This is a genomic window from Stenotrophomonas sp. LMG 10879, from assembly GCF_002750935.1.
Classification (GTDB): Bacteria; Pseudomonadota; Gammaproteobacteria; order Xanthomonadales; family Xanthomonadaceae; genus Stenotrophomonas; species Stenotrophomonas lactitubi_B.
The window spans coordinates 1-225205 of the sequence record NZ_PEJT01000008.1 but is presented as its reverse complement, the minus strand read 5'-3'; the positions used below and the strand labels follow the sequence as shown (position 1 = coordinate 225205).

212 protein-coding genes, 3 tRNA genes, 1 pseudogene and 2 riboswitches (1 of these 218 cut by a window edge) are annotated in these 225205 nt (G+C 66.8%); of the genes and pseudogenes, 91 read left to right on the top strand and 125 right to left on the bottom strand.

Annotated elements, in window-relative coordinates; translation table 11 throughout:
* Window positions 1–1380, bottom strand: partial view of a glutamine--fructose-6-phosphate transaminase (isomerizing) gene (glmS, locus tag CR919_RS14435; protein WP_099820586.1) — the 5' portion only. It extends 459 nt beyond the left edge of the window; the window shows 1380 of its 1839 coding nt (coding positions 1–1380); the start codon lies at window positions 1378–1380; its stop codon lies beyond the left edge, outside the window.
* 214 nt (window positions 1381–1594) lie between these two features.
* Between glmS and CR919_RS14430 the strand changes: the two genes are divergently transcribed.
* From CR919_RS14430 to CR919_RS14400, 7 genes and pseudogenes are all read left to right on the top strand, one after another.
* Window positions 1595–2872 (top strand): efflux RND transporter periplasmic adaptor subunit, encoded by a 1278-nt coding sequence (locus tag CR919_RS14430; protein WP_099820585.1) that lies wholly within the window; start codon window positions 1595–1597, stop codon window positions 2870–2872.
* A gap of 31 nt (window positions 2873–2903) precedes the next feature.
* Window positions 2904–3626 (top strand): ABC transporter ATP-binding protein, encoded by a 723-nt coding sequence (locus CR919_RS14425; RefSeq protein ID WP_032976565.1) that lies wholly within the window; start codon window positions 2904–2906, stop codon window positions 3624–3626.
* Window positions 3627–3636: 10 nt separating this feature from the next.
* Window positions 3637–4941, top strand: a complete 1305-nt coding sequence (locus CR919_RS14420; RefSeq protein ID WP_099820584.1) for an ABC transporter permease — start codon at window positions 3637–3639, stop codon at window positions 4939–4941.
* A gap of 21 nt (window positions 4942–4962) precedes the next feature.
* Window positions 4963–6177 (top strand): FtsX-like permease family protein, encoded by a 1215-nt coding sequence (locus tag CR919_RS14415; protein WP_099820583.1) that lies wholly within the window; start codon window positions 4963–4965, stop codon window positions 6175–6177.
* 1 nt (window position 6178) lies between these two features.
* Window positions 6179–6571, top strand: a complete 393-nt coding sequence (locus CR919_RS14410; protein WP_099820582.1) for a PDZ domain-containing protein — start codon at window positions 6179–6181, stop codon at window positions 6569–6571.
* A gap of 136 nt (window positions 6572–6707) precedes the next feature.
* Complete coding sequence (locus CR919_RS14405; protein ID WP_099820581.1) at window positions 6708–8054, top strand: sigma-54 dependent transcriptional regulator; 1347 nt, start codon at window positions 6708–6710, stop codon at window positions 8052–8054.
* Window positions 7979–9412 (top strand): annotated as a pseudogene (locus CR919_RS14400) (ATP-binding protein); the annotation flags it as partial. The gene CR919_RS14405 and the pseudogene CR919_RS14400, both read left to right, overlap by 76 nt.
* Window positions 9413–9969: 557 nt before the next feature.
* Here the strand turns inward: CR919_RS14400 and CR919_RS14395 are convergent.
* Both CR919_RS14395 and glmU read right to left on the bottom strand, forming a co-directional pair.
* Window positions 9970–10503, bottom strand: coding sequence for a GNAT family N-acetyltransferase (locus CR919_RS14395; RefSeq protein ID WP_099820579.1), 534 nt, complete (start codon window positions 10501–10503; stop codon window positions 9970–9972).
* Complete coding sequence (glmU, locus tag CR919_RS14390; protein WP_099820578.1) at window positions 10472–11839, bottom strand: bifunctional UDP-N-acetylglucosamine diphosphorylase/glucosamine-1-phosphate N-acetyltransferase GlmU; 1368 nt, start codon at window positions 11837–11839, stop codon at window positions 10472–10474. Before glmU ends, CR919_RS14395 begins: the two co-directional genes overlap by 32 nt.
* Before the next feature lie 79 nt (window positions 11840–11918).
* Here glmU and CR919_RS14385 point away from each other — a divergent pair, with 79 nt between their 5' ends.
* Window positions 11919–12302, top strand: a complete 384-nt coding sequence (locus CR919_RS14385; protein WP_099820577.1) for a GtrA family protein — start codon at window positions 11919–11921, stop codon at window positions 12300–12302.
* Between the two features lie 77 nt (window positions 12303–12379).
* On the opposite strand, the gene CR919_RS14380 is transcribed toward CR919_RS14385, so the two are convergent.
* The 9 genes from CR919_RS14380 to CR919_RS14340 all read right to left on the bottom strand — a co-directional run bounded on the left by CR919_RS14380 (window position 12380) and on the right by CR919_RS14340 (window position 19545).
* On the bottom strand, window positions 12380–12802 hold the full coding sequence (locus CR919_RS14380) for a F0F1 ATP synthase subunit epsilon (protein ID WP_025877355.1): 423 nt from the start codon (window positions 12800–12802) through the stop codon (window positions 12380–12382).
* Between the two features lie 112 nt (window positions 12803–12914).
* Window positions 12915–14321, bottom strand: a complete 1407-nt coding sequence (atpD, locus tag CR919_RS14375; RefSeq protein ID WP_089237045.1) for a F0F1 ATP synthase subunit beta — start codon at window positions 14319–14321, stop codon at window positions 12915–12917.
* 38 nt (window positions 14322–14359) lie between these two features.
* Window positions 14360–15223, bottom strand: coding sequence for a F0F1 ATP synthase subunit gamma (gene atpG, locus CR919_RS14370; RefSeq protein ID WP_089237047.1), 864 nt, complete (start codon window positions 15221–15223; stop codon window positions 14360–14362).
* A gap of 95 nt (window positions 15224–15318) precedes the next feature.
* Complete coding sequence (gene atpA / locus CR919_RS14365; RefSeq protein WP_089237049.1) at window positions 15319–16866, bottom strand: F0F1 ATP synthase subunit alpha; 1548 nt, start codon at window positions 16864–16866, stop codon at window positions 15319–15321.
* Between the two features lie 44 nt (window positions 16867–16910).
* Window positions 16911–17438 carry a F0F1 ATP synthase subunit delta gene (locus CR919_RS14360; protein WP_089237051.1) on the bottom strand — a complete coding sequence of 176 codons (528 nt, stop codon included), beginning with the start codon at window positions 17436–17438 and terminating at the stop codon, window positions 16911–16913.
* A 2-nt stretch (window positions 17439–17440) separates the two neighbouring features.
* Window positions 17441–17911: a F0F1 ATP synthase subunit B gene (locus tag CR919_RS14355; RefSeq protein ID WP_025877365.1), complete on the bottom strand. Its 471-nt coding sequence runs from the start codon at window positions 17909–17911 to the stop codon at window positions 17441–17443.
* A gap of 114 nt (window positions 17912–18025) precedes the next feature.
* Window positions 18026–18328 carry a F0F1 ATP synthase subunit C gene (gene atpE, locus CR919_RS14350; RefSeq protein WP_089237053.1) on the bottom strand — a complete coding sequence of 101 codons (303 nt, stop codon included), beginning with the start codon at window positions 18326–18328 and terminating at the stop codon, window positions 18026–18028.
* Between the two features lie 64 nt (window positions 18329–18392).
* Window positions 18393–19181 (bottom strand): F0F1 ATP synthase subunit A, encoded by a 789-nt coding sequence (gene atpB, locus CR919_RS14345; RefSeq protein ID WP_089237055.1) that lies wholly within the window; start codon window positions 19179–19181, stop codon window positions 18393–18395.
* Window positions 19182–19212: 31 nt separating this feature from the next.
* A complete protein-coding gene (locus CR919_RS14340) occupies window positions 19213–19545 on the bottom strand; it encodes a hypothetical protein (RefSeq protein WP_032952006.1) in 333 nt (110 codons plus the stop codon).
* Between the two features lie 495 nt (window positions 19546–20040).
* Between CR919_RS14340 and CR919_RS14335 the strand changes: the two genes are divergently transcribed.
* Complete coding sequence (locus tag CR919_RS14335; protein WP_099820576.1) at window positions 20041–20859, top strand: hypothetical protein; 819 nt, start codon at window positions 20041–20043, stop codon at window positions 20857–20859.
* A 452-nt stretch (window positions 20860–21311) separates the two neighbouring features.
* Here the strand turns inward: CR919_RS14335 and lpdA are convergent, their stop codons facing one another.
* The 3 genes from lpdA to CR919_RS14320 all read right to left on the bottom strand — a co-directional run bounded on the left by lpdA (window position 21312) and on the right by CR919_RS14320 (window position 25647).
* Complete coding sequence (gene lpdA / locus CR919_RS14330; protein WP_099820575.1) at window positions 21312–23120, bottom strand: dihydrolipoyl dehydrogenase; 1809 nt, start codon at window positions 23118–23120, stop codon at window positions 21312–21314.
* Between the two features lie 107 nt (window positions 23121–23227).
* Window positions 23228–24964 carry a dihydrolipoyllysine-residue acetyltransferase gene (aceF, locus tag CR919_RS14325; protein ID WP_099820574.1) on the bottom strand — a complete coding sequence of 579 codons (1737 nt, stop codon included), beginning with the start codon at window positions 24962–24964 and terminating at the stop codon, window positions 23228–23230.
* A 113-nt stretch (window positions 24965–25077) separates the two neighbouring features.
* Window positions 25078–25647 (bottom strand): DNA-deoxyinosine glycosylase, encoded by a 570-nt coding sequence (locus CR919_RS14320; protein WP_099820573.1) that lies wholly within the window; start codon window positions 25645–25647, stop codon window positions 25078–25080.
* 186 nt (window positions 25648–25833) lie between these two features.
* Here CR919_RS14320 and CR919_RS14315 point away from each other — a divergent pair, with 186 nt between their 5' ends.
* From CR919_RS14315 to glpK, 3 genes are all read left to right on the top strand, one after another.
* Window positions 25834–26469: an OmpW family outer membrane protein gene (locus CR919_RS14315; RefSeq protein ID WP_049464294.1), complete on the top strand. Its 636-nt coding sequence runs from the start codon at window positions 25834–25836 to the stop codon at window positions 26467–26469.
* Between the two features lie 272 nt (window positions 26470–26741).
* Window positions 26742–28226, top strand: coding sequence for a glycerol-3-phosphate dehydrogenase (glpD, locus tag CR919_RS14310; RefSeq protein WP_099820572.1), 1485 nt, complete (start codon window positions 26742–26744; stop codon window positions 28224–28226).
* 63 nt (window positions 28227–28289) lie between these two features.
* Entirely contained in the window at window positions 28290–29789 is a 1500-nt protein-coding gene (glpK, locus tag CR919_RS14305; protein WP_099820571.1) for a glycerol kinase GlpK, read from the top strand.
* A 141-nt stretch (window positions 29790–29930) separates the two neighbouring features.
* On the opposite strand, the gene CR919_RS14300 is transcribed toward glpK, so the two are convergent.
* On the bottom strand, window positions 29931–30725 hold the full coding sequence (locus tag CR919_RS14300; protein ID WP_099820570.1) for a MetQ/NlpA family ABC transporter substrate-binding protein: 795 nt from the start codon (window positions 30723–30725) through the stop codon (window positions 29931–29933).
* Window positions 30726–30752: 27 nt separating this feature from the next.
* Window positions 30753–31724 carry a YafY family protein gene (locus CR919_RS14295; RefSeq protein ID WP_025877388.1) on the bottom strand — a complete coding sequence of 324 codons (972 nt, stop codon included), beginning with the start codon at window positions 31722–31724 and terminating at the stop codon, window positions 30753–30755.
* A gap of 81 nt (window positions 31725–31805) precedes the next feature.
* Between CR919_RS14295 and CR919_RS14290 the strand changes: the two genes are divergently transcribed.
* Window positions 31806–32408, top strand: coding sequence for a hypothetical protein (locus CR919_RS14290; RefSeq protein ID WP_099820569.1), 603 nt, complete (start codon window positions 31806–31808; stop codon window positions 32406–32408).
* Window positions 32409–32515: 107 nt separating this feature from the next.
* Window positions 32516–33292, top strand: a complete 777-nt coding sequence (locus tag CR919_RS14285) for a DUF481 domain-containing protein (protein ID WP_025877391.1) — start codon at window positions 32516–32518, stop codon at window positions 33290–33292.
* Between the two features lie 71 nt (window positions 33293–33363).
* On the opposite strand, the gene hemC is transcribed toward CR919_RS14285, so the two are convergent.
* The 5 genes from hemC to mdoH form a co-directional block, all read right to left on the bottom strand.
* Complete coding sequence (gene hemC / locus CR919_RS14280; protein ID WP_099820568.1) at window positions 33364–34275, bottom strand: hydroxymethylbilane synthase; 912 nt, start codon at window positions 34273–34275, stop codon at window positions 33364–33366.
* A 641-nt stretch (window positions 34276–34916) separates the two neighbouring features.
* Complete coding sequence (locus CR919_RS14275; protein WP_099820567.1) at window positions 34917–35645, bottom strand: LytTR family DNA-binding domain-containing protein; 729 nt, start codon at window positions 35643–35645, stop codon at window positions 34917–34919.
* A 10-nt stretch (window positions 35646–35655) separates the two neighbouring features.
* Entirely contained in the window at window positions 35656–36699 is a 1044-nt protein-coding gene (locus tag CR919_RS14270) for a sensor histidine kinase (protein ID WP_207761042.1), read from the bottom strand.
* Window positions 36700–36702: 3 nt separating this feature from the next.
* Window positions 36703–37362 (bottom strand): alpha/beta hydrolase, encoded by a 660-nt coding sequence (locus CR919_RS14265; RefSeq protein ID WP_099820566.1) that lies wholly within the window; start codon window positions 37360–37362, stop codon window positions 36703–36705.
* A gap of 50 nt (window positions 37363–37412) precedes the next feature.
* Window positions 37413–39338, bottom strand: coding sequence for a glucans biosynthesis glucosyltransferase MdoH (gene mdoH / locus CR919_RS14260; protein ID WP_099820565.1), 1926 nt, complete (start codon window positions 39336–39338; stop codon window positions 37413–37415).
* A gap of 494 nt (window positions 39339–39832) precedes the next feature.
* On the opposite strand from mdoH, the gene CR919_RS14250 reads away from it, so the two are divergent.
* Complete coding sequence (locus CR919_RS14250; RefSeq protein WP_099820564.1) at window positions 39833–41869, top strand: TonB-dependent receptor; 2037 nt, start codon at window positions 39833–39835, stop codon at window positions 41867–41869.
* A 57-nt stretch (window positions 41870–41926) separates the two neighbouring features.
* Here the strand turns inward: CR919_RS14250 and CR919_RS21215 are convergent, their stop codons facing one another.
* Window positions 41927–42097, bottom strand: a complete 171-nt coding sequence (locus CR919_RS21215; protein WP_162887695.1) for a hypothetical protein — start codon at window positions 42095–42097, stop codon at window positions 41927–41929.
* A gap of 218 nt (window positions 42098–42315) precedes the next feature.
* On the opposite strand from CR919_RS21215, the gene CR919_RS14245 reads away from it, so the two are divergent.
* On the top strand, window positions 42316–42702 hold the full coding sequence (locus CR919_RS14245; RefSeq protein WP_099820563.1) for a DUF2628 domain-containing protein: 387 nt from the start codon (window positions 42316–42318) through the stop codon (window positions 42700–42702).
* A 72-nt stretch (window positions 42703–42774) separates the two neighbouring features.
* On the opposite strand, the gene CR919_RS21435 is transcribed toward CR919_RS14245, so the two are convergent.
* The 4 genes from CR919_RS21435 to CR919_RS14225 form a co-directional block, all read right to left on the bottom strand.
* The gene (locus tag CR919_RS21435; protein WP_099820562.1) at window positions 42775–45309 is read right to left on the bottom strand and encodes a methyl-accepting chemotaxis protein; all 2535 of its coding nucleotides are present in this window, start codon (window positions 45307–45309) and stop codon (window positions 42775–42777) included.
* A gap of 235 nt (window positions 45310–45544) precedes the next feature.
* Window positions 45545–46438, bottom strand: coding sequence for an NAD(P)-dependent oxidoreductase (locus CR919_RS14235; protein ID WP_099820561.1), 894 nt, complete (start codon window positions 46436–46438; stop codon window positions 45545–45547).
* A 142-nt stretch (window positions 46439–46580) separates the two neighbouring features.
* The gene (locus CR919_RS14230; RefSeq protein ID WP_099820560.1) at window positions 46581–47354 is read right to left on the bottom strand and encodes a response regulator; all 774 of its coding nucleotides are present in this window, start codon (window positions 47352–47354) and stop codon (window positions 46581–46583) included.
* Complete coding sequence (locus CR919_RS14225; RefSeq protein ID WP_099820559.1) at window positions 47351–48472, bottom strand: histidine kinase; 1122 nt, start codon at window positions 48470–48472, stop codon at window positions 47351–47353. The genes CR919_RS14230 and CR919_RS14225 overlap by 4 nt, the downstream gene beginning before the upstream one ends.
* A gap of 177 nt (window positions 48473–48649) precedes the next feature.
* On the opposite strand from CR919_RS14225, the gene CR919_RS14220 reads away from it, so the two are divergent.
* Entirely contained in the window at window positions 48650–48982 is a 333-nt protein-coding gene (locus tag CR919_RS14220; protein WP_099820558.1) for a hypothetical protein, read from the top strand.
* Window positions 48983–49111: 129 nt separating this feature from the next.
* Window positions 49112–49420 (top strand): KGG domain-containing protein, encoded by a 309-nt coding sequence (locus tag CR919_RS14215; protein ID WP_099820557.1) that lies wholly within the window; start codon window positions 49112–49114, stop codon window positions 49418–49420.
* A gap of 46 nt (window positions 49421–49466) precedes the next feature.
* On the opposite strand, the gene CR919_RS14210 is transcribed toward CR919_RS14215, so the two are convergent.
* The 5 genes from CR919_RS14210 to CR919_RS14190 form a co-directional block, all read right to left on the bottom strand.
* Entirely contained in the window at window positions 49467–49817 is a 351-nt protein-coding gene (locus CR919_RS14210) for a VOC family protein (RefSeq protein ID WP_099820556.1), read from the bottom strand.
* A gap of 99 nt (window positions 49818–49916) precedes the next feature.
* Window positions 49917–50117: a hypothetical protein gene (locus CR919_RS21470; RefSeq protein WP_099820555.1), complete on the bottom strand. Its 201-nt coding sequence runs from the start codon at window positions 50115–50117 to the stop codon at window positions 49917–49919.
* An 83-nt stretch (window positions 50118–50200) separates the two neighbouring features.
* Complete coding sequence (locus CR919_RS14200; RefSeq protein ID WP_243380189.1) at window positions 50201–50815, bottom strand: Rossmann fold nucleotide-binding protein; 615 nt, start codon at window positions 50813–50815, stop codon at window positions 50201–50203.
* Complete coding sequence (cml, locus tag CR919_RS14195; RefSeq protein WP_099820553.1) at window positions 50808–52025, bottom strand: CmlA/FloR family chloramphenicol efflux MFS transporter; 1218 nt, start codon at window positions 52023–52025, stop codon at window positions 50808–50810. The genes CR919_RS14200 and cml overlap by 8 nt, the downstream gene beginning before the upstream one ends.
* Before the next feature lie 217 nt (window positions 52026–52242).
* On the bottom strand, window positions 52243–53148 hold the full coding sequence (locus tag CR919_RS14190) for a LysR substrate-binding domain-containing protein (RefSeq protein ID WP_099820552.1): 906 nt from the start codon (window positions 53146–53148) through the stop codon (window positions 52243–52245).
* Between the two features lie 106 nt (window positions 53149–53254).
* Between CR919_RS14190 and CR919_RS14185 the strand changes: the two genes are divergently transcribed.
* Complete coding sequence (locus CR919_RS14185) at window positions 53255–54724, top strand: MFS transporter (RefSeq protein ID WP_243380186.1); 1470 nt, start codon at window positions 53255–53257, stop codon at window positions 54722–54724.
* A gap of 86 nt (window positions 54725–54810) precedes the next feature.
* Here the strand turns inward: CR919_RS14185 and CR919_RS14180 are convergent, their stop codons facing one another.
* The 5 genes from CR919_RS14180 to CR919_RS14160 all read right to left on the bottom strand — a co-directional run bounded on the left by CR919_RS14180 (window position 54811) and on the right by CR919_RS14160 (window position 58181).
* The gene (locus tag CR919_RS14180) at window positions 54811–55263 is read right to left on the bottom strand and encodes a PA2169 family four-helix-bundle protein (protein WP_099820550.1); all 453 of its coding nucleotides are present in this window, start codon (window positions 55261–55263) and stop codon (window positions 54811–54813) included.
* A 207-nt stretch (window positions 55264–55470) separates the two neighbouring features.
* On the bottom strand, window positions 55471–55968 hold the full coding sequence (locus tag CR919_RS14175) for an Ohr family peroxiredoxin (RefSeq protein ID WP_099820549.1): 498 nt from the start codon (window positions 55966–55968) through the stop codon (window positions 55471–55473).
* 50 nt (window positions 55969–56018) lie between these two features.
* Entirely contained in the window at window positions 56019–56786 is a 768-nt protein-coding gene (locus tag CR919_RS14170) for an SDR family oxidoreductase (RefSeq protein ID WP_099820548.1), read from the bottom strand.
* Between the two features lie 115 nt (window positions 56787–56901).
* Window positions 56902–57930 carry a LysR family transcriptional regulator gene (locus CR919_RS14165; protein ID WP_165787274.1) on the bottom strand — a complete coding sequence of 343 codons (1029 nt, stop codon included), beginning with the start codon at window positions 57928–57930 and terminating at the stop codon, window positions 56902–56904.
* Window positions 57927–58181 (bottom strand): sigma factor-like helix-turn-helix DNA-binding protein, encoded by a 255-nt coding sequence (locus CR919_RS14160; protein WP_099820547.1) that lies wholly within the window; start codon window positions 58179–58181, stop codon window positions 57927–57929. Before CR919_RS14160 ends, CR919_RS14165 begins: the two co-directional genes overlap by 4 nt.
* A gap of 144 nt (window positions 58182–58325) precedes the next feature.
* Here CR919_RS14160 and CR919_RS14155 point away from each other — a divergent pair, with 144 nt between their 5' ends.
* From CR919_RS14155 to CR919_RS14145, 3 genes are all read left to right on the top strand, one after another.
* Window positions 58326–58805: a carboxymuconolactone decarboxylase family protein gene (locus CR919_RS14155; RefSeq protein WP_099820546.1), complete on the top strand. Its 480-nt coding sequence runs from the start codon at window positions 58326–58328 to the stop codon at window positions 58803–58805.
* 35 nt (window positions 58806–58840) lie between these two features.
* A complete protein-coding gene (locus tag CR919_RS14150; protein ID WP_099820545.1) occupies window positions 58841–59248 on the top strand; it encodes a cupin domain-containing protein in 408 nt (135 codons plus the stop codon).
* 83 nt (window positions 59249–59331) lie between these two features.
* Window positions 59332–60213: an RNA polymerase sigma-70 factor gene (locus CR919_RS14145; protein WP_099820544.1), complete on the top strand. Its 882-nt coding sequence runs from the start codon at window positions 59332–59334 to the stop codon at window positions 60211–60213.
* Window positions 60214–60514: 301 nt separating this feature from the next.
* On the opposite strand, the gene CR919_RS14140 is transcribed toward CR919_RS14145, so the two are convergent.
* The 7 genes from CR919_RS14140 to CR919_RS14110 all read right to left on the bottom strand — a co-directional run bounded on the left by CR919_RS14140 (window position 60515) and on the right by CR919_RS14110 (window position 65064).
* On the bottom strand, window positions 60515–61468 hold the full coding sequence (locus tag CR919_RS14140; protein WP_099820543.1) for an alpha/beta hydrolase: 954 nt from the start codon (window positions 61466–61468) through the stop codon (window positions 60515–60517).
* A gap of 91 nt (window positions 61469–61559) precedes the next feature.
* Complete coding sequence (locus CR919_RS14135; RefSeq protein ID WP_099820542.1) at window positions 61560–62480, bottom strand: MBL fold metallo-hydrolase; 921 nt, start codon at window positions 62478–62480, stop codon at window positions 61560–61562.
* 314 nt (window positions 62481–62794) lie between these two features.
* Entirely contained in the window at window positions 62795–63859 is a 1065-nt protein-coding gene (locus CR919_RS14130) for a prolyl oligopeptidase family serine peptidase (RefSeq protein WP_099820541.1), read from the bottom strand.
* Between the two features lie 76 nt (window positions 63860–63935).
* Window positions 63936–64235 carry a hypothetical protein gene (locus CR919_RS14125; protein ID WP_099820540.1) on the bottom strand — a complete coding sequence of 100 codons (300 nt, stop codon included), beginning with the start codon at window positions 64233–64235 and terminating at the stop codon, window positions 63936–63938.
* A complete protein-coding gene (locus CR919_RS14120) occupies window positions 64223–64438 on the bottom strand; it encodes a hypothetical protein (protein ID WP_099820635.1) in 216 nt (71 codons plus the stop codon). The genes CR919_RS14125 and CR919_RS14120 overlap by 13 nt, the downstream gene beginning before the upstream one ends.
* A gap of 43 nt (window positions 64439–64481) precedes the next feature.
* Window positions 64482–64739, bottom strand: a complete 258-nt coding sequence (locus tag CR919_RS14115) for a hypothetical protein (protein WP_243380183.1) — start codon at window positions 64737–64739, stop codon at window positions 64482–64484.
* A gap of 97 nt (window positions 64740–64836) precedes the next feature.
* Entirely contained in the window at window positions 64837–65064 is a 228-nt protein-coding gene (locus tag CR919_RS14110; protein WP_133119616.1) for a hypothetical protein, read from the bottom strand.
* Window positions 65065–65231: 167 nt separating this feature from the next.
* Here CR919_RS14110 and CR919_RS14105 point away from each other — a divergent pair, with 167 nt between their 5' ends.
* Complete coding sequence (locus tag CR919_RS14105) at window positions 65232–65534, top strand: hypothetical protein (RefSeq protein ID WP_089237115.1); 303 nt, start codon at window positions 65232–65234, stop codon at window positions 65532–65534.
* Window positions 65535–65551: 17 nt separating this feature from the next.
* Here CR919_RS14105 and CR919_RS14100 read toward each other — a convergent pair whose 3' ends face one another.
* Window positions 65552–65986 (bottom strand): hypothetical protein, encoded by a 435-nt coding sequence (locus CR919_RS14100; RefSeq protein ID WP_243380180.1) that lies wholly within the window; start codon window positions 65984–65986, stop codon window positions 65552–65554.
* 81 nt (window positions 65987–66067) lie between these two features.
* Here CR919_RS14100 and CR919_RS14095 point away from each other — a divergent pair, with 81 nt between their 5' ends.
* A complete protein-coding gene (locus tag CR919_RS14095) occupies window positions 66068–66709 on the top strand; it encodes a glutathione S-transferase family protein (protein ID WP_099820633.1) in 642 nt (213 codons plus the stop codon).
* Window positions 66710–66879: 170 nt separating this feature from the next.
* Complete coding sequence (locus CR919_RS14090) at window positions 66880–67200, top strand: hypothetical protein (RefSeq protein WP_099820537.1); 321 nt, start codon at window positions 66880–66882, stop codon at window positions 67198–67200.
* Between the two features lie 18 nt (window positions 67201–67218).
* On the opposite strand, the gene CR919_RS14085 is transcribed toward CR919_RS14090, so the two are convergent.
* The 6 genes from CR919_RS14085 to dtd all read right to left on the bottom strand — a co-directional run bounded on the left by CR919_RS14085 (window position 67219) and on the right by dtd (window position 72591).
* Entirely contained in the window at window positions 67219–67887 is a 669-nt protein-coding gene (locus tag CR919_RS14085; protein ID WP_099820536.1) for a hypothetical protein, read from the bottom strand.
* Between the two features lie 37 nt (window positions 67888–67924).
* Window positions 67925–69004 carry a hypothetical protein gene (locus CR919_RS14080; protein WP_133119615.1) on the bottom strand — a complete coding sequence of 360 codons (1080 nt, stop codon included), beginning with the start codon at window positions 69002–69004 and terminating at the stop codon, window positions 67925–67927.
* Between the two features lie 496 nt (window positions 69005–69500).
* Window positions 69501–69576 (bottom strand) — tRNA-Ile (locus CR919_RS14075).
* Between the two features lie 44 nt (window positions 69577–69620).
* Window positions 69621–69932 carry a hypothetical protein gene (locus CR919_RS14070; RefSeq protein ID WP_099820632.1) on the bottom strand — a complete coding sequence of 104 codons (312 nt, stop codon included), beginning with the start codon at window positions 69930–69932 and terminating at the stop codon, window positions 69621–69623.
* A gap of 277 nt (window positions 69933–70209) precedes the next feature.
* On the bottom strand, window positions 70210–72060 hold the full coding sequence (gene rpoD / locus CR919_RS14065) for an RNA polymerase sigma factor RpoD (RefSeq protein WP_099820534.1): 1851 nt from the start codon (window positions 72058–72060) through the stop codon (window positions 70210–70212).
* 90 nt (window positions 72061–72150) lie between these two features.
* Window positions 72151–72591, bottom strand: coding sequence for a D-aminoacyl-tRNA deacylase (dtd, locus tag CR919_RS14060; RefSeq protein WP_099820533.1), 441 nt, complete (start codon window positions 72589–72591; stop codon window positions 72151–72153).
* Between the two features lie 61 nt (window positions 72592–72652).
* On the opposite strand from dtd, the gene CR919_RS14055 reads away from it, so the two are divergent.
* The 4 genes from CR919_RS14055 (at window position 72653) to CR919_RS14040 (ending at window position 76909) form a co-directional block, all read left to right on the top strand.
* Window positions 72653–73573: a lauroyl acyltransferase gene (locus CR919_RS14055; protein WP_099820532.1), complete on the top strand. Its 921-nt coding sequence runs from the start codon at window positions 72653–72655 to the stop codon at window positions 73571–73573.
* A gap of 75 nt (window positions 73574–73648) precedes the next feature.
* The gene (gene ribA, locus CR919_RS14050; RefSeq protein ID WP_099820531.1) at window positions 73649–74782 is read left to right on the top strand and encodes a GTP cyclohydrolase II RibA; all 1134 of its coding nucleotides are present in this window, start codon (window positions 73649–73651) and stop codon (window positions 74780–74782) included.
* A gap of 112 nt (window positions 74783–74894) precedes the next feature.
* Window positions 74895–75371 carry a PH domain-containing protein gene (locus tag CR919_RS14045; protein WP_099820631.1) on the top strand — a complete coding sequence of 159 codons (477 nt, stop codon included), beginning with the start codon at window positions 74895–74897 and terminating at the stop codon, window positions 75369–75371.
* Window positions 75368–76909 (top strand): PH domain-containing protein, encoded by a 1542-nt coding sequence (locus CR919_RS14040; protein WP_099820530.1) that lies wholly within the window; start codon window positions 75368–75370, stop codon window positions 76907–76909. Before CR919_RS14045 ends, CR919_RS14040 begins: the two co-directional genes overlap by 4 nt.
* 110 nt (window positions 76910–77019) lie before the next feature.
* Here CR919_RS14040 and CR919_RS14035 read toward each other — a convergent pair whose 3' ends face one another.
* Complete coding sequence (locus CR919_RS14035) at window positions 77020–78078, bottom strand: CDP-glycerol glycerophosphotransferase family protein (protein WP_099820529.1); 1059 nt, start codon at window positions 78076–78078, stop codon at window positions 77020–77022.
* On the opposite strand from CR919_RS14035, the gene CR919_RS14030 reads away from it, so the two are divergent.
* Window positions 78077–78883: a glycosyltransferase family 2 protein gene (locus CR919_RS14030; RefSeq protein WP_099820528.1), complete on the top strand. Its 807-nt coding sequence runs from the start codon at window positions 78077–78079 to the stop codon at window positions 78881–78883. The genes CR919_RS14035 and CR919_RS14030 overlap by 2 nt on opposite strands.
* Before the next feature lie 25 nt (window positions 78884–78908).
* Here the strand turns inward: CR919_RS14030 and CR919_RS14025 are convergent, their stop codons facing one another.
* The 5 genes from CR919_RS14025 to def all read right to left on the bottom strand — a co-directional run bounded on the left by CR919_RS14025 (window position 78909) and on the right by def (window position 84945).
* Window positions 78909–80084 carry an O-antigen ligase gene (locus tag CR919_RS14025; protein ID WP_243380195.1) on the bottom strand — a complete coding sequence of 392 codons (1176 nt, stop codon included), beginning with the start codon at window positions 80082–80084 and terminating at the stop codon, window positions 78909–78911.
* A 233-nt stretch (window positions 80085–80317) separates the two neighbouring features.
* Window positions 80318–82030: a glycosyltransferase family 39 protein gene (locus tag CR919_RS14020; protein WP_099820527.1), complete on the bottom strand. Its 1713-nt coding sequence runs from the start codon at window positions 82028–82030 to the stop codon at window positions 80318–80320.
* Between the two features lie 22 nt (window positions 82031–82052).
* Window positions 82053–83384, bottom strand: coding sequence for a 16S rRNA (cytosine(967)-C(5))-methyltransferase RsmB (gene rsmB, locus CR919_RS14015; protein ID WP_099820526.1), 1332 nt, complete (start codon window positions 83382–83384; stop codon window positions 82053–82055).
* 3 nt (window positions 83385–83387) lie between these two features.
* Window positions 83388–84311, bottom strand: a complete 924-nt coding sequence (gene fmt / locus CR919_RS14010) for a methionyl-tRNA formyltransferase (protein WP_099820525.1) — start codon at window positions 84309–84311, stop codon at window positions 83388–83390.
* Window positions 84312–84432: 121 nt separating this feature from the next.
* Entirely contained in the window at window positions 84433–84945 is a 513-nt protein-coding gene (gene def, locus CR919_RS14005; RefSeq protein WP_099820524.1) for a peptide deformylase, read from the bottom strand.
* A gap of 128 nt (window positions 84946–85073) precedes the next feature.
* Here def and CR919_RS14000 point away from each other — a divergent pair, with 128 nt between their 5' ends.
* The 9 genes from CR919_RS14000 to CR919_RS13960 all read left to right on the top strand — a co-directional run bounded on the left by CR919_RS14000 (window position 85074) and on the right by CR919_RS13960 (window position 94812).
* Window positions 85074–86201: a LysM peptidoglycan-binding domain-containing protein gene (locus tag CR919_RS14000; RefSeq protein WP_099820523.1), complete on the top strand. Its 1128-nt coding sequence runs from the start codon at window positions 85074–85076 to the stop codon at window positions 86199–86201.
* Window positions 86202–86333: 132 nt separating this feature from the next.
* Window positions 86334–87461, top strand: a complete 1128-nt coding sequence (gene dprA, locus CR919_RS13995) for a DNA-processing protein DprA (protein WP_099820522.1) — start codon at window positions 86334–86336, stop codon at window positions 87459–87461.
* Window positions 87462–87504: 43 nt separating this feature from the next.
* The gene (locus tag CR919_RS13990; RefSeq protein ID WP_025879062.1) at window positions 87505–87978 is read left to right on the top strand and encodes a DUF494 family protein; all 474 of its coding nucleotides are present in this window, start codon (window positions 87505–87507) and stop codon (window positions 87976–87978) included.
* Between the two features lie 40 nt (window positions 87979–88018).
* Window positions 88019–88753, top strand: coding sequence for a GYF domain-containing protein (locus CR919_RS13985; RefSeq protein ID WP_099820521.1), 735 nt, complete (start codon window positions 88019–88021; stop codon window positions 88751–88753).
* A gap of 48 nt (window positions 88754–88801) precedes the next feature.
* Entirely contained in the window at window positions 88802–89731 is a 930-nt protein-coding gene (locus CR919_RS13980) for an RDD family protein (protein WP_099820520.1), read from the top strand.
* Between the two features lie 222 nt (window positions 89732–89953).
* Window positions 89954–92431, top strand: coding sequence for a DNA topoisomerase I (locus CR919_RS13975; RefSeq protein WP_099820519.1), 2478 nt, complete (start codon window positions 89954–89956; stop codon window positions 92429–92431).
* Between the two features lie 121 nt (window positions 92432–92552).
* Window positions 92553–93113, top strand: coding sequence for a Sua5/YciO/YrdC/YwlC family protein (locus CR919_RS13970; RefSeq protein WP_099820518.1), 561 nt, complete (start codon window positions 92553–92555; stop codon window positions 93111–93113).
* 43 nt (window positions 93114–93156) lie between these two features.
* Complete coding sequence (locus CR919_RS13965; protein ID WP_099820517.1) at window positions 93157–93864, top strand: hypothetical protein; 708 nt, start codon at window positions 93157–93159, stop codon at window positions 93862–93864.
* Between the two features lie 231 nt (window positions 93865–94095).
* The gene (locus tag CR919_RS13960) at window positions 94096–94812 is read left to right on the top strand and encodes a hypothetical protein (RefSeq protein WP_099820516.1); all 717 of its coding nucleotides are present in this window, start codon (window positions 94096–94098) and stop codon (window positions 94810–94812) included.
* A 19-nt stretch (window positions 94813–94831) separates the two neighbouring features.
* Here CR919_RS13960 and CR919_RS13955 read toward each other — a convergent pair whose 3' ends face one another.
* The gene (locus CR919_RS13955; protein ID WP_025879399.1) at window positions 94832–95608 is read right to left on the bottom strand and encodes an SDR family oxidoreductase; all 777 of its coding nucleotides are present in this window, start codon (window positions 95606–95608) and stop codon (window positions 94832–94834) included.
* Window positions 95609–95719: 111 nt separating this feature from the next.
* Between CR919_RS13955 and CR919_RS13950 the strand changes: the two genes are divergently transcribed.
* Window positions 95720–95923, top strand: a complete 204-nt coding sequence (locus CR919_RS13950) for a hypothetical protein (protein WP_099820515.1) — start codon at window positions 95720–95722, stop codon at window positions 95921–95923.
* A gap of 86 nt (window positions 95924–96009) precedes the next feature.
* Here the strand turns inward: CR919_RS13950 and sppA are convergent, their stop codons facing one another.
* The 4 genes from sppA to CR919_RS13930 all read right to left on the bottom strand — a co-directional run bounded on the left by sppA (window position 96010) and on the right by CR919_RS13930 (window position 101158).
* A complete protein-coding gene (gene sppA, locus CR919_RS13945; RefSeq protein WP_099820514.1) occupies window positions 96010–97932 on the bottom strand; it encodes a signal peptide peptidase SppA in 1923 nt (640 codons plus the stop codon).
* Window positions 97933–98046: 114 nt separating this feature from the next.
* A complete protein-coding gene (locus tag CR919_RS13940; RefSeq protein WP_032976478.1) occupies window positions 98047–99411 on the bottom strand; it encodes an MATE family efflux transporter in 1365 nt (454 codons plus the stop codon).
* Window positions 99412–99591: 180 nt separating this feature from the next.
* The gene (locus CR919_RS13935; RefSeq protein WP_099820513.1) at window positions 99592–100164 is read right to left on the bottom strand and encodes a DUF3106 domain-containing protein; all 573 of its coding nucleotides are present in this window, start codon (window positions 100162–100164) and stop codon (window positions 99592–99594) included.
* Window positions 100157–101158 (bottom strand): hypothetical protein, encoded by a 1002-nt coding sequence (locus tag CR919_RS13930; protein ID WP_099820512.1) that lies wholly within the window; start codon window positions 101156–101158, stop codon window positions 100157–100159. Before CR919_RS13930 ends, CR919_RS13935 begins: the two co-directional genes overlap by 8 nt.
* 414 nt (window positions 101159–101572) lie before the next feature.
* Between CR919_RS13930 and CR919_RS13925 the strand changes: the two genes are divergently transcribed.
* Window positions 101573–103762 carry a primosomal protein N' gene (locus CR919_RS13925; protein ID WP_099820511.1) on the top strand — a complete coding sequence of 730 codons (2190 nt, stop codon included), beginning with the start codon at window positions 101573–101575 and terminating at the stop codon, window positions 103760–103762.
* A gap of 111 nt (window positions 103763–103873) precedes the next feature.
* Here the strand turns inward: CR919_RS13925 and CR919_RS13920 are convergent, their stop codons facing one another.
* Window positions 103874–104494 carry a glutathione S-transferase gene (locus tag CR919_RS13920; RefSeq protein WP_099820510.1) on the bottom strand — a complete coding sequence of 207 codons (621 nt, stop codon included), beginning with the start codon at window positions 104492–104494 and terminating at the stop codon, window positions 103874–103876.
* A 165-nt stretch (window positions 104495–104659) separates the two neighbouring features.
* A complete protein-coding gene (locus CR919_RS13915) occupies window positions 104660–105454 on the bottom strand; it encodes an NYN domain-containing protein (protein ID WP_099820509.1) in 795 nt (264 codons plus the stop codon).
* Between the two features lie 122 nt (window positions 105455–105576).
* On the opposite strand from CR919_RS13915, the gene CR919_RS13910 reads away from it, so the two are divergent.
* Window positions 105577–106857, top strand: a complete 1281-nt coding sequence (locus CR919_RS13910; protein ID WP_099820508.1) for an NAD(P)/FAD-dependent oxidoreductase — start codon at window positions 105577–105579, stop codon at window positions 106855–106857.
* Window positions 106858–107118: 261 nt separating this feature from the next.
* Here the strand turns inward: CR919_RS13910 and CR919_RS13905 are convergent, their stop codons facing one another.
* Window positions 107119–107544, bottom strand: coding sequence for a nuclear transport factor 2 family protein (locus CR919_RS13905; protein WP_099820507.1), 426 nt, complete (start codon window positions 107542–107544; stop codon window positions 107119–107121).
* A 110-nt stretch (window positions 107545–107654) separates the two neighbouring features.
* Entirely contained in the window at window positions 107655–107930 is a 276-nt protein-coding gene (locus CR919_RS13900) for a GIY-YIG nuclease family protein (RefSeq protein WP_099820506.1), read from the bottom strand.
* Window positions 107931–107970: 40 nt separating this feature from the next.
* Window positions 107971–108060, top strand: a riboswitch (glycine riboswitch).
* A 13-nt stretch (window positions 108061–108073) separates the two neighbouring features.
* A riboswitch (glycine riboswitch) is annotated at window positions 108074–108177 on the top strand.
* Between the two features lie 83 nt (window positions 108178–108260).
* Here CR919_RS13900 and CR919_RS13895 point away from each other — a divergent pair.
* From CR919_RS13895 to CR919_RS13880, 4 genes are all read left to right on the top strand, one after another.
* On the top strand, window positions 108261–108878 hold the full coding sequence (locus tag CR919_RS13895) for a trimeric intracellular cation channel family protein (protein WP_032952083.1): 618 nt from the start codon (window positions 108261–108263) through the stop codon (window positions 108876–108878).
* Between the two features lie 238 nt (window positions 108879–109116).
* Entirely contained in the window at window positions 109117–110286 is a 1170-nt protein-coding gene (locus CR919_RS13890) for an MdtA/MuxA family multidrug efflux RND transporter periplasmic adaptor subunit (protein WP_099820505.1), read from the top strand.
* A complete protein-coding gene (locus CR919_RS13885) occupies window positions 110283–113426 on the top strand; it encodes a multidrug efflux RND transporter permease subunit (protein WP_099820504.1) in 3144 nt (1047 codons plus the stop codon). Before CR919_RS13890 ends, CR919_RS13885 begins: the two co-directional genes overlap by 4 nt.
* The gene (locus tag CR919_RS13880; RefSeq protein WP_099820503.1) at window positions 113423–116482 is read left to right on the top strand and encodes an efflux RND transporter permease subunit; all 3060 of its coding nucleotides are present in this window, start codon (window positions 113423–113425) and stop codon (window positions 116480–116482) included. Before CR919_RS13885 ends, CR919_RS13880 begins: the two co-directional genes overlap by 4 nt.
* A 390-nt stretch (window positions 116483–116872) precedes the next feature.
* Here the strand turns inward: CR919_RS13880 and CR919_RS13875 are convergent, their stop codons facing one another.
* From CR919_RS13875 to CR919_RS13845, 7 genes are all read right to left on the bottom strand, one after another.
* Complete coding sequence (locus tag CR919_RS13875) at window positions 116873–117946, bottom strand: 3-deoxy-7-phosphoheptulonate synthase (protein WP_099820502.1); 1074 nt, start codon at window positions 117944–117946, stop codon at window positions 116873–116875.
* 252 nt (window positions 117947–118198) lie between these two features.
* Window positions 118199–118459 (bottom strand): hypothetical protein, encoded by a 261-nt coding sequence (locus CR919_RS13870; RefSeq protein WP_025878654.1) that lies wholly within the window; start codon window positions 118457–118459, stop codon window positions 118199–118201.
* A gap of 84 nt (window positions 118460–118543) precedes the next feature.
* Complete coding sequence (locus CR919_RS13865; protein WP_099820501.1) at window positions 118544–118882, bottom strand: DUF6616 family protein; 339 nt, start codon at window positions 118880–118882, stop codon at window positions 118544–118546.
* Window positions 118883–118956: 74 nt separating this feature from the next.
* Window positions 118957–119694 carry a DNA alkylation repair protein gene (locus tag CR919_RS13860; RefSeq protein ID WP_099820500.1) on the bottom strand — a complete coding sequence of 246 codons (738 nt, stop codon included), beginning with the start codon at window positions 119692–119694 and terminating at the stop codon, window positions 118957–118959.
* Window positions 119691–120191, bottom strand: coding sequence for a MarR family transcriptional regulator (locus CR919_RS13855; RefSeq protein WP_099820629.1), 501 nt, complete (start codon window positions 120189–120191; stop codon window positions 119691–119693). The genes CR919_RS13860 and CR919_RS13855 overlap by 4 nt, the downstream gene beginning before the upstream one ends.
* Before the next feature lie 71 nt (window positions 120192–120262).
* Entirely contained in the window at window positions 120263–121558 is a 1296-nt protein-coding gene (locus CR919_RS13850) for an ATP-binding protein (RefSeq protein WP_099820628.1), read from the bottom strand.
* 32 nt (window positions 121559–121590) lie between these two features.
* Window positions 121591–122301, bottom strand: coding sequence for a response regulator transcription factor (locus CR919_RS13845; RefSeq protein WP_099820499.1), 711 nt, complete (start codon window positions 122299–122301; stop codon window positions 121591–121593).
* A 111-nt stretch (window positions 122302–122412) separates the two neighbouring features.
* On the opposite strand from CR919_RS13845, the gene CR919_RS13840 reads away from it, so the two are divergent.
* Complete coding sequence (locus CR919_RS13840) at window positions 122413–123381, top strand: aspartyl protease family protein (protein ID WP_099820498.1); 969 nt, start codon at window positions 122413–122415, stop codon at window positions 123379–123381.
* A gap of 114 nt (window positions 123382–123495) precedes the next feature.
* Here CR919_RS13840 and groL read toward each other — a convergent pair whose 3' ends face one another.
* On the bottom strand, window positions 123496–125145 hold the full coding sequence (groL, locus tag CR919_RS13835) for a chaperonin GroEL (RefSeq protein ID WP_025878650.1): 1650 nt from the start codon (window positions 125143–125145) through the stop codon (window positions 123496–123498).
* Between the two features lie 83 nt (window positions 125146–125228).
* Entirely contained in the window at window positions 125229–125516 is a 288-nt protein-coding gene (locus CR919_RS13830; RefSeq protein WP_089237231.1) for a co-chaperone GroES, read from the bottom strand.
* A gap of 353 nt (window positions 125517–125869) precedes the next feature.
* Between CR919_RS13830 and CR919_RS13825 the strand changes: the two genes are divergently transcribed.
* From CR919_RS13825 to CR919_RS13800, 5 genes are all read left to right on the top strand, one after another.
* Window positions 125870–127660, top strand: a complete 1791-nt coding sequence (locus CR919_RS13825) for an endonuclease (RefSeq protein ID WP_099820497.1) — start codon at window positions 125870–125872, stop codon at window positions 127658–127660.
* A 68-nt stretch (window positions 127661–127728) separates the two neighbouring features.
* The gene (gene cutA, locus CR919_RS13820) at window positions 127729–128067 is read left to right on the top strand and encodes a divalent-cation tolerance protein CutA (RefSeq protein ID WP_099820496.1); all 339 of its coding nucleotides are present in this window, start codon (window positions 127729–127731) and stop codon (window positions 128065–128067) included.
* Window positions 128064–130454, top strand: coding sequence for a protein-disulfide reductase DsbD (locus CR919_RS13815; protein WP_099820495.1), 2391 nt, complete (start codon window positions 128064–128066; stop codon window positions 130452–130454). Before cutA ends, CR919_RS13815 begins: the two co-directional genes overlap by 4 nt.
* Window positions 130451–131011, top strand: a complete 561-nt coding sequence (locus tag CR919_RS13810; protein ID WP_099820494.1) for a TlpA disulfide reductase family protein — start codon at window positions 130451–130453, stop codon at window positions 131009–131011. Before CR919_RS13815 ends, CR919_RS13810 begins: the two co-directional genes overlap by 4 nt.
* A gap of 667 nt (window positions 131012–131678) precedes the next feature.
* Entirely contained in the window at window positions 131679–134204 is a 2526-nt protein-coding gene (locus CR919_RS13800) for a sulfite reductase flavoprotein subunit alpha (RefSeq protein WP_099820493.1), read from the top strand.
* An 86-nt stretch (window positions 134205–134290) separates the two neighbouring features.
* On the opposite strand, the gene CR919_RS13795 is transcribed toward CR919_RS13800, so the two are convergent.
* A complete protein-coding gene (locus CR919_RS13795) occupies window positions 134291–136828 on the bottom strand; it encodes a methyl-accepting chemotaxis protein (RefSeq protein WP_099820492.1) in 2538 nt (845 codons plus the stop codon).
* Window positions 136829–137030: 202 nt separating this feature from the next.
* On the opposite strand from CR919_RS13795, the gene CR919_RS13790 reads away from it, so the two are divergent.
* Window positions 137031–137864 carry an arylamine N-acetyltransferase gene (locus CR919_RS13790; protein WP_099820491.1) on the top strand — a complete coding sequence of 278 codons (834 nt, stop codon included), beginning with the start codon at window positions 137031–137033 and terminating at the stop codon, window positions 137862–137864.
* Window positions 137865–137879: 15 nt separating this feature from the next.
* Here the strand turns inward: CR919_RS13790 and CR919_RS13785 are convergent, their stop codons facing one another.
* Together CR919_RS13785 and CR919_RS13780 are read right to left on the bottom strand one after the other, a co-directional pair.
* On the bottom strand, window positions 137880–138518 hold the full coding sequence (locus CR919_RS13785; RefSeq protein ID WP_099820490.1) for a response regulator transcription factor: 639 nt from the start codon (window positions 138516–138518) through the stop codon (window positions 137880–137882).
* On the bottom strand, window positions 138515–139615 hold the full coding sequence (locus CR919_RS13780) for a histidine kinase (protein WP_099820489.1): 1101 nt from the start codon (window positions 139613–139615) through the stop codon (window positions 138515–138517). Before CR919_RS13780 ends, CR919_RS13785 begins: the two co-directional genes overlap by 4 nt.
* A 148-nt stretch (window positions 139616–139763) precedes the next feature.
* Here CR919_RS13780 and CR919_RS13775 point away from each other — a divergent pair, with 148 nt between their 5' ends.
* From CR919_RS13775 to CR919_RS13765, 3 genes are all read left to right on the top strand, one after another.
* Window positions 139764–140183 carry a DUF2141 domain-containing protein gene (locus CR919_RS13775; RefSeq protein ID WP_099820488.1) on the top strand — a complete coding sequence of 140 codons (420 nt, stop codon included), beginning with the start codon at window positions 139764–139766 and terminating at the stop codon, window positions 140181–140183.
* Window positions 140184–140209: 26 nt separating this feature from the next.
* The gene (locus tag CR919_RS13770) at window positions 140210–141733 is read left to right on the top strand and encodes a carotenoid oxygenase family protein (RefSeq protein ID WP_099820487.1); all 1524 of its coding nucleotides are present in this window, start codon (window positions 140210–140212) and stop codon (window positions 141731–141733) included.
* Between the two features lie 61 nt (window positions 141734–141794).
* Window positions 141795–142511 carry a transporter substrate-binding domain-containing protein gene (locus tag CR919_RS13765; protein WP_099820486.1) on the top strand — a complete coding sequence of 239 codons (717 nt, stop codon included), beginning with the start codon at window positions 141795–141797 and terminating at the stop codon, window positions 142509–142511.
* Between the two features lie 36 nt (window positions 142512–142547).
* Here CR919_RS13765 and CR919_RS13760 read toward each other — a convergent pair whose 3' ends face one another.
* Both CR919_RS13760 and CR919_RS13750 read right to left on the bottom strand, forming a co-directional pair.
* A complete protein-coding gene (locus CR919_RS13760) occupies window positions 142548–143450 on the bottom strand; it encodes a LysR substrate-binding domain-containing protein (RefSeq protein WP_099820485.1) in 903 nt (300 codons plus the stop codon).
* A gap of 243 nt (window positions 143451–143693) precedes the next feature.
* Window positions 143694–144248, bottom strand: a complete 555-nt coding sequence (locus CR919_RS13750) for a GIY-YIG nuclease family protein (RefSeq protein WP_099820483.1) — start codon at window positions 144246–144248, stop codon at window positions 143694–143696.
* 83 nt (window positions 144249–144331) lie between these two features.
* On the opposite strand from CR919_RS13750, the gene CR919_RS13745 reads away from it, so the two are divergent.
* The gene (locus CR919_RS13745; RefSeq protein ID WP_099820482.1) at window positions 144332–145129 is read left to right on the top strand and encodes a D-alanyl-D-alanine carboxypeptidase family protein; all 798 of its coding nucleotides are present in this window, start codon (window positions 144332–144334) and stop codon (window positions 145127–145129) included.
* A 68-nt stretch (window positions 145130–145197) separates the two neighbouring features.
* Window positions 145198–145731: a hypothetical protein gene (locus CR919_RS13740; RefSeq protein ID WP_099820481.1), complete on the top strand. Its 534-nt coding sequence runs from the start codon at window positions 145198–145200 to the stop codon at window positions 145729–145731.
* A gap of 19 nt (window positions 145732–145750) precedes the next feature.
* On the opposite strand, the gene CR919_RS13735 is transcribed toward CR919_RS13740, so the two are convergent.
* Complete coding sequence (locus CR919_RS13735) at window positions 145751–146353, bottom strand: TetR/AcrR family transcriptional regulator (protein ID WP_243380177.1); 603 nt, start codon at window positions 146351–146353, stop codon at window positions 145751–145753.
* 9 nt (window positions 146354–146362) lie between these two features.
* On the bottom strand, window positions 146363–146959 hold the full coding sequence (locus CR919_RS13730) for an NAD(P)H-dependent oxidoreductase (protein WP_099820480.1): 597 nt from the start codon (window positions 146957–146959) through the stop codon (window positions 146363–146365).
* A 190-nt stretch (window positions 146960–147149) separates the two neighbouring features.
* Between CR919_RS13730 and CR919_RS13725 the strand changes: the two genes are divergently transcribed.
* Window positions 147150–147551, top strand: coding sequence for a response regulator (locus tag CR919_RS13725; RefSeq protein ID WP_099820479.1), 402 nt, complete (start codon window positions 147150–147152; stop codon window positions 147549–147551).
* A gap of 11 nt (window positions 147552–147562) precedes the next feature.
* Here CR919_RS13725 and CR919_RS13720 read toward each other — a convergent pair whose 3' ends face one another.
* Both CR919_RS13720 and CR919_RS13715 read right to left on the bottom strand, forming a co-directional pair.
* The gene (locus CR919_RS13720; RefSeq protein WP_207761041.1) at window positions 147563–148390 is read right to left on the bottom strand and encodes an isocitrate lyase/phosphoenolpyruvate mutase family protein; all 828 of its coding nucleotides are present in this window, start codon (window positions 148388–148390) and stop codon (window positions 147563–147565) included.
* Between the two features lie 46 nt (window positions 148391–148436).
* Entirely contained in the window at window positions 148437–149777 is a 1341-nt protein-coding gene (locus CR919_RS13715) for an acetamidase/formamidase family protein (protein WP_207761040.1), read from the bottom strand.
* A gap of 292 nt (window positions 149778–150069) precedes the next feature.
* Between CR919_RS13715 and aroQ the strand changes: the two genes are divergently transcribed.
* Genes aroQ through accC form a run of 4 tightly spaced genes read left to right on the top strand, consistent with a single transcriptional unit; the run spans window position 150070 to window position 152867 of the window.
* On the top strand, window positions 150070–150522 hold the full coding sequence (aroQ, locus tag CR919_RS13710; protein WP_099820476.1) for a type II 3-dehydroquinate dehydratase: 453 nt from the start codon (window positions 150070–150072) through the stop codon (window positions 150520–150522).
* Window positions 150519–150941 carry a lysozyme inhibitor LprI family protein gene (locus CR919_RS13705; RefSeq protein ID WP_099820475.1) on the top strand — a complete coding sequence of 141 codons (423 nt, stop codon included), beginning with the start codon at window positions 150519–150521 and terminating at the stop codon, window positions 150939–150941. Before aroQ ends, CR919_RS13705 begins: the two co-directional genes overlap by 4 nt.
* Window positions 150942–150995: 54 nt before the next feature.
* Entirely contained in the window at window positions 150996–151487 is a 492-nt protein-coding gene (gene accB / locus CR919_RS13700; RefSeq protein ID WP_089237272.1) for an acetyl-CoA carboxylase biotin carboxyl carrier protein, read from the top strand.
* 12 nt (window positions 151488–151499) lie between these two features.
* On the top strand, window positions 151500–152867 hold the full coding sequence (gene accC, locus CR919_RS13695) for an acetyl-CoA carboxylase biotin carboxylase subunit (RefSeq protein ID WP_099820474.1): 1368 nt from the start codon (window positions 151500–151502) through the stop codon (window positions 152865–152867).
* 136 nt (window positions 152868–153003) lie between these two features.
* On the opposite strand, the gene CR919_RS13690 is transcribed toward accC, so the two are convergent.
* Window positions 153004–153378 (bottom strand): hypothetical protein, encoded by a 375-nt coding sequence (locus CR919_RS13690; RefSeq protein ID WP_099820473.1) that lies wholly within the window; start codon window positions 153376–153378, stop codon window positions 153004–153006.
* The gene (locus tag CR919_RS13685; protein ID WP_099820472.1) at window positions 153375–154340 is read right to left on the bottom strand and encodes a hypothetical protein; all 966 of its coding nucleotides are present in this window, start codon (window positions 154338–154340) and stop codon (window positions 153375–153377) included. Before CR919_RS13685 ends, CR919_RS13690 begins: the two co-directional genes overlap by 4 nt.
* A gap of 163 nt (window positions 154341–154503) precedes the next feature.
* On the opposite strand from CR919_RS13685, the gene prmA reads away from it, so the two are divergent.
* The 3 genes from prmA (at window position 154504) to fis (ending at window position 156607) form a co-directional block, all read left to right on the top strand.
* Window positions 154504–155424: a 50S ribosomal protein L11 methyltransferase gene (gene prmA / locus CR919_RS13680; protein WP_099820471.1), complete on the top strand. Its 921-nt coding sequence runs from the start codon at window positions 154504–154506 to the stop codon at window positions 155422–155424.
* Between the two features lie 42 nt (window positions 155425–155466).
* A complete protein-coding gene (locus CR919_RS13675) occupies window positions 155467–156216 on the top strand; it encodes a DUF3426 domain-containing protein (RefSeq protein ID WP_099820470.1) in 750 nt (249 codons plus the stop codon).
* Between the two features lie 115 nt (window positions 156217–156331).
* Window positions 156332–156607, top strand: a complete 276-nt coding sequence (gene fis / locus CR919_RS13670; protein WP_006397198.1) for a DNA-binding transcriptional regulator Fis — start codon at window positions 156332–156334, stop codon at window positions 156605–156607.
* 92 nt (window positions 156608–156699) lie between these two features.
* On the opposite strand, the gene CR919_RS13665 is transcribed toward fis, so the two are convergent.
* From CR919_RS13665 to CR919_RS13640, 6 genes are read right to left on the bottom strand one after another with little or no spacing between them, the layout of a single operon-like run.
* Entirely contained in the window at window positions 156700–157695 is a 996-nt protein-coding gene (locus CR919_RS13665; protein ID WP_099820469.1) for a phosphatidate cytidylyltransferase, read from the bottom strand.
* Window positions 157692–158321, bottom strand: coding sequence for a lysophospholipid acyltransferase family protein (locus tag CR919_RS13660; protein WP_099820468.1), 630 nt, complete (start codon window positions 158319–158321; stop codon window positions 157692–157694). Before CR919_RS13660 ends, CR919_RS13665 begins: the two co-directional genes overlap by 4 nt.
* A gap of 12 nt (window positions 158322–158333) precedes the next feature.
* Window positions 158334–158771, bottom strand: a complete 438-nt coding sequence (locus CR919_RS13655) for a hypothetical protein (protein ID WP_099820467.1) — start codon at window positions 158769–158771, stop codon at window positions 158334–158336.
* Window positions 158768–160102, bottom strand: a complete 1335-nt coding sequence (locus CR919_RS13650) for a phosphatase PAP2/dual specificity phosphatase family protein (RefSeq protein ID WP_099820466.1) — start codon at window positions 160100–160102, stop codon at window positions 158768–158770. The genes CR919_RS13655 and CR919_RS13650 overlap by 4 nt, the downstream gene beginning before the upstream one ends.
* Window positions 160102–161853 carry a bifunctional alpha/beta hydrolase/class I SAM-dependent methyltransferase gene (locus CR919_RS13645; RefSeq protein ID WP_099820465.1) on the bottom strand — a complete coding sequence of 584 codons (1752 nt, stop codon included), beginning with the start codon at window positions 161851–161853 and terminating at the stop codon, window positions 160102–160104. Before CR919_RS13645 ends, CR919_RS13650 begins: the two co-directional genes overlap by 1 nt.
* Window positions 161854–161892: 39 nt before the next feature.
* The gene (locus tag CR919_RS13640) at window positions 161893–162510 is read right to left on the bottom strand and encodes a CDP-alcohol phosphatidyltransferase family protein (RefSeq protein ID WP_099820464.1); all 618 of its coding nucleotides are present in this window, start codon (window positions 162508–162510) and stop codon (window positions 161893–161895) included.
* A gap of 213 nt (window positions 162511–162723) precedes the next feature.
* On the opposite strand from CR919_RS13640, the gene purH reads away from it, so the two are divergent.
* The 4 genes from purH (at window position 162724) to CR919_RS13620 (ending at window position 167094) form a co-directional block, all read left to right on the top strand.
* Complete coding sequence (gene purH, locus CR919_RS13635; RefSeq protein WP_099820463.1) at window positions 162724–164307, top strand: bifunctional phosphoribosylaminoimidazolecarboxamide formyltransferase/IMP cyclohydrolase; 1584 nt, start codon at window positions 162724–162726, stop codon at window positions 164305–164307.
* Between the two features lie 17 nt (window positions 164308–164324).
* Window positions 164325–165185 carry a hypothetical protein gene (locus CR919_RS13630; protein ID WP_099820462.1) on the top strand — a complete coding sequence of 287 codons (861 nt, stop codon included), beginning with the start codon at window positions 164325–164327 and terminating at the stop codon, window positions 165183–165185.
* Between the two features lie 58 nt (window positions 165186–165243).
* Window positions 165244–166527, top strand: a complete 1284-nt coding sequence (gene purD, locus CR919_RS13625) for a phosphoribosylamine--glycine ligase (RefSeq protein WP_099820461.1) — start codon at window positions 165244–165246, stop codon at window positions 166525–166527.
* A gap of 126 nt (window positions 166528–166653) precedes the next feature.
* Window positions 166654–167094: a hypothetical protein gene (locus tag CR919_RS13620; RefSeq protein ID WP_099820460.1), complete on the top strand. Its 441-nt coding sequence runs from the start codon at window positions 166654–166656 to the stop codon at window positions 167092–167094.
* Between the two features lie 60 nt (window positions 167095–167154).
* On the opposite strand, the gene CR919_RS13615 is transcribed toward CR919_RS13620, so the two are convergent.
* The 8 genes from CR919_RS13615 to rhlB form a co-directional block, all read right to left on the bottom strand.
* Window positions 167155–167487, bottom strand: coding sequence for a DNA-binding transcriptional regulator (locus CR919_RS13615; protein ID WP_099820459.1), 333 nt, complete (start codon window positions 167485–167487; stop codon window positions 167155–167157).
* Complete coding sequence (locus tag CR919_RS13610; protein ID WP_099820626.1) at window positions 167471–167854, bottom strand: type II toxin-antitoxin system RelE/ParE family toxin; 384 nt, start codon at window positions 167852–167854, stop codon at window positions 167471–167473. The genes CR919_RS13615 and CR919_RS13610 overlap by 17 nt, the downstream gene beginning before the upstream one ends.
* A 178-nt stretch (window positions 167855–168032) precedes the next feature.
* Window positions 168033–168908 carry an RNA polymerase sigma factor RpoH gene (gene rpoH, locus CR919_RS13605; RefSeq protein ID WP_025878613.1) on the bottom strand — a complete coding sequence of 292 codons (876 nt, stop codon included), beginning with the start codon at window positions 168906–168908 and terminating at the stop codon, window positions 168033–168035.
* 253 nt (window positions 168909–169161) lie between these two features.
* Window positions 169162–169887, bottom strand: a complete 726-nt coding sequence (ung, locus tag CR919_RS13600) for a uracil-DNA glycosylase (protein ID WP_099820458.1) — start codon at window positions 169885–169887, stop codon at window positions 169162–169164.
* Window positions 169888–169896: 9 nt separating this feature from the next.
* Window positions 169897–170739 carry a response regulator gene (locus CR919_RS13595; RefSeq protein WP_025878611.1) on the bottom strand — a complete coding sequence of 281 codons (843 nt, stop codon included), beginning with the start codon at window positions 170737–170739 and terminating at the stop codon, window positions 169897–169899.
* 7 nt (window positions 170740–170746) lie between these two features.
* Window positions 170747–171694, bottom strand: coding sequence for a permease-like cell division protein FtsX (gene ftsX / locus CR919_RS13590; RefSeq protein WP_099820457.1), 948 nt, complete (start codon window positions 171692–171694; stop codon window positions 170747–170749).
* Window positions 171695–171696: 2 nt separating this feature from the next.
* Entirely contained in the window at window positions 171697–172383 is a 687-nt protein-coding gene (ftsE, locus tag CR919_RS13585; protein WP_025878609.1) for a cell division ATP-binding protein FtsE, read from the bottom strand.
* A gap of 205 nt (window positions 172384–172588) precedes the next feature.
* Window positions 172589–174319, bottom strand: coding sequence for an ATP-dependent RNA helicase RhlB (rhlB, locus tag CR919_RS13580; RefSeq protein ID WP_099820456.1), 1731 nt, complete (start codon window positions 174317–174319; stop codon window positions 172589–172591).
* 512 nt (window positions 174320–174831) lie between these two features.
* Here rhlB and trxA point away from each other — a divergent pair.
* From trxA to CR919_RS13565, 3 genes are all read left to right on the top strand, one after another.
* Window positions 174832–175161 carry a thioredoxin gene (trxA, locus tag CR919_RS13575; protein WP_025878607.1) on the top strand — a complete coding sequence of 110 codons (330 nt, stop codon included), beginning with the start codon at window positions 174832–174834 and terminating at the stop codon, window positions 175159–175161.
* A gap of 229 nt (window positions 175162–175390) precedes the next feature.
* Window positions 175391–177166, top strand: coding sequence for a transcription termination factor Rho (gene rho, locus CR919_RS13570; RefSeq protein ID WP_099785606.1), 1776 nt, complete (start codon window positions 175391–175393; stop codon window positions 177164–177166).
* 223 nt (window positions 177167–177389) lie between these two features.
* A complete protein-coding gene (locus CR919_RS13565) occupies window positions 177390–178964 on the top strand; it encodes a sensor domain-containing diguanylate cyclase (protein WP_099820455.1) in 1575 nt (524 codons plus the stop codon).
* 58 nt (window positions 178965–179022) lie between these two features.
* On the opposite strand, the gene CR919_RS13560 is transcribed toward CR919_RS13565, so the two are convergent.
* The 12 genes from CR919_RS13560 to CR919_RS13500 form a co-directional block, all read right to left on the bottom strand.
* Window positions 179023–179898, bottom strand: coding sequence for an energy transducer TonB (locus CR919_RS13560; RefSeq protein ID WP_343124859.1), 876 nt, complete (start codon window positions 179896–179898; stop codon window positions 179023–179025).
* A gap of 76 nt (window positions 179899–179974) precedes the next feature.
* Window positions 179975–180868 carry a TonB-dependent receptor gene (locus CR919_RS13555; RefSeq protein WP_099820453.1) on the bottom strand — a complete coding sequence of 298 codons (894 nt, stop codon included), beginning with the start codon at window positions 180866–180868 and terminating at the stop codon, window positions 179975–179977.
* Between the two features lie 63 nt (window positions 180869–180931).
* Window positions 180932–182662, bottom strand: coding sequence for a bifunctional isocitrate dehydrogenase kinase/phosphatase (gene aceK / locus CR919_RS13550; RefSeq protein ID WP_099820452.1), 1731 nt, complete (start codon window positions 182660–182662; stop codon window positions 180932–180934).
* A gap of 114 nt (window positions 182663–182776) precedes the next feature.
* Window positions 182777–183136: a hypothetical protein gene (locus CR919_RS13545; protein ID WP_089237314.1), complete on the bottom strand. Its 360-nt coding sequence runs from the start codon at window positions 183134–183136 to the stop codon at window positions 182777–182779.
* 52 nt (window positions 183137–183188) lie between these two features.
* The gene (locus CR919_RS13540; RefSeq protein ID WP_099820451.1) at window positions 183189–183605 is read right to left on the bottom strand and encodes a roadblock/LC7 domain-containing protein; all 417 of its coding nucleotides are present in this window, start codon (window positions 183603–183605) and stop codon (window positions 183189–183191) included.
* A complete protein-coding gene (locus tag CR919_RS13535) occupies window positions 183598–184146 on the bottom strand; it encodes an ATP/GTP-binding protein (protein ID WP_025878599.1) in 549 nt (182 codons plus the stop codon). The genes CR919_RS13540 and CR919_RS13535 overlap by 8 nt, the downstream gene beginning before the upstream one ends.
* Window positions 184139–185086 carry a hypothetical protein gene (locus CR919_RS13530; RefSeq protein ID WP_099820450.1) on the bottom strand — a complete coding sequence of 316 codons (948 nt, stop codon included), beginning with the start codon at window positions 185084–185086 and terminating at the stop codon, window positions 184139–184141. The genes CR919_RS13535 and CR919_RS13530 overlap by 8 nt, the downstream gene beginning before the upstream one ends.
* A gap of 327 nt (window positions 185087–185413) precedes the next feature.
* On the bottom strand, window positions 185414–187636 hold the full coding sequence (locus CR919_RS13525) for an NADP-dependent isocitrate dehydrogenase (protein WP_099820449.1): 2223 nt from the start codon (window positions 187634–187636) through the stop codon (window positions 185414–185416).
* Window positions 187637–188035: 399 nt separating this feature from the next.
* Entirely contained in the window at window positions 188036–188539 is a 504-nt protein-coding gene (locus CR919_RS13520) for a hypothetical protein (protein WP_099820448.1), read from the bottom strand.
* A gap of 47 nt (window positions 188540–188586) precedes the next feature.
* Complete coding sequence (locus CR919_RS13515) at window positions 188587–188880, bottom strand: LysM peptidoglycan-binding domain-containing protein (protein ID WP_093818171.1); 294 nt, start codon at window positions 188878–188880, stop codon at window positions 188587–188589.
* Between the two features lie 200 nt (window positions 188881–189080).
* A complete protein-coding gene (gene queF / locus CR919_RS13510) occupies window positions 189081–189899 on the bottom strand; it encodes an NADPH-dependent 7-cyano-7-deazaguanine reductase QueF (protein WP_099820447.1) in 819 nt (272 codons plus the stop codon).
* Window positions 189900–190498: 599 nt separating this feature from the next.
* Window positions 190499–191818: a M20 family metallopeptidase gene (locus CR919_RS13500; RefSeq protein ID WP_025874644.1), complete on the bottom strand. Its 1320-nt coding sequence runs from the start codon at window positions 191816–191818 to the stop codon at window positions 190499–190501.
* A gap of 186 nt (window positions 191819–192004) precedes the next feature.
* On the opposite strand from CR919_RS13500, the gene CR919_RS13495 reads away from it, so the two are divergent.
* The 10 genes from CR919_RS13495 to CR919_RS13450 all read left to right on the top strand — a co-directional run bounded on the left by CR919_RS13495 (window position 192005) and on the right by CR919_RS13450 (window position 208547).
* Complete coding sequence (locus CR919_RS13495) at window positions 192005–193246, top strand: efflux RND transporter periplasmic adaptor subunit (protein ID WP_099820446.1); 1242 nt, start codon at window positions 192005–192007, stop codon at window positions 193244–193246.
* A 74-nt stretch (window positions 193247–193320) separates the two neighbouring features.
* Window positions 193321–196554: an efflux RND transporter permease subunit gene (locus CR919_RS13490; RefSeq protein WP_099820445.1), complete on the top strand. Its 3234-nt coding sequence runs from the start codon at window positions 193321–193323 to the stop codon at window positions 196552–196554.
* Between the two features lie 31 nt (window positions 196555–196585).
* Window positions 196586–199708: an efflux RND transporter permease subunit gene (locus tag CR919_RS13485; protein ID WP_099820444.1), complete on the top strand. Its 3123-nt coding sequence runs from the start codon at window positions 196586–196588 to the stop codon at window positions 199706–199708.
* A 230-nt stretch (window positions 199709–199938) separates the two neighbouring features.
* Entirely contained in the window at window positions 199939–201996 is a 2058-nt protein-coding gene (locus tag CR919_RS13480) for a TonB-dependent receptor (protein WP_099820443.1), read from the top strand.
* A 137-nt stretch (window positions 201997–202133) separates the two neighbouring features.
* Window positions 202134–204311: a YccS family putative transporter gene (yccS, locus tag CR919_RS13475; protein WP_099820442.1), complete on the top strand. Its 2178-nt coding sequence runs from the start codon at window positions 202134–202136 to the stop codon at window positions 204309–204311.
* 129 nt (window positions 204312–204440) lie between these two features.
* A complete protein-coding gene (locus CR919_RS13470; RefSeq protein ID WP_099820441.1) occupies window positions 204441–205238 on the top strand; it encodes an SDR family oxidoreductase in 798 nt (265 codons plus the stop codon).
* A 148-nt stretch (window positions 205239–205386) separates the two neighbouring features.
* Complete coding sequence (locus CR919_RS13465; protein ID WP_099820440.1) at window positions 205387–207276, top strand: MFS transporter; 1890 nt, start codon at window positions 205387–205389, stop codon at window positions 207274–207276.
* A 196-nt stretch (window positions 207277–207472) separates the two neighbouring features.
* Window positions 207473–207760, top strand: coding sequence for a CD225/dispanin family protein (locus tag CR919_RS13460; protein WP_099820439.1), 288 nt, complete (start codon window positions 207473–207475; stop codon window positions 207758–207760).
* A gap of 33 nt (window positions 207761–207793) precedes the next feature.
* A complete protein-coding gene (locus CR919_RS13455; RefSeq protein ID WP_099820438.1) occupies window positions 207794–208078 on the top strand; it encodes a CD225/dispanin family protein in 285 nt (94 codons plus the stop codon).
* A gap of 43 nt (window positions 208079–208121) precedes the next feature.
* Entirely contained in the window at window positions 208122–208547 is a 426-nt protein-coding gene (locus CR919_RS13450; RefSeq protein WP_099820437.1) for a DUF2752 domain-containing protein, read from the top strand.
* A gap of 506 nt (window positions 208548–209053) precedes the next feature.
* On the opposite strand, the gene ampE is transcribed toward CR919_RS13450, so the two are convergent.
* The 5 genes from ampE to CR919_RS13425 form a co-directional block, all read right to left on the bottom strand.
* Entirely contained in the window at window positions 209054–209941 is an 888-nt protein-coding gene (ampE, locus tag CR919_RS13445) for a regulatory signaling modulator protein AmpE (protein WP_099820436.1), read from the bottom strand.
* Between the two features lie 94 nt (window positions 209942–210035).
* Window positions 210036–210968: an NAD(+) diphosphatase gene (nudC, locus tag CR919_RS13440; RefSeq protein ID WP_099820435.1), complete on the bottom strand. Its 933-nt coding sequence runs from the start codon at window positions 210966–210968 to the stop codon at window positions 210036–210038.
* Between the two features lie 141 nt (window positions 210969–211109).
* Window positions 211110–211502, bottom strand: a complete 393-nt coding sequence (gene erpA, locus CR919_RS13435) for an iron-sulfur cluster insertion protein ErpA (protein ID WP_025874631.1) — start codon at window positions 211500–211502, stop codon at window positions 211110–211112.
* 31 nt (window positions 211503–211533) lie between these two features.
* A complete protein-coding gene (locus tag CR919_RS13430; protein WP_099820434.1) occupies window positions 211534–211998 on the bottom strand; it encodes a polymer-forming cytoskeletal protein in 465 nt (154 codons plus the stop codon).
* 4 nt (window positions 211999–212002) lie between these two features.
* Window positions 212003–212746, bottom strand: a complete 744-nt coding sequence (locus CR919_RS13425; protein ID WP_099820433.1) for a DUF6776 family protein — start codon at window positions 212744–212746, stop codon at window positions 212003–212005.
* 178 nt (window positions 212747–212924) lie between these two features.
* Here CR919_RS13425 and CR919_RS13420 point away from each other — a divergent pair, with 178 nt between their 5' ends.
* From CR919_RS13420 to CR919_RS13410, 3 genes are read left to right on the top strand one after another with little or no spacing between them, the layout of a single operon-like run.
* Window positions 212925–213542 carry a DUF4126 domain-containing protein gene (locus tag CR919_RS13420; protein WP_025874628.1) on the top strand — a complete coding sequence of 206 codons (618 nt, stop codon included), beginning with the start codon at window positions 212925–212927 and terminating at the stop codon, window positions 213540–213542.
* A gap of 44 nt (window positions 213543–213586) precedes the next feature.
* Window positions 213587–215482, top strand: a complete 1896-nt coding sequence (locus tag CR919_RS13415) for an EAL domain-containing protein (protein WP_099820432.1) — start codon at window positions 213587–213589, stop codon at window positions 215480–215482.
* On the top strand, window positions 215483–217687 hold the full coding sequence (locus CR919_RS13410; protein ID WP_099820431.1) for a hybrid sensor histidine kinase/response regulator: 2205 nt from the start codon (window positions 215483–215485) through the stop codon (window positions 217685–217687).
* 1 nt (window position 217688) lies between these two features.
* Here the strand turns inward: CR919_RS13410 and bfr are convergent, their stop codons facing one another.
* The 4 genes from bfr to CR919_RS13390 form a co-directional block, all read right to left on the bottom strand.
* On the bottom strand, window positions 217689–218159 hold the full coding sequence (gene bfr / locus CR919_RS13405) for a bacterioferritin (protein ID WP_025874625.1): 471 nt from the start codon (window positions 218157–218159) through the stop codon (window positions 217689–217691).
* 140 nt (window positions 218160–218299) lie between these two features.
* Window positions 218300–218509 carry a bacterioferritin-associated ferredoxin gene (locus tag CR919_RS13400; RefSeq protein ID WP_089237360.1) on the bottom strand — a complete coding sequence of 70 codons (210 nt, stop codon included), beginning with the start codon at window positions 218507–218509 and terminating at the stop codon, window positions 218300–218302.
* Window positions 218510–218644: 135 nt separating this feature from the next.
* The gene (locus CR919_RS13395) at window positions 218645–218947 is read right to left on the bottom strand and encodes a hypothetical protein (RefSeq protein WP_243380173.1); all 303 of its coding nucleotides are present in this window, start codon (window positions 218945–218947) and stop codon (window positions 218645–218647) included.
* Window positions 218944–219567: an RNA pyrophosphohydrolase gene (locus CR919_RS13390; RefSeq protein ID WP_025874624.1), complete on the bottom strand. Its 624-nt coding sequence runs from the start codon at window positions 219565–219567 to the stop codon at window positions 218944–218946. Before CR919_RS13390 ends, CR919_RS13395 begins: the two co-directional genes overlap by 4 nt.
* Before the next feature lie 121 nt (window positions 219568–219688).
* Between CR919_RS13390 and CR919_RS13385 the strand changes: the two genes are divergently transcribed.
* Both CR919_RS13385 and CR919_RS13380 read left to right on the top strand, forming a co-directional pair.
* Window positions 219689–219765, top strand: a tRNA-Met gene (locus tag CR919_RS13385).
* 52 nt (window positions 219766–219817) lie between these two features.
* Window positions 219818–219891 (top strand) — tRNA-Gln (locus CR919_RS13380).
* A 282-nt stretch (window positions 219892–220173) separates the two neighbouring features.
* On the opposite strand, the gene rpsI is transcribed toward CR919_RS13380, so the two are convergent.
* Both rpsI and rplM read right to left on the bottom strand, forming a co-directional pair.
* A complete protein-coding gene (gene rpsI / locus CR919_RS13375) occupies window positions 220174–220566 on the bottom strand; it encodes a 30S ribosomal protein S9 (RefSeq protein ID WP_005411311.1) in 393 nt (130 codons plus the stop codon).
* Between the two features lie 2 nt (window positions 220567–220568).
* On the bottom strand, window positions 220569–220997 hold the full coding sequence (rplM, locus tag CR919_RS13370) for a 50S ribosomal protein L13 (protein ID WP_025874623.1): 429 nt from the start codon (window positions 220995–220997) through the stop codon (window positions 220569–220571).
* Between the two features lie 196 nt (window positions 220998–221193).
* On the opposite strand from rplM, the gene coq7 reads away from it, so the two are divergent.
* Window positions 221194–221838: a 2-polyprenyl-3-methyl-6-methoxy-1,4-benzoquinone monooxygenase gene (gene coq7 / locus CR919_RS13365; protein WP_099820430.1), complete on the top strand. Its 645-nt coding sequence runs from the start codon at window positions 221194–221196 to the stop codon at window positions 221836–221838.
* 141 nt (window positions 221839–221979) lie between these two features.
* On the opposite strand, the gene sugE is transcribed toward coq7, so the two are convergent.
* Both sugE and speD read right to left on the bottom strand, forming a co-directional pair.
* Entirely contained in the window at window positions 221980–222300 is a 321-nt protein-coding gene (gene sugE / locus CR919_RS13360) for a quaternary ammonium compound efflux SMR transporter SugE (RefSeq protein ID WP_099820429.1), read from the bottom strand.
* Window positions 222301–222466: 166 nt separating this feature from the next.
* Entirely contained in the window at window positions 222467–223261 is a 795-nt protein-coding gene (speD, locus tag CR919_RS13355) for an adenosylmethionine decarboxylase (RefSeq protein ID WP_025874620.1), read from the bottom strand.
* A gap of 150 nt (window positions 223262–223411) precedes the next feature.
* Here speD and crp point away from each other — a divergent pair, with 150 nt between their 5' ends.
* Together crp and CR919_RS13345 are read left to right on the top strand one after the other, a co-directional pair.
* Window positions 223412–224101 carry a cAMP-activated global transcriptional regulator CRP gene (gene crp / locus CR919_RS13350; protein WP_089238148.1) on the top strand — a complete coding sequence of 230 codons (690 nt, stop codon included), beginning with the start codon at window positions 223412–223414 and terminating at the stop codon, window positions 224099–224101.
* A gap of 137 nt (window positions 224102–224238) precedes the next feature.
* Window positions 224239–225000 (top strand): sulfite exporter TauE/SafE family protein, encoded by a 762-nt coding sequence (locus tag CR919_RS13345; RefSeq protein ID WP_099820428.1) that lies wholly within the window; start codon window positions 224239–224241, stop codon window positions 224998–225000.
* The last annotated feature ends 205 nt before the right edge of the window (window positions 225001–225205 follow it).

Here is a 225205-nt window from a genome sequence, read left to right as displayed (position 1 = left end):
CGCGGCGATCTGCGGCTCCATGTTCAACGCATGCTGCACACTGCCCGGCAGGAAACGCAGCTGCTCCAGGTAGTCTGCTTCCTGCGCCGCATCGACGCGACCATGCAGCTTGCCCAGTACCACGGTCAGCTGGAACAGCGCGGCCAGCTGGGTGGTGAAGGCCTTGGTCGAGGCCACGCCGATCTCGGCGCCGGCGCGGGTGTAGCAGACCAGTTCGCTGGCGCGCGGAATCGCGCTTTCCGGCACGTTGCAGATCGACAGCGTGTGCTTGTGGCCCAGCGACTTGGCGTACTTCAGCGCCTCCATCGTATCCAGCGTTTCGCCGGACTGGGAGATGGTCACGATCAGGTGCTTGGGATTGGCATACGCGGCGCGATAGCGGTACTCGCTGGCGATCTCCACGCTGCACGGCAGGCCGGCGATGGCCTCGATCCAGTAGCGCGCGGTCAGGCCCGAGTAGTAACTGGTACCGCAGGCCAGGATCTGCACGCCCTCGATGCCCGACAGCACCGCTTCGGCATTCTTGCCAAACAGCTCGGCCGGGAAGCCACCGGCGTCGATCGCCGCTTCGATGGTATCGCCCAGTGCACGCGGCTGCTCGTGGATTTCCTTCTGCATGAAGTGGCGGTACGGGCCCAGCTCCAGCGAGGCCAGCGAGACATCGGAGAGATGTACATCGCGCTCGATCGGCTGATCGTTGCCGTCGAAGATGCTCACCCCATCACGGCGGATCTCGGCGGTGTCGCCCTCTTCCAGGAAGATCACCTTGCGCGTGGCCGACAGCACGGCCGACACATCGGACGCCACGAAGTTCTCGCCCTCGCCCAGGCCGACCAGCAGCGGGCAGCCCATGCGGGCGCAGACGAAACGTTCCGGCTCGGCACGGCTGACAACAGCCAGTGCATAGGCACCGGTCAGTTCCTTGACCGTGTGCTGCAGCGCGACCAGCAGGTCATCACCGTTCTTCAGGTGATGGTGGATCAGGTGCGCGATCACTTCGGTGTCGGTCTGCGACTCGAAGGTATAGCCCAGCGCGCGCAGCTTCTCGCGCTGCTCTTCATGGTTCTCGATGATGCCGTTGTGCACCAGCGCCACGCCATGGCTGATGTGCGGATGCGCGTTCGCCTCGGTGACGCCACCGTGGGTAGCCCAGCGCGTGTGGCCGATGCCCAGGCTGGCATTGAAGCCCTCAGCCTCGGCCGCAGTGGCCATCTCCGAGACACGACCGGTACGGCGCACGCGGCGCACGTCGGGCCGTTCGGCCTGATCGATCACCGCAATGCCGGAGGAATCGTAGCCGCGGTATTCCAGTCGCTTCAGTCCTTCGATCAGCAGCGGCACCACGTCGCGCCCGGCGATCGCACCTACGATTCCACACATGTCACGCATTTCCTTGAAGACGATCGCCGCATTCTAGCCTGCGTGTCCGCCAACCCCCTCCTGTCCGCTTAATGAAAGTGTCCGGAAAGGTGTCCGCGGACACCCGGACAGTAGTGCCGTCCCTGCAAATCATTGATGGAAAAGGAAATAAAGTTGGCACGCTGTGTGCTTTGTGTAGGGCACCACTCTGGCACCACCGACAGGCACGAACCCGATGATCCGCGACACCTCCGCCCAGGACCAGATCGTTTCCCCCGCTTTGGCCAGTGCTCCCAAGGCCGCGTGGCACCGTTACCGCTGGCCGGCCCTGGCGGGCATCGCCCTGCTCGCCGGCATCGGCTGGGCCGTGCATGCCTGGTCCAACGCCAGCCGCTCGTTCGACAGCAGCCGGGTGCGCGTGGCCGAAGTGCAGCGCGGCGACCTGGTGCGCGACATCGCCGCCGACGGCCGCGTGATCGCCGCCAACAGCCCGGTGTTGTATGCGATCTCCGCCGGCACGGTGGACCTGAAGGTAGTGGCCGGCGACGTGGTCAAGAAGGGCCAAGAGCTGGCGATCATCGACAGCCCCGAGCTGCGCAGCAAGCTCGCTCAGGAAGAGGCCACCCTGGCGGGCCTGGAAGCCGAGGCCAGCCGCGCCAACCTCGATGCCACCCTGGCCCGGGCCAAGTCACGCAAGGAAACCGACCAGGCCAACATCGAGCGGCAGGCCGCCGACCGCGACCTGCAGCGCTACCAGCGTGGCTTCGATGGCGGTGCGGTGCCGCAGATCGATCTGGCCAAGGCCCAGGACACCCTGAAGAAGGCCGACATCAGCCTGGCCAATGCCACCACCGATGCGCGGCTGCAGAGCCAGGGCGCGGATCTGGACGCACGCAACAAGCGCTTGCTGGCCGACCGCCAGAAGGCCGTGGTGGCCGAAGTGCGGCGCCAGGTCGACGCACTGACCCTGCGCGCACCGTTCGATGGCCAGGTCGGCCAAGTGCAGGCTGTTCAGTCCACCAACCTGGCCGCCAACGCGCCGGTGCTGGGCGTGGTCGACCTGTCCAAGTTCGAGGTCGAGATCAAGGTGCCGGAAAGCTTCGCGCGCGATCTGGCGATCGGCATGCCGGCGCAACTGACCGGCGGCAACGGCCAACCGTTCCCGGGCGAGATCAGCGCAGTGTCGCCGGAAGTGGTCAATGGCGAGGTCAACGCGCGCGTCCGCTTTGCCGCGGCCCAGCCGGAAGGCCTGCGCCAGAGCCAGCGGATGTCGGTGCGCGTGCTGCTGGATACCCGCAGGAATGTCATGAAGGTAGAACGCGGCCCGTTCGTGGAACAGGGCAATGGCGTGGCGTACGTGATGGATGGCCGCACCGCGGTGCGCCGTCCGGTCGAACTGGGCGTCAGCAGCCTGGGCGAAGTGGAAATCAAGTCGGGTGTGCAGCCGGGGGACCGCATCGTGGTCTCGGGCAGCGACCTGTTCAAGGACGCCGAACGCGTCTCCGTCAACTGACAACTCATACATCCTGGAGAGAGGACACCCCATGTACATGCTCGAAATGCGTTCGGTCGCCAAGGTCTTCCGTACCGAACAGGTGGAAACCCACGCGCTGCGTTCACTGGAACTGCAGGTCAAGGAAGGCGAGTTCGTCGCCGTCACCGGCCCGTCCGGCTCCGGCAAGACCACCTTCCTCAACATCGCCGGCCTGCTGGAAACCTTCACCAGTGGCACCTACATGCTCGATGGCCAGGACGTCAGCAAGCTCGGCGACGATGCGCGCAGCCGCCTGCGCAACCAGAAGATCGGCTTCATCTTCCAGGGCTTCAACCTGATTCCGGACCTCAACCTGTTCGACAACGTGGACGTGCCGCTGCGCTACCGCAAGATGAGCGCCGGCGAGCGCCGCGAGCGCATCGAAAAGGCGCTGAGCCAGGTGGGTCTGGGCTCGCGCATGAAGCACTACCCGAACGAACTCTCCGGTGGCCAGCAGCAGCGCGCGGCGATCGCCCGTGCCCTGGCCGGCAGTCCGCGCCTGCTGCTGGCCGACGAACCGACCGGCAACCTGGATACGCAGATGGCGCGCGGGGTGATGGAACTGCTGGAGGAGATCAACGCCGCCGGCACCACCATCGTCATGGTCACCCACGATCCGGAACTGGCCGCGCGCGCGCAGCGCAACGTACACATCGTCGATGGCCAGGTCACCGATCTGGTACGCGAGCCGGTGCTGGCCACCCCACGTCGCATCGTCGCCGTCAACGAGTGAGGGCACGACCATGTTCGCCTACTACGCCCGACTGGCGGTGCGCAGCTTCCGCCGCAACAAGGTACTGACCGCGCTGATGGTGGTGGCCATCGCGCTGGGCATCGGTGCTTCGATGACCACCCTGACCGTGTTCCATGTGCTGTCCGGCGACCCGATCCCTGACAAGAGCGACCGCCTGTTCTACGTGCAGGTCGATCCGCGCCCGCGCTCGGGTTACTTGACCGGCGAAGAGCCGGAAACCCAGATGACCCGTTTCGATGCCGAGACGCTGCTGCGCGAAAAACGTGGCGAACGCCAGGCGATGATGAGTGCCGGCGATGTGACCGTCGAGCCGGAAGGCAGCACGTTGAAACCGTTCAACATCGACACGCGCTGGACCTCGGCCGACTTCTTCCCGATGTTCAACGTGCCGATGCTGTATGGCCGTGCCTGGACAGCCAGCGACGATGACGGTCGCGCACGCGTGGTGGTGCTGTCCAAGGTGATCAACGACAAGCTGTTCCAGGGTGCCGACAGTGTCGGCCGTGAGATCCGTGCCGATGGCCATTCGCTGCGGGTGATCGGCGTGATGGACACCTGGAATCCGGAACCGCACTTCTTCGACCTGACCGTCGGCAACTACGGCCGCGAAGAGGACCTGATGATGCCGCTGTCCACCGCGATGGACCTCAAGCTTGGCAGCAACGGCAACATGAACTGCTTCCGCGACGGCGCGCCCGACGACGACAGCAATTCGATCAACGCACCGTGCACCTGGATCCAGTACTGGGTGGAGCTTGACCCGTCCAAGGTCGAAGACTATCGCCGCTACCTGGTCAACTATTCGGACCAGCAGCGTGCTGCCGGCCGTTTCGAACGCCCTGCCAACGTGCGCCTGCGCAGCGTGATGGAGTGGCTGACCTTCAACAACGCAGTGCCCAGCGACGTGCGCCTGCAGATGTGGCTGGCGCTGGGTTTCCTCGGTGTCTGTCTGGTCAACACCGTCGGCCTGCTGCTGGCCAAGTTCCTGCGCCGCAGCGGTGAAATCGGTGTGCGTCGCGCACTGGGTGCCAGCCGCGGGCAGATCTTCCTGCAGTGCCTGGTCGAAGCGGGTGCGGTGGGCGTGGTCGGTGGCGTGCTCGGTATCGGGCTGGCGCTGCTGGGCCTGTACGCGGTACGCCAGCAGCCGGTGGACTACGCCAAGCTGGCCCACCTGGACGGCAGCATGCTGCTGCTCTCGCTCGGCCTGACCCTGCTGGCCAGCATCGCTGCCGGCTTCCTGCCCGCCTGGCGCGCGATGCAGGTCACCCCGGCCATCCAGCTCAAGTCGCAGTAAGCACGAGAACGAGGACTTCCCATGGACATCCGCCCCATCCTCAGCACCCTGCGCCGGCACAAGACCGCAGCCGCATTGATCGTGCTGGAAATCGCCCTGACCTGCGCCATCGTCTGCAATGCCCTGTTCCTGGTCACCCAGCGCGTGGAAAAGATCAGCCAGCCCAGCGGGCTGGCCGAGAACGAACTGGTGATGGTCCGGGTCAACGGCATCGGCAAGCAGACCAACGCCATGGCCCGCACCAACGAAGACCTGGCGTCGCTGCGCGCGATCCCCGGCGTGACCAGCGTGGCCAAGGTCAACCAGCTGCCGTTCCGCCGCAACTCGAGCAACACCAGCATCTCGCGCGAACGGGAGCAGGAACGCCCGACGGCCTTCGTGTCGCAGTACATGGTTGGTGAGAACGCTCTGTCCACGCTGGGCCTGCAACTGGTCGCCGGGCGAGACTTCCTGCCCAGCGAGTACATCGACCTGGAGGTAGCGCAGAAGAACCCGAAGCCTGACCGCGCCGCGCCGGTAATCATCAACCAGCAGGTCGCTGCAAAGATGTATCCGGACCAGAGCGCGCTGGGCAAGACGTTCTACATGGGCAACCAGGCGCTGCATGTGGTCGGCGTGGTCGCCCACCTGGCCACTCCGACCGATTACAACGACAACAGCACCTTGTCGATGATCCTGCCGGTGCGTACCGACTTCACCCGCGGGCCGTACATGCTGCGGACCTCACCGGAACGCCGCGATGAAGTGTTGAAGGGCGCGCTGGCCGCGTTGGAGCATAACGACCCCAACCGTCTGGTGCGCGAGAAGCTGACCTACCAGGAACAGCGCGCCGACTACTTCAAGAACGACCGCTCCATGGTCGGCCTGCTGGTCACCGTGTGCATCGCGCTGCTGGTGGTCACCGCACTGGGCATCGTCGGCCTGGCCAGCTTCTGGGTGCAGCAGCGCAGCAAGCAGATCGGCATCCGTCGCGCGTTGGGCGCCACCCGTGGGCAGATCCTGCGCTACTTCCAGACCGAGAACTTCCTGCTGGCTACGTTGGGCATCGTGCTGGGCATGCTGGCGGCCTACGCCATCAACCTGGCGCTGATGAACATGTACGAGCTGCCGCGCATGCCGCTGCTGTACCTGCCGCTGGGCGCGGTACTGCTGTGGATGCTGGGCCAGATCGCGGTGTTCGGCCCGGCCCGCCGCGCCGCTGCCGTGCCGCCGGCCGTCGCCACGCGGGGGGCGTGAGATGCGCGCCGGCCTGCTGCTGGTGTTGTTGGCCCTGCCGCTGCCGGTACTCGCCGGCAGCAGCAGCGCACAGACGCTGGAGTGGCGCCAGGACGATGCGCGGCTGGCGCTGCGCTCGACCGAGGGCGTGGTGCGGGTGGATGTGGCCAGCCCGGAAGCCCGCTTCGGTGTGCGCAGCGGCGACCGCATCCTGCGCGTGGACGATTCGCCGGTGCGGCAGATCGAGCAGCTCGCCGACGCCGTGCAGGCGGCATCGACGGCCACCGTCCACCTGCTGCTGCGGCGCGATGGGCGGATGCTCACCGTGCCGGTGAACGTGGCCCAGTGGCGCCCCGCACTGGCGCCGCCACCACCGCCGCCGGCTCCCGCGCCTCCGCCTCCGCCGCGGCGCTGAGGCCCGGCGGCTCCTGCGCCGCCATCGGTTTGGCTATGCTTGGTGGGTGGCGCCGAAAGCTCCGGCGTCATCCACCCTTTTCCGTGCGCGGCGCCGACGCTTTCCGGCGCTTCCCTGCCCTCCCAGAAGCCGCCGAATGCCTGCGATCCTGATCATCGACGACAACGCCAGCGTGGGAACCGCGCTGGACGTGCTGTTCTCCCTGCACGACATCGACACCCTGCTGGCGCAGAGCCCGGCCGAAGGGCTGGCACTGCTGGAGTCGCAGGCGGTCGACCTGGTGATCCAGGACATGAACTTCAGCGAGGACACCACCTCCGGCGAGGAAGGCGAGGCGCTGTTCGCGCAGATCCGCGAACGCCACCCCGATCTGCCGGTGATCCTGCTGACGGCCTGGACCCACCTGAGCAGCGCGGTGGACCTGGTCAAGGCCGGTGCCGCCGACTACCTGGCCAAACCCTGGGATGACCGCAAGCTGCTGACCACGGTCAACAACCTGCTGGAATTGTCCGAAGCGCGGCGCGAACTGGACCAGCGACGCCAGCGCGAACAGCGCCAGCGCCATGCACTGGAAGACAAGTACGCGTTGTGTGGCGCGGTGTTCGCCGACCCCGCCAGCGAGCGGGTGATCGCCCTTGCCTGCCAGGTCGCGCGCTCGGAGCTGCCGGTACTGATCACCGGCCCCAATGGCGCGGGCAAGGAGAAGATCGCGCAGATCATCCAGGCCAACTCGCTGGTGGCCAAGGGCCCGTTCGTGGCGGTGAACTGCGGTGCGCTGCCCTCCGAACTGATCGAGGCCGAACTGTTCGGTGCCGAGGCCGGCGCTTATACCGGCGCCAACAAGGCGCGCGAAGGCAAGTTCGAGGCGGCCGACGGCGGCACGCTGTTCCTGGATGAAATCGGCAACCTGTCGCTGGGCGGGCAGATGAAGCTGCTGCGCGTGCTGGAGACAGGACGCTTCGAGCGCCTGGGCTCCAACCGCGAACGCCAGGTCAAGGTGCGCGTGGTCAGTGCGACCAATGCCGACCTGCCGGCAATGATCCGCGAGGGTACGTTCCGCGAAGACCTCTACTACCGGCTCAACACGGTGGAACTGGCGCTGCCGCCGCTGGCCGACCGGCCCGGCGACATCGTGCCGTTGGCCGAGCATTTCCTCAGCATCGGCAAGCCGCTGTCCAGCACGGCCGCCACTGCACTGCAGCGGCACCTGTGGCCGGGCAACGTGCGTGAGCTGCGCAACGTGATCCAGCGTGCCGAACTGCTGGCCACCGGCAACCGCATCGAGGTGGCCGATCTCAACCTGCCGCGTGCGCCTGCGGCACCGCGCCCGACGCCAAGCGCCGGCAATGATCCCGACCGCGCACGCATCGAAGAAGTGCTGGCGCGCAACCACGGGGTCATCGCACAGGCGGCCAACGAACTTGGACTGAGCCGGCAGGCGCTGTACCGGCGCATGGACCGTCACGGTATCCCACGCGAATGAAGCGACGCTCCTTCACCTTCCGCCTGTTCCTGCGCCTGCTGCCGGTGCTGGCGCTGGCTGCCGCGCTGCCGTGGCTGCTGGCGTACTGGATGGACCATGGCTGGGTGGTGACCACGGTCTCCACGATCATCCTGCTGTCATTGATGTGGTGGACGCTGCGCCGCGCCACCGCACCGGTGCGCTCGTTGATGCGGGCGCTGTCCGGGACCACCAGCAGCTACCGCGACGGTGAGTACAACTTCGGCATCTACTGGCCCGGCAATGACGAACTGGGTGACCTGGTGCAGGCACACCGCGAACTGGGCGAAGTGCTGCGCGCACAACGCCAGGGCCTGGTGCAGCGCGAACTGCTGCTGGACACCATGGTGCAGAACACACCGGTGGCGATGCTGCTGATTGCGGCCGGTGGCGATGGTATTTCCCGCGTGGTGTTCTCCAACCTGGCGGCGCGCAAGCTGCTGCACGGCGGCTGGAAGCTGGAAGGCCAGCGCATGGAGGACGTACTCGAGCAGCTGCCGGTGGAGCTGCGCGATGCCATCGGCCGCGGCGGCGACAGCCTGTTCGCGGTGAAAGCTGAAAACGAAGACGGTGTGGAGGGCGACGAGGATGACGAACAGGTCTATCACCTGTCGCGGCGCGCGTTCCAGCTCAACGGCCGTCCGCATGACCTGCTGCTGGTGCGCCAGCTCACTGCCGAACTGCGCCGGCAGGAAGTGCAGACCTGGAAGAAGGTGATCCGGGTGATCAGCCACGAACTCAACAACTCGCTGGCGCCGATCGCATCGCTGGCGCACTCCGGTGGCGAACTGGTCAAGCGCGAGCGCTTTGACCGGCTGCCGGAGATCTTCACCACCATCGAAGACCGCGCACGCCACCTGGAAGGCTTCATCCGCGGCTACGCGCGTTTCGCCAAGCTGCCGCAGCCCCAACTGCAGACCGTGCAGTGGGCGCCGTTCCTGTCCAGCCTGTGCCAGCAGATTCCGTTCACCATGGAGCGTGAACCCGACGAGGAGCTGAGCAGCCGGATCGACATCGCCCAGTTCGGCCAGGCCCTGCTCAACCTGCTGAAGAACGCGCACGAGGCCTGCGCCGAAGCAGATCCGCCGAACGACGACGTGCAGGTGCAGCTGACCCGGCTGCCGCAGTGGTTGCGGCTGGATGTGCTGGACCGTGGCAAGGGCATGAACGAGCAGGTGCTGCAGAATGCGCTGATGCCGTTCTATTCGACCAAGCGCAATGGCACCGGCCTGGGGCTGGCACTCACCCGCGAGATCGTCGAGGCGCACGGTGGCAGGGTGTCGCTGCAGAACCGCACCGACGGCGGGCTGTGTGTGTCGATCCTGTTGCCGGTGGGGTAGGTTTGTTCTTCCTTCTTCTGTTGATTGCTGAAGGTTGATCATTGTTCATGGGTGTCACTTTTCTTTTCGCGCGAAAAGAAAAGTAACCAAAAGAAACGCGCCGCCGGTCCGCGAGCCGTCGTGCTGCGCACGCCGGTACCCTGCGCTCCTCGGTCCGTCGAGGGACGGCGCGGGAACTCGCTTCGCTCAGACACCCGCGCCTCTTCGCCCTCGCCGGCCCTGCGGTGCTCGGCTCGCTTCAAGGCGGACTCGAGAAGCAAAGCAAAAGCATCCACGCATGGCGTGGATCTACTGGGTGCAGCTGTGGGGTTTGACTTGGGTCCGCCTTGAAGCGAGCCGAGCACCGCAGGGGAATCAGGGGCGAAGAGGTGCCGATGTCTGAGCGCAGCGAGTTCGGCACCGGCCCCTGATTCGCCGAGGAGCGCAGGGCACCGATGCGCAGCATCGGCTCGCGGCCGGCGGAACGTTTCTTTTGGTTACTTTTCTTTTCGCGCGAAAAGAAAAGTGACACCCATGAAAGATGAGCAACCATCAGCAATCAACAGAAGAAGCAAAAACTAAAGCACCCGCCGCATCGCCACCCGCAACTGCATCGGGAATCCCAGCGCGGCTTCCTCGGCCATCACCACTCGCAGGCCCGCGCTCCACTCCGCCTCCGGCAGCACGTTGAATCCTTCGCTGCCGTAGAAAGGCGCATTCCACGGCACATCCGACAACGTGGTCAGCACTGCCGCCGGGTAGCCAAGCGCCTTGGCCTCGGCCAGCGCATGCCGCAGCAGCGCGCGTCCGTAGCCACGCCGCGCGTGGCTGGGATCCACATCCATCTGCAGCACATGGAAATCACCGTCGAGCGCACCGCCCAGCAGGTAGCCGGCGATGCCGCCATCGGCGCCTTCGATGATCCACAACAGACCACGCTGCAGTCCAGCCTGCAACGTCGGAAGGTCCAGTCCATGACCGGCGAACACCGGGTACGCCTCGTGCCCGCGCAGCAGTTCGCCCGCACGCTGTTCGATGCGGCGCAACGCGTCGAGCTCGTCGACGCGCGGTGGCCTCGGCTCAGCTCTTCTTGATGGGACGCTGCCAGCCATCGATCGTTTCCTGGCGCGCGCGGGCCACGGTCAGCTTGCCCTCCGGCGCAGTGCGGGTGATGACCGAACCTGCAGCGATCGTCGCCCCTTCACCGATCAGCACCGGCGCCACCAGCGAACTGTTCGAGCCGATGAAGGCGTTGTCGCCGATGGTGGTGGTCGACTTGTTCACGCCGTCGTAGTTGCAGGTGATGGTGCCCGCACCGATGTTGACCTTGCTGCCGATCACCGCATCGCCCAGGTAGGTCAGGTGGTTGGCCTTGCTGCCCACGCCCAGGGTGACCTTCTTGGTTTCCACGAAGTTGCCCACGTGCACGCCATCGGCCAGCACCGTGCCCGGGCGCAGCCGCGCGAACGGGCCGATCTGTGCCGCACCCTCGCTGATCACGCCTTCGACATCGCAGTGCGCACGCACTTCAGTGCCCGCACCGAGGGTGACGTCCTTCAGCCGGGTGAACGGGCCGACGGTCACGCCATCGCCCAGCACCACCTTGCCTTCCAGGATCACATCGACATCGATCATCACGTCGCTGCCGACGATCACCTCACCACGGATATCGACCCGTGCCGGGTCCCGCACGCGCGCACCCTGGATGCACAGCGCGCGCACCGCGCGCCGCTGCCAGGCCCGTTCCAGCTGCGAGAGCTGCCATGGATCGTTCGCGCCTTCCGCGTCCTGCGCATCGGCCACCAGGGCCATCTCCGCCGGAGTGAACTCACGGGCGGCGAAGGCGAACACATCGGTCAGGTAGTACTCGCCCTGCGCGTTGCTGTTGGACAGCTGTGACAGCCAACGACGCAGCGCCGTCGACTCGGCAGTGATGATGCCGGTGTTGATGATGCGCACCCGGCGCTGTTCATCGTCGGCGTCCTTCTGCTCGACGATCGCCCCCACCTTGCCTTCGGCATCGCGCAGCACGCGACCATAGCCGGTGGGATCCTCGACGTCGGCAACCAGCACGGCCAGCCGGCCCGGCTGGGCCAGCAGCTCGCGCAGGGTCTGCGCACGGATCAACGGCACATCGCCGTACAACACCAGCACCTGTGCGGCGTCGGGCACCTCCGGCATGGCCTGGGCCACGGCGTGGCCAGTACCCAGCTGCTGCGCTTGTTCAGCCCACAACAGGTCCGGCTGGTCGGCAAAATAGCTGCGCACCTGGTCCCCGCCGTGGCCGTACACCACATGGATGGCAGCCGGCTGCAGTTCGCGCGCGGTGGCGATCACATGCGCCAGCATCGGTTGCCCGGCAATCGGCTGCAGGACCTTGGGCAGCACCGATTTCATGCGCTTGCCGGCGCCAGCGGCGAGGATGATGACGTGCAGGGGTTGGGTCATGCGGGCGGTCCACGATTCGATGGCGGTGATTCTAGAACGAGGGCCGTTAACATGGAGCCCCCACCATGACCCCGGCGCCATGAGCCTGCTCCGCCAAGGCCGTTCCTATCTCATCATCGGCGTGCTGCAGCTGCTGCTGGACTGGGCGGTATTCGTCCTGGCGACGGCCGCCGGCATGCCTGCTGCGCCCGGCAACGTCTGCGGACGCGTGGCCGGCATGCTGCTGGGTTTCTGGCTCAATGGACGCATCACCTTCGCCGACGCCAACGGACAACGCCTGGGGTGGCGCCGCTTCGCGCGATTCCTGCCGCTGTGGTTGCTGCTGACCACGGCCAGCACGCTGCTGGTGGCCGCCGCCGACCATGCGCTGGGCCTGCAGGACGCCTGGCTGGCAAAGCCGCTGGTGGAAGCGGGCCTGGCGGTGGTGTCTTTCCTGCTGCTGCGCCATGTCGTGTACCGGTAACGGCGTTTCCGCTGCGTCGTCGGCACATACAAAAACGCCGGCACGTGGCCGGCGTTCCTGCTTGATGGCGCTGGACCTCAGTGCTTGAGGGTCTTGCGCAGGCGCTCCAGCGCCTGCAGCTGGACAACGGCTTCGGCCAGCTTCTGCTGGGCTTCGGCCACTTCCATCGCTTCGCCACGGTTGGCCAGGATGCGCTCGGCTTCTTCCTTGGCCTTGCGGACCGAGGCTTCGTCGATGTCCTGTGCGCGGATCGCGGTGTCGGCCAGCACGGTCACCACCTGCGGCTGCACTTCCAGGATGCCGCCGGAAATGGCGAAATCCAGCTGCTCGCCGCTCGGCGTGGTCACTACCACCTTGCCCGGCTTCAGGCGGGTGATCAGCGGTGCGTGCTTGGGCGCGATGCCCAGTTCGCCCAGCTCACCGGTGGCCACGACCAGGGTCGCTTCGCCACGGAAGATTTCCTGCTCGGCGCTGACGATGTCGCAACGGATGGTGCTCATGTAACTCTCTTCGCTAGGGGGCGGGTCGAACCCACCGCAGGGATTCCGCAGCGGTGGGCGCAGGCCCACCCCGTGTCACGGTCGGGACGGGCGTGTGCCCGTCCCCGCCGCATCAGGCCTTCTCGGCCATCTTCTTGGCCTTCTCGACCGCTTCTTCGATGCTGCCGACCATGTAGAACGCCTGCTCCGGCAGGTGGTCGTACTCGCCATCGACGATGGCCTTGAAGCCACGGATGGTGTCCTTCAGCGACACGTACTTGCCCGGCGAGCCGGTGAACACTTCGGCCACGTGGAACGGCTGGCTGAAGAAGCGCTCGATCTTGCGGGCGCGCGACACGGCCTGCTTGTCTTCTTCGGACAGTTCGTCCATGCCCAGGATGGCGATGATGTCCTTCAGTTCCTTGTACTTCTGCAGGGTCTGCTGGACGCGCTGGGCGGTGTCGTAGTGCTCGTGGCCGATGACCAGCGGGTCCATCTGGCGGCTGGTGGAGTCCAGCGGATCGACCGCCGGGTAGATACCCAGCGAAGCGATCGAACGCGACAGGGTCACGGTCGAGTCCAGGTGGGCGAAGGTGGTCGCCGGCGACGGATCGGTCAAGTCATCGGCCGGCACGTAGACGGCCTGGATCGAGGTGATCGAACCATTCTTGGTCGAGGTGATGCGCTCCTGCAGGACGCCCATTTCCTCGGCCAGGGTCGGCTGGTAGCCCACTGCCGACGGCATACGACCCAGCAGTGCCGACACTTCGGTACCGGCCAGGGTGTAGCGGTAGATGTTGTCGACGAACAGCAGCACGTCCTTGCCCTTGCCGTTCTCGTCCTTCTCGTCGCGGAAGTACTCGGCCATGGTCAGGCCGGTCAGGGCGACGCGCAGACGGTTGCCCGGCGGCTCGTTCATCTGGCCGTACACCATCGCGACCTTGTCCAGGACGTTGGAGTCCTTCATCTCGTGGTAGAAGTCGTTGCCCTCACGGGTACGCTCACCCACGCCGGCGAACACGGACAGACCGCTGTGCGCCTTGGCGATGTTGTTGATCAGCTCCATCATGTTGACGGTCTTGCCGACGCCGGCGCCGCCGAACAGGCCGACCTTGCCGCCCTTGGCGAACGGGCACATCAGGTCGATGACCTTGATGCCGGTTTCCAGCAGCTCGGTGGCCGGGGACTGGTCTTCGTACGACGGAGCAGCGCGGTGGATTTCCCAGGTATCGCTGGCGGCGACCGGACCGGCTTCGTCGATCGGACGGCCGAGCACGTCCATGATGCGGCCCAGGGTGCCAGCGCCGACCGGCACGGAGATGCCGCGCTCGGTGTTGGTGGCCACCAGGTTGCGCTTCAGGCCATCGGTGGAGCCCAGCGCGATGCAGCGGACCACGCCGTCACCGAGCTGCTGCTGCACTTCCAGGGTGATTTCGGTGTTGTCCACCTTCAGCGCGTGGTACACCTTCGGCACCGACTCGCGGGGGAATTCGACGTCGACGACGGCGCCGATGATCTGAACGATCTTGCCCTGACTCATTGCTGCATCCTCTAAATGTGTGCTTTTAACGAACGCGGTCAGACTGCTGCCGCGCCGCCGACGATTTCGGAGATTTCCTGGGTGATCGCTGCCTGGCGGGCCTTGTTGTAGACCAGCTGCAGGGTTCCGATCAGCTTGTTGGCGTTGTCACTGGCCGACTTCATCGCCACCATGCGCGCGGCATGCTCGGAAGCGACGTTTTCCAGCAGCGCCTGGTACACCAGCGACTCGATGTAACGCGTCATCACGTGCTCGAGCACGGTCGCGGCATCGGGTTCGTACAGGTAGTCCCAGTCGTGGTGCGCAACCTGCTTCTCCGCGGCCGGCAGCGGCAGCAGCTGATCGAAGCTGGCCTTCTGCACCATGGTGTTGACGAAGCGGTTGTAGACCAGATACACGCGGTCGACCTTGCCTTCGGTGAAGGCGTCGAGCATGACCTTGATCACACCGATCAGCGATTCCAGCTTCGGCGTGTCGCCGATGTGGGTCACCGTGCCGACCATGTTCACCTTGACCCGGCGGAAGAAGGTCGATGCCTTCTGGCCGATGGTCACCAGGTCCACTTCGGCGCCCTTGTCCTGCCAGGCCTTGGCTTCGCCAAGCATCTTGCGGAACAGGTTGTTGTTGAGGCCGCCGGCCAGACCGCGATCGGAGGAGATCACGATGAAACCGACCCGCTTGACCTGCTCACGCTCGACCAGGAACGGATGCTGGTAGTCGGTGCTGGCCTGCGCCAGGTGGCCGATCACCTGCTTCATCGCCTGCGCGTACGGACGCGAGGTCTTCATCCGATCCTGCGCCTTGCGGATCTTGGAGGCCGAGACCATTTCCAGGGCGCGCGTCACCTTGCGGGTGTTCTGCACGCTCTTGATCTTGGTTTTGATTTCGCGTCCGCTTGCCATCTTTTATTCCCGTGGCGCGGGGCCTGGGCCCCGCGTTGTTCAACCGTTTGATCGTCTGGTCCAGCGGAGCATCGCTCCGCTCTACAGGACCTCGATTACCAGCTGCCGGTGGTCTTGAACTCGACGATGCCCTTCTTGAAGGCACCTTCGATGTCGTTGTCCCAACCGCCGGTGGCGTTGACCTTGCCGATCAGCTCGCCCTGGGTGTTGGCGAAGTGCGCGTGCAGGCCTTCTTCGAACGCCAGCAGCTTGCTGACCGGCACGTCGTCGAGGTAACCCTCGTTGACGGCGTAGATCGACAGCGCCTGGTTGGCGATCGACATCGGCGCGTACTGCTTCTGCTTCATCAGCTCGGTGACGCGCTGACCGCGCTCCAGCTGCTTGCGGGTGGCTTCGTCCAGGTCCGAGGCGAACTGCGCGAACGCAGCCAGCTCGCGGTACTGGGCCAGCGAGATACGGATGCCGCCAGACAGCTTCTTGATGATCTTGGTCTGTGCCGAACCACCGACGCGCGACACCGAGATACCGGCGTTCACGGCCGGGCGGATGCCGGCGTTGAACAGATCGGTTTCCAGGAAGATCTGGCCGTCGGTGATCGAGATCACGTTGGTCGGAACGAACGCGGAGACGTCGCCGGCCTGGGTTTCGATGATCGGCAGCGCGGTCAGCGAACCGGTCTTGCCGGTGACCTTGCCTTCGGTGAACTTCTCGACATATTCCTCGGACACGCGGGCAGCGCGCTCGAGCAGACGGGAGTGCAGGTAGAACACGTCACCCGGGTAGGCTTCACGGCCCGGCGGACGCTTCAGCAGCAGCGAGATCTGGCGGTAGGCCACGGCCTGCTTGGACAGATCGTCGTACACGATCAGCGCGTCTTCGCCGCGGTCCATGAAGTACTCGCCCATGGTGCAGCCCGAGTAGGCGCTGATGTACTGCATCGCGGCCGATTCGGACGCGGTGGCAGCCACCACGATGGTGTGCGCCAGGGCGCCGTTCTCTTCCAGCTTGCGCACGATGTTGGCAACGGTCGAGGCCTTCTGGCCGATCGCTACGTACACGCACTTGATGCCGGTGCCCTTCTGGTTGATCACCGCATCGATGGCCAGCGCGGTCTTGCCGGTCTGGCGGTCACCGATGACCAGCTCGCGCTGGCCACGGCCGATCGGGATCATCGAGTCGACCGACTTGTAACCGGTCTGCACCGGCTGGTCGACCGACTTGCGCCAGATCACGCCCGGAGCAACGCGCTCCACCGGAGCGGTCAGGTCGGTGCCCAGCGGGCCCTTGCCGTCGATCGGCTCGCCGAGCGCGTTGACGACGCGGCCCAGCAGTTCCGGACCGACCGGCACTTCCAGGATGCGGCCGGTGGTCTTGGCGACGTCACCTTCGCGCACTTTCTCGTAGCCACCCAGGACCACGGCGCCGACCGAGTCGCGCTCCAGGTTCAGGGCCAGGGCGAAGGTGTTGTTCGGCAGTTCGATCATTTCGCCCTGCATCACGTCGGCCAGACCGAAGATGCGCACGATGCCGTCGGACACGCTGGTCACGGTGCCTTCGTTGCGCGATTCCGCGGCCAGCTTGACCTTCTCGATGCGGTTCTTGATCAGTTCGCTGATTTCGGAGGGGTTGAGCGTGGTTGCCATCGTCAAGTCCTAGTGCCGGCAGCGGGGCCGGACGTTAAATGAATTCAGTTAGCGAGCGCGGTCTGCAGACGGGCCAGCTTGCCCTTCAGCGAACCATCGATGACCACGTCACCGGCGTCGATCACAGCGCCGCCGATCAGCGAGGCGTCGACCGCAGTAGCCACTTCGACCTCGCGGTTGAAGCGCTTGCGCAGCGCGGCCTTGATCGCGTCCAGCTCGGCAACCGACAGCTCGGCCGCGGAGGTCACCGTGGCCTTGACCACGTGCTCGGCCTCGGCGCGCAGTGCGTCGAACATGCCGGCGATTTCCGGCAGCAGCGGCAGACGATGCGATTCGGCAAGCACAGCCAGGAAGCGCGAGTAGGTCTCGCCGCGGGACTCCGGCGCCAGCAGGGCGACGGCGTCATCGCGACCCAGCTCCGGGTTGGCGAGCAGGGCCGCCACGCGCGGGTCGGCGGCGACGTGGGCGGAGAACGCCAAAGCGTCCGACCACGGCGCGAACGCGCCTTCGTCACGCGCGGTCGCGAAGGCGGCGCGGGCGTACGGGCGGGCAAGCGTGAGGGCCTGGCTCATCCTTAAATCTCCGAGGCCAGCTCGTCGAGCAGCGCCTTGTGGGCGTTGGCGTCGATTTCGCGCTTGAGCAGCTTTTCGGCACCGGTCACGGCCAGCGCGGACACCTGCTTGCGCAGATCTTCACGGGCACGGTTGGCGGCGGCGTCGATTTCGGCCTGGGCCAGGTCCTTCTGACGGGTGGCTTCGGCAACAGCTTCGTTGCGGGCCGCGTCGACGATCTGGTTGGCACGCGCGTGGGCCTGGTCGATGATCTCGTTGGCCTTGGTGCGGGCTTCCTTCAGCGCTTCATTGACCTTGTCCTGCGCCTGGGCCAGATCTTTCTGGCTGCGGTCGGCAGCAGCGAGGCCTTCAGCGATCTTCTGCTGGCGCTCTTCGATCGCGTTCATCAGCGGCGGCCAGATCTTGGTCGCGATGAGCCAGATCAGGGCGGCAAAGGCCAGGGCCTGGGCGATGAGGGTAAAACCGATATCCATGGGGTTCGCTCAGTCGGTTGTGACGGGATGGAAGCGCCGCCACACGGGCGGCGCCTCCGAACCTTCATCCGCGACCAGGCACCTGCGGCGCCTGGTCGTTTCGCTTTCGCTGGATCAGCCAGCGATTGCCGGCAGGCGCGAGACGAACTCGCCGACCATCGGGTTGGCGAAGGCGAACAGCAGGCCCACGGCGACCGAGATGATGAAGGCGGCGTCGATCAGGCCGGCGGTGATGAACATGCGGACCTGCAGGACCGGGATCAGTTCCGGCTGGCGCGCGGCCGACTCCAGGAACTTACCGGCCATGATGGCCAGACCCAGACCGGCGCCCAGCGCGGCCAGGCCGATCATGATGCCGACGGCGAGGACGGTGGAGCTCTGAACTTGGGCGAGATTGGTCAGGACGGCGAAGTACATGGTTTTCTCCAGGAACTTGATTGCTAAGGGTTTAGAAACAAACGGATGAAGGGTGAAGCGAAACTCAGTGAGCGTCTTCCGACAGGCTCAGGTACACGATGGACAGCATCATGAAGATGAAGGCCTGCAGCGGAATCACCAGAAGGTGGAACAGCATCCAGCCGAAGCCGGCGAACGCGCCTGCAAACATGCCGGCGATACCTGCACCGCCCAGCACCCAGATCAGCAGGAACACGATTTCACCGCCGAACATGTTGCCGAACAGTCGCATCGCCAGCGAGATCGGCTTGCTCAGCCACTCGACGATGTTCAGGATCAGGTTGAACGGCATCATCCACTTGCCAAACGGTGCGGTCAGGAATTCCTTGGCGAAACCGCCAAAGCCCTTGGCGCGCAGCGCGAAGAACAGCATCAGGAAGAACACGCTGATCGACATGCCGAGGGTGGCATTGACGTCGGCGGTGGGGACCGGCTTCCAGTACGGCACGCCCATCAGTTCGAGCGGCTTGGCGATGAAGTCGGCCGGGATCATCTTGATGAGGTTCATCAGGAGGATCCAGAAGAAGATCGTGATCGCGATCGGGGTCACCAGCTTGCTGGTGCCGTGGTAGGTGTCCTTGGCCTGGCGGTCAACGAACTCCAGGCAGATCTCGACGAACGCCTGCCACTTGCCCGGCACGCCGGAGGTGGCCTTGCGGGTGCCGAGCCAGAAGGCGACGACCATCACCAGGCCCATCAGCAGCGAGGTCACCAGCGTGTCCACGTGGATTGCCCACGGAGAGCCATGACCTGCCGTCAGATTGTGCAGGTGATGCTGGATGTAGGAGGTGGGTGTAAGCGCCTCGCCTGCCATGTGTCCGGAACCTTAAGTTAAATGAATTCGATTAGCGCCTGGCCATGGCCAGGACCTGGAACATCAGCCCGACGGCGATACCGGCCAACAGCGCCAATGCAGGCAGCTTGAAGACCAGGAACCCCACCATCAGGACACCAAAAACGAGCGCCCACTTGGCCACGATCGCAACGATCAGGCGTGCCATGGCCGAACCGGCCCCCAGCGCACCACCACCCAATGCCATCCGTGCCGCCACCCAACCACCGGCCGAAACCGCCACACCGGATGCCAGGGCACCAAGGGCATACTTCGGCCCTACCAGCAGGAAGGCCAGAGCCAGGACAGCCACTGCGGCCAGCGGGTAGACCGCGGCGCGCAGCATCAGTCGCCGACCCGTTTCTACGGAGTTCAGCACAGGACGTCCCGCGTGGTTACAAGTGGATGGCTGAGGCGACTACAGCAGGGGGGCCTCATCGAGCCGCCAAATTATAGCAATGGGACAATTTGCGAGACAACCGGTGCCTGTTCATATCGGAACAGCGCAAGTTGCGGTAAGGGCTGCGGTTTTGCAGCCCACCACGGGGACAATGACAACTGCGCGATGTTGCGCCGCAACGTATTGAACTTTGGTCGCAGACGATGGAACTTTCCGCCGACGGTGATGGTCCGATCCTGCGACCTGCCTGCAGCTACCTCGTCGACGCTTCGCCTGCAGGTCCCCATGATGGCCCCGAAGCGCCGCTCCGGGGCCATCTTTTCGCGCGGCACCGACAGCGCTGAACCGTCCACATCGCGTGGACCATACTTTCACGAATGGTGGACAGCGACGTCCGGCAAAGTGGCCTTCATTCCGATGAACCACTGCAAGGACTCTTCGATGCGCTCCGTTCCCACCCTGCTCGCCCTCTCGCTTCTCGCCGCCGGCGCGTCGTTCGCCTCCGCCGCCCATGCCGCCGAAGGCGATGACCGCTTCGCCCTGCGCCTGGGTGCGATGAACATCGACTCGGACAACACCCTGCGCGGCAACACCAATGTCGCCGGCCAGGACATCGGCTTCTCCGAGGACTTCAAGCTGGGTGGCAAGGAATGGGAGCCGCGCATCGACGGCATGTTCCGCATCAGCAACCGCCAGCGCCTGCTGTTCAACTACTTCAAGTACGACAAGGACCGCCGCGAGACGCTCGGCCAGGATATTTCCTTCGGCAACGTCAACGTGCCGGCCGACAGCTTCGTCAAGGCCGAGCTGAAGTACCAGGTGGCCAGCCTGGTGTATGACTACTCGGTGGTGGACACCGAGAAGTTCGACCTCGGCCTGCAGCTGGGTGCCGAATACGCCAAGGTCAGCACCAAGGGCTACGCCGATCTGGGCACGGTGTATGAAGGCCAGTTCCTGGACGAGAAGACCGACGGCGTGGCGCCGGTGGTCGGTGCACGCCTGAGCTTCACCCCGTCCGAAAAGTGGATGATCACGCTGCAGGGCCAGTACCTCAACACGCGCTGGGGCAGCTTCGACGACTACAAGGGTGACCTGAGCCGCGCCAACGCGATCGTCGATTACCGCTTCACCCCGAACTTCGGTGTGTTCGCCGGCTACGACTGGTTCAAGCTGGATGCGGACAAGAAGGGCAGCGACGGCACCATCGGCCTGAAGCAGGAATTCAAGGGCCCGGTGGCCGGTATCAGCGTCACCTTCTAAGCCCTGCGCCTCTTCCACAACGCTCTCTCCTGGCGCGGCCTCCGGAATATCGGGGGCCGCGTTTTTTTGTGCTGTTGTTCCGTGCAGGGGCAAGAGCAGGTTGCTCGAGCGCTGGAGAGAGAGGGGGCTGGGTGCGAATGTCCCCCGGCGCCGGCCTGCGGCCGTCACCTCCTCCTTTACTTCGCACCCAGCCCCCTCTCCCTCCGCGTGTCAGACATCCGGGCGGCTTTGGCACTGGCTCTCGACTGTCCGCAAGCCGAGCCGCTGCGCGGGCGGCAGGCGTTTCGACAAAGTAAAGGAGGAGGCGACCGCCGCAGGCGGACGACGGGGGACATTTGTCGAAACGCCTGCCGCCCACGCAGCGGCCCTACAGCTCGCAAAAATCCGAAGCGGAGAAACAAAAAAAAACCCCGGCAATGCCGGGGCTTTTTATTCGCAAAGGCGCGAGCGCCTTATTTCTTCTTCGGCATGTACAGATCGGTGATCGTGCCGTCGTAGATTTCCGAGGCCATCGCCACCGATTCGCTCAGCGTCGGGTGCGCGTGGATGGTGTGGCCGATGTCCTCGGCCTCTGCACCCATTTCAATGGCCAGGCCGATCTCGGCCAGCAGATCACCAGCATGCACGCCGACGATCGCACCACCGATGATGCGGTGGCTGTCCTCGTCGAAGATCAGCTTGGTGAAACCCTCGGTGCGACCGATGCCGATCGCGCGGCCGCTGGCGGCCCACGGGAACTTCGCCACGCCGACCTTCAGGCCCTTGGCCTTGGCTTCGGTCTCGGTCACGCCGACCCAGGCGATTTCCGGGTTGGTGTAGGCCACCGACGGAATCACGCGGGCCACCCATTCCTTCTTGTGGCCGGCAGCCACTTCGGCCGCCAGCTTGCCCTCATGCGTGGCCTTGTGGGCCAGCATCGGGTTGCCGACGATGTCGCCGATGGCAAAGATGTGCGGCACGTTGGTGCGCATCTGCCGGTCGACCGGAATGAAGCCGCGGTCGGTGACCTGCACGCCGGCCTTGTCCGCGTCGATCTTCTTGCCGTTCGGCGAGCGGCCCACGGCCACCAGCACGCGGTCGAAGGTGCCCTGCGCCAATGCCGGCGTCTGCCCTTCCTCGGCGGCTTCGAAGGTCACGGTGATGCCCTTGGCGTCGGCGGTCACGCCGGAGGCCTTGGTCTTCAGATGGACCTCGATGCCCTGCTTCTTCAGGCGGTCGGCCAGCGGCTTGACCAGGTCCTTGTCGGCGCCCGGCATCAGCTGGTCCATGAACTCGACCACGGTCACCTTGCTGCCCAGCGCGCCATACACGGTGGCCATTTCCAGGCCGATGATGCCGCCACCGACGACCAGCAGCGAACCCGGCACTTCGGCCAGTTCCAGTGCGTCGGTGGAGTCCATCACGCGCTTGTCGTCCCACGGGAAGTTCGGCAGCTTCACCGCCTGCGAACCGGCGGCGATGATGCACTTCTGGAAGCGCAGCAGCTGGGTGCTGCCGTCTTCAGCCGTGATCAGCAGTTCGTTGGCCGACACGAACGTGCCAACGCCCTGCACGTTGCGGACCTTGCGCTGCTTGGCCATGCCGGCCAGGCCCTTGGTCAGCTGGTTGACGACCTTTTCCTTGTACTGGCGCAGCTTGTCCAGGGTGATGGTCGGCTTGCCGAACTCGACGCCGAAATCGCCGGCGTGGGCGACTTCGTCGATCACCGCAGCGGCATGCAGCAACGCCTTGGACGGAATGCAGCCCACGTTGAGGCAGACGCCGCCGAGGCTGGCATAGCGTTCAACCAGCACCGTATCCAGGCCGACGTCGGCGGCACGGAAGGCGGCGGTGTAGCCGCCCGGGCCCGAGCCCAGCACGACCATTTCGCATTCGATGTCGGCGGCCTTGCCACTGGCCAGCGCCGGCTTCGGCGCTGCAGGCTCGGCCGGGGCGCGGTGCGACGGGGTCACCGGCGGCTTGCTGGCCGGAGCGGCTGCAGCCGGGGCCGGCGCAGCGGCCTTGGCAGGCGTTTCAGCGGTGCCGTCGGACTCCAGCAGCACGACGACGGCGCCTTCGGACAGGGTGTCGCCCAGCTTGACCTTGATTTCCTTGACCACGCCAGCGGCCGAGGACGGCACTTCCAGGGTCGCCTTGTCCGACTCCAGGGTCACCAGACCCTGGTCTTTCTTCACCGTATCGCCAACGGCGACCAGCACTTCGATCACCGGTACATCGCTGTAATCGCCGATGTCGGGAACCTTGATTTCAATCGTGGCCATGGTGGGTTTTCCTCGTGCCCGACCGGCGTGGCCGGTGGGCTGTCACTGCGTTTCGACAGGCGGCCGCGCCAGGGGCAGCGGCCGCACGGTGGGGGCGAAGCGGTGCCTTACAGCAGCACGCGGCGCATGTCGGCCAGCACCTGCGAGAGGTACGTGGTGAAGCGTGCGGCCAGGGCGCCATCGATGACGCGGTGGTCGTAGCTCAGCGACAGCGGCAGCATCAGCTTCGGTGCGAACTCCTTGCCGTTCCAGACCGGCTGGATGGACGACTTGGAGACGCCGAGGATGGCCACTTCCGGGGCATTGACGATCGGGGTGAACGCGGTGCCGCCGATGCCGCCCAGCGAGCTGATCGAGAAGCAGCCGCCGCTCATGTCGGCCGGGCCCAGCTTGCCGTCGCGCGCCTTCCTGGCCAGCTCGCCGGTTTCCTGCGCGATCTGCACCACGCCCTTCTTGTCGACATCGCGGATGACCGGAACGACCAGGCCGTTCGGGGTATCGGCCGCGAAACCGATGTTGAAGTACTTCTTCAGGGTCAGGTTCTCGCCACTTGCATCCAGCGAAGCGTTGAACTCCGGGAACTGCTTCAGCGCCGCAGCGCTGGCCTTGATCAGGAAGGCGAGCATGGTCAGCTTGATGCCGGCCTTCTCGTTCTCCTTGTTCAAGGCCACGCGCAGGCCTTCCAGGTCGGTGATGTCGGCCTGCTCGAACTGGGTCACGTGCGGGATCATCGCCCAGTTGCGGGCCAGGTTCGCACCGGAGATCTTCTTGATGCGCGACAGCGGCTGCACTTCAACGTCGCCGAACTTGCTGAAATCGACCTTCGGCCACGGCAGCAGGTTGAGGCCACCGCCGGCGGCCACGGTGCCACCGGCAGCCGCCGGGGCTCCACCGCTGAGCGCAGCCTTGACGAACTTCTGCACGTCGGCCTTGGTGATGCGGCCGCCCTTCTCGCTGCCGCTGACCTGCAGCAGGTCGACACCCAGCTCGCGGGCGAACACGCGTACCACCGGCGATGCGTAGGGCACCTTGGCCGGCAGCACGCCATCGGCGTTGAACTGCACCGGCGGGCTGCTCGGCGCGCCGGCCGAGGGGGCGCTGGCGATCTCGCGGGCAGCCAGCTTGTCCGGCTGTGCCGGCACGGCGACCGGCTCGACCTTGGTGGCCGTCTCGGCGGCGGCCGGGGCGGCAGCGGCGGCGGCCTTGGCCGGGGCCGGGGCGGCAGCGCCTTCGGCTTCAATGATGGCGACCACGTTGCCCTGCGACAGGTTGTCGCCGACCTTGACCTTGATTTCCTTGACCACGCCGGCGACCGACGACGGCACTTCCATGGTGGCCTTGTCGCTTTCCAGCGTGACCAGACCCTGGTCCTTCTTCACCGTATCGCCCACGGCGACCAGCACTTCGATGACCGGAATACCGCTGTAGTCGCCGATATCCGGCACCAGCGCTTCAACCGCGCCGCCGCTGGCAGCGGGGGCGGCAGCGGCCGGAGCCGGAGCCGGAGCGGCAGCGGGAGCCGCCTGGGTGGCAGCGGCCGGAGCAGCGGCCTTGGCCGGTGCCGGCGCAGCGGCAGCAGCGGCCGGCTGGGCAGCCTCGCCGTCGGCCACTTCGATCAGCGCCACGACCTTGCCTTCAGACAGGCTGTCGCCCAGCTTGACCTTGATTTCCTTGACCACGCCGGCCACCGAGGACGGCACCTCCATGGTCGCTTTATCGCTTTCCAGCGTGACCAGGCCCTGGTCCTTCTTCACCGTATCGCCGACGGCAACAAGCACCTCGATTACCGGGATATCGCTGTAGTCACCGATATCGGGGACACGTGCTTCCTTGATTTCGGCCATGGGGAGAACTCCGGCAATCTGGTGTAGGGAAACGTCTATTGTGCGGCCAGCGGGGGCCTGCGCCAACCGTTACAGGTGTTTTCAGTACGCACGCAGCCGGGACACGTTGTTGCTCATGGCCTGCCGGCGCTTCCAGTCGGTAGCGTATTGTCCTGTCGATGTCCGCTTGATGTCGCCAGTGCGACGGCCACCGGCTGCCAGGCCTGGCGCAGGCGCGGCAACGACCATGCTGCATTGGCCGGACTGGTGGACGGCAGCGCCAGCACGGTTGGCGAGGCGGCCAGCTGCGGCTGCACCCAGCGCTGGAAGGTCTGCATCGCCGCGCCACCGTTGCAGCCGATCAGCTGCAGGTCAGGCAACGCGGCGATCAGTGCGGGAAGTGCATTGGCCACTTCCGTGCCACGCACGATGTCCGCATCCAGGCTGCCGCGCCGCTCGCAGCGGCCGATCACATCCCACAGGCCCACACCATTGGCTGCCAGCGCCTGCAGTCGCTGCGCATACGGCAACGACGGATCGAAGCCGCACAGATCGCCAAGCAACGGCCAGAAACGATTGCGCGGGTGCGCGTAGTAATGCTGTGCCTGCAATGACGCGATACCGGGCATTGAACCCAGCAGCAACACCCGGCAATCCGCGTTCACCTGCGCAGGCAGGCCGATGCACAACGTTGCGGCGCTCACATCTTCTCCAACTGCATGAATATTCCGGAAGGGCAGAAACCACGTGAGAACAAGCGTTTCGCGCTGTTCGCTGAACAATGCGAACTAATTTTTAACGCGCGTCGGATTCGATTCATGTTGGGGCGACTACGGTGTGCTCGCCCCGCAACCGGGGGCCCAAAACAAGAAACATTAGGAGATTCCCCCATGCGCTCCATCCGTATCCTGAGCCTCGCCCTGCTGACCTCCGCCGCGTTCGCACCGGCTGCCTTCGCGCAGGACAGCAGCACCACCGACACCGCCTCGGGCAAGCATTTTGCCGTGGTTGGCGGCGTCTCGCTGCTGCAGCCGAAGAATGACCCGATCGACGGCATCAAGAAGGTCGATGGCGGCCCGGCACCGACCGTCAGCTTCAGCTACTACATCAACGACAACTGGGCCGTTGAACTGTGGGGCGCTGCAGACAAGTTCGACCACAAGGTGAAGGGCCCGGGCAATGCCCGCCTCGGCAGCGTCGAGCAGCAGCCGGTCGCACTGAGCGGCCAGTACCACTTCGGCCAGGCCGACAACGTGTTCCGTCCGTTCGTGGGCGTGGGCTACTTCCAGTCGGCTTTCAGCAATGAAACGCTGGCCGACGGCAGCGACTCCGACATCCGCCTGAAGGATGCCAAGGGCGTGATCGGCACCGTCGGTGTGGACATGAACATCAACTCGACCTGGTTCGCCCGTGCCGACGCCCGCTACATGCGCTCGCGTCCGGACGTGAAGGTCGGCGGCGAGAAGATCGGCGAAGCGAAGATGGATCCGTGGACCGTCGGCTTCGGCATCGGCGCCCGCTTCTAAGCGCTTCTGCGTCATTGTTGTACCGCGACGGGCCCTTCGGGGCCCGTCGTCGTTTCCGTCACCCGGGTTCCGCCTGTAGAGCCGAGCCCATGCTCGGCTACTTTTTTGTAGAGTCGAGCCCATGCTCGGCTGCTTTTTTGTAGAGTCGAGCCAAGCCCCCTATCCCGAGTCGAGCGGCGGGCTCCGCGCGCACTGCGATGCGTTACGTTCAATGGCGCCCACGGTCAATGGAGGCGCGGTTCGGCTCTACATAAACAAGATGCGGAGGCGCGATGGACGAGGTCGACCTGCTGGTGATCGGCGGTGGCATCAACGGTGCAGGCATCGCCCGTGATGCCAGTGGCCGTGGCCTGAAGGTACTGCTGTGCGAACAGCACGACCTGGCAGCGCACACTTCCAGCGCCAGCAGCAAGCTGATCCATGGCGGCCTGCGCTACCTGGAGCAGAGCGAGTTCGGCCTGGTGCGCAAAGCGCTGGGCGAGCGCGAAGTGGTGCGCCGGCAGGCGCCGTTCCTGGTGCGGCCGCTGTGCTTCGTGCTTCCGTGGCAACCGCACCTGCGTCCACGCTGGATGCTGCACCTGGGGCTCTGGCTGTACGACCACCTGGGCCGGCGCAGCCCCGCCTTCCCTGCATCGCGCAGCATGGATCTGCACGACGATCCGCTCGGCGCGCTGCTGTCGCCACAGCTGCGGCAGGCCTTCAGCTACGCCGATGCGCAGGTGGACGATGCGCGGCTGGTCGTCCTCAACGCGCTCGACGCTGCGCAACGGGGTGCACGCATCCTGACCGGCACGCGCTGCGTGGACCTGCGGCGCGAGCACGGGCGCTGGCGCGTTGTTCTGGAAGACACGTCCGGCGATCAGCAGACCGTGCAGGCACGGGCGGTGGCCAACGCCGCAGGCCCCTGGGCGGGCGGCCTGCTGGAGCGCATGCACGCCCGCAGCGGCAGACCTGCGCTGCGCCTGGTGCAGGGCAGCCACATCGTGCTGCACCGCCCCTGGCCCAACGACAGGGCCTGCCTGCTGCAGCAACCCGACGGCCGCGTGGTGTTCCTGCTGCCCTTCCACGACCATCTGCTGGTCGGCACCACCGACACCGACTATCGCGGTGACCCCGCACGCTGCAGTGTGCTGCCTTCGGAGGTGGACTACCTGTGCAGCGCTGCCAATGGCTACCTGCGCGATCCGATCGCAGCGGCCGAGGTGGTCTGGCAGTTTGCCGGCGTGCGCCCGTTGCTGGCCGACCCGGACCCGCGCGCGGCGAAACTGAGCCGTGACTACCGCCTGCAACTGGACGCCGACGGTGCGCCCGCGCTGCACGTGCTCGGCGGCAAGCTGACCACCTATCGGGTGCTGGCCGAGGAAGCACTGGATCTGTTGCGCCCCCATCTGCCGCACGCAGGCCCGGCCTGGACGGCGGCAGGCGACCCGTTGCCCGGCAGCGACTGGGGCGCTGCCGGGCAGGCCCGGCAGCACCTGCAGCAGCAGGCCCCCTGGCTGCCCGAGGCCCTACTGCGGCGCTGGGCAAGCGCCTATGGCAGCCGCAGCTTGGATCTGCTGCACGGCGCGCGCACCCTGTTCGATCTGGGCGAAGACTTTGGCGCAGGCCTGCACGCACGCGAGGTGGCGTTCCTGTGTGACCACGAGTGGGCCCGCAGCGCCGAGGATGTACTGTGGCGACGGAGCAAGCTGGGGCTGCAGATGGATGCGGCGCACGCGGCACGGCTGCAGGCGTGGATGGATTCACATTGCCGGTAGTGCCAGGCGCAGCCCGGCGCCGCCGATGCATTACGATTTCAACATCGCCACTGGAGACGCTGCATGACGCCCCGCTACGTGCTGGCCATCGACCAGGGAACCACCAGTTCGCGCGCGATCCTGTTCGATCGCGCCGGCGACACCGTCGGCAGTGCGCAGCGCGAGTTCGCCCAGCTGTTTCCACAGCCGGGCTGGGTCGAGCATGACCCGCGCGAGATCCTGACCAGCGTCTACGCCACGATCACCGAACTGCTCAGCCGCGAACAGATCGATCCCCGCCATATCGCGGCGCTGGGCATCACCAACCAGCGCGAAACCACTGTGGTCTGGGACCGCGCCAGCGGCCAGCCGATCCACAACGCCATCGTCTGGCAGTCGCGGCAGAGCCAGGCCATCTGCGAGCGGCTGAAGTCCGGCGGCCACGAGGCGCTGATCCGCGAGCGCACCGGCCTGCTGATCGACGCCTATTTCTCGGCCACCAAGATCCGCTGGATCCTCGATCACGTCGAAGGCGCGCAGCAACGCGCCGAGCGTGGCGAGCTGCTGTTCGGCACCATCGACAGCTGGCTGGTGTGGAATCTCAGCGGCGGCCAGGCGCACGTGACCGACTACAGCAATGCCGCGCGCACGCTGCTGTTCAACATCCATACCCTGGAATGGGACGATGACCTGCTGGCCCTGCTGGACATTCCGCGCGCGATGCTGCCGCAGGTGCGTGATTCCAGTTCGGTGTATGCGCACACTCGCCCGCAGTTCTTCTTCGACCACCCGATCCCGATTGCCGGCATCGCCGGCGACCAGCAGGCCGCGCTGTTCGGCCAGGCCTGCTTCCAGCCGGGCATGGTCAAGAACACCTATGGCACCGGCTGCTTCATGTTGATGCACACCGGCACGCAGGCCGTACGCTCGCGCAATGGCCTGCTGACCACCATTGCCTGGGGCCTGAACGGAAAGGTGGAATACGCGCTGGAAGGATCGATCTTCGTCGCCGGCTCGGTGGTGCAGTGGCTGCGCGATGGCCTGCGCATGATCGATCGTGCCGCCGACAGCCAGACCTTGGCCGCACAGGTGCCGGACAGCGCCGGGGTGTATCTGGTGCCGGCCTTTGTCGGCCTGGGTGCACCGTACTGGCGCAGCGACGTGCGCGGTGCGATGTTCGGCCTGACCCGTGGCACCCGCAAGGCCCACTTCGTGCGGGCGGCGCTGGAGGCGATGGCCTACCAGACCCGCGACGTACTGGACGCGATGCAGTCCGACGCGGGCATCTCGCTCAGTGAACTGCGCGCCGATGGCGGCGCGATCGGCAACGACTTCCTCGCCGGCTTCCAGGCCGACATCCTCGGCGTGCCGCTGCTGCGTCCGCGGCTGACCGAGACCACCGCGCTGGGGGCGGCCTACCTGGCGGGGCTGGCGGTCGGCTTCTGGGAAAGCCGCGAGCAGATCGCGGCACAGTGGGGGCTGGATCGCCGCTTCGAACCGCAGATGGCGGTGGCCCGGCGCGAGAAACTCTACGCAGGGTGGCAGCAGGCCGTGGCCGCCACCCTCGCCTTCCACGTCGATTGACATTGTAGAGCCGAGCCATGCTCGGCTGCCGTTGGTGGAATGCCGAAAACAGCAGAGCCGAGCGTGGACTCGGCTCTACAGGAAGGGCGGTGTCGACCCAGGTCGACACCCACCACAGGCATCGTCAGCGGATCAGCGCGGTCAGAACGCCGGCAGCACCGCGCCCTTGTACTTGGTCTCGATGAAGGTCTTCACCTGCGGGCTGGTCAGCGCCTTGGCCAGCTTCTGCACGCGGGCGTCGTCCTTGTTGTCCGGGCGGGCAACCAGGAAGTTCACGTACGGCGAGTCCTTGCTCTCGATCGCCAGCGCGTCCTTGGTCGGGTTCAGGCCGGCATCCAGCGCATAGTTGGTGTTGATCAGGGCCAGGTCGACCTGGTCGAGCACGCGCGGCAGCATCGCCGAATCCAGCTCGCGGAACTTCAGCTTCTTCGGGTTGGAGACGATGTCGCGCTGCGTGGCCAGCGCATTGGTCGGGTCCTTCAGCTCGATCACGCCGGCCTTGTGCAGCAGGATCAGCGCACGGCTGTTGTTGCTCGGGTCGTTGGGGATCACCACATCGGCCCCGTCACGCAGCTCGGCCAGCGACTTGATCTTGCGCGAGTACGCACCGAAGGGCTCGATGTGCACGCCCACCACCTTGGTCAGGTCGGTCTTGCGATCGCGGTTGTAGGCATCCAGGTACGGCTCGGTCTGGAAGTAGTTGGCATCCACCTGCTTCTGCACCAGCTGGTCGTTGGGCTGCACGTAGTCGTTGAACACGCGCACGTCCAGCTCCACGCCTTCCTGCTTGAGGATCGGCTTGACCACTTCCAGGATCTCGGCATGCGGCACAGCGGTGGCGGCCACCACCAGCTTCTGCGAAGGCTCGCCGGACTTGCCGCAGGCGGTCAGTGCCAGCGCAGCGGCGAACAGGGGCAGCAACAGGGTCTTCTTCATGGGCGCAATCGATCTCGGGGGGAGTTGTCAGGATTTTTCGTAGTTGGTCAGGGCCAGTTCCAGCAGTGCCTTGGCCTGCTCGCGCAGCATCATCGGCTCGACGATCTCGGCATCGGACCCGTAATGCAACACGTCCATCAACAGTTCGCGCGACACGCTGTAAGGCACTTTCAGTTCGTAGCGGCCGTCCGCGAGGAAGCGGCCCTGCTGCTTGGAGTGCCAGTGTTCGTCGGCCACCCAGCGCGCGGCCTTGGCGCTGAACAGGATGGTTGCCCAGCCTTTCGGCGCACCGGAGAAGATGCCGTAGCTGGCGCCCAGCTGCTCGTCCAGCTCGCTGTCGGCGACATCGCGGGCGGTGCTGTCGATCACCCGCGCCTTGTAGATGCGGTCCACCGCGAAGCTGCGCAGGGCCTCGCGATCATGGTCCCAGCCGTCCAGATACCAGTTGTCGCGGTAATGGGTCAGCCGCTGCGGCGATACCGTGCGCTTGGTCGCTTCGTCGGTCGAACGGGCGCGGTACTCAAAGCCCAGCTGCTTGCGTTCCAGCACCGCCGAAGCGACCGAACGGAAGCTGGCTTCATCGAACTTGCGGCCACGGTGCGGAATCACCCGGACCCGGTCCACCGGCCAGCTGGAAACACCGGCCTGGGCAGCCAGCAGGCTCTCGATGCGCTGCTGCAGCGGTGCCAGCACCGAAGACAGCACGCCGCCGCCGGTGCGGGCCAGCAGGTGCTGCGAGGCCAGCAGGGCGTGCAGCTCCTCCGAGCTCAGCCACAGGCCGGGCAACTCGAAGCGGTCGCTCTCGTCGGCCAGGTAGCGGAAGCCGGCCTCGCCATCGCCCTCGATCGGCGCCATCAGCGCATCGCGCAGGAACGCCAGGTCGCGGTAGACGGTGGCCCGGGAGCAACCGAGCTTGTCCTGCAGGGTCGCCACCGTCACCGGATAGCGTGCGGACTTGAGCAGACGATGCAGGGCGGTGATGCGTTCGTATCGGTCCATGCCCCCGATTATGTCCGAGTCTCGGGCGTTGTGGCGGACGATTGGGCTATCGTGGGCGCCCCCTGCCCCGTGGAGCGCCCGATGCGCCGGTTGTCTGTCCTGCCCCTGCTGGCCTGCCTGATGCTGGCCGCCTGCGACCGCGCACCGGCGCCCACCGAGGCGGCGACGCCCGTCCCCGCTGCCGATCCGGCACAGGCGGTGCTGTCTGCCAGCCAGCGGTTTGCGGCCCTGCGCAGCTTCCACGCCGAGCTGGAGGTGCTGGGTGCACAGCAACCGGTGCGCACCGCGATGGACTTCGTCGCCCCGGATCGCTTCCGGGTGCAGACCCCTGCCGGGCCGCAGGTGATCATCGGCGACACCATGTTCCTGCAGGCCGACGATGCGATCCGCCAGGTGCCGACCCCGCCGGGGCTGCTGGAACAATGGCGCAGCCCACTGCCGGCCGATATCCCCGCCCAGGCCCTGCAGGCCGAAGACCTGGGCGAGCAGACGCTGGATGGGGTCAGCACGCGCCACTACCGCCTGCGTGGCGCCACCGCCGGTGAACGCCTGGAGTACTGGGTGGATGCGCAGGGCCTGCCACGGCAGATCGTGCGCAGTGGCCACAACAACGGCAAACCCTTCCAGCTGCGGCTGCGGTACTCGCGCTTCAACGATCCTGCCCTGCAGGTCGACCTGCCCTGAATGGGCCCGGCCGACAACGTCTGCTGAAGCAGGCGGGACGGGCGATTCGGACGGTCATCACGCTTCCAGTATCATCACCGGCTGCCAACCGCTTCGGAGAAGCCTCGATGTCCCTGCGCGTGTCCCTGCTGGTCCCCTTGCTGCTCTGCGCCCCGCTGGCGTATGCGCAGGATGCCTCCGAACTGGCGGCGATGTCCTCGCCGTGGAGCGGCAGTGGTGGCGAACTCGGCTTCGCGTCGGCACGTGGCAACAGCAGCACCGAGAGCTTCAACGGCCGCCTGCGCCTGCGCTACACCGATGGCGACTGGGTGCACAGCATGGATCTGTTCGGCCTGCGCTCCAGCTCCAAGGTGACTGAAACCAGCGACGACGGCACCACCACCCGCCGCAACAACACTACCGCCAACCGCTACACCGGCAGTGCGGGCAGCGCGCTGCAGCTGGGCGAACATCGCCAGCTGACCGCCACGGTACGTACCGAGCGTGATGATTTCGCCACCTACGATCGCCAGAGCTCGTTCGGTCTGGGTTACGGCACCCGGCTGTGGAACACCGAGCGCTTCTCGTTCGACGCGCAGATCGGCCCCGGTGTGCGCCGCACCCACAGCACCGAGGACGACCGCACCCGCACCGGCCTGATCGGTCGTGGCCTGTTCGACCTGAAGTACTCGCTGACCGACAACACCGACCTGATCAACACCCTGCTGGTCGAATCCGGTTCGTACAACACCTTCGGCCAGAACGATTTCGGTGTCTCGGTGAGCATGAACGAGCACCTGGCGCTGAAGGCCGGCTGGCAGGCGCGTTACAACAGCGACGTCGCTGAGGACAAGCGCAAGACCGATACGCTGACCACGATGAACGTGGTCTACAAGTTCAAGTAAGCGAAACGGGCGCCAGGCGCCCGTTTTCTTTTCCGGTAGGCGCCCACCTTGGTGGGCACGATCCAGCGAACTCAGACGTTCAACAGCTCGCCGGCGCCCGCCTCCAGCAGCATCTTCGCCACGCGTTGGCCCAGCGCCTCCGGATCGCTGGCCGGGCCCACGGCGTCGGCACGCACCGCGCGGCCGTCACTGGCACTACCGACCAGGCCCTGCAGGTGCAGATCCTGCCCCTGCCACTGCGCGATCGCCGCCACCGGCACATGGCAGCTGCCGTGCAGCGCGCGGTTCATCGCCCGCTCCGCTTCCACACAGGCGCGCGTGGCGGCGTCATCCAGGCCTGCGAACAGCGCCATCAGCGCGGCGTTGCCGCCATCGCACTCCACCGCCACCGCGCCCTGTGCCGGCGCCGGCAGCCACTGCGGCGGCTGCAGGCGGGCGACGATGCGATTGCCCAGGCCCAACCGTTCCAGCCCGGCCACCGCCAGCACGATGGCGTCGTAGCCGCCGTTGTCGAGCTTGGCCAGTCGGGTGTTGACGTTGCCGCGCAGGTCCAGCAGTTCCAGGTCCGGGCGCAGCGCGCGCAGCTGGGCCTGGCGACGCAGTGACGAGGTACCGACGCGCGCACCGATCGGCAGCGCATCCAGCGACGCATACAGATTGGAGACAAAGCCGTCTGCCGGATCGTGACGGGTCAGCATCGCCGGCAGCGCGAACGGCGCATCCAGCTCCATCGGCACGTCTTTCAGCGAATGCACCGCGCAATCGGCCTCGCCCCGCAGCATGGCCAGTTCCAGTTCCTTGAGGAACAGGCCCTTGCCGCCGATGGCCGCCAGCGAGCGATCCAGCACTTCATCGCCGCGGGTGCTCATCGGCACCAGTTCCACGTGCAGATCGGGATGTGCCTGGCGCAGGCGGTCGGCGACGTGTTCGCTCTGCCAGAGGGCGAGCGGGCTCTTGCGGGTGGCGATGCGGACGGTTTCCATCCGGGCATTATCGCGCCTATCGGCAGGATACGGCCAACGGCGGAGCCCCTCGTGGCTGGGAGCAGCAGCTGGGCTTGGCCGGTCGGGGGGGCTGCGCAGGGGTAGCTGCAAGTACGTCCATGTAAGCTCGGTCGCCGCTTATTCGTGTGCGCTGTCCTGCGCACACGGCAAGACCGGGGTTGGGCGTCCGGCCCAACCCGCCCGAGGCATGCCTCGGGCCCATGCGGCTCACGCCCCTGCGCAGCCCACCCCTCCCGGCCTCTGACAGTTTCCGTGTGCGTCAGCCACGGAAGATCAAAAGAAAAAAGAAAAAAGCAGAAGCAACAGCCGACGGCTTCCGGGGTCAGATCCCTTTTCCGCAGGAAAAGGGATCTGACCCCTCTTTCCCGCCCGATAACAACAATGCCTTTGCCGTCCGTCAACGGGAAATTCGCGAGGGTGAGGCGAGATGGGCGGGCGGGACCGTTGGCGCCATGGATGGCGCCATCGAGCCCCCATGGATGGGTTTACGGCGTGTCCCGCCCGCCCATCCCGCCTCACCCAACACGCAACAGCACAGAGCCGACCAACCCGCTGTTGCTGTTGCTGTTGCTGTTGCTGTTGCTGTCGAAGCAGTCGCGGCCGCAGGCCGCGCGGAAAACCTACAGATGCCGCAATTCCTGCTTCAGCGTCGCCACGCAGCGCCGGCTCACTTCCAGCGGCTGCTTGCCATGCCGCAGCACCGCCTGCACCTGGCCACCACTGCCACGACGCAGTTCCACCAGCTCATGGCGCGCCACCAGGCAGTTGCGGTGGATGCGCACGAAGCGGCTGGCGAACTCTTCCTCCAGCGACTTCAACGATTCCTCGATCAGATCCTCGCCACGGGCGTGATGCACCACCACGTACTTTTCTTCGGCCTGCAGATAGTGGATGTCGTCCAGCGGAATCAATCGCAGGCTGCCACGCAGGCGGGCACACAGCATGCTGCGGGCCTGGCCGCCGGTGTGCTGGGGATGGCCGTCGCGGCCGGCCAGGAAGGTCCGGGCGCGTGCGATCGCCGCCGCCAGCCGCTCGGCGCGCACCGGCTTCATCAGGTAATCGATGGCCGCCGCCTCGAACGCCGACAGCGCGTGCGCATCGTAGGCGGTGCAGAACACCACCGCCGGCCGCGGCTCGAAACTGGCCAGATGGCGGGCCGCTTCCAGCCCGTCCAGACCGGGCATGGCGATATCCAGCAGGACCAGGTCCGGCTGCAGTTCGGCGCACGCGTGCAGGGCCTGCTCGCCGTTGCCGGCCTCGGCCACCACGTCCACGCCTTCCTGCGCGGCCAGCAGGCTGCGCAGGCGCTCGCGCGCCAGCGGTTCGTCATCGGCGATGACTACCCTCACGATCGTCCCCTCACTGGATCGGCACTGTCACCTGGCAGGCATAGTAGCCCTCGCTCCAGCCAGCCGTCATCCGCGCGGCGCGGCCGAAGCGCCAGGTCAGGCGGTGGCCGATGCTGTGCTGGGCATGGCCCGCCCCCTGCGCCAGGGCCAACCCGGGCACCTGCGGATCGGGCGCGGGATTGCGTACGCGGATCTGCAGTTCGCTGCCCACACAGGCCAGATGCAGCTCGATGGTGCCGCCTTCGGGCAGGCGCGAGATGCCATGCAGCACCGCGTTTTCCACCAGCGGCTGCAGCACCAGCCGCGGCATCGGCAGATCCCACGGCAGGGGTTCATCGCGCTGCCAGTGCACCCGCAGGCGATCGCCCAGACGCAGCGATTCGATCGACAGATAGCGCTCGGCCAGCTCGCACTCATCGCGCAGGGTCGAATCGCCCTCGCCCGCCCCCAGCGCGGCGCGGAACAGATCGGACAGGTCGAGCACGGCACGCTCGGCCACCGCCGGGTCGCGATGCAGCAGGCTGGCGATCAGGTTCATGCTGTTGAACAGGAAATGCGGGCGGATACGCGCCTGCAGGGCGTCGGCCTGCGCGCGGGCATTGGCCTGCACCTGCGCCGCCCAGCGGTCGCTGACATAGAAGTAGCGCAGCGCCAATGCGGTGATCAGTGCCGTGGTGGCCGCGCTGCCCAGGGTGAAGCGCCAGAAGCCGATGCCGCGCGCGAAGTTGTCGCCCAGCACGCCATACAGTGCATGGATGATGCCCGCGCACAGGATGGCGATCAGCGCGGCCAGGCCGACAGCTGCGACGGCACCCAGCAGTTCCGGCAGCTTCGACAGCGCCTGCCGCAGCAGGCACAGGCTGGCGGTCACTGCCAGCGCCAGCCACAGCGCGAAGCCGCTGGCCGATGCCAGTTCGCCCACGGTCCAGTGCCGGCTGCCATCGGGCGCCAATGCCAGCACCACCACCACCAGTTCGGCCAGGCCGAGCATGGCTGCCAACCGCGGCAAGCGGCACAGTTCCGGCATCCACGGGGTGGCAGCGCTCGCAGCCATGGCTCAGGCGACGCCCAGGCGTGCCTGCAGCCAGTCGCCCAACGCGTCGATTTCCTCGGCGCACACCTGGTGGGCCATCGGGTAGCTGTGCCACTGCACGTCCAGCCCAAGCGTGCGCAGCGTCTCGGCGCTGTGCGCGGCCACCGCCTGCGGGATCACCGGATCGCTGCTGCCGTGGGCCATGAACACCGGCACGTCCACTGCGCCATCGACGCGCGACGCGCTTTCGGCATCCGGCAGATAGGTCGACAGTGCGATCAGGCCGGCCAACGGTGCAGTGCGCGCCAGCGCGGCACTGAGGATCACCGCCCCGCCCTGCGAGAAGCCGGCCAGGAAGATGTGATCGGCGGCGACGCCGCGTTCGATCTCGCGGGCGATCAGGGCATCCAGCTGCACCACCGACTCCTGCACGCCGGTCATGTCGGCGCGCGAGCGGAAGTCCATGCCGACAATGTCGTACCAGCCGCGCATCGGCACGCCGTTGTTGATCGTGATCGGCCGCACCGGTGCGTGCGGGAACACGAAGCGCAGTGCCGGCCAGTGCGGGCGCACCAGTTCCGGCACGATCGGCGCGAAATCATGGCCGTCGGCACCGAGGCCGTGCAGCCAGATCACCGACCACTGCGGCGAGGCGCCGGTTTCCTGTTCCACCGTTTGCAGCATGTTGCGGCTCCTGTACGTTCGAGCCGCATTATGCCGCTGGCACGGTGCGATCAGTACAGCGGCGGTTGCTCGGCCGCTTCCCGGCGCAGCTGTGCGGCGCGCACCAGCACCGGCGGCGGGATGTTCTCTTCGGGGATGTCGAGCAGGCCGAGACGATGCAGGAAGGCACCCGGCCCGCGCAGCGAGGTCAGTGCCACCACCGGCACCGCCAGCACCATGCCGATCACCACCGGCGCCATCCAGGCCGCCAGCGACGGCGACACCGCCCACGCCAGCACGCCCATGAAGGCGCCGAACACGCCCAGGCCACCGTAGCCGCGCACCAGCGAAATCCACGAGATGCCACCGTCATCGCGCTGCTGGGCATCCCAGCCCGAGTCGCGGCCGGACAGGACTTCGGCCACGCCGCGCGACTGCACGTACATCACCACCGGCGCCATCAGCGCGGCCAGCACGGTTTCCACCAGCATCGACAGGAACGCCCGGATCGCGCCACCGCAGCCACGGCGTTCGACCGGGTCGAGCAGCATCGCGAAGTAACCCAGGACCTTGGGCATCAGCAGCACCGCCATGGTGGCGGCGAACAGGCGCACCACCTGTTCTTCATCCTGCGCGCGCCAGTACACGCTGGGCGACAGGTGCAGCAGGGCGTTGAAGTCGATGCCATCCTGGAACAGCGGGATGGCGATGCCGATCAGCATCAGCATCGCCCACATCGGGGCGGTGAAGTAATGGCCGATGCCGATCAGCATGTGCACGCGGCTGATCCAGTGCAGGCCACGGCTGCCCACCACCTTGCCGTGCTGCAGGTTGCCCTGGCACCAGCGGCGATCGCGCACCAGCAGGTCGGTCAGCGTCGGCGGGCCTTCCTCGTAGCTGCCGCCCAGGTAGGGCACCATGTGCGCGGCCCAGCCACCACGGCGCATCAGCGCGGCTTCCACGAAATCGTGGCTGAGCACGTGGCCGCCGAACGGCTTGCGCCCCGGCAGCTCCGGCAGGCCGGCGTGGTCGGCGAAGGCCCGGGTGCGGATGATCGCGTTGTGCCCCCAGTAATTGCTTTCGGCACCGTGCCACCAGGCCACGCCACGGGCGATCACCGGGCCGTACACGCGCCCGCCGAACTGCTGCATGCGCGAGAACAGGGTGCGGCCGCCGATGACCGATGGCAGGGTCTGGATCAGGCCGACGTCGGCGTTGTGCTCCATGCCGGCCACCAGGCGCACGATGCTGTCACCGGTCATCAGGCTGTCGGCATCCAGGATCAGCATCTGCGGGTAGGCACCGCCGAAGCGGCGTACCCAGTCGGCGATGTTGCCGGCCTTGCGCGCGCTGTTGTCACCACGGCGGCGATAGAACAGCCGCGCCTGGCCATCGGGCACCAGCTCGCGCAGCTCGGCGAACACCTGCTCTTCGGCACGCGCGATGTCCTCGCGGCGGGTATCACTCAGCACGAAGAAATCGAAACGCTGCAGCTGGCCGGTGGCCGCCACCGATTCGTAGATCGCGCGCAGGCCGGCCAGCAACCGGCGCGGGTCTTCGTTGTAGGTGGGCATCAGCAGCGCGGTGCGGCTGTGCACGGTCGGCAGCGGCTTGTCCGGATCGATGCCCAGGCGGTAGCCGCGGTCGAACACGGCCGTCAGGAAGCCGGCCACGGCACTGGCGAAGGACAGCGCGATCCACGCGAACAGGCCGACGAACAGCACCAGCAGGCAGGCCTCCAGCACGCTGATGCCATTGCCGGACAGCACCCGCCACATCATCCGGGTAGCCACGGCGGTCATCGCTGCAGTGCCGCCGAGGATGTAAAGGCGACGCAGCCCGATCATGCGCGGCGAGGTGCGATGGCGCCGGACTTTCAGCGCGCCTTCGCGCAGCGTCTGTTCGGGCATCACCAGTGGCGCTTCGGCGGGCAGCAGGGCCCAGCCCGCGTCGGGACCGGCCGTGACCGGTTCCGCGTCGATGGTTTCACTCCCCATGGCCGCCTACTCCCTGCAGGCCGCAGGACCGGCCGTCCCGGCCGGGCTGCATGCACCAAGGTTCCTGGCACGCATTCCCGGCGTCCGCACTTGTCCTGTCTGCCACGGCGTCACGCCGCGCAGTCGATGTCTGTCACTACCGGAACCCACACGATCTCCAACGGGGCGGAATCGAAAAATGCGGCTCAGTCTATGGCTCCGAATGTAAGCCGGGTGCGAAGGTCTACGCCGGGAAATCTCCCCATTCAGCAATCAGCAGGCGAACCGCGGCACGCAGCCCGGGAATGTCGATTCATCCCGGGAAGTACTGGATCGTAACAAACGAGAACGGTTATCATTCCGTTAACCAGGCAGGTCACCGCGCTCCGCGCACCGGACCCACCCAGCTGCGCCGGACCTACCGCGCGCCCGACGACCCAGGGAAGGGGTGGCTGCCTGCTGTCTGCGTGCGCCTGCTGCTTCCACCGGGTCTCTCCTCTCCCTTGGAAGCCGTCATGTCCCCTCTCCGTTCCGCGCGCCTGTCGCGCACCCGACTGGCCAGCGCCCTGGCCACCGCCTGCCTGCTGACCCTGCCTGCCCTCGCCGCCGCTGAAGCCAGCGCCGACGCCTCGACCAAGGACCTGGATACCGTGGTGGTCACCGCTTCGGGCAACCAGCAGTGGATCAAGGATGCCCCGGCCAGCATCAGCGTGATCAGCCGCGAAGACATCGAGCGCCAGCCGGTGCACGACCTGGCCACCCTGCTCAGCCGCATTCCGGGCGTGACCGGTGGGCTCAGCGCCGCCGGTGAGCAGTCCAAGATCAAGCTGCGCGGGATGCCGTCCAACTACACGCTGGTGCTGGTGGACGGCAAGCGCATGGGCAGCTCGGCCTCGACCAACTACCGCCCCGACCTGGGCCGCCAGGACCTGAACTGGATTTCGCCCGATCAGATCGAGCGCATCGAAGTGGTGCGCGGTCCGATGTCCTCGCTGTATGGCTCGGACGCGATGGGCGGGGTGATCAACATCATCACCAAGCGCATCGGCGACAGCTGGAACGGCAGCGCCACCCACAGCTACACGCGACCGCAGGATGGCGACCGTGGCGACACCCAGCAGATCGGCGCGACCTTCTCCGGCCCGCTGGGCGAGCGCTTCGGCCTGCGCATCGGTGCCAACAGCATGCGCCGCGATTCGGACCGCTCCAACGGCGACGTGTATGGCAACGCCTACGCCGGCGAGAAGGACCGCAATGTCGACGCGCTGCTGCAGTGGAAGCTGAGCGAGGCACAGGAAGTGTCGCTGGAAGCGGGTCATGGCGTGCAGCAGGCCTTCATCGCCCAGGCGCTGGAAAAGCAGGACGAGGGTGCATGGGGTGCCAGTGAGCTCAAGCGCAGTTCGCTGGCGTTGAACCACGACGGCAAGTGGGATTTCGGTACCTCCAAGCTCAGCGCGTACTGGACCGAGTACAAGAACGATATCGGCGCTACCGGTCGCTCCGAGGCAACCGATACGATCATCGAAGGCAGCCTGAGCACGCCCTTCACCCTGGGCGTGGACCACCAGTTCGCGGTGGGCGGCCAATGGAAGCGCCAGGAGCTGACCAACACCGACACCATCGGCCAGGCACCGATCGACTACGCCGGCAAACCGGTGGTCGGTTCCACCCTGGAAGTGGATACCTGGGCGCTGTTCGTCGAAGACGAGCTGAAGCTGCACCGCACCCTGGCCCTGACCCTGGGCGCGCGCCTGGACCACCATGAGCAGTTCGGCAGCCATGTCAGTCCGCGCGCCTACCTGGTCTGGCACCCGAGCGAGCAATGGACAATCCGTGGCGGCGTCTCCAAGGGCTTCCGCGCGCCGAGCCTGACCGAGAATTCGCCCAGCGCGGCGACCCAGTCCGGCGGCCGCGGCTGCACCTCGCTGTACCCGCTGGGCTACGTGCGTGGCGGCTGCTACATGGCCGGCAACCCCGACCTCGACCCGGAAACCAGCACCAACCGCGAGATCGGCGTCAGCTTCGACAACGATCTGGTCGACGCCGGCCTGACCTACTTCCATACCGACTTCAGGAACAAGATCGAATACGAAGCGCTGGGCTTCTTCAACGGTTACTGGTGGACGCGCATGAGCAACGTGCAGCGCGCGCGCACCAGCGGCATGGAAGGCAACCTCAACTTCCGCTTCGGCGATCACTGGCGCTGGCGCACCTCGGCGACCTGGATGAAGGAAGCCAAGAACCTGACCACCGGCCGCAACCTGATCGACACCCCGGAGTTCTCAGGCTATTCGTCGTTGGACTGGACGCCGAACACGGTGTTCTCCAGCAGCCTGTCGGCGCAGTACACCGGCAAGCAGACCGGCGTGGTCAATACCTTCCTGAAGGCCTACACGCTGTATGACCTGACCGCTGCCTGGAACGTCAACGAGGTGCTGACCCTGCGCGGCGGCGTCAGCAACCTGGCCGACAAGAAGCTTTACGCCGACGGCGCCACCGACTACTTCGTGGCGGGCCGCAGCTACTTCCTCAGCATGACCGCGCGCTTCTGACGCGCACTGTGATCGCGCTGGCAACAGGCCAGCGCGATCGCGGCTGGTTTCCCAGGCTCAGTCGTTTTCCAGCACCGCCGGCGCCGCATCGCGGCTGGCCGCGATGCGTGCACGGTCCATCGCCACCGCCAGTTGCTGGCGGGCGAGCAGTTGTTGTGCCTGCACCACTTCGGGTGTCGGCAGGAGCACCGGTCCGGGTGCGTTTTCCGGTGTAGCGGGTGTGGTCATGCAACCTCCATGGACATACCGCTGCTACCCATGAAACACCGGGGTGGCAGCGGAACTGCGCACCCTATCCTAAAAACAAGGCGGATGGGTGACGGTGCGGCACCGGGACGCAAGCCCTTCGCGGTAGGAACGTCACAATTTTGACGCTCCAAGCTGGTTTGCTGAATGTGACTCACTTATCATGAAAACGTTTTCCTAACAGGGAAGTCCCTACTCACATGAATACCGTTGACCTCAGCCGCTTCAGCCCGAAGTGGCAGTTCCGCTTCAACTTCTTCCAGCAGCACGGCGCCCCCAAGGAGCCCGGCTTCAAGCAGGCGTGGAAGGCGCTGTCCTTCGGCGACCGCCTGAAGATCAACCTCAACTTCTTCGCCTTCTTCTTCGGCGCGATCTATCTGTTCATCCTGGGCATGTGGCGCAAGGCGCTGGTGGTGATCGGCATCAACATCGTGCTGATCGCGGTCAGCCTGGTGCTGCCGGACATCGTGGCCCGTGCACTGTTCATCGCGATGAACTTCCTGGTGGCGTCGAGCACCAACTACAGCTACTACCTGGAACAGGTGAAGGGCAACACCAGCTGGAACCCCTTCGAAGGCATGTTCTAAGCCGCAGCGCTCGACAGCGCAGCAGCACATCGACGCCCGGCCTCGGCCGGGCGTCGTCGTTCACGGCCCCGGTCAGGCAGCGCGCAACGTGGCCGTCGGGCGGTTGTCGGCCTGCAGGCGGAAGCGTGACACCGCAACCGCCAGCTGCTCGGCCTGTTCTTCCATCGCCCGCGCCGCCGCCGTGGCTTCTTCCACCAGCGCAGCATTCTGCTGGGTGGTCTCGTCCATCTGCACCACGGTCTGGTTGACCTGTTCGATACCGGCCGACTGTTCGCGCGAGGCGGCCGAGATCTCGGCCATGATCTCGTTGACCCGGCCGACCTGGCCGACGATCTCCTGCATCGTGCGGCCGGCGCCATGCACCAGCTGCGCACCGGCGCCGACATGGCCGACCGAGGCGTCGATCAGCTCCTTGATCTCCTTGGCTGCGCCTGCCGAGCGCTGTGCCAGCGCGCGCACCTCACTGGCGACCACCGCAAAGCCACGGCCCTGTTCGCCCGCGCGCGCCGCTTCCACCGCTGCGTTCAAGGCCAGGATGTTGGTCTGGAATGCGATGCCATCGATCACCGAGATGATCTCGGCGATGCGCTGCGAAGAAGTCTCGATCTGCTCCATGGTCTGCACCACCTGGCTGACCACCTGCCCGCCTTCGCTGGCAACGCCTGCGGCCGAGGCCGCCAGCTTGTTGGCCTGCAGGGCGTGATCGGCGTTCTGGCGCACGGTGGAGGTGAGCTCCTCCATGGACGCGGCGGTTTCTTCCAGGTTGGCCGCCTGCTGTTCGGTGCGGCGTGACAGGTCGCTGTTGCCCGACGCGATCTCGCCTGCGGCCAGGCGGATGCTGGAAGCGGACTGCTGGATCTGGCCGACGATCTGGGTCAACTGCTGCACGGTGCTGTTGGCATCATCGCGCATCACCGCGAACACCCCGTGGAAGTCACCCTCCATCCGCGTACTGAGGTCACCGGCGGCGATGGCGCGCAGCAGCGTCGACAGTGCGGCCAGGTTGTGGTCACTGACCTGCATCATGGTGTTCAGGGTTTCAACCATGCGGCGGAAATCATGCTCGAAGCGCTGCGCATCGCCGCGCACCGCGAAATCGCCCGCTGCTGCGGCGGCGGCCAACTGCTGGATCTGCTCGTTGATCGCCGCCAGGTTGCTCTTGGTGGTTGCCATGGCCGCAGTGAATACCGCCTTTTCGCCCGGCAGTGCCTCCATGTCCACGCTCAGGTCGCCCACCGCGTAGCGCTGCATCACCTCGACCAGGCGCTGGGTGACCGCGTTGCTGTCGGCCACCAGCTGGTTGCTGTCGGCCACCATGCGGCCGTACTCGCCCGGGAACACCGAGGCATCCATGCGGTAGCTGATTTCACCGGCATCATGGCGACGCGCCATCTCCGCCTGTGCGGCCATCACCGCCTGCAGCTGGCCACGCATGCCCTGCATCGCGTCCAGCAAGCGGCCCACTTCGTCGTTGCCCAGCACCGGCATGGCGGTATCCAGCTTGCCCGCGGCCACGTCGCCGGCGATGCGTACCGCCTGCGCCAGCGGGCGCACGGCCAGCCGCTGCAGCAGCAGGTAGACACCGCCGCTGAGCACCAGCGCGGCCACCACACCCACCAGCAGGATGATCCACAGCAGCTCACGGGCCTGCGCGATGATCACCGCGTGCGGCACCACCACGCCCAGCGCGAAACGCTGCGGCGCGTCACCCACCTGCAGCGGTACGTACAGGCGGACGTTGCCGGCAGCGTCGGGCTCGAACGCTTCGTACGTCTTGTCGGCGGCGATCTGCGCCAGCATACCGAGGGTGGCGGCATCGGTGCGCGGCTTGCCGATCTCGGCAGCATCGGCCGAGGCCAGCACCACGCCCTTCGGCGACAGCAGCTCGACACGGCCGGCACCCATCGGCGTCAGCGTGGCCAGGTGCTTCTGCAGCGCGTCCAGCGAGAAGTCGACGGTGAAGACACCGAGGAAGGTACCGTTCTCGACGATCGGCGTGCTGAGCGTGCTCATCAGCACCTGCTTGCCGCCGATGTCGTAGGCATACGGTTCACTGACCAGCGGCAGCTTGTCGCGGCTGGGCACCATGTACCAGTTGCCCGAGCCGCTGGGCGTCTCGGTGTAGTCGGTCATCGTCGACTGCTGCGGCTTGCCGTCCTGCCAGGCCCAGTAGCTCATGTAGCGGCCGGTGGCGTCGTGCGCCTCGCTGTTGACGAACTCGGCGTCCTTGCCGTCGAAGGCATTGGCCTCCCACATGGTGCTCTTGCCCAGCCATTCCGGGTGCGCGTGCAGCTGCTCGCCGATGACACTGGCCAGGCTGGCGCGATCGGGCACATCACCGCGCGCACGCTGGGCCAGCACGGTTTCCACCATCGCATCGTTGCTGGCGAAGGCCGTGCCCAGGTCGGCAGCCACCTGGCGCGCCTCGGCACGGGCTTCGCTGGCCATGGTCTGCCGCGAGGACGACACCAGCGCCGAACTGGCCTGGTGATAGATCAGGAACGCGGTCGCGCCGAAGCACAGCAACGCGATCACCGCGGTGCCCAGCATCAGCTTGTGGGCGATGCTGCCGGGGCGACGGGCAGCGACGGAACGGGAAGGAGGCATGGAAGGATCCGCAGGCAGTTCAGGTCGACCGGTGCCACCAGGGCACCGCGCAGATGCGCGATCCATCGCGCGGGCCGCCTGCCCCGCCGGATCGGACCCCGGCGCGGGAAGGCGCGCACCGGGTTAGCGGCCATGGCCGGGCGAGGTTGAGGCCCACCGCGCGGACAAACCTGAACCTGCTCAGCTGCGGCCGTCGACGCAGGCCTGTGCCGCTCGCCTGTTCTGTCCGGCGCCTTTATTCGGCGACGCGGTCGCGGATCCATTCCGCACGGGGCAGGACCTCGATGCTGCCCGCGGCGTACTGCTGCAGGACGTCCTCTGGACCGAACCGCGGCTGCCAGCCCAGTGCTGCACGCATCCGGCTGCTGTCGTAGACCCTGTCGATGCTGAGCGGCAGAGGCCAGCCACGGCGCTCGAACTCGGCCAGCAGCAGCGGTGCGCGGCGCGCCAGCACCTGGCGCGGATCGGCGGCCAGCTGCAGGCAGTCCTCGCGCCGGAAAGGCGTCGGCGCACAGGCGAGGTAGCGCTGGAAGGGCGCGCCTTCATCGTGAAGCAGCGCGGCATGGGCGCTGGCCACGTCGCGCGCGTCGATACCGCGGTGCAGGCGGAACATCGCCATGCGGTCAGGCGGCTCGGGGAAGCAGCGTGCCATCCGCAGCACGCGCACGGTGAACGTTGCACTTGCCGCCGCTTCGGCAGCGGCCTCGGCCTGCAGTTTGGTGCGGTGGTAGATCGTGCGTGGCAGCGGCTCGGTGTCCTCGTCGATCCAACGGCAGCCGCCCGACACCACGGCATGGCCGTACAACGCCGTGGTGCTGGTCAGCACGAAGCGCTGCACGCCGGCCTCGCGCGCCAGCTGCAGCAGGTTCGCGGTCGCCTCCACGTTGATCTGCTGGAACACCGTGTCAGGCACCAGGCCCACGTGCGGCGCGTGCAGCGCCGCGGTATGGATCACGGCGTCGACCCCCTGCACGGCGCGTTCCAGCGCCCGGCGATCGGTGACATCGGCAATCACGCGCGTGGTGGCGAAGGGACTGCGGTCCAGCCCCACCACCTCATTGGCACCCGCCAGCGCACCGAAGATCGCGCGCCCTATCCGCCCGGAACTTCCGGTCAACAGAATCTTCATTGAATCCATTCACTCGACAGCGCCCGGGACCTACCGGGATGCCTCGATTCTAGGCAAGCCCGATGGCATCGGCGATAGGAACCGATGACATTCTGCATGCCATCGCCGTCGGGTCGGCGGCGCTTGGCCCGGCAGCAGGCACTCACGCCTCCGAGCGGGCCGACACCAGCCGCAGGAAGGCGTCGTTCTGGTAGCGGCTCATGCGCAGCTGCTGGCCGTTCTCCAGGGTGAGTACGTGATGGCCATTGAACCAGGGGTGGATCGTCCTGACCCGCGCGATGTTGACGATGGCCGAGCGATGCACCCGGGCGAAATGCCTGGGATCCAGCCGTTCAGCCAGGCTGTTCATGGTTTCGCGAAGCTCGTGCACGCGATCGGCCAGATGCAGTTGCACCGTATTGCGATTGGCGCGGATCCAGAGGATGTCCTGCACCGCCAGCAGCAGCATCGCCTCGCCATCACGTACGGCAATACGCTGCAGATGATCCTCGCGCCTGCGCAGTACATCCAGCGCCTGCAGCAGGCGCGTGTTGTCGGCGGCATTGGCGGCCTGGGCCAGCCGGCACTTCGCGCGCAGCAAGGTGGCCGCGAAACGCTCGCGACTGAAGGGCTTGACGAGGTAATCCAGTGCATTGGCCTCGAATGCGCGTACCGCATACTGCTCGTAGGCGGTGACGAATACCGTGGCCGGCATCCGCGCGGCGCCGATGGTGGCCAGCACGTCCAGACCGGTGATGCCAGGCATCTGCACATCCAGGAACACCAGGTCCGGCGACTGCGCGCGGATGGCTGCCACGGCAGACACTCCGTCACCGCACTCGGCTACATGGTCGATGTCCGCATCACCGTGCAGCAGGCGCGTCACCGCGCGCCGGGCGATCGGCTCGTCGTCCACCACCAGCACGCTCAGGCTCATGCGGCACTACCGTGCACGACAAACTCGGGAGCGTCATCGGCATCGTCCAGCATCCGCAGTGGCAACCGCACCCTGCAGGCCACACCGTGCGGCCAGAGCAGGTCCAGGCGCACCTCGGCCGCATCGCCGTACAGCTCGCGCAGGCGCAGCCGCGTATTGGACAGGCCGATGCCATGACCACCGGGCGCCCCGGGCTGCTGCAGCGTGCTGTTCTGGTTGCGCACCTCGATGCACAGCATGTCACCGTCGCGGCGGCCCTCGATCTCGATGGTGTCCTCGCCGAGGTTGCGGCCGATGCCATGGCGCAGCGCGTTTTCCACCAGCGGCTGCAGGATCAGGCTTGGAACCGCGCCATCCAGCAGTTCCGGTGCAACATAGATGCGGCTGTGCAGGCGATCCTTGAAGCGCGTGCGCTGGATGCCGAGGTACAGCTCGATCAACTCCAGTTCCTGGCGCAGGCTGATTTCCTGGCCGTCGTAGTCTTCCAGAAAAGCGCGGAGCAGCTCGCTCAGACGCAGCAGCATGTCTTCGGCACTGGCCTTGTCTTCATCCAGCAGGGTGACGATTGCGTGCAGCGTATTGAACAGGAAATGCGGCTGCAGCTGCGACTTCAACGCCAGCAACCGCGACTGCGCCAGCTCGGTCGCCAGCCTGCTTGCCTCTATCTCGCGGCGCACCTTTTCCTGCTGGAAATGCAGCGCCTGCTGGATCGCGAAAAGTGCCCAGTAGGTCAGCAGGCCCAGCGCGAAATGCTGGGCAATGAAATACCACAGCTGCTCGCCAAAACTGCTGGGCTCGAACCAGGTGGACACCAGGGCCCCCACCACCATCGCCAGCCCGGTGACCCCCACGCTGGCCAGCAGCTGCACCCCCAGACCGGCCAGCCTTCGCTCCGGCCGCAGCGGATAGCGTTCGCCCAGGGCGAACACCAGCGGCGCCAGCGCCGCCCAGGTGAACCACTGGATCATCGACCAGCGCAGGTAGACCTCAAATGGAAACGACTGGCCCTGCAGGCTGTGGCTCAACACCTTCTGCAGGGTGAAAGCGAACGCAACCGCCAGCCACAGCAGCAGGTAACGCAGCACGTCGATCTGGGTATGGCCAAGGCGGATCTTCATCGCATGCGTCCCGGTGCCCGGAGCGGGCCAGCGCCATCTTAGGCACAGCGTGGCCGGCAATGAAGCGCGGCGAGGGCCGATTGCGATTGGTCCCGCTGTCGCGACGATTCGTCCCGGATCGATTGCGGGCGCGTAGCCTCCACCGCCAGATGGCGATGTCCCCAATGGAGATCCCGCATGTACAAGTCCCGCACCCTGCTCGCTACCAGCCTGTTCTGCATTGTCGCCAGCGCGACTGCGGCGCCGCTGCACTACCTGACCCTGATCAACCGTGCCCATGCACCTGCCACGTCGGTGGAAGTCGCGGTGAGCGAAACCGACGCATTCCATGCCTTGGCATTGGCCGGGCCCATCGCAGGAGGTGGAGGCCAGGCGACCGTGGCACTACGCGGGACCGGCTGCCGCGTCGATCTGCGCATCACTTTCAACGATGGGCGCCGCATCCTGTACAGCAGCACCGATGTCTGCCGCGGTGACCGCCTGCTGATCTCGGCGCTTCCCGCGCGGTAACCGGTTGTCAAACGCATGCGCAGGGCATGTGAGTCCGATGCCGCCAACGTCCACCTGCCGTTAGCCCGCGATGTGGAGCATGAAGCCGTCGCTGACGGCGGCATCCCATTTCGCACCCGGAGACCGGCAATGGCCAACTCACGCACTGGCAGCAGCAACCGTGGTTTTGCCTCGATGGACGAGGACAAGCAGCGCGCGATCGCGTCGAAAGGGGGGCGCGCCGCCCACGCATCCGGCAATGCACACCAGTTCAGCCCGGATGAGGCCCGCGTGGCCGGCCGCAAGGGTGGTGAAGCCATCAGCCAGGATCGCCAGCACATGGCCGCGATCGGGCGTGAAGGTGGCCATGCCCGGCATGCCGCCACCCGTCAGCAACAGCAACAGCAACAGCAACAGCAGGACATGCCCGGCAACCCTGACGGCAGCCAACAGGGTTGAGCGATCACTGCCCGCGTCGAAGGGCGGATCAGCCGCAGTCTTCAAGTCAGCGGTGGGCGAGGATGTTCAACAGGCGCCCGAACGGGTCGCGCACGTAGAAGCGACGCACGCCCCATGGCTCTTCGGCCGGGCCATATTCAAGAGCGATGTTCGCGCGTCGCAGGCGTTCAAGCACGCCCTCCAGGTCGTCCACTTCGATCGAAAGATCCGGCACCGGCGTACCCGATCCACCTTCGCTGGCAATGCTGAGCTGTGCCAGTGCAGTGCCCTGCCCCCCGTAGGTGACGATCCAGCCGTGGTCCATGACGATGTCCATGCCGAGAATGTCGCCGTAGAACGCAGCCGCCTGCGCAGGATCGGCACTGGCGATGTTGGCGACGACGCGTTTTACAGCCATGTGGCGGCTCCAGACGATCACGACTGCGGACCACGTGCCTGCGGCCGGGTGGAAAGGGGGCCTTGGATCGGGCCCCCCAATGCGAACGGTATGCAGGCCTCAGACGGCGCCGCACCTGTCCATGACACAGCGATCGTATTCGAACTGGCACTCCATGGCATCACCGCCGCCGGAAACGCAGGCCTGGTACGCCTTCCAGCACGGGAAGTCGCACGGCTGCACCGGACCGGCCACTGCCACCGAACCGGTACACGCAAGTGCAAACACTGCAGCAGCGATCACTTTCCTGATGACTCGCATCGATATCACTCCCTGATAGGCCTGGTGACTCCAGGCCGCATCACCCTACCCGCGTGTGCGGGAGAGGAAGTGAAAGCACCAGTTCAGCTTGCCAGCAGCTGTAGATGGCGCAGCTGCGCGCGCAGCTCCGCGATGTCGTGCCACGGCAGTATCGGCGAGTTCCCGCGCTCATCGGGAGGGTTGCCGGGAAGACCATCCGACCAGCCACCCGCGCCCACCAGCGGCAGCAACGGCCGCTTGTGCAGCCAGGCCAGACATACCTCGGAAATCGTACCTGCGCGCCCGCCGATGACGATGCAGGCATCGCCGGCCAAGGCCATGATCAGGTTGCGGGCATCGCCCATGCCGCAGGGCACCACCACCGTTGCCGGCCAGTCCGCTGCGGGCATGCTGCCTTCCGGAATCACACTCAGCACCGTGCCGCCAGCTGCGACTGCATGCTCGGCTGCCACCCGCGTGGCCGGGCTGCCGCAGCCGCTGACCAGGGTGATCCCACTTTCGGCGAGGAATCTCCCCGCCTGTGCAGCAAGGTCGAATGCCGGTGAGCCGGGGTCGGCACTACCAAGGATCGCGATCTGGGGCTTGCGGAAGGATGGTGTCATGGCGCGACCTGGCAATGGGAAGAGAAGCAGGGAGGCAGAGTCGATCAACACAGCGCGCTCGATTGCCCGAGGCGGGACAGTATCACGCTCATCCATCCCTCTCTGATGCTGGCTGCTCACTCCACGACCGTCGCAGCATCGCCAAGCCAACCAGGCTCAGCGCCGGCAGCAGCAGTCCATAGGCCACCAGCGGCCAGACCGTGTCGCCCGGCAGCAGCAGCGTCGCGAGCGTGCCAAGCGTGGCCACGATCAGGCTCTGCACGGCGTAGTACAGCGCCACCGCCGTGCCGGAAGCATCGGAAAAATCGCGCAAGGCACCGTTGGCCGCAACCGCAACGACCATCACGATGCCGATGGCGACCAGCCACATCGGCAGCACGACACTGGCAGATGACGGCGGCAGCATCGCCGCCATCGCCATGACCAGCACGCCGCCGATCATCACCATCAACCCACGCAGGAAGCTGCCACCCATGCCCCATCGCCCGATGAACCACGCGGCAAAGCGCGAGGTAACGATCATCACCAGCGCAACGGTCGCGAAGGCCAGGCTGAAGCCCATCGGCGAATAGCCTGCGCGCCCCATCAGCACACGCGGGGCGATCGAGAAGAACACGAAGAACGTGCCCATCGCTGCACTGAATCCAAGTGCGTGGACCCAGAACCCGGCATTGCCGAGGATGCGTGCGAAGGCTGGCGATGCGTGGCCGTGCTGTGGTGGCCGCGTTTCCTGCCAGCCCCGGCATGCACGCGCACCCGCCAGCAACCCCAACACACCCAGCGCGATGAAGATGGCCCGCCAGCCCAGCGCGTAGGCGATCAACGCGCCTAGAATAGGGCCGAGTGCCGGCACGAATGCCAGCATCGAGGCGAACAGACCATAGAGCGTGGCACCCTCGGCCGTATCGGCATACACGTCGCGCACCGTGGAGAAGGTAGCCACCAGTGCGGCCGACGCCCCAACCGCTTGCACGCCGCGCCACGCAAGGAACGCCCCACCACCACTACACGCGGCGAGCGCGAACGACGCCAGCGTGAACAGCAACGCGCCCATCAGCAGCACAGGCCGTCGCCCGATCCGGTCCGACAGCGGGCCGAAGATCAGCTGACCCAGCCCGAGTACGAGCATGTACAGACTCAGCGTCAACTGGATGATGGCAGGCGATGTGCCGAGTGCATCCGGCATGGCCGATACAACAGGCAGGTAGATATCCATGGCCAGCGAGGCCAGGAGGTCGAAGGGAGCCATCAACGCGATGGCGGCCGGCAGGGAATGGGCCCAGCGAAGGGCCTTTCGATCAGACATGGGGAAACATCCGCTCAGGAGGAAATCCGGCGGTGATCAACCCATTGCGTGGAATCCGCAGGAAAAGACCACCGCAACAACGTGCGTACCGTTGTTGCGGCTCAGCGGACTGTCTGCGGACCGTTCCCGTTGTTCATCTGATGATCCGGTGGAAGATCGAATACGGCCAGTGTAGCAAGGCAATTAGGGGTAACCGGCAACGGCGTCCGGCACGGCGTCAGGGCAAGAGCAGCATGTCGATGCGTCTGGAGGGCGTGCACCGCACCTGCTCGATGAGCCGGCGGACCACCGGCGAGGTTTCCTGTTCGCGGTACAGCGCAGCGATGGTCGAGGCGATGACCGGCCCCGCGATCGGCAGATAGACCACGCCCGGCAGCAGCAGCGTGCGCTGCAGTACCGACGGTACGATCGCCACCGCCCCATCGCCCACCGAGACCTGCGCGAGTACGGCGGCAAGATGGCCGGGACGGGAGCGGATGTCCGGCACGAATCCGCCACGGCGGGCGACTTCCAGCGTGCCTGCCGGCTGCTCCGGCATGATGAATGCCTCCTTTGCCAGCAGCGCCGGCTGCACCGGCGACGCCGCGCGGGCCAGCGCGTGCGATGCCGGCAACGCTACGCAGAACTGGTCTTCGATCAGGATGTGCGAACCGAGCGCATCGGGAATTTCCATAGGAAGCCTGCAGAACACCACATCGATGCGACCGTCCAGCAGCAGGTCCGGCAGGTCGGCCATCGGCCATTCGCCGACCTGCACAACCACATCGGGCGAGGCGCTGCGGAACCGCTGCAACTGCTCCTGCAGCGCGCCCGCATGGACCGCCGAACCCACATAGCCGATCTCGATCCTGCCGATCTCGCCGCGACCGGCGCGGCGGCCCACGGCCTCTGCCTGCTCGAACTGGCGGAGCACGTTGCGCGCTTCGGCCAGGAAGATCGCGCCGGCCGAGGTCAGTGTGACCTCGCGTCGGCTGCGATCGAACAAGGGCGTACCCAGGCGACGCTCGATCTCCTGGATCTGCACGCTCAGCGTCGGCGTAGCGATGCCCAGGCGCAGCGCGGCGCGTCCGAAATGCAGCTCCTCGGCCAGTGCGACGTAGTACTGCAGATGTCGACGGTCCATGCGCGCCCGGTCGTTAGGTTTGACCTAACGTACTTCAAGAACACGGGCAATGAAACAAACGATCGAAGCTGCTTGAATGGGGATTCTTCTTCCACCCGAGTACCTGGTGCCCCTCTCCCCTCCCCGCCGCAGGCCGCCCAACTGGATCCTGATCATCGCCTCGCTCGGCTGCACGATGACGGTGCTGGAAACCAACGCCGTGGCCGTTGCGTTGCCGACCATCGCGCGGGACCTGCAGGCTGACTTCGCCGACATCGAATGGGTGATCAGCTGCTACATCCTGTCCTTCACCTCGCTGCTGCTCCCCGCCGGTGCCATTGCCGATCGCCATGGTCGCAGGCGCGTGCTGCTGATCGGCATCGCACTGTTCGCCATCTCATCGCTGACCTGTGCGTTGGCACCTACGGCCAGCGCCCTGTATGTGGCCCGCGCGTTCCAGGGCGTGGGCGCGGCCTTCCTGCTGGCGCCGTCACTGTCGGTGATCGGCCACGAGTTCCACGAGGGCAAGCAACGCGACGATGCCTGGGCCTTCTGGGGCACGGCAATGGGCATGATGATGGTGCTCTCGCCACTGATCGGCGGGCTGTTGTCCTCGCTGTGGGGATGGCGATCGGTGTTCATCGCGATCCTGCCCTTCCTCGCCTTCCTGGCCTACGGCGCGATCCGCTGGGTTCCCGACTCCGCCGACACGGTGGTACGACCGCTCGATCCGCCCGGCATCATCACCTTCAGCATGGCGATCTTCGGCATCGTGTTCTTCCTCGTGGAAGGACTCGCGCAGGGATGGACATCGGGGGTGGCGCTGGCCGGCCTGGGCCTGGGCGTCGCAATGGGTGCGCTGTTTGCCTGCATCGAACTCAAGCGTCGGCATCCGATGGTCGACCTGCGGCTGCTTGCCAGCCCGCGTTTCGTCGGTGCACTCATCGCCATGATCGGCTACGCGGTCAGCGCGCAGGTGATGGCCTCGATGCTGCCGCAGTACCTGCAGAACGGCGTCGGCCTGAGTGCCCTGGCCACGGGTGCAGGCATGCTGCCGTTCGCTGCGGCGATGCTGCTGTTCCCCAGCGTTGGCAGGCGCCTGGGCCGACGGTTCTCGAGCGAGATGGTGCTGGCCACCGGCCTGTCGGTCACTGCCGCTGGCAACGCGCTGGCCGGTATCGGCGCGTGGCACCACATGCCGACGGTGGCGCTGCTGGCGATGGTCATCATCGGCGCAGGCGGTGGCATCCTCAACGGCGAAACCTCCAAGGCCATCATCGGCTCGGCACCTCGTGACCGCGCAGGCATGGCCTCGGGCATCAGCGCCACGACGCGCTTCGTCGGCATCCTGCTCGGCTTCACGGTGCTCTCCAGCGCCTTGACCGTCGGCATCCGCGCCGGACTGTCAGCACGCGTTCCCGCCGACGACGTCATGCGCCTGGCTGACAGCATTGCCACGGGTGCACTGACCAAGGGAGCCTCGATCGATCTCGCACGGGCGATCTACAGCCAGGGGTTTGCCACATCCCTGTGGACCGCCGCCGTTGCAGCGACGCTGGCCAGCCTGTCCGTTGCCCTGCTAAGGAAGCGTGACTGACGGCAGGTGGTAGCAGGCGCAGAAACGGCCAGGGCAGCACGAAGCTGCCCTGGCCGTGGCGATGTGGGGGCGATCGCCAGATGCGATCAGGCAGCCTTCATCGCGTGCTTGCGATCACGCATCACCGCATGGCATTCCTGCACGTCCGGCAGCCACTGGGTCACTTCCTGGCGCACCGCCGGCGGCAGGTCGTTGTCCTTCAGCACGTCCTTGAACGCGCCCAGCAGGCGATCCTCGGACTCCTCAAGTTCGGCCACGTAGCCGTAGTTGGTATCGCCGAAGGCAGCGCGCACCTTGCCGTAGAACTGCTGCATGGAACCGACCATGGTGCCGTGCTCGGCCGGCTTGCCACCGGTGGCGGCCACCGAGCTGCTCAGCGAGGACACGATGCGGCCCTTTACCCCGGCGATGCGGACGAACAATGCCGACAGCTCGGCATCCTTCACCTTCGTTGCGGCTTCCTCGTAGAAGGACTTGCCATCACGTGCGATCTCGATCAGGTCGTTGAGGCGATGCTCGATGGTGGACTGGGTGCTCATGTGTAGTCTCCTCGTTGGGGAAAGGACAACAGTGGTATCCGTTGCCTGCCACACCAGACTGGCCGAACGCGCGTGGTTCGCGGGTGAGCACCGATTGATGCGGCGATCATGCTGCCCAACGGCACCCCACTGGATCACGCGGGCGACGCGGCGTCTTCACTGCATCTGAATCCCACGAGCGGCCGCACGATATTCGCGACAGGATGTCTAGTCCACAGCCACCCTCACCACATGGCTGATGCCACGATGGAACATCTTCGCGTAGGGGCAGACCCGCTCGGTGTTGCGCACCAGTTCGGCTGCACGTATCGGGTCCATGCCAGGCAGGCACACCACGATCTCGGCCGACAGCAGGTACAGACCGTCCACGGGATCGCGTGCGAACGTCACCGCTACTTCGATGCTCGGGTCGACCAGTTCCAGCCCCGCACGCGCAGCCACCAGCACCATCGCGCCGTGGAAGCAGCCGGCGTAGCCGGCCGCCAGCAGCTGCTCGGGATTGGTACCGCCACCGGCTCCCCCCAGCTCGGCAGGCAACCGCAGGTCCACCGACAGCGCGCCATCATCCGACCGCACCACGCCCGACGCGCGGCCGTGGCCGGCCGCGCCACCGCAGACCCGCACCCGTCCGGTATACAGCGGGCGCACCTCATCACCGCGGTACTTGTCGAGCACGCTGGTCGAAGGAGGCTTCAGCTCGGTCATGGCAGGCTCCTGCAGCGGAAGACACACATGAAGCGCGTATCCACCACGGATCAGGCCGGCTGACCCTGCGCCAGCCCGGACTGCTGCAACCAACGCTCGAAGCCGATGGTGCCGAGCCATGCCTGTCCCACCGGTACCAGGGTGTCCTGCTGCAGCTGCGCACCGAAGTAGCGCGCCTGGGTATCGCCGATCACCTCGCGTGCATCACCGGTCGCCTGCAGGAAGCGATGGGCCAGCGCCGCCATCGATTCGCGCTCCGGTCCCGCGATCTCCACCACGCCATTGACCGGCGCCTGCTGTGCGATGCGCGCAACGGCATCGGCCACATCCTCGGCGGCGATCGGCTGCACTGCGGCGGTAGGCAGATGCAGGGTCTGGCCATCACCGGCGGCCTGGATGATGCCCGGCAGGAACTCGAAGAACTGCGTCGAGTGGATGATCGTGTACGCCAGGCCCGAATCACGGATCAAGCGCTCCTGGGCGATCTTGCCGCGGAAATAGCCGCTGGCCGCCAGCTTGTCGGTACCCACCACCGACAACGCAACATGGTGGCGCACGCCTGCCAGTGCCGCGGCCGCCAGGATGTTGTGGCCGGCAGTCACGAAGAACGACAACACCGCGGCATCTTCGAACGAGGGCGAGTTGGCAAGGTCGACCACGACCTCGGTGCCTTCCATCGCAGCGGCCAGGCCTTCGCCGCTCAGCACATCGATACCGGTGGAAGGTGCAGCGACGACGATCTGATGGCCTGCCGCATGCAGGCGATCAACCACCTTGCTGCCGATACGGCCGGTGCCACCGATGACGAGAATCTTCATGACAGGTCTCCTGGAGCGTGGACGGTGCGGATGGGGTTGCATGCTAGGAACGCGTCGGCCTTGGCAGTAGATCCGCAGCGGGCCACGCACTGTTGCCGCATCGGCACCAATACGCTCATGCCCATGCCGCCGCATCGCGCTGCACCGCCGCCTGCTGTTGCGCCTCCCAGTGCGAAAACACATCCAGATCCAGCGAACGTATGCGTTGGGTGCTGAATTCGATGAACGCGCGGATCCGCTTGGGCAGCTGGCGTCGGCTGAGATAGCACAGGTAGTGGCCGCGATCGTGGGGCGCGTAGCGGTCCAGGCAGGTCAATACAGCACCTCTGCGCAGCGCATCGCTTACCTGGTAGCTGGGCAACTGGGCGATCCCCAGCCCGTCGATCACTGCCTGCAGCACAAGATCGGCATCATTGAACACCACCTCCGCCGGCGGCTGCAGATTCACATCCTGGCCGTCCACGCGGAAATCCCAGCGTTGCAGGCGCCCGCCGGGCAGGCGTCGGCCGATGCACGCGTGGGCGGACACGGCCTCGACCTGCTCCGGCAGGCCGTGCGCCTTTGCATACGCAGGCGACGCACAGATCACCAGCTGCATGGGTACCAGCTGTTTGGCGATGACCTGGCTGTCTTCCAGCACTCCATCGCGGAAGGCCACATCGATGCGGTCTGCTGCCAGGTCCGGCACCTGCTCGTCCAGCAGCAGCTCCACCGAGACCTGCGGATGCTCCGCACGGAAGGCAGACAGCAGCGGCGCGATCACCCGGCGTCCGAAGCCATGGGTCGCACTGATCCGCAGATGCCCGCGCGGCGGCCCCTCACGCAGATCGCGCATTTCGTCCAGCGCCTGCAGGATGCTCGCAACGCCCGGGCTGCAGCCCTCCAGGAACATCTCACCTTCGCGGGTCAATGTTGTCGAACGCGTGGTACGCAGGAACAGGCGCACGCCCAGCTGTCCCTCCAGCTTCTGCACGCTGCGGCTGACCGCCGAACGACCAATGCCAAGGCGATCTCCTGCACGGGCAAAGCTGCCTTCAGCGGCTACCGCGATGAACGCCAGTACGCCGGCGTAACTGGTGGAAAAGGACGCATTGAGGGAATCACGGCCGTCGCTGGCCAGACAGGACTGCGGCATGACGTTCATGGTGTTCCAGGCTCCAGGGAGTCGCGTCGGGCGAGCAGGTGGGCGCGTGCATGGTCCAGGCGCTGGCGGCACGTCGTCAGGTCCAGCCCCAGCAGGGGCACGATGTCTTCGACGCCCGCACCCAGCACGTCATGCAGCAACAGCACGGCCCGCATGTCCGGCGGCAGTTCGTGCAACGCGGCAAGGAAGGCCTGCCAGACCCGTTCACTGGCGGGGCAGACTGCACGGTGCGGGGCAGATGAGGTGTCCATGCCCGGCAGACGGGCGAGCACCGGTACCTGTGACAGGCCATTGGTGATTTCTGCACAACACCGCGCGGCCCTGCCCCCGCCTACCGGGCCTCGGTCAGCGGACGTAGCCTCGCTGCGTCCCTCAACTCCCTCCGGAACATCGCCATGAACCAACGCCTGGACTACGCCGCGCAGTCGCCCGAACTCTTCAGGAAGCTCGGCACCTTCTCGCATGCCGCGCACAACGGTTCGATCGAAGCGGCCATCGTCGACCTGGTCAACATCCGCGCTTCGCAGCTCAACGGCTGCGGGTTCTGCCTGGACATGCACGTGAAGGAAGCGACGATCCGCGGCGAGCGCCCACTGCGCCTGCACCATGTCGCGGCGTGGCGCGAATCGAACCTGTTCAGCGCGCGCGAGCGTGCCTGCCTGGCGTGGACCGACGTGCTCACCCACCTGCCTGCGCAGGGTATTCCGGACGACGTGTACGAGCGCGTGCGCAGCCAGCTGTCCGAACAGGAAATCGTCGATCTGACCTACGCGGTGATGGCGATCAACGCCTGGAACCGCGCCAACGTCGCCTTCCGTACGAAGCCCGGCTCGCTGGACCAGGCCTTTGGCCTGGACAAGGCCGGCCTGGCCTGAGCTTCGACTGCACACGTTCCTGCTGGAGACCTGCCATGCGTTCGCTCCGTTCCTTCGCCCTGCTGGCCCTGTTGCCGTTGACCAGCATTGCCGCCACACCGCCGCCGAGCGCGCCCGAGCCCATCGTGCGCGAGGTCATGACCCGTCCGTTGCCGGAGCAGCCGGGCAAGGAAGCACTGATCCTGACGGTGCAGTACCCACCCGGCGGCGCCGATCCCGTGCACCGGCACGATGCCCATGGCTTCGTCTACGTGCTGCAGGGCCGCATCGTGATGGGCGTGGCCGGCGGCCGCGAGGTGACCCTCGGCCCCGGCGAAGCCTTCCATGAAGGACCGGACGATCTGCACACCGTGGGCCGCAATGCCAGCCAGACCGAACCTGCCACGTTCGTCGTGTTCCTGATCAAGGACATCGGCAAGCCGGCGGTGCTGCCGCCGCACTGACCGCCTCCGGTCCGGCGCAACACCAGCCACCTTCACAGGTCTGCCGATGTCACAATCGGCGGACCTGTCCCGTCTCTGCTGGCATGGACGACCCCACTGCACTGTTCACCCGCCTACGTCCGCGCCTGTTCGGCGTGGCCTACCGCATGCTCGGCTCCTCGCACGAGGCCGAGGACGTGGTGCAGGACGTGTGGCTGCGCTGGCACGGCGCCAACCAGCAGGACATCGAGAACGCCGAAGCCTGGCTGGTGGCCACCACCACCCGCCGCGCCATCGATGGCCTGCGCCTGGCGCGGCGCACGCGCGAGCACTATGTCGGCATGTGGCTGCCCGAGCCGCTGCTCACCGAAGACACCGGCACACCCGAGTACATGCTGGAGACGGCCAGCGACCTGTCGGTGGCCTTCCTCAATGTGCTGGAGCGGCTGGCGCCGGACGCACGTGCCGCGTTCCTGCTGCACGATGTGTTCGACCAGGATTACGACGTGGTGGCACGCACGCTGGACAAGACCGAAGCCGCCTGCCGGCAGATCGTGCACCGCGCACGCCTGCAGCTGCGGCAGGAGCGACCGCGCTACAACGTGCCGCAGGACGTGCACCAGAAACTGATGCGGCGTTTCGCCGAGGCCATCGCCAATGGCGACTTCAGGACGATGAAAACCCTGATGGCCGAATCGGCAGTGCTGATCGGCGATGGCGGCGGCATCGTCACCAGCTTCCCGAAACCGATGGTCGGCGGTGCACGCATCGCGCAGCTGCTGTATGCCCCGCACCTGCGTCGCAAGGACCAGCTGCGGATGGTGCCGAGCGTGATCAATGGACGACTGGGGTTGCTGCGTTACTTCGATGGCGTGCTGGAATCGGCCATGGCCTTCGATACCAACGGCGAGCAGATCGTGCAGATCCTGGTGCAGCGCAATCCGAACAAGCTGCAGAGCCTGAAACAACCAGCCTCGATCCAGTAGATCCACGCCATGCGTGGATGCTGTTGGCTTCACGCAAAGCACAGCCACGCATGGCGTGGCTCTACTGGTGGGCTCTCCACCCTGCATGGATCCAGTAGATCCACGCCATGCGTGGATGCGGTTGGCTTCCTGCACAGCACAGCCACGCATGGCGTGGCTCTACTGGCGGGCTCTCCACCCTGCATGGATCCAGTAGATCCACGCCATGCGTGGATGCGGTTGGCTTCCTGCACAGCACAGCCACGCATGGCGTGGCCGTACCGCCCTTCTCGCGCCGCCTGCCTGAGGGCTGCGCCTGCCGCTACTTCTGCTGCAGGAACGCCAGCAGGTCCTGGTTGACCTTGTCCTTGTGGGTCTCGGTCAGGCCATGCGGCGCACCCGGGTAGACGATCAGCCTGGCACCTTTGATCAGCTTGGCCGACATCCGTCCAGCCACGTCGATCGGCACGATCTGATCGTCGTCGCCGTGGATGACCAGGGTGGGCACATCGAACTTCTTCAGGTCGCCGCGGAAGTCGGTCGCCGAGAACGCCGCGATCGAGTCGTAGGTGTTCTTCTGGCCACCCAGCATGCCCTGCGCCCACCATGCATCGACCATCGCCTGGTTGACCTTTGCACCCGGCCGGTTGAATCCATAGAACGGGCCGGACGGAATGTCCTTGTACAGCTGCGAACGGTTCTCCCGCTGTGCCTTGCGGATGCCATCGAACACTTCGATCGGCACGCCGCCGGGATTGTCTGCGGTCTTCAGCATGAACGGCGGCACCGAACTGATCAGCACGGCCTTCTTCACACGGCCTGTTCCATGGCGGCCGATGTAACGCGCCACTTCGCCACCGCCGGTGGAGAAACCCACCAGCGTGACGTCCTTCAGATCCAGCGTGTTGATCACCGTGGCCAGATCATCGGCATAGTGATCCATGTCATTGCCGTCCCACGGCTGGCTGGAACGACCGTGGCCGCGGCGGTCGTGGGCGACCACGCGATAACCGTGGTCGGCCAGGAACATCATCTGCGATTCCCAGCTGTCCGAATCGAGTGGCCAGCCATGGCTGAAGGTCACCACCGGCCCGTTCTTCGGGCCCCAGTCCTTGTAGTACAGCTGCACGCCATCGGCGGTGGTGATGATGCTGGCGGTGCGCGCGACAGCACTGGGGGCGGACGGGTGTGCCGGCTCGGCGGCCTGGGCCGACAGGCCCGCCTGCATCGACAGGGCCAGGACAGTTGTGGCGAGCGTGCGGGTAACGATTTTCATGGTGGACCTCCAGCGGATGGGTGGGTTTCGACAGGGGCTACTGTGCGCCCCTGGCCGGGACCATTGGTTACGTGAAGTCCAGAAAACTTGATCAGAAATCCCAGAACACCGGCACCCAGCGGAACGCCTCGTCCTCGCGGGACACGCGGCCCACCGACGGGAACGGCAGGTGCGTGGCCACCAGCATCTCGCCGGTCCCGGCCAGCGCGTCCAGCAGCTCGATGCGCACGCGCGCCGCTTCTTCCGGGTCGTGCTCGAAGCCGTTGTGCCAGTTCGGTTGATCGAAACCGACCGCGAACACCGCATCACCCGCAAAGGTCAGCGCCTGGCCACCCGAGGCAACGCGTACTACGCAGTGGCCCGGCGTGTGGCCACCGGTGCGGCGCGCGACCACACCCGGTGCGATCTCCTGCTCGTCCTCGAAGGTATGCACGAAGCTGCCGTACTCGGCCCAGAAATGCGTGGCGGTCGACCGCAGCGCGTCCGGGAACCCTTGCGGCATGTTGGTGCGGGTGAAGTCGGGCGATTTCCAGAACGCCACTTCCGATGCCGCGACGTGGATCTTCAGGTCCGGCCGCAGCTGCGCCTTCACCCCGTCCACCAGCAGGCCGCCGATGTGATCCATGTGCATGTGGGTGATCACCACATCGGTGATCTCGCGCAGGTCGATGCCAGCGGCGCCGAGGCGACGGATCAACTGCCCAGCGCGCGGCAGCTGCAGGTCCGGGTCCATGCCCAGGCCGGCGTCGATCAGGATGGTGCGCTCACCGCTGTGCACCACCATCACGTTCAACGCCCAGTCGAACGCATCCTGCGGCAGGTACATCTCGTCGAACCATTCAGCACGCTCGGATGCCTGCACGTTGTGGCCGAGCATCTGCGTCGGCAACGGCAGCACGCCGTCGCTGACCACGAGCACGTCGATGTCACCGACTTTCAGCGCATAGCGCGAGGGAACAAGCTCGTCGAGCGCGGGCGCGACAGGAGTAGTGGTGTTTTCCAGGCTGAACATGAGGCGATCTCCACGAAGGTTGGCTGGCGGGCAAACAGGCAGGGCTGGCTGGCATTTCCGGGGCAAGCCTTCGCACGGCGCAGGGCATGGCGTTGCCGGGCAGCAATGCCCAGCAGCACAGCGCTACCTGGTTCGATTGAAGGCAAGATCCACGAGCTGTCGTGGACCCGGAGCACGGCAAGGGCCGTGTGGGATCAGCGTAGGCAACGCAGGGAGCGGGCAGTAGGCCCGCAGGCGGGCTCGCAGCGTTGCCTTTTGGGAAGCAGTGGGCGGCGCGGTTCCCCACCTGTCGACTGCCGCACGGTGAGCTGTGCTCAGCCGTCCTTGCCCATCAACCAGCGAATGGCCTGTGGGAACGAGGTCTTCCAGTCGTCCGGATAGAAGTGACCACCCTGATGGGTACGCGACCTGAGCTCGTTGCCATCACTGAAAAGGGCGCGGAAATCCGCACTCATCTTCTGGTTGGCCGGCCCTTCCTGTTCGCCATTGATGACGAACACCCGCTTGCCGTGTGCGCTGCTCTGCGTAGGCACCGGCTGGCGCCAACCGCCCGGCGACACCAGCAATGCACCGGCGTAGTCATCGGGGTGCTGCGCCAGCAATGCACCGGCATGCTGCGAGCCTTGCGAGAAGCCCATCAGATAGACCTGCCTGCGGTCGATGCACTGGCGTGTGGCCAGCTGCTCCAACCCCTTCTGCACCACCTTGTGCGTGCCCTCATACGGGCCGGTCCAGCTGAAGCTGTCGAACGACTCGCGCATCTCCGTGCCGTTGATGCCCAGCAGCACCACACCGGCATCGGCCAGCGGCTGCTTGCTGCTGTCCAGGTGGCCGTTGATGCCGTAGCCGTGCAGCCACACCAGCACCGGCGCACAGGCCGGCATCGCAACACCCCTGGAAGGTTGCAGCACCGAGATGGCACCCACCTTGCCCGCCGACACCTTCGTGTAGCGCGCCTGCGTGTTGGCCAGCACCTGCTTGAAGAACGGCGTTGCGCGCAGGTGCTCGAAGTCATCGTTGTCGGCCAGCGCGGGCGCGAACCACATGCCACGCTCATCGGCTTCACGCAGATAGCGCTCGGCCAGCGCATCGTCACCGCGGCGAGCGAACAATGCCGCTGCGTGGTACGGCGCCTGCGCCAACCTGGGGTCTTCGCGGGTTGCGGCCAGATAGAGCGCCAGCGACTGCAGCAGCGTGGCGTCGTCTTCCTCGGCCTTCTCCATCAGTTCCTGCGCATCATCGGCGTTGATCAGGGCATTCAGCACCGGGCTGATCGACTTGAACGCGATGGTCGACGCGCTGTCCTGTTCGTCGGCGCGTGCACTCGTCGTGCAGACAGCCAGCGCCAGGAGAACAGCAAGAGCAGACAGCTTGGGCATGGAAATCTTCCGTGATTGCGGCGACGCGCGGGGCGCGCAGTCTAGCAACCTCGGGGCCGACCAGATCAGCGTGCACTCAACCGTAGGCAGGATGGCTGCCGGTAAGCACGCCCATCGAGAACGCGTAGCCCGCTTCTTCCAGCAACAGCCGCATGCGCAGTTCCGCGCGGCGTGGAACGCACAGCCCGCTGGGTGCGTACAGCGCATAGACGAAGCCGGCGCCTTCCACGTGTTCACGCCGGACCGAGCAGTTGTTGGTCTCGGCGGCATCGGACCACACGGCCCGCAGCTTCTCCGGACCGATGGACTGGCCGTTGCGCAGGCGGAACGTCAGCCAGCGCACGCCCAGCGGCGGATGGTAGGTCAGCTTAGCCATTGCGCACCTTCAATACGGCGGCGGAGATGGTCCAGGACGCCCGGCTGCAGATCGGGATGCTCGTTGCGCGTGGACGCCGGCAGATCGATGCGGACAGCGCCGTTGACCAGCGCGGGGGGATCGGTGTGCAGGTCAATCCACCATCCATCGGGAAGGCGAAGCCCGTGTCCGTCCCTATCATAGAGGTTGATCTGAAAAGACATGACGCTCGCTCCCATTGGAATTCGAGCATACGCCTGCGCAATGTCACTCCAGACTGCGACCCGTCGACGCGCTCTCCTCAACGCGCTTGACGCAGACGAAGACGAACGCCTCGTCCTGCTGCACCTTCAGGAAGGAATCCAGCCATCGTGCAGCAGCGCCGCGATTGCCGATCACGCCACCGAGTTCCTCGGTAAGGCAGCGCGCGCACTCCATCCCACCCGGACTGGGCGCCTGGCAGGCGCGGCAGCGCGCCATCGTCGTCGTTCTTGCTGGACGGCACTGGTACATGATCTTCGTCATCAGGCTTACCGCACGGGCATGTGATGGCATCAGCGCGCTTCCCGAACGTTGCACAGAGGAACGCCGCGCAACGCGCGGCCTCTTCTTCGCTTACTACTCAGCGACGGGCGTCGCGGCCCGGTTCGCTCTTCTGTTCCTGCCCGGACTTCTGCTGGGCACCTGGCTTTGCATCCTGCTGGACCTGCTGTTCCTGCTGGCGCTGCTTGCCGTCCTGCTTCTGGTCACCGCCCAGTTCGTTGCCATCGGTCTGCCCCTGCTGGGCAGCCTGCCTGGTATCGGTCGAGGCATTGTTGCGGTCGGACTGGCCTTGCGTGTTGTTGTTCATGTCTTGCTCCACCGCAGCGATCTGCTGCAACGCCACTGTGTGCGTCGGCCGGTTACGCAGCTGCATCGGATCGCGCCAATAATGAACAGCCGCCATGAACAGCCGTTGATGCACACGGGGTACTGACACGCCGAGGTGTACGTTGGCGTTCCAACAGGAGAAGTCTCATGGAACGCATCACCAACAAGGACTTCGTTGACGTCGAGCGCGAGCTGCAGCACTGGCAGGCCGCGTTCCAGACCGGCGATCTGCCCGCCATCAACTTCCGCCACGAGGTCGCACCGGTCATCCGCCTGGCGTGCGACATCTACGTCCGCAACCCACACGGCACGCGCACGGCGTGGCTCACCGATCTGCAATCACGGCTCGCATTGCGCACCAGCCTGCGTGGCCACCCGGGCTCGGCGGAAATGGCGATGGGCTGCTGGGCCCGACTGTCCGGGCCGGCATTGGTCCCGCAGGCAGGCTGAAGCGTCCTGCGCGAAGCTCACTCCTCGCCTGCGTGCAGGTTGCCTTCCTGCATCAGCTGATCGTTCAAGCGGTTCACCAGCGCAATCACAGCATCGGCCAGGGCACGCGCATCGGCGATGGAGCCATGGAAAGCGATGCGGGTGCCCTCCACCCTCACTGCCGCCAATGAAAGCTGCGACGCCAGCGTCGCGCATTGCTGCAGGAAGCGGTCAGTCCACTGTTCATCGGGCGCCTGATCCAGAAGCGCTGTGATCGCTTCATCGGCAGCGGCATCGACCTGCTGGTGAAGCCGCGGCACGTCGAACCCAACGATCCGCGGCAGTCTGGACGTGCTCACGTACTTCCCCAAGGGTGTGCAGAAGGGCAGTATCGCGTCACCACGCATCCCACGCGAACCGCGCCATGTGAACCGTTCATCCTGCCGGCCATGGCCTGCGTGCCCGGAGATCACCTGTGTCGATTCCAGGGTCCCTCGCACGTCGGTGGAAAGAAGGCCGGCCAACCAGCTCGGCTATCGCCGATGGACATCCCGATGACCCCGATCCTGACCGCATTCAAGCACTCCCCGGACCGTGGCCAGGGCCTGGCCCGCGACATGCGCGTGCGCTGGGCGCTGGAAGAACTGGGCGTGGCGTACGACGTCCATCTGCTCTCCTTCGGGGAGATGAAGCAGCCGGCGCACCTGGCACGGCATCCCTTCGGGCAGATTCCCACCTACGAAGATGGCGAACTTGTGTTGTTTGAATCAGGCGCGATCGTCCTGCACCTGGCCGAACAGCACCCCGGGTTGCTGCCCGCCGATGCGAGCGCGCGCATGCGTGCGATCACCTGGATGTTCGCCGCACTGAACACCGTCGAGCCGCCGATCGTCGAACGCTCCATGGCGTGGGTGCTGGAACGTGAGCAGCCATGGTATGCGCAGCGGCTGGTGATGCTGGACGAGCGCGTGCGCAGGCGCCTGGGTGAGCTGTCCGCGCGACTGGGCGATGCACCGTGGCTGGACGGAGACTTCAGCGCTGGCGACCTGTTGATGGTGTCGGTACTGCTGCGGCTGCACAGCAGCGGCATGGTCGATGAGTATCCCGCGTTGGCCGCCTACATCGCCCGCGCAACGCAGCGGCCCGCCTACCAGCGCGCGTTCGCCGCGCAGCTGGCGGCGTTCCAGAACCCGTAGCTCCACGCCGCTCCCAGTAGCTCCACGCCATGCGTGGAGAACGCCATCTGCCCACTGCAACCATTCCCCGGCGAATGGTGAACACCCCGTAAAACCGACGTCGCGCGTGCTGACACGTGCGCTGCACCATCACCTACGCTCGGGCTCCGCCCCCCGCCCGGAACCGGATCATGCCTTTGATTGCCATCGCGCTTGCCTCAGCACTGTCCGCCCTGCCTGACATCGGCTGGGAGCGCGAGCGGGCCGAAGATGCCCACCAGCTCATGCTGTGCCAGATCCACCGTGACCAGCTGGCCGATCGTGGGGAAGAGTCGCAGACCTACCAGCAGGCCAAGGCCGTCTGTGATCTGCTCGCCCGCGAGTACAAGCAGAACTGGGATTTCGACGCCCACGATGCGCTGGCTGCGGAGGCAGTGGACTTCTTCGACCTCCTGCAGCGCGGTGAGGCCACTGCCGTGCCACCGGGCAAGGCCGATCACGTTCTCGAGTGATCGCCGCCCTGTTGAAGATCAGAGGATGACGGCAGCAAACAGGCCGACAACCCCTGCCGTCGTCAGCAGGAACGAGAGCACTACCGAGCCAAGCGCACGCAGCGCCGATCCGCCATTCAAGGCTACGAAGGCCCGCGTGCGGGTCCACAGGTACCACACCACCGCCAGCGCGCCGATGGCGGGTGCGGTGAACGGGCCGGCCTGCATCGGCGAAGCGGCTGCCGCCTGCGCCAGTGCGAGTGCCACCACGAAGGGGCATGCGATGAACGCCTGGATGGAGAAAGGCTCGCGCAGCGTCTCGCGGTTCACGGGCAGCCGCTGGCGCCGAAGCGTGCCAAGCGCCGCGCCAAGTGCGTACACGCAGAACACGGCAGAGCGGGTGAGCAGTAACCCCTGCTCGCTGCTGAAAAGCAGCTGCCCTACCGGCGTACTGAGCCTGGGCGAAGACATGCGCAGTGCCATCTCCAGCGCATGGGCGATGGCCACCGACAGGATCAGCATCAGCACCGGGCTGATCGCATCGGAAAACCTGTGTTCCAGATCCTTGCCCAGCTCGCGGCGGGTGTAGAGCGCGACCTCGCCGGGGTGAATCAGTACCCGCCAGAACATCCGCGGATAGAACACCAGCCAGCCGACCAGCTCGTAGAGGAATTCTTCCAGCGATCGCAGCAGTCGTATGAGGTCCATGACCGCCGTGGATAGCGTGCGGGGCGTGAAGCGGGGATCACGGGGGGGATTCGCAGACGGAAGCCGCCGCCTCCAGCAGCGGCCCCACGGCAAGTGCTGGTGCCGGGCGTTCGGCGGGGAATGCAGCCGCGATTGCCTTGGCTGCGCGATCAGCGTGCGGCTGGGCATACCATGACGAATCGCTGGACAGTACTTTCCCACGCACTTCCCGTTCGAACCGGTACTGGCCCCAGTAGATGGCCAACGGTTCTTCCAGTGCGTTCAGCGGATTGGGCAGGGCCAGCGCACTCGGGCACAGCCGCGCGAACGCCGCCGCCAGCGCCTCCCGGTTGGCTGCAGGCTGCCCAGCCGACAGGAAGTGCGCGTACTCATGCAGCACGATCGGCGCCCAGTCATCCTGCACGTGCTGATCCGAGAACAGCACAATGGAGCCACCGCGCAGCTTGGCCTGGGTGCGGTTCGAATACGGCCACCACACGAATCGCACATGAAAGGTGGGGGCGGCCTCCACACCGTAGAAGGTGCGCAGGCGCGCGGCAAATGCGGCGGCCATCGGCGCCGCCAGTTCCTGGGTCAACGTCTCCTGTTGCTGGCTGAAGCGCGCCGTCCCGGTCAGCAGCGCGCGTGCGCGGGGCGCAAAGCGTGCATAGAAACGCCTCAGCAGTTCCCGGTCACCAGCCGCCTGTGCGGCGATGGCGGCCTCGGTGGCGGCAGAGAATGATGCCGCGTTCTGGAAGTAGCCCGTGTATGGGTCGCCAATGCGTGTATCGCTGCCGGCAAACAGGCTGTCTGCCAGAGGCCGCTTACCCTCGTCATTACGGGCCATCGGGGAAGTGCGTTGACGAAACCGTGCGTAAGTCTCGAGCGCAGCACGATCCTTCGCGTCCAACCCGAACCTGCGCTCCCAGTCCTGCTGGTAGATCGCGTTGGTATAGCCCGGCAGCCAATCGGGCAGGTTGTCCAACAGATTGAACAGATCAAAAGCTTCGTCGTAGCCCACCGTTACCAATGGAGGCGCATGCGGCGTCGAGCCTCCCGACCCGGCGCGTGCCCACTGGGGCGCCAGCAGAAGAATGGCGATGCACACGAAATGCACTGCCTGGGATCTGAATGACATCCGACATGCTCCTGGATGATCGGGTGGCCCGATTCGAGCATGGCGCCGAAGGTTCCACAACGTGACCATCGGCAGGGGCTGACAGGGCTCCGGCCTCGGCACTGCTCGTGGCCGATGCCGGCGCTGGCACGCCCCTCCCCCTCTTCACAACCCCGGGCAGATTGCCGCCGCGTATTCCATTGAAATGAAAACGTGCGAAACGAAGGAGATCCCGCTTTCCCGTCTCGACGAGCCCAGGCTCCAACGACACGAGGCTCCAAACAGGAGATGCGCTGATCGAGCCGCGGAGAACGAATCAGATTGTGCATTTCCAAGGTGAGGATCCATCGGAAGAAGGCCGCGCTGGCTCAGCTCCGAAGTGCAGCAGGGGGACGAGACGAATGGCAGCTCCCAACAGCGGCATGGGCACCATCACGAATGTAGGCACCAGGTAGGCACCAAACGAAAAAGGCACCGCAGAGCGGTGCCTTTTGATGGCCTAAGCCATTGAATGCAATGGTGGGCCCACCAGGATTCGAACCTGGAACCAAAGGATTATGAGTCCTCTGCTCTAACCGTTGAGCTATAGGCCCTGCGCAGCGTCACAGTGTAGTGGAGCACGGCCGGAGTCGGCTACTCAGCCGGCAGCAGCAACCACTTCGCCAACACGCTGCAGCCGTCTCTCCGCCATCCCCGCCAATCGCTCCATCTCCTGCAGATGCGCCTGGAACAGCGCCACCGCCTTCATGGCACCTTCCAGCCCCGTGCGGTTGCCACCGGCAAACCCCGCAACCAACTGCTCTCCTGACTGCGTCAGCAGCGCCAGCGTGGCCCGTCGGGCGAAGCCCAGCCGGTCTTCCCGTTCGTCCTGCATGACGTCCTCCCACGTCATCAACGGCGGGAAATCCAGGGCAGCGACAACAGGCACATCATGTTCAACAGCCTTCATGGCCAAGCTCCAATGCTCAACAGGGTTGATGCCGCAGATGCACGCAGTGCACGTGTCCCTGCAGCGCGTCTGCATCGGTGCCGGTGATCCCAGCCCGCCCACGAGGTGTGTTGAGCACCTGCGACGCCAGAGTGCGTTTGTCGCCCCGGAACGTCAAAGGGCGGATGCGTCACCGCCAACGGAAGCCTGCAGCAGATCCCCCAAAGAAAAACCCCGCCGAAGCGGGGTTTCTCTCGACAGAAGCCGTTGCCGAGCATGGCTCGGCACTACCTGGAGATCAATCGATATCCAGGAAGCTGCGCAGCTGCTCCGAGCGGCTCGGGTGACGCAGCTTGCGCAGGGCCTTCGCTTCGATCTGGCGGATGCGCTCGCGGGTCACGTCGAACTGCTTGCCGACTTCCTCGAGGGTGTGGTCGGTGTTCATGTCGATGCCGAAGCGCATGCGCAGCACCTTGGCTTCCCTCGGGGTGAGGCCGGCCAGCACGTCGCGCACGGTTTCAGACAGATTGATGTTGGTGGTGTTCTCGATCGGGGACTCCACGTTGGTGTCCTCGATGAAGTCGCCCAGATGGGAATCCTCGTCGTCGCCGATCGGGGTTTCCATCGAGATCGGCTCCTTGGCGATCTTCATCACCTTGCGGATCTTGTCTTCCGGCATGTCCATTTCCTTGGCCAGCTCCTCCGGCGTAGCCTCGCGGCCGTACTGCTGGAGCATCTGGCGGGAAATGCGGTTCAACTTGTTGATCGTTTCGATCATGTGCACCGGAATACGGATGGTGCGCGCCTGGTCGGCGATCGAACGGGTGATGGCCTGGCGGATCCACCAGGTCGCATACGTGGAGAACTTGTAGCCGCGACGGTACTCGAACTTGTCCACGGCCTTCATCAGGCCGATGTTGCCTTCCTGGATCAGGTCGAGGAACTGCAGGCCGCGGTTGGTGTACTTCTTGGCGATGGAGATCACCAGGCGCAGGTTGGCCTCGACCATTTCCTTCTTGGCCTTGCGCGCCTTGGCTTCGCCGTAGGCCATGGCACGGCTGAGTTCCTTCAGCTCGTCCAGGTCCAGCAGGGTGACCTTCTCGATATCGATGGTGGCCTGCTGCTCGGACACGATCTGGTCCTTCACTTCACGCAGCGCCGAAGACCACTTCTGCTTGCGCTTCAGTGCGTCTTCCACCCATTCCAGGTTGGTCTGGTTGCCTTCCCAGGAACGGATGAAGTCCTTGCGCGGCATGCGGGCAGTGACGGTGGCCAGGTTCAGCACGCGGCGCTCGTGGGCCTTGATGCTGCCCATGGTGTCGCGCAGCTGCTTGGTCAGCACGTCGGTCAGCGGCAGCGGCAGCTTCAGGGTGACGAACACCGCCGACATCTCCTCGCGGAGCTTCAGCAGGTTCTTCTTGTCGCCCTTGGCAACAGCCTTCTTGAAGGCGTTGAGGGCATCGCCCAGCGCCTGCATGCGCGCGGCGACTTCCTCCGGATCCGGACCGGTCGGTGCGGCTTCTTCATCGCCGCCGTCGACGTCGTCTTCTTCCTCGTCGGCGTCCGCGTCGGCATCGTCCGCGTCATCGGCCACGGCAGCGGCGGGAGCCGGCACGTCGTCGGTCAGGTCGTTGAAGCCGACGATCACTTCGGCAAGGCGCTTGCGGCCTTCCTTGTGCGCTTCGTAATCGGTCAGCAGCGATTCGACCGACACCGGGAACTGGCCGAGTGCGGCCTGGACCTGGGACAGGCCTTCTTCGATGCGCTTTGCAATGGCGATTTCGCCTTCGCGGGTCAGCAGCTCGACGGTACCCATTTCGCGCATGTACATGCGCACCGGGTCGGTGGTACGGCCACCTTCGGTGTCGAGCGCGCTCAGCGCGGCGGCCGCTTCTTCGGCTGCGGTGTCGTCGACCTCACGGTTGCCCGTGTTGCCGTCGTTGAGAAGCAGGGTTTCCACATCCGGAGCAACTTCATGGACATCAATGCCCATGCCGTTGATCATGCCGATGATGTCTTCGATCTGTTCCGGGTCGACCATGTCGTCCGGCAGATGGTCATTGACTTCGGCATAGGTCAGGTAGCCCTGTTCCAGGCCCTTGCTGATCAGTTGCTTGATTTCGGATTGGGCAGGACGTTCGTTGGCCATGTAGTGCTCGCGCCACCGGCTAGGGGGAAATAGGGAACGTAGCATTATACCAGCCCGGGGCCCGGCCTGCCGGACGGTGGTCCCGGTGGCCTAGGGCCTGAGGAGGAAGGTCACGGGACCGTCATTGACCAGGCTGACGACCATATGGGCACCGAAGCGGCCCGTTTCCACCCCCGGCGCGTGATTTTCACGACAAATGTCGACAAATCGATTGAACCCGCGTTCAGCCTCCTCCGGCGGTGCCGCGCTGGTAAAGCTCGGCCGCATGCCGGAACGGGTGTCCGCGGCCAGGGTGAACTGGCTGACCAGCAGCAGGCCGCCGCCGGTATCACGCAGCGAGCGGTTCATTTTGCCGGCCTCATCTGCAAACACACGGTAGCCGAGCACGCGTTCGGCCATCCGCTGCAGCTGGGCCTCGGTATCGCCCGGCTCCATGCCGACCAGGGCCAGCAGACCGGGGCCGATCTGCCCTACCGCTTCCCCTTCCACATGCACGGCGGCCTGGCTGACACGTTGAATCAGGACGAGCATCGGCAGGCTTCCAGGCAAGGGGCCGGCCACGATAGCAGCGCCCTTGGCTAAACTGGGGGAGATGAATCCACACCGCAAAGCCCGGCTGGTCTACCGCGCCACCACCCTGTTCGCCCGCCTGCCCTGGCCGCTGCTGCGCGGATTCGCGCGCGCCCTGGCCTGGACGTGGGTGCGCCTCGATGCCCGCGAAAGCCGCGTCACCCGCCGCAACCTGGAGCTGGCCTACCCGGAACTGGACGCGCCGGCACGCGACCGCCTGCAGCGCGACCTGCTGCGCTCCACTGCCCTGCAGGCCATCGAGACCCTGCGCCTGTGGAGCCGGAAGCCCGAAGACAACCTGCGCCTGCACCTGAAGGAGCGCCACGGCCAGGCGCTATACGACGCGGCCTTGGCCAGCGGCAAGGGCGTGATCGTGGCGGCCCCGCACTACGGCAACTGGGAGCTGCTGAACCAGTGGCTGGCCTCGCGCGGGCAGATCGCCATCGTCTACAAGCCGCCGGAGGACGAGGCCAGTGATGCCTTCCTGCAGATCGTGCGCGGCGGCCACAACGTGCAGCAGGTGCGTGCCGAGGGCCCGGCCGTGCGCCAGTTGTTCAAGGTACTCAAGGACGGCGGCGCCACCGGCATCCTGCCCGACCAGCAGCCCAAGGCCGGCGACGGGGTGTTCGTGCCGTTCTTCGGCGTGCAGGCGCTGACCATGACCCTGGTCAACCGGCTGGCCGAGCGCACCGGCGCGACGGTGCTGTACGGCTGGTGCGAGCGCATCGGCCCGGACATGGAATTCGCCCTGCACATCGAGCCGACCGATCCGGCCGTGGCCGACCCGGACCCGCAGGTCGCCGCCACCGCGCTCAACGCAGGCATCGAACGCATCGCCCGCCGCGACCCGGCGCAGTACCAGTGGACCTACAAGCGCTATACGCTGCGGCCACCGGGCAGCGGCGAGGAAGACCCGTACGCGACCGACGAGCATCCGCACTGAGAGCCGCTGCACCCGGCCTGCGACACACCGCCGCAGCACGTTGAATACGACGCTGGCGCCCCCATAGAGACACCGATGTCCGCCTCCCCCGGTCCTGCCATGTCTGCTTCCTCCCTGTTCGGTGATCCGGCAGCGATCCGCTGCGAGCGCGCGGTCGCCGAACTGCGCGCCGGTCGTCCGGTCCTGCTTCACGATGGCCAGGGCCAGCGCCTGGCGGTGATCGCGCTGGACAGCGCTACTGCCAGCAGCTTTGCCGCCTTCGCCAGCGCCGCGCGCGAGTGCCATTACCTGTACCTGACCGCCACCCGCGCCCGCGTGCTCGGCGTGGAGGCACCCGAGGGTGCACGCCTGCCATTGGCTGGCATTGCGTTCGATGCCCTGCCCTCGCTGGGCTACCTGCGCGAACCCGGGCCGATGCCCGCGGCCTGGAGCGCAGGCGATGCGTTCGATGCCGGCGCGGTGGAACTGGCCCGGTTGGGCCTGCTGCTGCCGGCGATGGTGGCCGTGCGCCTTGAGGCGGCCGACAACACCTTTGATGGCGCCGCCGACGTCGGCCTGTGCGACCTGGCCGAAGGCGCTGCGCATGCCGCACATGATTACGAACTGGTGGCGCGTTCTCCGGTGCCGCTGCGCGATGTCGGCATGACCACGTTCGCGGTGTTCCGCGGCGGCGTCGCCCAGCGCGACCAGGTGGCGATCATCGTCGGCGAACCGGACCTGTCCGCCGTGGTGCCGGTGCGCGTGCATTCGTCCTGCCTCACCGGCGACCTGTTCGGTTCGCTCAAGTGCGACTGCGGCGACCAGCTGCGCCGTGGCCTGCGCAAGCTGAAGGAACTGGGTGGCGGCGTGCTGCTGTACCTGGACCAGGAAGGCCGCGGTACCGGCATCGCCGCGAAAATGCGCGCCTACGGCTATCAGCATGACGGGCTGGATACCATCGACGCCGATGCGCAGCTGGGCTTCGGCGCCGACGAGCGCCGCTATGGCAGCGCGGTGGCGATGCTGCGCGGGCTGGGTGTGTCCCGTGTTGCCCTGCTCAGCAACAACCCGACCAAGGCGCAGCGTCTTCGCAACGCCGGCATCGAAGTGCTGGACTGCATTCCGGTGACCGGCGAGATCACCGCCGAGAACGAGCACTACCTGCGCACCAAGGCCGACCGTGCCGGCCACCTGCTGGACGTCGACGCGCTGATCCAGGCCGCCCAGTAACGCGGGCGACCTGCTAACGTCTGCGCGGTGCGGCCATCACCGCGCCTGCCCGCCCTGCTGCCCGACGGACGCCCGCGTGACCGAACTTCCCTTGCCTGTTGCCGCCGCCGAAATGCCCCTCGACCACTGGCACCCCCTGCCGCGGCGCGCTGCCCGGTTGGCGGCGCTGGAGGGCGCCTTCGGCGGCCTGTTCATCCCCGGCGCACCGCTGGCGGCACTCTGGTGGTTCTTCGATCTTCCCGGCGGCCTGTGGGCGGCGTCTCTGGGCCTGCTGGCCGGCATCGCCTTCGGCGGCTGGATCGGCCATCGCCGCCTGACCCGCACCCGCTGGCGGCTGGATGCACAGGGCCTGGGCCTGCGCCGCGACCTGATGTGGCAGCTGGAGACCCGCATTCCCATTTCGCGCGTGCAGCACCTGGACCTGCGTCGGGGACCGCTGGAGCGGCGCGCAGGCTTGGCCACGCTGATCGTGCACACCGCCGGCACCCGCCTGAGCGCAGTCACCGTCAACGGCCTGGACGAAGCCGATGCCGAGCGCCTGCGTGACACCCTGGCCCATCAGCTCGACCAGGACGCCGACGCCCTGTGAGCCTGCCGCCGCCCCTGCCGCCGTCGCTGCCCAGTGGTGGCGAAGAGCATCGCCTGCACCCGTGGTCGTGGCTGTTCGTGCTGTTGATGCAGCTGCGCCACTATTTCCTGCCGCTGATCGCATTGCTGGTGTTCGGCCAACGCGGTGACCGCGATCCGATGTGGGCACAGTTGATCCCGTTGACCGCCATCGCCGCACTGGTGCTGGTCTCGGTACTGCAGTACCTCAGTTACCGCTATCGCATCGGCAACGATGCGATCACCGTGCGCAGCGGCCTGCTGGCGCGCAACCGGCGTGAGATTCCCTTCGCCCGCATCCACAACGTGGAAGTGCGGCAGAACCCGTTGCATCGGTTGTTCGGGGTTGCCGAGCTGCGCCTGGAGTCGGCCGGCGGCGTGCGCCCGGAAGCGGAGATGCGCGTGCTGCGGCTGGACCAGGCGTTGGCCCTGGAACAGCTGGTGCGCCAGCGTGGACAGGCGCCCCAGCCGACGCCGGGCGACGCGCCGGCTGCCAGTGTCGTGCCGTCCGACGACGAGCAGGTCCTGCTGCGCCTGTCGAGCTGGGATGTGCTGCGCATGGGCCTGCTGTCCAACCGTGGCTGGGCACTGGCGATCGCCGCCTTCGGTGTTCTGTTCCAGACCGTACCGCGCCCGGTGATGGACGACGCCATCCAGCGTGGCGGGCGCGAGGCCTTCGGCTACGCCAGTCATCTGCACACCGGGGTAACCGGTGGGCTGGTGCTGCTGGCCGCGGTATTGCTGCTGGGCTGGCTGCTGCTGCGGGTGTTGTCGGTGGTGCTGACGCTGCTGCGTTACCACGGCTTCACCCTCAGCGAGCGCGAGCGGCGCCTGACTGTCTCCACCGGCCTGCTCAGCCGCACCCGCAGCAGCGTCGCACGCCGCCGCATCCAGGCCTGGACGCTGGGCGAGAGCACCCTGCAGCGCTGGTTCGGGCTGCGCCAGCTGCGCATCGACAGCGCCGCCGGTGGCACCGCGCGCGATGACGATCGCGCGCTGCGCGAACTGGCACCGCTGGCAGGCGCCAGCGCCTGCGACGGGCTGGTGCGCCACCTGCTGCCGCAGCTGCAATGGCCGCCGCAGCAGTGGCAGCCGATACCGCAACGTGGATGGTGGCGACTGTCGTTGTCCACGTTGCTGACAGTGCCGTTGCTGACCGCCGCGCTGTACTGGCGCTGGGGCCTGCCGGCGCTGGCACTGCTGGCCTGGCTGCCGGTCAGCCTGTTGATCGCGCACCGGCAGATGGCACGGATGGGCTGGCACCTGGACGGCCAGTTTGTGGCGGTGCGCGGCGGCTGGTGGAAGCGCTGGTGGCGCTGGGCCGAGCTGGACAAGGTGCAGGGCCTGCGCCTGCAGCGCTCACCGCTGGACAAGCTGCTGGGCACGGCCAGCCTGCAGCTGGACACCGCCGGTGCGCACGGCGATGTGGCACTGGCGCTGCGCTACCTGCCGCGAGCGCGTGCACAGGCGTTGATGGAAGAACTGGCGACGGCGCTGGCGCGGCGGAAGCTGCGCTGGTAAGCGGCCGAGCGTTGAATTGACCATCCACGCATGGCGTGGATCTACCGTAGAGCCGAGCCCATGCTCGGCTTGCCGCAGCCGAGCATGGGCTCGGCTCTACAGGACCTACGTCACCGTTGCGACGGCCCCCAGTAGCCCAGATCCTTGCGGATCTGCAGGTCACGCACCCAGCTGCCGAACGGCTTGCGACGCAGCACACCCATCTCGCCGGACAGGAAATCCTCCGTCGCGGCGATCACCCGCTCGCTGGACAGGCCATCGCGGTACGGGTGGATGGTATCGGCGTAGCGCACGATCTCCGCCTGCAACGCCGCATCCGGATGCAGCGCGCGCGCCAGCATGGCCGGCAGCTGCTGCGGATCGTCGAAATCGATCATGTGCGGCTTCGGCACGCGGTTGCGGAAGGTCACCACCGGCTTGTGCTGGACGATGAACTCGGAAACGATCGATGAGGTGTCCGACACCAGCACGTCGGCGGCGCGCTGCGCGGCCATCACCTGCTCCGGTTCGATGAAGCGCGCATTGGCGCCGGCCAGCGCGCGGTAGCGTTCGAACAGTTCCGGCGGGCACTTGGGGTGCAGGGTCAGCAGCCAGTAGTGCTGCCCGGCGGCGATGTCGGCGGCGATCTGCGCATGCAGGTGCGGGGCCGCACTCAAGCGCTCGGTGAAGGTTGAACCGAACAGGATCACGGGGCGGCCGCCGGCGGCACTGCGCAGCGCGGCACTGTCACCGCCATCGTCGCGGAACAGCGGGTCCAGCTTCGGCCAGCCGGTTTCGGCCACGGCAAAATGACCCTGCAGTGCCGCGATCTCGCGGAACGGCGCGGTGGTGGCAGGGCCCTGCGTGCAGTAAAGGTCGAACATGCCACGCACCCGGAAGTGGCCACGCGCGCTGTCGCGCTTTTCCACGTTGAAGCCATGGAACAGCTGCACCTTGGCCCCCGACAGGAAGGTCGGCACCCAGTTGGCCGCGCTGAACACCGCCCGCGGGCGCATCGCCAGCGCCTGCTTCAGGCCGATGTTGGGCACGCCGGGCAGCTGGCTGCCGGCCGCACCATCTTCGAACCAGGCCGCCACTTCCTGGCCGGAAGCGTGCAAGGCCTGCACCAACGGGGCGAGAATAGGCAGCGCATAGCGCTCCGTCGCAAACAACAGGTACCCGGCCATCATGTCCTCCACGACCGCTCCCATCGAACGGCCTCGCATCTCGGCCTGCATTATCGCGTTCAACGAGGCCGGGCGCATCGGCGACTGCCTGGCCTCGCTGGCCTTCTGCGACGAGATCGTGGTGGTGGACTCGTATTCCACCGACGCCACGGTGGCGATCGCCGAGGCGGCCGGCGCCCGCGTGCTGCAGCGCCCGTTCGATGGCTTCCGCAGCCAGAAGGCGTTCTGCGTCGAGCAGGCCACCCATGACTGGGTGCTGTGCCTGGACGCCGACGAGCGCATCAGCCCGGAACTGCGCACGGCCATCGAGCAGGCCCGCGACGGCGGTTTTGCAGGTCATGCCGGTTACCGCTTCGCGCGCCTGTCGGAGTATTTCGGCCGGTTCCTGCGCCACGGCAATGCCTATCCGGACCGGGTGCTGCGCCTGTTCGACCGCCGCCACGGTGGCTGGCGCGGCAAGCGTGAAATCCATGAGGCGGCCAGCGTCGATGGCACCGTCGGCACCCTGCGTGGGGACCTCATCCACTTCCCCTACCGCTCGCTGCAGCAGCAGCTGGCCAAGACCGAGAAGTACGCGCGGATGATGGCCGAGCACGAGTTCGCGCGCGGCAAGCGGGCCACCCTCGGCAAGCTGGTGCTGGCCCCGGCCTGGCGGTTCTGGCGCGGCTTCCTGTTCCGGGGCGGCTTCCGCGACGGCTGGCATGGCCTGGTGTATGCCTATGTGCGCGCCAACTACGTGCGGCAGAAGACCATCATGCTGTGGATGCTGGGCAACGGCCAGGCCGTGTCCGATCCGCCACAGCCCTGAGCCTGCACTCGAGCGTGGCTGGACGTTACCGCGCGCTCTTTGCCCGGCGCCGCGCCCCTTCCACGATCGACAGCCCGGTGAGCAGGCCGACGATGGTGACGTAGAAGCTGGCGGTCATCTGGTGCGCGAACATCGACTGGGTCAGCCCGCACAGGATGTAGGACACCACCACCATCACGCCGGCGGCGGCCGGCCCACGGAAGGTACCGTGCCCGCTGCGCCGGTGCAGGCGCACGAATACCCACAGGGGCACGCCATACACGGCCAGCAGCAGCAACACGCCCGGAAGGCCCTGGGTAGCCCCCCACTCGGCCAGATCGTTGTGCGCATGGCGCAGGTGGCAGCGGATTTCCTGCGGGTTCTCGCGGCAGACCGGCACCCGCTTCATGGCCGTGTCGAAGTGGCCGATGCCTACCCCGGTCAGCGGATGATCGAGGAAGGTCTCCCATGCCACCTGCAGGCGCTCGACGCGCGCCCCGGCCGAAGAGTCGCTGTCACCCTGCTCCATGCGCTGCACATCGCTGTGCAGTTCGGACAACCGCACCTGGTGGCGCAGCTCGGGTACCGACAGCAGCAGGGTCGCAGCGATGGCCAGCATGCCGGCAAGCACCGACAGGCGCGCCACGCCGGTGCGCCAGCGCAGGCTGAGTGCCAGCACCACCAGCAGCGCCAGCAGTGCTGCGAACACGCCGCGGCTGCCGGTGAGGATGATGGTTCCGCAACCGGCGGCGGTGCCGACGATCACCAGCGACCAGCGTCGCGACGGCCGGCAGAACACCAGCAGCACCATCAGCATCACCACGATGTCGGCGAGCACGATCGCGTTGGTGGACAGTTCCGCACGCGGCGCGCCACCCAGCACCTGTAACAACGCCAGCGCGAAGGTACCCAGCAGGCCGGCGAACGCACCGCGCCACAGCCAGCGCATGTCCGGGCGCAGCGCGCAGACCCACAATGCGATCCACGGGATGACCAGGAAGCGGGATCGATTGTCGACATCGCGCAGGCCCTGTTCGAACAGCACGACCGACACGATGGCCATCACCAGCACCGCCAGCATCAGCCAGCTGAGGACCTTGATCGGCTGCACGTCCAGCCGCCGGGCCTGCCACAGCAAGCCGGGCGCCATCGCGGTGCTGACCAGCAGCAGCAGCGCGTAGGGCAACAGGTTGATCGGGATGGTCAGCACCAGTGCCGGCATGCAGAACAGGCCGATCTGCGCCAGCCAGTGCGCCGCGCGCGGACGCCTCCCTGCGGGGACGCCCAGCGGATCGCCGATCGTGGATTCCAGGTTGTGCTGTGAATCTGCCACGTCGAAAAGTTTCGCTGCGATCCTGCGGAATGAACGGGGGCGCCGGCACGGGAGACCCCACGCTGACGTTTTACTGCCTTTGGCGCCGCTTGGGCAGTCTGGACAAGCGCAGGTCAGAGTGGTTACTCCTCACGCTGCAATCGCCGTTCACGTTCCCGCTCGTCGGCGCTGGCCACGCACGGCCCCTGCACCGCAGCGGCAGGCACCAGCCACCAACGGCGGCGGTTGGCGATACCGGCCAGTTCGGCGCGACTGCGATCGACGCAGGGCAGCAGCGCGTCTTCGTGGACCAGCAGCCAGCGGCGCTCGGGCGCCAGCTGCTGCCACTGCACGGCCGCAGCCAGCTGAGCATCCCAAGGCTCGTTGAAACCGAAGGTGGCGGCCGGGCGGTCGGCCATCAGCAGATTCTGCTCCTTCCAGGCCACCAGCCCCAGCTCGGCATCGGCGCCGATACGCTGGCCGGTGTGCCGCATCAGGCCGCGCGCGGAACTTGAATCATTCAGCAGCGGATAGCCGATCAGGCTGTACAGCACCCACACGGCAGTGAGCGTCGAGACCAATGCCAGCTGGCGGCGGCCGCGCCCGAACAACAGCAGGCTGGCCGCACCCCAGCCGCCCATCGCCATCGCTGCCCAGGCCAGGGCGTTCATCTCGCCATTGCCGATGCCGCGCGTCTGCATCAGCCGCGTTTCGAAGCCGGGCTTGCCCAGCAGGGCCGCCAGCCCGGCGGCCAACGTGCCCAGCGACAGCAACAGGGTGAACGCGCCCAGCAGCCACTGCACGTCGCGCCGGCGCAGCAGCCCCGGGAGCAGCGGCGCCAACGCCAGGCAGAACATCGGCAGCGCCGGCAGGATGTAGACGTCGCGCTTGCCATTGGGGATCGAGAAGAACAGCACGATCAGCGCCCACCAGCCCAGCAGCAACAGGTAGCGCGCGTCACGACGCTGCAAGCGGCGCCGCCAGGCGGGGATCGCCCACGGCAGCGCCAGGAAGGCCGGAATCCACATCGACGGCATGGTGCCCAGGAAGTACCACCAGGGCTGGTGGTGATCCCATGATTGCGCATAGCGCTTGGCGGTCTGCCGGAACAGGATGTCGTCCATGTAGGCCAGGTACTCGCCGGAGCGGGTCGCCAGTGCGGTCATCACCATCGGTACCAGCCACAGCGCGATGGCCAGCACGAACGCCAGCGGCGCCAGCCAGAAGCGCAGGTCGCGTGCATGCAGCCGTACGCGCGGCCAGTGCAGCGCCGAACCGATCACCGCTGGCACGATCATCAGCAGCGCGATCACGCCCACGCCCTTGGTGATCACCCCGATGCCGGCAAAGAACCAGCCCAGCCACCACCAGCGCCAGGCGGGCCCCAGCAGCAGGTGGCGCAGCAGACCGTAGTTGGCCAGGGTGATGAACAACACCACCAGCGGGTCGATCTGCGCCTTCTTCGCCTGGAAGGTGAACTGCAGGGCGAACAGCAGCGCCCAACCGGCGTACAGGCCAACCTGGCGTGTCCACAGGCGCCGGCCCAGGTCGACCACGCACCACAGCGTGCCGAGGGCGGCGATCAGCGAGGGCAGCAGGAACGCCACACGCCAGTTGCCGACCACGCTGTACAGCGTGGCCTGCCACCACATCAGCATCGGCGGCTTGTCCGAGTACAGTTCCAGCCCACGATGCGGGAACAGCCAGTCGCCGCTGTCCACCATCTGCTTGGCGACCAGGGCGAAGCGCGGTTCGTCCGAGGGCCAGGGATCACGTAGTCCCAGGCCGGCGCCCAACACCAACAGGGCCATCACAACAAACAGCCACGTCTGGCGTGACGCACGGGTTTTCAGCATGGGGGCTCGGACAGCGGTTGGGTCAGGCCTTTTTTAGCAGACGCGCGTAGAAAAATCCGTCAGCATCGTTTTCACCGGGCAGGCGCTGGCGTGCGATACCGTCACAGTCCAGACCAAATGCGTCACCCAGCGCGACCGCTTCCGCATCCGCGTGCCACTTCAGGAAGCCCTTCACCTGGTCGACGTTTTCCGCGCGCAGGATCGAGCAGGTGGCATACAGCAGCACACCGCCGGGGCGCAGCATCGACCAGCAGGCCTCCAGCAACCGGGCCTGGATGCCGACCAGCGCATCGATATCCTCCGCACGGCGATGGAACATCACATCCGGCTGCCGGCGGATGACGCCGGTGGCCGAGCACGGTGCATCCAGCAGGATCGCATCGAACGGCACGCCGTCCCACCAGGCCCCCGGATCGCTGGCATCGGCTACCAGAACCTGGGCACCTTCGCCCACGCCGGTACGAGCGAACGTATCCTTGGCGCGCGCCAGGCGACGGGCATCGATATCCAGCGCCAGCAATCGCAGGCTGGGGTCGCGCTCAAGCAGGTGCGCAGCCTTGCCACCCGGCGCGGCACACGCGTCGAGCACGCGGCTGCCGGTCGGCGGCGCCAGCGCGTCGGCGGCACATTGCGCCGACAGGTCCTGCACCGACAGCAGGCCCTCGCCGAAGCCGGGCAACTGGTTCACCGGAACCGGCGCGGCCAGTCGCAGCGCATCGGCGCTCAGCGTGCTGGCTTCGGCGGCAATGCCCGCCTCGGCCAGGGCCGCCATCATCGTGTCGCGCCCGCCGTGCTGGCGGTTGGCACGCAGCCACAGCGGCGCCGGCTGCAGGCTGGCAGCGAAGATCGCCTCGGCCTGTGCCGGCCAGTCGCGTTCGACGGCCTCGGCCAGCCAGACCGGAAATGCGTCGCGTGCCGGTTGTTCGGGGAAACCCTCGCGCTGGGCCCGGCGCAGGATCGCGTTGACCAGACCCGCCTGGCGTTCACGGCCGAGTGCGCGTGCAGCATCGACCGTGGCCGACAGCGCCGCATGGGCCGGCAGCTCCAGCACATCCAGCTGGGCGAAACCCACCATCAGCAGCGTGCGCAGGTCGGCATCGCGTGCGGACAGCGGCTTCTGCATCCATCCCTGCAGGGCGGCGTCATAGGTGCTGCGACGGCGCAGCACCGCAAAGCACAACGCTTCAAGCAGCGCGCGGTCGCGGGTGTCGGCCAGTTTCGGCAGCGCCCAGGCCAGTTCCGCCTTGAGCGAACGACCACGGGTGAACACCTGCGCCAGCACGCGCGCCGCCAGCATGCGGGTGGCCGCGCCCGGCGCCGCCTTGGCGATGGAAAAATCGTTTGCCTTGCTCACCCGTCAAACCCCCACGCGCAGGTCACGGCGCGCATTGAGGTAGTCGGCAGCAGTGATTGCCTTGCCGCCTTCCCGCTGCAGCACGCGCAGCCGCAGCGCGCCCTGCCCGCAGGCGATGTCGATGCCTTCGCGGCCAGCGGCCAGCACCGTGCCCGGTGCCTGGCCATGCGCCACATCCAGCGCCACCGCGCCGTGGATGCGCACGCGCTCAGCGGCCAGCAGTGCCTCGGCAATCGGCCACGGATTGAACGCACGCACGGTACGCGCCAGCGTTTCGGCGTCCTGCGCCCAGTCCAGCTTTGCCTCGGCCTTGTCCAGCTTGTGCGCGTAGGTCACGCCCTGCTCCGGCTGCGGCCGTGCGATCGGCTTGATGCCGGCGCGCAACAGGCCCAGCCCGTCGGACAGCACCTGCGCACCGAGCTCGGCCAGCTTGTCGTGCAGCTGGCCACCGGTATCGGTGGCGGCGATCGGCAGTTCCTGGTGCAGCAGCACCGGGCCCGTATCCAGGCCAGCTTCCATCTGCATCAGGCAGATGCCGGTCTTCTGGTCACCGGCCTGGATGGCACGCTGGATCGGTGCGGCGCCGCGCCAGCGCGGCAGCAGCGATCCATGCACGTTCCAGCAACCGTGGGTCGGGATGGTCAGCACCGCCTTGGGCAGGATCAGGCCATAGGCCACCACCACCATCAGGTCCGGCTGCAGGTCACGCAGCTGCTGCTGGGCCGCCTCGTCCTTCAGCGTTTCCGGCTGGTACACGGGGATGCCGCGGGCGACTGCTTCCAGCTTGACCGGCGAAGGGGCCAACCCACGGCCGCGACCGGCCGGGCGATCAGGCTGCGTATAGACAGCCACGACCTCGTGATGACGCGCAGCGGCGCGCAGCGACGACACCGCGAATTCCGGCGTACCGGCAAAGACAATCCTCATGGCAACCCCACTTGCAGGATGAAATCGTGCAGGAAAAAAAACGGCGCCGTCGGCCGGCGCCATGCAGCCCGCGCGTCACGCACAGGCGCGGGCCACCCCGAAGGGCGGCCCACAACAGCCATCACGCCACGTGCTTGCGCTGTTTGGCCAGCTTCTTGCGGACCATCTCGCGCTTCAGCGGCGACAGGTAATCGATGAACAGCTTGCCGTCCAGATGGTCCATCTCGTGCTGCACGCAGACCGCCAGCAGGCCGTCGGTGGTCAGTTCCTGCGGCTGCCCCTGGCGGTCCAGGAACTTGACGGTGATGGTGTCGGCACGGGTCACGTCGGCGAAGATGCCGGGCACCGACAGGCAGCCTTCCTGGTACACCTGGCCCCCGTCCTTGGCGACGATTTCCGGGTTGATGAAGACGCGCGGCTCGTTCTTTTCTTCGCTTACGTCGATGACCATGAAGCGCTGGTGCACGTCCACCTGGCTGGCAGCCAAGCCGATGCCCGGGGCGTCGTACATGGTCTCGAACATGTTGTCGAGCAGCTCCTGGAACGCCGGCGTGGTCACTTCGGCGGCATCGATCGACGCAGCCTTGGTACGCAGGCGCGGATCGGGGAACTCAAGGATGGGGAGTAAAGCCATGGCAGTTTCCGGGGTTGGGGCCGGGTTACGCCGGCATACGTCGCAGATTCTAGCTCCAACGCTTGCCTTGCGCCCCGGTTTCTGGACTATAGTGCGCGGACCTGTTGGGGAATCAGGGCTTCACACCTATGTTGCTTCGTTTTCGTACGGTCGTCGCCGCGGCGATGCTGACCGTGGCTGCCTATGCTACCGCCGTGGAAGTGAATGGCGGGCACCCGGACACCTATGTGGTCCGCAAAGGGGACACGCTGTGGGACATTGCAGGACGATTCCTGCAGAAGCCCTGGTTGTGGCCGGAGATCTGGCAGGCCAATCCGCAGGTCGCCAATCCACATCTTATCTATCCCGGTGACGTCCTCAGCCTGGCCTACCTGGACCGGGTGACGGCCCAGCCCGGCCCGCGCCAGGAAGCCCCGGTGACCGGCGTGCCGCTGGCCCAGGTCGAGCCGTTCCTGAAGCAGCTCAGCGTGGTCGACAGCATCGAGCAGCTGCCGTATGTGGTCGGCCTGGAAGACAACCGCCTGCGCGCCACCGGTGGGCAGACCGCCTATGTGCGCCTGGCCGACGCCCAGGTCGGGCAGCGCTGGGCCGTGGTCCGCCCGACCGTGCGCTACGCCCAGCCCAAGCCCACCGAGGACCTGACCGCCAACGGCGATGTCACCCCCGGCAGCGGCAACCTCTGGAAGGCTTTCAGCGCGCCCAACCACCGCCGCGGCATTCTGGGGTACGAGCTGGCACAGGTCGGCACCGGCACCATCACCCAGGTGGCTGGCGGCAAGACCGAAGCGTCGACCCTGGCCCTGGACAACGCCAGCGGCGGCCGTGAAGTGCGTGCCGGCGACCGCCTGGTGCCGGTCGAGGCCACGCCGTACGACCTGCAGTTCTTCCCGCATGTGCCCGCAGCCGGCGTGGAAGGCGTGGACGTGCGCGTGCTGGCGGTCACCGACATGTTCACTACCGGCGGCCCGCGCGATGTGATCGCCATTTCCGCCGGCCGCGCCCAGGGCGTGGACAACGGCACCGTGTTCTCGCTGTGGCGCCATGGCAGCCACGTGGCGCACCGGATGAAGTTCCCGGGGTCCTCGCGCATGGACGACTCGACCAGCACGGGCGCCGGCCGGGTCAGCCTGCCCGATGAGTACGCCGCGCATGCCATGGTCTTCCGCACCTTCGACAACGTCAGCTATGCGCTGGTGATGCAGGGCGTGAAGCCGGTGCGCGTGGGCTACAGCGCGCTGCATCCCGACGCGAAATGATCCAGCGCCGGGCCCGGCCCGGCCTCGGCAGGGTGTGTCGGCCACATCCGCCGGCAACCGCCGGGATACCCTGACAGCAATATGCGAAGGCGCCCTAGGGCGCCTTTGTTGTGTGCGGCCGATAGTCGGTGGATGACTGAGCATGAACATGAGGCGCTGCTGCGCCTGTTGATCGCCGGTGGTTCCCTGGCACCCCGGCGCGCGCTGCTGCAGACCGCCGGCAACGCGGAGGCAGCGTTGGCGCTGGGCGTCGCAGGCTGGCGGGCCCACGGCTGCACGCCGGAACAGTGCGCTGCGCTGGAGCGCCCCGACAGCCGCGCCCTCGCGCTTGCGCAGCGCTGGCTGCAGCAGCCTGATCATCATCTGCTGGCCTGCAACGATCCGGCCTTCCCACCCCTGCTGCTCGATGCACCCCATCCGCCCCTGGCGCTGTTCGTTGCCGGCGATCCGGCCATCGCCTGGCGTCCTGCCGTAGCCCTGGTCGGCAGCCGTTCACCCACCCCCGCCGGGCGTGCCCTCGCCGCCCGGTTTGCTACCTGCTTCGTCGAGGCCGGGCTGGCCGTGACCAGTGGATTGGCGGCAGGCATCGACGCGGCCGCCCACCAGGCGGCGCTGGACGCAGGCGGCTGCACGCTCGCGGTGATCGGCACCGGCCCGGACCGCGCCTATCCCACCAGCCACGCCCGCCTGCAGGCAACAATCGCCACCGAAGGCGCGGTACTCAGCGAATACCTGCCAGGCACGCCCGCACGGCCGGGCCATTTCCCCGCGCGCAACCGGCTGGTGGCCGGGCTGGCCCTGGCCACGGTGGTGGTCGAGGCCGCACAACGCTCGGGCGCCCTGATCACGGCCCGGCTGGCGGCCGAAGCGGGCCGTGAGGTCTGTGCGATACCCGGCTCGGTGCTCAATCCGCGCGCCGCCGGCTGCCACCGGCTCATCCGTGAAGGCGTTGCCCTGGTCGAACGCCCCGAGGAAGTGCTGGAACTGCTGGCGCCGGCGTTGCGCCAGCAGCTTCCGGGCTTGCAAACCCGGCTGGCCACCCCCACTGAACAGGCAGCGCCGGCGGACCTGCCGGCATGCTGGGCGAACGACGCTGACTACCAGAGCTTGTGGCGGGCACTGGAGTACGACCCCATCAGTATGGATTCACTGATCACGCAGTGTGGATTGACGGCGTCGGAGGTGTCCTCCATGCTGCTGGCCATGGAACTTGCGGGGATCGTGGTGTGCGTACACGGCCGCTACTGTCAACGTCCCTAGTTTCTTCACCTCCACAGCGTCGCGCGACGCAGGCCGAGGGGCAATGAAAGAGAGCATCCTGGATGTACTGTTGTACCTGTTTGAACACTATTTCAGCGAAGATGCGGACCTGATCCGTGACCGCGACTCACTGCAGAATGGCCTGATCCAGGCCGGTTTCAGCCCCACTGAGATCAACAAGGCATTCGAATGGCTCGATGCCCTGGCAGCGCAGCGCCCCAGCGCGGCCCAGGCCCGGGTCGACGGCCCGGTGCGCATCTATCACGGCCCGGAGCTGGACAAGCTTGATGTGGAATGCCGTGGTTTCCTGCTGTACCTGGAACAGCACGGCATCCTGGATGCCGGCCAGCGCGAGCTGGTGCTGGACCGGGCCATGGCCCTGGACCAGGACGAACTGGACCTGGACGACCTGAAATGGGTCGTGCTGATGGTGCTGTTCAACCAGCCTGGCGCCGAGGCGGCCTACGCCTGGATGGAAACGCAGATGTTCGTGGACGAGCCAGAACCCCTGCACTGACCGTACACTTGGGGGCCGTGCGCATTCAGGAGCGTCCCCCGTGAGTGAGTGGTTCCATGCCGAAGGCAACCGCCAGCAAGGCCCGTTGCCCTCGGAACAGTTGATCGAGCTGTTCCGTAGCAACCAGATCACCCTGGACACCCTGGTATGGCGCGACGGCTTGCCGCAATGGCAGCCGTTGCGCAACGTGGTCGACGAACTGGGCCTGATCGTGCCCGCGGTTGATGCAGCCGCCACCGCGCCACCGCCACCTCCTGCCGCGCCTCTGCCGCCCACCCTGCCACCCGCCTCTCCGTACGCGACCACGCCGATGGACGCTGCACCGGTGGCGAAGAAGGGCCTGTCCGGCTGCGCGTTGACCGCCATCATCGGCGGCGTTGCCCTGCTGGTGGTGGTGCCGATCCTGGCCATCCTGGCAGCCATCGCCCTGCCCGCGTACAACGACTACACCGTCAAGGCCAAGGTCGCCGGCGCTATCACGGCGCTGCAGCCACTGAAGGACAAGGTCCAGCACTTCGCCGATGATCAGGGCCGTTGCCCGGGCGCCAACGACGCCGGCTTCCCGGCGGCGGACGAATTCGCAGGCCAGGGCCTGTCGGCCGTGCATATCGGCCGCTTCAACAATGGCCATTGCGGTATCGAAGCGACGCTGGCGTTTCCGGGCAAGAGCCAGGATGGCGACCTGCTGTGGCTCGAGTACGACCGCGACAGCGGGCGCTGGGAATGCAGCGGCGAAAGCGACGACAAGTATCTGCCCACGCAATGCCGCGGCTGAGCCGCGCATCGGGCAACCCACCAAGGACGACCCAACAGGGGACATGCAATGACTGAGTGGTACTACGCCGAAGGACAGCAACGCCAGGGACCGCTGGAGGTCACCGAGATTCGCCAGCGTTTCCAGCGCGGCCAGTTGAACCTGGACACCCTGGTCTGGCGCGAAGGCATGGGCCAGTGGGCACCGCTGCGGCAGATGGTGGAAGAGCTGGGCCTGCAGACCCTGGCCGATGCCAGCACCTCCACCGCCGCCGGTGGCTTCGACCTGCGCAACGACTACGCCGCGATCGACAACGGCACCGCGCCCCTGCCGGGCACCGGCGCCCTCAGCAGCTCACCGTACACCGCGCCCGGCGCAGGCGGCGGTGACTATTCGCAGCCGGTGCAGGGCGGTGAAGTGGTCTACGCCGGCTTCTGGAAGCGCTTTGCCGCCTACCTGATCGACTATTTCGTCTTGCTGATTCCCAGCGGTGTGGTCGGTGGTGTGCTGGGCTTCGTGCTCGGCGCCGGCATGGGGGCCACCGGCAGCGGCGAAACAGCGGTGGAAGTGGTCACCCAGCTGATCAGTGGCCTGGCTGGCCTGTTCATCGCCGCCGCCTACTACGGCTGGTTCCATGCCTCCCGTGGCGGCGCCACCCTCGGCAAGATGGCCATCGGCATCAAGGTCGTGCGCGGCAACGGTGATCGCCTGACCCTGGGCCGCAGCATCGGCCGCTACTTCGCCACCCTCCTCAGTGGCCTGACCCTGTGCATCGGCTACCTGATGGCCGCCTTCACCGAGCGCAAGCAGGGCCTGCATGACCTGATCTGCGACACCGTGGTGGTCGACCGCTGGGCCTACACCGACCAGCCGCAGCTGCAGCGCCGCGAGCTGGGCACGGTGACCATCGTGATCCTGGTGCTGGGCGGCCTGCTGGTGCTGGCCGGTTTCGCCGCGATCATCCTCGCTGTCGGCGTCATCGCCAACATGGCATCGTGAGCCGGGATCGAGGGCCAATGCGCCGTCGCGGACGGCCATCCTCACGCCTCCCTGCTTGACAATGGCAGGCCGGGCGTGATTCCTCTAATAAGGTGAAACCTGAACGCCCGGCACAGTCCCGGGCGTTCAGTTTATTGATTTGCCCGTGGCCGCTTCACTAATGCGGCCGTTTGCTCCACCCTAGCGGCCCTTCCCCGCGGCTTACCCACAGACCCTGCTGCCATGCCCAAGCACCTGCTCATCGTTGAATCGCCGGCCAAAGCCAAGACGATCAACAAATACCTCGGCAAGGACTACACGGTCCTGGCCTCGTATGGGCACGTGCGTGACCTGATCCCGAAGGAAGGCGCGGTTGACCCGGACAACGGGTTCGCCATGCATTACGACGTGATCGAGAAGAACGAAAAGCATGTCGATGCGATCGCCAAGGCCGCAAAGGGCGCCGACGACATCCTGCTGGCGACCGACCCGGATCGCGAGGGTGAAGCGATCAGCTGGCATATCGCCGAGATCCTGAAAGAGCGTGGGCTGGTCAAGGACAAGTCGATGCAGCGCGTGGTCTTCACCGAGATCACCCCGCGCGCGATCAAGGAAGCCATCAGCCAGCCGCGCGAGATCGCCAGCGACTTGGTCGATGCCCAGCAGGCGCGCCGCGCGCTGGACTACCTGGTCGGCTTCAACCTGTCGCCGGTGCTGTGGCGCAAGGTCCAGCGCGGCCTGTCCGCCGGCCGCGTGCAGAGCCCGGCGCTGCGCATGATCGTCGAGCGCGAGGAAGAGATCGAAGCCTTCATCGCCCGCGAGTACTGGTCGATCGCCGCCGAGTGCGCGCACCCCTCGCAGCACTTCAACGCCAAGCTGATCAAGCTGGACGGGCAGAAGTTCGAGCAGTTCACCGTCACCGACGGCGACACCGCCGAGGCCGCCCGCCTGCGCATCCAGCAGGCCGCACAGGGCGCCCTGCACGTCACCGACGTGGCCAGCAAGGAGCGCAAGCGTCGCCCCGCGCCGCCGTTCACCACCTCCACGCTGCAGCAGGAAGCCTCGCGCAAGCTGGGTTTCACCACCCGCAAGACCATGCAGGTCGCGCAGAAGCTGTACGAAGGCGTGGATATCGGCGGCGACGAAGGCACGGTCGGCCTGATCTCGTACATGCGTACCGACTCGGTGAACCTGTCGCAGGACGCGCTGGCCGAAATCCGCGACGTGATCGCCCGTGACTACGGCATCGCCTCGCTGCCCGACCAGCCCAACACCTACCAGACCAAGTCCAAGAACGCGCAGGAAGCGCACGAAGCGGTGCGTCCGACCTCGGCACTGCGCACCCCGGCCCAGGTCGCACGGTTCCTGACCGACGACGAGCGCAAGCTGTACGAGCTGATCTGGAAGCGTGCAGTGGCCTGCCAGATGATTCCGGCCACGCTCAACACCGTCAGCGTGGATCTGTCGGCCGGCAGCGAACATGTGTTCCGCGCCAGCGGCACCACGGTGGTCGTGCCCGGCTTCCTGGCCGTGTACGAGGAAGGCAAGGACAGCAAGAGCGCCGAGGATGACGACGAAGGCCGCAAGCTGCCGGCGATGAAGCCCGGCGACCGCGTGCCGCTGGAACGCATCGTGGCCGACCAGCATTTCACCCAGCCGCCGCCGCGCTTCACCGAAGCGGCGCTGGTGAAGGCGCTGGAAGAATATGGCATCGGCCGTCCTTCGACCTACGCCTCGATCATCCAGACCCTGCTGTTCCGCAAGTACGTGGAAATGGAAGGCCGCAGCTTCCGCCCGTCCGATGTCGGCCGTGCGGTATCCAAGTTCCTGTCCAGCCACTTCACCCAGTACGTCGACTACGACTTCACCGCCAAGCTGGAAGACGAGCTCGATGCCGTCTCGCGCGGCGAGGAAGAGTGGATTCCGCTGATGTCGCGTTTCTGGGGACCGTTCAAGGAACTGGTCGAAGACAAGAAGGAATCGGTCGACCGCGCCGAGGCCAGTGGTGCGCGCGAGCTCGGCACCGACCCGAAGACCGGCAAGCCGGTCAGCGTGCGCCTGGGCCGGTTCGGGCCTTACGCAGCCATCGGCAGCACGGCCGAGGATGCCGAGGACAAGCCCAAGTTCGCCTCGTTGCGGCCGGGCCAGTCGATGCACACCATTTCCCTGGAAGACGCGCTGGAGCTGTTCCTGATGCCGCGCGCGCTGGGTGAGGACAAGGGCGAGGACGTCAGCGTCGGCATCGGCCGCTTCGGCCCGTTCGCCAAGCGCGGCAGCACCTATGCCTCGCTGAAGAAGGAAGACGACCCGTACACCATCGACCTGGCCCGCGCCGTGTTCCTGATCGAAGAGAAGGAAGAAATCGCGCGCAACCGGATCATCAAGGAATTCGAGGGCAGCGACATCCAGGTGCTGAACGGTCGTTTCGGCCCGTACATCAGCGACGGCAAGATGAACGGCAAGATCCCCAAGGATCGTGAGCCGGCATCGCTGACCCTGGCCGAAGTGCAGCAGTTGATGGAAGAGACCGGCAAACCGGTGCGCAAGGGCTTCGGCGCCAAGAAGGCCGCCGCGAAGAAGGCCCCGGCAAAGAAAGCGGCAGTGAAGAAGGAAGCCGCGCCGAAGAAGGCCGCTGCCAAGAAGGCGCCGGCAAAGAAGGCGGCGAAGAAGGCCACCAAGAAAGCGGTGAAGAAGGCCCCGGCCAAGAAAGCCGCCAAGTAGATCCACGCCATGCGTGGATGATCTGCCAAGGTGTGCGGACCAACGGTCCGCACCCACTGCTCCACCCGTTGTGCACGCAGCGGGGGGATAATGAAGGCCCACGCCGGGCCCGGTCGCCGCCATGAAAGAACTCACACTGGACACCGCAGTCGCCACGCTTCGCAGTGGCGGGGTGATCGCCTACCCGACCGAAGCCGTCTGGGGCCTGGGCTGCGACCCTTCGCATGAGGCAGCGGTGCACCTGCTGCTGCGGCTGAAGCAGCGCCCGATCGAGAAAGGCATGATCCTGGTGGCCGCGGAACTGTCGCAGCTGCAGGGCTGGGTGCGCCTGCAGGCGCTGCCCGATGCACGCCAGCGCGCGGTGCTTGCCAGCTGGCCCGGCGCCAACACCTGGATCCTGCCCGCCGGTACGCGCGCCCCCGGCTGGATCACCGGCGAACATAGCGGCATCGCGGTACGTATCAGCGCCCACCCCCTGGTCGCAGCGCTGTGCCAGGCCTGGGGTGGCCCGCTGGTCTCCACCAGCGCCAACCTTGCCGGCGAGCCACCCGCGCGCAGCCGCGAAGAACTGGACCCGCGCCTGCTGCGCCTGCTCGACGGCATCCTTCATGGACAAACCGGTGGCCTGGCCCAGCCCACACCGATCCGCGACGCGCTCAGTGGCAACGTACTGCGCTCCTGACAGATTGATTGCGTCGGCGTTGCCGATCGCGCACGCTGCGCATATGACCCTGCTGCGCCCTGTCCTGTGCCTGGTCCTGCTGCTGCCGTTGCCGGCACTTGCCGCTGACGATGTGCGGGTCTACCGCTGCGTCGGCAGCAATGGTGCCGTCGCCCTGCAGGACAAGCCCTGCACTGCCGGCCGCCAGCAAGTGCGCGACCTGCAACGCCCACGCGACCCGCCGCCACGGGTGGTCAGCACCGACGCCGCAGTGCCCTCACCGGCGCAGGCACCGCCGATGCGCGAGCGCGAGGTGCGCCATGTCTACATCCAGCCGCCACAGCCGATGTACGAATGCGTGAGTGAAGACGGCGACCGCTACACCAGCGACAACAACGAAGGGAATCCGCGCTGGGTGCCGCTGTGGACCACGGTCTGGTATCCGCATGGCCATCCTGGCGGCGGGCGACCCGGACCGCATCCAGGGCCGCGCCCGGCCGGTAGCGGCAGCACCATCGATGCCTCCATCGGTGGTCGACCACCGGTCTATCGTCCGCCGTCGGTGGGCGTCGGTGTCAACGTGCCTGCCGGCAACATTCTGGTTCGCGATACCTGTCACGCCCTGCCCCCCCAGGAAGTATGCGCACGCCTGCGTGATCGTCGCTGGGAACTGGACCGGCGCTACAACAGCGCACTGCAGAGCGAGCGCACCGCGATCAGCAACGAGCAGCGCGGCATCGATGCACGGCTGGCGCAGGATTGCGGCCGCTGAGCCCCGCGCCGGGGGGTGTGCCGCGCGCTTTGGTAGAGGCCCACCTTGGTGGGCGCTTGCAGACAGCAGTGCCAACCAGGGTTGGCAGCTCTACCAGGGCGTGTGAGCCCTGCGCTGAGGGCTGTGCCCCGCGTTGGTAGACGCCCACCTTGGTGGGCGCTGGCAGACAGCGGTGCCAACCAGGGTTGGCAACTACCAGCGCATCGGCCACGGCTGTAGGCTGCACGCATGATGAGAAAACTGATCTGGCTGGCCATCGGCCTGCTGCCCGGCAGCGCGTTGGCCGATGACATGGTGATCTACCGCTGCATGGGCAGCAGCGATGTTCCCACGCTGCAACGCACCCCCTGCCCCGCTGGTACCCGCCAGCAGATCCAGCGCATCCCTGCGACTGCGCCGGCGGCACCGGTCGCGCCGGTGCAGAACAGCCCCACTCCGCCGCCTGCAGCGGTGCCGTCCGTAGATGCCGCCGCCGGGCCTGCAGCAACGCAACCACGTGAGGGCCGAACGATCATGGAAGCACGCATGGTCGAGCACGAAGGCGGCGACGCCATACTCGACAGCGCGATGCTGCCGCGTTCGGGCGACGCCACGGCCGTGGATGACAACGCACCGCCAAAGCCACCGCTGCCGGCGATCTATCAATGCCTCAGCAGCGAGGGAAGCTCGTACCTGCATGAGTACGAAGCCGCACCGGGTCATTGCGAACTGTTGAACGTACAGGGCCTGGGCGGGGCGACACCGGTCAACGCCGCCAGCTGCGAAGTGGTCCGCGACCGCTGCACCGAAGTAGCCGAAGCGCAGCGCTGCGGCAGCTGGCAACAGCGCTTCCGCGATGCACGGGGTCGCGAGCGGTTCGCCGCACCGGAGAATCAGCCGACGGCGCGCAGCGAACGTGAGCGCCTGCAGGCCGTACTGGAAGCCAGCAACTGCCCGGTGCCGCAGTGAGGCCAGCGAGCGGGCGTCGTCAGAACCCGTAACGCAGGAAGCCGCCATCCACCGCGATGCATTCGCCGGTGACATAGCTCGACGCCGGCAGGCACAGGAAGCCCACGGCCGAGGCCACTTCCTCCGGCTCACCGATGCGCCGCATCGGCGTGCGCCCGATCACTTCCTCGTAGTAGTCGGTATCGGACAGCGGGCCGGAGGTGCGACGGGTGCGGATGTACCACGGCGCCACCGCGTTGACCCGGATGCCGTCCTCGGCCCACTCCACGGCGAGATTGCGGGTCATCTGGTGCATCGCCGCCTTGGTCATGCCATAGACCACGCCGCTGCGCACATGGGTCAAGCCGGACACGCTGCCGACGTTGACGATGGCTGACGACGCGTGGCGCGCGAGCAACGGATGCGCATAGCGCGACAGCTCGAACGCCGAGAACAGATTGGTTTCGAAAATGCCGCGCCACTCGTCTTCGGAGTACTCGGTGGCGGGCTTGGTGATGTTGCCACCGGCATTGTTGACCAGGATGTGCAGGCCGTCGGCGTGGTCCTCGACCCAGTCCAGGATCTGCCGGCGGTCTTCGTCGTCGGACACATCGGCGGCCAATGCGTGCACCTGGTGCTGCGGATACACATCCAGCAGCTCGTCGCGGGCACTCTCCAGCATATCCAGGTCGCGGCCGACGATCATCAGATCGGCGCCGAGACCGGCCAATTCATGTGCGATCGCCAGACCGATACCGGCGCTGGCACCCGTGATCAGCGCCGTCTGCCCATCCAGGCGCCACCGTTGCTGGGTCATATGTCCTCCGGGGCCGCGCCCACTGTGTTTCGATGCGGCAAGGATACGCGCTCACGAGCGTCCCCCGCCCGTGATGCGACACTGGCCCCACGCCCCTCGTGGAGAGCTGCCATGCGCGTCCTGATTCCCGTCCTGCTGTCGGCAGTCGTGCTGGCCGGGTGCCAGCGCCCTGCACCGCCGAATCCGGAACGACCACCGGAACCGCAGGCATTGGCCAAGGCAGTCAATCACCCCCTGGACCGCGCCAAAGGCGTGCAGAAGACCATGGACGAGGCGGCCGAACGCGAGCGCAAGGCAGAGGCCGACGCGCAGTAGATGCCCGCATGCAACAACGCCCGGCCAAGGCCGGGCGTTGTGTGTTCAGTAGATCCACGCCATGCGTGGACATCGCTGATCGGCCATCAGAACCCGCAGAAGCAATACGCCAAGGACTTCACCGGTGCACCGTTGCCCTTCTCGCGGGCCGCGTTCTCGACGAAGCGCAGCTGGGTATCGATTTCCGGCATCGTGCGCGCCAGCATCATCCGGCCCACGCCGGAATCGGCCAGCATCCAGGCGCCGGCGTGGCTGCCGGCGAAGCCGCTGACGAACTGCGCGAACGGCGTCGCCGCCTTCTCGATGTAACGCACGCGGTACTTGTCGGTCGCACCCAGCTTGGCCCGACCGGCAGCGTCAGCCACGGCATCCTTCAGGCCACCGAAGGCGTCGACCAGACCGCGTTCCTTGGCCTGCGCACCGCTCCAGACACGTCCACGGGCCACTTCATCGATCGCCTCGACCGGCTTCTTGCGGGCCTCGGCGACACGGCCGGTGAAATCGGCATAGCCCTTGTTGATCACCGACTGGATGACCTGGCCCACCGCCGGGTCCATCGGCCGGGTGACATCGAAGGCACCGGCGAAACGGGTGGTGCCGACGCCATCGGTGTGCACGCCGAACTTGTCCAGCGCACGGCTGAAGTTCGGGATCATGCCGAAGATGCCGATCGAACCGGTGATGGTCGACGGGTCGGCATAGATGCGATCGGCGTTCATGCTGATCCAGTAACCACCGGACGCAGCGAGGTCGCCCATCGACACCACCACCGGCTTGCCGGCGGCCTGCAGGGCCACCACTTCGCGACGGATCTGCTCGGAGGCATAGACTTCGCCACCCGGCGAATCCACGCGCAGCACCACGGCCTTGACGTCGTCATCGTCGCGCGCCGCACGCAGCAGCGCCGAGGTCGATTCACCACCGATGCGGCCGGCCGGCAGATCGCCGCCGCTGATTTCACCGGAGGCCACCACCACCGCGACCTGCGGACGCGAATCAACCGGGTTGCGGCGCGCATCGAGCTGGGCCATGTAGGTGCCGAAATCGATGTTGCGGAAGCCACCGTCGGCGTCTTCATCGGCCACGCCGCGCTCGATCATCAGATCCTCGAATTCCTCGCGGGTCTTCAGCGCGGTCACCAGCTTCTGCTGCAGGGCGAACTTGGCCAGGTCGCCGCCAGCGGCAGCCACACCTTCAGGCAGGGTATCGATGCCGGCCGCCAGCTGCGCCGGATCCAGGCGGCGGGCCTTGGCGATGTCGCCGAGGTAGCGCTGCCACACATCGTTCATCCAGAACAGATCGGCTTCCTTGGAGGCCGGCGACGCCGCGTCGAGCACGTACGGCTCGGCGGCCGACTTGTACTCGCCCACCTTGAACAGGTGCACGTCCACGCCCAGCTTGTCCTGCAGGCCGGTGCGGAAGTACTGGCGGTAGCGGCCCAGGCCTTCCAGCACCACCGACCCCATCGGGTCCAGATAGACCTCGTCGGCCTGTGCGGCCAGCAGGTACTGCGACTGCCCCATGCTCTCGCTGAAGGCGACCAGCTGCTTGCCCGAAGCGCGCAGGTCCTGCAGCGCAGCGGACACTTCACGCAGCGAGGCGAAACCGGACGGCTGCAACTTGTCCAGCTCCAGCACCACCCGCTCGATCTTCTTGTCATCGCGCGCGCTCTCGATCACCCGGATCAGATCGCGCAGCTGCACTTCCTCGGCACCGTTGTCACCAACGGCCTTGGCCAGCGCGCGACTGACCGGATCGGCGCTGTACTGCTCGACCAGGCGTCCTTCCGGCGCGATCACCAGGGTGGTGCGGTCCTGCAGCGATTTGCTGGCACCTGCGCCCATGCCCGCAGCGACGATGAACATCACCAGCACCAGCAGCAACAGGCCGAAGAACACCAGGTTGAGGATCAACCGGCGGGTGAAATTCATCACGTCCCACAGCCCGATGAAGAAGCTGGCGACTGGATTGCGGTTCGCCGGGGGCAGCGGCGGCACGGGTTGGTTCATGGAGCACTCCGGATGGCTTCTTGCCGTGGTGACAGCATAGCCGGTGCCGCGTGAGGCAGCATCGGACACAAGTCAGGGGATCGCCGGTCACGGTTGCCCTGGACCGGCGTGATGTCAGGCCAGCGTGGACTGGCCGATGCGCTTGCTGCTGCGACTCAGGCGCCAGCCCATCAGGATTGCCGCCGCCGTCAGGCCGACGATCAGGCCGATCCACATGCCCTGCGGGCCCATGCCCAGGCCGAGGCCGAGCCCGGCGCCCAGCGGCATGCCCAGGCCCCAATAGGCGAACATGGCGATGAACATCGGCACGCGGGTGTCCTTCAGTCCGCGCAGCGCACCGGCCGACAGCACCTGGATGCCATCGGGGAACTGGAAGGTGGCCGCGTACAGCAGCAGGGTCGAGGCCAGACCAGCCACGGCCAGGTCGTTGGTGTAGACGCCGACGATGGCGTCGTGGCCGAACAGCAGCGCCGCCGCCGACAGCGTCTGCGTACCCATGATGATCGCGTAGCCGGCCCACGCCGCGCGGCGCACGCCGAAGCCATCGCCACGGCCAACCGCATGACCGACACGCACGGTGGTCGCCTCGGCCACGCCCATCGGGATCATGAAGCACAGCTGCGCCACGTTGATCGCGATCTGGTGCGCGGCCGCTTCATTGGCGCCCAGGCGACCGATCAGCAATGCAGTGACGATGAACAGACCACCTTCCATCAGCACGGTGATGCCGATCGGCAGGCCGGTGCGCAGCAGGTCCCAGATCGCTGACCAGCGCGGTCCCTCGAAATGCGAGAACAGCTGCAGGTGGGCAAAGCGCTTGGTGAACCACAGGTAGGTACCAAAGGCGATCGCCTGCAGCCACATCATCACCGCCGAGGCGATGCCCAGGCCTTCGGCGCCCATTTCCGGGAAGCCCAGCTTGCCGTTGGCCAGCACGTAGCCCATCGGCGCCAGTACCAGCAGGCCACCAAAACCGAGCAGCATGGTCGGCAGCGTCCAATGCATGCCTTCACTGAGATAGCGCATGCAGAAGTACAGCGTCAGCGCCGGCCCCCCCCAGCGCACCGCATGCAGGAACGCCGTTGCGCCGGGCACGATGTCCGGCGCGATGCCGAAGGCCGGCAGCAGCGGCGGCACCACGGTGAGGAAGGTGAACATGATCAGGCCCAGGCCCAGCGCCAGCCACAGCGCCTGCCGGAACAGCGGGCCGATCTCGCGCTCACGGCCGGCGCCATGCAGCTGCGACACCGAGGCGGTGAGTGAGATCAGCGTACCGATCGGGATCAGCATCGGCAGCCACAGCAGCGCAGTGCCGATGGTCACTGCGGCCAGGGTGGAGGTCGCATGGTGGCCGGCAATCACGTTGTCGACGAAGGAGATCAGACCGGTGGAGACGTGCCCGAGCACAAGCGGCAGGGCAAGCAGACCGGTAGCGCCGACTTCCTTGCTGAAGCGCGGCGTGGAGGTTGCAGTAGACATAAGGTGCTTGACGCGAACTACGGTTGCGCGCGAAGGGCACAGGCACCGGGTTGCGGCCGGCCATCTTACGCGCGCTGGGCGGTCATTCCCATGACTGCCCCATAAAGAGGACGGAGGGAATCAAGTCGTATCAGGCACAGTCGGGCCAGAAATGACGTAGTTCCCTCCCTCCCCTTTTGCTTACTGCCCGGCCTGGCGCTTGAGCCAGGTGTCGCGTTCGGCGGCGGGGACGGTGAGGAATGTGCTGCGTACGCTGTCGCGTTCCTGCGGCGGTGTGCGCTGGGCGACCAGGGCCAGCTGCGCCAACTGCGCCGGGCTCAGCTGGCGCAGCACGGCAAGGACCGCGTCGCGCTGTTGCGGCGGCACGAAGCCGAACAGGCCATGCAGCTTGGGAAATTCAGCACCCAGTTGCGGGCCGAGCCGCCAGCCTTCGCGGAAGGCCTGGTCCTGTGCCTGGAACTGCGTGCGCAGGCGCTGCTGCTGATCGACCGGCAACGCGGCGAAGCGGGCGGCGGCCTGGCGGATGCGTTCACGTTCCCCCTCTGGCAGCGCCCGCCACGCGGCGTAGTCGCTGCGACGCTGGCGTTGCTGGGCGGGATCGAGCTGCGCGAATGCCGCCGCCGCAGTGGGCGCGGGCGCAGCCGCCGACGGTGTTGCCGACGGTGCCGGCAGCGGTACGTTCACTGATTGCGGAGCGGCAGCCAGCGACAGCGGCATGGCCAGCAGCAGGCCGGCGAAGAGGTGCTTATTCATCGGCAGCCGAGGTTTCCAGCGCTGCGCCGACCGGCTCCGGGCGGGTCGGCTTTGGTTGTGATTCGTCCACCGGCAACGGGCCACCGGCAGCACTCCAGGCATGCATGTCGGCCTCGGCCAGCAGCGGGTAATCGCGGTCGGCCAGCATGGCGGCATCTTCGCTGGCCTGCGTATCGCTGCCCGCAGTGGGGCGGACATCGCTGGCGGGCAGCGGCTCGACGGTGACCGGTCCGGCCTCGCCCACCACGCCCTCGGGGAGCGGGCCATCGGCGGTCAGCGCACGGCCCTGCCAGTGGCGCCAGCCCAGCGCGGCCAACAGCAGCACCGCGACGGTGATCAACAGGATCACCGGGCCACGCCAGCGTGGCTTGGCATTGGCGCGGCGACGCTTGCCGCTGGCAGGCGCGCGTTCGTCGCGCGGCGGTGCACGCCAGCTGGAAGCAGGCGCCTGGTTGTTGGCCGCTGGCGCGGACGGTTGCTGCAACTGCTGCAGGCGCTTGGCCGGCAGGTCGCGGATACGCAGCTGCACCTGTTCGGCCAGGGTCCGCCATGCAGCGGCGTCGGGCTGGCCAGTGGCGTCGCGTGGGCAGGCCGTGGCCAGCAGGCCTTGGTAGCCCTCCTCGTCGACATCCAGAACGCGGGTGGCGATGCCCTCGTCCAGGCTGCCGCCCACCCGCAGCAGCAGGGCCAGCCGCGGCAGGGGGGCCATGTCGCCCAGCGCGGCCAGCGACGGCGGCCACTGACCGGTGGCCGGCTCTCGCAGCGCCTGGCGCTGGCCCAGCAGGGTCCAGAAGCGGCCGGGCCACTGCGCCATCGGCAGGTCGCTGGCGACCGCGGCGAAGGCACGCATCACCGCCACCAGCGTCTGCTCGGCACGGGCGGGGTCACCGCACTGCAGCTCGGCCACGACCAGGGCACGGCGTTCGACGCCACGCAGAAATGCCGACAGCGCGCCGGCCGCGGTCGAGGAAACAGGGGCGGGCACAGCCGTCATCGGTCACTCCAAAGGTCTGCCGGCATGATAGCGGCAGCCCATCGCTGCCCGGCAGGACTTGCGATTGCAGACGCTTTCTGCTGCAGGTTGTGCACAGCACCACGCGGGAACCGGGCCATTCCTCGATGAATGGCTGAATTCACCCTGTTTCAGCAATGTTTCACCCTTAAGTTGTTGATTTTAATTGCATTTAAAGTGTGGCTATTTTTTGACCAACCCAAGCGTGAGGCCGTCGCCATCGGCCTCATGCGGCGCCACGAGCCGCTAACGCACAGACTTATCCACAGAAGATGTGGATAAGACTGAATCTCCAATAGACACCGATATTTAGGTGACATTTATGATTCGCTGGAGGGCATGCCAGTCGCATCTGCCTCTGCCATGCGCCCTCGCACGGGCCGTTACACTGAGCCGATGCTCGCCCCTGATTCCGGCCCTGTCCCGACCCTGCAGGTCGCCCTGCCCGTCCCCCTGCCGCGCCTGTTCGATTACCTGCCGCCGCAGGGCGAAGGCCCGACGGTGGCGATCGGCTGCCGGCTGAAGGTGCCGTTCGGCAACCGCGAACTGATCGGCGTGGTGGCCGGCCACGGGCAGGCCGAGGACAGCCAGGGGCTGCGCCAGGCGCTGGCCTGGTGTGACATGGCGCCGCTGCTGCAGGGTGAGCTGTGGCAGAGCCTGCAGTGGCTGGCCCGCTATACCCACGCCCCGCTGGGCGAGGTGCTGAGCACCGCCCTGCCCGGCCCGCTGCGGCACGGCGAGCCGCTGCCCGACACCCATCACTGGGGCTGGCAGCTGACACCGGAGGGCCATGCCCAGCGCGAAAAGCTGCGCGCCGGCAGCCGACCACGGCAATTGGCCGAGCTGTTGGCCGAGGCGGTGGTGGACGAAGACGTCCTGTCCGCGCGCATGCCGGACTGGCGGGTGGCCGCACGCAGCCTGGGCAAGCGCGAGCTGGCCGAGCGCATCGCCCTGAGCGTGGCGCCGCAGCACGCTCAGCCCCTGCCCGGCCCCACCCTCAATGCGGAGCAGGCCGAGGCCGTGGCCGCGATCACCGCCGCCGAAAGCTTCCAGGCCTTCCTGCTGGACGGGGTGACCGGCAGCGGCAAGACCGAGGTCTACCTGCAGGCGATCATCCATTGCCTGGCGCAGGGCAGGCAGGCGCTGGTGCTGGTGCCCGAGATCGGCCTGACCCCGCAGACCCTGGCACGCTTCCGCGGCCGTCTCGGCATTGCCGTGCACGCGCTGCACTCGGGGCTGACCGACAACGAGCGCGCGCGGGTCTGGGCCGCGGCCTCGCGCGGCGAAGCACGGGTGATCGTGGGTACGCGTTCGGCGGTGTTCATCCCGCTGCCGCAGCCAGGCCTGCTGATCGTCGACGAAGAGCACGACGGCAGCTACAAGCAGCAGGACGGCATCCGCTACCACGCACGCGATTTCGCATTGGTGCGGGCCAAGGCGCAGGGCGTTCCGGTACTGCTGGGCAGCGCCACGCCCTCATTGGAAACCCTGCACAACGCCTACGCCGGCCGCTATGCGCACCTGCGCCTGAAGCAGCGCGCCGGTGATGCCCGACCGCCGCGCGTGCGCATCCTCGATGTGCGCAAGCGCCCGCTGCGCGATGGCCTTTCCGCCGACGTGCTGGCCGGCATCGGCGAACACCTGCAGCGGGGCCAGCAGGTGCTGGTGTTCAAGAACCGGCGCGGCTATGCGCCGGTGCTACTGTGCCACGACTGCGGCTGGACCGCGCCCTGCAACCGCTGCGATGCACCGATGACCGTGCATGGCGGTGGTCGTCGCCTGCAATGCCATCACTGTGGTGCGCGGCAGCCGGCACCATTGGCCTGCCCCGCCTGTGGCAGCCTGGCGCTGCAGCCGCAGGGCATCGGCACCGAGCGGCTGGAAGAACACCTGGTCAGTGCCTTCGCCGATTTCCCGGTGGTGCGCATCGACCGCGGCACCACCGCACGGCGCGATGCGCTGGAGCAGCAGCTGGCCAAGCTGGGCAACGAGCCCGGCATCCTGGTCGGCACGCAGATCCTGGCCAAGGGCCACGACCTGCCCAAGCTGACGCTGGTGGTGGTGGTGGGCATCGACGAAGGCCTGTTCTCGGCCGATTTCCGCGCCAGCGAAAAACTGGCGCAGCAGCTGATCCAGGTAGCCGGCCGCGCCGGTCGCGCGCGCGATCCGGGCGAAGTGTGGCTGCAGACCCATCACCCGGGTCATCCGCTGCTGGAGACGCTGGTGAACGGTGGCTACCACCCGTTCGCGCAGGCCGAATTGAACCAGCGCGAGGCGGCGGGTTTTCCACCGTTCGCGCACCTGGCGCTGATGCGCGCCGAAGCGCAGCAGCTGGAGCATGCCAATGCCTTCCTGCTGGCCGCGCGCACACTGCTGGGCGAACAGAACGTGGTGGAGGCCTATGGGCCGATGCCGGCGCCGATGCCAAGGCGTGCCGGCTACCAGCGCACGCAGTTGTTGTTGTCGGCAGCGCAGCGGCCACCGCTGCATGGGGTGCTGGCACAGCTGGTGCCGCAGTTGTACGCGCTGCCGGAGGCACGCAAGGTGCGCTGGTCGCTGGATGTGGATCCGACGGACCTGTATTGATCTGGCAGACCGCTGCCGAGCATGGCTCGGCACTACTGTAGAGCCCTGGATGGCTTGGGGTCGGATCCCTTTTCGCAGAAAAGGGCTCTGACCCCGAACGTCGCCCTTCGCTTACGTCATCGGTGACATCACGCCGCGCTGGTACGCCGGGCGCTCGCGCAGGCGTCCATACCAGTCGGCCAGGTGCGGCAGGTCCGGGCGCTGGATCGGCAGCTCGAACCACGCGTAGATCAACGAGCCCAGGGCGATGTCACCCATGGCGAATTTCTCGCCCGACAGCCACGGCTGCGTGGCCAGGGTCGCGTTGGGCAGCGCCAGGAAATCACCGGCACGCACGATCGCCGCATTGATGCGCGCCTCATCGCGGTCGGCCGGCGCGGTGCGCATGATGCCCCAGATCAGTTCGGAGTACAGCGGCGCCATCCGCGAGGTACTCCAGTCCATCCACTTCTCGGCCTGCGCACGCTCCATCGCGTCTTCCGCGTACAGCGTACCCAGCGAATAGCGCGCACTGAGGTAGCGCACGATGGTGTTCGACTCCCACAGCGGCAGGCCGTGGTCTTCGATCACCGGCACCAGCCCGTTCGGGTTCATCGCCACATACTCCGGCGACTGCGTGCCACCGTGGCTGCCACCCACTTCGATGGACTCGTACGGCAGGCCGATTTCCTCGGCACACCACAGCACCTTGCGGACGTTGCTGGAATTGCGGCGACCCCAGATCTTCAACATGCGGATTTCCTTGCTGGCAATGCGAGCGGCAACGATACGCCTGATCGGCCTGGGTGTGTGCGTGCGCAACGACTGCATTGGGCATTCGCCGGGCATGGCCCGGCGCTACCACATCCGCCTTCGGTGAGCGCCGGGCCAACCCCGGCGGTGCTGCGTTGCCGCGCGTTACCGGTTCTTCTTCGGCAGCGCGCGCACGTAGGAGGATTTACCGTCCTTCTTCAGTTCGAACAGACCGATCGCGGCCAGCAGGTCGCTGAGTTTGCCGTACCCGTAATTACGCGGATCGAACGAGGCCTGGTTGCCGATCTGGCTGCCGACCGGGCCCAGGTGCGACCAGCCATCCTCGCCCTCTGCCGAGGACACCGCACGCCGCAACATCTTCACCAGACGTGTATCGCTGCGCATTTCCGCCCCGCTCTTGCGCGGGCGCGCATCGTCGCTGCCCGCCTGTTCGCTGGGCGCCTGTTCATTCGATGATGGTTCGTTCGATGCCTGCTCGACATCCTGCACGCTGGCATGGGTCTGGCCCAACGCTTCCAGATAGGTGAACTTCGAGCATGCGTTGACGAAGGGTTCCGGGGTTTTCTTTTCGCCGAAGCCATAGACCTTCACGCCGTCGGTCAGCAGGCGCATCACCATCGGGGTGAAGTCGGCATCGCTGGACACGATCGCGAAGCCATCGAGGTTGCGCGCGTACAGCAGATCCATCGCGTCGATCACCATCGCCATGTCCGACGCGTTCTTGCCCTTGCTGTAGGCGAACTGCTGGATCGGCCGGATCGCGTATTCGTGCAGCACCGCCTCCCACCCTTTCAACCGTGGGCTCTTCCAGTTGCCATAGGCACGGCGCACGTTGGCCACGCCATAGCGGGCGACTTCGGCCAGGACCTCGTCGATCTTCGAGGCCGGCGCATTGTCGGCGTCGATCAACAGGGCGATGCGCTTTTCCGGTTCGCTCATGGACTCCTCACGGGCAGTTGCCTGAACCCGAGTATCGCCGATCAGGATGCACGCTGACGTGACAAGGACCGGCCATGCGAAGATGCCAGGCACTTCCCCCATGCCCCCCCTGGAGTGAGTCGATGAGTCGTGATCGCGTCCCCCACCTGGTCGTTGTCGGCGGCGGTTTCGCCGGCCTGTGGGCCACCCGTGCGCTGGCCCGCGAACGCATACGCATCACCCTGGTCGACCGTCGCAACCACCACCTGTTCCAGCCGCTGCTGTACCAGGTGGCCACCGCGGGACTGTCTGCGCCGGATATCGCCGCACCGCTGCGCCACATCCTTGGCCACCAGCGCAACGTGGAGGTGCGGCTGGGCGAAGTGGTGGCCATCGACAAGGAAGCCCGCCAGGTGCGCATGGCCGACGGCAGCACGCTGGACTACGACAGCCTGCTGCTGGCCACCGGCGCCACCCACGCCTACTTCGGCCATGACGAATGGGCCGACGATGCGCCTGGCCTGAAGACACTGGACGATGCCATCGCCCTGCGCCGCAAGCTGCTGCTGGCGTTCGAACGCGCCGAGGCCGAGCCGGACCCGGCAAAGAAAGCCGCATGGCTGAGCTTTGCGGTGGTGGGTGGTGGCCCGACCGGCGTCGAGCTGGCTGGCACCCTGGCCGAAATCGCCCGGCATACGCTGCGCAATGAGTTCCGCCATATCGATCCGGCCAGCGCCAAGGTGCGGCTGGTCGAGGCCGGTCCGCGCGTGTTGTCGACCTTCCCTGAAGTGCTTTCGCTGAAGGCGCGCCGGCAGCTGGAAAAGCTGGGCGTGGAAGTGATGACCGGCACGCCGGTCAGCCACATCGATGGACAGGGCTTCAAACTGGGCGACCAGTTCGTGCCCGCGCGCACCGTGGTCTGGGCCGCCGGCGTCGCCGCCTCGCCGTTGGCGCGCACGCTGGACGTGCCGCTGGACCGTGCCGGACGCGTGCCGGTGCAGCCCGACCTGACCCTGCCCGGCCATCCCGAACTTTTCGTGGCCGGCGACCTGGCCGCACTGGGCCAGGCCAACGGCAAGCCAGTACCGGGCGTGGCCCCGGCCGCCAAGCAGATGGGCAAGTACGTGGCGGAAACGCTTCGCGCACGCCTGCACGACAAGCCCGCGCCGGGGCCGTTCAAGTACGCCGACTTCGGCAACCTGGCCACCATCGGCCGCATGGCCGCGATCGTGCACCTGGGCAAGCTGCAGCTGTCCGGTGTGCTGGCCTGGTGGTTCTGGCTGGCCGCGCACGTGTTCTTCCTGATCGGTTTCCGCAACCGCGTCGTGGTGCTGTTGAACTGGGCGGTGGCGTACTGGAGCTACCAGCGCAGCGCGCGCATCATCTTCGGCGATGATCGGGACGACCGGCGGCCGAAGCGGTAGGTACTGCCGTGGGTGACCTCTCGACCGACACAGTAGATCCACGCCATGCGTGGATGAATTTCTGTGCAGGCTGCATGGAGCGTAGCCACGCGTGGCGTGGCTCTACTGCTTCATCGGGCCGCTGGGCCCCCGCTCATGTCCGGCAGAAATCTTCGCGATAGGTAGTGCCACGGGCACGTCCTCGACCGACACAGTAGATCCACGCCATGCGTGGATGAGTTTCTGTGCAGGCTGCATGGAGCACAGCCACGCATGGTGGCTCTACTTCGGCTTTGGGTACCACAGCGCGTTGACGATGACCCAGCGCTGCTCGAAGCGGCCCATGTGGAAGTAGTCGACGAACCACGGCGTTTCCAGCCGCACCGAGGCCGCATTGCCGGTCACGTCCAGCACCGTGCAACGGCGGTCCCATTGATCCTTCGGGGTCTTCAGCGCGCCCTGTTTCGTCAACGCAACCAGTTCTTCCTTCGACATCCGGCGCAGGCCGAGGCGTTCGTCGGGCGTATCACCGAGCACCGCGCGCTTGGCCAGGTCCGGGTGCAGGGAACGGGCGACGCGCTGCGGGTCGGCTTCCAGCTGACCGTCGACGTAGTCGTGGCAGGTCGCTTCGATGGCGGCGATCGTGGCGGCGTCGGCAGCGGGGCTTGCTGCTGCGGAAAGCGCGAACAACAGGGCAACGGCGGACATCCGGGTCTCCAGCGCTGAGAGCTGGGCGATCATGGCATGGCCGGATGTGCCCCATCCACGCATGGCGTGGATCTACCGGCGAAGTTGTAGAGCCGAGCATGGGCTCGGCTCTACAGAACAGCCTCGGCCGGCGCCTGCAGCCAGGCCAGCTTGCGCTCGCGCGGCTGCTGCTTGAGCTCCCATTCGGCGCGTGAGGCCGCTGCCCTGTCCGGGTACTCGCGTACCGCCAGCACCCGCAGCGGCGGGCGTGACCGGGTGTAACGCGCCCCCTTGCCGGCCTGGTGGGCGGCGAAACGGGCCTGCACGTCGGTGCTGATGCCGGCGTAATAGCTGCCGTCGCGGCATTCGAGCAGGTACAGGAACCACGGGCGGGAAGGCGAAACCATGCCCGGATTATGCCGTGCTGCACTGCAGCGGATATACTGGCGGCCGAATGCAGGAGAGAGGCGCCGCGCTGGCGCCCGCCGAAGGCGCAGGCTCCCATGATCGCTCAGGCCGGTGGGCTGGAATCCCACCAACCATGCATTCGACTCGCCGAGCTGGAGAGAGGTCACCGGGCATGCCCGGGACGATCCGCCGAAGGGGCACGCGGCTCACGCCGCTGAACTCTCAGGCAAAAGGACAGCGGGAGCGGCACCGGTCATCGTCATCCCGTCATTGCGCAGGCAATGGCGGTGGTCGCGCATGGCCGGCCCCACCGCGTCCGGAGCCTGTCCATGCTGCTGTCCATCATCTACCTGATCGCCATTTCCGCCGAAGCCATGACCGGTGCCCTGTCTGCGGGCCGCCGCCGCATGGACCTGTTCGGCGTGGTCATGATCGCCTGTGTCACCGCCCTCGGTGGCGGCTCGCTGCGCGACATCCTGCTCGGCCACTATCCCTTGGGCTGGGTGAAGCATCCCGAGTACCTGGGCTTCACCGTGTGCGCGGCGCTGATCGCCACCTGGGTAGCGCGCTGGATGCATCACTTCCGCCGCACCTTCCTGGTGCTGGACGGGCTGGGCCTGATCGCCTTCACCCTGATCGGCTGCTCGATCGCGCGCGAGGCCGGCCATGCGCTGCCGATCGTGCTGATCGCCGGCATGCTCACCGGCGCCTTCGGCGGCGTGCTGCGCGACATCCTCTGCAACGAGGTGCCGCTGATCTTCCAGAAAGAGCTGTACGCGATCATCTCGCTACTGACAGGTGCGGTGTATCTGCTGTTGCTGCACTGGGGCGTGGCCGATGCCACGGCGATCCTGTGCTGCCTGGGGGGTGGCTTCGCCGTGCGCCTGCTGGCGATCCACTACCGCTGGGAAATGCCGAAGTTCGTGTACCACGACGAAGTGCATTGAGCCCTTGAGGGTAGTGCCGGTCGTTGGCCGGCATTTCCGGCTGGGCTGCATGACCAAGGTCACGCGGCGACGGCCCGCGTAAACCGCTACCATTGGCGCCCCGTCGCACGCGCGACGGCATCCAGCCACGCCGCGTCCGCGGCCCCGCCAGACAATCCCCCTCCCCCGCTGCCCGAGGCCCTTCGTGGTGCCGACGGGCCCGCATGACCCTGCGTGCACGCAGGGCGCAGGATGCCCCATGTCTGTCGCCGAAAACTCCCGCTTTCGCCGTGCCCGCCCGCTGCTGGTCGTTGCCGGCCTTGCCCTTGTCGCTGGCCTGGCGTGGTGGCTGTGGCCGCAGGCCGAGGCGGACGGTGGCGAACAAGCTGGTGCCGGCAAGGTAGTGCCGGTACGCATCGCCCGTGCCAGTGCCGAACCACTGGTGCTGCGGATGAAGGCGGTTGGTACGGTCACCCCGCTGCACAGCGTGGTGGTGCGCAGCCGCGTGGATGGCGAGCTGATGCACCTGCATTTCCAGGAGGGTCAGCAGGTCAAGGCCGGTGAACTGCTGGCGCAGATCGATCCCCGCCCCTACCAGGTGAAGCTTGCGCACGCACAGGGTACGCAGCAGCAGAACCTGGCCGAGCTGGAGAACGCCGAGCGCCAGTTGCAGCGCTACCGCGAACTGCAGCGCCAGAACTACGTGTCCGCGCAGGAACTGAGCGACCAGCAGAGCAAGGTGCGGCAACTGCAGGGGCGTCGCCTCAGCGACCAGGCATCGGTGGACGAAGCGCGACTGCAGCTGCAGTACACCCGCATCGTCGCCCCGGTCAGCGGCCGAGTCGGCCTGCGCCGGCTGGACGTAGGCAACCTGGTGCACGCCAGTGACACCGAAGGCCTGGTCACGCTGGCGCAGACGGCGCCGATCAGCGTGCTGTTCACCGTGCCCGAACCAGAGCTTCCCGCCCTGCTCGATGCCGTACAGGCGCAGCCGGCGCTGGCGGTGGAGAGCTGGGACCGCGAAGAACGCCGGCAGCTCGCCAGCGGCACCCTGTCCAGCGTCGACAACCGCATCGATACCGCCACCGGCACGCTGAAGCTGCGCGCGCAGTTCGACAACGCCGATCAGGCGCTGTTCCCCAACCAGTTCGTCAATGTGCGCCTGCAGCTGGGTGAGCATCCCGCGCTGCTGGTTCCCGATGCCGCCGTGCAGTTCGGCAGCCAGGGCAACTACGTGCACATCATCGACAAGAACAACAAGGCACAACGACGCACGGTGGTGCTCGGCCCGGCCGATGACGGTCGCGTTGCGGTGCGTTCCGGCCTGGTAGCCGGTGACAAGGTGGTGATCGAAGGCATCGACGGACTGGAAGACGGCACCACGGTGGAGATCATCACCGAGGAGGCATCGCCCAAGGCCGGCGCATGAACCTCTCGCGCGCCTTCATCCTGCGCCCGGTCGCCACCACGTTGCTGATGGTGGCGCTGCTGCTGTCCGGGGTACTGGCCTATCGCCTGCTGCCGGTGGCGGCGCTACCGCAGGTCGACTACCCGATCATCCAGATCACCACGCTGTATCCCGGTGCCAGCCCGGAGCTGACCACGCGCACCATCACTGCGCCGCTGGAGCGCCAGCTCGGGCAGATTCCCGGCCTGAAACAGCTGTCGTCCACCAGCTCCGGCGGCGCCTCGGTGATCACCCTGCAGTTCGGCCTGGAGGTGTCGCTGGGTGTGGCCGAACAGGACGTGCAGGCGGCGATCAACGCGGCCGGCAGCTTCCTGCCCGGTGATCTGCCGGTGCCGCCGGTGTACCGCAAGGTCAATCCGGCCGACACGCCGATCCTGACCCTGGCGGTGACTTCGCAGGGCCTGTCGCTGCCGCAGGTGCACGATCTGGTCGACACCCGCATCGCGCAGCGCTTGGCACAGCTGCCCGGTGTCGGTCTGGTCAGCCTGGCCGGTGGCCAGCGCCCGGCCGTGCGCATCCAGGTCAATCCGGGCGCGCTGGCCGCCAACAACCTGGGCATGGACCACATCCGCACCGCGATCGCCGCCGCCAACGTCAACCTGCCCAAGGGCAGCTTCGATGGCCCGATCCGCGCGGTGATGCTCGATGCCAACGACCAGATGCGCAGCGTGGCCGAGTACCGCGCGCTGGTGCTGGCCTGGCGCGAGGGCGCACCGCTGCGGCTGGGCGACGTGGCCACCATCACCGACGGCGCCGAGAACCGCCAGCTGGCGGCATGGAGCGGCACCACCCCGGCGGTACTGGTGAACATCCAGCGCCAACCAGGCGCCAACGTCATTGCCGTGGTCGAACAGTTGCGTGCGTTGCTGCCGCAGCTGCAGGCCACTCTGCCGGCCGGCGTGCAGATGAGCGTGCTCAGCGACCGCACCGAATCGATCCGTGCGTCCGTGCGCGGCGTACAGAAGGAACTGGTGCTGGCCATCGCGCTGGTGGTTCTGGTGACCTGGGTGTTCCTGCGCAACCTGCCGGCCACGCTGATTCCCAGCGTGGCGGTACCACTGTCGCTGATCGGTACGTTCGCGGTGATGCTGCTGACCGGCTATTCGCTCAACAACCTCACGCTGATGGCGCTGACCATTGCCACCGGTTTCGTGGTGGACGATGCGATCGTGATGCTGGAAAACATTGCCCGCCACCTGGAAGACGGCGAAAGCCCGCGCGAGGCGGCATTGAAGGGAGCCAGCGAGATTGGCTTCACCCTGGTCTCGCTGACGGTCTCGTTGATCGCCGTGCTGATCCCGTTGCTGTTCATGGCCGACCTGGTGGGCGCGCTGTTCCATGAGTTCGCGGTGACGCTGGCGGTAGCCATCGGCATTTCGCTGCTGGTGTCGCTGACCTTGACGCCGATGTTGTGCGCGCGCTTCCTGAAGCCGCATGCCACGGGGTCAGAGCCCCAAGGGGATCTGACCCCGGCCGTGGGGTCGGATCCCCTTGGGGCTCCGACCCCATCCCCACCAAAGCGCGATGTCTTCGACCACATCATCGCCCTCTACGACCGCCAGCTGCGCTGGGTGCTGCAGCGTCAGCCGCTGATGCTGCTGGCGACGGTGGCCACGCTTGCGCTCACCGTGGCGCTGTACTTCGCCGTGCCCAAGGGCTTCTTCCCGGTGCAGGATGCCGGCCTGGTCCAGGGCATCAGCGAAGCCCCGCAGGCGATCTCGTTCCAGGCCATGCGCGAGCGCCAGCTTGCCCTGGCCACGGCCATCGAACAGGACCCGGCCGTGGCCAGCCTGTCCTCCTACATCGGCGTGGACGGCAACAATGCGGCCCTCAATACCGGCCGCCTGCTGATCGAACTGAAGCCACACGGAGAGCGCGAGAGTGCCGACGTGGTGATGGCACGGCTGCAGCAGCGCGTGGCCAGAATTCCCGGCATCACCCTGTATCTGCAACCGGTGCAGGAGCTGGGCATCGAAGACCGCATCAGCCGCAACCAGTACCAGTTCACCCTGACCACGCCGGACCTGCAGACGCTGGAAACCTGGACACCGAAGCTGCTGCACGCGCTGCGCCAGTCGCCGGCGCTGCGCGATGTGGCCAGCGACCTGCAGATGCAGGGCCGACAGGCCAGGGTGAGCATCGACCGCGATGCCGCCGCACGTCTGGGCGTGAGCGTGGAAGCGGTGGCCGACGCACTGTACGACGCCTACGGGCAACGGCAGATCTCCACCATCTTCACCCAGGCCAGCCAGTACCGGGTGGTGCTGGAGGCCGATCCGGCGCGGCAACCGGGGCCGGAGGCGATCAGCGGCCTGCGCGTGCGCAGTAGCAACGGCCAGACCGTGCCGTTGGGGGCGGTGGCGCGCGTCGAGCAGGGGCCGACGGCGCTGCTGCGCAACCATGTCGGCCAGTTCCCGGCGGCCACGCTGTCGTTCAACCTGGCACCCGGCGCATCGCTGGGCGAAGCAGTGGATGCGGTGCATGCCGCGCGGGCGCAGGTGGCATTGCCGCAAAGCATCGAGCTGCGCCTGCAGGGCGCGGCGGCGGCCTTCAGCAGCTCGCTGTCGAGCACGCTGTGGCTGATCCTGGCGGCGGTGGTGGTGATGTACATCGTGCTGGGCGTGCTCTACGAGAGCTTCATCCATCCCATCACCATCCTCTCCACATTGCCCTCGGCAACCGTGGGCGCCTTGGCTGCGTTGTGGGTGAGCGGACGCAGCCTGGATTTGATCGCGGTGATCGGCATCGTGCTGCTGATCGGCTTGGTGAAGAAGAACGCGATCATGATGATCGACTTCGCGCTGGACGCGCAGCGCACGCGCGGCATGAGTCCGCGTGAAGCGATCCACCAGGCGGCGCTGCTGCGCTTCCGGCCGATCCTGATGACCACCCTGGCGGCGTTGTTCGGCGCGGTACCGCTGATGCTGGCCACGGGCTCGGGCGCCGAGCTGCGGCAGCCGCTGGGCTGGGTGATGGTGGGTGGCCTGATGGTCAGCCAGGTGTTGACCCTGTTCACCACGCCGGTGATCTACCTGGCCTTCGACCGTCTGCAGCGTCGCCGCGCGGCGGCACCGGCAACAGCAGACGAGGCCAGCGCATGACCCCTGTGGCACGCCTGGCACAGGCCTGCGTGCAGCGTCCGGTGGCGACCCTCCTGTTGGCGGTGGCGCTGGTACTGGCCGGCCTGCTGGCGCTGCGCCTGCTGCCGGTGGCACCGCTGCCCCAGGTCGACTATCCGGCCATTGAAGTCAGCGCCAGCCTGCCCGGCGCCTCGCCCGAATCGATGGCGGCGACCGTGGCCACGCCGCTGGAGCGTGCGCTGGGCAGCCTGCCCGGCATCTCGCGCATCGATTCAGCCAGCACCCAGGGGCAGACCGAGATCGAATTGAAGTTCGTGCTCGGCCGCGATATCGACGAGGCCGCGCGCGAAGTGCAGGCCGCGATCAACCTCGCTCGCGGCCAGCTGCCCAGCGGCATGCCCGGCATGCCGCAGTACCGCAAGGTCAACCCGTCGCAGGCGCCGATCCTGGCGCTGGCGCTGACTTCGGACACGCTCTCGCCGGGCCAGCTGTACGACCTCGGCTCGACCGTGCTGGCACAGAAGCTGTCGCAGGTGCCGGGCGTGGGCGAAGTGCAGGTGGGCGGCAGCGCGCTGCCGGCGGTTCGCGTATCGCTGGACCCGAATGCCCTCAATCACGCAGGGCTGGCGCTGGAGGATGTGGCACAGGCGATCAGCCGCGCCAACGCGGTGCGCCCATTGGGTGCGGTCGCAGGCGCGAACCAGCACTGGCAACTGGAGGCGCCGCTGCAGCTGCGCCAGGCCGCGCAGTATCGCGAGCTGGCGCTGAAGGCCAGCGATGATCGCCTGCTGCGGCTGGGCGATGTCGCCGCCGTCGCCGACGGCGTGGAGGATCGCTATGCCAGTGGCTTCCACAACGAACGCCCGGCCGTACTGCTGATCGTCAGCCGCCAGCCCGGCGCCAACATCATCGCCACCGTCGATGCGATCCAGGCGCAGCTGCCGCAGCTGCACGCCCTGCTGCCGAGCACGGTGGACATGCGGCTGGTGATGGACCGCTCGCCGGTGATCCGCGCCACCCTGCACGAAGCAGAAGTGACCCTGCTGCTGGCGATCGCGCTGGTGGTGCTGGTGGTGCTCGGCTTCCTCGGCCACTGGCGCGCAGCACTGGTACCGAGTGTCGCGATTCCGGTGGTGCTGTTCGGCACGCTGGCGTTGATCGCGCTGATGGGCTTCTCGCTCAATACGCTCTCGTTGATGGCCCTGATCGTGGCGGCGGTGCTGGTGGTGGATGACGCCATCGTGGTGCTGGAGAACATCGCGCGCCATCGCGAGCTGGGTGCCGACCGCTGGCAGGCGGCGGTGCGCGGTGCATCGGAAGTGGGCGCTACGCTGCTGTCGATGAACCTGGCGCTGGCCGTGGTGTTCGTCTCGATCCTGTTCCTGGACGATTTCGTCGAGCGCCTGTTCCGCGAATTCTCGCTGACCCTGGTGGCGGCGATGACGGTGTCGGTGCTGGTGGCGCTGAGCCTGGTGCCGATGCTGTGCGCGCGCGTGTTCGTCGATGACGCACAACAACCCTCGCGCTGGCAGCGCGGCAGCAATGCGCTGTTCGAGCGCGTGCGTGGCGCCTATCTGCGCACTCTTCAGGCCAGCCTGCGGCAACTGCGCTGGCCATTGCTGGCCTTCGTGGCGGTGATCGCACTCAATGCCTGGCTGTTCCAGCAGGTACCCAAGGGCATCGTGCCGCAGCAGGACACCGCACAGCTGCGCGGCTTCGCGCGTGGCGATGACGGCCTGTCCTTCCAGGCGATGCAGCCGAAGATCGATGCCTACCGCAAACTGCTGCTGTCCGACCCGGCCATCGAGGACATCATCGGCTATATCGGTGGCAGCAACGGGGTCAACAACGCCTTCATCATGATCAAGATGAAGCCGCTGGCCGAGCGCGGCGTCTCCAGCCAGCAGGTGATCGACCGCCTGCGTGCACGCCTGCCCAAGTTGCCTGGGGGCAACCTCTATTTGTGGGTGGACCAGGACATCCGCCTGGAAGGCGCCGGCAGCAGCGGCAAGTACGAGTTCCAGTTGCTGTCGGCCGATACCGCGCCATTGCGCCAATGGGCACCGAAGGTCGCTGCTGCGCTGCGTGGCCTGCCGGAACTGGTGGACGTGGAAGCGCAGGGCGAGGCCGGCATGCGCCAGGTGATGCTGGACATCGACCGCGAGGCCGCCGCGCGCCACGGCGTGGACCTGCGCACCGTGGCCAACATGCTCAACAACGCCTTCAGCCAGCGCCAGGTCGCCACGTTGTACGACAGCCTCAACCAGTACCGGGTGGTGATGGAGCTGGACCCGAAGCACACGCAGGACCCGGGCACGCTGGCACGGTTGCAGGTGATCGATGGCGGCGGCCAGCGCATTCCGCTGTCGAGCATCGCCAGCTGGCGCTACGGCATGGCGCCGGACCGCGTGTACCACAGCGAGCAGTTCGCCTCGATCTGGATCGAGTTCGCGCTGGCTCCGGGCGTGGGCCTGGAGCAGGCCACGCAGGCCATTGATGCGGCGATGGCCACACTGATGCTGCCGCGCTCGGTGCAGGCCAAGCTGTCCGGCGAGGCCGGTGGCCTGGAGCAGCTGCGGTCGCGCCAGTTGTGGCTGGTGCTGGGCGCCACCCTGGCGGTGTACCTGGTGCTGGGCATCCTCTACGAGAGCTTCCTGCAGCCCCTGGTGATCCTGTCCACGCTGCCGTCGGCCGGTATCGGTGCGTTGCTTGCGCTGTGGCTGTTCGGCAACGAACTGAACCTGATCGCCCTGCTCGGCCTGTTCCTGCTGGTGGGCGTGGTGATGAAGAACACCATCCTGCTGGTCGACTTCGCGCTGGCCGGCGAGCGTCGCGGGCTGAGCGCGCGCGATGCGGTAATGGAAGCGGCGCGATTGCGCCTGCGGCCGATCCTGATGACCTCGCTGGCGGCACTGCTGGGCACGCTGCCGCTGATGCTGGCCAACGGCGAAGGCTGGGAGCTGCGGCAGCCGCTGGGCATCGCCATTGTCGGCGGGTTGCTGGTCAGCCAGTGGCTGACGTTGTACACGACACCGGCGATGTATCTGGCGCTGGCGAGGATGCGGGCGCGACGTTGAGCGGGGCGGCTTCATCCACGCATGGCGTGGATCTACTGACTAGACGACACCGGCGATGTACCTGGCGCTGGCGAGGATGCGGGCGCGACGTTGAGCGGGGCGGCTTCATCCACGCATGGCGTGGATCTACTGACTAGACGACACCGGCGATGTACCTGGCGCTGGCGAGGATGCGGGCGGGGCGTTGAGCGGGGCGGCTTCATCCACGCATGGCGTGGATCTACATAACCGGGTCGGGGTCACACCACCCCGGCGATGTACCTGGCGCTGTCGCACATACGCAGCGCCAGGCGCATCGCCGGTGCAGACGGGCCGGTCTCCAACTCCGACCGGCCCTGATCGCGGCCGCACCCCCGCAGGCGCTGGCCGCCATCCACACACGTGCCGCCGTCAGGCGGCTTCGGACACCTTCACTTCGCGACGGGCGCGCACGGCAGCCGCCAGCCGCTCCAGCACCGTCACGGTGGTATCCCAGTCGATGCAGCCATCGGTGATGCTCTGGCCGTAGACCAGCGGCTGGCCTTCGACCAGCTCCTGGCGGCCACCGACCAGATGGCTTTCAACCATCACACCGACGATGCGCTGCTCGCCGTCTTCCAGCTGGGTGGCGATGTCTTCGATCACCTTCGGCTGGTTTTCGTGGTTCTTCAGGCTGTTGGCGTGGCTGGCGTCGATCATCAGGCGCATCGGCAGCTTGGCCTTGGCCAGCGCCTGGCAGGCTTCGGCGACGCTGGCCGCGTCGTAGTTCGGCTGTTTGCCACCACGCAGGATCACATGGCAGTCCGGGTTGCCGGTGGTGGAGACAATGGCCGTGCCGCCCTGCTTGGTGACCGACAGGAAGTGATGCGGGTTCGAGGCCGCGCCCACGGCATCGGCGGCGATCTTGACGTTGCCATCAGTGCCGTTCTTGAAGCCGACCGGGCACGACAGCCCCGACGCAAGTTCGCGATGCACCTGGCTTTCGGTGGTGCGTGCACCAATCGCGCCCCAGGCCACCAGGTCGGCGATGTACTGCGGCGAGATCACGTCGAGGAACTCGACACCGGCAGGCAGGCCGAGCTTGTTGATGTCGCGCAGCAGGCCACGGGCGATGCGCAGGCCCTTGTCGATCTTGAAGCTACCATCCAGGTCCGGATCGTTGATCAGGCCCTTCCAGCCCACCGTGGTACGCGGCTTTTCGAAGTACACGCGCATGACGATCTCCAATTCGCCGGCCAGCGCGTCGCGCAGCGGCTTCAGGCGCTGTGCGTACTCGATGGCGGCCTTCGGGTCGTGGATCGAGCATGGCCCGACCACCACGGCCAGGCGGTCGTCGCGGCCATGCAGGATCTGGTGCAGGGCCGCGCGCGAGGCGCTGACGGTGTCGGAGGCTTCGTCATCGCAGGGCAGCATCGCCAGCAGCTGGGCAGGCGGTGTCAGCGGTTCGATGGTGCGGATACGCAGGTCGTCGGTGTGCGGGGGCATGGTGGGGGTCTCTACGGAACGTTGGGGGTCCGCAGCGTGGCGACATGAAAAAAGCCGCCAGGTTCGCTGGCGGCTTTCGGGAATGCGTCTGAAGCTTTCTTCAGGGTGAGCGCAATCCTTCCTCCGCCGGGGGCTTCGGAAAGTAATACCAATAAAAGCTGGCGTGGGTTGCGTTCATGGGATCTATTGATAACACAGGGTTTTGGCAGGTGCCAACTGTTTCATCCGCAACTGCGGGCGCGGTTCAGCGGACTATCGGCCGCCATGCACTTCCACGTCCAGCAGCAACGTTTCGTGGATGTCCACCCAGCGCTCCACTACCCGGTCCAGTTCCTGCCGGGCCTCATCCAGCTGTTCGGGGTTGAGCATGGACCTGGCCGTATACAGATCGGACACCAGCTGCCGCAGGGTGGCTTCCTGGATGGCGACCACCGGCCCTTCCAGGCCGGGTACCTGCAGCGCAGGACTGCTGCCCAGCGCTCCGTACAACGTCACCTGGATCTTGCTCTGCATGCTCGACTTCCCTGCGAATGGATACGGCCGAGCGCCATCTTTACCCGGAATGGATGACACGCGCATGTGCCACCGCAGGCCGAATTACAGCGCTGCGAGGTCCGCCAGGTGCTGGGCCATCGCATCCACGGCGCCCACGGCATTGATGGTGGCGAAGTAGTCATGCCAGCCGGTGGCGCTGATGGCGGCCATCAGCGCATCGGCATCTGCACGGCTGGCGCACTGCCAGACGGCGTAGTACTGCGCGGCGCTGGCATGTGGCACCTCGCTGGCCACGCGGCCCATCGCCAGCGGTGCGATGCATGCAGGGTCGAGCTGCTGCATGCCGGCGCCGATACGGCTGAAGAAGGTGTTGCGTTGTTCGGCGGACAAAGCTCTCCAGGCCGGCGTCGCGGTGTACAGCTCGATGAGGAGGTGGGACATGGGGTCTTCCTTGAGGGTCATGGGGTTGCCGGCCAGCGGCCGGCATCAGCGGGAAACGGGTGAACGGTGCTGCGTTACAGCGAGCGCAGCGCGCGTTTGCGGATGTAGGCGTTGGCGACGCTGTCGTGCGTTGACTGCCACTTCTTGCACACAGTGCGCACCCAGTCGGGTTGGCCCTTGCCGGCGTCGTTGAGCCAGTTGCCCACCGAGTCCTGCACGTAGCGCTCTGGATCATCGGCCAGTGTTTCCAGCAAGGGCAGCACGTGCTCGGGCTGCTGCTTGAACAAGGCAATATGCGTGGCCCAGACACCGCGGGGGCGCAGCGCTTCACAGGCGAAGCGGCGTAGATGTGGCGAAGGCTGCTGCGTCCAGGGTTGCAGCAGGGCGAGCGCCTCCAGTGGCCCGGCGACGATATCGCTGCGCAGCGCCAGCCACGCCCATTCGCGCACACCGAAGTGCGGATCGTCTGCCAGTGGACGCGTCGCCTGCAGCTTGTCGGCCAACGTCGCCTGCGCGTCAGCACCGATCAGATAGCACGCCCACCCCCGCACGGTGTCGGAAGGATGGGCCCGCCAGTGCTGCACGTCGCCCTGCCCTGTCTCGCGCAGCAGCGCTGCGGCCAGGGCCATGCGCTGGGTGATTCCCTTGCCCGCGGCGGCGCGCATGCGCTGTATCGCGGCCGGTGGCAAGGTCGGTGCCACTGCCTGCAGCAACGCCGCGAAGTCCACCGCCAGGCACTCGGCCAGATGCGTGCTGGCGGCGCTGCCCGCATTGAGTGCCTGCAGGCGTGCGGAGGCGATGGCAGTGCTCATGCGCCTGTTTCCTGGCCTGCGTCGGTGTGTCGCCAGACCTTTTCCAACAGCAGCGACAACTGCGCCTGTTCGCTGGAATCAAGACCGTTGAACAGTCCGCCGATCCATTGCGTGTGCTGGTCGAACAACTCATCTGCCAGGCGTCTGCCGCGTGCCGTCAGCACGATCTGCAGACGGCGGCCATCTTCGGCGTCGCTGTGCCGCTGCAGCAGGCCGTCACGCTGCAGGCCATCGAGCAACCCACTGATGGTGGCGCGGGTGACGCCGGCACGTTCGGCCAGCTCGTGCGGCGGCAACATGCCGCCGGCGCCGTGCAGCAGGAACAGCACGACGAAGCGGCCTTCGCTGAGGCCGTGCGGTGCCAGCCGTGCAGCGCAGTCACGGTCGATCGCGCCGGACAAGGCGAGCAGCTGGAAGCACAGGCGCAGCGGGCCCAGGTTTGCGTCGCTACGACGCTCTGCTTCGTTGATGAGGGCAAGGTGTTTGAATTCCAGCACGCGCGTCATTCATTATGATTAGTCGCCTAATCATAGTATGAAAATAGATGTAACGCATAGCGCAGGCGCCTTTACGGCGCCACGATCAGCCTCGCCACAAGGCCGCCGTCTTCACGGTCCAGCAACTGCAGTTCACCGCCGTGACGGTGCGCCGCGTTGGCGGCGACTGCCAGGCCCAGCCCGGCGCCTCCCGTGTCGCGACTGCGCGAAGTTTCGCTGCGCTGAAACGGCTGCAGCAGGCGCTGCCTGTCTGCCGCTGCGATGCCGGGACCGCGATCCAGCACCTCCAGATGCAGCCTCTGTCCCACCCGTGCAACACGCAGCTCCACTGCACCGGCGTAGCGCGCTGCGTTGTCGATCAGATTGTCCAGCGCCCGCCTCAGCAGCAGCGCATCCGCGTGCCACGACAGCTCGGCAGGCAATGTGGCAATGATGACCACCCCACGCCCGCGCGCCGACTGCACGCAGTCGTCCAGCAGGGCCACGATATCCAGCGGCTGCAGCACAGGAGGTTCAAGTTCCCCACGCGCGTAGTCCAGAACCTGCTCGATCATGGCGTTCATGCGTTCGATGTCAGCCACCATGCGCGCTGCCTGCGCTGGCGGCGCGCTGTCGGCACGCAGGCGCAGGCCGGTCAGCGGCGTGCGCAGGTCGTGGGCTACGGCGGCCAGCATCCGGGTCACATCGTGGGCCTGACCGCGCAAGCGTTCGCGCGCCGCGTTCATTGCCGCGGCCAGCACCTGCACCTCGTGCGGCCCTTCCACCGGCAGGGGAGCGCTGGCCTGCAGCGACAGATCCGCACTTGCATCGGCCAGCCGCCGCAGCGGACGCGTCAGGCGCAGCGCCAGCCAGGCGGCCGGCGGCGCCAGCAGCACAGCGCCGGCCAGCAGGGCCAGCAGCACCTGCCGGCGCCACTGCAGCAGCTCGCTGTGGTTGGCGCCCACGACGCTCCACCGCCCATCGGGCTGCTGCACTGCCAGTTCAAAGGCGGGCCAGCGCAGGCCCGGCAGCAGCAGCGCCTGTTCCACCGTGGCGCGCTGCTCGGGCCCGGTTTGCAGCAGCTGCCCCTGCTTGATCACCTGCACCTGTACAACGGCCGGGTCGGGCGTGCGCCGCCAGACCGTGCGCACCCGTGCACGCGGCACCTGCAGCTGCGCGGCTGCCACGGCACTCATCCAATCGTTGTCCACGCCGGCCGGCGCGTTGGCCTGGCTCCAGCGACGCAGGCCCAACGGAGCGGCCGCACGACCGCCCATGACCTGCACGGCGTCAAGCAGACTCATCTGTGGTGCGGCCGGGCTGGGCACCGCCCAGACCACGGCAAAGCTGACCAACTGCGCCACCAGCAGGGTGGACAGGATCAGCAGTGCCACCCAGGTCGCGGTCCGCCAGGGACGCTTCATCGGCGGCTGACCGAGGCGGAGAACCGGTAACCTTGGCCGCGCAGCGTCTGCACCAGTGCTTCGCCGCCAGGCGCGACCTGCGCAAGCTTGCGCCGCAGGCGGCTGATACCCAGATCGACGGCGCGGTCGAACGACTCGCTGGCATCGCCCCGGGTAAACAGCAGCAACTGCTCGCGGCTGAGCACGCGACCGGCGCGCTCGGCCAGCGCGCACAACAGCGCGAACTCGCCGCTGGTGAGGGTGACGTCGGCCCCGGCGGGCGTCAGCAGGCGATGGTGTTCCAGCTGCAGCTGCCAGCCATCGAAGTGCAGCACCGCGGCCTGCGCGCTGTCGGCCTGCTTCTGCACCCGCCGCAGCAGTGCGCGTACCCGTGCCAGCAGTTCGCGCGGGTCAAAGGGCTTGGCCAGGTAGTCATCGGCACCCACTTCCAGGCCGATCACGCGGTCGGGCGTGCTTGCCATCGCACTGAGCATCAGGATCGGGGTGCCACTCGATTGCAGGCGACGGCATACCGACAGTCCATCTTCGCCTGGCATCATCCAGTCCAGCACGATCAGGTCGGTGCCCCGCTGGGCAAGCAGTTCGTCCAGTGCGGCCGCGTGCGCCGCCACCCGTACGTGGTAGCCATGCGCGCGCAGGCAATCGGCAATCGCTTCGCGGATGCTGAGGTCATCGTCGACCACCACGATGTCGGTTGCTGCAGTCATGCGGCGATTATGGCGCGCGTTTGTATCAGGACTGTATCTGCCGATGCCGGAGCGGACATCTGCCGGATACGCGGGGGGGCTGCAATGGCCTCCCCAATGGAGACCTGCACGATGCGAATCCGTACCCTGCTGGCGCTTGCCTGCATGACCACGCCACCGCTGATGGCCGCCCCGGCTGCCCCGCAAACCCATGTACTGCCGATGTGGATGCAGGGCGGGCACCCCGCCGTGGCGGTGCAGTTGGGCGACAGCGTCGAACCGCTACACTTCGTCATCGACAGCGCCGCTGGCGCCACCATAGTGGATGAGGCGACAGCCCGCCGCCGTGGGCTGGAAGATGCGGCCAGTGCCGAGACACGCGTGGAAGGCGCTACCGACCGCAGCACGGTACTGCGGCGCACCCGTAACGCGAGCTGGCACCTGGGCACCTTCGCCTTTGACGCTGCGATGCTGCAGACCGATCTGAGCAGGCTTGCCGGCAGGACTGGCCGCCGCATCGACGGCATTCTCGGCAACGATGTCACCAGCCGCTTCGACACCACCTATGACATCGCCGCGCAGCAGGTGCTGCTGCAGCCGCCCGGATCGCTGGTGCACGATGACGCATGCCTGCGCAATGCCCTGCCCGTGCGCGATGCCAGCATGCAGCGCTTCGGCTTCGTGCAGATGCAGGTGCCCGGTACCGACGTCGAGGTCATTGCGGTTGTCGACACCGGCGCGGCACAGACGGTGCTCAATGCAGCCGCCGCTGCAGCACTCGGTTTTCGCACCGACGGCAGCGACGCACGAGTGACCGTCCGCGCCAAAGGTACGCAGGGCCTCGGCGAACGGGTGGTGGAAACCTGGCTGGCGCCCTTGCCGGGACTGCGCATGGGCAGCTGGGAACACCCGACGCAGGAAGTGCGCATCAGTGAATTGCCGGTGTTTGCCTCGCTGGGACTGAAAGAACGGCCCGCGTTGATTCTGGGCGCTGATGCCATGACAGATACCCGCGTGCAGATCGGCAGCGGCGCCGAGTGGATCTGCCTGCGTCGCAGTGAAAAGCCGCAGCTGCAGGACACTCCCGCAACTGCCCGGTAGTTGCGCAGCGAACACCGATCATCGCCCACAAAAAAACCCCGCCTTGCGGCGGGGTTTTTCATTGCAGCAGGGAAGCGTGCCGACCTGGGTCGGCAGCTACCGGCGCAGCGGGACTTAGAAGTCCATGCCGCCCATGCCACCCATGCCGCCCATGCCACCAGCGCCACCCATGGCCGGCTCGTCCTTCTTCGGAGCGTCGGCAACCATGGCTTCGGTGGTGATCATCAGGCCAGCGATCGAGGCTGCGTTCTGCAGCGCCGAACGGGTCACCTTGGTCGGGTCCAGGATGCCGAACTGCAGCATGTCACCGAACTCGCCGGTGGCGGCGTTGTAGCCGAAGCTGCCGGTGCCTTCCTTGACCTTGTTGACGATGACCGACGGCTCTTCGCCAGCGTTGGCGACGATTTCGCGCAGCGGAGCTTCCATCGCGCGCAGGGCGATCTGGATGCCGTGGTTCTGGTCTTCGTTGGCACCCTTCAGGCCAGCCAGCGCGGAGACCGCACGGACCAGGGCAACGCCGCCGCCCGGAACCACGCCTTCTTCAACGGCCGCACGGGTCGCGTGCAGGGCGTCGTCGACGCGATCCTTCTTTTCCTTCATTTCGATTTCGGTCGAAGCGCCGACCTTGATCACTGCAACGCCACCGGCCAGCTTGGCCACGCGCTCCTGCAGCTTCTCGCGGTCGTAGTCCGAGGAGGTGTCTTCGATCTGGGTCTTGATCTGCGCAACGCGCGAATCGACCGCAGCCTTGTCACCCACGCCATCGATGATGGTGGTGTTTTCCTTGGAAACCTGCACCTTCTTGGCGCGGCCCAGGTCCTTGATGGTGGCCTTTTCCAGCGACAGGCCGACTTCCTCGGAGATCACGGTGCCGCCGGTCAGCACGGCCATGTCTTCCAGCATCGCCTTGCGACGGTCGCCGAAGCCCGGTGCCTTGACGGCCACGACCTTGACGATGCCGCGGATGGTGTTGACCACCAGGGTCGCCAGCGCTTCGCCTTCGACTTCCTCGGCAACGATCAGCAGCGGCTTGCCGGCCTTGGCGACGCCTTCCAGCACCGGCAGCAGGTCACGGACGTTGGAGATCTTCTTGTCGTGCAGCAGGATGTACGGGTCATCCAGGTCAGCGGTCTGCGACTGCTGGTTGTTGATGAAGTACGGGGACAGGTAGCCGCGGTCGAACTGCATGCCCTTGACCACGTCCAGCTCGTTGTCCAGGCCCGAGCCTTCTTCAACGGTGATCACGCCTTCCTTGCCGACTTCCTTCATCGCGTTGGCGATGATCTGGCCGATCGACTCGTCCGAGTTGGCCGAGATCGTGCCGACCTGGGCAATGGCCTTGTCGTCAGCGGTCGGCTTGGAGATGTTCTTCAGCTCGGCGACGGCGGCCACGACGGCCTTGTCGATACCGCGCTTGAGGTCCATCGGGTTCATGCCGGCAGCAACAGCCTTGGCGCCTTCGCGGATCAGGGCCTGGGCCAGCACGGTGGCGGTGGTGGTGCCGTCGCCGGCGTCGTCGTTGGTACGCGACGCGACTTCCTTCACCATCTGCGCGCCCATGTTCTCGAACTTGTCAGCCAGTTCGATTTCCTTGGCGACGGACACGCCGTCCTTGGTGATGGTCGGGGCGCCGAAGCTCTTCTCGAGCACGACGTTGCGGCCCTTCGGGCCCAGGGTGGCCTTGACGGCATTGGCGAGAACGTTGACGCCGCGCACCATGCGCGAACGGGCGTCTTCACCGAAACGAATATCCTTGGCAGCCATTGCAGTTACCTCATTGGTAGCGCCGGGCCATGCCCGGCGGCTGGGTGTTTGGAATCAGGGTATGAAGCAGGTCGCGCCGACGCTCAGCCGATGACGGCGAGCACGTCGTCTTCGCGCAGGACCTTGTACTCGACGCCTTCGCTCTTGTAGGAGCTGCCGGCGTACTGGCCGTAGATGACCTTGTCACCGACCTTCAGCGACGGCGCGCGCACGGTGCCGTTGTCCAGCGGCTTGCCCGGGCCCACGGCCACGACTTCACCCTTGGTGGACTTTTCCTTGGCGGAGTCCGGGATCAGGATGCCACCGGCGGAAACTTCGTCGGCTTCGATCGGCTTGACCACAACGCGGTCGTGCAGCGGCTTGATGCTCATGTGGGACCTCTTAAGTTATTGATTGGTCTGAAAAAGTCCGGCGATGTTAGCACTCGCACCAGGCGACTGCCAGCAACGCGCGTGAAAAAGCCCGACAGGTCGGGAGCACGACAGAGATGGAGACCTCCGGAGGCCTTTCAAGGCCCGCCGCCGAAATTTTTCTGCGGAGACCCGGCGGCGCTCCATTCCTGCGCGGACGCCTTTATAGGGATGCGACGCGGCAAGCCAAGGGGGAAATCGCGGGCATTTGGTGACCGCCGTCTCACTGTCAGATATCTGGCGTTCATTTACGACAAAGTGTCACCAGATCGGCTTTAGGGTGGCCCGGCATTCCCAATCACAAGGAGTAGTCGATGCGATTGCTGTCCCCGCTCGCCGCCGCCTGCCTGCTGGCACTGGCTGCCGCGCCGGCCCAGGCCGAGGTCTTCATCAACGAACTGCACTACGACGACAGCACCGCTGCCGGTGACGTCGGCGAAGCCATCGAAGTGGTCGCCACCGCCGGCGAGGACCTGTCCGGCTACCGCCTGTACCTCTACAACGGCAGCAATCCGTCGGCCGCCACGGTCTACGCCAACAACGCGGTACCGGCGGGAACCGCCGCCAGCTGCGGCAGCGCCACCCTGGCCGTGGTCACCTACCCCACCAACGGCCTGCAGAACGGCCCCAACGACGGCATCGCCCTGGTCGACGCCAGTGGCAAGGTGGTCCAGTTCCTCAGCTACGAGGGCGCGATCACCGCCTCCGGTGGCCCCGCCGCCGGCATGACCAGCCAGAACATTCCGGTTGCCGAAACCAACAGCACCGCGGCGGGCACCTCGCTGCAGCTGACCGGCAGCGGCAGCCAGTACGCGCACTTCACCTGGGCCGAATCGGCCAGGCAGACCTTCGGCAGCTGCAACAACAACCAGACCTTCAGCGGCGGTGGCACCCCGGGCCCGAACACGCCGCCGTCGGTGTCCACCACCACGCCGGCACAGGGCAGCAGCACCTTCCCTGCCGCCGCCGACCTGGAAGTGGTGTTCAGCGAGACGGTCAACCTCGCCAGCGGCGCCTTCGCATTGACCTGCGGCACTTCCGGCAGCGTGCCGCTGACCTGGCCGGCCAGCGGCAAGAGCGTGAAGCTGTCGACCAACACCGCGCTGGTCGCCGGTGAAGCCTGCCGCTTCGACATCCGTGCCGCACGCATCACCGATGCGCAGGGTGCCCGCCCGGCGACCGACAGCCGCATCGCCTTCACCGTGGCCACCACCACCGGCAATCCGGACCCGGGCAATCCCGGCGGCCCGGCGGGCTATTACTCGAAGGTCAACACCAGCAGCCCCAGCCAGCTGCGCTGCTCGCTGCACGCCACCATCAAGGGCCACACCGCGTATCCGTACAGCGGCTCGGGCACCAGCACCTGGACCATCCTGGAGATCGCCGACGAAGATCCGAACAACAGCGGCCGGATCCTCGATGCCTATCGCAACCGCAGCTACACCAAGGTGACCGACCGTGCCGGCAGCGGCGGTGGCCTGAAGTACAACCGCGAGCACACCTGGCCCAATTCGCTGGGCTTTGCCAGCACCACCGGCGACAAGGGCCTGCCGTACGCGCCCTACACCGACACCCACATGCTGTACCTGACCGACGCACAGTGGAACGCCGACCGCGGCAACAAGCCGTTCGGCAAGTGCGATGCCAACTGTGGCGAGCGTGCCACCGAGGCCAACAACGGCCACGGCGGCGGCAGCGGTGGTTACCCGGGCAATTCGAACTGGGTGCGCACGCCGGATGGCAATGCCGGTACCTTCGAGGTGTGGGGCCATCGCAAGGGCGACATGGCACGTGCCGTGATGTACATGGCCATCCGCTATGAAGGGGGCAAGGATGCGGCCACCGGCCAGTCCGAACCGGACCTGGAACTGACCGACGACCGCAGCAAGATCGTCAAGACCAGCAGTTCGCCGGCCTACATGGGGCTGCTGTCGACCCTGATCGACTGGCACCTGTCCGATCCGCCGGATGCCGCCGAGCAGGCGCGCAATGACGTGATCTACTCGTTCCAAGGCAACCGCAACCCGTTCATCGACCACCCCGAGTGGGCCACCCCGGCCCTGTTCACCTCGGCCAAGCCGGCCACCTGCCAGCTGGCCAACTGACCGCGCAACGCTGCGGTCCACTGCCGTCGCCGGGCCCTGCCCCGGCGACGGCCCTATACTCGACGGTCATGTCGAACGTCGATCCCGTCCTGCTGCTGTTGACCACCTGCCCGGACCGGGCCAGTGCCGAGCGCATCGCGCACGCGCTGGTCGCCGAGCACCTGGCCGCCTGCGTCACCCGCCTGGACGGCGCACAGTCGACGTACCGCTGGCAGGGCGAGGTGACCACCGACGCCGAACTGCAACTGCTGGTGAAGACCACCGCAAGCCGTGTCGATGAAGCCATCGCCCGGATCGTCGAACTGCATCCGTATGAACTCCCGGAGTGCATCGCGGTCGAAACCCGGGCCGGCCTGCCGGCGTATCTGGACTGGATCCGGGCACAGACCCGGGAGGACACTGATTGAAGACTCTGATTGCGCGTGGCGCCGCCTTGTGCGCCCTGTTGTGGCTTTCGTTGCCGGCCTTCGCGCTGGATGAAAAAGATCTGCTGCCGGTGGACCAGGCGTTCGCGCTGACCGCCAGCGCGCCCGAACGTGGCCAGATCCAACTGCAGTTCAAGATCGCCCCCGGCTACTACCTGTATCGCCACCGCACCACGGTGAAAGCCGACCCGGCCTTCAATGCCGCCGCGCTGCAGATGCCCGCAGGCAAGAAGCACCACGACGATTTCTTCGGTGAGGTGGAGACCTACCGTGAGCGCCTGCAGGCCACCCTGCCCGGTGCGCCCACCGATGCCGCCGGCACCATCAGCCTGGAAGTGCGTTACCAGGGCTGCGCCGATGCCGGTGTGTGCTACCCGCCGCAGAAGCGCGTGGTGCAGGTGACCCTGCCCGGCGCGGGCGGTGCGGCTGCTGCGCTGCCAACCGCGCGCGCCACCGGCGCCAGTGCGTTCAACAATCCGCTGGCCGGTGCCGGCAGCAACGGTGGCCTGCGCCTGCCGGGCACCAGCAACAGCCAGGCGCTGCCGCTGCCGTCGGAACAGGCATTCGGCTTCGATGCCATCGCCAGCGATGGCAACACGCTGCTGCTGCGCTTCAGCCCGGCGCCGGGCTATTACCTGTATCGCGATCGCACCTCGCTGAAGCTGGAAGGCAGCACCGGGGTACTGGCCGACAAGCCGCGTTGGCCGGCGGCGCAGTCGCACCGCGATGAGCACTTCGGTGATGTGGCGGTCTATTTCAACCAGGTGGAAGTGCCGGTGCCGCTGCGCCGCAGCCGCGCCGAGGCCGTCGACAGCACGCTGGTGGTGACCTTCCAGGGTTGCCAGACCGATGGCATCTGCTACCCGCCGATGACCCGGCGGGTGAAGTTGTCGATCCCGGCCGGCAAGGCCAACGCCACCGGCGATGCGCCTGCCGCACGCGACGAAGTGATCCGCTCGCTGCCGCCTTCGGCCGCTGCCAGCACCCGTGAGGGCGCCAACGGCACGCCGCTGCGCCTGCTGCCGACCGTACCCAACGACACGCCGGCCAACACCGGTGCTGCCGACGCCAGCAGCGGCGCGCGCGATGCCTTCGCCGCTGATGCGCAGCAGGACAATGCACTGCGTACCAAAGCCCCCAGCCGCGTGCCGAAAACCGACAGCTCGCTGTTGTGGGTACTGCTGCTGGCGCTGGGCGGAGGCCTGGTGCTGAATCTGATGCCCTGCGTGCTGCCGATCCTCTCGTTGAAGGTGCTGAGCCTGGCGCAGAGCGGCGAAAGCCCCGAGCGCGCCCGCAGCCATGCCATGTGGTACACGCTGGGCGTGCTGGTCGCCTTCGCGGTGATCGGCGCGCTGATGGTCGGCCTGCGCATGCTGGGCAACGCGGTCGGCATCGGTTTCCAGCTGCAGCATCCCGGCGTGGTCGCGGCGTTGGCCTACATCATGTTCGCGGTGGGCCTGAGCCTGTCCGGCGTGTTCACCATGGGCGGCGGCATCGGCAACTTCGGCCAGTCGCTGGCACGACGCAGTGGCCCGGCCGGCGACTTCTTCACCGGCGTGCTGGCCTGCGTGGTCGGCAGTGCCTGCGTGGGTCCGTTCTTCGGCCCGGCGGTGGCCTATGCCTTCGTGGCGCCGCCGATCGCGGCGATGCTGGTATTCCTGTTCCTCGGCCTGGGCCTGGCCCTGCCGTTCCTGCTGATCGGCTTCGTGCCGGCGCTGGCCCGTCGCCTGCCCAAGCCGGGCCAGTGGATGGAAACCCTGAAGCACGTGCTGGCCTTCCCGATGTACGCCGCTGCGTTGTGGCTGCTGTGGGTGCTGGGCAAGCAGCGCGGCGTGGATGGCATGGCGCTGGCGCTGGGTGGCCTGCTGCTGCTCACCGGTGGCCTGTGGCTGTTCGAGCGCAGCCGCTGGCGCAGCCAGCGCGCGGCCGGGCTGCTGGGCGTGCTGCTGGTGATTGCCGCGCTGGTGCCGGTGTGGGGCGTGACCCAGCTGGCACCGCCGGCACGCGCCGCTCAGGCGAGCAGCGAGAACGTGGTGGACTACTCGCCGCAGATGCTGGACCGCCTGCGCGCCGACAACCGCGTGGTGTTCGTCAACATGACCGCCGACTGGTGCGTGAGCTGCAAGGCCAACGAACGCGCGGTGCTGTCGCGCCCGGAGTTCAAGGAACTGCTCAAGCGCACCAACGCGGTGTACATGCGTGGCGACTACACCAATGTGGACCCGCAGATCACCGCGTTCCTGGATGAGCACAAGGCCGTGGGCGTGCCGCTGTACGTGGTGTACGGCCCCGGCGCACCGCCGACGGTGCTGCCGACCCTGCTGACCCAGGCGCTGGTGGAAGAAGCGTTGCTGCGTACCGCGCGATGAAGTGGCAACGGCCAGCACTGCTGTGGACAGCGGTGCTGGCTGCCGGGCTTGGCTTGTGGGCGGGCAATCGGCTGACGCCGGCGCCGGCGGCGCAAACCGCAGCGCCTGCTGCCGTATCACCGCCAGCGCTGCCGATGCTGCGCCCCGGTGATCCGCTGCCGGCGCTGGTCCTGCCCGATGCAGACGGCAACGCGCTGGATATCCGCGAACGTTTCAACGGCCGGCCATTGCTGGTCAATGTCTGGGCCAGCTGGTGCGGCCCGTGCGTGGAAGAGATGCCCGAACTGGCCCGCTTTGCCGAGGGCCAGGGCGCGCACGGCGTACAGGTGTTGGGCCTGGCGCTGGATACGCCGGACGGCGTGCGCGATTTCCTGCAGCGGGTGCCGGTGGGCTATCCCATCGTCCTCGACACCCCCGGCCCACGCGATGCCAGCGTGCAGTTGGGCAACGCGCAGGGCCTGCTGCCCTACAGCGTGCTGTTCGATGCGCAGGGACGGATGGTGAAGGCCAAGCTCGGCCCGTTCGCGCACGGCGAGATCGAAGGCTGGACGAAGTAAGGTCGGCAGGGCTGCGCCCTGCACCTGCAGATGCTCTCAAGCAACAGCAACAGCCGAAGCAACGGCAACAGCGGGCTTCCGTGGGATGGCGGGGCGGTGTCGGATTGCGGGGACGCCGCAAGTACGTCCTTGTAGGCTTGGCCGCGGCATCCATGCCGCGGACACCCCGCACTCCGACACCGCCCCACCTCTGACAGATTTCCGGTGGCCAGTAGATCCACGCCATGCGTGGATGAATCTCCATTGAAATCGAAGATTTCGACAATTGAACGAAGAGCATCCACGCATGGCGTGGATCTACGTGTCGACCAAGGTCGACAACCACCAACAGCAACACAGAACGCCATTCCGACAGATCGCGGAAAACTGTCGAAGGCGGGGTGGGTCCGGTTGCGGGGGTGTAAGCGCCATGGATGGCGCGCCCAAGCCTCCAGGGACGGATTCACGGCGTCCCCCGCAACCGGACCCACCCCGCCTCCCCACAGGAAGCCAGCTTCGGCTGTTGCTGTTGCTGTTGCAGTGGCCCCGGCCTCTGCGGGTGCAGGGCGCAGCCCTGCCGGCAAACCCTCCTTGACCGCAGCGGCCCGAGCCCCGGAGAATTACGAGATTAATTCTCATTTGCTGTTGCGCAGGATGCGGGCGGCAGCCTCGACGGCCCTCGATCCCGATGTTCAAGAACGTCCTGTTCCAACTGCACTGGCTGCTGGGCATCAGCGCTGGCGCCATCCTGGCCGTGATGGGCCTGAGTGGTGCCGTCCTGTCGTTCGAGGATGAGCTGCTGCGCGCAGCCAATCCCGGCTTCGCCGCCATCGCCGAACACCATGCCGACAACCAGCAGCCGCTCGCGTTGAGTGAACTGGTGCCGTTGCTGCAGGCGGGCAGCGAGCGGCCGCTGCAGCGGCTGCGGGTGGATGCCAGCGGCCAGCGGCCGTCTGTTGCGCGCTTTGCCGGTGGCAAGGACCACTGGGTGTATTTCGACCCCTACAGCGGCGAGCGCTTCAGCGCGCTGCGCGGGCAGGCCTTCTTCGATTTCGTCGAGGACCTGCACCGTCATCTGGTTGCCGGCGAGCGCGGCTCGTGGATCACTGGCAGCTGCGCGATCGCCCTGCTGTTCTTCACCCTGTCCGGGTTGTACCTGCGCTGGCCACGTCGCTGGTGGCACTGGCGCAGCTGGTTGGCGGTGGAGTGGGCGCGCACGGGCCGCGGCTTCCTGTGGAGCCTGCATTCGGTGATCGGCACCTGGGTGCTGCTGATCTACCTGATGAGCGCGCTGACCGGGTTGTGGTGGTCGTTCGACTGGTACCGCAACGGGCTGACCCAGCTGCTGGGTGTCGCGCCCCCCGCCAAGCACACACTCGCCACCGATCTGTCCCTCGATCTGCACAACGTCGAGGCCACGCTGTATGCGCTGCCCGGCGTGCGCCAGGGCTTCATCGACCTGCGGCTGCCGGAGAAGCCCGGCCAAGCACTCAACGTGCGGGTGATGTCGGCTGATCCCGCGCAGCGCGGCGGCCACCATGACCGCGCACATGACCTGCTGCAGCTCGACCCGGCCACCGGCGCGGTTCTCGACGCGCGCCCCTACGCGCGCCAGGGGGCCGGCGGCCAGCTCACCACCAGCATGTTCGCTCTGCACTCGGGCAGCTTCTTCGGCATGCCCGGACGTATCGTGGTGATGCTCAGCAGCCTGGGCATGTGCCTGTTCTTCATCACCGGCTGGCTGTTGTACCTGGACCGACGCCGCGGCCAGCGCGCCGCGCGCGCGCTGCGGCAGACCGTTCCGGCAGCAGCACGCCACGCCGGCGGCACGCCGTGGCTGGTGGTGCATGCCAGCCAGAGCGGCCTGGCCGAACAGTTGGCCTGGCGTGCGGCGGCACAGCTGCAGGCGGCCGGCCACGGGGTGCAGGTACTGCCGCTTGCGCGCATGACTGCCACGCAGCTGCAGGCCACCACACAGGCGCTGTTCGTGCTCAGCACCTTCGGTGATGGCGAACCCCCGGAAAACGCACGGCGCAGCGCACGCCAGCTGCTGGCACAGCTGCCGGACCTTGCCGGGCTGCGTTACGGCATGCTCGCGCTGGGTGACCACCAGTACGAACGGTTCTGCGGGTTCGGCATGCAGATGGATGACTGGCTGACGCGCGCGGGTGCACAGCCGTTGTTCGCGCGAATCGATGTCGATGCGGCTTCGGTGACGGCACTGCGCCAGTGGCAGCTGCAGCTGGCCGGACTGACCGGCATCGACACCGATGACAACGCGCTGCCAGCGGCCACGGTGATGCATGACTGGCGTCTGCTCGGCCGCAGCCTGCTCAACACCGGCAGCGTCGGTGGCCAGATCTGGAAGATCCGCCTGGCACCGCCGGCTGATGTCGATTGGCAGGCAGGCGACATCCTGCAGATCGCACCACGCCACGACGCGATGCATGTGCACGCGGTGCTTCGGGCGCATGGCCTGGATCCCCTGCAACCGGTACTGATCGACGGTGGTACCAGAACGCTGCTGGAACTGGCCAGCGAACGGGTGCTGCCCGAACCCGGCAACGCATTGCAGGTGCAGGATGCAGGGCTGTGGCTGTCAGGCCTGCCGTCACTGCCCGGGCGTGAGTACTCCATCGCCTCCTGCGCCGCCGATGGCGAAGTGGAGCTGGTGGTGCGGCTGGTCCGCGACGCAGCCGGCCGCGCCGGCCTGGGCTCGGGCTGGCTGGCGCTGCATGCGCCGTTGGACGGTGCAGTTGCGGCCCGCGTGCATCGCAACCCGGGCTTCCATCGGCAGCCAGGTGCACCGATGGTGCTGATCGGCAATGGCACGGGCATCGCCGGCCTGCGCAGCCTGCTGCGCGAAGCGGCGCATCACGGTGAGCACGGTCATTGGCTGCTGTTCGGCGAGCGCCAGCGCGCGCACGACTTCCTGTTCGCCGAGGACATCATCCGATGGCAGGCTGACGCACACCTGCGGCGGTTGGATCAGGCGTATTCGCGTGACGTCGACGATGGCAGCTACGTGCAGCATCGACTGCGCGCCGCGGTGGATGAGCTGCACGCGTGGCTGGCACGCGGTGCGGTGATCCATGTCTGTGGATCGCTGCACGGCATGGCCGAAGGCGTGGACCAGGTGCTGCGCGAGGCGCTGGGCGATGACGCGGTGGAAACGCTGCTTGAGAACGGACGTTACCGGCGCGACGTGTATTGAGTCCGTTCGCCGGGTATGGCCCGGCGCTACCCGCCCTGGGTTTCAACGGTAGCGCCGGGCCACGCCCGGCGAAGGCGATCAGGCCATCACGCCGCCGCCCGCGCCCGACGCTCGGGCTGTATTCGGAACACGCCCACCGCTTCGGCCAGCGCCTGCACCTGGGCCTGCATCTGCGCGGTCGATGCGCCGGCTTCTTCCACCAGGCTCGCATTGCGCTGCGTGCTGGCCTCCATCTGCACGATGGTCTGGTTCACCTGGGCGATGCCCGCATGCTGTTCGTGCGAGGCACTGCGGATACCGGCCAGCAGCCCGGCCAACTGCTGCACGCTGCTGACGATCTCGTCCATCGTCGTGCCCGCCTGCTCGGCCTGCGTACTGCCTTGACCGACCCGCGCCACCGAATCCTCGATCAGCCCCTTGATCTGCTTGGCCGCATCCGCACTGCGCTGCGCCAGCAGGCGCACTTCGGCCGCCACCACCGCGAAGCTGCGGCCCTGCTCGCCTGCACGCGCGGCCTCCACTGCCGCGTTGAGGGCCAGGATATTGGTCTGGAAGGCGATGCCATCGATCAGCTGGATGATGTCGCCGATGCGCCGCGACGACGCGCTGATGCCCTGCATGGTCGCCACCACCTGGCCGACCGCAGTGCCGCCGCGCTCGGCAACCCTGGCGGCGTCGCGTACCAGTCCGTCAGCACGCCCCGCGGCGTCGGCATTGCGGCCGACGGTGTTGGTCAGCTCATGCATGGATGCTGCGGTTTCTTCCAGGTTGGCTGCCTGCTGTTCCGTGCGCTGGGAAAGATCGTGATGGCCGGCAACGATCTCGCCCACGCCCACATCCAGGCGCACAGTGGCCTGCTGGATACGGGTGACGATGTGGCCCAGCTGCGCGACAGTGGCGTTGGCATCATCCCGCATGCGCGCGAACACGCCCTGCAGGTCACCCTCCATGCGCACGCTCAGGTCACCGCGTGCCAGCGCGGCCAGCAGCGACTGCAGGTCGCCCAGGTTGGTCTCGAAGGTGGACAGCAGGCGGTTGATGCTGGTCGACAGCGTGCGCACGAAGCCCTGCTTGCCGTCCAGCGCGATGCGCCCCTGCAGTTCGCCATGCGCTGCCGCATCAACCAGCGCCGCCACTTCGGTTTCCAGCAGCGTTTCCAGCGCGCGGCTGCGCCATTCCACCGCGACACCAAGGAAGTGCTCGTCCTCGACAATGGCATTGGCGATCAACTGGTAGCGGGTGCCGGCGTGGCCGATCTCACGCTCTTCGCGCTGACGGACGCCGATCAGTCCCGCCAGCGCCGGATGCAGGCGGACCGCGTCACTGCCGAGCAATGTCTCTGCGGAAAGATCCAGCAACTGCAGCAGCGCCGGGTTGGCGTAGGCCACCCGCCCTTCCGCATCAACCACCATCAGGCCGGTCTGGGCGCTGTCCAGCGCCTGCCGCACGCGCGTGTTGCCGCGTGCCAACGCGCGTTCGGTCTCGGTCCGCGCACGCAGGCGCTGCTGCATGTCGACGAGGCGCTGCGCGAGCTGACCGATCTCATCGTTGGCGTTGTGCACGCGCAGCGTGGTGTCGAGCCGATCATCCGCGATATCGCCTGCAAAGCGCAGGGTGTCCTGGATCGGCCGACGCACCGCGCGTACCACCAGCACCAGGCTGGTGATCAGCACACCGGCCACCAGCAGCAGGGTAGCCACGAACAGCACGCTGGCCATCCTTGCGCCCGATCGCTGGCGCAGTTGTGCCTGTTCCAGTGCCGCAACCTGGGCCTGCTGGAACGCGGCCAGTGCCGGGCCGACGGCCGCCGCGGTCTCGAGCAGCGACTGCGCCTCCACGTCCAGGCCGACGCGCGCGGCGGTATAGCCCAGCAATGCAGCCTGGTAGGCCTCCATGCCATTGCGTACGCGTTCCTGCACCTCGGCGGGCAGGCCAGCCAATGCCAGGTCGAAGGGCAGCTTTTCTTCGCTGGCACGATCGGCGTGGGTGGAATCGCCATCGAGCAGCAGCAACGCTTCCTGGCGCCGCATCCGCTGCACATGCAGGGACAGCGCTGGCCGCTCCAGCGCATCCACCTGCGCCTGCAGCGCGTCGGCCGCCTGCTGCAGCTGCGCGGCCAGGCCGGCATCGCCGCGTCCCATCTCATCCACCCGCTCGAACAATGCGGCGATGCCCTGTGAGAAGGCATCGACCGCCTCGGCCATCGCCTGCAGCGCCTTGCGCCGGCCCGCATCCATCGGCATGCCGCGCAACGCCTGCAGGTCCTGCTTCAACATCTGCTGCGTGGCCAGCAACTGGCTGCGGTCCGCAGCATCGAAACTGCGCGCATACTGGGTCTGCAGTCGCCGGGCCTCGGCCACCCGCGCCGCCAGCGAAGCAACGCGGTCACTGCCGTGCTGGTAGCTGGCCTGGTCACGTGCCGCCTGCGTACTCGCATGGCTGGTCCAGGCATGGACGGCGGCAATGGCCACCAGGCCCAGGCTGCAGACCAGCAACGTCGCCTTGAGCTTGTCGGCAACGCCGAGTCGATGTGGCTGCAGCCAGCGCAGCAGGCCAGGGAAACGGGAACGCAACCCGACAACGCGGCTACGCAGGGACCGAAGGTGGGGAACGACGGCCGACATGACAGGCTCCAGGCGGAAGGACGCACCTGTATCGGCCGGTTTCAACAGAACTTTAGCGGTGGATTGAATCCTGCCGCGGGCAGTGGCCAGTCGTCGCTGTTGTACCGGCCGCAGGCGACCGGGGGATGACACCGGCGCGCCGCGCTTGACCTCAACCCCGGTTGCGGTAGCACAGTGGAGGCCCCTGCCCGTGGTGCCTGCCATGTCCGTCGACGTCTCCCGTTACCTGCAGCGACTGCAGCTGGATGCCCCACCACCGCTTACCCTGGCCGGGCTGACCCTGCTGCAGCAGCGCCACAACGCCCTGCTGCCGTTCGAGACCCTGACCAGCCTGCTGCGCGACGCGGTCGCCATCGACCTGGACAGCGTCCAGCACAAGCTGCTGCACGCGCAGCGCGGTGGCTACTGCTTCGAACTCAATGGCGCGTTCCTGGCCCTGCTGCAGGCCCTGGGTTTCGATGCGCGACCACTGAGCGCACGTGTGCTGTTGTCAGCCGCCGATGGCGAGCTGACCGCGCGTACGCACCTGCTGCTGCGGGTGCATCTGCTGGGCGAGGACTGGCTGGTCGATACCGGCTTCGGCAGCCTGACCCCGACCGTGCCACTGCGCCTGCATGAGACCGCAGTCCAGGACACACCGCATGAGCGCTACCGCGTGCAGCGGCTGGAGGATGGCGACTACATGCTCGCCTCTGAGGCCGGTGACGACTGGCGGCCGCTGTACCGTTTCGACCTGCAGGCACCGGCGCCGATCGATAACGAGGTAGGCAACTGGTATGTGTGTACGCATCCGCAGTCGAGCTTCCCTGGCCAACTGCGTGCATCATTGACCGGACCGGATTGGCGACGCACCATCGGCAGCGGCAACTACACCGAATATCGCCCGGGCCAGGTGCCGGCCAAGCGCCCGCTGCGTGATGTACAGGACGTGCGCGAGGTGCTGCAGCAGGGCTTCGGCATGCGCCTTCCGGATGATCCGCGATTGGATCCGGCCATCGCCGACTGGCTGCAGCGGTCGCGGGCCGCGTCCGTGTAGCGCCGTTGTCGGCGCTCAGATGATGCGCAGGGTGATCGCCTTCAGCACCGCACGGGTGCGATCACGCGTACCCAGCTTGTCCAGCAGGCTGGATACATAGTTCTTCACCGTGCCCTCGGCCAGGAACAGGCTGCGCGCGATTTCCTTGTTGCTGTAGCCACCGGCCAGCAACCGCAGGATCGCCACTTCGCGTTCACCGAAGGTATCGCTGGGCGGCGCTTCGTCATGGAATCGATAACGTGCCCGTACCGGTTCGGTGCTGACCGGCAACAGCAGCGTCTGGCCGGCAGCGACCCGCTCAATGGCCTCGCGTAGGTCTGCCGGCGCTGCGTCCTTGAGCAGGAAACCCTGCGCGCCGGCCTCGCTGGCACGCAGCAGCAGGTCACTCTCGTCGAAGGTGGTCAGCAGCAGGCAGGGCGTTCTGTCGCCACGCGCACGCAGCTGGCGCAGTGCCTCGATGCCATCCAGGCCGGGCATGCGGATATCGCTGAGCACCACGTCCACCTGGTGCGTGGCAAGCCCCTGCAGCAGTGCCTGGCCATCCTCGGCTTCCAGCACCACCTGCATCCCCAGCCCCTGCAGCAACGCGCGCAGGCCGGCGCGCACCAGTGCCTGGTCGTCGGCCAGTGCGATGCGGATCGCCGCGGTGCTCATGCCGGCAACCGTGCAATCAGGTGCATGCCGCCCTGCTCGGTGCGCGCAAGCTGCAGCTCGCCCTGCATCACGGCCAGACGCTCGCGCATACCAGCAATGCCATTGCCTTCGCTGATGCGCTCAGCACGCTGGCCGTCATCGCGGATATCAACACGCAAGCGGGAATCCTCTTCGGTCATCGTCAACCACACGGTGCCGGCATCGGCGTGGCGTGCGGCATTGGTCAATGCTTCCTGGACCAGGCGCAGCACCGTCTCGGCCAGCTGCGGGTCGGTCACCCGCAGGCCTTCGGCAATCTGCACCTGCAGGCGCGGGCGTGGGAATGGCGCAGCCAGCGCGTGCAGCGCGGTGTCGAGGTCCAGGCCACGATCATCACGCATCGACTGCACGACCTGGCGGATGTCGGTCAGCAGCTCACCGGACAATTGTTCGGCCAACAGCAGACCATCGCGTCCGGCCAGCGCCGGATCGGCGGCCAGCGCGCGCAGGTTCAAGCGCATGGCGGTGAGCTTGTGTCCGGCCACGTCGTGCAGTTCACGCGCCAGTCGCAGGCGCTCGGCATCACGCGCACTGTCGGCCAGCAGCGCGCGCGTGGCCAGCAGGTCCGCATTGACCCGGGCCAACGCATCGCGGGCCAGTGCGGTGCTGCGCGCGTAGTGCGCCGTGAGCGCAGCGAACACCTGGAAGCCGCCGTACAGCAGCACGATCATCAACGGCTGCGGAAAGGCCGCCTGCCTGAGCACCGCATACAGCGCGATGTTGGCGGCCAGGGCAATGACCAGCACCACCCGCGGCGGCCAGTGCTCGGCCAGCTGTGCAACCAGCACCACCAGCAGGATCGGCGCGGTGCCGGTACGCGGTTCCAGCGCCACCATGGCCACCGCCAGCCCGGCCTGCACGATACCGGCGATCAATCGCACGCCCTGGCGGGTGGGCAGCTGCGAATGCGCAGCAAACAACAGCAGGAACAGGCCAAGCACCGCCCAGCGCAGGCCCGCACCCTGGGTGTGCACGCCCAGGGTCAGACCGACCACCAGGATGGTGACCAGGCCAGCCAGGCTGAGCGGGCGCAGCAGATGACGGAAGAAGGTGGGCATGACTGCATGCTGCGGGCAGCGGTGGCCGCTCGGCAATGGGTGCGGCGCATAAAGTGACTTCTGGCACGTCGAATCGATGACCACTGGCCCTGATCGCTGCGCGTGCGGCCGCACAGACTGGCCACACACCGCCCACGGAGCCACCGCCATGATCCGCACCATCCTGCTTTCCGCCACCCTCGCCGGCCTGTCGCTGGCCGCCAATGCCGCCGCCGAGCTGGCCGTCAACGTGCATGACGTCCGCGCCCAGACCGGCACCCTGCGTGTCGCGCTGGTCAATACCACTGCGGCCTGGGACGGCAAGGCTGCGCCGGTACAGGCGCAGCAGGCACGCCCACAGGGCGACAGCGCGCACTTCACCTTCAAGGACCTGCCGGCCGGCGACTACGCCGTGCTGCTGACCCATGATGAGAACGACAACGGCACGCTCGACACGAACCTGGTGGGCATGCCGGTGGAGGGCTATGGCTTCAGCAACAACCCGCAGGTGATGCGCAAGCCGACCTTCGATGAAGCGCGTTTCAGCGTGCCGGCCAGCGGCACCGCCATTGACATCAGCCTGCGCTGATCCTTCCACTCCGCCTGAGACCTGCCATGGACCGTCGCCGCTTCCTCCGTACCCTGATCAGCAGCACCGCCGGCCTGGCCCTGGGCGCGGCGGCCCTGCGCAGCGCGCCCGCGTTCGCCAACGACCCTGCACAGTTCGCCGAAGGCGTACAGGCGCATCCGTGGCTGCTGGGATGGCGCAGCGTGACCAGCGAAACGCTGGGGCCGGCCACGGTGGATCTGCAGGGACGGTTGCCGACCGGACTGGCGGGAACGCTGTACCGCAATGGCCCGGCCTGGAGCGAGCGCAACGGCCTGCGCTACGACCACTGGTTCGATGGTGACGGCATGGTCCACGGCTGGCACTTCAACGGCGACGGCACCCTGAGCCATCGCGCGCGCATGGTGGCCACGCCCAAGTTCACCCGTGAACAGAAGGCCGGGCGCTTCCTGTATCCCGCCACCGGCACCAGCATTCCCAATGCCCAGGCGGTGCGCAACAACGATGATGCCAACGTCGCCAATACGTCGGTCATCGGCATCAACGGCCGCCTGTTCGCACTGTGCGAGTCGGGCTCGGCGTTCGAGGTGCACCCGGATACGCTCGACACCCTCGGCCCGGTCACCTGGCGGCCGGATCTGGCGGCGCTGCCCTTCTCGGCGCATCCGCTGGTCGACCGCGACGGCAGCCTCTGGAACTTCGGCTCGATCAGCCTGCTCGGCGGCGCCGGCCTGCTGGTCTGGCACATCGGCAAGGATGGCCAGCTGCGCAGCGCCAACGTGATCCAGACGCCGGAGCGCGGCTATCTGCATGCGTTTGCGATGACTGATCAGCACCTGGTGTTCGTGCTGGCGCCGTTCGATTTCAACGCGGCTGGCGGCAGCTTCTTCGAGCGCATGCAGTTCGCTCCACAGCGCCCCGCGCGCATTGCCGTGGTAGCCAAGGATGCCCCGGACAAGGCACAGTGGTTCGAAGCTCCATTCGCGGCGATCTATCACTTTGGCGATGCCTACCAGCGCGGGGACGGCATCGTGCTGCGCGCCGTGCGCCGCGACAACATGGATGAAGCACGCTCGCCGATGAAGGAGGCGATGGCCGGCGACGGTGCACATGCCAGCAACGGACGCACCTCGCTGGTCGAACTGCATCTGGACATGCGCCGTGGCAAAGCGCACTGGCAGGACACCGGCATCAGCACGATCGAGTTTCCGCTGTTCGATCCACGTACGGCGGGCAACCGCGGCGCACGCTTGTATGCACCGACGGTCGAGGGCCCGGCAACGGCGCCTTACTTCAATGCGGTCGCGGCCTTCGATGTCGACCGTGGTCGCCGCCAGGTCTGGCGCTACGGTACCGACATCCTGGCCGAGGAACATGTCTTCGTGCCGCGACCGGGCAGCCGCGATGCCGATGACGGCTGGCTGGTCGGCACCCTGCTGGACCCGGTGAACGCGCGCAGCGGCATCGCCGTCCTCGATGCACGGCATGTGCAGGACGGCCCTGTAGTGCAGGCATGGTTGCCCTACGCGGTGCCACTGGGCTTCCACGGAACGTTCGTGGCACGCAGCTGAGCCGACGCCGCGCGCACGGGCCTGATGGCATGCTGGACCGCCCGCCGTAACGGAGTCCACCATGTCCCTGTCCGATCACCGTCATGCGTTGGCCCCACTGGGCTACCTGCGCGTTGCCATCAACCTCGGCAACCCGGTGCTGGCCCAGGGCGACGCCGATGCACCGCGCGGGCCATCGGTGGAACTGGCCACCGCGCTGGCGCAGCGGCTGGGTGTGCAGGCCCGCTTCAGTTGCCACGACGCGGCCGCATCGGTGGTGGCAGCAGCGAGCGACGATGCGTGGGACCTGGCCTTCCTGGCGGTGGACCCGGCGCGCGCCGACCGCATTGCCTTCAGTGCACCGTATGTGGAGATCGAAGGCACCTATCTGGTGCGCGATGACAGTCCAGCACGACAAGTGGCAGACCTCGATCGCAGCGGGCTGCGCATCGCGGTGGGACGCGGCGCCGCCTACGATCTGTTCCTCAGCCGCGAGCTGCGCCAGGCAACGATTGAACGTGCCGACACCTCGGCCGCCGCCATCACCCTGTTCGACCAGCTGCGGCTGGATGCAGCGGCCGGCGTACGCCAGCCCCTGCAGGCCTGGGCACAGGCACACCCCGGCCATCGCGTGCTGGCAGATCGCTTCACCGTCATCCAGCAGGCGGTCGCAGCGCCCGTTGCACGATCCGCGGCGGCGTTGCAGGCACTGTTCGCCGAAGTGGAAACGATCAAGGCCGGGCCGCTGCTGGGCGAGGCCTTCGCACGTGCCGGGCAGGCGGTCACGCTGCTGCGCTGACGCACACGCCACAGCATCGCGCCTGCGCGACGGGCGCTACCCCACGTCTGCGGCCTGCATGTGCCGCACGTGCTCGGCGGCCTGCGCGTGCAACCAATCGCGGAAGGCCAGGAAACCACGGTGCCGCACCGAGCGCTGCGGATACACCAGCCAATGCGGCCACGCGGTTTTCAGGCGCAGGTCCGACAACGCAACCAACTGGCCGGAATCCAGCAGCAGCCGCGCCCGCGTGACCCGCCCCAGTGCAACACCAACGCCGTCCAGTGCCGCGCGATGGTGGGCTTCGGAATCATCCAGCACCGCCACGAACCGCGCAGGCGGGCGTTCGCCGATCAGCGCGAACCATGCGCCCCACGCGCCGTCGGGGTCTCCCAGCAGCGGCCACTGCGCCAACGGGACGTGGCCGATGCCGCCCATGCGCTCGATCAGTGCCGGGCTGGCCATGGGCAGCAGCCATTCGTCGAACAACGGTTCCACCACCAGTCCCGGCCATTGTCCGCTGCCCAGCCGCAGCGCTGCATCGAACTGCAGTTGCCGGTCGAAGTCGATCAGCCGCTCGCTCGACTGCAGATTGATTTCGATCTGTGGATGCGCGGCCACGAAGTTGCCCAGCCGGGGCACCAGCCATGCGCTGGCCATCGACGGCACGGCGCTGAGGGTGAGCACATGTTCCGGTCGCGCGGCGTAGGGTTGGAAGGCGTCGTTGATCGCATCCAGATGGGGGCCGACCTGATCCAGCAGCCGCTGCCCTTCCAGGGTCAAGGCCACACCGCGTGCCTGCCGTATCAGCAGCGGCTGGCCCAGGCGCTCTTCGAGCTGGCGCATCTGATGGCTGAGCGCACTGACCGTCAGGTTCATCGACGCGGCGGCGCGGGACAGGTTGCCCAGGCGTGCGGCAGCGACGAAGCCCTGCAGGGCATGCAGCGGGGGGCGGGACATAAGCCTTGAAGCCCTCTCAAGTCGACCTTGCGGAAATGTCGCTTTTTGCACCCCCATGCTGCCCGTATCGTGCATTCCACTCAAGTGGAGGCACGATCATGAACATCTTCAGCGGTCTGTTGTTCCTGCAGGGTCACGTGACCAACATCGCCCTCGCCCAGCGCCTCGCCGAACCAGTTCCCGCAGCGCCCGATGCGCGCCGGGCACCGCGACCGGCCAACGTCCCGGCCACCTCGGGAAGTGTCACCACCCGCGCTGCAGGTGCTCCGGCAACCACGGCTCGGGATCGATAGCGAGCGCGCGATACGCATCGATGGCGTCGCGCAGTGCGGCCACGCCGACCGGCGTGCGCAGGCTTTCCTCTTCCGGCACCTGCGCTGCGGCCCAGTCATGCAGCCGGTCCAGACGCTGGACCATTGCCGCCCGCAGCCACGGCCGCAGCGGATACGTGTGATAGCCCTGCTGTGCCAGCGCGCGTACCGCCTCGGCCAGCGCAGCGTTGGCCCCGCGCACCCATTCGGTGCGCCCACCGGCCTTGTCCTGCACCGTCATCGGCGCCGGCGCACGATGCAGCTTGTACGGCCGGCGCAACTGCAGTTCCAGGTCACGCGCATCGCGCTCGGATTCCGCTTCGACCAGCGCCCCCGCTTCCAGATCGAAGAACTCGAACCAGCGCCGATGCAGCGCACTGATCCGGCCCAGCGGATCGCGCGAGAAACCAATCTTCGCGTAGTCCTCCCAGGCACAGGGAAAGACGTAGGCGAACACGCGGCCATCGATGCGGATATCGGAGTCCATGGCCACAGGATCACCTGACGGGCATTCGCAGGATGTGCAGCCAATGCCCATGACAGGCAGGCTTCCGGCTACGCTTGCACGCCATGCCTTCATCACACGCCCCTCGCCTGCCGGTGTCATCGATCACGATCGATGCCGCCTCCCTCGACATCCTCCAGCAGCAGCACGCGGAGCTGCGACGACCGCCGGCCTCGCTGACCAAGCTGATGACTGCCTACACCGCATACGACCTGCTCGCGCAGTCGGGCGGTTCGTGGTCGGACACCATCACCATCGATTCGCGCGATGTGCACGAAGTAGTCGACGATGAAACGCGGATGGGCCTGGTGCCCGGCGAACGCATCGCCCTCGACAAACTGCTGGAGGGCCTGATGGTGGTCTCCGGCAACGACGCAGCGCTCGCCCTGGCCCGTCACCTGGCCGGATCGCAGGCAGCGTTCGCGCAGCACATGAACCACCACGCGCGGGCGCTGGGCCTGCACGATACGCACTTCATCTCCGCGTCCGGCATCACCACCCCGGGCCATCTCTCGACCGCACGCGACATGGCGATGCTGGCCGCGCACCTGCTCGCCCGCTACCCCGACCTGCTGGCGATCACCGCACAGCGCAGCTTCGCGCATCGCACCCTGCAGAAGGCAAACCAGAACGCCCTGCTCGGCGAGAACGGCGTGGACGGCTTGAAGACCGGTTACACCCAGGCTGCGGGTTTCTGCCTGGCGGCCACCGCCCGTCGCAGGTGCGCTGGGCACGCGCTGCCGCTTCGCCTGATCAACGTGGTACTGGGTGCTGATTCCCGTGCGTCGCGCGATGAGCAGGTGCGTGCGCAGCTTGATGCGGGCTTTGCCACCGTCGCGATGGCCGACACCCAACGCGTGTGACGGGCAGAGCGGGCAGACACCACGGGCAATGCGCTCTATAGTCCAGCGCCCGAAGGAGTACCCCATCGATGGATCGACGTTTCCTGTGCTGGATGCTTGCGCTGTTCTGCACGTTCGCCGCCGCACTCACCCATGCCGGCGAACTCAGCCCTGCCGAGACCGACGCGTTGCAGCAGGATGTGCGATCGCTGCTGTCCACGTTCGCCCGCGGCGGTACCGATGCCATGATCGAGCGCACGCATCCCAGCGTAAAGCGGTTTGCCGGCGGCGATGCGGCGTATGTGAAGGCCACGCGCGAAACGATGAAGGCGCTCGACGACCTGGGCCTGAAGGTCATCAGCGATGATGTGGGCGAACCGACCCGCACCTATGCTGCCGGCGACGAGGAAGTCTGCTTCGTGCCACGGACCACGGTGTTCACCGTCGACGCGCAGACCGTGAAAAGCCTTGCCTTCATGATCGCCATCCGGCCGGTGGGCGGTACGCAGTGGCGCTACATCGATGGTGCCGCGATGCAGGCGATGCCGGAGCTGCTGCGACAGCTGTTGCCGGACCTGCAGCCCGACGTGCCCCTGCCACCGGTCAGCGTCGAGCGACTCTAGGCGGCGTCGCCCACACGATTCAGGCGCTGCGCTTGACGATGGCGACGATCACGCGCTCCAGCTCGGCCTCGGCGGCCGCATGTTCCACCGCACCGGCCGCAACCGCTTCAGACAGGGTTTCGGCGGCACCAAGGATGGCCCACAGGCCGGTGGCCGGTACGACCTCTCCCGCTGCGAACGGGCCCAGCCACTGCGCGCACTTGTCGATGAAATCCTGCTGATAGCAACGGCGCACCGCACGCAGTTCCGGCGATCCCGCCAGCGCGGCGAGAATGTCCTGGATCTCGCTGCCCTGCGACAGCACGCAATCGATGTAGCCGGAGGCGATGGCGTGCGCGCGATCCTTCAGCCGCGCCTTCGCGCTGCCGATGCGCTCATCGAAGACCACGGTCTGCCTCTGGTCATAGTCGGCATACAGCGCAGCCAGCAAACCGTTGCGGGTTTCGAAATGGTCGTAGGCCAGCGGCTTGGCGACGCCGGCCGCCTCGGCCAGGCGGCCCAGGGTCAGCGCATCGGTGCCCTCTTCGCCGACCAGCGCCCACGCCACGTCCAGCAGCTGGCGGGCACGCTGTTCGCGGGTCAGGCGGCGACGGGGCTCGGGCGCGGCAGGTCTGGAAGGCAAGGGAGAGCGTCAGGGCGCGGGGGTTCCGATCTTACGTCCGATGTCCACCGCCGTCTGCAGATGCGTTTCGGCCATGCCGCTGTCGGCATCCAGCAGCAGCGTGGATGACAGCACCGGCGCTCCGCAGTAATCGAAGATGCCCTGGTCGATCTGGGCCTTCATCGCCTCGCCATAGCCACGCCGGTCGATCATCTCCTGGCCGGCGCCGCCCAGCCCGACCAGATGCACCTGCAGCCGCTGCAGCTTCTTTTCCACCTTGCCATCGGCGCCTTCGTCATAGGCCCAGCCCTGGGTGAACACGCGATCGATCCAGCCCTTCAGCAGCGCCGGGAACGACCACCAGTAGAGCGGGTAGACCAGCACGAGCGTGTCGGCCGCATCCAGCCGCGCGTGCTCGGCGGCCACATCGGCGGGCAGCGTGGTGGTCCTGCGGAAGAACGCGTGGTCCTGCGCATTGAAGCGTGGATCGAAGCCTTCCGCCATCAGATCCACGGTGGTGACCGTGTTGCCGGCATCGGCGTTGACGATCGCCTCGCCGATCCGCGCGGCCACGGCATGGGTGAGCGAGGAGGGTTCAGGGTGGGCTACGACGATATGGGTATGCATGACGGGCTCTGGCAGTTCATTAGTTACCAATGGTAACTATGATTGCCGCCAGCACCAGCACCATCGGTGGAATGCTGTCGCGCATCGCGGCCACGCTTGTGCACATCACAGCCACGCCGGGCTGCCATCGTCTTGATGCCTGTCAGGGGATGCTTGCCGCACCACCGCAGCATTCGCACGACATCACACCATGCAAAGCAATAATGAACTACCCGCGACGCTTCCGCGCCTGCTCCTTGTGGAAGACCAGCTCGATCTGGCCGATCTGATGGAACAGGCCCTGACCGACGAAGGCAATGAGATCGCCCACGCCAACAGTGTCTTCGAGGCATTGGGCATGCTCGACAGTGACCACTTCGATGGCGCCGTGCTGGACGTGGAACTTCGTGACGGCGTGGTGTTTCCCGTTGCCGATCGGCTGCTCGAGCTCGGCATCCCGTATCTTTTCGCTTCGGCGGTATACGATCAGCTGGTGCCGGTCAGGCATCGGCGTGCGCCGTTCCTGGCCAAGCCGTTCCATGTGCAGGGCCTGCAGCGCGCGGTACGTGAAGCGCTCGGCAGGACGCCCCCCTCACCTGCACCGTCGCACTGACCGGCCCGTAACTACGGCTTGAACAACCCGTTGAGCTCGGCACCTGACGGGGTGCCCGGCAGCCCGTCGAATGATCCGCTGCCGAGCATCTGCTCCGATGCCCTGAGAAAACCCGCCCACGCACTGCGGGCCAGCGCACCGCCGACACTGACCCGGCGCACGCCGAGGCTGGCCGCCTGCTGCAGCGTCATCTGCCCGGGCGAAGCAATCAGCAGGTTGACCGGCTTACCACCGGCGGCATCCACCACGGCGCGGATCTGCGCTGCGCTGCGGATGCCAGGCGCATACAGGCAATCGGCACCCGCCTGCGCATAGGCGCGGATGCGGGCCAACGTATCGTCCAGATCGGGGCGCCCGACAAAGAAGTTTTCCGCGCGCCCCACCAGCATCACGTCGTGCCCGCTTTCGTCGATGGCACGGCGCGCTGCGCGGAGGCGGGCCACGCTGTCTTCGATGCTGCGTAGCGGATGTTCCGCATCGCCGGTGGAATCCTCGATCGACAGGCCGGCCACGCCGGTGGCGATCGCCATCGACACACTCTCGTGCACCGCCTCCGGGCTGCTGCCGAAACCATCTTCGAAGTCGGCGTTCACCGGCAGATCGGTTGCCGCCACCATCGTGCGCAGATGGGCCAGGATCTCGCTGCGCCCCATCGCCCCGTCAGGCTGCCCGTGGGCCCAGGCATGGCCGGAGCTGGTGGTGGCCAGTGCCTGCGCACCCAGCCGCGCCAGCGCCACGGCGCTGCCGACGTCCCAGGGATTGGGCAGCAGGAAGCACCCGGATGCATGCAGCGCCCTGAAGGCAGCGCGGCGGTTCTGGATTGCGTCGGCACTCATCACGGACTCCTGGTTGGTACGCCTTCCCGCGCCGCCGCCAGCGCAGCGGTCACTTGGCAGCGTGCTTCACGGCGCTGCCACCCGGTTCTGCCGTCGTCTGCAACGGCAGCCCCTGCAGCACCGCCTTGTCCACCTTCGCCGCCACGCCAACACTGCGCCCGGCCAGGTTGGCCACCTGGTACTGCACCGCCACGCCCAGCACCTGGGTCGCCTCGGACAACGTCAATCCATAGGCCTGGCGCAGCCACTGCAGCATGCCCGAGGTGGCGATGCGCAGCGCATCATCGCTGGAGCCGCCCTGGCCCAGGGTCATGATCTGCGTTGCCGATTCCACCCGCGGCGTTGTGATCGCATGCTGCTTCAGCAGCTCGACCTTCACCTCCACATCCAGCGACGTCTCCAGCGCCCACTGCGTGGTTTCGCCATCGCCCTGCAGCGCGTGGCCATCGCCCAGGTACATCAGGGCGCCAGGCTGCTGCACGGGCAGGTAGACCGTATTGCCTTCGACCACGGCGTTGAAATCCATGTTGCCGCCGAAATCGGCGGTATCGCCGGTGGAAAACGGCGGGTAACCGAAGCCGGGCGCCAGCGCCAGGCCACCGAGCATCGGCTTCACCGGCACTTCGAAATGCCGCAGGCCACCACTGGCTCCCTGCGGACGGGCGACGCCCCTGCTGCGGTCCAGCTGCCAGCGCACGGGCTTGCCCAGCTCGCTGGATTCAGCGGCCACCCGCGGCGTCTTCAAGCGTCCCACCAGGCCATCCAGGCTGTCGGCATGGTCGCGGTTGAGCTTCAGCGAAGTGAGCGTGATCGCCAGCGTATCGCCCGGTTCGGCACCGACCACGAAGAACGGCCCGACCTGCGGGTTGCCGAACAGCGCACGGGTAATGCCCTTCTCGTCGACGCCGCCGGAATCCAGCGTGCGGGTCTGCACCGAGTCCCCCGGCCAGATCACCAGCACCGGCGCGCGGTCGGCGCTGAACGTATTGGAATAGTCGGTCGGCGTGAACACATGGCGCTGCGGTGCGGTCGAGCCCCGCGCCGGTACCTTCCAGGCACTGAAGGCGTGGACGGCACGCGCGTCGCGGTTGTTGGTGTCCGGCTGATCGCTCTGTCCCTGCATCCGTGTACCGTCAATGCGCCCATCGAACTGGTAGCGCTGGCCCTGGCTGTCGGTGGCGGTGAACACCATCTGCCCGGCGCCGAGGGTGCCGGTGACCGGGTCGGCGTCCAGCCGGCCGACGATACGCCCGTTCTGTACGTCCAGATGCAGGGTCTGGTAGTTCCTGTTGCCCCACAGGTCGGTGGCAACGATCCATTGTTCGGCAGCCAGCGCATTCAAGGGCAGCAGTGCGAGCAGCAGTGCGGGCAAGCGTGGGGAAATAGGCACGGCGCAGGCATCCAGGAGCGCCGACATGGCGGGTTGACGCAGTGTAGGAACACCCTGGCAACCTCCGCAGTGTCGAACGTAATGCGGCCCGGCGGCATCGCCCCGGCAAGGGGGATGGTCGGCACGCGCAATTTCCACTATCTATAGTCAGCCTTCCAGCACCCGGCCGCCATGCAACCACGCGGACGACGGCATTTTTCAAACGACCGCTTTAAACACCACTAATTTCGCCGAACTGGACAGCATCCTCAGCTTCCGCCAGACTGCCGCCCTTTCCCGTCAATCGGATCCCATGGCGAAGCTGCTGGTCCTGCATGGCCCCAACCTTAACCTGCTCGGCAACCGCGAGCCGGAGGTCTACGGCCACACCACGCTGGCCGACATCGACCAGGCGCTGGCCGCCCAGGCCGCTGCCGCAGGTCATGCGCTGGAGAGCCTGCAGTCCAACGCCGAGCACGTGCTGGTGGATCGTGTTCAGGCCGCACGCAACGACGGAACCGCCTTCATCCTGATCAACCCGGCCGCCTTCACCCATACCTCGGTTGCCCTGCGCGATGCGCTGGCGGCCGTGGCCGTGCCGTTCATCGAGATCCACCTGTCCAACCCGCATACCCGCGAGCCCTTCCGCCAGCACAGCTATTTCAGCGACAAGGCCGTTGGCGTGGTGTGTGGCTTCGGTGCCGACAGCTACCGCTATGCGATGGATGCGGCGTTGGCACGCGTGCAGGCTGCCGCCGCGTCATGAGCCTGTCGCGCGTCCTCGCCAGCGTTGTGCTGTGGGCCGGCCTGTGCGGCATCGCCGCCGCGTCCGACCGTGAGGCCGAAGGCATCGACTGCGCGCACCCGGCCACCACGATGGAGAGCGACCTGTGCGCCTCGGACGTGGCAGCGGCCGCCGACGTCGAACTCAACGCCGTCTACGCCCAGGCCCGCAGGCAGCTGCGCACGCCGGCCAACGGCGGCAGCTGCAGCTACTGCGGCAACGCCGAACAGGAACTGGTGCTGGCCCAGCGTGCATGGATGCAGCTGCGCGACCACGACTGCCAGGCGGTGTATGCCCTCAATTCCGACGGCACCGCGCGCAACGGCGCACAGATGCGCTGCCTGATCACCCTCGCGCGCGACCGCACCCGGCAGCTGCGCGACTTCTACGAACTGCTTTGACCCGAGCGCAACGCGCTTCCCACCACACTGACATCAAAGAGCAAAGAGGCCACCATGGATCTCCGCAAAATCAAGAAGCTGATCGACCTGCTGGAAGAGTCGAACCTGGCTGAAATCGAAATCAAGGAAGGCGAAGAGTCGGTGCGCCTGTCGCGCGCTCCGGTGTCCGGCTACGGCATGATGCAGGCCCAGCCGCAGATGATGATGGCCGCCCCGGTCGCCGCCCAGCCGGCCACCCCGGCAATGCCGATGCAGTCGCCGACCGAAGCCTCCACCGGCGGCACCGCCAAGCCGGGCAACGCCCTGCCGGAAGGCCACGTGCTGCGCTCGCCGATGGTCGGCACCTTCTACGCCTCGTCCGCTCCGGACAAGCCGGCGTTCGTCAGCATCGGCCAGCAGGTCAAGGCCGGCGAGACCCTGGCCATCATCGAAGCGATGAAGATGTTCAATCCGATCGAAGCCGATGCGTCGGGCACCATCGTCGCCATCCTCGGCGAGAACGGCCAGCCGGTGGAATTCGACCAGCCGCTGTTCGTGATCGGCTAAGGGGCGGCTGCCATGCTCGACAAAGTCGTCATCGCCAACCGAGGGGAAATCGCGCTGCGCATCCTGCGCGCGTGCAATACCCTGGGCATCCGCACGGTGGCCGTGCACTCCACGGTCGACCGCAACCTCAAGCACGTGGCCATGGCCGATGAATCGGTCTGCATCGGTCCGGCGCCGTCGGCGGAAAGCTACCTCAACATCCCGGCGTTGATCGCCGCGGCCGAGGTCACCGACGCCCAGGCCATCCACCCGGGTTATGGCTTCCTGTCCGAGAACGCCAACTTCGCCGAGCGCGTGGAAGAATCCGGCTTCATCTTCATCGGCCCGAAGGCAGACACCATCCGCCTGATGGGCGACAAGGTCGAAGCGATCCGCGCCATGAAGTCGGCCGGCGTGCCGTGCGTGCCCGGCTCGGGCGGCCCGCTCGGCGATGACATCGTCGCCAACACCAAGATCGCCCGTGAGATCGGCTACCCGGTCATCATCAAGGCCGCCGGTGGCGGCGGTGGCCGCGGCATGCGCGTGGTGCATGCCGAAGCCTCGCTGAAGACCTCCATCGAGACCACCAAGAGCGAGGCCAAGGCCGCGTTCGGCAATGGCGAGGTCTACATGGAGAAGTTCCTGGAGAATCCGCGCCACGTGGAGATCCAGGTGCTGGCCGACGGCCAGGGCAATGCCATCCATCTCGGCGAGCGCGACTGCTCGATGCAGCGCCGTCACCAGAAGGTGGTCGAGGAAGCACCAGCACCGGGCATCACCACCGAGCAGCGCGAGCAGATCGGCAAGGTGTGCGTGGAAGCCTGCATCCGCATCGGCTACCGCGGCGCCGGCACCTTCGAGTTCCTGTACGAAGACGGCCGTTTCTACTTCATCGAAATGAACACCCGCATCCAGGTGGAGCATCCGGTCACCGAGATGGTCACCGGCATCGACCTGGTCGCCGAACAGCTGAAGATCGCTGCCGGCCAGAAGCTGTCGATCAAGCAGAGCGACGTGGTGCTGAGCGGTCATGCGATCGAGTGCCGCATCAACGCCGAAGATGCCGAAACGTTCGTGCCGAGTCCGGGCACCATCACCGGCTTCCACGCACCGGGCGGCCCCGGCGTGCGCGTCGATACCCACATCTACAGTGGCTACCGCGTGCCGTCGAACTACGACTCGATGATCGGCAAGCTGATCGTGCACGGTCCGGACCGCGAGACCGCCATCGCCCGCATGCGGGTGGCGCTGAGCGAGATGGTGGTCGATGGCATCAAGACCAACATCGCCCTGCAGCAGCGCATCATGCGCGACAAGGGCTTCCAGGCCGGTGGCCAGAACATCCACTATCTGGAAAAGCGCCTTGCCGAGCGCAAGAGCAAGCCGATCGCCTTGACCTGATCGGCTGCGGTTGTTGCCACACATGAAAAGGGCGGGGATTTCCCCGCCCTTTTCTGCTTTCTGCTTTCTGTAGAGCCGAGCCATGCTCGGCTGCTTTCCGGCAAGCCAGGCATGGCCCGGCCCTGCTGGATCCGCTTCAACGCTTGCCGGCGACTTCCGCGGGAATCTGCGAGTTCGCCAAGGGACGCACACCGTTCGGCGAGGTCGGATCGACGATCACCATGGTCTCGCTGGAGCCATCGGGCCACACCACCTGGAAGGTGCTGCCGGCCGGCAACGACGAGAACGGCACGCCGCTCTGCGCGCGGTAGACGGCGGCCACCTGGCTGGCACCGGCGCGGCGCACGTCTTCCTGTGTCTTCACCGAGGTCAGTTCCACCTTCGACAGGCGCCGGTAGCGGTCCTCGTAGGTGTCGATCATCAGCAGGCCCACGGCACCGGCCGAGTACGCCACGAACAACACCACCCAGAACCAGAACTTGGCCCCATGCAGGAATCGACGGTAGTTCATCGCCCGTCCCTCGTTCCAATCAATCGCTTGATCCATTCCTTCATTTTCCCCGCACCTTGCCGCGAAACCGCGGCGTCATACACAAATTCACGGAAGTCCTGCGTTCCATCCGGCGAACAGATCCCTCCATTCGCACAAAAACTGTTGACCAGCACGCTGTCGGCTCCACAGGGAAGACCGAGTTCGCAGGCGGCAACCCGCCATGCCAGTTCACTCAGCTGTTCACCGGCGACCATGCCGGTGAGCGCCTTGTCGCCGGCCGCGCGCAATCCCATGCCCGGCGCGATCGCCATATAGGCTTCCGGATCGCGCGAGGTACGCACGCGCTCGACCAGATCACGGCGGTACTGCTCGTTGTCGTGCAACGGCTCACCTTCGGCAAACAGCGCCGCTTCGGCAGCGAGGTTGCCCTGCTGGGCCGCACGACGACGCTCACCGAGCACCAGCGCCGGCCCCAGCTTGTCGCCGGGCACGAAGCCACCGCAGCGCTGCGCCACTCGTTCGCGCGCCGCCACCATCACCGGTGCGGCACTCAGGCCGAGGCCGGCCAGTACGTTGTTGTCCAGGCGATAGCCGCCCGGATCAACGGCGTACTGCGCGCAGTAGTCATAGACCCGGCTGAGCATCCAGCGCGCCTCATGGTTGCCCTGGTCGGCCTGCACGCGCAGGCGCTGCGCGTAGGCGTACAGATCGGTGGCATCTTCGATGTCGGCGCGGATATCCAGCGGCAGGCCCGAAGGCAGCGCGGTGCCACGTTCGAAAGCAGCCAGGCGGCGTGCCAGCGCTTCCGGCATCACCGGTGCCAGCGCCCCCTGCGCATCGCTGGCCTGGGTAGCCAGCGGCACGTCGACGCGCGCGTCCATGTCCCGGCCGTGGCCATTGGCCCGATAACCGGCCACGCCCAGCACGGCCACGGCCGGCAGGACGAGCAACCAGGTTTTCAGGGTCGGGGCGAAAGCCATCGGCAACGGTCGGTGGTACGGCGCACAGGAAAGCGCCGAGTTTAGCAAGGCCCGTGAGGCCTGTCTGAATCGTCTTCGTTCATCCCGGGGTGGCATCTCAGGCAATACGGAGACGCCCCGATGGTCTAGCATGACCCCCTTTCCCGCGATTGCCCTCACCGCCATGCCGTTCCTGGAACTGACCCTGCGTTGCACCGAAGCCACCCAGCCCCGCTATGAGAATGCGCTGGAGGACGTCGGCGCGCTGGCGGTGACCCTGCTTGATGCCGAAGCCGACACCAGCAACGAGCAGGCCATCCTGGAACCCGGCGTGGGCGAGACCCCGCTGTGGGACACCCTGGTGCTCAGCGCGCTGTTCCCGGCCGACAGCAACGCCCTGCTGCTGCTGGCCGCGCTGGAAGCCTTCGACCCGGAGCTGGACTGGAGCAACGGCAGTTTCCGCGCCGTGGCAGACGAAGACTGGGAGCGCGCGTGGCTGGACCAGTTCCAGCCGATGGACTTCGGCAGCCGTACCTGGATCGTGCCGTGGAACCATGAGCTGCCGGAGGCCGCGCAGGCTGCCGACGCCGCCATCGTGCGCCTGGATCCGGGCCTGGCGTTCGGCTCGGGCACCCACCCGACCACCGCGCTGTGCCTGCGCTGGCTGGACCAGTTGGCCGTTGATGGCCAGCTACAGGGCCAGCGCGTACTCGATTTCGGCTGTGGCTCGGGCATTCTCGCTCTGGCCGCGCTGAAGCTCGGTGCCGCCCAGGCCATCGGCGTGGACAACGACCCGCAGGCGCTGATCGCCACCGCCGACAACGCCGAACGCAATGGCGAACAGGCACGCATGCAAGTGTACCTGCCGCAGGACGAACCGGTCGCCACCTACCCGATCGTGGTCGCCAACATCCTGGCCTCCGCGTTGGATGCACTGGCCGAACTGCTGGCTGCCCGCGTCGCCACCGGTGGCCGCATCGCCCTGTCGGGCATCCTGCATGGCCAGGAAGACGAACTGCTGCAGCGCTATGCGGCATGGTTCGACGACCTGCAGGCCACCCAGGATGGCGACTGGATGCGCATCACCGGCGTACGCCGCGCCTGATCGTGGTTGAATGACCGCTGGATCCGAGCCCGCGCCCTGAGCATGTCCGAGCCGAACCCACCGCGCCGTCCCCTGGCCACGTTCCTGCGCACCGCGCCGGGGCGCGATGTCGCGCCTGAGACCACGGCACCGCGCGAGCCGGGGCCGCCCGATGCAGCGCCGGTGATCGACGATCTCGACCCGGCAACGGACATCGCGGCGGCAACAGCAACAGAACCGCCGCCCGCCGATGATCCAATCATCGAGCCGGCGCCCACTGCCACGCCCGGCATCGCCGTCACCGCCACCGATGCGCCCAGCTTCCTCGGCGTGCGTCCGCGCGCACTGCCAACCCCTCGCTGGCATTGGCTGCTGGTGGCCGCACTGGCGCTGCTGCTGTTGCTGCAGAGCGTGCTGGCCGATCGTGCACGGCTGGCCGCCGATGCCGGCACCCGGCCGTGGATCAGCGCGCTGTGCAACGTGCTGCGCTGCACGCTGCCGGCCTGGCGCGAGCCCACTGCATTCACCATGACCAGCCGTGAAATCCGCCCGTTGCCGGCCCAGGCCGGCGTACTGCAGATCCAGGCCAGCATCCGCAACGACGCGCGCTGGCCGCAGGCATGGCCGGATCTGCGCCTGTCGCTGTCCGATGCCGATGGTCGGGTCATCGGCACCGGCGTGTTCGCACCGGCGCAGTACCTCGGTGAAAACCCGGGTGCGGCCGCGCTGGAACCGGGACAAAGCGCACGCATCGCCTTCCGCGTGCAGGAGCCTGCCGCATCCACGGTCGCATTCACCTTCGAGTTCCTTTGACCTGGGTCGGACCGTCCGGCCGTGGCAGGTCGGGCACGCTCGCGCTAGACTGACCGCCATCACCTCATCCGGTCCGGCGCCCCGCGTGCATGGACCAACCAGATCGGGAACCCCCTTGAACGCTGTCCTTTCTCGTCCTGACAACAGTCGTGGCGCTGCCCGGCCACCGCTGCGCGAACATGTGGCCCAGTCCGTGCGCCGTTATCTGCGCGACCTCGATGGCTGCGATGCGGACGATGTCTACGAGATCGTGCTGCGCGAGATGGAGATTCCACTGTTCGTGGAAGTGCTCAACCATTGCGAAGGCAACCAGAGCCGCGCGGCGGCGATGCTTGGCATCCATCGTGCCACCCTGCGCAAGAAGCTGAAGGAATACGGCATCAGCGCGTAAGCGCCGCCCGCCGGGCACGGCCCGGCGCTACCGATTCCGGGTCCACCTGCTTCCCGTAGATCCACGTCATGCGTGGATGGAAGCCCGCCGGATCATCCGCCGCCGCCCGCCTTCCAGTAATACCGCACCACGTGGAAGAACACCGGCGCGGCGAAGCACACTGAATCCAGCCGATCGAGCATGCCGCCATGGCCCTCGATCATGTTGCCCCAGTCCTTGATGCCGCGGTCGCGCTTGATCGCCGACATCACCAGGCCACCCCAGAACCCCATCAGGTTGATCAGCAGCGACAGGCCGAATGCCTGCAGCGGCGTGAACGGGGTGATCCACCAGAGCGCGGCACCCAACGCGCTGGCACAGAGCACGCCGCCGACGAAGCCTTCCACCGTCTTCGACGGCGACAGCTTCGGCGCGATCAGGTGCTTGCCCAGCAGCTTGCCCCAGATGTACTGCAGCACGTCCGACGACTGCACCACGATCACCAGGAAGGCGAACAGCAGCACGTTGCGCGCCGGATCGTAGCCCGGCACACGCAGGTTCAGCAGCAGCGGCACGTGCGAGATGCAGAACACGCAGATCATCAGGCCCCACTGCACCTTCGACGTGCGCTCCAGGTAGTGAGTGGTATCGCCGCCGATGGTGGCCAGGATCGGCAGGAACAGGAACGCGTACACCGGGATCAGCAGCGTGTACATGCCATACCAGTCGATCCACACCAGGTAGTACTGCCACGGCAGCACGATGTAGAAGGCGGCCAGCAACGCGTAGTAGTCGCCCGATCGTGTCGGTGCCAGGGTGATGAATTCGCGCAGTGCGAACAGCGAGATGATCGCGAACAGCACGATCACGCCGGCGCGACCGAAGAACAGCGCCAGCCCCACCACGATGGCCATCACCCACCACGCGCGGATGCGCGAAACCAGATTGGCGATCACTGCGCTGGGCGTGCCGCGCTGGCGCCAGCGCAGGGTTTCGGACACCAGCGTGGCCAGCACCAGCACCGCGCCTACGCCGGCAAACAGCAGGCCGGTCTGCTGGCCCACGCTGCGCGCGGCCAGATCACCGGACATATCGATCATGAAGCTCATGCGCGGCCTCCGTTCGGGGCCAGGGCCAGCAGCGCCTGGCGGCTGCGCGACAGGAACGCCGCCTTGTCCTCATCGGCCTGCAGGCGCAGCGGCGTACCGAACGTCGCCGTGCACAGCAGCGGCAGCGGCAGGAAACGCCCCTTCGGCATCACCCGCTTCAGGTTGTCGATCCATACCGGCACGAACTCCAGCTCCGGGCGTTGCCGCGCCAGATGGTAGATGCCGCTCTTGAACGGCAGCAGCGGCTCGTCACCAATGTTGCGCGTGCCTTCCGGAAACAGGATCAACGAACAGCCCTCATCCACCGCGTCACGCAGCACCTGCAGCGGATCCTGGTGGCGGTTGCCCGCCTCGCGTTCCACCAGCACGCCATTGAACACCGCGTCGATCAGATAGCGCCGCAGGCCGTCGCGCTGCCAGTACTCGGCGGCGGCGACGGGCCGCACCTGGCGCCGCAGTGCCGGCGGCATCGACGACCAGATCAGCACGAAGTCACCATGACTGGCGTGGTTGCCGTAGTAGACGCGGTGCTCGCTGGACGGCGCGCAGCCGACCCACAGCGCGCGTGCGCCGGTCACGACGTGGATGGCCGCACTGCAGGCGCGGGCGATCAGTTCAGCGAACATCGGCACCTCCGGTCAGGTCTGCGGCCACAACACGGCCAGCAGCAGGGCAGCGAACTGCAGGAGGGTGGCGGCGTACTGGCGCACCAGCAGGCGACGCATGCCGGTCCAGCGCGCATCCCAGCCACGCGTCGGCGCCTGTGCGTCCCGCCTGCGCAGGCCGGCCGTGTGCAGTGCCTGGTCCACCCGTTGTGCCGCGTCTTCGCCCTGCAGGCCTTCCTGCTGCAGCAGGCGCAGCAGGCTGGCATCCAACTGCACCCGTACCGCGTAGTACGCCTGCACGACGCCTGCAACCAGGCTCAACAGCAGCAGGCCTGCGGCGAACATCGCCAGCCCCGGTTCGATGCCCAGCAGCAACAGGGCCACCAGCAGCAGGCCCAGCGACAACGCGGCAGGCAGGCGTCCCTGCCGCAGCAGCAGATGCATCATCGGCAGATCGGGCACAGCGCTCATGCAACGGTCTCCTGCGCGGCAGCGGCCGCGATCGCCTGTAGATGGACGTCATGCAGCACGATGCCCGGCCGCGCGGCGCGCACGATCGCCACCGCTTCTGCCACATCGTGCGCATGGCCGGTGCGCAGCAACCAGGTCGCCACACTGGCCGCGCTGCGCGAATAGCCCAGTGCACAGCACACCAGCACGGGGCCATGGTCGCGCAGGCGTTCGATGGCGTCCGCCGCCGCACGCAACTGCGCCGCCGATGGCAGCACCAGGTCCAGCATCGGTACGCTGGCATACGCTGCCCCCGGCGCACGACAGGAAAGCTCGGCACAGGTGTCGACCACCCCCACCAGCGGCACCGGCAATGCGGCAGCCGGCAGGCGCCCCAGCCAGACCGCGTCGACGACCGGCACCGGCTGCGGCGCGCGCCGCGTCCACAACCGCGAGTTGATCCACGCCGCAGCCAGGTACGGTGCCAGCAGCCAGCGCGCGGCCATCGTCAACCGGCCATCGGCGCGCTTCTGGAACACCGCCGTGCCCAGACCCGCATAGGCCAACGACACCAGCAGCAACGACACCATCGGCCACAGCAGCCACAACGCAGCGCCGCGCAGCATCACCACCGGCACCAGCAGCAGGCCGGCACCCAGCGCATACAACGCCGCCAGCCGCCAACGTTTCGGGTCACCCGTGGCCTGCCAGGCGCGCAACGGCGGCGTGCCCTGCTCCGGCCACAGCCACACGCACAACCAGCCAGCCAGCAGCCCGGTGGGAATATCGATGAAGTGATGCTGGAAGGTGGTCAGCACCGAAATGCCGATCAGCAGCGCCCATACATGCAGCAGCAGCCGCCAGGCACCGTGCAGGTACTGCGCGAACTTCACCCACAGCACGATCAGCAGCACGATGTGCAACGACGGCGCCTGGTTGAAGGGCTTGTCGAAGCCCAGCAGCACGTCGAACAACCAGCCGAACACACCGCCGATTTCCGGCCGCTCGAAGCTGAAGCGCAGTGGCCACAGCAGGAAGCAGGCCACCGCGATCACCTGCGCACTGAGCAGGCGCAGCGCGTGCCGGTCCAGCTCCAGCCGGCGCCGGCACAGGAAGAACGAGATCGCATAGAACAGATCGATCGACCAGTACGGTACGATCGTCCACGGCACGAACGGAATCCGCGTTTCCCAGGCGAACGCCAGCACCGGTAGTTCGGCATGGCGGCCGGCCATCCAGTTGGCGAAGCCATAGCTGGCGAAGAAGAACGGCCCCAGCAGGGCCAGCCACAGCAGGGCGCGCCGCCACGGGCGCGCCTCGCTGGGTGATGCGGTTGCCACCAGTGTCGCCATCACGCGATCCGGCGTGCCAGCGATACGGTGAAGATGCCGAAGTCATCGATACGCTGGGCCACCTTCTGGAAGCCGGCCAGGCGCACCAGTTCGTCCATCTCGTGCTGGGTACGGCGACGCATCACCCATGCCGCGCCACCACGGTGGCTGGTCAACGCACGCGCGATGAACTCCAGCTGCGGATGCCACGGCTGCCCGGTATAGGCCAGGTAACCGCCCACCGGCACCGTCGCGGCGATGCCCTGCAGCGAACGCAGCACCGCATCGTTGTCCGGGAACAGTTCGTACAGGCCGGACACCACCGCCAGCGTCGGCGCCGGGTCCACCGCCGCCAGCTGCGCCGGATCAAACGCATCGCCCTGTTCGAAGCGGGCGATGTCGGCCGCGCCGAGGCGCTCGATCAGGGCCTTGCCCTGGGTCACGTTCAGATCGCTGAAATCGCGCAGCACGATGCGGTCGGCACGCTGCTCGCCCTGGCCAAGTGCTTCCAGCACGTAACGGCCATGGCCGGCAGCCACGTCCAGCACGCGCACCGGCGCGCCCTGCCCGCGCAGTCGCTGGGCGGCATCGCGCAGCAGCTCCTGCAGGTGCTTGCCGCGCACACGGATGCCGCGCCAACCGATCGCATCCAGATAGTTGCGGTCGACCATCCGGCCCAGCGGGCCCTTGCCCCGCGCCTCATCACGGTAGATGTAGTCCAGCGTGCTGCCCGAGTCGAAACCGGTCTGCAGGCCCAGCGCGATGCCTTCGGACAGCGTGCCACCGAAGCGCAGGCCACCGCGCACCACGCGCCAGCGCAGGTCGGCCAGACTGTTGCGCTCCGGCGGCCACGACAGGATCTCCGATTCTTCGAAGGTCGGGCCATGCCGATGCGCATCGCGCCGCGACAGTTCCTGCAGCGGCTCGGCAAAGCGTGCCTGGATGAAGCTACGGACGCGAGCCAGCGCCGGTGCACGGTCGCGCTCGCCCAGGGTGTCGTGGAAGAAGCCCGGCAGGTGCACGCGCTCCTTGATCGGGCTGGACAGGCGTTCGTAGAAACGGTCCTGCGGGCCGCGATGCACCACGAAGTCCGAACCGGACACCAGCAACTGCACCGGCACGCTGATCGCCTGTGCGTCGGCCACGATGCGGTCGGCCGCTTCGTACAGGCCCAGCAGCACGCGCACCGAGATCGGCCGGGTGATCAGCGGATCGGTGCGGTAGCTTTCCACCCGCGCCGGGTCGTGGGTCAGCCACTGCGGCTTGACGTAGCTGTTGACGAAGAAGTTGCCGCGCAGCTTCTGCATCAGCGCCAGCCCTGCGCGTGCGAACGGCACGTACAGCTTCACCTTGAACGCAGGCGAGGCCATCACCAGTGCGCGCAGGCGCGGCGCGTAATCGTGCACCCAGGTGGCGGCAACCACGGCACCCACGCTCTGCGCGATGACCACGATGTCCTCGATCGCGATGCCGTGCTCGGCACCGATATGGGCGATGAAACTGTCCAGGTCGCGTACCAGCGCCGGGAAGCCCGGTGCGTCGCCGCGCGCGCCGGGCGAGCGGCCATTGCCGCGCGCGTCCCACGCAAAGAAGGCCGTGTCGGGCAGGTCCAGTTCGTCGACCAGATGGGTGACCCGGCCGGAGTGTTCATGGCCGCGATGCAGCAGCACGATGGCCTTGGCCGGCGTGGTTGCCGTGGTGCTCGGCCAGTACCGGTAGAACAGCGGTACCTGGTCGAAGCTGTGGAATTCCCGTTCCTGCGCCTGACGCATGCAATCTCCGTATTGGAATGGCGTGTGGTCGTGTTGTGTTTACTGCGGCGAAACCGCCGATTCCTTCAATCCCCGGCGTACGCGGTTGACCATCGTCACCCCGCACAGCACCGCCATCGCAGCGGCCACGCCGCTGACCGTCATCGCACCGCCCCAGCCGAACGCCAGCAACAGGCCCAGCACGCCGATCACGAACGCGCGGTCGCTCTTGCCCATCGGGCCGTCATAGCGGCGGCTGGCGCCGACCATCAGGCCCAGTACGCCGGCGTACTCGCTCAGCGCGGCGGCCCAGGCCAGCAGCCACAGTGCCTCCGCACGCACGCCCGGCACGCTGAGCAGGCTCAGGTACAGCGCCGCGTCGGCGATCACGTCGCACAACTCGTTCAGATAGGCGCCCAGCCGCGATTGCTGGCCGAACTCGCGGGCCAGCATGCCGTCGACCGCGTTGAGGGCCATGCGCAGCAGCATCCACAGCGGCAGCGCCAGATACAGCAGCGGCTGGGCGGGGGCGCAGTACCACACGGCGGCAGCCACCAGCAGCGAGACCACGGCCGCAGCCACGGTCACCGCGTTGGCGGTGACGCCCATGCGGTACAGGCCGCGTACGGCCGGACGCAGCAGGTCCTGGAAACGTCCTTTCAATGCATAGATCGACACGATCTGAACCCGCTAATCCTTGGCAGTGCGGGCACAGCCTACCTGATTGCGACAGCGCCACGTATCGAATTGCTCCCAATGCCGGTCCATGCGGGCGCTGCCGAGCGGACCGCGACGGGGGACTGCAGCGGCCAATTTCCCCCACCAGCGCCCGCCACCGGCCCCCACCGCCTACAATATCGGCCCCGCTCCGCTGCCGATTGCCCTGTCCCCATGACTGCTGATCTGTTGCCCGTCCGTCGGGCCCTCCTCTCCGTTTCCGACAAGACCGGCCTGGTCGAGCTGGCCACCGCGCTGGCTGCACGCGGCGTGGAGCTGCTGTCCACCGGCGGTACCGCCAAGGCGATCCGCGACGCGGGCCTGGCCGTGAAGGACGTGGCCGAGGTGACCGGCTTCCCGGAAATGATGGATGGCCGGGTCAAGACCCTGCATCCGATGGTGCATGGCGGTCTGCTGGGCCGCTCCGGCCTGGACGACGCCGTGATGGCCGAGCACGGCATCGGCGCCATCGACCTGCTGGTGCTGAACCTGTATCCGTTCGAAGCGGTCACAGCCAAGGCCGACTGCACCCTGGCCGACGCGGTCGAGAACATCGACATCGGCGGCCCGGCCATGCTGCGCTCGGCGGCCAAGAACTTCGCCCGCGTGGCGGTGGCCACCGATCCGTCGCAGTACGCCGAACTGCTGGCCTCGCTGGACGCCAACAACGGCCAGCTGTCGGCCGGCACCCGTTTCGCGTTCTCGGTAGCCGCGTTCAACCGCGTCGCCCAGTACGACGCGGCGATCAGCAACTACCTGTCTGCGGTCACCGCCACCGACGCTGCCGTGCCGGCACGGGCCGAGTACCCGGCGCAGATGAATTCCACCTTCGTGAAGGTGATGGACCTGCGCTACGGCGAAAACCCGCACCAGAGCGGCGCGTTCTACCGCGACCTGCATCCGGTGCCGGGCACGCTGGCGACGTTCCAGCAGCTGCAGGGCAAGGAACTGAGCTACAACAACCTGGCTGATGCCGATGCGGCATGGGAATGCGTGCGTCAGTTCGATGCACCGGCCTGTGTCATCGTCAAGCATGCCAACCCGTGTGGCGTGGCCGTTGGTGCCGGCAACGGCGACGCCTACGAGCTGGCCTACGCCACCGACCCGACCAGCGCGTTCGGCGGCATCATCGCCTTCAACAAGCCGCTCGACGCTGCCACCGCGCAGGTGATTCTCGACCGCCAGTTCGTGGAAGTGCTGATCGCCCCGGACTACGAGCCGGCCGCGCTGGAATACGCGCAGAAGAAGGCCAACGTGCGCGTGCTGCGCATCCCGCACGGCGATGGCCTGAACAACTTCGACAACAAGCGCGTGGGCTCCGGCCTGCTGCTGCAGTCGTCGGACAACCGCGGCATGACCCGCGACGAACTGAAGGTGGTCAGCAAGCTGGCGCCGACCGACAAGCAGTTCACCGACCTGCTGTTCGCCTGGAAGGTCGCCAAGTTCGTGAAGTCCAACGCGATCGTCTACGCCAAGGACAACCGCACCATCGGTGTCGGCGCCGGCCAGATGAGCCGCGTGTACTCGGCGCGCATCGCCGGCATCAAGGCGGCCGATGCGAACCTGGTGGTCGAGGGTTCGGTGATGGCCTCCGATGCGTTCTTCCCGTTCCGCGATGGCATCGACGCTGCCGCCGCGGCCGGCATCAAGGCGGTGATCCAGCCGGGCGGTTCGATGCGCGACGCGGAAGTCATCGCCGCCGCCGACGAACATGGCCTGGCCATGGTGTTCACCGGCGTTCGCCACTTCCGCCACTGATTACTGGAGCGACACGGATGTCTGCAGTCTCTTTGAAACCCATCGCCGTGCTCGCCTTCGCCGGCACGGCCCTGCTGGCCGCTTGCAAGCCGGCCGCTGAACCCGCCTCTGGCCCGCAGGCGGAGCCTGCAAAGGCAGCCGCCGCCGAGCCCACCGCCCATGTCAGCCGCACCGCGCGGCTGCAGGCGTTCCTGACCGAGCGCTACGGCAAGGAGGCCAAGCTGTCAGGTGAGTGGCGCGGTAGCTGGACCCAGGACGGCGATGTGCGCGCGACCGACTGGCAGGTCTGCGCCGAGCAGCCGGTGGTAACCGGCGACAGCTGGCAGCAGCTGCTGGCCGTGTGTGGCTCGCCGCTCGACGGTGCCCACCCGGATCCGGGCGCGATCGACTTCTTCGTACTGCGGCCCAGCGGCGATCGTTTCAGCATCGCCGCCGAGCTCACCGGACAGAATTTCGGCAGCCAGGGCCAGCCCGGCACGGTCAGCATCATCCGCGCCGGCAGCGACTTCTATGGCTTCCGCATCGAGCACGGCTGGTTCGGCCAAGGCTATTCGCTGATCTCGCAGAACCTGGTGCTGCCGGGCCCGAACGGCTTGGTCGACGCTGGCAGCCTGCGCAGCCATATCGACAATGCCGCGGCCTATGACTGCGACGATGCCGAATTTGCCGAAGAGTGCCGGACCGGGGTGTTCAACCTCGACTTCGCGCTGCGCTTCGACAGCAGCGACCCCAGCGCGCGCATCTGGCCGCTGACGGTGGAAGAGGTCGGCAGCAGCTGCGGTGGCAAAACGGTACGGCAGGAACATCGCTTCACCCTCGACCCAAAGTCCTGGACCTACTCCTTCCCCGAATCGCTGCAACGCGAAGGCTGCGAATGACGCACACGCGCCGCCGGGGACCTGGAACTTTCCTTCCCACGCAATCTGGAATCTCGTGATGAACGTACTTGTCATCGGCTCTGGCGGCCGCGAACACGCCCTGGCATGGAAGCTGGCCCAGTCCTCCCGTGTCACTGAAGTGCTCGTGGCGCCCGGCAATGCCGGCACCGCCAACGAAGACAAGTGCCGCAACGTGGCGGTGAAGGTCACCGACATCGATGGCCTGCTCGCCCTGGCCCAGGCCGAAGGCGTGGCGCTGACCGTGGTCGGCCCGGAAGTGCCGCTGGTGGCCGGCGTGGTCGACCGCTTCCGCGCCGCCGGCCTGCGCATCTTCGGACCGACGGCTGCCGCCGCGCAGCTGGAAGGCAGCAAGGCCTACGCCAAGGACTTCCTGGCCCGCCACAACATCCCCACCGCGTTCTATTCGGTGCACACCGAAGTGGACGCGGCACTGGCCTACCTGCGCGAGAAGGGCGCGCCGATCGTGGTCAAGGCCGACGGCCTGGCCGCCGGCAAGGGCGTGATCGTGGCGATGACGCTGGCCGAAGCCGAAGACGCCGTGCGTGACATGCTCTCAGGCAACGCCTTCGGCGATGCCGGCGCGCGCGTGGTGATCGAGGAATTCCTTGACGGCGAGGAGGCCAGCTTCATTTCGATGGTCGACGGCGTGCATGCATTGCCGATGGCCACCTCGCAGGATCACAAGCGCGTCGGCGACGACGACACCGGCCCGAACACCGGCGGCATGGGTGCGTATTCGCCGGCGCCGGTGGTCACGCCCGAGGTGCATGCACGGGTGATGCGCGAGGTGGTCAACCCGACCGTGCAGGGCATGATCGCCGATGGCATTCCGTTCACCGGCTTCCTCTACGCGGGCCTGATGATCGATGCCAGCGGCGCGCCGAAGGTGATCGAGTTCAATGTGCGTTTCGGCGACCCGGAAACGCAGCCGGTGATGCTGCGCCTGCAGTCGGACCTGGTGGAGCTGGTGGAAGCGGCGATCGATGGTCGCCTGGACCAGGTGGACGCGCAGTGGGATCCGCGGCCGTCACTGGGCGTGGTCCTGGCCGCGAAGCCCTATCCGGAAGCGCCGATCACCGGTGAGGTGATCTCCGGTCTGGACGAGGTGCCGGCAACGGCCAAGGTGTTCCATGCCGGCACGACGCTGGATGCGCAGGGCCAGGTGCTCAGCGCCGGCGGCCGCGTGCTGTGCGTGGCTGCACTGGGTGACAGCGTGCGCGACGCGCAGGCGAACGCGTATGCCGGCGTGGCCAAGGTGGGCTGGGCCAACGAGTTCCACCGCACCGACATCGGCTGGCGCGCGATCGCGCGCGAGGGTTGAGGTCCACGCGGCATCGGGACATCCACGCATGGCGTGGATCTACTGGTGCTGCACCGGCCGGGTAGATCCACGCCGTGCCTGGATGAAGGCCCGGCCTTGCCCAGTTCCCAGTATCAGGAGCACGGAATGCCCAATCAGCAGAACTATCCCGAAGGCATTGATTGCGTCTGGCTGGGCGTGGACCAGGCTGGCGCGGTTGCGGCCTTCGTCACTGCAGGTGAGGGCGAAATTCCGACGGCGCTTCTGACAGGCGCCGTCGTGGACATCCTCCAGATTGAAGCGATGCTGCTGGACCTCCCTGTCGTGGGGGAAGCCGTGATGCACATGGACCTCCCCCGAGCGGATGACTATCTGGCCATGGCCTCGCGCGGTCTGTACGTCTACGACTGGAGCCGTAACCAGTACACACGCTTTGCCACACCTACAGTAGCCATCCAGCACTCCGTACTCACTGAAACGCTACAGGTAGCGGCGGACCTTGCGGTGTTTACGTCCGTAGACTTCCCGAAACGCACGTCCCTGTCGATCAACCCGATGATCGAGGCGGTCCAACTCCGTATGCTGTGATGCTGCCTTTCGCCTTCCGAAACAGAAAAGGCCCGGCATTGCCGGGCCTTTCACATTCACTCACAGAACCGCTTCCAAGCCTTTGCGGTCAATAAGATTGAGCAGCTTCAGCGATGGTCCACTCGGCTTCTTGTCACCCTGCTCCCAGCTACGGACCGTGGACACACTGGTATTGAGCACCCCCGCGAAAACCGGCTGACTGAGTTGAAGCGAGGTGCGGAGCGCCCGAATCTGGGCACTGCTGTACTCGGGCACCGTTTCAAGGCAAAGCGCCGCGTAGGTATTCATCCGACGTTTGTCGATGACGCCATGCGCATGGAGTCCGGTCGCCGTGTCGTAGATCGCCTCCAGAAGGGCGCTCTTGGCGCGCGTGCGTTCAGAGGTCTTGGTCACGACAGATTTCATACAGTTCTCCGGACATCAGGGCAGACGCAATCTGTGCACCACTCATACCGAACAGGTCAGTTGCAAGTCCTAGGAGCAGGTCACGTTCGGTACTGCTGATCGTCGCACGCTGGTTCTTCTCATAGCCAAAGAGAAAGAACCAGTGACTCCCTCGCTGCGTTGCAATCAGGGTTCGAACACTGCCGCGCTTGCCACGACCCGGCAAGGCGACCCGCTTCTTGAAGACACCGCCGCCGAGGCTCGCGTCGATCAGTCCCCGGCGCATTTCATCCACTGCCCGACACAACGCCTCATCAGTCAGTGTAGAGCGGCGCATGCTGCGTTCGAAACTACGGGTGCGGAATACACGTGGCATGATCATACCGTGCCACTTAGTGGTACGGCGTGAAAATCAGGACCTGGTGTGTGCCGACGTAGGAATGGTCAGTGTCGAAATGTAGCCACAGTGCGCGCCGTGCGTGAATCGCCACGGGCGGGAAAAGAAAAGGCCCGGCAATGCCGGGCCTTCTCTTTTCTTCAACGCCACCCGCGCCTTACGCGGTGAACAGCGCCTTCATCTTCTTCAGCGCGTTCGCTTCGACCTGGCGGATACGCTCGGCCGACACGCCGTACTCGTCCGCCAGTTCCTGCAGCGTCACCTTGCTGTCCGCATCCAGCCAGCGGCGGCGGATGATGTCGCGCGAACGCGCATCCAGTTCCGCCAGGCCTTCGCGCAGCAGCTGCATCTGGTTGTCTTCGCTGTCCTCGCGCTCGTAGGCCATCGACGGGTCCTCGTCATTGGCCACCAGATACGCAGCCGGCGACGGCGGCGCGTGGTCGTTGTCTTCATCGGTCGGCGCATCGAAACCGATATCGCGGCCGGACAGGCGCGATTCCATTTCCAGCACTTCGCGCTCGGACACGTTCAGGTCCTTGGCCACCGCGCTGACTTCGGCAGCGTTCATCCAGCCCAGGCGCTTCTTCGACTTGCGCAGGTTGAAGAACAGCTTGCGCTGCGCCTTGGTCGTGGCGACCTTGACGATGCGCCAGTTCTTCAGGATGAACTCGTGCATCTCGGCACGGATCCAATGCACGGCGAAGGACACCAGGCGCACGCCCATGTCGGGGTCGAAGCGCTTGACCGCCTTCATCAGGCCGATGTTGCCTTCCTGGATCAGGTCGCCCAGCGCAAGGCCGTAGCCGTTGTAACCGCGGGCCACGTGCACCACGAAGCGCAGGTGCGAATGCACCAGCTCGCGGGCAGCGTCCAGATCATTGCCGTCGCGGAAGCGACGGGCCAGGTCCTGTTCGTTATCGACCGACAGCACCGGGATCTGGTGCACGGCACCGATGTAGGCGTCCAGCGAACCGAGCGCACTGGGAATCGGCAGATTGTTTGCCACAAGGGCAGTAGAGGTGTTCTGGCTCATAGGCACCCATCTTAGCAGTCTGGGATTTGGACTGCTAAAGGAGGAAAAAGTTCCAGCATTCCACTGATGAAACACTGGTCCCAAACAGAGCCCTACCGTAACGCGATTTGATGACAGTGGCGAGCGCGCTTTTCGGGATACATAATCCCTTGCAATTCAATCCCCTGGCCCGGAAAGCACGGCCAATCCGGGTCAAAGGGAGCTGAACAGGCGGCGGTTTCGCCCTCAATCACCGGGCAGCGTTGCCCAGCGTTCAGCCCGATGGCGCCAGCGACGCCCGCGGCGGCAGCGACCAGTCGATCGAGTCCTGCCCACGGCGCTGCAGGTACTCGTTGGCCATCGAAAAATGACGGCAGCCAAGGAAGCCACGGTGCGCCGACAGCGGCGACGGATGCGGCGATTTCAGCACGCGATGGCGACCCGTATCGATCACCTTGCCCTTCTGCTGCGCATAGGCGCCCCAGAGCATGAACACCAGGCCCTCGCGCTCGCGGTTGAGCACGTCCACCACGTGGTCGGTGAAGCCTTCCCAGCCGCGCCCCTGGTGGGCACCGGCCTTGCCCTCTTCCACCGTAAGCACGGCGTTGAGCAGCAGCACGCCGCGCTGTGCCCAGGGAATCAGGCAGCCATGATCGGGGCGCGGGATGGCCAGGTCACCCTCGATCTCCTTGTAGATGTTCAACAGCGACGGCGGTACCGGCACGCCCGGCTGCACCGAGAAACTCAGACCATGGGCCTGTCCACGGCCGTGGTACGGATCCTGGCCGAGGATGACCACTTTCACCTGGTCGAACGGGGTGGCATCGAACGCGGCGAAGATCTGCGGGCCGGGCGGGAACACCGCCGCACCGCTGGCCTTGCGCTGCCGCAGGAAGCTGGACAGCTCGCGCATCTGCGGCTGCAGCAGGTAATCGCCCACACGCTGTTTCCAGCTCGGTTCCAGCTGGATCGCCGGGGTGTCCACTACTTCATCGATCATCGCAACACGTCATCGCAACAGGGGTCCATCATTCAACCGGGCCAGCCGCAGCTGGAACAGCACCTTGGTGATCAGCAGGCGCTCTTCGATCGGCTTCAGCACCAGGTCGTTGGCGCCAGCCTGCAGCAGACCGGTCTGGTTGTGCGGATTGCCATCGCCGGTCATCACCAGCACCGGCAGGCGGCGCTTGCCGTAGCCGAAGTCCACGCGCACGCGCTGCACCACGTCGCGGCCGCTCAGCTCCCCCTTCAGGGTCACATCGGTCAGCACCAGATCGATGCGATGGCGGCTGCGCCCCAGCGATTCGGCGGTGAGCAGGGTGAACGCCTCCTCGGCGCTGACCACATGCATCACGTTGAGCTGCTGGCGCTCGAGCATGCGCTTGGTCGCCTCGGCCACCACCCGGCTGTCCTCGATGTAGAGGATGGTCGCGCCGGGAATGGTCTGCGGCTGCACGTAGCCGCGCACGAACGTCGCCAGGGCCTCGTGGCCCAGCGATTTGTCGAAGTAATCGGTGACGTACTCGGTGAAGCGGCGCTGCTCCAGGTGCTGCTGGGCGTCGCCGGAGACCACGATCACCGGCACATAGGCCTGCCCGGCGGCTTCGCGCACCATCCGTGCCAGCGCCAGGCCGTCGCCATCGCGCAGGGTCAACGAAGTGGTGACCAGATCGACCGGGCCCTGCGCCAGCGCATGCTGTGCGTCTTCGATGCTGTCGCAGCCGATCACCTCCACGCCCGGCAGATCACGCTGCAGGACGTCGGCGATCAGCTTGCGCACCAGCTTGGAACCGTCAACCACCATCACCCGCGTCGCGGGCCCTTCAAGGTGCTTCAGCGCTTGCGGTTGCATGCCGGTCTCAGGTGTCGGTCGGGCGGGTCTGGCGGAGGAAGTGGCCGGTCACCAGCCATGCACCCAGCCAGCCCAGCAACAAGGTGCCGAGCAGTACCAGGCTGCCATGCAGCAGGTCCAGCCCATGCAGCACGAACGGGCTGCCATAGCTGCGCGACAGTTCGGCCAGCGGCGCGCGCAGGGCGGCACCGGCAATACCGATCAGGCCCAGCGCGACCGCGCCGGCGCCCAGGCCATACCAGGCGCCCAGGTACAGGAACGGGCGGCGGATGAAGCCATCGCTGGCGCCGAGCAGCTGCAGCACGCCGATTTCCTCGCGGCGGGCCTGGATGTCCAGGCGCACGGTGTTGCCGACCACCAGCGCCGCACCGGCGCCGAGCAGCACCGACAACACCTGCACCAGCCGCGCGCCGAACGCGAGCCACGCGTCCAGGCGCTGGCGCCACAACGCGTCATGCTGGACCAGGTCCGCCCCGGGCAGGCTTTCCAGCGCGCGCGCCAGCCGCGCATCGTCCTGGCCCTGGCCGGGAGTGATCACCAGCAGCGAGGGCAACGGGTTGTCATTGAGTGCGTCGATGGCTTCGCCGAGACCGGCCTGGCGCAGTTCCTCCAGGCCCTGTTCCGGCGTGCGCACGGTGACGCTGGCCACGTCCGGGCGATCGCGCAGCTCACCGGCCAGGCGCAGCGCACCGGGGCCGTCGACGTCGGCCTTCAGGAACACGTTGATGTCGCGCGACTGCTGCACGCTGCCGGCGAACTGCTTGAGGTTGTCCAGCGCGATCGACAGGCCCAGCGGCAACGCGAGGGCCAGCGCCATGACCATCACAGTCAGCAGCGTCGCCCACGGTTTGCGGCAGGCACGACCGAGGCTGAACACCACGCTGTGCACGTGATGCTGGAACCACACGCCCAGGCGCGACGGCGCAGCGGCTTCGGTGTTTTCGTTCTTGGCCATGGTTACTCCGCCAGATCCTGCGGCGAGATGTCGTCCACCAGCCGGCCGTGGTCGAGGATCAGCACGCGCTTGCGCATGTGGCGCAGCAGCGGCAGGTCGTGACTGACCACCAGCACGCTGGTGCCGCGCGCGGGCAGCTCGGCGAACAGGGACATGATTTCCGCCGCCAGGGTCGGGTCGAGGTTGCCGGTCGGTTCGTCGGCCACCAGCAGCTTGGGCTCGCCGACGATCGCACGGGCGATGCCGACGCGCTGCTGCTCACCGGCCGACAGCTGCGAGGGCAGCGCCTTCTCGCGGTGGCCCAGGCCCATGCGCTCGAGCACCGAACGCACGCGCTTGTTGATGTCGCCACGGCGGGTGCCGCGCAGGATCAGAGGCAGGGCCACGTTCTCGGCGATGGAGCGGTCCATCAGCAGGCGGTGGTCCTGGTAGACCGCGCCGACCGCGCGTCGATGCCGCGGCACATCGCCGCCGCGCACCTTCAGCAGGTTGCGCTCGTCGAACATCACCGCCCCGCGGCTGGGCCGCTCGTCGAGGTGGATCAACTTGAGCAGGGTGCTCTTGCCCGCCCCGGAGTGACCGGTGACGAACAGCATTTCGCCCGGCGCGACCTCGAAGCTGACATCGGTCAGGGCTTCGTGGCCACCGGCGTACTGTTTGCTGACATTGTCGAAGCGCAGGACACTCATGCCCCGATTATGCAGGACCGGCGCGACAGATCGGTAGCGCCGGGCCGCATCGTGGGTGCCGGCCGTTGGTGGTGGGTGCCGACCGTTGGTCGGCACACCTTTCAAGGCCACCCGACCAACGGTCGGGTGCTACCGGCTTGGCCACCCGACCAACGGTCGGGTGCTACCGGCTTGGTCGCCCGACCGACGGTCGGGTGCTACCGGATCAGTTGCCCGACAGCATCCGGCGGATCTTGCGACCGATACGGGTCAGGAACGAGTCGCCGGCATCGGCGCTGGTGCGCACCGGCTTGGCCACGACCTGCACCGGGGTGACCGGGCTGCTGCCGTTGCCGGCGTTGCTTGCCACGCCCTCGGCACCCTCGACCGGACGGCCGTGGCGACGACGACGACGCTTGCGCGGCTTGCGCTCGCCGTCCACCGCCGCTTCCGGCGCCGCGTCAGCGCGCGGCGGACGCGGGGCCTGCACGGCAGCGGCTTCAGCCGTCACCGCACCCTCGACGGCTGCGGCGGCAACCTGCTCGCCTTCCACACGCGGCTTGCGCGGGCCACGCGGACGGCGTTCGCCGCTGCGCTCGCCATCACGGCCACCACGCCCGGCGCCAGCACCGCTGCCGGAACGACCGCCACTGCGGCCGCCGCCACGACGCTCTTCCTCGGCGGCACGCGCTTCGCGTGCTTCGCGGAAGATCTGGCCGACGCTTTCGTTCTCGTCGCCTTCCTCACCCGGTGCCGGGGCGGCACGCTCCGGGCGCGGCAGCGAGGTCAGGATCTCGCTGGTGACCGCTTCAACCGGGATCTTCTGTTCGATGTAGGCCTCGATGTCCGGCAGGCCCATCGCGTAGCGCTCGCAGGCGAAGCTGATCGCATCGCCTTCCTCGCCCAGGCGGGCGGTACGGCCGATGCGGTGCACGTAGTCTTCCGCATCGAACGGCAGGTCGTAGTTGTAGACGTACTTGATGCCGTCGATGTGCAGGCCGCGGGCGGCCACGTCGGTCGCCACCAGGATTTCCAGCTGGCCCTTCTGGAAGCGGTTGAGCAGGCTCTCACGCTTCTTCTGCGGCACGTCGCCGGACAGTACGCCGACGCGGTAGCCGGAACGCTCCAGCGAACGGGCCACGCGCTCGACGAACACCTTGGTGTTGACGAAGACCATGGTGCGCGCGCCTTCGCTGCGCGACAGCAGGCCCAGCAGCAGCGGGATCTTCTCTTCGTCGGCGGGGAAGTAGATGCGCTGGCGCACGCGCGCGGCGGTGATGGTCTCGGCTTCGACCACCAGCTTCTGCGGCTCGTTCATGTGCTCATAGGCCAGCTCGAGCACGCGGTGGCTCAAGGTGGCGCTGAACAGCAGGGTCTGGCGGGTGGAACGCTCCGGCATGCGGCGCAGCAGGAAGCGGATGTCCTTGATGAAGCCCAGGTCGAACATGCGGTCGGCTTCGTCCAGCACGCAGATCTCGCAGGCATGCAGCGAGACCACCTTGTGCTGCTTGACGTAGTCGATCAGGCGGCCGGGGGTGGCGATGATCACGTCCACGCCCTGCTGCAGGATCTCGCGCTGCTTGTCGTAATCCACGCCACCGTAGACCAGCGCGAAGCGCAGGCCGAGGTCGGAGCCGAACTTGACCGCATCCTTGTGGATCTGGATGGCCAGTTCGCGGGTCGGGGCCAGGATCAGCGCGCGCGGATCTTCGGGCTTGCGATCGGCCAGCGCCGGACGCGTCAGCAGGCGGTTCACGACAGCGACCAGGAAGGCCAGCGTCTTGCCGGTGCCGGTCTGGGCCTGGCCGGCGACGTCGCCACCGGGCAGCGCGACCGGCAGGGTCAGCGCCTGGATGGGCGTGCAGCGGGTGAATCCGGCTCCTTCAAGACCGGCCTGCAGGGCCGGATGCAGATCGAAGGAGGAAAAAGTCAAATCGGTCAGCGGTTTGTCGCTCATGTGTCCGTCTTGGTATGGCCACGCGCCTGCGGGCGGCGGCACTGAAATCTGTCTGGGGCTCCGTCGCAAACTGCGGCCCCTGCGGCGGGTCGGGCTGGCCGGGACCCCTCGGGTCCGCGCGCCGCACAATGCCCCAGTTTACCGCACTCGGGCCGGCAAACCGGAACCAGGCGTCTCAGAGCTTACGGAGACGGGCCTCTTCACCCCGCAGTACCGCGCTTGAACAGCGGCGCCGGCCCCCATGGCCTATCGCGCCAGCACCCCCATTTCAGCCATGGATAGTGAAATCGGACACATACCGGGTTGCATCCCGGTCACGATACGCTGGGTTCCAGCCAGCACCTGTCCCCGCCCTGCGATAGGGGTACACTGCCGGCCGTGAGCGTCCAGGCATCCCGCCGAACGCACCGTGGCAGTCCGCCGCGAGGCAACGACGAGGGTCACGCCACCGGGCATGGCCCAGTTCACCCACCTCCGGCCTGGCCGGGTGCAATCCAAGACGAGAAACCAAGATGAGCGACAAGGTTGTACACGTCGGCGATGCCGACTTTGATAGCGCCGTACTGAATTCCAAGGAACCGGTGCTGGTCGATTTCTGGGCCGAATGGTGTGGCCCCTGCAAGATGATCGCGCCGGCGCTGGACGAACTGGCCGATGCCTACCAGGGCCGCGCCAAGATCGCCAAGGTCAACGTGGACAACAACCGCGCGCTGGCCGCCAAGTACCACGTGCGTTCGATTCCCTACCTGGTCGTCTTCAAGGACGGCGAGAAGGTCGGCGAGCAGATTGGTGCCGTTGGCAAGGCCCAGCTGGCCGGCCTGCTGGACAAGGCCCTGGCCTGATCCTGCGCGTTACCGGCAGCCGTTTTCCACGGCTGCCGGGCGGGCGCCCCGGCGCCTGACTGAATACCGTATCCGGCGACCCTTGCGTGGCGCCGCGGGCCGATGATAGTGTCGGCACATCCGGCCGCGTTCGCGTGCCGCATCTTCTGGACGCAGTTTCTTCCAGACCCATTCCCAATGTTCGCCGCCCCAGCCGGGCGCTCGCACCTTCAAGCGAGGAATAACGCTCTTGTCCGATAACACTCCCGAAACCGGTAGCGCAGATGCGCCCGCCGAAAAGCGCGTGCGCAAAGCCCGCGTAACCAAGGCTGCCGCTCCGGCCGCCGCCGAAACCAGCGCCGCTCCGGCGCAGCCTGCCCTGCCGCTGGCAGCCGCGCCCGAAGCGCCGGCACCGGCCGCAGCGCCTTCCGCGCCGAGCGCACCCGCCGCCGAGGCCCCTGCCAGCAGTGGCGGCGGCGAAGGTGGCGAGGGCCGCGAATCCGGCCAGCCGCGGCAGTCGCAGCAGAACAACCAGGGCGGCGGCCAGAACCAGAACCCCTACAACCAGGGCGGCCAGCAGGGCCAGCAGGGCCAGGGCAATCGCCGTGACCGTTTCCGCAACCGCCGCGACCGTGATCGCAATGGCGGCGGCGGCGGTGGCGGCAACGGCGGTCGCTTCCGCGACGACGGCATGCCCAACGACAACGGCGAACAGCAGCCGTTCGTGCCGCGTCCGCACGCCAACGTGCCTGAAGGCTTCCCGGTCTATTCGCTGAGCGACCTCAAGCGCATGCCGGCCCAGAAGCTGCTGGAGATCGCCGAGCAGCTGCAGATTTCCGAAGGTGTGGCCCGTGCCCGCAAGCAGGACGTGATCTTCGCGCTGCTGAAGGTGCTGACCCGCCACGGCGACGGCGTTGCCGCCGACGGCGTGCTGGAAATCCTGCCGGACGGTTTCGGCTTCCTGCGCGCGGCCGAGGCCAGCTACCTGGCCGGCCCGGACGACACCTACATTTCGCCCAGCCAGATCCGCCGCTTCAACCTGCGTACCGGCGACCACCTGTCCGGCCGCATCCGCTTCCCGAAGGACGGCGAGCGCTACTTCGCGCTGTCGATCGTGGACACCATCAACGGTGAGCCGCTGGAAGCGTCGAAGAACAAGGTGCTGTTCGAGAACCTGACTCCCCTGTTCCCGCGTCGCCGCTTCACCCTGGAGCGCGGCAACGGTTCCTCGGAAGACATCACCGGTCGCATCCTCGACCTGATGGCACCGCAGGGCAAGGGCCAGCGTTCGCTCATCGTTTCCCAGCCGAAGGCCGGCAAGACGATGATGATGCAGCAGGTCGCCACGGCCATCACCACCAACCATCCGGACGTGCACCTGATCGTGCTGCTGATCGACGAGCGCCCGGAAGAAGTGACCGAAATGCAGCGCACCGTGCGCGGCGAGGTCATCAGCTCGACCTTCGACGAGCCGGCCGCGCGCCACGTGCAGGTGGCCGAAATGGTCATCGAGCGCGCCAAGCGCTTGGTCGAGCACAAGAAGGACGTGGTGATCCTGCTCGACTCGATCACCCGCCTGGCGCGTGCCTACAACAACGTCGTGCCGAGCTCGGGCAAGGTGCTGACCGGTGGTGTGGACGCCAACGCCCTGCATCGCCCCAAGCGCTTCTTCGGTGCCGCGCGCAACGTGGAAGAAGGCGGCAGCCTGACCATCATCGCCACCGCGCTGGTCGATACCGGCTCGAAGATGGACGAGGTGATCTACGAGGAGTTCAAGGGCACCGGCAACAGCGAAGTGCACCTGAGCCGTCGTATCGCTGAAAAGCGCGTGTTCCCGGCCATCGACATCAACCGTTCCGGCACCCGTCGCGAAGACCTGCTGATCGAACCGGAGCTGCTGCAGAAGATCTGGATCCTGCGCAAGCTGCTGCATCCGATGGATGAAATGACGGCGATGGAATTCCTGCTGGACAAGATGAAGAACACCAAGTCCAACGACGAGTTCTTCGGTTCGATGAAGCGCTGATCGCGCGGCATTGATGGAATACGGAAAAGCCCCGCGATGCGGGGCTTTTTTGTTGGGCGGCGGCAGGACAGCCGGCTTCACTTCGCAGCCCGGTGTTTTGGCGATAATCTGCGCCACAAATGCCTGACTCTCCGCCCCGACCGTGCTGGCCGGGCCGCCGATTCCCGCTGTTGCCCCATCCGGAGGATCCGGCGGGTCCAGCCCTGCCCGATCCTTCAACCGCATGCGCACACTGTCCCCCCGGCTCAACCTGGGCAAGCTGATCCTTGCCCTGGCCCTGCTCAGCGCCGTCATCGCCCTGGCCAATACGCTGCTTGCCAGCTATCGCGTGCAGCGCGACCAGCTGGTGGGAAACACCCTGGAAGCCAACCGTGTGTATGCCACCAAGCTGGCCGAGACCACGCAGAATTTCCTGCTGGCGGCGCAGCAGCAGCTGGCCTATGCCGCCACCCGGCTTGGCAACAGCGACATGGATCCTGCGCAGGCCCAGGATGAGGCCAGTCGCCTGCAGCTGCAGTCCAGCAGCTTCAATTCTTCGCTGGTGGTGGCCAGCGACGGGCGGGTGATCGCGACCTCGCCGCAGAGCCTGCAGCTGCAGGGCGAGATCCTGCGCAGCGCCGGCAGCAAGGCGGCGCTCGAGCGGCGCGAGCCGATGATCAGCGACCCCTACCAGTCGGCCACCGGCAAGCTGCTGATCTCGATCTCGCACCCGGTGTTCGACCGCAGCGGCCAGTACCGCGGTTATGTCAGCGGCACCCTGTACCTGCGCCAGCGCAGCGCCCTCAACACCCTGCTGGGTACGCACTACTACCGCGATGGTTCCTACCTGTACGTGGTGGATCGCCATGGCCGCCTGATCTACCACATCAATCCCAAGGAAGTGGGTACCTACGCGTTAAACAACCCGGCGGTGAAAGAGGTGATGCGCGGCCAGCGCGGTGCGCAGCAGGTGCGCAACAACCACCAGGTGGCGATGCTGGCCGGTTACGCGCCCGTCGCGGCGACCGGCTGGGGCATCGTCGCGCAGCGCCCGACCGAGGCGACGCTGCAGCCGCTGTCACGGCTGATGTCGGCGGTGATCTGGAATGCCATTCCGCTGGGCGTGCTGTCGCTGCTGATCACCTGGTGGTTCGCCCGCCGTATTTCGCTGCCGCTGTGGCAGCTGGCGCGCAACGTACAGGATGGCGAAGACACCGGCAACGCGATCAGCCATGTCAATGGCATCCGCGCGTGGTACTTCGAAGTGGCGCAGTTGAAACAGGCCGTGCTGTACAGCTTCAATGCGCTGCAGGACCGGATCGGCACGCTCAACCGCGCCAGCCGCACCGATCCGCTGACCGGCCTGCTCAACCGGCGCGGGCTGCAGCAGGCGCTCGACGCGCTGCAGGCGCAGGGCCTGCCGTTTGCGATCCTGACGCTGGATATCGACCGCTTCAAGTCGATCAACGACAGCCACGGTCACGACATCGGTGATGCGGCCATCGTGCATATCGCCGAACAGATGCGCCGCCATTCGCGCGAGACCGACGTGCTGTGCCGCGCCGGTGGCGAGGAGTTCCTGGTACTGCTGCCGGGCGTTGGCATCGAAGCGGCCCGGCAGACCGGCGAGCGCCTGCGCCAGGCCATCGCCGACGAGCCCTTCGCCCCGGTGGGCACCATCACCGTGTCGCTGGGCGTGGCCCACTTCCCCAGTTTCCACACCGATCCGGAACAGGCACTGCGCCTGGCCGACAAGGCCCTGTACCTGGCCAAGGAGCAGGGCCGCAACCGGGTCGTGGTGTACCCGCACGCCGATTGAGCACATCGATTGAAGCGGGATGCGCCGGGACCGGTCCGGGGCATCCCGCAATGACGCATCAGCCCAGCGGGGTGAGCAGGCGCGGGCCTTCCTGCGCGCGTCCGACCATGTACACACCGCCTTCGGGCAGCAGATCGGTTCCGGCGACCAGGGCGTCCTCACCGGTCTTCCACGGTGCCCGCTGGCGCGGGCCGGGGATGTAGGCGGACCAGCGGCCGTAGCGCTCGCGCGAATCCTCGAAGGCGTAGCGCACCGGTACGCGCACGGTCCAGAAGTCGCGATCCTTCGCCTCGCCAGTGGTGGGTGGGGTGAACGTCCAACGTTTCGCATTCCGGACGCTGGCCTTGGCCAGGATATCGCGTAGCTGGTTCATCGCGCGCGCGGTGCCAATCACGGTCAGATTGGTCTGCTCGGCGATCACATCAGCCACCCTGCCATCACGGCCGACCTTGACCAGCAGCATGACCGTGCCCTCGCCCTGCATCGTCACCGCCATCGGCGGGTACTCCGGCGCGCGCAGTCCGTTGCTGGTCACCTTGTCGGTGCTGACCTCAAGCTCGCCACCTGCTTTGCTGAAATTGGCATCGACCAGGCGCACACGCATGCTGCCTTCGTCCGGGTTGTCGGCGATCAGCCGCAGGCGCACCGCAGTGCGTGCCTGTACGGGCTTGCCATCGACCAGCACCGGTTCGAAACGCCAGCCCTGCACGGCGTTTTCCACGAAGCCGGCAATACCCGCATCGACTTTTTCGCGACGGTCGAGCTGGAACATTTCAACCTGGCCTTCGCGGCCGATGTCGATGACGCCGCTGAGGGTCATGCTGGCCTCGGCCTGCTTGCGTACCTCGCGCGCGGTCTGCGCAGCGGCGGTATCGACCAGGGCGGCACCGCCACCCACGGCAAGGGCCAACGCCAGGAAAAGAGAAGAACGCATCACAGCCACTCCTTGTGCATGAAAACGATGAAGTCTGACGCCCTGGCCTATACAACCTGGGGTCGGTTGGCCGACATCACTGCTCGGCAAGCGGGGTCAACAGACGCAGCCCGCGGGTGGCGCCGTCGACCATGTACACGCCGCCGGCCGGCAACAGGTCACTACCGACCTGCGCGGCATCCCCGGTTGTGCGCCACGGGGCCTGCTGGCGCGGGCCGGGAATGTAGGCCTGCCAGCGCCCGTAGGGGCTGGGCGGTTGCCTGCTGCCCGTCTCGCTCAGCGCGAAGGTGACCGGCACGCGCACGGTCCAGAACGCCAGGCCTTTGTCCTCACCGGAGGTCGGCGGCGTGAACGTCCACTTGCGGGCCTCGCTGATGCTCGCCTTGGCCAGCATGTCGCGCATCTTCTTCATTGCGTGTTCGGGTGCGACCACGCCCATGTTCACCTGTTCGGCGACGACATCGGCAACCGCACCGTCACGCTCGACCTTGACCAGCAGCATCACCTCGCCCTGTGCACCGACGCGGAAAGCCGCTTCCGGATAGCGCGGAGGCCGCATCTGGTTGGCAGTCACCGCATCGGTGGCCTTGTCGTCGTACTCGCTGAAGTCCACGCTGGTCATGCGTACTTCGGTGTTGCCATCAGCCCCGGGCCGGCCCAGCAGACGCACGCGCAACGGTGCATGTTTCGCCACGGGCCTGCCGTCCACCAGCGTGGGCTCGAACTGCCACTTGCGGATCGTGCCGTCCACGAACGCAGCGATGGCAGGCGTGATCGATGCCCGCTGGTCGAGCACCAGCCCAGTGACCGCACCATCTGCGGCGACATCGATGTTGCCGGTCAAGACCATGCTGGCTTCGGCGCTGGCACGCACCGCGCGCGTGCTCTGTGCTGCGGCATCGGTGCTGAGCAGGGAGCCCGCCATGCCGATCGCTAGCGCGAAGGCGAGAAACAGGGAAGAACGCATCATGGCCCGATCCTTGGTGATGAAAGTGCCGAGATTACCGGAGTTCCGCGCCATCGGCACAGCCGATCACGCCAACCGCTGCGCAGCCGAATAGGGTGGCGTGTCCGGATAATCACCGTCCGCAAAGCGCGCCTGCAGCCCCTGCCACCAGGCGGGATCGAACAGATGCCGGTAGTGCTCGCGCACCGCTGCCAGCTCCTGCGCCGGCAAGCCCATGAACGGCCCGAACCGCTCAGGGAACACATCGCGTGGACCGACATGAAACCAAGGCTCATCGGCCATCGCTTCTTCCGGTGAGCCTGGCGTGGGCCAGGCGCGGAATACGCAGTCGCTGACCAGGCACAACTCGTCGTAGTCATAGAACACGGCGCGGCCGTGGCGCGACACGCCGAAGTTCTTCGGCAGCATGTCACCGGGGAAGATGTTGTTGCGCGCCATGTCGGTGATCGCCTGCGCGTAATCGAGTACGGCTGCGCGCACTGCCTCGCCGGCCTGCTCGCGCAGGTAGAGGTTCAGTGGCCGGAAGCGGCGCTGCACGTAGCACAACGCGATCTCCACCTCGTCGCCATCCACGCGCACGCTCTGCGCGCACTGCTGCAACAGTTCGTGCAGCAACGCCGGGGCAAAGCGTCCGCGCGGGAAGCGCAGGTGCCGGTAGGGCTGTGCATCGAGCAGGCGGCCGACGCGATCGAGGTTGAACACCAGCGCGTACTTTTCCTCCACCTGCTGCCGCGACATCGCCTTGGGCCAGGCGAAGCGGTCGCGGATGAGCTTGAACACCAGCGGATAGCTGGGCAGGGTGAACACCGCCATGACCATGCCCGGCGTGCCTTCGGCATGCGCCAGGCGCTCGTTCGGGTGTTCATTGAAGTGGCGGAAGAACGTCCGGTAGCGCTCGGTCTTGCCCTGCTTGGCACGTCCGAGCACGGTGTAGATTTCGTCGATCGGCTTGCCCGGCAACAGGCTGCGCAGGAACACCACCGCATCGCCAACGGTGGCCAGGTCGGCCTGGAAATAGCTGCGCGACACACCGAACAGATGGGCGACATCGCGGCGCCGGGTCAGCACGGCATCGGCGCGCAGACCCTGATCGTCGTTGACCAGCGCGATCACGCACGGCGAGAAACGGTGTTCGCCGAACACGCGTCCGACCAGATAGGCGCGACGCTCGCGGTAGAACACGGTATCGAGCAGTTCGATGCTGCGTACTGGCGTGTCGCCCCAGTGCGCCAGATCGTCCTGCAGGCGCACAGCGATGGCGGCAGCACAGCGCAGCTGGTGCGCATACGGAACGTCGAAGCGGTAGTCGCCCAGCACCCGCTGCAGCGCCTCCACCGGCCGCGTCGGCGAAACGGCATAGGTATGCCGCGCTACCGGATGGGTGATCGCATCGGAGGGCTCGACATCAAAGGCGATGAACTCCACGTCCGGGTCCACGCCGCGGATGGCGAACAGGCGTCGCGACAGGGTGTTGTAGAAGGTCTTGTACAGCTCGGCATCGATCAGGCCCTGCAGCAGGGCGCTGTAGCGCGCGTGCACCTGCAGCCACAGCGCGCGTTCGCTGATGGCGTCACCGGCCAGCCGACGCAGCGCATCCATCTGCTCGGCGATGCACTGGTCGTACAGGGCAATGCGCTCTACCGCATCATGACGTGCCGCCGCCCAGTCACGCTGCTGGAAACGCACGCGGGCACGCGCCGAGATCGCGGCGAATCGCGCATGGTAGTCCTCGAAGCCATCACGGATGGCATCAGCGATGCGCGGTGCAAGTTCGGCGGAAATGACAGCGGGCGGCATGTACGGCTCACGACGGAGAACCGATGCCACCATACGCTGGCGTGGGGTGGCTTGTGTAGAGCCGAAGGCCGCTGCTCCTGCGGCAGCCTTCGGCCCCACCGCCATGCGCCCGGCTCAGATCGCCAGTTCGGCCTCCACGTCCTGCACCTTGCGCCGCGCCAGGGCGAGGTTGGACTTGGCCCGGTCCAGCACGATGTAGAAGAACAGGCCCTTCTTCTTCGCCACCGGGCGCATGATGTGGTACGCCTTGCCGAGCGAGATCAGGATGTCCTCGATGCCATCGTTGAGGTTCAGCGAGGCGGCGGTTTTCATCTTCGCGCGGATCACTTCGGTATTGCCGGCCGCAGCCACTTCCATGTCCATGCCCGAACCGGCTTCGCCCAGCAGCATGCCGCTCTCGTAGTCGACCAGCGCCACGGCCTGCGCGCCATCGATACCCATCAGTGCAGTCAACGAATCATTCAATCCAGCCACGTTGCACCCCTCTCAATGTTGGTTCGAGCCCCTCGTTCCCCTGCGGCCGGGCTCACGATCCGCTGAGTTCGGCCAGGATCGCCTGGCCACATTCCCTGCTCTGCCACAGCACCTGGCCGATCACGCTGCGCTGGTCGCAGGCCGCCATCAGCAGCAGCGGTGCCCGCCCTTCGGCCTGGATGGCCAGCATCAGCACCTTGCCGCCGGCGGCCTCCAGCATCAGCGTCTGCAGATCGCCCAGTGCCAGCTCGCGCCCCACCGCCGCGGCCAGGGCCAGCATCGCGCTGGTCATCGCCGCCAGTCGCTCGCCGCGCCCTTCCGCACCGGCGCTGACCAGGGCAAAGCCATCAACGCTGGCCAGCACCACGGTCCGAACCCCTTCCACCCGCTGCTGCAGGTCCTGCAGCAACGGCTGCAGGCGCTCACGCTGGTGGGCGTCGGGCAACGGCGCGCCTTGTCCATCAGCCATGTGCGGCCACCAGTGCATGCGCTTCCATTTCGCTCATCAGTACGTCCATCAGCAGCAGTCCTTGTTCGCGATCACGGGCGTCCACCGCCAGCAACGGCAGCGGCTGGCCATCGAGACGGGCGCGCTCGGCCCAGTCATCCAGTGCCGCTGCCGGCACCTGGTCAAGATGGGTCACCGCCACCACCAGGGCCAAAGCCGGACCGAACGGGCGCAGCACCTGCAGGTAGGCGTCCAGTTCAGCGGCCACCCCGGCCCGGCGCGCATCCAGCAGCAGCACGGCACCGCGTGCGCCCTGCAGCAGGATCGGCCACAGGAAATCAAAGCGCTGCTGGCCGGGCGTGCCATACAGGCGCAGCCTCTCACCGTTGGGCAGGTCGATATCGGCGTAGTCCAGCGCCACCGTGGTCGACGCCTTGTCCGCCCCCGCGCGGTCGCTGTTGGCTACATCGGTATCGACCACCGCCCCAGCGGCGATGCTGCGTACCAAGGTCGATTTGCCGCTGCCCATGCCACCGAGCACCACCACCTTGTGCTCACGCATCGCGGTCACTCCCGCGCAGCGTGCGCCACAGGCGTGCGAGCAGGCCGGTGTCGGCAGTGCTGGCACGTGCGCCCGCCAGCGGTGCGGCAGGCGCAACCTGCAGCTGTGCATAACCGCACAGGTAGGCGGCGTGGATGAAATCGCGTACGGCGGCGGCGGGAAGATCCAGCAGCATCGCGCATTCGTCCACCGTGCAGGCACGCTTGAGCAGCAGCGAACACAGACGGAAGCCATCGTGATCGTGGCCGAGCACGCGGAAATCCGGCCAGCGCAGCAGCTTCACCGAGGCGCCGCGCAGGCGCTCATCCAACGCCTGCCAGTGGCGGCTGCGCTGCGCCCATTGCCACAGCAGCGGACGCAGCGGCAGTCGCGTGCGATCCCCGGCCAGCGCCTGCAACTGCGCCGGCTGCAGCGCATCCAGATACAGCTGCTCGAAGCCCTGTGCCAGCCGCTCCACCAGCACCGTGGCCGGCTCGTGCAGCAGCACCGCCTGGTCCTGTTCCAGATCCAGCAGCAGCAACGGCTCTGCGCCCTCGCCCAACAGCGCCTGGCCCTGCCGCAAGGGCAGCCGCTCGCGCAGCAGACGAGTGATCGCATGCGCGCCGTCAGCGAGACGAATCGGTGTCGCTTCGGTACCAGCCTGCATGCCGCGCAGTGCCCGTCCTATCGCGCCATCATCCAGCACGTGCTGGCCGCCATCGCCCTCGCGCAACTGCCCACCGAGGTCTTCGATCCAGCAGTGCAGCCGCGGGCGCTGCTGGCGCATGCGCAGTGCCGCGTTGCGCAGCGCCGGCGTATCGCGGATCACCAGCAGGTCGCAGTCGTCCAGGTCCTGGCTGCGGCGGATCTGCCCGTCGGGCAGCGCCGAGGCCAACCGCAGTCGTTGCAGCAGGGCCTGTTCGCCCTGGATATCGGTTCCCACTACGAGCACGCGTGCCATCCGTGTTCCCCGTGCGACCACCTCCCCGGCGGTCTCGCATCGCAAAGGCTAGGCCATGGCTTGCCGCCATCGTCGTGATCGACTGCTCATATTGGTGGCAGTGGCAAACACGCACGCATCCGTTCTGCGACGGCCATCGCGGGCAAGTTTCATGCCGTGTTGACGGCATTCCGACAGACGACGGATTTCACGGTTCCGGGCCCGAGTGGACCTACGCCACGGGCGGGGTCAGATCCCTCTGCGGTGCACAGGGATCTGACCCCGGCCCGCAAAAAAGAAACCCGCGCCGAAGCGCGGGTTTCAAGGTCACGACCGGACAGCGATGGATCAGCCGCGCAGCTGCTCCAGCGCAGCATTGAAGGTCGCACTCGGACGCATCGCGGCAGCGGCCTTGGCCACGTCCGGACGGTAGTAGCCACCGATGTCCACGGCCTTGCCCTGCACCGCGATCAGCTCGTCAACGATCTTCTGCTCGTTGTCGGCCAGTGCCTTGGCCAGCGGAGCGAAGCGTGCCTGCAGTGCAGCGTCTTCGTTCTGCGCAGCCAGCGCCTGTGCCCAGTACAGCGCGATGTAGAAGTGGCTGCCGCGGTTGTCGATGCCACCCAGCTTGCGCGACGGCGACTTGTCGTTGTCCAGGAACTGGCCGTTGGCCTCGTCCAGTGCCTTGGCCAGCACGCGCGCAGCGGCGTTGTCGTAACGATTGCCGAGGTGCTCCAGCGACGCGGCCAGGGCCAGGAATTCACCCAGCGAATCCCAGCGCAGGTAGTCCTCTTCGACGAACTGCTGCACGTGCTTCGGGGCCGAACCACCTGCGCCGGTCTCGAACAGGCCACCACCGGCCATCAGCGGCACGATCGACAGCATCTTGGCGCTGGTGCCCAGCTCCATGATCGGGAACAGGTCGGTGAGGTAATCGCGCAGCACGTTGCCGGTCACCGAAATGGTGTCCTCGCCCTTGCGGATGCGGGCCAGCGAGAACGCGGTCGCTTCCACCGGCGGCAGGATGCGGATGTCCAGGCCGTTGGTGTCGTGGTCCTTCAGGTACGTCTCGACCTTGGCGATGACCTGCGCGTCGTGGGCACGGGCGGCGTCCAGCCAGAACACGGCCGGGGTGCTGCTCAGGCGGGCGCGTTCGACGGCCAGCTTGACCCAGTCCTGGATCGGCGCGTCCTTGGTCTGGCACATGCGCCAGATGTCGCCCGCTTCCACGGCGTGTTCGAACACCACGGTGCCGGCGTCGTCGGTGACCTTGACCACGCCGTCGGCAGCGATCTGGAAGGTCTTGTCGTGCGAACCGTACTCTTCAGCCTTCTGCGCCATCAGGCCGACGTTGGGCACCGAGCCCATGGTGGCCGGATTGAAGGCACCGTTGGCCTTGCAGTCGTCGATGACGGCCTGGTACACGCCGGCGTAGCAGCGGTCCGGAATGACCGCCTTGGTGTCCTGCAGCTTGCCTTCGGCGTTCCACATCTTGCCGGAGTCGCGGATCATCGCCGGCATCGAGGCGTCGACGATCACGTCGCTCGGCACGTGCAGGTTGGTGATGCCCTTGTCCGAGTTGACCATGGCCACGCCCGGGCGCTGTGCGTACTCGGCAGCCAGGTCGGCTTCGATGGCGGTGCGGGTGGCTTCGGGCAGCGACGGCAGGCGCGCGGCCAGGTCACCGATGCCGTTGTTGGCATCGAAACCGGCCTGCTTGAGCACGTCGGCGTGCTTGGCCAGCACGTCCTTGTAGAACTCGTTGACCGCCACGCCGAACATGATCGGGTCGGAGACCTTCATCATGGTCGCCTTCAGGTGCAGCGAGAACAGCACGCCCTGGGCCTTGGCATCGGCAATCTGCTCGCCGATGAAAGCAGCCAGTGCCTTGCGGCTCATCACCGCGGCGTCGACGATCTCGCCGGCCTTGACCGCGGTCTTTTCCTTCAGCACGACGGTGCTGCCGTCCTTGCCGTGGAAGGTGATCTTCAGCGAACCGGCGTTGGCCAGCGTGGCCGACTTCTCGCTGCCGTAGAAATCACCAGCGGCCATGTGCGCGACGTGCGACTTCGAATCGGACGCCCAGGCGCCCATGCGGTGCGGATGCTTGCGGGCGTAGTTCTTCACCGACAGCGGCGCGCGCCGGTCGGAGTTGCCTTCGCGCAGTACCGGGTTCACCGCGCTGCCCTTGACCTTGTCGTAGCGCGCCTTGTAGTCGCGCTGCTGGTCGTCAGCCGGGGTTTCCGGATAATCCGGCAGCGGATAACCCTGGTCCTGCAGTTCCTTGATGGCTGCCTTCAGCTGCGGCACCGAGGCGGAGATGTTCGGCAGCTTGATGATGTTGGCGTCGGGGGTGGTCGCCAGCTGGCCCAGCTCGGCCAGGTCATCGTTGACCTTCTGCGCATCGCTCAGCAGTTCCGGGAACAGCGACAGGATGCGGCCGGACAGCGAGATGTCACGGGTTTCCACGGCGATGCCGGCGGTGGAGGTATAGGCGTCGACGATCGGCAGCAGCGACTGGGTGGCCAGGAACGGTGCTTCGTCGGTCAGCGTGTAGAGGATCTTGGACATGGGGGACTTGGACTCTGTAGCAGTGCTCAGGGGAAGGCCGGCGCCAGCGCCGGGCCACGTGCAACCGTGTCGCTTTCCTCCGCCGCCGTCAGGGTGGGCGCGCGCCGGAGAAACCCCTGCATTGTCGCGTTTTCAGCCGCGCGGGGCAAAGCCGCGCCATACGCGGCGGTACTGCGCCCAGGCAACGCTGTGATCCATCCACGCATGGCGTGGACGGATGCACCACGTGCCGGGCGTCAGTAGATCCACGCCATGCGTGGATGGAGATGCCGCGTGCCGGTCTCCGGTAGATCCACGCCATGCGTGGATGGAGCCTTCGCGCAAAAGCCACAAACAAAAAAGGACGCAGCCTCGCGGCTGCGTCCATCGTGAGTCCAACCGGGAGAGAGTCGGCGGGACTTACTTGACCTCGAACTCCTGCGGCGTTCCGGCCGCCTTACCATCGACCATGACTTCGGCGCGGTACTTGCCGGCCGGCCAGCCATTGGCATTCTTGAAGGTGATGTTGGTGGTCTCTGCACCGCTGGTGTTCAGGGTCGCGTTCTGCTCACCGGCCACCTGGCCATCCTGGAAGGTCAGCTTGGCGCCAACGGTGACATTGTTGGCCGCGCCATCGGTCTTCACCGAGACGATGACATCGTCCTTCGGCGCGAACAGGGCGGCAGTGGCCACCGACTTGTCAGCAGCGGCAGACTTGCCGACAGTGACGGCGGACACAGCAACGGCCGATGCAGCCATCGGCGGCGGCGCGCCGGTCATCGGAGCGGGCGCTTCGGCCGGCGTGGTTGCCGCCGGAGCCGCGTTGTTGTCTGCGGTTTCTTCCTTCTTCTTGCAGCCCACCAGGGCGACACTGCCCAGCAGCGCGGCCAGCAGGGCATTCTGAAGCGGGGTCGTCTTGATCATTCGGGGTTCCTCCCAGGGATTGTCGGACGGCGATTGGATCGCCGGTATTACTTCGGCGGCAGTTTCAGGGTCTGGCCCGGGAAGATCTTGTCCGGGTCGTCGAGCACGTCGCGGTTGGCTTCGAAGATCTTCTTCCAGGCGTTGGCATCGCCCAGGTGCTGCTTGGCGATCTTCGACAGCGAATCCCCCTTCTGCACGGTGTAGGTGCCACCGCTGGCCACCTCGGCGGTACTGTCCACCGAGGCACTGACGCCGGAAAAGTCCGCCTTGGGGACCTGCTGGGCGGTACTGTCGACGCTGCCACTGACGCCGGAGAAATCGGCTTTCTTCTCGGTACTCATCCACACACTCCCGTCTGTATGACTACATGGCTGGCACGGTGTCATAGAGGTTGTTAAATGGGGATGGTGCCGATGTGAAGCCGCCCCCGGGGTGGCTGAACAATCGAGGCGGAACGCCGCTGCTGGGCTCGCCGGGCATGGCCCGGCGCTACCCGTCACAGTGCGGCCCCACGGTAGCGCCGGGCCATGCCCGGCGACGCTTATTGCCGCAGTTCGCGGTAGGTCGCGGCCGGGGCGGCGATGCCGGGGCTGGCGCGCCACGGGTTGATGTCCAGGCCACCGCGACGGGTATAGCGGGCTTCCACTTCCAGCCACTGCGGCCGGCAGCGCGCGGACACTTCGCTGAAGATGCGCTCGACGCACTGCTCATGGAACTCGGCGTGCTCGCGGTAGCTGACCAGGTAGCGCAGCAGGCCGGCACGATCGATCTGCGGGCCGCGATAGCGCAGGCTGACGGTGGCCCAGTCCGGCTGGCCGGTGACCGGGCAGTTGGACTTCAGCAGGGCCGAGACCAGGGTCTCCTCCACCAGCACGTCGGCGTCGGCCGACAGATAGTCCGCCTGCGGCGGGCCATAGCAGTCGATGTCCACATCAAGGCCATCAATCAACTCGCCCAGCGGCGACTCGCGCAGCGCCGGCAGCCCGAACGTGACCTGGACCGGGGCACCGGCGCAGGCCGACAGATCGGCGACGAGGCGCTCGCGCAGGGCATCGGCACTGTCCAGGCGGGTGCTGTTGAGCGAGTTCAGGTACAGCTTGAACGACTTCGACTCGATCAGCCGCGGCGAGGTGCACGGCACCTGCACGGTGGCGACGGCGACCTGCGGTTTGCCACGCGGGTCGAGCCAGCTCAGCTCGAAGGCGTGCCAGCGGTCGTGGCCGACGAACGGCAGCGCGGCCTCGTCGAGGCCGATCTCGGCGCGGGCGCCGACGCGGGGGATGGGAAACAGCAGGCCGGGATCGTACTGCGACGGGTAACTGACCTCGCGACCGAGGCTGGAATCCTGTGGGGTGTTCATGGTGCTTATTGTATCGCGCGTGGAGCGGGCCTTCGGCCGGGTCGGCCAACGGCGGAGCCCCTCCGTGGTGGGTGGGTTGGTCGCGTACAGCCGGGATTCTGGGGTTGGCCGGGCGGGGAGGCTGGGCAGGGGGCGCTGCAAGTACGTCCATGTAAGCTCGGTCGCCGCATCCATGCGGCTCACGCCCCTGCCCAGCCTCCCCGCCCGGCCTCTGACAGTTTCCTGCGCGCGGCGGCCGCCACGGGAAAGATCAGAAAAATCAAAATCAAAAGCAGGATCAAAAGCCGATCCTTCAGACATTCATGACGTCTGCCATCCACGCGTGGCGTGGATCTACCGTGTCGACCAAGGTCGACACCCACCAGAAGCAGCACAGAACGCTGTTCCGACAGATCGCGGAAATCTGTCGAAGGCGGGGTGGGTCCGGTTGCGGGGGTGTCCGCGGCATGGATGCCGCGGCCAAGCCCCCAGGGATGGGTTTACGGCGTCCCCCGCAACCGGATCCACCCCGCCATCCCACGAATAGCCAGCTTTTGCCGTTGCTCCGGCTGTTGCCGTTGCCTCGGCGGGTGCAGGGCTGCAAGCCCTGCCTGCAACCCTCACCCCGCCGGGGTGCCGGCACCATGCAGATAATCCAGGCTCACCTGCAGCAGCGCACGGAATCCGACATCCAGCGCCTTCTCATCCAGCAGGAACTTCGGCGAATGATTGGCCGGCGCCGTCGCCGGATCGATGCCCACGCTGGTCGAGCCGACGAAGAAGAACATGCCCGGCACCTCCTTCGCGTACAGCGAGAAATCCTCCGCGCCCATCTGCAGCGGCGGCTCGTACACGTTGTCCTTGCCCACCACTGCCTGCAGGCTCGGCAGCATCTTCGCGGTCAGCGCCGGGTCGTTTACCGTGGCCGGGTTGCCCTCCGATTCGTAGATGTCGGTGACTGCCTTGGCGCCGTGCGCGGCCGCGGTGTGATCGGCCACATTGCGCAGGTCGGCGAAGATCTGCTGGCGCATGCCCTCGTCGAAGGTGCGGATGGTGCCGACCATCTCCACTTCATCGGGAATGATGTTGTAGCGGATGCCACCGTTGATCGCGCCGAAGGTCAGCACCGCTGGCTGCTTGGAGAGGTTGGCACGGCGGCTGACGATGGTTTGTGCGGTGCCGATCAGATCGGCAGTGGCCACAATCGGGTCAACGCCGTTCCACGGTGCCGAGCCATGTGTCTGCCGGCCGATCACCTTGATGCCGAAACGATCGGACGCGGCCATCAACGGGCCTCCGCGCACGGCGATCTGCCCCGCTTGCACACTGGAAAACACATGCAGCCCGAACACCGCCTCGGGCTTGAAGTCGGCAAACAGGCCTTCCTTCAGCATCAGCGCAGCACCGCCCTCCTCCGGCGGCGGCGCGCCTTCCTCGGACGGCTGGAAGATCAGCATCACCTGGCCGGGCAGGTCCTTCTTCATCGCCACCAGCGCTTCGGCCACGCCCAGCAGGGTCGCGGTGTGCGCATCATGGCCACAGGCGTGCATCACGCCTACGGTCTGCCCGCGGTACTGCGCGGTGGCCTTGGAGGCGAACGGCAGGCCGGTCTGCTCGGTCACCGGCAGGGCATCCATGTCCGCGCGCAGGGCGATCTTCGGGCCCGGCTTGCCGCCTTCGATGATCGCCACCACGCCATGATGGGCAATGCCGGTCTTCGGCTTCAGTCCCATCGCGCGCAGGCGCTTGGCGACCTCGGCGGAGGTCCGCTCCTCGCGGTTGGACAGTTCCGGGTGCTGATGGAAATCGCGTCGCCATTCAACCACCTTGGCCTGCAGGCGCTGCGCGGCGGCGGTCACTTCCGGGCGCTGGGCGTCCTCGGCATGGGCAAGGGCCGGCAGGGCCAGCAGCAGGGCGGACAGCAGCAACGAACGGCGCATCTCGATCTCCACGGAAGGGGTCTGCACCTGAATGTAGGGCAACCTCGTCGCCACGGGAACCTCCACCGTCGCCCACCGGTCTGAGCGCCCGTCCCATCCGTCATGCAGGAAACCCGGTGGGCCACAGGTATGCTTTGCGCATTGCCACCCGGGGTGCCACCCCGTCCAGCCCTCTTGGAGTCTTGAATGTCACGTGTTTGGAAGATCGTGCTGCTGGTCGTGGCGGTACTGGTGCTGGCCGTGGTTGGCCTGCGCGTACTCGGTGGCGGCAAGGACAAGGCCGCTGGGCAGGAAGCCGGTGCCCGCCAGGGCGGTGAGGATCCCGATGCCGGCCCGGTGCCGGTGACCGTGATCGATGCCGCACGCCAGGACGTGCCGGTGTATGCCAGCGCGCTGGGCACGGTAACCGCGATGAACACCGTGACCGTCAGCCCGCAGGTGGGCGGCCAGCTGATGAGCCTCAATTTCCGCGAAGGCCAGGAAGTGAAGAAGGGCGACGTGCTGGCGGTGATCGACCCGCGCACCGCCCAGGCCAGCTATGACCAGGCCGTCGCCTCCAAGCGCCAGAACGAGGCCCTGCTGGCCACCGCGCGCTCGAACTACCAGCGCTCGAACGCGCCGGAGTACCGCCAGTTCGTGGCCAAGACCGATCTGGATACACAACGAAACCAGGTGGCACAGTACGAAAGCGCAGTCGCCGCCAATGAAGCGAGCATGCGCTCGGCGCAGGTGCAGCTGCAGTACACCAAGGTCACCGCCCCGATCACCGGCATCGCCGGCATCCGCGCGGTCGACGCCGGCAATGTGGTCAACGCCGGCACCGCACTGGTCACCCTGACCCAGATCCATCCGATCCACGTGCTGTTCAACCTGCCCGAGCGCCAGCTCGGCGACGTGCGCCAGGCGCAGGCCGCCGGCAGCGTGCCGGTTGCAGCACTGGACCGCGCCGATTCGCACGTGCTCAGCGGCGACGGCAAGCTGGACGTGGTCGACAACCTGATCAGTGCCGACAGCGGCACCTTCAAGGCGCGCGCGGTGTTCGACAACACCGACAACGGCCTGTGGCCGGGCCAGTTCGTCAATGTGCGCATGCAGTTGCGCACCATCGGCGGCGGCGTGGTGATCCCCACCCAGGCGGTGCTGCGTGGCCCCGATGGCGAGTACGTCTACGTTGTGCAGGGCGACAACACGGTGAAGATGCAGACCGTGCGCAGCGGCGTGGAAGTGGGCGACAGCCAGGTGCAGATCGCCGAAGGCCTGAAGGGCGGCGAGCGCGTGGTCAGCGAAGGCCAGTTCCGCCTGAAGCCGGGCAGCAAGGTGACCGCGCTGAAACCGGGCGAGACGCCGGCCGCGCCGACCGAGGCCGAACTGAAGGCCGCCGAACAGAAAAGTGGCGGCAGCGGCCGTCGTGGTGGTGGTCCGCGCTGAGCGCAGGCCACCCTTTCCCTTCGCGCCGGCATCGATGCCGGCGCTGCCATTGAAGCGCCAGCAAGGATCAGTCCGTGGGCTTTTCGACGATCTTCATCCGCCGTCCCATCGCGACCTCGCTGTTGATGGCAGGTCTGTTGCTGCTGGGTATTCTTGGTTACCGCAAGCTGCCGGTGTCGGCGCTGCCGGAAATCGATGCGCCCAGCCTGGTGGTGACGACCCAGTACCCGGGTGCCAACGCCACCACCATGGCCTCGCTGGTGACCACGCCGCTGGAGCGCCAGTTCGGGCAGATCTCCGGCCTGGAACTGATGACCTCCGATTCCTCGGCGGGGTTGTCGACGATCATCCTGCAGTTCTCGATGGACCGCGACATCGACATCGCCGCACAGGACGTGCAGGCCGCAATCCGCCAGGCCACCCTGCCCTCGTCGCTGCCGTACCAGCCGGTCTACAACCGGGTGAACCCGGCCGACGCGGCCATCGTCACCCTCAAGCTGACCTCCGATACGCGGCCGCTGCGCGACGTCAACAACTACGCCGACTCGATCCTCGCCCAGCGCCTGTCGCAGGTGCAGGGCGTGGGCCTGGTGTCGATCGCCGGCAACGTGCGTCCGGCCGTGCGCATCCAGGTCAATCCGGCGCAGCTGTCGAACATGGGCCTGACCCTGGAAGAGCTGCGCAGCGCGCTCACCCAGGCCAACGTCAATGCGCCGAAGGGCTCGCTGAACGGCAAGACCCAGTCCTACAGCATCGGCACCAACGACCAGCTGGCCAGCGCCGCCGAGTACCGCGACACCATCATCAGCTACAAGAACGGCCGCCCGGTGCGGCTGTCCGACGTGGCCGAAGTGATCGATGGCGTGGAGAACGACCAGCTCGCCGCATGGGCCGATGGCAAGCCGGCGGTGCTGCTGGAAGTGCGCCGCCAGCCGGGCGCCAACATCGTGCAGACCGTCGAGCGCATCCGCGCGCTGCTGCCGCAGCTGCAGGGCGTACTGCCAGCCGACGTACACCTGGAAGTGTTCTCCGACCGTACCGAAACCATCCGTGCGTCGGTGCATGAAGTGCAGTTCACCCTGATCCTGACCATCGGCCTGGTGGTGGCGGTGATCTTCGTGTTCCTGCGCCGGTTCTGGGCCACGATCATTCCCTCGGTTGCGGTGCCGTTGTCGCTGGCCGGCACCTTCGCAGTGATGGCCTTTACCGGCATGTCGCTGGACAACCTTTCGCTGATGGCGCTGGTGGTGGCCACCGGCTTCGTGGTCGACGATGCGATCGTGATGATCGAGAACATCGTGCGCTACATCGAACAAGGCAAGAGCGGCAAGGAAGCAGCGGAGATCGGTGCACGGCAGATCGGCTTCACCGTGCTGTCGCTGACAGTTTCGCTGGTGGCGGTGTTCCTGCCGCTGCTGCTGATGCCCGGCGTCACCGGCCGCCTGTTCCACGAGTTCGCCTGGGTGCTGAGCATCGCGGTGGTGCTGTCGATGCTGATCTCGCTGACGCTCACCCCGATGATGTGCGCCTACCTGCTCAAGCCCGATGCGCTGCCCGAGGGCGAGGACGCGCACGAGCGTGCCGCCGCGGCCGGCAAGCAGAACCTGTGGACGCGCACCGTCGGCCTGTACGAGCGCAGCCTGGACTGGGTGCTGGAACACCAGCCCCTCACCCTGGCCGTGGCCGCGGCCGCGCTGGTACTGACCGTGCTGCTGTACGTGCTGATTCCCAAGGGACTGCTGCCCGAACAGGACACCGGCCTGATCACCGCCGTGGTCCAGGCCGACCAGAACATCGCGTTCCCGCAGATGGAGCAGCGCACCAAACAGGTGGCCGAAGCGCTGCGCAAGGACCCGGACGTGACCGGCGTGTCGGCCTTCATCGGCGCCGGCAGCATGAATCCCACGCTCAACCAGGGCCAGTTGTCGATCGTGCTGAAAGAGCGCGGCGAGCGCGATGGACTGGATGAGATCCTGCCGCGCCTGCAGAAATCCGTCGCCGGCATTCCCGGCGTGGCGCTGTACCTGAAGCCGGTGCAGGACGTGACCCTGGATACCCGCGTGGCCGCCACCGAGTACCAGTACTCGCTGTCGGACGTGGACAGCGCGGAGGTGGCCCTGCAGGCCAACCGCCTGACCCAGGCGCTGCGCCAGCGCCCGGAACTGGCCGACGTCGACAACAACCTGTCCAACCAGGGCCGCGCACTGGAACTGAACATCGACCGCGACAAGGCCAGCGTGCTGGGCGTGCCGATGCAGACCATCGACGACACGCTCTACGATGCGTTCGGCCAGCGCCAGATCTCGACCATCTTCACCGAGCTCAACCAGTACCGGGTGGTGCTGGAAGTGGCGCCGCAGTTCCGCACCAGCACCGCGCTGATGGAACAGCTGGCGGTCGCCTCCAATGGCGCCGGCGCACTGACCGGCACCAACGCGACCAGCTTCGGCCAGGTCACTTCCTCCAACTCGTCCACCGCCACCGGTATCGGTGCGCAGAACACCGGCATCACCGTCGGTGCGGGCAGCATCATCCCGTTGTCGGCGCTGGCCGAGGCCAAGGTATCCAGCGCGCCGCTGCTGGTCAGCCACCAGCAGCAGCTGCCTGCGGTGACGGTGTCGTTCAACGTCGCCCCGGGCTATTCGCTGTCCGATGCGGTCAAGGCCATCGAAGAGACCAAGGCCAGCCTAGACATGCCGGCGCACGTGCATGCGCAGTTCATCGGCAAGGCCGCCGAATTCACCGGCAGCCAGACCGACGTGGTGTGGCTGCTGCTGGCCTCGCTGGTGGTAATCTACATCGTGCTGGGCGTGCTGTATGAGAGCTACATCCACCCGATCACGATCATTTCGACCCTGCCGCCGGCCGGCGTCGGTGCGCTGCTGGCACTGATGGTCTGTGGCCTGAGCCTGTCGGTGGACGGCATCGTCGGCATCGTGCTGCTGATCGGCATCGTCAAGAAGAACGGCATCATGATGGTCGACTTCGCCATCGAGGCGCGGCGCACCGGCGCCAACGCGCGCGAGGCCATACGCCGCGCCTGCCTGCTGCGCTTCCGCCCGATCATGATGACCACTGCGGCGGCCATGCTCGGTGCGTTGCCGCTGGCGCTGGGCACCGGCATCGGCTCGGAACTGCGTCGCCCACTGGGCATCGCCATCGTCGGCGGCCTGCTGCTGTCGCAGCTGGTGACGCTGTACACCACGCCGGTGATCTACCTGTACATGGAACGCTTCTCGGAATGGCTTGCACGTCGCCGTGAACAGCGCGCGCTGCGCGATGGCACGCTGCAGGAGCCGCAGGCATGACCCTGGCCCCGCACCTCCGGGGGGCTGCACGATGAACCTGTCCGGCCCCTTCATCCGCCGTCCGATCGGCACCGCGCTGCTGGCCATCGGCTTGTTCATGGTCGGCGTGATCTGTTACCTGCGGCTCGGCGTGTCGGCACTGCCGAACATCGAGATCCCGGTGATCTTCGTGCACGCCAGCCAGTCCGGTGCGGACGCAGCGACCATGGCCTCCACGGTGACCGCGCCGCTGGAGCGCCACCTCGGCCAGCTGCCGGGCATCGACCGCATGCGCTCGTCGAGTTCGGAGGGCAGCTCGCTGGTGTTCATGATCTTCCAGAGCGACCGCGACATCGATTCGGCCGCGCTGGACGTACAGACGGCGATCAATTCGGCGCAGGCCGACCTGCCCTCGGGCATGGGCTCGCCGATGTACCAGAAGGCAAACCCGAACGACGACCCGGTGATCGCCATCGCGCTGACGTCGCAGACGCAGTCCGCCGATGAGCTGTACAACGTCGCCGACTCGCTGCTGGCCCAGCGCATCCGCCAGATCGGTGGTGTCGCCTCGGTCGACATCGCCGGTGCTTCAACGCCGGCGGTGCGCGTGGACGTCAACCTGCGCCTGATGAACGCGCTGGGACTGACCGCCGACGACCTGCGCAATGCCGTGCGCGCGGCCAACGTGACCTCGCCCACCGGCTTCCTCAGCGATGGCAACACCACCACCGCGATCATCGCCAACGATTCGGTCGCACGCGCCGCCGATTTCGCCGACCTGGTGGTCAAGACCCAGGGCGATGGCCGGGTGATCCGCCTGAAGGACATCGCCAACGTCTACGACGGCCAGCAGGATGCCTACCAGGCCGCGTGGTTCGACCACAAACCGGCCGTGGTGATGTATGTGTTCACCCGTGCCGGCGCCAACATCGTCGAGACCGTGGACCGGGTGAAAGCGCAGATTCCCGCGTTGCGCGATTACCTGCAGCCGGGCACCACGATGACGCCCTACTTCGACCGCACCCCGACCATCCGGTCGTCGCTGCATGAAGTGCAGATCACCCTGCTGATCAGCCTGGCGATGGTGGTGCTGACCATGGCGCTGTTCCTGCGCCGGTTGGCGCCGACGTTGATTGCCGCAGTCACCGTGCCGCTGTCGCTGGCCGGTGCCGCGCTGGTGATGTACGTGATGGGCTTCACCCTGAACAACCTGAGCCTGCTGGCGCTGGTGATCGCGATCGGCTTCGTGGTCGACGATGCGATCGTGGTGATCGAGAACATCATGCGCCACCTCGACGAGGGCATGCCGCGGATGCAGGCGGCCTTCGCCGGTGCGCGCGAAATCGGCTTCACCATCGTCTCGATCACCGCCTCACTGGTGGCGGTGTTCATCCCGTTGCTGTTCGCCAGCGGCATGATGGGCGCGTTCTTCCGCGAGTTCACCGTGACCCTGGTGGCGGCGATCGTGGTGTCGATGATCGTTTCGCTGACGCTGACCCCGGCGCTGTGCAGCCGCTTCCTCAGCGCACACGACCACAAGGCGGCACCGTCGCGCTTCGGCCGCTGGCTTGATGCCGGTCACGAGCGGATGCTGCGCATCTACACCGTGTTCCTTGATTTCTCGCTGCGCCATGCGCTGCTGCTGTCGTTGACGCCGTTGATCCTGATCGGCGTCACCATCTTCCTGTTCGGTGCGGTGAAGAAGGGGGCGTTCCCGCCGCAGGACACCGGCCTGATCTGGGGCCGCGCCAACTCCGGTGCGACGGTGTCCTTCGAGGACATGGTCAGCCGCCAGCGCCGCATCACCGACATGCTGATGGCCGACCCGGCGGTGAAGACCGTGGGCGTACGCCTGGGCAGTGGCCGCCAGGGCTCCAGCGCACAGTTCAACGTCGAACTGAAGTCGCGCAAGGAAGGCCGCCGTGAAACCACCGCACACGCACTGGCACGGCTGAGTGCGAAGGCCGACCGCTACCCGGACCTGCAGCTGCGCCTGCGCGCGATCCAGGACCTGCCCAGCAATGATGGCGGTGGCAACAGCCAGGGCGCGCAGTACCGCGTCTCGCTGCAGGGCAACGATCTGGCCGCGCTGCAGGAATGGCTGCCCAAGCTGCAGGCGGCATTGAAGAAGAACCCGAAGCTGCGTGATGTCGGCACCGACGTCGACAACGCCGGCCTGCGCCAGAACATCGAGATCGACCGCGCCAAGGCCGCGCGCCTGGGCATCTCGGTCGGCGCCATCGATGGTGCGCTGTACGGCGCCTTCGGCCAGCGCCAGATCTCCACCATCTACTCGGACATCAACCAGTACAGCGTGGTGGTCAACGCGCTGCCGTCGCAGACCGCCACGCCCGCGGCACTGGACGAGGTGCATGTGCGCGCGCGCAACGGCGAGATGGTGCCGATCACCGCGGTGGCCAGACAGGCGCCGGGCCTGGCGCCCTCGCAGATCACCCATGAAAACCAGTACACGACGATGGACCTGAGTTACAACCTCGCCCCCGGCGTCAGCATGGGCGAGGCCAAGGCCATCATCGACAGCACCGTGGCCGGCATGCGCATGCCCGGCGACATCCGCCTGGCCGACGACGCGGGCTTCGGCTTCAATTCCGACCCCAGCGACATGCTGATCCTGGTACTGGCGGCGATCCTCACCGTCTATCTGGTACTGGGCATTCTCTACGAAAGCCTGATCCACCCGGTGACGATCCTGTCCACCCTGCCGGCGGCAGGTGTGGGTGCGTTGCTGGCGTTGTTCGGCACCAACACCGAACTGTCGGTGATCTCGATGATCGCGCTGGTGCTGCTGATCGGCATCGTCAAGAAGAACGCGATCATGATGATCGACTTCGCCCTGGTGGCGCAGCGCGAACATGGGCTGACCCCGCGCGAGGCGGCACGTGAAGCCAGCATCGTGCGTTTCCGCCCGATCATGATGACCACCATGGTGGCGATCCTGGCGGCGGTGCCGCTGGCGATCGGGCTGGGCGAAGGGTCGGAACTGCGTCGCCCGCTGGGCATCGCGATGATCGGCGGTTTGCTGTTCTCGCAGAGCTTGACCCTGCTCAGCACGCCGGCGCTGTACGTGATCTTCTCGTGCCTGGCCGAGCGCTGGAAGGCGCGGCGTGCACGCAGGCGTGAGGCAAAGCTGCTGAGGCGCGCGCAGCGGGCGTAGCAAGACCCATCCACGCATGGCGTGGATCTACTGGGTGCGGACCGTTGGTCCGCACCCCGATGACATTTGACGCGCCGTAACGAAAAGAGAACAATTCTCATCCAGCCATGGTCCTGCGCCCCGTTGCGGCGCCCCGCTGCCGTTGCCGGCACGCCTGCGTGATCCCAGCCACCGACCTTTCCCCCTGCATGGGCGGATGGCCCGTGGCCGCCCGCCGAGGATCTCCATCGATGTTGCCGATTCGCTCCCCCCGCCTGGCCGTGCTGGCCGTCGCGCTGTCCGCCGCCTGCACGGCACACGCCGAAGCCCCCGCCGACACCCGTAGTGCCACCGATCTGGACGCGGTCAAGGTCATCGCCGAGCGTACCCACACCGAGGCCGGTGCCCTCGGCGATCGCGCCCTGCGTGATACCCCGTTTGCGATCACCGCGGTCGGCCGCGAGCAGATCGAACAGCGCCAGGTCGTGTCGCTGGGCGAAGCCTTCCTGCTCGACCCCTCGGTCACCACGCAGGTAAGTGCCTATGCCAGCGGCTGGAGCTCGCCGATCCGCAACCGCGGCATCGACCTGAACTTCGACAGCTACCGGGTCAACGGCCTGCAGGTCTCGTCCTGGGGTACCGAATGGCCGCTGGAGGTGATGGAACAGGTCGACCTGCTGAAGGGCCCCGGCGGGTTCCTGTACGGCTTCGGCGCACCGGGCGGCATCGTCGACTACATCACCAAGAAGCCGACCGAGGTACCGACCTTCTCCGCCCAGCTCGGCTGGCGTGAGCAGGGCATCGTCAGCGGCGGCATCGACGTCGGCGGCCGCTTCGGCAACGAGCAGATGTTCGGCTACCGCTTCAACGCCTTCCAGGAAAAGGGTGAAACCTTCAACGGCGGCCATGTCGATCGCAAGGTCGGCGCGCTGTCGCTGGACGCGCGCCTGAGTGATGCGCTCACCTGGACCTTCGACGGCGTGTTCCAGTCGCGCGACCTGCGCGAGGAATCACCGCAGTACTACTTCCGTGGCCTGACCTCACTGCCGCGGCCGATCGCCGGCGATGTCGACAACAGCGTGCCCGGCACCTACTACGACACCCGTTCCAGCCTGCTGTCCACGGCACTGGACTGGCAGATCAAGAGCGACTGGAAGGCCAGCCTGAGCTATGGCGTCACCACCTCGTGGAACGACGTCAACAAGATCTTCGCCTACATCGACGACCTCAACGGCGACTACGCCGTCAACGTCTACGAACTCGGCGGCAAGAGCGAGTGGAAGCTGGCGCAGGCCCTGGTGCAGGGCAGCTTCGACACCGGGCCGCTGCAGCACCGGCTGGTGGCCGGGGTCAGCCACCAGACCGGGCTGGGCTGGGACCGTCCTTACGAGTTCAGCCTGATCGGCCGCGCCAATCTGTACCAGCGCCATGACGTCCGCCACGACGCGGTGGGTTCACGGGTGATGACCCGCGGTGATGAGACCGTGCAGCAGGCGGTGTTCGTCAGCGATACCGTCGAGCTCGGCCATGGCTGGTCGGTGCTGGCCGGTTGGCGCTACAACGATTTTGAGACCAAGGGCGCGTACCACACCTATCCGGTCACCCCGACCTATGCGGTGATGTTCAAGCCCAGCGAGGCCGTCACCCTGTATGCCAGCTACATCGAGTCGCTGGAAGCCGGCGGCCGCGTCGGCAACAGCTACGTCAACGCCGGCGATGTGCTCGATCCCACCATCAGCAAGCAGTACGAGATCGGCGCCAAGGTTGAAGCAGATCGCTGGAACGCAAACGTCGCTGCGTTCCGCCTGGAGCGCGGCGCCAACATCGATCAGCTGACCGATGCAGGCAAGCGCCTGGTGCAGGATGGCATCACCCTGTACGAAGGCATCGAGGCCAGCGCCGACCTGCACCTGAGCGATGCGCTGACCGTCGGCGGTGGCGTGACCTGGCTGGACCCGACCTACGACAAACTGTCACCGGGCAGCGCGGCGCAGGAAGGCAACCGCACCGCCGGTGCTGCACGCTGGAGCGGCGTGCTGCATGCCACCTACCAGCTGCCGTGGGTGGATGGGCTGGAGACCTATGCCGCCGTGCGCTATTACGGCGATGTCTGGTACGACGCCGACAACACCCTGAAGCTACCTGACTACACTCTCGTCAACGCTGGCATCGGCTACCGCCTGCTGGCCTCCGGCCACCCGGTGACCCTGCGTGCCAGCGTGGAGAACCTGGCCAACCGCAGGTACTGGTCGAATGCGGGCGTCGGCCTGCCGCGCACCTTCGCGCTGAGCGTGCGGTTCGACATGTAAGCGACCGGCAAACGGTAGTGCCGGCCGCTGTCCGGCACTACCGGGGTATCGAGCGGAAAATCATCCACGCATGGCGTGGATCTACCATTTCACGCGCGGCCCGCAATAATGGGGCTCGATCCTTCCGCCGAGCCTGCATGTCCGCACGCGAATCCCGCCTCAGCCGCCTGTGGGCCCACGAGAAGGCCAGCTATGGCCTGCGGGTGTTCATTGCCCTGACCGCGGCCCTGGCCGTGTGCTGGCACCTGGATGCGCTGACCGCGCTGCCCGGCGTGTTCCTCGGCATCATCGCCAGCGCGATTGCCGAGACCGATGACAACTGGTGGGGCCGGACCAAGGCCGTGCTGCTGTCGCTGCTGTGCTTCTGCCTGGCGGCGGCCTCGGTGATCTGGCTGTTCCCCTTGCCGTGGATCTTCATCACGGCCCTGGCGCTGTCCACGTTCGGCCTGACACTGCTCGGCGCACTCGGCGAGCGCTACGCGTCCATCGCCCAGGCCACCGTCACCCTGGCCATCTACACCATGATCGGCCTGGAACAGCATGGTGCCCACGACCTGCACAGTGCGCTGGACGCGGTCAGCCACCTGCTGGCGGGTGCGGTCTGGTACGGGCTGCTGTCGATTCTGTGGACCACGTTGTTCGCCAACCGACCGGTGCGCGAGCGCGTGGCCCGCCTGTACGTGGAACTGGGCCGTTACCTGCAGCTCAAGGCCGCCCTGTTCGAACCCGTGCGCGAGGCGGACCTGCAGCGCCGCCAGCTCGACCTGGCCGAACAGAACCGCCGCGTGGTCGGCGCGCTGAACGAGGCGAAGACGGCGATCCTGGCGCGTTTTGGCCGCTCCGGCCGGCCCGGCGTCAACTCCGGCCTGTACCTGCGCCTGTATTACATGGCACAGGATTTCCATGAGCGCGCCAGCTCCTCCCACTATCCGTACGGCGCGCTGGTCGATGCGTTCTTCCACAGCGACGTGCTGTACCGCTGCCAGCGCCTGCTCGACCTGCAGGGCCAGGCCTGTGCACGGCTGGGCGAAGCGATCCGGCTGCGCCGCCCGTTCGTCTACGGCGAGAGCAACCAGCAGGCCGGGCGCGATCTGGCCGATGCGCTGGCCTACCTGCGCGACCAGCAACGTCCGCAATGGCAGCGCCTGCTCGGCTCGCTGGACCTGCTGGTACACAATCTGCGCAGCATCGAGCGCCGCCTGCTCGATGCCGAACGTTCCGAAGCCAGCCTGGACAACGTCGACACCCGCCTGCGCGACAGCAACCCGCACACGCTGCGCGAAATGGGTGTGCGCCTGCGCCAGCAGCTCACCCCCGGCTCGGTGTTGTTCCGCCATGGCTTGCGCATGGCGCTGGCGCTGATCGCCGGTTTCGTTGCCATCCATCTGTTCAATGCACAGAACGGCTCGTGGGTGCTGCTGACCATCGTGTTCGTGTGCCGGCCCAGCTTCGGCGCCACCCGCCAGCGCCTGGCCCAGCGCATCGTCGGTACGCTGGCCGGGCTGGTGCTGACCTGGGCGCTGCTGCAGCTGTTCCCCCGGCTGGAGATCCAGCTGCTGATCGCACTGCTGTCGGCGTTGCTGTTCTTCTTCACCCGTTCCGACCGCTATCTGGTCGCTTCAGCGGCCATCACGGTGATGGCGCTGACCTGCTTCAACCTGATCGGCGACGGCTTCGTGCTGATCGTGCCGCGCATGGTCGATACGATCCTCGGCTGCGCGATTGCCGCAGCGGCCGCGTTCCTGATCCTGCCGGACTGGCAGGGTAGACAGCTGCACCGCGTGCTGGCGCGGGTGCTGGATACCGCCGCGCGTTATCTGGAATCGGTGCTGGGCCAGTACCGCAGCGGCATGCGCGACGATCTGGCCTACCGCATCGCCCGCCGCGACATGCACAACGCCGATGCCGCACTGTCCACCGCACTGTCGAACATGCTGCGCGAACCGGGCCACGTGCGCCGCAACCTCGATTCGGGTTTCCATTTCCTGGCGTTGTCCAACACCCTGCTCGGGCACCTGTCGGCACTGGGTGCGCACCGCGACCAGGTCGACAGCTACGCGGGCGATCCACTCGCGCTGGCCGCCGGCGAGCGGGTGCGCAAAGCGCTGCAGCAGCTGGCGTCGGCATTGACTGCGCAGCAGCCGGTGTCGGAAGAAGACAACGATGCCGATCGTGCGGTGGCGGCGGAACTGGAGGAGCTTGATGAGACGATGCCGCCGAAACTGCAGCTGATCCGTACGCAGATGGCGCTGGTGCTGCGGATGCTGCCGAAGGTGAGAGCGGCGGCGAATGGTGCGGTGAGTGGTTTGACCTGACGGCATCCACGCATGGCGTGGATCTACTGGGGCGGGTGTCGGCCGTGCAACATCGTGTTGCGTCCACGGGGGCATTCCGATCACGCCCGGGCGCCGATACTGCCGTGTCGCCCACGCAGGATCTCCCCCATGAAGATCGAACTCAACGACCGCACCGCGCTGGTCACTGCCTCCACCGCCGGCATCGGCCAGGCCATCGCACAGGGGCTGGCTGCCGCCGGTGCCCGGGTCATCCTCAACGGCCGCAGTGCCGACAGCGTGGAACGTGCGCGCCAACGCCTGCTGGCTGCCATCCCCAGGGCCAATGTGCTGGGCGTGGCCGCCGACCTGTCCGACGCCAGCGGCGTCGACACCCTGCTGGCCGGCCTGCCGGGGAAGGTCGACATCCTGGTCAACAATGCCGGCATCTTCGACCCGCAGGATTTCTTCGAGACCGACGATGCCACCTGGGAGCAGTACTGGCAGACCAACGTCATGTCCGGCGTGCGCCTGTCGCGCGCCCTGCTGCCGGCGATGGTCGACGCCGGCTGGGGCCGCGTGCTGTTCATCTCCTCCGAATCGGCACGCAACATTCCGGCCGACATGATCCATTACGGCGTCAGCAAGACCGCGCAGCTGTCGCTGTCGCGCGGCCTGGCCAAGCGCGTGGCCGGCAGCGGCGTCACCGTCAATGCGGTGCTGCCCGGCCCGACGTTGTCCGACGGCTTCGCAACGATGTTCGAAGAAGAACGCGCGCGTAGCGGCAAACCGCTGGAACAGATCGGCCGTGAGTTCGTGATGGCCCATCGTCCCGCGTCGGTGATCCAGCGCGCGGCCACGGTCGAGGAAGTGGCCAACATGGTGGTCTACCTCGCCTCGCCGCAGGCGTCGGCCACCTCCGGCGCAGCGTTGCGGGTCGATGGCGGCGTGGTCGACGATATCGTCTGAGGTTCTCAGGTATGCGCACCAACGGTCCGCACCCACCGTCCGCACCCACCCAGGGGGCTGAGTAGATCCACGCCATGCGTGGATGCATGCCGCCACGGTCCCGACAGACGGGCAGGAATGCTAGGCTGCGCCGGTCCAAGGAGGTTCCATGTCCGGTCACAACCAGTTCGCCCTGCTGCGCCAGCGCCGTTTCCTGCCGTTCTTCATCGTGCAGGGGCTGGGTGCCTTCAACGACAACGTGTACCGACAGGCGATCATCGGCCTGCTGTTCTACCTCGGCGTGGCCGAGAGCGAGCGCACGCTCTACACCAACCTGGCGCCGGCGCTGTTCATCCTGCCCTACTTCCTGTTCTCCGCCCTGGCCGGGCAGATCGCAGAAAAGCTGGAGAAATCGCGACTGATCGTGATCACCACCACCATGGAGATCGTGATCATGACGCTGGCGGCGGTGGGCTTTCTCACCGAGAGCCTGCCGGTGCTGCTGGTGGCCTTGTTCTGCACGGGTCTGCAATCCACCCTGTTCGGCCCGGTGAAGTACTCGGTGCTGCCCTCGGTACTGCGGCCGGAAGAACTGACCGGTGGCAATGGCCTGGTCGAGATGGGCACGTCGATGTCGATCCTGACCGGCATGATCGTCGGCGGCCTGGTGTTCACCCTGGCCGGCACCCATGGCCCGATCGTGGCCGCCACGGCGGTCATCGCGCTGGCGATCTGCGGCAACCTCGCCGCGCGCATGATCCCCAAGGTCGATGCCGGCGCGCCGGATCTGAAGATCAACTGGAACCCGATTCCCGAATCGCTGGCCGTGCTGCGCATGGCCAGGAAACAGAAATCGGTACGCAACGCCATCCTCGGCGTGTCCTGGTTCTGGTTCGTCGGCACCATCCTCACCGCGCAGCTGCCGTCCTATGCGGTCACCAACCTCGGTGGCGAGCCCACCCTGTACATCTTCGCGCTGGCCCTGTTCTCGGTCGGCACCGGTGTCGGTTCACTGCTGTGCGAAAAGCTGTCGGCACGCACCGTGGAGATCGGCCTGGTGCCATTGGGCGCGTTCGGCATGACCGCGTTCCTGCTCGACCTGTACTTCGCACGCGCCGGTGAAGCCACCGCCCAGGGCCTGTCGGTCACACAGTTCGTGCACCAGGCCGGCAGCATCCGCATCATCGTCGACCTGCTCGGCATCGGCCTGTTCACCGGTTTCTTCGTGGTGCCGCTGTTTGCGTTGATCCAGAGCCGCACGCCGAAATCGGAGATGTCGCGCGTGTTCGCCGCGCTGAACATCCAGAACTCCGGCTTCATCGTCGCTGCGGCGGTACTCGGCCTGCTCACCCAGCGCCTGCTCGGCTGGACCATCCCGCAGCTGTTCCTGGCACTGGCGATCGCCAACGCGGTGGTAGCGATCTACATCTTCACCATCGTCCCCGAATTCCTGATGCGTTTCCTCAGCTGGGTGATGGTGCGCACGCTGTATCGCCTGCGCCCGCATGGCATCGAGGACAATGTGCCCGATGAAGGCGCCGCGCTGCTGGTCTGCAACCATGTCAGCTACATGGATGCACTGATCCTGTCGGCGACGATTCCGCGCCCGGTGCGCTTCGTCATGTACTACAAGATCTTCAACATCCCGGTGATGCGCTGGATCTTCCGCACCGCCAAGGCGATCCCGATCGCCGGTGCGCGCGAAGACCCGGCGCTGATGCAGCGTGCGTTCGATGAAGTCGATGCCGCACTCGCCGAGGGCGAACTGGTGTGCATCTTCCCGGAAGGCGCGCTGACCCGCGACGGCACGATGGCACCGTTCAAATCCGGCGTGGAGAAGATCCTCGAACGCCGCCCGGTTCCGGTGGTGCCGATGGCCCTGCGCGGCATGTGGTCGAGCATGTGGAGCCGCCGCGATACCCGGCTGGGCCGCATGCGCGTGCCGCGCCGGTTCCGGGCGACCGTAGAGGTGGTCGCGGCACCGGCAGTGGATGGCCAGTCCACCGATGCCGCCGCCCTGGAGGCCCAGGTCCGTACCCTGCGCGGCGATCTCGCCTGAGGGGCCGATCACGCCGCAGCGTGCCCTGAAAGCCGGCGCCAAGCGCCGGCTTTTTCTTGTCCCGTCAAGCGTCAAAGGCGACGGGATCTGGCTGTAACCGCATACATGCGTCGCAGGTTGCGGTAGATTACGCACCCACAGGGGGGAGGTTCGGCCTGTCTACGACACGCCGACCGCCAAGGAATGGAGTCTTGCTTTGAATCAACCGCCACCGCTCAGCCGTCCGGTCTACATCCCCAACCATCTGGTCTGGGCGATCCTGACGACGCTGTTCTGCTGCCTGCCGTTGGGCGTGGTGTCGATCGTGTATGCCGCCCAGGTCGATGGTCGCCGCGCGGCCGGTGACCTGCCGGGGGCATACAGCGCGTCGCGCAAGGCGGGCTGGTGGGCGGTGGCTTCGGCCGCGGCCCTGCCGGTCCTGTTGCTGTTGTGGTTCGGGCTGTTCGGCGGCTTGGCCGTGCTGGGCACTCTATCCGACCTTTGATTCACCACCACCACCCATCGAGGAGCTTGAACCATGAACACCAGTACCCCGCAGGTCCCCAACAATCTGGTCTGGGCCATCCTGTCCACCCTGTTCTGCTGCCTGCCGGCCGGCATCGTGTCGATCGTCTACGCCGCACAGGTCAACGGCAAGCTGGCTGCCGGCGACGTCGCCGGTGCCCGTGAATCGGCCGACAAGGCCAAGAAGTGGGCCATCTGGTCGGCCATCGCCGCCGTCGTCGTCATGGTGCTGTACGTCATCGTGATCATGGCCGTTGGCGGCCTGGGCGCCCTGAGCGGCGGCAACGGCAGCTACTGATGCCCGCGACGGGGTCCGGCCACGCGCCGGATCCCGCTCCTGCATGTCCGCACTTCCCGCGCGTTCCCGTCTTGCCCGCTGGGCTCCGCTGCTGGCTGCTTCCGGCTTGGCCGCGGGTGCAGCCGTGGTCCTGCGCCACGTCAATCCGTATGTCTCCGGCAATCCGCTGCCGGGCTGCCCGCTGTATGCACTGACCGGCTTCTACTGCCCCGGCTGCGGCAGCACGCGCTGCCTGTATTCCCTGGTCCACTTCGACCTGCCCGGCGCGATGGCGATGAACCCGTTGCTGGTCATCAGCCTGCCCTTCCTGTTCCTGATGCTGCTCAACACAGCCGGCGTGCGCCCGCGCGTGCTCGATCCGCTGATGCGGGTACTGGCCAGTCCTACGTTCTGGCTGTGGCTGCTGCCTGGCTATGCCGTGCTGCGCAACCTGCCGTGGGCGCCGTTCACTGCGCTGGCTCCGGTGTAGTTTCCCGCCAACGGCGCAGCCCCTCGTGGTTGGTCGCTGGAAGCAGAAGCCGTTGGGGTTGGCCGGGCGGGTGGGCTGCGCAGGGGCCGCTGCAAGTACGTCCATGTAAGCTCGGTCGCCGCATCCATGCGGCTCACGCCCCTGCGCAACCCACCCGCCCGGCCACGGACAATTTCCGTGCGCGTCCACCACGGAAAAGAAAGAGAAGATCAAAAGCAAAAGCGGAAGCGGATCGCTTCGCTCTGCATCCACGCATGGCGTGGATCTACCGTGTCGACCAAGGTCGACACCTACCAACAGCCGCCGGAACCTGTCGGGGGTGGGGCGGTGTGGGGCTGCAGGACCGTTGGCGCCATGGATGGCGCCATCGAGCCCCCATGGATGGGTTCACGGCGTGTCCTGCAGCCCCACACCGCCCCGCCCAACCCTCAGCAACCCAGAGCCGCTTTGGCTTTGGCTTTGGCTTTGGCCTCTGCAGGTGCAGGGCTGCAAGCCCTGCAAAGCAACTACGTCACCCAGCCTGCGATCACCAGCAACGCCAGCACTGCCAGCCACAGCAGCAGCATCCGCCACACCAGGCTCATCGCATCACGCAGGTCCGGCAGCCGCTGCCACACCGGCAGCAGGCCGGCTTCGGTGTAATCGTGCGCATCTTCGCGCAATTCGGCATTGACGCTGGCACGCGCCACCGCGCCCAGGAAACCAATGCCGCCGGCCAGGCGCTCACCATGCGCCTGCCGCCATGCCTTCCAGGCCGTGTCGAAGTTGCCGACCAGCGCCATCGAGAACGCCATCAACTGCGCCACCGGCCACTCGATCCAGCCCAGCAGCCGCTGCGCCAGCGCCAGCGGTTCCACCGGCACGCGCGCACGCATCGGGCTTTCCGCCATCAGTGCCAGCAGGCGATAACCGAGCGCACCCACCGGGCCCAGCAGCAGGAACCAGAACAGCACCGCGAACCAGCGCCGCAGTGCGTTCAGCACGGTCGCCTCGACCAGCGAAGGAACATCCTCGCGCAGGCTGCCACCGGCCGACTGCAGGTTGCGTACCGCCGCCTGCCGGGTCGGTGCATCATCGGCATCGATGATCGCTTCGATGTCGCGGTCCAGATCCCGCGGGCCCCAGCACCAGGCCAGCACGGCCACGCCCAGCAGCAGCGCCGGAAGGCCGAACAGCACCCCGCGCAGCAGCCAGGCAACCATTGCCATCAGCAGCAGTGGCGGTACGATCGCCAGCGCCACGCCGGCCGCTCCCTGCCAGGTACGACCACCGCGCGCGTCCAGCCAGCCCAGCCAGCGCCGGAAGCCGTCGAAACGGCGCAGCGACGCGGCAGCGGCCGGGGCGACATGGCCAAGGGCCAGTGCCACCAACACGGCGACCAGGGTGGTGAACATGGCAGGTCTCCCTACGAGCAAGCGTTCGGCGTCGCTACCTTACCTGTCGCAGCGCCGCCGTCAGCGGTGAACCGTACTGTAACCGGCAGCGTGTTCAGGTGGCGGCAATGCTGGCGCCGCCGGCCGCCGGTTGCTGGCGGTACCAATGCTCGATCAGCCCCCGCGAAATGGAGATCGGCGGTGACAGACGGATGCCTTCACCATCGTCCTCGACGTCACGTGCGAGGGCCGCGCCGACTTCCTCGGCGCTGAACCAGCGCGCGTCTTCCAGCTCGCCGTCCACGGTCGGCACATCGTCCTGTGCCTGCGCACGAAAACCGACCATCAATGCACCCGGGAACGGCCAGGGCTGCGAGCCCAGGTACTGGCAGGCGGTCACCCGCACCTTGCTCTCTTCGTGCACTTCGCGCGCGACGGTCTGCTCGAAGGTCTCGCCCGGCTCGACAAAGCCGGCCAGCACCGAATAGCGGCGCGGCGCCCAGTTGGACTGGCGGCCCAGCAACAGCCGTCCCTGGTTTTCCACGGCAACGATCACGGCCGGGTCGACGCGCGGGTAGTGCTCGGTCGCGCACTGCGGGCAGCGGCCAACGAAGCCGCCACGGGCGAACGTCACGGCCGTGCCGCAGACGCCGCAGAAGCGGGTCCGCGATTGCCAGTAGGACATGCCGCGGGCGTAGCTGAAGGCGGTCGCATCGGCCACGGTCCACAGCAGGGCGGCCTGGCGCAGATCGAGCCGGCGTGGCGCGGTGACGGTCACGCTGGCAGCTTCCACCGAGAACCACGCCTGCTCGCCACGCAGGCCGAGGAAGATCGCGACCCCGGGCCCGCCACCGACATCAGCGCCGGTCAGCGCCAGCGGCTGGTCGTCATCACCGGTGAAGGCGGTGCCGTCCTGGTCCAGGACAAGAATGCGCGCATCCGGCCACAGGCGCGCCAGAGCATCGGCATCTTCGCGCATGGCATCGGCGCGCTCCAACGGTTCACCCACGAAGGCAAAACCGGAAAGCGGCGAAGGAGAAGTGAGCATCCAGCTAGCCTGCCGCCAATCGATGCGGGTGGCAAGCCGCAGACGTTGCGGAAACCCGCTTATGGGTGCAGGAAAAGCCATCCACGCATGGCGTGGATCTACGGACGGCACCGCGCGGGGCGCATGCCCCACGCCCTGCAATTACATGCTGAAACTGCTGCCGCAGCCGCAGGTGGTCTTGGCATTCGGATTGCGGATCACGAACTGCGCACCGGTCAGGCTCTCGGTGTAATCCACCTCGGCGCCCATCAGGTACTGCAGGCTGAGCGGATCGACCAGCAGGGTGACCCCGCTGGTCTGCACCGCCAGGTCATCGCCGGCACGGTTCTCGTCGAACTCGAACCCGTACTGGAAGCCCGAACAACCGCCGCCCTCGATGTACACCCGCAACGACAGGTCGGGGTTGCCCTCGTCCTGGATCAGTTCCTTGACCTTGGCCGCAGCGGCTTCGGTGAAGTTCAGCGGCCGATCCAGCGACTGGTAGTCGGGGGCGGCGGCCGGCGTGGCGCCGGGGAGGGAGACGAGCGTGTTCATGGGCTCAGCATGGGGGCGCCGGCGATCGCTTTCAAGCCATCGCCTCGGCCAGCTTGCGGCGTGCGGCGGTGTCGCCCTTGCCGTCACCGGCTTCCCCGCTCTCCGGCGCTGGCAGGGCCTGCATCGGGGCGCTGGCATGGATCAGCCGGCCGTTCAGCTGGGCACCCGCGTTCATTTCCACCACCTGGTAATGAACGTTGCCGTTGACCCGGGCACTCGGGGTCAGTTCAACCTTCTCGGTGGCATGCACGTCGCCGTCCAAGCGGCCACTGATGACCACCACCTGGGCACGGATCTCACCCTCGATCACGCCATGCTCGGCGAGGGTCAGGGTCGCCGCGCTGGCGCCCTCCTGGGCGATCACCTTGCCGTGGATGCGACCTTCCACGTACAGGCCACCACTGAATTCCACATCGCCACGGATCACCACCTGGTTGCCGATCAGGGCATCCACCACCAGTTGGCCATCACGGCTCGATTTGCTGCTTCCGAACATCTGCCTACTCCCCTTTGCTGGCCGGTGCGCCGGCCTGTTTCCAGTCGAATACCTGCGTGGTGCCCCCCGCACCACTCCCCAATGTCACCTTCACCCGTTGCGGGGTGAAGTCAGCCGGCAGCATCACGCTGCCGGTGAGCTGCTGGAAGTACCGGAACGAGTAATCCTGTCCCGGCACCTTGCTGCGCTGGTGCAGCTCGTCCCAGCTGATGGTGGCCAGCTTGCCGTTCTTCACGCCTTCCACCGTGAAACGCATCTGCCCCTGGCTGATCGCGCCCCGGTTGAGGTTCTGGGTGAGCACCACGCTGTACTGCCAGGTGCCGGCCGATTCCGGGCTGAATTCAATCGAATGGGTGTTCAGACCCTTGCGCTGGCTGGTCGAGCCCACCAGGCGTTCGTAGAAGGCGACGTCAGCGCGCAGGCCGGCGATCTCTTCATCGCGCTCGGCCAGCGAAGACTGCACTTCGTTGTTGGCGGCGCGGCTGATGCGGTCGGACGCTTCCAGCGTGGCCTGCTTCTGCTGCAACTCGGTCAGCTGGGTCTGCAGGGTATCGGCGCGCTTCTCGGCCGCCTGCACGCGCTGGCCCTGTTCACCGCGCGGCGCGCCCAGCCAGCAGCCACCCAGCACCGCAAGCACCAGGCTCAGCAGCCAGATGCCCGCGATCACCAGCAGGCGACGGCGGTCGGCGGGGGGTTGCGGCGCACCGGGAAGGCGGACCTGCACACGCATGGGAGGGCGGTTGTTCATGGGTAGTCTCCGTGGCATCGCAGTGGCGACGCCAGTACGGCCCCTGGGGCAAACGACGGGCTAGTGTATGACAGGAACGGCAGGTTTCCCCCGTGCCGGCCGGCAGCGGGCGGTGGCATTCAGCCACTCCATCGTCGATAGTGTGGCACCCCGCACAGTTCCGCCGCCGGAGCCCGCCATGACCGAAGCCCACCTGTTCGTGATCGGCATCCTGCTGGCCTGGCTGGCCGGCATCCGCGTCTACCTCACCGTCTTCGGGGTCGGCATTGCCGGCCTGCTCGGCTGGGTCGACCTGCCGCCGGCGCTGCAGGCCACCGAATCGTGGTGGGTGCTGGGCACATCGGCGGCGCTGGCCATCGCCGAATTCTTCGCGGACAAGATTCCCGGCGTGGATTCCGCCTGGGACCTGGTGCAGACACTTGCGCGCGTGCCCGCCGGTGCCTTCCTTGCGGCAGCGACACTGTCGCCCGATGGCGACCTGGGCACCGGTGCACTGGTGGCCGGCGCGGGCGTTGCACTGGCCAGCCACGGCCTGAAGGCTGGCACCCGCGCCCTGCTCAACACCTCACCGGAACCGGCCAGCAACTGGGTCGCTTCTGCAGCCGAAGATACCGTGGTGATCGGCGGGCTGGCGCTCGCGCTGGCGCATCCATGGATCGCGCTGGTGGTGGTGCTGGCCTGCAGCCTGGCCGGTGCACTGCTGGTCTGGCTGGTCTGGCGCACCTTGTGGAAAAGCGTGCGCTGGTTGGCACGTGGCGGCAGCGACGACGGACAACGGCAACCGCGTACCGGCTGATCGGCAGGCTTGTCGCATAATGGCCGCGAACACCAGGAGCATCGATGGCCGCAAACGAATCCGCCGCGGGCCCCCGCCCGGGACGCGCTGAAACCCCTCCGGCCGATCATTGGCAACGTTGGGCCGCCCCCTTGGCTGCGGCGACGCCTGCCGAGGCAGTACCGGCAATGCAACAGGCATCCACCCTGTCAGCACCCAGCGACGGTACCCGGCTGGCTGCTCCGCCGCCCCTGCCCTCCACCGCGACACTGCCGGAGGCCGGCAACAGTGACATGGCGCCTGTCGACGCCGACTCGCCCTACCGCGTGCTGATCGTAGAAGACGACCGTGCCCAGGCACTGTTCGCGCAGAGCGTGCTGCACGGCGCCGGCATGCAGGCGATCGTGCTTGGCGACGCCGATGGCGTGCAGCAGGCCATCCGCGAGCAACGCCCGGACCTGATCCTGATGGATCTGCACCTGCCCGGGCTGGATGGCATGCGGCTGACCGCGATGATCCGCCAGCAGCCCGGCATGCAGTTGCTGCCGATCGTGTTCCTCAGCGGAGACCCGGACCCGGAGCGCCAGTTCGAGGTGCTCGACTGCGGCGCCGACGATTACCTGAGCAAGCCGATCCGGCCGCGCCACCTGATTGCCGCGGTGGCCAACCGCATCCGCCGCGCACGCGCGCAGGCCGCGACCCTGCCGGGTGCCAACGGCGCACCGGCCACCAGCAATCCGGAAACCGGGCTCCCCACGCGCCACCACGTGCTGCAGCAGCTCAACGCAACGCTTGCCCAGCACGAACGCGGTGGCGTGTTCTTCGTGGAAATCTCCAGCGCGTTGGGGCTGCGCGAGCGCTACGGCTACGCGGCCTTCGAGCGGCTGATGGTGCAGGCCGGGCAACGTCTTGCCGAAGCTGGCCATCCGCACCTGTTGGCACGCCTGAATGACAACAGCTTCCTGCTGCTGGCGCGCAACACCGATGAGGACAGCCTGGAAGCGATTGCCGGCACCCTGCGCGAGCAGTTGTCCGCGCGCGCCTTCGTGATCCGCGACGACGAGTCGGTGCACCTGCGTGGTGTGGTCGGCTACGCGCCGCTGTCGCCGGGTTTCGACGATGCCAACAGCGCCCTGGAAGCGGTCGAACGCACCACCCTGCAAGCGCGCCTGCTCAGCGCCGGCGTGGCCGGCCACGTGCATCGCCAGGTGACCACCGAGCAGGAGCACCTGGCGCTGCTGGAAGGCCAGCTGGAGCTCGCTTACCAGCCGATCGTCGCCGTCGCCGGCGGCAGCAGCGCGCAGTACCAGCTGCTGCTGCGCCTGCGCCGGGCCGATGGCAGCGTGCTGACCGCCGGCCAGGTGATTCCCGCAGCCGAAGCCGCCGGCCGCATCGCCGATCTTGACCAGCAGGTACTGGAGCATGCGATGGGCCTGCTCGACCTGTATCGCCACGCCACCCAGCCGCTGAACCTGTTCGTCTCGCAGTCGCTGCGCACCCTGCAGCGCGATGCGTTCGCCGACTGGCTGCTGGAATCGCTGCAGCAACGCCGCCTGCCCGGCAGCGCGCTGGTGATCGACGTGCGCCTGCCCGATGCGCTGATCCACACCGTGCCGTTGCAGCAGTTCTGCCAGCGCATGGCCAGCGTCGGCGTGCGCTTCTGCCTGAGCCAGTTCGAACCGGGCAGCGAAGCGCTTGCCCTGCTCACCCAGCTGCCGCTGTCGTTCGTGCGCATGGCCGCACGTTTTTCCAGCAGCAACTCCAACCCGGATACGCGCGAAGAACTGCGCCGATCGATCGAGCAGGCGCATGCCGCCGGCCTGCAGATCATCGGCCAGCAGATCGAGGATCCGCAGGCAGCGGCCGCGATGTGGGTCGGTGGTGTCGATTACATCCAGGGCAACATGGTGCAGTCGGCCGGCAGCGACCTGAACTTCGACTTCCACAACGCGGTGCTCTGAGTGTCATCGACGGTCGCGCTGCTGGCGGCGTTGGCACTGGCCATCATCGCCCTGCTGGTACTGGGCCTGCGATTGCGTTCGCGCAGTCACGCGCTGGCGGCACTGCAGCGCGACCGCATCACCCTGACCAGCGAGCGCGACCAGCTGCGGCGCACCACCGAGCGCCAGGGGCAGCTGGAACATCAGCTGCTGCAGGCCAAGCAGGCCGCCGAAGCCGCCGTGCTGGCCAAGGGCGAGTTCCTGGCCACCATGAGCCACGAGATCCGCACGCCGCTCAACGGCATCCTGCCGATGCTGGAGCTGATCGCCCGTGGTCCGCTCGGCGAGGACCAGCGGCAGATGCTGGCCACTGCCTCGGCCAGCTCGCAGCAGCTGCTGCGCATCGTCGATGACATCCTCGATTACTCGCGACTGGAAGCACAGGCACTGGAACTGGAGATCACCAGCTTCAACCTGCGCGAACTGCTCGACGGTGTGGTGCAGCTGCTGCAGCGTGCCGCCGAAACCAAGGGCCTGACGCTGAGCCTGCAACTGGATCCGGCCGTGCGCCTGCCGGTACGCGGCGACCCGGTGCGCCTGCGCCAGGTACTGGGCAACCTGCTGGCCAATGCCATCAAGTTCACCGCACGTGGCCAGGTGCAGCTGCGCGTGCAGCGGCTGGGCGAAGGCCCCGCCCAGCACCAGCTGCGTTTTGAAGTGATCGACACCGGCATCGGCATCGATGAGGCCCAGCAGGCGCGGCTGTTCCAGTCCTTCAGCCAGGCCGACGCGTCGACCACACGCATCTACGGTGGCACCGGCCTGGGCCTGGCCATCTGCAAGCGCATCACCGACCTGATGCAGGGTGACATCGGCGTACGGTCCACGCCGGGACAGGGTGCAACGTTCTGGTTTGAAATACCGCTGTTGAAGGTCCCCGGCGATCTGCCGGCGCTGGCACGTTCGCCGACAGCGCTGCTGCTGTACACCGCCGATGCACAGCTGCAGCCACGCATCGAACGCGTCGCCGCGCACCATGGCCTGCAGGTACAGCTGCTGGCCAGTATTGATGAGGCCATGGAACGTCTGCGCGCAGCACCACGCCCGGGCCAGAGCACACCGGCATGGCTGCTGATCGACGCGCGCCAACGCCGCAATGGCGAGGCGGCCCTGCAGCGGGCCCTGGCCGAGCGCGGTGCCGACGACACGCTGCAGGTGCTGTGGCTGCAGGACGATCCGGTCACGCTGCGGCCGCGCCAGCAGCAGCTGCACAGCACCTTCACTGATGCCGCCCTGCACGCGCTGCTGGCGCAGCCAACCGCCACCGCACGTCCGGCAGCGCTGCTGGCCAATGCCGAAGACGCACAGCCGGCGGCCACGCTGCCGTCATTGGATCTGCGTGTCCTGCTGGTCGAGGACAACACGGTCAACCGGATGGTGGCCGAGCACCTGCTACGTGTCTTCCAGTGCCAGGTGCGCAACGCCGCCGACGGCGAGCAGGCCCTCGCACTGTTGCGCGAAGGTGGGATCGACGTCGTGCTGATGGACTGCCAGATGCCGGTGCTCGATGGTTACAGCGCAACACAGCGCTGGCGCAGGGAAGAAGCCGATGCGGGCCGCACGCGGCTGCCGATCATCGCGATGACTGCGAACGCCATGGCCGGTGATCGCGAACGCTGTCTGCAGGCGGGCATGGACGATTACCTGTCCAAGCCGATCGCGCGCGAAACGCTGCATGCCTTGCTGCAGCGTTGGGGCCGGATATCCGCGGATCGCGGACATGCAGCGCTGCCGGAACCCGTGGAACTCCCCGCAACGACGAGCATGCGTGACGGCGAGAGCCCGCGTGATGAAGGAGCACGTTCGACCCCGACTCCCCAGCCGGTGCTTGATCGCAGCGTGCTGGATGAACTGCACGCGGTGATCGGCGATGCCGCTGCACAGATCGTGGCGGTGTTCCTGGAAGACGCACCGCAGCTGGTGCAGCAGTTGCAGCAGGCAGCGCAGGGCAACGACATAGAGCGCCTGCAGGCGCTGTCGCACAGCCTGAAATCCTCCAGCGCCAACGTCGGCGCGCTGTCGCTGTCAGCAGTGGCGCGGCGGATCGAACACGAAGCCCGCAGTGGCAGCCTGCAGCGCCCCGCCGTGGCAGTAGCGCTGCTGGTGGCGGAGTTCGCCCGCGCGCGCGTGGCGCTGACCGGCTACCTCGCCGGCCAGGCACGCTGAATCATTCTTCGAGCTTGCTCAGCAGGTACTTCGGCTCACCGATGCGCTCGATCAGCTCCAGCTGGGTTTCCAGCCAGTCGATGTGCTCTTCTTCGGAGTCGAGGATCTTCACGAACAGCTGGCGGCTGACGTAGTCGCCGACCGAATCGGCGTAGGCCACGGCCTCGCGCAGGGTGACCACGCCATCGCGTTCCAGCGACAGATCGCACTGCAGGATCTCGGTCGGGTTCTCACCGATGCGCAGCTTGCCCAGCGCCTGGAAGTTCGGCAGGCCTTCGAGGAACAGGATGCGATCGGCGAGCATGTCGGCATGCTTCATTTCCTCGATCGATTCCTTGTACTCGTGTTCGGCCAGTTCCTTGATGCCCCAGTTCTTCAGCATCTTGGCGTGCAGGAAGTACTGGTTGATCGCGGTCAGCTCGTTGTAGAGGACCTTGTTGAGGAATTCGATGACCTTGGTGTCGCCCTTCATGGGGATGCTCCTGCACGCTGAAATCGCGGGCACTGTAACGCCTTGCGCGCGCGCGTGAAGGAACGCGAATCGTGCGCATTGGCCAGTGCGGCCAGCAATGAATATCAGGAGAGCGCGGCGTCAACGCGCCGCGAAACGACTCAGGCGACCTGCGCCAGACCCAGTACCGGCAGCGGCAGATCGTGGGTGGCACGCGCCTTGGCCAGCAGGTCGCCGGCCATGTCCAGGCAGGAACCGCAGGTGGCGCCGCATCCGGTACGCATGGTCAACTCGGCCACCGACGTTACGCCATGACTGGCGGCTTCGCGGATCTGGTGGTCGGTAACACCGTTGCAGATGCAGACGTACACAGGCGGGAACCAGGGCAGCAGGCCAGTAGCGGCCTGGTCGCTATTCCAATGGAAACGAGAATGGTTGTCAATCAGAGACCTGAACCATTCTCGATACGGTTCAGCGTCCCGCCGAACCGGCCCGCCATGAGGGGGCTACAGACGCAGCAGCGCTAGCGTCAGCACCGGTGCACTGAAGAAGACGATCAGCCACTGCACGCCCCCGCCTGCCGCTCTCAGCCGCAGCAGGTGGTCCGCCAGCAACAGCGCACCTGCACAGGTCGCGAAGGCGAGGCACGCCCCCAGCGCAAGCGGCATCCATGCGAGGTCGCCGAGAACCACCACGCTCAACAACAGCCAGGGGAGGCTTGCCAGGCGGACAACCAGTCCTTGCCGGAAATAGCCGGCAGCGCTGCGTTGCGACCGATCGCCCTGCTTGTTGCGCAGCCTGCGCGTCAAACCGCCCCCGGTTCACCCTTGGCTTTCCGCGGCCAGTACCCGCCGCGCATGGGTGTGCGCTTCCTGGGCCTGTCATGGCCGGCGGCGTGGCCTGGCATCCAGGCTTCGGCAGCGCTCTTGGGCATGGCACTGATGCCCTGCCCCGCCACCCCCTGGGCCAACGGCGCCAGATGTCGCAGCGCGCGCGCATAGACGCCACGCTTGAACACCACCACATGCTCCACCGGATACCAGAAGTCGACCCAGCGCCAATGATCGAACTCGGGCGAGTCGGTATGGTCCAGGCTGACGTGCGCCTCGTCACCGGTCAGGCGCAGCAGGAACCAGACCTGCTTCTGGCCGATGCAGACCTGGCGTTCATTACGGCGGATGGCCCGCGCCGGCAGCTTGTAACGCAGCCAGCCCGGTGTCGCCCCAAGCACTTCAACGTGCTCCGGCAACAGCCCGGTCTCTTCCTGCAGTTCACGATACATGGCCTCGACAGGCGTCTCGTCGGTGTTCATGCCACCCTGCGGGAACTGCCAGCCATCCCGGCGCACACGTCGTGCCCAGAACACCTGCCCGTCCTGCCGCATCAGCACGATGCCGACGTTCGGTCGATAGCCGTCCGGATCGATCACGATGCGGACTCCTAAGAAAATCTACTGGTTGGGACTATCCCATGCCGTCTGTCGGGCCACAAGCACGATACAAAGGTGTTGACAGTCCTTGTACACATCAGCAGAATAGCGGGCTCACCAAGGCTATGTAGCTCAGCCGGTTAGAGCACAGCACTCATAATGCTGGGGTCGGTGGTTCGAGTCCACCCATAGCCACCACGTTGAAGTTGTTTTTCAATGTGAAAAGTGAGAAAATAGTTACACGTTACATTGCCCCTTAGCCAAGCGGTAAGGCACCTGACTCTGACTCAGGCATCGGTGGTTCGAATCCATCAGGGGCAGCCAAATTAAATGCAAAAGGCCAGATCGAAAGATCTGGCCTTTTGCGTTTAATCTGGTCACGCATTTCACCTTATCCCTGCGCCTGTCGGCGCACCCCCTTGAACATCAAGGGGCCTCTCCTCCAGACAGAACTCCGGGGTCGGGTATGCGGAACCACGAGGAGCGCTGGCCGCTGGCCGGCAACCTCGAAATGCGCAGCCCCAGAACGACAAAAGCCCGGCCGAAGCCGGGCTTTTGCTTTTCCAGCCAGCGGGCTCCCGAGGGAGCCCAACCAGGCGCGGCAGATCAGCGCTTGGAGAACTGGGTGGCGCGGCGGGCCTTGTGCAGACCGACCTTCTTACGTTCGACTTCGCGGGCGTCGCGGGTCATGAAGCCAGCCTTGCGCAACTCGGACTTCAGGGTTTCGTCGTACTCGACCAGAGCACGGGCGATGCCCAGACGGATCGCACCGGCCTGGCCGGTGGTGCCGCCGCCAGCGGCGGTGACCAGGATGTCGAAGCTCTCGGTGTTCTTGGTCAGCTCGAGCGGCTGGCGCACGATCATGCGAGCGGTCTCACGGCCGAAGAACTCGTCCAGCGGACGGCCATTGACGGTGATGTTGCCCGAACCCTTGCGCAGGAACACGCGAGCGGTGGAGGACTTGCGGCGGCCAGTGCCGTAGTTTTGAGTGATAGCCATGATTAGATATCCAGAACCTGCGGCTGCTGTGCGGCGTGCGGATGCTCAGTGCCGGCGTAGACCTTGAGCTTGCGGTACATCTGGCGACCCAGCGTGCCCTTCGGCAGCATGCCCTTGACGGCGGTCTCGATCACGCGCTCCGGGTGGCGCTCAAGCGCCTGGGCGAGGGATTCGGTCTTCAGGTTGCCGATGTAACCGGTGAAACGGTGATACATCTTGTCCTGCAGCTTCTTGCCGGTGACGACAATCTTTTCTGCATTGATGACGACCAGGTAGTCGCCGGTATCAACGTGCGGGGTGTAGACCGGCTTGTGCTTGCCACGCAGACGGCGGGCCAGCTCGGTGCAGAGACGGCCCAGGGTCTTGCCCTCGGCGTCGACGAGGTACCAGTCGCGCTGGACGGTCTCGTTCTTGGCAGTGAAAGTGCTCATGAAGAACTCTTGGTTAGGTCGGGCTCATTGCGGCGAAGGACTCGCCGGAACTCTGCCACGCGTTGTGAAAGGTGGAGCGTAAGGGGCGGCATTGTACGCAGCTTGGCTGGCGGGTGCAACCCGGCTTGCGCCCCGGGTTGGCAGGGGGCCGGGGCCGGGCGAGAATCGGGCCTCCCCCGCTCCACGCCGTGCCGCCATGACCGTGCTTCGCCAGACCACTCCGCTGGACCACCTGCTGACCGAGGCGCAGCGCGCCCTGGACACGGTGTTCGGCAACCCGCCGGCCAGCCGCCCCTATCCGGCCACGGACACCGGCGAGCCCGGCATGGACAGCGCGCAGCGTCGCCACGCGGCCGGGCTGATGCGTATCAACCATGTCGGCGAGGTCTGCGCCCAGGGCCTGTACTTCGGCCAGGCCGCGGTGGCGCGCGATCAGGCGACCCGCGAGCATCTGCTGGAGGCGGCCCAGGAAGAGACCGATCACCTGGCGTGGTGCGCCACCCGTCTGGGCGAGCTGGACAGCCGCCCGAGCCTGTTCAATCCGCTCTGGTACGCCGGCAGCTACACCATCGGCACCCTGGCCGGGCTGCGTGGCGATGGCTGGAACCTGGGTTTCGTGGTCGAGACCGAGCGCCAGGTGGAAGCCCATCTGGACGAACACCTGGTCGACCTGCCGGCCGGCGATCTGCGCAGCCGCGCGGTCATCCGGGTGATGAAGGAAGACGAGGCCCGGCATGCCGAGCATGCGGAGCAGGCCGGCGCCCGCCGCCTGCCGTTCCCGATCCCCGGCGCGATGGCGCTGGCCTCCAAGGTGATGAAGACCATTGCCTACCGCATTTGAGGGGGAGCCCCCACCAACGGTGGGTGCCTACCAAAGCACACGGTGGGGCCCTACCCAACCACACGGTTGGGGCCTACCGCACCAGGCGGTGCGGGTCTGGCGCACCAGGCGGTGGGGCCCGACCGTTGGTCGGGCCACCCTTCAATTCGGTGACACCAGCTTCAGGCCGATGACGCCGGCCACGATCAGGCCCACGCAGGCCAGGCGTGCCGGCGAGGCGCTGTCGTTGAACAGATAGATGCCCAGCACCGTCACGCCCAAGGCGCCGATACCGGTCCAGATCGCATAGGCCGTGCCGACCGGAATGTTCTTCATCGCCTGGCTCATGAGGTACAGGCTGATCAGGGCCGACACCACCGTCAGGGCGGTCGGCACGGGTTTGCTGAAACCTTCGGAGTACTTCATTCCAAGGGCGAATCCGATCTCGAACAGACCGGCCAGCAGCAGATAGATCCAGGGCATGGGTGGGGGCTCCTTACCTTTTTTGAGAAAAACGAAACGGCCCGGTGTTTTCACACCGGGCCGTAGGTCGGTACATCGCCGTGGAACTGAAGATTGCGCCAAGCGCAGGCTCCACGGGGCGGGGCGTCCCGCCTGGGTGGCGATGCCTCACGGCATCGCACAGGGGTCACTCAGCCAGGTTGCGGCCGTGGAACAGCTCTTCGATCTCACGACGCAGCAGCGCTTCGATCTTCATGCGTTCCTTGAACGAGATGTTCTTGGCCTTCTCCTCGAACAGGTACTGGTCCAGGTCGAAGTCCTTCAGGTGCATCTTCGTGTGGAAGATGTTTTCCTGGTAGACGTTGACGTCGAACATCTCGTAACGCGACTTGATGTTCTTGGCCAGGAAGTTCTGGATCGAGTTGATCTTGTGATCGATGTAGTGCTTCTTGCCCTTCACATCACGCGTGAAGCCACGGACACGGTAGTCCATGATCACGATGTCCGATTCCAGGCTCTCGATCAGGTAGTTCAGTGCCTTCAACGGCGAAATGACGCCGCAGGTAGCCACGTCGATATCGGCGCGGAAGGTGGCAATGCCTTCCTGCGGGTGCGTTTCCGGATAGGTGTGCACGGTGATGTGCGACTTGTCCATGTGCGCGACCACGGCATCGGAAATCAACTCCTTGCCGGCCTGCTTCTTGTCGATCACCGGCTCTTCGGAGATCAGGATCGTCACCGAGGCACCCTGCGGATCGTAATCCTGGCGCGCCACGTTGAGGATGTTGGCGCCGATGATCTCAGCGACATCGGTCAAGATTTGAGTAAGCCTGTCGGCGTTGTACTCTTCATCGATGTATTCAATGTAACGCTGACGCTCCTCTTCGGTGCGCGCGTAACACACGTCATAGATGTTGAAGCTCAGCGCCTTGGTGAGGTTGTTGAAACCCTGCAACCTCAGGCGAGGCAACGGCTTGACCACGGCGGTCGATTCCTGTGTAAGAAGGGAAAGGGGGAATTATGCGGCATAAGTGTCTCCAGGGGGAACGTGAAGACGCTCAGGTTCTGGCACACTGTTTGCCCTTAACAATTGCGCTGGTTAAGCTCCGCTATCGACCCCGTGAATCCGTTCATGCGCAGAGGGAGCGCCCCTATCGTGTCAACCGTGCGCCTAGCTAGCAGCCCATTGGCCTTGGACATCGCAACAATCGACCGCTTCCTGGCACACAGCCACAGGCGGCGCTATCCCACCCGTACCGACGTCTTCCGACCCGGTGACCCGGCAGGCACCCTGTATTACGTCATCAGCGGCTCGGTTTCGATCATGGCCGAGGAGGAAGAGGACCGTGAACTGGTGCTGGGCTATTTCGGCGCCGGTGAGTTCGTCGGCGAGATGGGCCTGTTCGTGGAGTCGGACCGCCGCGAGGTGATCCTGCGTACCCGCACCGCGTGTGAGCTGGCCGAAATCAGCTACGAGCGCCTGCATCAGCTGTTCCTCGGCCCGCTGTCGGCCGATGCCCCGCGCCTGCTGTACGCGCTGGGCCAGCAGATCTCCAAGCGCCTGCTGGACACCAGCCGCAAGGCCAGCCGTCTGGCCTTCCTGGATGTCACCGACCGTATCGTGCGCACGCTGCACGATCTGGCGCAGGAACCGGAGTCGATGACGCATCCGCAGGGCAGCCAGCTGCGCGTCTCACGCCAGGAACTGGCCCGTCTGGTCGGTTGCTCGCGCGAAATGGCCGGCCGGGTGCTGAAGAAGCTGCAGACCGACGGCCTGCTGCACGCCCGCGGCAAGACCGTGGTGCTGTACGGCACCCGTTGACCACCCGGTGTCCGCCGGGCATGGCCCGGCGCTGCCACAAGACCTCCACCGATAGCGCCGGGCCATGCCCGGCGGATCGCCGTACGTGCGACGTACCATCGCATGTCCCGCACACCCGCTTCCGCTAGGCTCGATCCATGGAGCTGAGCAGTGAATTCTGGTGGTTCATCCTTATCGGCCTCGGCGCACAGCTGGTCGATGGTGCGCTGGGCATGGCATTCGGGCTGGTTTCTTCCTCAGTGCTGCTCAGCATGGGGCTGCCTCCCGCACAGGTCAGCGCCAGCGTGCATACCGCTGAAGTGTTCACCACCGGGGCCTCCGGTGTGTCGCATCTGGTCGCCGGCAATGTCGACAAGCGCCTGTTCTTCCGCCTCGCCCTGCCCGGCGCCCTGGGCGGCGCACTCGGCGCGTATGTGCTGACACAGGTCCCTGGCGACCTGATCCGCCCACTGATCTACCTGTACCTGCTGGTGCTGGCCATCATCATCCTGGCGCGCGCTGCGGGGCGCTGGATGCCCAAGGGCGAGATCCGACGGGTGCCGGTACTGGGATTCTTTGCTGGCCTGCTCGATGCCAGCGGCGGCGGCGGCTGGGGCCCGGTGGCGACCTCCACCCTGCTCGCCCGTGGTGGCCTGGCACGGACCACGATCGGCACGGTGAACGCTGCGGAATTCGTGGTCACGCTGACGGTATCAGCGACCTTCCTGCTGTCGATGGGGGTGCAGCACCTGCAGATCGTCGCCGGCCTGCTGATCGGCGGCATGATGGCCGCGCCGGTGGCGGCGGTGCTGGTGAAGCGGGTGAAGGAACGCTGGGTGCTGGTCGCGGTGGGCGTGCTGGTGCTGGGCATCAGCCTGTTCCAGGTGGGCCATGCCGTGTTCGGGTACCTGTACCGCTGAGGCATCCCCCGTAGAGCCGAGATCCTATGTTTGTGGTCAAGCCTGCTGGAAGCAGGCTTGACCCACTTTCAGCATGGCTGGATCAAAGTCCCGACCGCTCTTGAAGACGCCCCAGGCGATCTTGGCCAGCTTTCTGGCCAGGATGTTGAAGCTGGCGGTACTGCTGTGGCCGCGTTCGCGGATGGCCGTGTAAAGGGGTTTGCCG

What these genes read in the sequence shown, in the direction of transcription:
- CR919_RS14430 (WP_099820585.1), top strand. Translation starts at nt 1,595, where the DNA reads ATGATCCGCGACACCTCCGCCCAGGACCAGATCGTTTCCCCCGCTTTG.
- CR919_RS14425 (WP_032976565.1), top strand. Translation starts at nt 2,904, where the DNA reads ATGTACATGCTCGAAATGCGTTCGGTCGCCAAGGTCTTCCGTACCGAA.
- CR919_RS14420 (WP_099820584.1), top strand. Translation starts at nt 3,637, where the DNA reads ATGTTCGCCTACTACGCCCGACTGGCGGTGCGCAGCTTCCGCCGCAAC.
- CR919_RS14415 (WP_099820583.1), top strand. Translation starts at nt 4,963, where the DNA reads ATGGACATCCGCCCCATCCTCAGCACCCTGCGCCGGCACAAGACCGCA.
- CR919_RS14410 (WP_099820582.1), top strand. Translation starts at nt 6,179, where the DNA reads ATGCGCGCCGGCCTGCTGCTGGTGTTGTTGGCCCTGCCGCTGCCGGTA.
- CR919_RS14405 (WP_099820581.1), top strand. Translation starts at nt 6,708, where the DNA reads ATGCCTGCGATCCTGATCATCGACGACAACGCCAGCGTGGGAACCGCG.
- CR919_RS14395 (WP_099820579.1), bottom strand. Translation starts at nt 10,503, where the DNA reads ATGGCTGGCAGCGTCCCATCAAGAAGAGCTGAGCCGAGGCCACCGCGC.
- glmU (WP_099820578.1), bottom strand. Translation starts at nt 11,839, where the DNA reads ATGACCCAACCCCTGCACGTCATCATCCTCGCCGCTGGCGCCGGCAAG.
- CR919_RS14385 (WP_099820577.1), top strand. Translation starts at nt 11,919, where the DNA reads ATGAGCCTGCTCCGCCAAGGCCGTTCCTATCTCATCATCGGCGTGCTG.
- CR919_RS14380 (WP_025877355.1), bottom strand. Translation starts at nt 12,802, where the DNA reads ATGAGCACCATCCGTTGCGACATCGTCAGCGCCGAGCAGGAAATCTTC.
- atpD (WP_089237045.1), bottom strand. Translation starts at nt 14,321, where the DNA reads ATGAGTCAGGGCAAGATCGTTCAGATCATCGGCGCCGTCGTCGACGTC.
- atpG (WP_089237047.1), bottom strand. Translation starts at nt 15,223, where the DNA reads ATGGCAAGCGGACGCGAAATCAAAACCAAGATCAAGAGCGTGCAGAAC.
- atpA (WP_089237049.1), bottom strand. Translation starts at nt 16,866, where the DNA reads ATGGCAACCACGCTCAACCCCTCCGAAATCAGCGAACTGATCAAGAAC.
- CR919_RS14360 (WP_089237051.1), bottom strand. Translation starts at nt 17,438, where the DNA reads ATGAGCCAGGCCCTCACGCTTGCCCGCCCGTACGCCCGCGCCGCCTTC.
- CR919_RS14355 (WP_025877365.1), bottom strand. Translation starts at nt 17,911, where the DNA reads ATGGATATCGGTTTTACCCTCATCGCCCAGGCCCTGGCCTTTGCCGCC.
- atpE (WP_089237053.1), bottom strand. Translation starts at nt 18,328, where the DNA reads ATGTACTTCGCCGTCCTGACCAATCTCGCCCAAGTTCAGAGCTCCACC.
- atpB (WP_089237055.1), bottom strand. Translation starts at nt 19,181, where the DNA reads ATGGCAGGCGAGGCGCTTACACCCACCTCCTACATCCAGCATCACCTG.
- CR919_RS14340 (WP_032952006.1), bottom strand. Translation starts at nt 19,545, where the DNA reads ATGCTGCGCGCCGCGGTCTACCCGCTGGCCGCAGTGGCTGTCCTGGCT.
- CR919_RS14335 (WP_099820576.1), top strand. Translation starts at nt 20,041, where the DNA reads ATGCGCTCCGTTCCCACCCTGCTCGCCCTCTCGCTTCTCGCCGCCGGC.
- lpdA (WP_099820575.1), bottom strand. Translation starts at nt 23,120, where the DNA reads ATGGCCACGATTGAAATCAAGGTTCCCGACATCGGCGATTACAGCGAT.
- aceF (WP_099820574.1), bottom strand. Translation starts at nt 24,964, where the DNA reads ATGGCCGAAATCAAGGAAGCACGTGTCCCCGATATCGGTGACTACAGC.
- CR919_RS14315 (WP_049464294.1), top strand. Translation starts at nt 25,834, where the DNA reads ATGCGCTCCATCCGTATCCTGAGCCTCGCCCTGCTGACCTCCGCCGCG.
- glpD (WP_099820572.1), top strand. Translation starts at nt 26,742, where the DNA reads ATGGACGAGGTCGACCTGCTGGTGATCGGCGGTGGCATCAACGGTGCA.
- glpK (WP_099820571.1), top strand. Translation starts at nt 28,290, where the DNA reads ATGACGCCCCGCTACGTGCTGGCCATCGACCAGGGAACCACCAGTTCG.
- CR919_RS14300 (WP_099820570.1), bottom strand. Translation starts at nt 30,725, where the DNA reads ATGAAGAAGACCCTGTTGCTGCCCCTGTTCGCCGCTGCGCTGGCACTG.
- CR919_RS14295 (WP_025877388.1), bottom strand. Translation starts at nt 31,724, where the DNA reads ATGGACCGATACGAACGCATCACCGCCCTGCATCGTCTGCTCAAGTCC.
- CR919_RS14290 (WP_099820569.1), top strand. Translation starts at nt 31,806, where the DNA reads ATGCGCCGGTTGTCTGTCCTGCCCCTGCTGGCCTGCCTGATGCTGGCC.
- CR919_RS14285 (WP_025877391.1), top strand. Translation starts at nt 32,516, where the DNA reads ATGTCCCTGCGCGTGTCCCTGCTGGTCCCCTTGCTGCTCTGCGCCCCG.
- hemC (WP_099820568.1), bottom strand. Translation starts at nt 34,275, where the DNA reads ATGGAAACCGTCCGCATCGCCACCCGCAAGAGCCCGCTCGCCCTCTGG.
- CR919_RS14270 (WP_207761042.1), bottom strand. Translation starts at nt 36,699, where the DNA reads ATGGCTGCGAGCGCTGCCACCCCGTGGATGCCGGAACTGTGCCGCTTG.
- CR919_RS14265 (WP_099820566.1), bottom strand. Translation starts at nt 37,362, where the DNA reads ATGCTGCAAACGGTGGAACAGGAAACCGGCGCCTCGCCGCAGTGGTCG.
- mdoH (WP_099820565.1), bottom strand. Translation starts at nt 39,338, where the DNA reads ATGGGGAGTGAAACCATCGACGCGGAACCGGTCACGGCCGGTCCCGAC.
- CR919_RS14250 (WP_099820564.1), top strand. Translation starts at nt 39,833, where the DNA reads ATGTCCCCTCTCCGTTCCGCGCGCCTGTCGCGCACCCGACTGGCCAGC.
- CR919_RS21215 (WP_162887695.1), bottom strand. Translation starts at nt 42,097, where the DNA reads ATGACCACACCCGCTACACCGGAAAACGCACCCGGACCGGTGCTCCTG.
- CR919_RS14245 (WP_099820563.1), top strand. Translation starts at nt 42,316, where the DNA reads ATGAATACCGTTGACCTCAGCCGCTTCAGCCCGAAGTGGCAGTTCCGC.
- CR919_RS21435 (WP_099820562.1), bottom strand. Translation starts at nt 45,309, where the DNA reads ATGCCTCCTTCCCGTTCCGTCGCTGCCCGTCGCCCCGGCAGCATCGCC.
- CR919_RS14235 (WP_099820561.1), bottom strand. Translation starts at nt 46,438, where the DNA reads ATGAAGATTCTGTTGACCGGAAGTTCCGGGCGGATAGGGCGCGCGATC.
- CR919_RS14230 (WP_099820560.1), bottom strand. Translation starts at nt 47,354, where the DNA reads ATGAGCCTGAGCGTGCTGGTGGTGGACGACGAGCCGATCGCCCGGCGC.
- CR919_RS14225 (WP_099820559.1), bottom strand. Translation starts at nt 48,472, where the DNA reads ATGAAGATCCGCCTTGGCCATACCCAGATCGACGTGCTGCGTTACCTG.
- CR919_RS14220 (WP_099820558.1), top strand. Translation starts at nt 48,650, where the DNA reads ATGTACAAGTCCCGCACCCTGCTCGCTACCAGCCTGTTCTGCATTGTC.
- CR919_RS14215 (WP_099820557.1), top strand. Translation starts at nt 49,112, where the DNA reads ATGGCCAACTCACGCACTGGCAGCAGCAACCGTGGTTTTGCCTCGATG.
- CR919_RS14210 (WP_099820556.1), bottom strand. Translation starts at nt 49,817, where the DNA reads ATGGCTGTAAAACGCGTCGTCGCCAACATCGCCAGTGCCGATCCTGCG.
- CR919_RS21470 (WP_099820555.1), bottom strand. Translation starts at nt 50,117, where the DNA reads ATGCGAGTCATCAGGAAAGTGATCGCTGCTGCAGTGTTTGCACTTGCG.
- CR919_RS14200 (WP_243380189.1), bottom strand. Translation starts at nt 50,815, where the DNA reads ATGGATGAGCGTGATACTGTCCCGCCTCGGGCAATCGAGCGCGCTGTG.
- cml (WP_099820553.1), bottom strand. Translation starts at nt 52,025, where the DNA reads ATGTCTGATCGAAAGGCCCTTCGCTGGGCCCATTCCCTGCCGGCCGCC.
- CR919_RS14190 (WP_099820552.1), bottom strand. Translation starts at nt 53,148, where the DNA reads ATGGACCGTCGACATCTGCAGTACTACGTCGCACTGGCCGAGGAGCTG.
- CR919_RS14180 (WP_099820550.1), bottom strand. Translation starts at nt 55,263, where the DNA reads ATGAGCACCCAGTCCACCATCGAGCATCGCCTCAACGACCTGATCGAG.
- CR919_RS14175 (WP_099820549.1), bottom strand. Translation starts at nt 55,968, where the DNA reads ATGACCGAGCTGAAGCCTCCTTCGACCAGCGTGCTCGACAAGTACCGC.
- CR919_RS14170 (WP_099820548.1), bottom strand. Translation starts at nt 56,786, where the DNA reads ATGAAGATTCTCGTCATCGGTGGCACCGGCCGTATCGGCAGCAAGGTG.
- CR919_RS14165 (WP_165787274.1), bottom strand. Translation starts at nt 57,930, where the DNA reads ATGAACGTCATGCCGCAGTCCTGTCTGGCCAGCGACGGCCGTGATTCC.
- CR919_RS14160 (WP_099820547.1), bottom strand. Translation starts at nt 58,181, where the DNA reads ATGGACACCTCATCTGCCCCGCACCGTGCAGTCTGCCCCGCCAGTGAA.
- CR919_RS14155 (WP_099820546.1), top strand. Translation starts at nt 58,326, where the DNA reads ATGAACCAACGCCTGGACTACGCCGCGCAGTCGCCCGAACTCTTCAGG.
- CR919_RS14150 (WP_099820545.1), top strand. Translation starts at nt 58,841, where the DNA reads ATGCGTTCGCTCCGTTCCTTCGCCCTGCTGGCCCTGTTGCCGTTGACC.
- CR919_RS14145 (WP_099820544.1), top strand. Translation starts at nt 59,332, where the DNA reads ATGGACGACCCCACTGCACTGTTCACCCGCCTACGTCCGCGCCTGTTC.
- CR919_RS14140 (WP_099820543.1), bottom strand. Translation starts at nt 61,468, where the DNA reads ATGAAAATCGTTACCCGCACGCTCGCCACAACTGTCCTGGCCCTGTCG.
- CR919_RS14135 (WP_099820542.1), bottom strand. Translation starts at nt 62,480, where the DNA reads ATGTTCAGCCTGGAAAACACCACTACTCCTGTCGCGCCCGCGCTCGAC.
- CR919_RS14130 (WP_099820541.1), bottom strand. Translation starts at nt 63,859, where the DNA reads ATGCCCAAGCTGTCTGCTCTTGCTGTTCTCCTGGCGCTGGCTGTCTGC.
- CR919_RS14125 (WP_099820540.1), bottom strand. Translation starts at nt 64,235, where the DNA reads ATGGCTAAGCTGACCTACCATCCGCCGCTGGGCGTGCGCTGGCTGACG.
- CR919_RS14120 (WP_099820635.1), bottom strand. Translation starts at nt 64,438, where the DNA reads ATGTCTTTTCAGATCAACCTCTATGATAGGGACGGACACGGGCTTCGC.
- CR919_RS14115 (WP_243380183.1), bottom strand. Translation starts at nt 64,739, where the DNA reads ATGACGAAGATCATGTACCAGTGCCGTCCAGCAAGAACGACGACGATG.
- CR919_RS14110 (WP_133119616.1), bottom strand. Translation starts at nt 65,064, where the DNA reads ATGAACAACAACACGCAAGGCCAGTCCGACCGCAACAATGCCTCGACC.
- CR919_RS14105 (WP_089237115.1), top strand. Translation starts at nt 65,232, where the DNA reads ATGGAACGCATCACCAACAAGGACTTCGTTGACGTCGAGCGCGAGCTG.
- CR919_RS14095 (WP_099820633.1), top strand. Translation starts at nt 66,068, where the DNA reads ATGACCCCGATCCTGACCGCATTCAAGCACTCCCCGGACCGTGGCCAG.
- CR919_RS14090 (WP_099820537.1), top strand. Translation starts at nt 66,880, where the DNA reads ATGCCTTTGATTGCCATCGCGCTTGCCTCAGCACTGTCCGCCCTGCCT.
- CR919_RS14085 (WP_099820536.1), bottom strand. Translation starts at nt 67,887, where the DNA reads ATGGACCTCATACGACTGCTGCGATCGCTGGAAGAATTCCTCTACGAG.
- CR919_RS14080 (WP_133119615.1), bottom strand. Translation starts at nt 69,004, where the DNA reads ATGTCATTCAGATCCCAGGCAGTGCATTTCGTGTGCATCGCCATTCTT.
- CR919_RS14070 (WP_099820632.1), bottom strand. Translation starts at nt 69,932, where the DNA reads ATGAAGGCTGTTGAACATGATGTGCCTGTTGTCGCTGCCCTGGATTTC.
- rpoD (WP_099820534.1), bottom strand. Translation starts at nt 72,060, where the DNA reads ATGGCCAACGAACGTCCTGCCCAATCCGAAATCAAGCAACTGATCAGC.
- dtd (WP_099820533.1), bottom strand. Translation starts at nt 72,591, where the DNA reads ATGCTCGTCCTGATTCAACGTGTCAGCCAGGCCGCCGTGCATGTGGAA.
- CR919_RS14055 (WP_099820532.1), top strand. Translation starts at nt 72,653, where the DNA reads ATGAATCCACACCGCAAAGCCCGGCTGGTCTACCGCGCCACCACCCTG.
- ribA (WP_099820531.1), top strand. Translation starts at nt 73,649, where the DNA reads ATGTCCGCCTCCCCCGGTCCTGCCATGTCTGCTTCCTCCCTGTTCGGT.
- CR919_RS14045 (WP_099820631.1), top strand. Translation starts at nt 74,895, where the DNA reads ATGCCCCTCGACCACTGGCACCCCCTGCCGCGGCGCGCTGCCCGGTTG.
- CR919_RS14030 (WP_099820528.1), top strand. Translation starts at nt 78,077, where the DNA reads ATGTCCTCCACGACCGCTCCCATCGAACGGCCTCGCATCTCGGCCTGC.
- CR919_RS14035 (WP_099820529.1), bottom strand. Translation starts at nt 78,078, where the DNA reads ATGATGGCCGGGTACCTGTTGTTTGCGACGGAGCGCTATGCGCTGCCT.
- CR919_RS14025 (WP_243380195.1), bottom strand. Translation starts at nt 80,084, where the DNA reads ATGCCGGCACTGGTGCTGACCATCCCGATCAACCTGTTGCCCTACGCG.
- CR919_RS14020 (WP_099820527.1), bottom strand. Translation starts at nt 82,030, where the DNA reads ATGCTGAAAACCCGTGCGTCACGCCAGACGTGGCTGTTTGTTGTGATG.
- fmt (WP_099820525.1), bottom strand. Translation starts at nt 84,311, where the DNA reads ATGAGGATTGTCTTTGCCGGTACGCCGGAATTCGCGGTGTCGTCGCTG.
- def (WP_099820524.1), bottom strand. Translation starts at nt 84,945, where the DNA reads ATGGCTTTACTCCCCATCCTTGAGTTCCCCGATCCGCGCCTGCGTACC.
- CR919_RS14000 (WP_099820523.1), top strand. Translation starts at nt 85,074, where the DNA reads ATGTTGCTTCGTTTTCGTACGGTCGTCGCCGCGGCGATGCTGACCGTG.
- dprA (WP_099820522.1), top strand. Translation starts at nt 86,334, where the DNA reads ATGACTGAGCATGAACATGAGGCGCTGCTGCGCCTGTTGATCGCCGGT.
- CR919_RS13990 (WP_025879062.1), top strand. Translation starts at nt 87,505, where the DNA reads ATGAAAGAGAGCATCCTGGATGTACTGTTGTACCTGTTTGAACACTAT.
- CR919_RS13980 (WP_099820520.1), top strand. Translation starts at nt 88,802, where the DNA reads ATGACTGAGTGGTACTACGCCGAAGGACAGCAACGCCAGGGACCGCTG.
- CR919_RS13975 (WP_099820519.1), top strand. Translation starts at nt 89,954, where the DNA reads ATGCCCAAGCACCTGCTCATCGTTGAATCGCCGGCCAAAGCCAAGACG.
- CR919_RS13970 (WP_099820518.1), top strand. Translation starts at nt 92,553, where the DNA reads ATGAAAGAACTCACACTGGACACCGCAGTCGCCACGCTTCGCAGTGGC.
- CR919_RS13965 (WP_099820517.1), top strand. Translation starts at nt 93,157, where the DNA reads ATGACCCTGCTGCGCCCTGTCCTGTGCCTGGTCCTGCTGCTGCCGTTG.
- CR919_RS13960 (WP_099820516.1), top strand. Translation starts at nt 94,096, where the DNA reads ATGAGAAAACTGATCTGGCTGGCCATCGGCCTGCTGCCCGGCAGCGCG.
- CR919_RS13955 (WP_025879399.1), bottom strand. Translation starts at nt 95,608, where the DNA reads ATGACCCAGCAACGGTGGCGCCTGGATGGGCAGACGGCGCTGATCACG.
- CR919_RS13950 (WP_099820515.1), top strand. Translation starts at nt 95,720, where the DNA reads ATGCGCGTCCTGATTCCCGTCCTGCTGTCGGCAGTCGTGCTGGCCGGG.
- sppA (WP_099820514.1), bottom strand. Translation starts at nt 97,932, where the DNA reads ATGAACCAACCCGTGCCGCCGCTGCCCCCGGCGAACCGCAATCCAGTC.
- CR919_RS13940 (WP_032976478.1), bottom strand. Translation starts at nt 99,411, where the DNA reads ATGTCTACTGCAACCTCCACGCCGCGCTTCAGCAAGGAAGTCGGCGCT.
- CR919_RS13935 (WP_099820513.1), bottom strand. Translation starts at nt 100,164, where the DNA reads ATGAATAAGCACCTCTTCGCCGGCCTGCTGCTGGCCATGCCGCTGTCG.
- CR919_RS13930 (WP_099820512.1), bottom strand. Translation starts at nt 101,158, where the DNA reads ATGACGGCTGTGCCCGCCCCTGTTTCCTCGACCGCGGCCGGCGCGCTG.
- CR919_RS13925 (WP_099820511.1), top strand. Translation starts at nt 101,573, where the DNA reads ATGCTCGCCCCTGATTCCGGCCCTGTCCCGACCCTGCAGGTCGCCCTG.
- CR919_RS13920 (WP_099820510.1), bottom strand. Translation starts at nt 104,494, where the DNA reads ATGTTGAAGATCTGGGGTCGCCGCAATTCCAGCAACGTCCGCAAGGTG.
- CR919_RS13915 (WP_099820509.1), bottom strand. Translation starts at nt 105,454, where the DNA reads ATGAGCGAACCGGAAAAGCGCATCGCCCTGTTGATCGACGCCGACAAT.
- CR919_RS13910 (WP_099820508.1), top strand. Translation starts at nt 105,577, where the DNA reads ATGAGTCGTGATCGCGTCCCCCACCTGGTCGTTGTCGGCGGCGGTTTC.
- CR919_RS13905 (WP_099820507.1), bottom strand. Translation starts at nt 107,544, where the DNA reads ATGTCCGCCGTTGCCCTGTTGTTCGCGCTTTCCGCAGCAGCAAGCCCC.
- CR919_RS13900 (WP_099820506.1), bottom strand. Translation starts at nt 107,930, where the DNA reads ATGGTTTCGCCTTCCCGCCCGTGGTTCCTGTACCTGCTCGAATGCCGC.
- CR919_RS13895 (WP_032952083.1), top strand. Translation starts at nt 108,261, where the DNA reads ATGCTGCTGTCCATCATCTACCTGATCGCCATTTCCGCCGAAGCCATG.
- CR919_RS13890 (WP_099820505.1), top strand. Translation starts at nt 109,117, where the DNA reads ATGTCTGTCGCCGAAAACTCCCGCTTTCGCCGTGCCCGCCCGCTGCTG.
- CR919_RS13885 (WP_099820504.1), top strand. Translation starts at nt 110,283, where the DNA reads ATGAACCTCTCGCGCGCCTTCATCCTGCGCCCGGTCGCCACCACGTTG.
- CR919_RS13880 (WP_099820503.1), top strand. Translation starts at nt 113,423, where the DNA reads ATGACCCCTGTGGCACGCCTGGCACAGGCCTGCGTGCAGCGTCCGGTG.
- CR919_RS13875 (WP_099820502.1), bottom strand. Translation starts at nt 117,946, where the DNA reads ATGCCCCCGCACACCGACGACCTGCGTATCCGCACCATCGAACCGCTG.
- CR919_RS13870 (WP_025878654.1), bottom strand. Translation starts at nt 118,459, where the DNA reads ATGCAGAGCAAGATCCAGGTGACGTTGTACGGAGCGCTGGGCAGCAGT.
- CR919_RS13865 (WP_099820501.1), bottom strand. Translation starts at nt 118,882, where the DNA reads ATGTCCCACCTCCTCATCGAGCTGTACACCGCGACGCCGGCCTGGAGA.
- CR919_RS13860 (WP_099820500.1), bottom strand. Translation starts at nt 119,694, where the DNA reads ATGAGCACTGCCATCGCCTCCGCACGCCTGCAGGCACTCAATGCGGGC.
- CR919_RS13845 (WP_099820499.1), bottom strand. Translation starts at nt 122,301, where the DNA reads ATGACTGCAGCAACCGACATCGTGGTGGTCGACGATGACCTCAGCATC.
- CR919_RS13840 (WP_099820498.1), top strand. Translation starts at nt 122,413, where the DNA reads ATGCGAATCCGTACCCTGCTGGCGCTTGCCTGCATGACCACGCCACCG.
- groL (WP_025878650.1), bottom strand. Translation starts at nt 125,145, where the DNA reads ATGGCTGCCAAGGATATTCGTTTCGGTGAAGACGCCCGTTCGCGCATG.
- CR919_RS13830 (WP_089237231.1), bottom strand. Translation starts at nt 125,516, where the DNA reads ATGAGCATCAAGCCGCTGCACGACCGCGTTGTGGTCAAGCCGATCGAA.
- CR919_RS13825 (WP_099820497.1), top strand. Translation starts at nt 125,870, where the DNA reads ATGCGATTGCTGTCCCCGCTCGCCGCCGCCTGCCTGCTGGCACTGGCT.
- cutA (WP_099820496.1), top strand. Translation starts at nt 127,729, where the DNA reads ATGTCGAACGTCGATCCCGTCCTGCTGCTGTTGACCACCTGCCCGGAC.
- CR919_RS13810 (WP_099820494.1), top strand. Translation starts at nt 130,451, where the DNA reads ATGAAGTGGCAACGGCCAGCACTGCTGTGGACAGCGGTGCTGGCTGCC.
- CR919_RS13800 (WP_099820493.1), top strand. Translation starts at nt 131,679, where the DNA reads ATGTTCAAGAACGTCCTGTTCCAACTGCACTGGCTGCTGGGCATCAGC.
- CR919_RS13795 (WP_099820492.1), bottom strand. Translation starts at nt 136,828, where the DNA reads ATGTCGGCCGTCGTTCCCCACCTTCGGTCCCTGCGTAGCCGCGTTGTC.
- CR919_RS13790 (WP_099820491.1), top strand. Translation starts at nt 137,031, where the DNA reads ATGTCCGTCGACGTCTCCCGTTACCTGCAGCGACTGCAGCTGGATGCC.
- CR919_RS13785 (WP_099820490.1), bottom strand. Translation starts at nt 138,518, where the DNA reads ATGAGCACCGCGGCGATCCGCATCGCACTGGCCGACGACCAGGCACTG.
- CR919_RS13780 (WP_099820489.1), bottom strand. Translation starts at nt 139,615, where the DNA reads ATGCCCACCTTCTTCCGTCATCTGCTGCGCCCGCTCAGCCTGGCTGGC.
- CR919_RS13775 (WP_099820488.1), top strand. Translation starts at nt 139,764, where the DNA reads ATGATCCGCACCATCCTGCTTTCCGCCACCCTCGCCGGCCTGTCGCTG.
- CR919_RS13770 (WP_099820487.1), top strand. Translation starts at nt 140,210, where the DNA reads ATGGACCGTCGCCGCTTCCTCCGTACCCTGATCAGCAGCACCGCCGGC.
- CR919_RS13765 (WP_099820486.1), top strand. Translation starts at nt 141,795, where the DNA reads ATGTCCCTGTCCGATCACCGTCATGCGTTGGCCCCACTGGGCTACCTG.
- CR919_RS13760 (WP_099820485.1), bottom strand. Translation starts at nt 143,450, where the DNA reads ATGTCCCGCCCCCCGCTGCATGCCCTGCAGGGCTTCGTCGCTGCCGCA.
- CR919_RS13750 (WP_099820483.1), bottom strand. Translation starts at nt 144,248, where the DNA reads ATGGACTCCGATATCCGCATCGATGGCCGCGTGTTCGCCTACGTCTTT.
- CR919_RS13745 (WP_099820482.1), top strand. Translation starts at nt 144,332, where the DNA reads ATGCCTTCATCACACGCCCCTCGCCTGCCGGTGTCATCGATCACGATC.
- CR919_RS13740 (WP_099820481.1), top strand. Translation starts at nt 145,198, where the DNA reads ATGGATCGACGTTTCCTGTGCTGGATGCTTGCGCTGTTCTGCACGTTC.
- CR919_RS13730 (WP_099820480.1), bottom strand. Translation starts at nt 146,959, where the DNA reads ATGCATACCCATATCGTCGTAGCCCACCCTGAACCCTCCTCGCTCACC.
- CR919_RS13725 (WP_099820479.1), top strand. Translation starts at nt 147,150, where the DNA reads ATGCAAAGCAATAATGAACTACCCGCGACGCTTCCGCGCCTGCTCCTT.
- aroQ (WP_099820476.1), top strand. Translation starts at nt 150,070, where the DNA reads ATGGCGAAGCTGCTGGTCCTGCATGGCCCCAACCTTAACCTGCTCGGC.
- CR919_RS13705 (WP_099820475.1), top strand. Translation starts at nt 150,519, where the DNA reads ATGAGCCTGTCGCGCGTCCTCGCCAGCGTTGTGCTGTGGGCCGGCCTG.
- accB (WP_089237272.1), top strand. Translation starts at nt 150,996, where the DNA reads ATGGATCTCCGCAAAATCAAGAAGCTGATCGACCTGCTGGAAGAGTCG.
- accC (WP_099820474.1), top strand. Translation starts at nt 151,500, where the DNA reads ATGCTCGACAAAGTCGTCATCGCCAACCGAGGGGAAATCGCGCTGCGC.
- CR919_RS13690 (WP_099820473.1), bottom strand. Translation starts at nt 153,378, where the DNA reads ATGAACTACCGTCGATTCCTGCATGGGGCCAAGTTCTGGTTCTGGGTG.
- CR919_RS13685 (WP_099820472.1), bottom strand. Translation starts at nt 154,340, where the DNA reads ATGGCTTTCGCCCCGACCCTGAAAACCTGGTTGCTCGTCCTGCCGGCC.
- prmA (WP_099820471.1), top strand. Translation starts at nt 154,504, where the DNA reads ATGCCGTTCCTGGAACTGACCCTGCGTTGCACCGAAGCCACCCAGCCC.
- CR919_RS13675 (WP_099820470.1), top strand. Translation starts at nt 155,467, where the DNA reads ATGTCCGAGCCGAACCCACCGCGCCGTCCCCTGGCCACGTTCCTGCGC.
- CR919_RS13665 (WP_099820469.1), bottom strand. Translation starts at nt 157,695, where the DNA reads ATGAGCTTCATGATCGATATGTCCGGTGATCTGGCCGCGCGCAGCGTG.
- CR919_RS13660 (WP_099820468.1), bottom strand. Translation starts at nt 158,321, where the DNA reads ATGTTCGCTGAACTGATCGCCCGCGCCTGCAGTGCGGCCATCCACGTC.
- CR919_RS13655 (WP_099820467.1), bottom strand. Translation starts at nt 158,771, where the DNA reads ATGAGCGCTGTGCCCGATCTGCCGATGATGCATCTGCTGCTGCGGCAG.
- CR919_RS13650 (WP_099820466.1), bottom strand. Translation starts at nt 160,102, where the DNA reads ATGGCGACACTGGTGGCAACCGCATCACCCAGCGAGGCGCGCCCGTGG.
- CR919_RS13645 (WP_099820465.1), bottom strand. Translation starts at nt 161,853, where the DNA reads ATGCGTCAGGCGCAGGAACGGGAATTCCACAGCTTCGACCAGGTACCG.
- purH (WP_099820463.1), top strand. Translation starts at nt 162,724, where the DNA reads ATGACTGCTGATCTGTTGCCCGTCCGTCGGGCCCTCCTCTCCGTTTCC.
- CR919_RS13630 (WP_099820462.1), top strand. Translation starts at nt 164,325, where the DNA reads ATGTCTGCAGTCTCTTTGAAACCCATCGCCGTGCTCGCCTTCGCCGGC.
- purD (WP_099820461.1), top strand. Translation starts at nt 165,244, where the DNA reads ATGAACGTACTTGTCATCGGCTCTGGCGGCCGCGAACACGCCCTGGCA.
- CR919_RS13620 (WP_099820460.1), top strand. Translation starts at nt 166,654, where the DNA reads ATGCCCAATCAGCAGAACTATCCCGAAGGCATTGATTGCGTCTGGCTG.
- CR919_RS13610 (WP_099820626.1), bottom strand. Translation starts at nt 167,854, where the DNA reads ATGCCACGTGTATTCCGCACCCGTAGTTTCGAACGCAGCATGCGCCGC.
- rpoH (WP_025878613.1), bottom strand. Translation starts at nt 168,908, where the DNA reads ATGAGCCAGAACACCTCTACTGCCCTTGTGGCAAACAATCTGCCGATT.
- ung (WP_099820458.1), bottom strand. Translation starts at nt 169,887, where the DNA reads ATGATCGATGAAGTAGTGGACACCCCGGCGATCCAGCTGGAACCGAGC.
- CR919_RS13595 (WP_025878611.1), bottom strand. Translation starts at nt 170,739, where the DNA reads ATGCAACCGCAAGCGCTGAAGCACCTTGAAGGGCCCGCGACGCGGGTG.
- ftsX (WP_099820457.1), bottom strand. Translation starts at nt 171,694, where the DNA reads ATGGCCAAGAACGAAAACACCGAAGCCGCTGCGCCGTCGCGCCTGGGC.
- ftsE (WP_025878609.1), bottom strand. Translation starts at nt 172,383, where the DNA reads ATGAGTGTCCTGCGCTTCGACAATGTCAGCAAACAGTACGCCGGTGGC.
- rhlB (WP_099820456.1), bottom strand. Translation starts at nt 174,319, where the DNA reads ATGAGCGACAAACCGCTGACCGATTTGACTTTTTCCTCCTTCGATCTG.
- trxA (WP_025878607.1), top strand. Translation starts at nt 174,832, where the DNA reads ATGAGCGACAAGGTTGTACACGTCGGCGATGCCGACTTTGATAGCGCC.
- CR919_RS13565 (WP_099820455.1), top strand. Translation starts at nt 177,390, where the DNA reads ATGCGCACACTGTCCCCCCGGCTCAACCTGGGCAAGCTGATCCTTGCC.
- CR919_RS13560 (WP_343124859.1), bottom strand. Translation starts at nt 179,898, where the DNA reads ATGCGTTCTTCTCTTTTCCTGGCGTTGGCCCTTGCCGTGGGTGGCGGT.
- CR919_RS13555 (WP_099820453.1), bottom strand. Translation starts at nt 180,868, where the DNA reads ATGATGCGTTCTTCCCTGTTTCTCGCCTTCGCGCTAGCGATCGGCATG.
- aceK (WP_099820452.1), bottom strand. Translation starts at nt 182,662, where the DNA reads ATGCCGCCCGCTGTCATTTCCGCCGAACTTGCACCGCGCATCGCTGAT.
- CR919_RS13540 (WP_099820451.1), bottom strand. Translation starts at nt 183,605, where the DNA reads ATGGCTGATGGACAAGGCGCGCCGTTGCCCGACGCCCACCAGCGTGAG.
- CR919_RS13535 (WP_025878599.1), bottom strand. Translation starts at nt 184,146, where the DNA reads ATGCGTGAGCACAAGGTGGTGGTGCTCGGTGGCATGGGCAGCGGCAAA.
- CR919_RS13530 (WP_099820450.1), bottom strand. Translation starts at nt 185,086, where the DNA reads ATGGCACGCGTGCTCGTAGTGGGAACCGATATCCAGGGCGAACAGGCC.
- CR919_RS13525 (WP_099820449.1), bottom strand. Translation starts at nt 187,636, where the DNA reads ATGTCCAAGATCCTCTACACGCTGACCGACGAAGCACCGTTCCTGGCC.
- CR919_RS13520 (WP_099820448.1), bottom strand. Translation starts at nt 188,539, where the DNA reads ATGATCAAGACGACCCCGCTTCAGAATGCCCTGCTGGCCGCGCTGCTG.
- CR919_RS13515 (WP_093818171.1), bottom strand. Translation starts at nt 188,880, where the DNA reads ATGAGTACCGAGAAGAAAGCCGATTTCTCCGGCGTCAGTGGCAGCGTC.
- queF (WP_099820447.1), bottom strand. Translation starts at nt 189,899, where the DNA reads ATGAACACCCCACAGGATTCCAGCCTCGGTCGCGAGGTCAGTTACCCG.
- CR919_RS13500 (WP_025874644.1), bottom strand. Translation starts at nt 191,818, where the DNA reads ATGCGCCGTTCGTTGCTGCTGTCCGCCCTGCTGCTGGCCCTGCCGGCC.
- CR919_RS13495 (WP_099820446.1), top strand. Translation starts at nt 192,005, where the DNA reads ATGTCACGTGTTTGGAAGATCGTGCTGCTGGTCGTGGCGGTACTGGTG.
- CR919_RS13485 (WP_099820444.1), top strand. Translation starts at nt 196,586, where the DNA reads ATGAACCTGTCCGGCCCCTTCATCCGCCGTCCGATCGGCACCGCGCTG.
- CR919_RS13480 (WP_099820443.1), top strand. Translation starts at nt 199,939, where the DNA reads ATGTTGCCGATTCGCTCCCCCCGCCTGGCCGTGCTGGCCGTCGCGCTG.
- yccS (WP_099820442.1), top strand. Translation starts at nt 202,134, where the DNA reads ATGTCCGCACGCGAATCCCGCCTCAGCCGCCTGTGGGCCCACGAGAAG.
- CR919_RS13470 (WP_099820441.1), top strand. Translation starts at nt 204,441, where the DNA reads ATGAAGATCGAACTCAACGACCGCACCGCGCTGGTCACTGCCTCCACC.
- CR919_RS13465 (WP_099820440.1), top strand. Translation starts at nt 205,387, where the DNA reads ATGTCCGGTCACAACCAGTTCGCCCTGCTGCGCCAGCGCCGTTTCCTG.
- CR919_RS13455 (WP_099820438.1), top strand. Translation starts at nt 207,794, where the DNA reads ATGAACACCAGTACCCCGCAGGTCCCCAACAATCTGGTCTGGGCCATC.
- CR919_RS13450 (WP_099820437.1), top strand. Translation starts at nt 208,122, where the DNA reads ATGTCCGCACTTCCCGCGCGTTCCCGTCTTGCCCGCTGGGCTCCGCTG.
- ampE (WP_099820436.1), bottom strand. Translation starts at nt 209,941, where the DNA reads ATGTTCACCACCCTGGTCGCCGTGTTGGTGGCACTGGCCCTTGGCCAT.
- nudC (WP_099820435.1), bottom strand. Translation starts at nt 210,968, where the DNA reads ATGCTCACTTCTCCTTCGCCGCTTTCCGGTTTTGCCTTCGTGGGTGAA.
- erpA (WP_025874631.1), bottom strand. Translation starts at nt 211,502, where the DNA reads ATGAACACGCTCGTCTCCCTCCCCGGCGCCACGCCGGCCGCCGCCCCC.
- CR919_RS13430 (WP_099820434.1), bottom strand. Translation starts at nt 211,998, where the DNA reads ATGTTCGGAAGCAGCAAATCGAGCCGTGATGGCCAACTGGTGGTGGAT.
- CR919_RS13425 (WP_099820433.1), bottom strand. Translation starts at nt 212,746, where the DNA reads ATGAACAACCGCCCTCCCATGCGTGTGCAGGTCCGCCTTCCCGGTGCG.
- CR919_RS13420 (WP_025874628.1), top strand. Translation starts at nt 212,925, where the DNA reads ATGACCGAAGCCCACCTGTTCGTGATCGGCATCCTGCTGGCCTGGCTG.
- CR919_RS13415 (WP_099820432.1), top strand. Translation starts at nt 213,587, where the DNA reads ATGGCCGCAAACGAATCCGCCGCGGGCCCCCGCCCGGGACGCGCTGAA.
- bfr (WP_025874625.1), bottom strand. Translation starts at nt 218,159, where the DNA reads ATGAAGGGCGACACCAAGGTCATCGAATTCCTCAACAAGGTCCTCTAC.
- rpsI (WP_005411311.1), bottom strand. Translation starts at nt 220,566, where the DNA reads ATGGCTATCACTCAAAACTACGGCACTGGCCGCCGCAAGTCCTCCACC.
- rplM (WP_025874623.1), bottom strand. Translation starts at nt 220,997, where the DNA reads ATGAGCACTTTCACTGCCAAGAACGAGACCGTCCAGCGCGACTGGTAC.
- coq7 (WP_099820430.1), top strand. Translation starts at nt 221,194, where the DNA reads ATGACCGTGCTTCGCCAGACCACTCCGCTGGACCACCTGCTGACCGAG.
- sugE (WP_099820429.1), bottom strand. Translation starts at nt 222,300, where the DNA reads ATGCCCTGGATCTATCTGCTGCTGGCCGGTCTGTTCGAGATCGGATTC.
- crp (WP_089238148.1), top strand. Translation starts at nt 223,412, where the DNA reads ATGCGCAGAGGGAGCGCCCCTATCGTGTCAACCGTGCGCCTAGCTAGC.
- CR919_RS13345 (WP_099820428.1), top strand. Translation starts at nt 224,239, where the DNA reads ATGGAGCTGAGCAGTGAATTCTGGTGGTTCATCCTTATCGGCCTCGGC.